Raw genomic sequence first — 224,644 nt, forward strand, 5'->3', positions numbered from 1 at the left:
CGGGGTGAACTCGGGACTGCCGCAGAGCGTGTACCAGCTCGACAAGAAGCACATGAAGGGCTTCGAGGACGCCGACGGCAAGCAGCTGCGGGCCAACCTCAAGCCGGGGCAGACCATGAAGCTGCCCGGCGGTGCCGGCACCGTCACGTTCGAGAAGGACGTCAAGGAATGGGCCGGCTTCCAGATCGTCCAGGAGCCGGGCGGCGCCTGGGCCCTGGGCGGCGCCGTCGTCGCGATCCTCGGCCTCGCCGCGTCCCTCTTCATCCAGCGCCGCCGGATCTGGGTGCGGGCCGTGCGCGGCGCCGACGGGGTCACGGTGGTCGAGATGGCCGGGCTCGGCCGCAGCGAGTCCGCCAAGGTCCCCGAGGAACTGGGCGACCTCGCCGGAACCCTCTACGACCGCGCGCCGGGCGCCCCCGACACCCACGAAGACGTATCCCACGCCGTACCTGCCGAAGGGGCTGAGCAGTGACTCTCGCCGCCGCAACCGACCTGGCCGCCGCGACCAACGAGCATCTGGCGAGCATCAGCAACACGCTCATCTACTCCTCGATGGCCGTGTACACGCTGGCCTTCTTCGCCTACATCGCCGAGTGGCTGTTCGGCAGCCGCAGCAAGGTCGGCCGCACGGCCGCCGCGCTCACCGCCGACGCCAAGCCGGCCCGGAGCGCTCCCGCCGTCACCGTGAAGCAGGCGGGCGGCACCACCGTGCTGGAGCGCCCGCAGGTCGTCGTGCGCTCCGCCGCCGGTACCCGTGACGTGCCGGACGGGCCCGGCGCCCACGGCGGCGACGCCCAGGGCGACATGTACGGCCGGATCGCGATCTCCCTGACCGTGCTCGCCTTCCTGGTGGAGCTGGCCGGTGTGGTCGCCCGCGCGGCCTCCGTGCAGCGCGCCCCGTGGGGCAACATGTACGAGTTCAACCTGACCATCTCCACGGTCGCGGTCGGCGTCTACCTGGGCCTGCTCGCGCTCAAGAAGAACGTGCGCTGGCTCGGCCTGTTCCTGGTCACCACCGTCCTGCTGGACCTCGGCCTCGCCGTCACCGTGCTCTACACCGCCAGTGACCAGCTCGTCCCGGCGCTGCACTCGTACTGGCTGTACATCCACGTCTCCACCGCCATCTTCTGCGGCGCGGTGTTCTACGTGGGCGCGGTCGCCACGATCCTGTACCTCTTCAAGGACTCCTACGAGAACAAGCTGGAGAGCGGCGGCACGCCGGGTACCTTCGCCCGCTCGGTGCTGGAGCGGCTGCCCGCCTCGGCGTCGCTGGACAAGTTCGCCTACCGGGTCAACGCGGCCGTCTTCCCCCTGTGGACGTTCACGATCATCGCGGGCGCGATCTGGGCGGGCGACGCCTGGGGCCGGTACTGGAACTGGGACCCCAAGGAGACCTGGTCCTTCATCACCTGGGTCGCCTACGCCTGCTACCTGCACGCCCGCGCCACGGCCGGCTGGAAGGGCCGCAAGGCCGCCTACCTGGCGATGATCGCCTTCGGCTGCTGGCTGTTCAACTACTACGGGGTCAACATCTTCGTCAGCGGCAAGCACTCGTACGCGGGCGTCTGAGCGCGGGGTCGTGGAGACTGGGGGCATGCACGGTTCCATCGAACAGGGCATGAGCCAGACGCACGGCAACACGCACATCAGGCACTTCCTGGTGCGGCTGCCGAGGTCCGTGGAGGAGGTCTGGCCCGCGGTTGCCGCCGCCGAGGGCCTGTCCGCCTGGTGCACCCCGGTCGACGTGCTCGAACCCCGCCTCGACGGCACGGTCGCGCTGCGCGACCTGGGCGCCGGGCGGATCACCGCCTGGGACGTGGACCGGGTCGCGGAGTACAGCGTCGAGCGCGGCGGCAGGCTGCGGTTCCACCTCGAACGCGACGGCGAGGACGGCAGCACCCTGCGCTTCACCCACGAGTACCAGGGCGAGGGCGCGTCGGAAGCGGAGTGGCGGAATCGCTTCGAACGGCTGATCGGCTACTGGGGGTCAGACGAGCGGAGCGGTGAGCAGGTCCCGTAGCCGCTCCACATACAGGCCCATGTTCTTGGCCGCCACGTCCGTGTCCGGGTGGCGGCTGGCCAGCCAGAGGCCGTCGTGCAGCCGGTTGACCCACACGCACACCTGATCGCCGTACGACACCCGCAGCAGGGCGTGCGCGTTCTGCTCCGCCCAGCGGGACGCGCCCGGAATGCCGCGGGTGTCGACGAAGGAGACGATCGAGTACAGGTCCGGCGAGGTCGGCCGGAAGTCCGCGCCCAGCAGGCTCAGCACCCGGGCCAGCGGCATCCGGGCCAGCGTGCGGTTGGCCTGGAGCTGCGCGCGCACCTCCCGCAGGGTGGCGGCCAGGTCGGGCGCGTGGCCGAGCGGCACCTCGATGGGGGCGCCCCCGACGAACCAGCCCACCGAGTCGTTCCACTGGGACTTCACCCGGGTGTGGAACGGCACCACCGTCCGGTACACCGACTGCTCGCCCAGCTCCTGCACGATCAGCGCGGTCGCCGCCAGCAGCCCGACCAGACTGCCCCCGTACGGCCGGCAGTACGCCTCGAACGCGGCCGCCGCCTCCGCGTCCACCAGCGGCTCGCAGATCATCCGCTGCGGCGGCAGCGGGCCGCCGGGCTCCACCCCCAGCTCGACCGGGAACGAGGGCAGCGTGCCGTCGCAGCGCCGGATGAACTCCCGCCAGCGGGTCACCGTCTCGTGCCCGCCGTCCAGCCGGTCGGCGTCCGCCCGCTCGATCTCGCAGAAGTCCACGTAACTGGCCGCCGGGGTGCGCACCACCGGCCCGCGCCCCTGACGACCCGCGGTGTACAGCTCCTCGATCTCGGCCGGGATGCCGTGCAGCGAGTAGGCGTCCACATTGCTGTGGTCGAAGGCGAGGAAGACGGTGGCCGAGTCGTCCCGGACCACGGCCGCGTAGATCAGGTTGGGCCAGCGCAGCGCGTCCGCGACCGTGTCGAAGCGGGACTGGAGATGCGCGGTCAGCGCGGCCGCGTCCCCGAAGTCGCCGACCGCCTCCCGGCGCAGGGTGACGTCGTCGGCGTCCAGGGTGAAGCGGCGCAGCTCGTCGCCGTCCTCGCCCGCCCAGCGGAAGCCGCTGCGCAGCGTCTCGTGCCGGACCGTCCAGGCCCGCAGCGACTCCTGGAGCACGTCGAGGTCGACCGGTCCGGCCAGGTCGAAGGAGGTGCCGAGCCAGGTCGGCACGAACAGGCCGTCCTCCCGGACGTGCCGGGCCGTGCGGATGTGCGACTCCTGGATGTAGGCGGGCGGGCGGGAGTCCTCCGGCAGGCCGTGCGCCGTGGCGACGGTCGCCGGACTCAGCGTCCACTCCACGAGCCGCCCCGGCCGGACCTCGCAGCGCTGGATGTCAGTGATTCGCACGCGTCTCCGATCGCAGAAGGGGACCCCGGTGTGGTGGGGCCCCCGTCAAGGGAATGCCGTCGCACGCGGTGGAGACATGCCCGCGCGGGGCTTTTCAGCGGAACGGATGGCGGGCCGAACGCGTGACCGTGCGCCGCCGGCGCTCTTTCAGACCCCGATGTCCTCGTTCCACAGCTCGGGGTTCCCGGCCACGAACTCCCGCATCAGCGCGCCGCATTCGGGATCGTCCAGCAGCACGACCTCCACGCCGTGCGCGGCCAGCCACTCGTGCCCGCCGCTGAAGGTCCCCGCCTCGCCGACCACGACCCGCGAGATCCCGAACTGCCGCACCAGCCCGGAGCAGTACCAGCACGGCGACAGCGTGGTCACCATGGTGGTCCCCCGGTACGACCGCCGCCGCCCCGCGTCCCGGAAGGCCGCCGTCTCCGCGTGCGTGGCCGGGTCCCCGTCCTGCACCCGCCGGTTGCGCCCCCGACCGAGCACCTCGCCGTCCGGGCCGTAGAGCGCGGCCCCGATCGGGATGCCGCCCTCCGCGTGCCCCGCCCGCGCCTCGTCGACGGCGGTACGCAGCCAGTGCCGTGCCTGCTCCAGCTCCATGGGGGCCCTCACTCCGTGTCCGGCTCGTCCTTCTTCAGGGAGCGCAGGAAGTCCGGGTTGTCGTCGGGGGCCACCCAGGTCGGGGCCGGACCGGCCGCCTGGCGGACCTTGCCGGTGATCAGCCAGGCCAGCGGGCCGACCAGGACCTCGCCGAAGAGCAGCACGATGAACACCCAGGCCACCTTCGGCAGGTGGCGGACCTCGTCCTCGGGGGTGTTCAGACAGTCCACGAACGCGTAGATCCACAGGGCCAGGACCAGCAGGAACGGCAGATACCTGAGCATGGTCGCGCGATCTCCCCACGGTGTGGACGGCCCCGGTGACCGGGCCAGCGTAGCCGGTGGCCGATACTGGGACACATGGCTTACGACGATCTTCGCTCCCTGCTGCGGGCGCTGGAGCGCGAGGGAGACCTCAAGCGCATCAAGGCCGAGGTCGACCCATACCTGGAGGTCGGTGAGATCGTCGACCGCGTGCAGAAGGCCGGCGGACCGGCGCTGCTCTTCGAGAACGTCAAGGGCTCCGCGATGCCCCTGGCGATGAACGTCTTCGGCACCGACCGCCGCCTGCTCAAGGCGCTCGGGCTCAAGTCGTACGCGGAGATCTCCGACAAGATCGGCGGGCTGCTGCGGCCCGAGCTGCCGCACGGCTTCGTCGGCGTCCGCGAGGCGTTCGGCAAGCTCGGCGCGATGGCGCACGTACCGCCGAAGAAGGTCAAGGGCGACCACGCGCCCGTCCAGGAGGTCGTCCTCACCGGTGACGACGTGGACCTGGACATGCTCCCGGCCCTGTTCACCTGGCCCCAGGACGGCGGGTCCTTCTTCAACCTCGGGCTCACCCACACCAAGGACCCCGACACCGGCGTCCGCAACCTCGGTCTCTACCGGCTCCAGCGGCACGACAAGCGCACCATCGGCATGCACTGGCAGATCCACAAGGACAGCCGGAACCACTACCAGGTCGCCGCGCGCCGGGGCGAGCGGCTGCCGGTCGCCATCGCCTTCGGCTGCCCGCCCGCCGTCACCTACGCCTCCACCGCGCCGCTGCCCGGCGACATCGACGAGTACCTGTTCGCCGGGTTCATCGCGGGCAAGCGGATCGAGATGGTCGACTGCAAGACCGTCCCGCTCCAGGTGCCGGCCAACGCCGAGGTCGTCATCGAGGGATGGCTGGAGCCGGGCGAGATGCTGCCCGAGGGGCCCTTCGGCGACCACACCGGGTTCTACACCCCGCAGGAACCGTTCCCCGCCCTGAAGATCGACTGCGTGACGATGCGGAAGCGGCCGCTGCTGCAGTCCATCGTGGTCGGCCGCCCGCCCACCGAGGACGGCCCGCTCGGCCGCGCCACCGAGCGGTTCTTCCTGCCGCTGCTGAAGATCATCATCCCGGACATCGTGGACTACCACCTCCCCGAGGCGGGCGGCTTCCACAACTGCGCGATCGTCTCGATCGACAAGAAGTACCCGAAGCACGCGCAGAAGGTGATGTCCGCGATCTGGGGCGCGCACATGATGTCGCTGACCAAGCTGATCGTGGTCGTCGACTCCGACTGCGACGTGCACGACCTGCACGAGGTCGCCTGGCGGGCGCTGGGCAACACCGACTACGCCCGTGACCTGGTGGTCGCCGAGGGCCCCGTCGACCATCTCGACCACGCCTCCTACCAGCAGTTCTGGGGCGGCAAGGCGGGCATCGACGCGACCAAGAAGCTGCCCGAGGAGGGCTACACGAGGGACGGGGGCTGGCCGGAGATGGTCCTGTCGGATCCCGCCACGGCGGCGCTGGTCGACCGGCGCTGGAAGGAGTACGGACTGTGAGCACCGCCGCCGCGATCCCGCAGCCGGGCCGCACCAGAGCCTTCCTGCGCCTGGTGATGATCGAGCACTCGGTCTTCGCGCTGCCCTTCGCCTACATCGCCTCGCTCACCGCCATGTACCAGTGGGACAGGAACATCCACTGGGCGCGGCTGCTGCTGGTCACCGTCTGCATGGTCGGCCTGCGCACCTTCGCCATGGCGGTCAACCGGATCATCGACCGCGAGATCGACGCCCGCAACCCGCGCACCGCCCAGCGTGAGCTGGTCACCGGCGCGATGTCGGTACGGCACGCGTGGACCGGCGCGCTGGTCGCGCTGGTGGTCTTCCTCGGCTCGGCCGCCCTGCTGAACCCGCTGTGCCTGGCGCTCGCGCCGGTCGCGGTGATCCCGATGGTGGTCTATCCGTACGGCAAGCGGTTCACCAACTTCCCGCAGGCGATCCTCGGCATCGCCCAGGCGATGGGCCCGGTCGGCGGCTGGCTGGCGATCTCCGGCACCTGGTCCTGGGACGCGGTGATCCTCGGCCTCGCGGTCGGCATCTGGATCGGCGGCTTCGACCTGATCTACGCCTGCCAGGACGTGGAGACCGACCGCGAGGTCGGTGTGAAGTCGGTCCCGGCCCGCTTCGGTATCCCGGCCGCCATCTGGGGCGCGCGGGTCTGCCACGCGATCACGATGGCCCTGTTCGTCTGGTACGCCGTCCTCACCCACGCGGGCCCGTTCTTCTGGCTCGGCCTGGTCATCGTCGGTTCGGCCTTCGTCTACGAACACCGCATCGTCCGCCCTCACGACCTGTCGCGCCTGAACCGGGCGTTCTTCCAAGTCAACGGTTTCATCGGCATCGCGCTGTTCGTCTGCGCGCTGCTCGATCTGCTGATGCGGGGACTGACGGTCTGACCAACGCCCACCCGGCCTGAGCACAGTGCGTCACGCCGGTACTCTCAAGGTGTGAACGCAGGACAAACGCAGCGCGTGCCTTGGATCGTGGGGGTTTCGGGAGCTTCCGGGACGCCGTACGCGGCGGCCGTGCTGCGGGCGCTGCTGGACGCCGGGGAGGATGTCGACCTGGTGGTCAGCCGCGCCTCGCGGCTGACGCTGCTGGACGAGACGGGGATCTCGTTCCGCGACGCCCACTGGCGCGAGGACCTCGGCGACTGGCTGGCGCGCGGCGCCGACGGCAAGCCGGACAGCTTCGAGGTGGACCTCGGCCGGGTGCGGTACTGGAACGCGGGCGACCTCGCGGCGGGACCGTCCTCCGGGTCGTACCCGGTCAAGGGCATGCTGATCGTGCCGGCGTCGACCGCGTGCGTCGCGGGGGTGGCCCTCGGCCTGTCCAAGGACCTGCTGCAGCGGGCGGCGAGCGTGACGCTGAAGGAGCGCAGGCCGCTGGTGGTGGCGGTGCGCGAGACCCCGCTGAACGGGCAGACCCTGCGCCAGCTCGTCGCGCTGGACGACGCCGGGGCGAGCGTGGTCCCCGCCTCTCCGGCCTTCTACGCGGGCGCCACGCACATCCAGGACCTGGTGGACTTCGTCGCCGGCCGGGTGCTGGACGCGGCGGGCGTGCGGCACGGCCTGTACCGGCGCTGGAAGGGCGAACTGGGCGGCGGGCAGGACAAGTAGGCGTGCAGGGCAAGTAGCGGTACCTCTTATCTCTACGGCGAATTTCACACCGGAAGGCTTCGATCGCATGGACGCGGTGGACAGGCAGCTCATCCAGGCCCTGAGGGAGAACGGCCGGGCCTCGTACGCGGAGCTGGGGCGCCTCGTCGGCCTGTCGGGACCCAGCGTCACCGACCGCATCAACCGGCTGGAGGCGGCCGGGGTCATCACCGGTTACCGCGCCACGGTGGACGCGGCCTCGCTGGGCCTGGGCGTCACCGCGCTGATCGGCATCTCGCTGTCCGACGCCGCCGACCACGAGGACGTGGCCCGCAGGCTGAAGGACCTCACCGAGATCGAGGACTGCTGGTTCATCGCCGGCGACGACTCCTTCATGCTCAAGGTCCGTTCCTCCGACGTGGACGGGCTGGAGAAGACGATCCGCCGGCTGAGCGGAACCAAGGGTGTCTCCCGCACCCGCACCACGATCGTGCTCTCCACCAAGTGGGAGAACCGGGTGGGGGAGCTGCCCGAAGAGGTGTAGCCGCGGGGGAGCGCGGATGCGGGGGAGTACGGTTGGTCAGGTTGTCGTGGAAAGGTGTTGGTATGGACGTCGGACTCAAGCGCGAGCTGGAGGACAAGGTCCGCTCCGGTGAGCGGCTGACCCGTGAGGACGGCATCGCGCTCTACGAGTCGGACGACCTGGCGTGGCTCGGCGGCCTCGCCCACGAGGTGCGCACGCGCAAGAACGGCGACGTGGTCCACTTCAACGTCAACCGTCACCTCAACATGACCAACGTGTGCACGGCGTCCTGCGCCTACTGCTCGTTCCAGCGCAAGCCGGGCGAGAAGGACGCGTACACGATGCGCATCGAGGAGGCCGTGAAGCTGGCCAAGGCGATGGAGTCGGAGAACCTCACCGAGCTGCACATCGTCAACGGCCTGCACCCGAACCTGCCGTGGCGCTACTACCCGCGCTCGCTGAGGGAACTGAAGGCCGCGCTGCCGCACGTCTCGCTGAAGGCGTTCACGGCCACCGAGATCCACCACTTCGAGACGATCTCCGGGCTGAGCGCGAGCGAGATCCTGGACGAACTCATCGACGCCGGTCTTGAGTCGCTGACCGGCGGCGGCGCCGAGATCTTCGACTGGGAGGTCCGGCAGCACATCGTGGACCACCGCACGCACTGGGAGGACTGGTCCCGTATCCACCGCCTGGCGCACGAGAAGGGTCTGAAGACCCCGTGCACCATGCTGTACGGGCACATCGAGGAGCCCCGGCACCGGGTGGACCACGTGCTGCGGCTGCGCGAACTCCAGGACGAGACCGGCGGTTTCCAGGTCTTCATCCCGCTGCGCTACCAGCACGACTTCGTGGACATGAAGGACGGCAAGGTCCGCAACCGCCTCCAGGCGCGCACCCAGATGGCGACCGGCGCGGAGGCGCTGAAGACGTTCGCCGTCTCCCGGCTGCTGTTCGACAACGTGCCGCACGTGAAGGTGTTCTGGGTGATGCACGGCGTGCAGACCGCCCAGCTCGCCCTCCAGCACGGGGCGGACGACATGGACGGCTCGGTCGTCGAGTACAAGATCACGCATGACGCGGACAACTACGGCACGCCGAACAAGCTGACCCGCGAGGACCTGCTCGACCTGATCCGCGACGCCGGCTTCCGCCCGGTGGAGCGCAACACCCGGTACGAGATCATCCGCGAGTACGAGGGCCCGGACCCGCTGCGCCGGGAGACCCCGCAGGCGATGCGCGTCTGACGTCGCGGACGCTGGTTGAGCCGGGGCCGAGGTAAGGATTACCTTGGCCCCGTGTCTCTTACCTTCACCCTGGACCCCGCCGTCACCCCCGACCTGCGCGACGGGCTGCTCGGCCTGTGGGCGGACGTCACCAACGCGGGCGGCGCCGTCGGCTTCGTGGCAGCCGCCACCGCCGAGGACATACGCCCCGAGCTGGTCCGCTCGCTGGCCCGGCTGGCCCAGGGACACAGCAGGCTGCTGGTCGGGCACGACGAGGAAGGGCGGGTCGCCGCGACCGCGTTCCTCACCTTCAACGCGCACCGGCTGATGGACCACTGGCTCTGGCTGTACACGGTGATGGTCCACCCCAAGCACCAGGGCCTCGGGTACGGCCGCGACCTGCTGGCCGCGGCCGCCGACGCGGCGCGCGGGATCGACGGCATCGAGGCGATACGGCTGGGCTGCCGGAGCGGCCTGGGCCTGGAGCGCTTCTACGCCTCCTGCGGCTACCGCGAGGTGGGCCGGGTACCGGACGCCATCCGGGTCGCGCCCGGCGAGTACCGCGACGACGTCACCATGCTGCTGACCCTGCGCTGAGCCCGCGCACCCCCTGCCAAGATCGGGTACGGGGCGTGCTTCACTGGACGGTGCACGCCTTTGGGGCCGAAACGACACGGAAGAGTGGATTGAGATGCTCCGCTACACGCTGATGCGCCTCGGCGTCTTCGCCGGTTGCCTCGTGGTCGCCTGGGGAGCCGTCTACTCCGGGATCTTCCCGCGCGGGTTCGGCGCCTCCAACCTCTTCTGGATCGTGCTGCTCGCCATGATCCTCTCGGCGCCCATCAGCTGGGTGGTGCTGCGCAAGGAGCGCGAGCGGGCCTCGGTCCAGGTGGCCGGCCGGGTGGAGCGGATGAAGGCCAACCTGGACGCCAACCGCAGCCAGGAGGACGCGGCCGAGACGGCCGGCCGGACTTCCTGACGCCGGCCGGGCTTCCTGACGCCGGCCGAGAAGCGGAACATCCCTCACGAAACCTCCGGGACTGCACACACCCGGTGCCGGACCACCGCCCGATGCGCACAGGGTCACCACAGGTGCCTCGTACGATCGCCAGCCTGACGGCGGCGCACCGGTGCGACGGACGGCCGCCCTGAACGCCCCGGTGCGCGGGGCGCGTATGTCATGCAGCAAGCAGTACGCCGCTGCACGTCCCAGGAGCCGCCCGTGACCGCCCCGTACCCCAACGCCCCCGTCTCGCCCGCCCCGCACGTCCAGGCCCTCGACTACGACGGCCGCCCGGTGCTGGTGGAACCGGAGATCCGGCGCCTGGACGGGGCCGTCCGGGAAGTGGCGGTGCCGCCCTTCGCGCCCCCGGTCACCCACGGCTCGCTGGCCGACCTGCCCTTCGACAACGCCGAGGCCGCGCCCGGCGCGGTCGTGCTCAGCCGGAAGAACGCCGCCGGCGAGTGGGAGGACGTGACGGCCGGACAGTTCGCCGCCGAGGTACTGGCGGTGGCGCGCGGCCTGGTCTCGGAGGGGCTGATGCCGGGCGAGCGGATCGCCGTCATGGCCCGCACCCGGTACGAGTGGACCCTGCTGGACTTCGCCGCCTGGGCGGCCGGTCTGGTCACCGTGCCCGTCTACCCGACCTCCTCGGTCTTCCAGACCCGCTGGATACTCCAGGACTCCGGCGCCGTCGCCCTGATCACCGAGACCACCGCGCAGGGCGCCGCCATCGCCCCCGAACTGGCCCAGCTCCCCGACCTGCGGCACGTCTGGGTCATCGACGAGGGCCACGTGGAGCTGCTGGCCGAGGCGGGCGCGGGCACACCGGACGGTGAGGTCGCCGTACGCCGGGGCATGCTCGGCCCCGACACACTCGCCACCCTGATCTACACCTCGGGCACCACCGGGCGCCCCAAGGGGTGCGCCCTCTCGCACGGCAACTTCTTCGCCGAGGTCGACAACGCCATCGAACTCCTGCACCCGGTGTTCAAGGTGACGACCGGTGAGGAGGCGTCGGTGCTGCTGTTCCTGCCGATGTCCCACGTCTTCGGCCGCATGGTCGCCATCGCCTGCGTCCGGGCCCGGGTGCGCCTCGGCCACGCGCCCAGCCTCAAGCCCGAGCATCTGCTGCCGGACCTGGCCGGGTTCCGGCCGACCTGTCTGCTGACCATCCCGTACATGCTGGAGAAGGTGTACAACACCGCCCGGGCGAAGGCCGAGTCGAGCGGCAAGGCCGCCGCCTTCGACCGCGCCGCCGCCACCGCCGTGCGCTACGGCGAGGCGCTGGAGGCCCGCCAGACCGGCACCGGCAACGGTCCGGGCGCGGCCCTGAAGGCCAGCCGTTCCTTCTACGACCCGCTCGCCTACCGCAAGCTGCGTGCCGCCATGGGCGGCAAGGTCCGCTACGCCATCTGCGGCGGCTCCCCCCTCGGCCGCCGGCTGGCCGCCTTCTTCGCGGGCGCCGGCATCGAGATCTTCGAGGGGTACGGCCTCACCGAGTCCACCGCCGCCACCACGGTCACCCCGCCGCTGCGGCCCCGCCTCGGCACCGTCGGCTGGCCGCTGCCCGGCACCCGGGTCCGGATCGCGGCCGACGGCGAGATCCTGATCTCCGGCGACCATGTGCTGCGCGGCTACTGGGACCAGCAGGCGGGCGGTGTCGTCCCCGCGACCCGCGACGGCTGGCTGGCCACCGGCGACCTGGGCGAGCTGGACGACGACGGCTACCTCACCATCACCGGCCGCAAGAAGGAACTGCTGATCACGGCGGGCGGCAAGTCGGTCGCCCCGGCCCCGCTGGAGAACTGGCTGCGCCAGCACCCCCTGATCTCCCACTGCCTGCTCGTCGGCGACGGCCGCCCCTACATCGGCGCCCTCATCACCCTGGACCCGGACGGCATCCACCACTGGCGCCAGATGAACGGCAAGCACCCGGTGCCGCCGGAACTCCTCGTCGGCGACCCCGACCTGAACGCCGTGCTGTGGGAGGCGATCGAGCAGGCTAACCAGCTCGTCTCCCGCCCCGAGTCCATCCGCCGCTTCACCGTCCTCCCCGGCGACTTCACCGAGCACACCGGCCACCTCACCCCGTCCATGAAGCTCCGCCGCGCCCGCATCCTGCGGGACTTCGCGGACGCGGTGGAGGGGCTGTACGACGGGGCGGGTCGGGTCACCGGGCCGTAGAGCCCAGTTGGGCCAGCAGGTACGCCTGCGGTACGGGCTCGGTGGGGCCCGGCGCGCGTACCGTACGGGAGGTCAGGGCGAACCCCGCCTCCTCCAGCAGCGCGGCCATGCGGTCCGGGTCGCGGCGCAGGAAGTCCAGGCTGACCGGGTGGCCCCAGGGCCGGTCGTGGCGCCGGGGTTCCTCGCCCGCCTGGAAGGCCAGCAGCAGATGCCCGCCCGGCGCCAGCACGCGGCGGAACTCGGCGAACAGCGCGGGCAGCCGCTCCACCGGGGTGTGGATGCTGGAGTACCAGGACACGACACCGGCCAGCGTCCCGTCCGGGAGGTCCAGCTCCAGCATCGAGCCCTCCTCGAAGCGCAGGCCCGGATTCTCGCGGCGGGCGACCGCCAGCATGGCGGGGGAGAGGTCGAGCCCGAACACGTCGAGTCCCTCGGCCGCCAGGAACCCGGTGACCCGGCCCGGTCCGCACCCCAGGTCGGCCACGGCCGCGCCCGCCCCCACCAGCTCCGCGAACACCTTCAGCAGGGCCCGGTCGAAGGGCTGGGCGAGATGCGCCTGGCGGAAATGATCCGAGTAGTCCTCGGCGATCGCGTCGTAGAACGTCCGGGTCGCGGCAAGGAAGTCGGGGGAGGCGGGGGAGTCGGTCATGGGGAGCGACCCTAGGGGTTCCGGCTACGCCCCCGCGGCCGTTCGGGTGAGAACTCCGGGGCCGGAATGCCTCCGCCGCCGGTGATCATTGCACGGCGGGCGGGACGCGGAATTCGCCCGGAATTCATCGGGTCGTCACGGTCGTCACGGCGAAAAGGCAGGAGCCCCTTCGCCGGAAGGCGTGGGGCTCCTTGGGTACTGCACTCAGGTTCTGCGATCAGGCAGTGATCAGACGGGGGTGACGTTCTCCGCCTGCGGACCCTTCGGGCCCTGGGTCACGTCGAAGTTCACCTGCTGGTTCTCCTCGAGGGAGCGGAAGCCGGTGGCGTTGATCGCGGAGTAGTGAACGAAGACGTCGGGGCCGCCGCCCTCCTGGGCGATGAAGCCAAAGCCCTTTTCGGCGTTGAACCACTTAACGGTTCCGGTAGCCATAAGCCCTCCTTGGGCCCAAAAGGGTTGCCCTGCTCCAGAACCTGCAAGTGCGAACGGTGCTGCACAACTGCATTCATCTGAAAACGACGAGAGCCCGCGGTCACATGCTCCGCAGGCTCTGTACTGCAAGGGAAACCAAACTGCAACTTGCGGCGAGCCTAGCACGCGGGCACCGGAAAGCAATAGAGGTCAAGATCACGTCACCCGAATGTTTGAACCCGCCCCCCGGGGCGCACACGCCGGGCCGGTCGGGGCCGTGTATCGCAAGGGGTCTAGTCTCGCGATGTGGACAATTCTCGCACCCGGCCGCGCGTCGGCCACATCCAGTTCCTCAACTGCCTGCCCCTCTACTGGGGGCTCGCGAGAACCGGCACGCTCCTCGACTTCGAGCTGACCAAGGACACCCCGGAGAAGCTCAGCGAGCAGCTGGTGCGCGGTGATCTCGACATCGGCCCCATCACCCTCGTGGAATTCCTGCGCAACGCCGGTGACCTGGTCGCGTTCCCCGACATCGCGGTGGGCTGCGACGGCCCGGTGATGTCCTGCGTGATCGTCTCGCAGCTGCCGCTGGACCGGCTCGACGGTGCGCGTGTCGCCCTCGGCTCGACCTCGCGGACCTCGGTCCGCCTCGCCCAGCTGCTGCTGGCCGAGCGGTACGGGGTGCGGCCGGAGTACTACACCTGCCCGCCCGACCTGAGCCTGATGATGCAGGAGGCCGACGCCGCCGTCCTGATCGGTGACGCGGCCCTGCGTGCCAACCTGGTCGACGCGCCGCGGTACGGCCTGCAGGTGCACGACCTCGGCGCGCTGTGGAAGGAGTGGACGGGGCTGCCGTTCGTCTTCGCGGTGTGGGCCGCGCGGCGCGATTACGCCGAACGCGAGCCGGAGATCACCCGCAAGGTGCATGAGGCGTTCCTCGCCTCCCGGAACGTCTCCCTGGAGGAGGTCGGCAAGGTCGCCGAGCAGGCCGCCCGCTGGGAGGCGTTCGACGAGGCGACCCTGGAGCAGTACTTCACCACCCTCGACTTCTCCTTCGGCCCGCCGCAGCTGAAGGCGGTCGCGGAGTTCGCCCGCCGCGTCGGCCCCACGACGGGCTTCCCGGCCGACGTGAAGGTGGAACTGCTCGGGGCGTAATCACTACGCTGCGAGGGCGCGGCTTTACGGGGGAGCCCGCGGGGGAGGGGTCGCCATGCAGCCGCTCGGAGCGGACGAACCGGCCGTCGTCGGCCCGTACCGGCTGCTGGGCCGGCTCGGCTCCGGCGGCATGGGCCGCGTGTACCTGGGCCGCAGCGCGGGCGGCCGGACCGTGGCCGTGAAGATCGTCCACCCGCAGTACGCGCTGGACGAGGAGTTCCGGGCGCGCTTCAGCCGCGAGGTGGCGGCCGCGCGGCGGGTGGGCGGTGCCTGGACCGCGCCGGTGCTCGACGCCGACCCGGACGCGCCGGTGCCCTGGGCCGCCACGGCGTACGCGGCGGGTCCCTCCCTCGCCCAGGCCGTCACCGCCCACGGCCCGCTGCCCGCCCGCACCGTGCGGGCGCTGGGCGCCGGCCTCGCCGAGGCGCTGGCCACCGTGCACGCGCTGGACCTCGTCCACCGGGACGTGAAGCCGTCCAACGTGCTGCTCACCCTGGACGGCCCGCTGCTGATCGACTTCGGCATCGCCCGCGCCATCACCGGCACCGCCTCGCTCACCGCGACCGGCGCCTCGGTCGGGTCACCCGGCTACATGGCGCCCGAACAGATCCTCGGCGGCCGGGTCGCCGGCGCGGCGGACGTCTTCTCCCTGGGCGCGGTCCTCGTCCACGCGGCGACCGGCACCCCGCCCTTCCCCGGTGACTCCTCGGCGGCCCTGCTCTACAAGGTGGTCCACGAGGAACCGGAACTCGGTTCGCTGGACGGTGAGTTGCGCGAGATGGCCGCCGCCTGCCTGGCCAAGGACCCGGCTCGCCGCCCCACCCCCGACGCCCTCGCCCGCCGCCTGGCCCCGCAGGGTGCCGTTGCCCTGATCACCGGCGGCTGGCTGCCCGGCCCGCTGGTCGAGCAGGTCAGCCGGAGCGCGGTGCGGGTCCTCAACCTGGAGGCGTCCGCCGACGCGCCCTCGGGCACGGTGGACTTCAGCAGCCCGGCGGTGCCGGGGGAGTTCGGCCCGGCTCCCCTGATGGCCCCGGCCCCGGTCATGACCCCGGCCCCGGAGACGACCGCGCCCGGCAGGGTGAGCGTCAGCCTGGCGGCCACCTCGGCACCGGGGGAGCGGGGGCGTGGACGCCGGATGAGCTGCACGGTGGCCCTCGCGGTGGCGGGCGCCCTGGCGGCGGTCTCCCTGGGCGTCACGACCTGGCTGCACCCCGGCGGCGAGGGCGGCAAGGACACGGCGGGCAGCGCCCCCGCCCACTCCGCCCCGGCCGACCGGGCCGGCGCGATCCCGGCCCGCTACCTGGGCACCTGGGAGGGCAGCGCCACCGCCCTGGACGGCGCGCTGCCCATGGGCACCTTCCGCGTCACGGTCCACCAGGCGACGCCGGGCAAGGAGCTGGGCAGCCTCCGGCAGACGGACCAACTGGGCGGAACCTGCGTGGACATCCTCACCCTGAAGCAGGTGAACCCCACCCGCCTGCTGGCCACCTCCACCGGCGCCAAGTCCAACCACAGGGGCTGCGACCCCGCCCCGCACGAGATCCGCCTGACCCCCACCGGAGACGACCTCACCTACACCTCCACCGCCGCCGCGGAGGGCGACCCCGAGGCCCGCCTGTCCAAGGTGGCCCCCGGTGAGTGACCTGCTCCCGGTGGCGCTGGCCGCCCTGTGGGGCGCCCTGACAGGCGCCCTGCTCCCGAGAGCCGCGTACCGCTTCACGACCCCGCAGGGCACCCCGTGGCGCACGGCCTGCGAGGCGGACCACCCGTTGCCCGGCTGGCTGGGCCCGACGCCGTGCCCGAGGTGCCCCCGCAGGGCAGCGGCCACCCTCCCCCTGCTCACCGCCGCGATCTGCGCCCTCCTGGCCCTGGCGACGGGCCCCCGCCCCGAGCTGGCGGCCTGGCTGGCCCTGACCCCGGTGGCGACCCTCCTGACCGCGGTGGACCTCCGCGTCCACCGCCTCCCGGACCCGCTGACCCTCCCCCTCACCCCGGCGGTCCTGCTCCTCCTGGCCGTGGCGGCACGACTCCCCGACCACACCGGCACCTACCGCACAGCCCTCTACGGAGCCCTGACCCTGGCGGCCGCCTACCTGGCCCTCCACCTCCTCAACCCCTCCGGCATGGGCTTCGGAGACGTGAAACTGGCCCCGGCCCTCGGCGCGTCCCTCGGCTGGTACGGCTGGCCGACCCTGATGCTCGGCACCTTCGCCACCTTCACCACCGGCGCCCTCTACGGCCTGACCCTCCTCCTCACCCACCGAGCCACCCGCAAGTCAGCTATCCCCTTCGGCCCGTTCCTCCTGACGGGCACGTTGCTGGGCGTACTGCTGGGCGCGTACACCTCCTGACGGCCCACACGGCCTGAAGTCGGGTGATCCAAGACGCTGGCGTAGGCTGGCGAGGTCCGCCCACCCGTCTCCCGCCCCCACCCTTGTTTCGAGCGCTACGCGCACTGCCCTTGATTAACCCTTGACGAAAGGGACGCCCGGTGACCGAGAAGGCCGAACTCGCTTCTTTGGATGTCGCAGCCGTGCTGGACCGAGCCGCAGCGGGCGGACGCATCACGCCCGAGGAAGCGCTCGTCCTCTACCGCGACGCCCCCCTGCACGCGCTCGGCGCGGCCGCCGACGCCGTGCGCCGCCGCAAGTACGCGGGCACCGAGCACATCGCCACGTACATCATCGAGCGCAACATCAACTACACGAACGTGTGCGTCACGGCGTGCAAGTTCTGCGCCTTCTACGCGGCCCCGAAGGACACCAAGAAGGGCTGGTCCCGGGACCTGGACGACATCCTGCGCCGCTGCGCGGAGACGGTCGAACTGGGCGGCACCCAGATCATGTTCCAGGGCGGTCACCACCCGGACTACGGGGTCGAGTACTACGAGTCGCACTTCAAGGCGATCAAGGACGCGTTCCCCCAGCTGGTCATCCACTCCCTCGGCGCGTCCGAGGTCGAGCACATGGCCAGGATCTCCAAGGTCTCGGTGGAGGAGGCCATCACCCGCATCCACCAGGCGGGCCTGGACTCCTTCGCGGGCGCCGGCGCGGAACTCCTCCCGGCCCGCCCCCGCAAGGCGATCGCCCCGCTGAAGGAGAGCGGCGAGCGCTGGCTGGAGATCATGGAGACGGCGCACAACCTGGGCGTGGAGTCGACGTCCACGATGCTGATGGGCACGGGCGAGACGAACGCCGAGCGCATCGAGCACCTGCGCATGATCCGGGACGTGCAGGACCGTACGGGCGGCTTCCGGGCCTTCATCCCGTACACCTACCAGCCCGAGAACAACCACCTGAAGGGCCGCACGCAGGCGACGCTCTTCGAGTACCTGCGCATGATCGCGATCGCTCGCCTCTTCATGGACAACGTCCAGCACATCCAGGGCTCGTGGCTGACCACGGGCAAGGAGGTGGGCCAGCTCTCGCTGCACTACGGCGCGGACGACCTGGGCTCGATCATGCTGGAGGAGAACGTGGTCTCCTCGGCCGGCGCCAAGCACCGCAGCAACCGCCTGGAGATCATCGACCTGATCCGCAAGGCGGGCCGCACGCCCGCGCAGCGGGCGACCACCTACGAGCACCTGGTGGTCCACGACGACCCGGCGAACGACCCGGTCGACGACAGGGTGGTCTCCCACATCTCCTCGACCGCGATCGAGGGCGGCACGGCCCACCCCGAACTGAAGCTGATCGCCTCCAGCTAGCCGCACAGTGCTGACACTTCACGTAGCCGAGAACTCCCCGGAGACAGCGGTCCTGGTCGACGGGGCGACGGTCGCAGCCGTAGCCCCGTACGAGACCCTGACCGCGGCCGCCCCCCAGGCACGCGTACGAAGGTGGCCCGGCATCCTCACACCGGGCCTCCTCAACCCGTACGCCCCGGAACTCCTGGAAGCGACGTACCACCCGGACCCCCGCGAGGCGGACGCCCTGGGCACGGAACCGATCACGGGCGAGCGAGCGGCGGAGATCTTCCGCAAGAACCCGGCGTCCCTGGGCGCGAGCGCCCGCAGAGGCGTCCAACGCATGCTGGCCCACGGCACGGTGGCGGTGGCAGGCGACCTGAGAACCCGCACGGTGGCGGACGTGGTACGCCGGGCGGCCTTGGCGGTAGGCCAACGCCCACCCCGCCTACCGGGCCCCCCGTCACTGTCTCCCCGCCCCCTGATCCTCCTGCCACCACTGGCCCGGGGCGGCGCGGCCCGCTTCGCGGTGTTCGACGTCGAGTCGCGCGAGGACTTGGTGACCCGAGGCGCGGGCACCTGCGTGGCGACGGTGATCGAGGGCCGCATCGTCCACAGAAGCCGCTGACCGAGACGGCGGGAGAGCCGGGTACGGCGGCGAGGGGACGTGCCGGGGGGTGTCCGCCCGCAGCGTCCGGCGAAAAGCCAAGTCGAACGCATCGTGGAAACAGAAGTCGCCGGACCGAGGACGGACACCCCCCGGCGCGGCCCCGCCCCACGACGCACCGCACCCCTACCGACCCGAACCACGACGGACGAGCCTGCAACAATGACAGCGTGACCCGCGCTTCCCTGAACAAGCAGCCCCACGAAGTCGCCGAGATGTTCGACGACGTGGCGGAACGGTACGACCTCACGAACGACGTGCTGTCACTGGGCCAGGACCGTCGCTGGCGCAAGGAGGTGGCGAAGGCGGTGGACGCCCGCCCCGCGCAGAAGGTCCTGGACCTGGCGGCGGGCACGGCGACGTCGTCGCTCCCGTTCGCGAGGGCGGGCGCCTATGTGGTCCCCTGCGACTTCTCCCTGGGCATGCTCCAGGTGGGCAAAAAGAAGCACCCGTGGCTGCCGATCACGGCCGGGGACGCGACGAGGCTCCCGTTCAGGGACGACACCTTCGACGCGGTGACGATCTCCTTCGGCCTGCGCAACGTCCAGGACACGGACGCCGCGCTGAGCGAGCTGTACCGGGTGACGAAGCCGGGCGGCAGGGTGGTGATCTGCGAGTTCTCGCACCCCACGTGGACCCCGTTCCGCACGGTGTACACGGAGTACCTGATGAGGGCGCTCCCCCCGGTGGCACGGTCGGTGTCCTCGAACCCGGACGCGTACGTGTACCTGGCGGAATCCATCCGCGCCTGGCCCGACCAGCCGGCGCTGGCGGAGAAGCTCCAGAAGGCCGGCTGGTCCAAGGTGGCCTGGCGCAACCTGACCGGCGGCGTGGTGGCCCTGCACCGGGGCTTCAAGCAGCTCTGACCGCTCAGCGCCCGATCATCTCGAACGCGTCGCCGGGCTCCCCGAGTTCCCGCTGCAGCCCTCCGGAGGGCGGCGCGGGCAACCGGGGCTCCCGCACACCCCCGCCCCCTTCGCCCTCCCCGAAGTCGAACCACACGTAGACGACGGAGTCGGGCGGAACCTCCGCACCGGGCGCGGGGAACTGCCGTACGACGTAGTCCACGACGACCCCCGCGAACTCGGGCCGGTCCGGCGCGTTGAGAAGGAGTCCGCGGGCCCGAGCGGCCGCGCGGGCGTCCACGGCCATGAGCCCGACAAACCGAGGCACCCGCACCTCGGGTGTTTTGGGTGGTATTCGCACTGATGTCACCCCCAGTGGTACTGGCAGGGTAACTCCGGGGATGAGCACCCGGAACGACATCTCTCTTTCTGTGACAATCAACTACGCGGAGTCACAACTCAAGGGCGTAGCAGAGCCCTTGCCGCTCGGAGGCGGGAGTGACGAACCGCTCGGAGAGCCGCATCCCCAGCCGCCGCGTCACAGCGATGGACCGCTCGTTCTCGGCGTCGACCATGGCGACGACCCGCCGGACCCCGGCGGAGCGAACCCGTGCGAGACAGTCCGCGGCGGCGACGGACGCGTACCCGAGCCCCCAGTGCGCCCGCCCCAGCCGCCACCCGATCTCGATCTCCCCGGCGGGCCCCCAGGCGTGCGGCCAGGGCTGGGCTCCGGTGAACCCCACGACATCGCCGGCGGAGTCGAGCACGGACCACAGGCAGAAGCCCAGCTCGGCGTCGTGCCGCCGCTGCCGGGCGGTGAGTTCCTCGTACACGGACAGCTCGGCCGCCCGCCCCCCGTGGAAGCGCATGACCTCGGGATCGGCGAAGGCCCGGTGCCAGGCGAAGGCGTCCTCGTCGGTGGGCACACGCAGCTGTACTGCGGGGGGAGTTCGGTTCACGGAGCAGCCCTTCAGCCGGTTGATCAATTCTGCTGAATAGACTGCCCGTGTCCAGTGCCCGTCGGCACGAAGATTCACAACCTTGGGGAGAACCCGCCGTGACTGAGCCCCTCTCCGACAACACCGCAGACGTGATCGTCGTGGGCGCGGGGCCGGCCGGCTCCACCACGGCCTATCACCTCGCCAAGGCCGGACTCGACGTCCTGCTGCTGGAGAAGACCGAGTTCCCGAGGGAGAAGGTCTGCGGTGACGGCCTGACCCCGCGCGCGGTCAAGCAGCTCGTGGCCATGGGCATCGACATCTCCGAGGAGGCCGGCTGGCTGCGCAACAAGGGCCTGCGCATCATCGGCGGCGGCTCCCGGCTCCAGCTGGACTGGCCCGATCTCGCCTCGTACCCGAACTTCGGGCTGGTGCGGAAGCGGGACGACTTCGACGAGCAGCTGGCCCGGCAGGCGCAGAAGGCGGGCGCCCGGTTGTTCGAGCTGTGCAACGTGAGCGGCCCGATCGTCGACGACCGTACGGGCCGGATCACGGGTGTGACGGCGAAGCTGGGCGACGACAAGCGCCCGGTGACCTTCCACGCGCCCCTCGTCGTCGCCGCCGACGGCAACTCCACCCGGCTCTCCCTCGCCATGGGCCTGCACCGCCGGGAGGACCGCCCGATGGGTGTCGCGGTGCGTACGTACTTCGAGTCGCCGCGTCACGAGGACGACTACCTGGAGTCCTGGCTGGAGCTGTGGGACCGCAGGGGCGCCCAGGACCGCCTGCTGCCCGGCTACGGCTGGATCTTCGGCATGGGCGACGGCACGTCCAACGTGGGCCTCGGCGTGCTGAACACCTCGGAGTCCTTCAAGGAGCTGGACTGGCGCGAGGTGCTCAAGGCGTGGTGTGCGTCGATGCCGGAGGAGTGGGGCTACACCCCGGAGCACATGACGGGCCCGATCCGGGGCGCGGCCCTGCCGATGGCCTTCAACCGCCAGCCGCACTACACCAAGGGCCTGCTGCTGGTCGGTGACGCCGGCGGCATGGTGAACCCCTTCAACGGCGAGGGCATCGCCTACGCCATGGAGTCCGGCCAGCTCGCCGCCGACGTCATCGTCCAGGCCCACGCCCGCCCGACCCCGGCCGCCCGCGAGATCGCGCTCCAGCGCTATCCCCGCGTCCTCAAGGACACCTACGGCGGGTACTACACCCTCGGCCGCGCCTTCGTGAAGCTCATCGGCAACCCCAAGGTCATGCAGATCGGCGCCCAGCGCGGCCTCACCCACCCCCTCCTGATGAAGTTCGTCCTCAAACTCCTCGCCAACCTGACGGACCCCACCGGCGGCGACACCATGGACCGCGTCATCAACGGCCTGACGAAGGTGGCGCCGAAGGCGTGAGCCCGCGCTGAGGGCGCCTCGCCCCGACCGCTCAGGCGCCCCGTCCGGCGAGACGCACGAAGGCCGCTGCCCCCCGAGGGCAGCGGCCTTGTCGTGCGGGTGGGGCGGAGGGGGTCAGAGGACCCGGACCGCGCCGGTGGGCTGGTCGTAGGAGAGGGGACGCTCCACGACGCCCGTGGAGGGGTTCTGGGCGCCGACGAACATGCCGTCGCCGACGTAGACGCCCACGTGGTACGCGCTGCCCGCGCTGCCCCAGTAGAGGATGTCGCCGGGCTGGAGGTTGCTCAGGGAGACCTGGGTGCCGGCCGTGGACTGGTCCTGGGAGACGCGCGGCAGGCTGATGCCGACCTGCTTGAACGCCGTCTGGACCAGGCCCGAGCAGTCGTAGGCGGAGGGGCCGGTGGCGCCGGAGACGTACGCCTTGCCGACCTGGGCCTTCACGAACGACACGATGGACGCGGCCGAACCGGTCGCGCTGGAGGAGCCGGTGACCGTGGCGCTGCCCGCGTCGGTGCTCGCGGACGCGGAGAGCACGGTGCGCTCGGCGTTGCGGGTGGCACGGGCGGCGGCCTCCTTGCGGGCCTCCTCCTGCGCCTTCTTCTTCGCCTCGGCCTTCTGCCGCGCCTCGGCGAGGTCCGCCTTGGCCTGCTTCGCGGCGCTGGCGGCGGCCGCGTCACGCTCGGCCTGCAGCTCGTAGTTCGCGGCCGCCTGCTGGGTGGCGTCCGCGGACTGCGCGACCTGGGTGGCCACGTCGGCGGTGAGGGTGGGGAGTTCGAGCGTCTGCGTCACGGGCTCGGCCTCGGCCGCGTTCGCGTAGCCGGCCGCTCCGGCGACCGCCAGGGTGCTGAGGACGCCGCCGGCGACACCGGACCGCACGACGATGGACGACGCGCTGCGGCGGGGCTTCCGGTGGCTGCGTATGTGAGCGGTGTGGGACATGGGAACAACCGGTACCAGGGGCTCCTTCATATCTTCAACAAACGTGTGCTGCGCCACAATTGTTCAATCGGATCTCCGAAACCCGGTCGCGTCACTCTTTATTGACGCCGTAACGGACATAGCGGACGGAGATCATTGGGCCGTTGATCACGGTCTTTGATCATTACGTCCGGATTGCCCCGCGCCTACCATCGGTTGGGGTCGATGGCCAAGCCCGGCTCCGGAAGGCCCGTCACCGGTGTGGCGGAGGTCACGGAACGGTCACCGGAGGAGTCGCGTCCGCGTCGGCGGCGGGACTTCGTGAACGCGCGCACGTGCCCGGCCGCGTCCACATCGCGCCCCGGGCCTCCCTCCGAGGTGTGAACGCCTCCTCTAGCAGTCGCAGGCGTCCCACACCAATTTGCATGCACCGGAACCCTCTTGATATTGAGCCACCCCTCCCGCACCCCCTCTGACGTGCGCCGACGAGCAGGATTGTCACTTCTGGTGATCAACTGAACGCTTCGCGTGTGAAGATCACCCATCCTCCGCCTTCATGATCCTTCGTTAGGTGGTGGAGATCACAAAGCTTGTGTAATACCCCGTGTCGCAGATCACAGAGCGGCGGGCATAAGATGCGGAGCAGTTGGGCTTGTGACCTGCTTCACATGTTCTCGATCTTCGCCGGGACGGGTGGGGTCGGTGAGACGGAAGAGGCGGCTGTGAGCCCGTGATCCGCCACCAGTCAATGCCGACTGAAGGGAGCGAGGAGCGGTGAACGCGTACGCGCCCATCCTCGTACTGGGAGCCCTCGGGGCAGGCTTTGCGATCTTCTCCGTGGTCATGGCCGCGCTGATCGGTCCGAAGCGCTACAACCGCGCGAAGCTCGAAGCCTACGAATGCGGCATCGAGCCGACCCCCACGCCGGCCGGCGGCGGGCGCTTCCCCATCAAGTACTACCTGACGGCGATGCTCTTCATCGTCTTCGACATCGAGATCGTCTTCCTCTACCCCTGGGCCGTCACCTTCGACGCGCTCGGGGTCTTCGGGCTCGTGGAGATGCTGCTCTTCGTGCTCACCGTCTTCGTCGCGTACGCGTACGTATGGCGGCGCGGCGGCCTGGAATGGGACTGAGGGGCCTTTAAGTCATGGGACTCGAAGAAAAGCTGCCGAGCGGCTTTCTGCTGACCACCGTCGAGCAGGCCGCGGGCTGGGTGCGCAAGGCGTCCGTCTTCCCGGCCACCTTCGGACTCGCCTGCTGCGCCATCGAGATGATGACCACCGGCGCCGGACGCTACGACCTCGCCCGCTTCGGCATGGAGGTCTTCCGCGGCTCACCGCGCCAGGCCGACCTCATGATCGTCGCGGGCCGGGTCAGCCAGAAGATGGCACCGGTGCTGCGGCAGGTCTACGACCAGATGCCCAACCCGAAGTGGGTCATCTCCATGGGCGTCTGCGCGTCCTCGGGCGGCATGTTCAACAACTACGCGATCGTCCAGGGCGTCGACCACATCGTGCCGGTCGACATCTATCTCCCCGGCTGCCCGCCCCGCCCCGAGATGCTGATGGACGCGATCCTCAAGCTCCACCAGAAGATCCAGGGCGGAAAGCTCGGCGTCAACGCCGAGGCGGCCGCCCGGGAGGCCGAGGAAGCCGCGCTCCAGGCACTGCCCACGATCGAGATGAAGGGGCTGCTGCGGTGAGCGAGGACAAGGGCACCAACGGTGTGAACCCCGAGAAGGACCTCTCCGCCTCCAACCTCCCCGGCCAGCGCGGCCAGGGCGGCGAGGAGATCCGCGTCCAGCGCGGCATGTTCGGCGCCGACAACGGCGGCGACACCTCCGGATACGACGGTCTGGTCCGCTCGATCCGGCTCCCCGGGGCGGCGAGCCGCCCCTACGGCGGCTGGTTCGACGAGGTCGCCGACGAGTTGGAGGGCGCGCTGGAGGAGCAGGGCCTGCTCCCGGAGAACGCCATCGAGCGCACCGTCGTCGACCGGGGCGAGCTGACCTTCCACATCGAGCGCGAGCACCTGCTCCGGGTGGCCCGCACCCTGCGCGACGACCCGGCGCTCCGCTTCGAGCTGTGCACCGGCGTCAGCGGGGTGCACTACCCGAGCGACAAGGGCCGCGAGCTGCACGCCGTCTACCACCTGCGCTCGATCACCCACAACCGGCTGATCCGGCTGGAGGTCAGCGCCCCCGACGCCGACCCGCGCATCCCGTCCCTGGTCGCGGTCTACCCGACCAACGACTGGCACGAGCGCGAGGCGTACGACTTCTTCGGCATCGTCTTCGACGGCCACCCGGCCCTCACCCGGATCATGATGCCGGACGACTGGCAGGGCCACCCGCAGCGCAAGGACTATCCCCTCGGCGGCATCGCCGTCGAGTACAAGGGCGCCCAGATCCCGGCTCCGGACCAGCGGAGGTCGTACTCGTGAGCACTTCCCACGCGTCAGCGCGCGAGACCACCGAGGGGACCGTCTACACGGTCACCGGTGGCGACTGGGACGAGGTCGTCCAGTCCGCGGCCAAGGCGGACGACGAGCGCATCGTCGTCAACATGGGTCCGCAGCACCCGTCCACCCACGGAGTGCTCCGGCTCATCCTGGAGATCGAGGGCGAGACGGTCACCGAGGCCCGCTGCGGCATCGGCTATCTGCACACCGGCATCGAGAAGAACCTCGAGTACCGCACGTGGACGCAGGGCACCACCTTCGTCACGCGGATGGATTACCTGACGTCCTTCTTCAACGAGACCGCCTACTGCCTCGCCGTGGAGAAGCTCCTCGGCATCGAGGACCAGATCACCGAGCGGACCGACATCATCCGGGTGCTCCTGATGGAGCTGAACCGGCTGTCGTCGCACCTGGTGTGCATCGCCACCGGCGGTATGGAGCTGGGCTCCACCACGATCATGATCTACGGCTTCCGCGACCGGGAGATGATCCTCGACATCTACGAGCTGATCACCGGCCTGCGGATGAACCACGCGTACATCCGCCCCGGCGGCCTCGCGCAGGACCTGCCCCCCGGCGCGGTCGACCAGATCCGCGAGTTCGTCAAGAAGATGCGGAAGAACCTCCCGGAGTACGACAAGCTCGCCACCGGGAACCCCATCTTCAAGGCCCGCATGCAGGACGTCGGCCACCTCGACCTGGCCGGCTGCATGGCGCTCGGCGCCACCGGCCCGATCCTGCGCTCCACGGGCCTGCCGCACGACCTGCGCAAGGCCCAGCCGTACTGCGGTTACGAGACCTACGACTTCGACGTCCCGACCGCCGAGACCTGCGACTCCTACGGCCGCTTCCTGATCCGGCTGGAGGAGATGCGCCAGTCGCTCAGGATCATCGAGCAGTGCCTGGACCGGCTCCAGCCCGGCCCGGTCATGGTCGCCGACAAGAAGATCGCCTGGCCCGCGCAGCTCGCGCTCGGCCCGGACGGGCTCGGCAACTCGCTGGACCACATCAAGAAGATCATGGGCACCTCCATGGAGGCCCTGATCCACCACTTCAAGCTGGTCACCGAGGGCTTCCGGGTCCCGCCGGGCCAGGCGTACGCGGCCGTGGAGTCGCCCAAGGGCGAACTCGGCGTGCACGCCGTCTCCGACGGCGGCACCCGCCCCTTCCGGGTCCACTTCCGCGACCCGTCCTTCACCAATCTCCAGGCCATGGCGGCGATGTGCGAGGGCGGCCAGGTCGCCGACGTCATCGTGGCCGTGGCGTCCATCGACCCCGTGATGGGAGGCGTCGACCGGTGACCACCTCTTCTTCCGAGCGGGGCGTCGGCCTGGGCATGCCGGAACTGCCCCCGCCCGCCTACCCGGACGACGTCCGGGCCCGGCTGGAGGCGGACGCGCGCGAGGTGATCGCGCGCTATCCCGACTCCCGCTCCGCCCTGCTGCCGCTGCTGCACCTCGTGCAGTCCGAGGACGGCTACGTCACCCGGACCGGCATGAAGTTCTGCGCCGACGTGCTGGAGCTGACCACCGCCGAGGTCACCGCGGTCGCCACCTTCTACTCCATGTACCGGCGCCGCCCCTCCGGCGAGTACCAGGTGGGCGTCTGCACCAACACCCTGTGCGCGGTCATGGGCGGCGACGCCATCTTCGAGACCCTCCAGGAGCACCTGGGCGTCGGCAACGGCGAGACCACGGGCGACGGCAAGGTCACCCTGGAGCACATCGAGTGCAACGCGGCCTGCGACTACGCGCCGGTGGTGATGGTCAACTGGGAGTTCTTCGACAACCAGACCCCGGCCAGCGCCACCCGCCTCGTCGACGACCTGCGCGCCGGGCAGAGCGTGGAGCCCACGCGCGGCGCCCGGCTGTGCACCTTCAAGGAGACCGCCCGCATCCTGGCCGGCTTCCCCGACGAGCGTCCCGGCGCCGTCGAGGAGGGCGGCAGCGCGGGCCACGCCTCCCTGGTCGGCCTGCGCCTGGCCAAGGGCGAGACCCAGCCCGCGCGCGTGGTCCACCCGCGCGACGCGGCCCCGCGCGAGGAGCCGGTGCACGAGCCCTCGCCCGCCGAGCGGCTCAGCTCCCACGACCCGGTCGACACCTCGGCCTCCGACCCGGCGCACCCGTCCGGACCGACCGCAGAGGAGGGGGAGTGATGACCGTGGTCACCGACGTCAAGGACGACACCAGCCCCGAGAAGCTGCTCGCCCCCGTCCTCTCCGCCTTCTGGGACGAGGACCGCTCCTGGTCCCTGGAGGTCTACCGGCGGCACGACGGCTACGAGGGCCTGCGCAAGGCGCTCGCCATGTCCCCGGACGACCTGATCGCCTACGTCAAGGAATCCGGTCTGCGCGGCCGCGGCGGCGCGGGCTTCCCGACCGGCATGAAGTGGCAGTTCATCCCGCAGGGCGACGGCAAGCCGCACTACCTCGTCGTCAATGCAGACGAGTCCGAGCCCGGCACCTGCAAGGACATCCCGCTCCTCTACGCCAACCCGCACAGCCTCATCGAGGGCATCGTGATCGCCTGCTACGCGATCCGCTCCTCGCACGCCTTCATCTATCTGCGCGGCGAGGTCGTCCCCGTCCTGCGCAGGCTGCACGAGGCGGTGCGCGAGGCGTACGAGGCCGGGTTCCTCGGCCGGGACGTCCTCGGCAGCGGTCTCGACCTCGAACTCACCGTGCACGCCGGCGCGGGCGCGTACATCTGCGGCGAGGAGACCGCGCTGCTCGACTCGCTCGAAGGGCGCCGGGGCCAGCCGCGGCTGCGGCCCCCCTTCCCCGCCGTCGAGGGCCTCTACGCCTGCCCCACCGTGGTGAACAACGTCGAGTCGATCGCCTCGGTCCCCGCGATCATGCACCAGGGCAAGGACTGGTTCCGCTCGATGGGCAGCGAGAAGTCGCCCGGCTTCACGCTGTACTCGCTCAGCGGGCACGTGGCGAGCCCCGGCCAGTACGAGGCTCCGCTCGGCATCACGCTGCGTCAGCTGCTCGACATGAGCGGCGGCATGCGCCCCGGTCACCGGCTGAAGTTCTGGACGCCGGGCGGCTCCTCCACCCCGATGTTCACCGACGAACACCTCGACGTCCCCCTCGACTACGAGGGGGTCGGCGCGGCCGGCTCCATGCTCGGCACCAAGGCGCTCCAGTGCTTCGACGAGACCACCTGCGTGGTGCGGGCGGTCACCCGATGGACCGAGTTCTACGCCCACGAGTCCTGCGGCAAGTGCACGCCCTGCCGCGAAGGGACGTACTGGCTGGTGCAGTTGCTGCGGGACATCGAGGCGGGCAAGGGGTCGATGAGCGACCTCGACAAGCTGGGCGACATCGCCGACAACATCAACGGCAAGTCCTTCTGCGCCCTGGGCGACGGCGCGGCCTCGCCGATCTTCTCCTCGCTGAAGTACTTCCGCGAGGAGTACGAGCAGCACATCACGGGCCGGGGCTGCCCCTTCGACCCGGCCAAGTCGACGGCCTGGGCGGACCGCCCGGAGGTGAACGCATGACCGTGACCACCAATGCCCCCTCAGGCGGGGGGCAGGCGGCGGTCCCGCCGGAGGACCTCGTCTCGCTGACGATCGACGGCATCGAGATCAGCGTGCCCAAGGGCACCCTGGTCATCCGGGCCGCCGAGCAGCTCGGCATCGAGATCCCGCGCTTCTGCGACCACCCCCTGCTGGACCCGGCAGGCGCCTGCCGCCAGTGCATCGTGGAGGTGGAGGGCCAGCGCAAGCCGATGGCGTCCTGCACCATCACCTGCACCGACGGCATGGTGGTGAAGACCCAGCTCACCTCACCGGTCGCCGAGAAGGCGCAGCACGGGGTGATGGAGCTGCTGCTCATCAACCACCCGCTGGACTGCCCGGTCTGCGACAAGGGCGGCGAGTGCCCGCTGCAGAACCAGGCGATGTCGCACGGCAACGCGGAGTCCCGCTTCGAGGGCCGCAAGCGCACCTACGCCAAGCCGGTGCCGATCTCCACCCAGGTGCTGCTCGACCGCGAGCGGTGCGTGCTGTGCGCCCGCTGCACCCGGTTCTCCAACCAGGTGGCGGGCGACCCGATGATCGAGCTGATCGAGCGGGGCGCGCTCCAGCAGGTCGGCACCGGAGAGGGCGACCCGTTCGAGTCGTACTTCTCCGGCAACACCATCCAGATCTGCCCGGTCGGCGCGCTGACCTCGGCCGCCTACCGGTTCCGCTCGCGCCCCTTCGACCTGATCTCCTCGCCGTCGGTGTGCGAGCACTGCGCGGGCGGCTGCGCCACCCGTACCGACCACCGGCGCGGCAAGGTCATGCGGCGGCTCGCCGCCAACGACCCGGAGGTCAACGAGGACTGGGTCTGCGACAAGGGCCGGTTCGCCTTCCGCTACGCCCAGCTGCGCGACCGGCTCGACACCCCGCTGGTCCGCAACGCCGAGGGCGTGCTGGAGCCCGCCTCCTGGCCCGAGGCGCTGGACGCGGCCGCGCGGGGCCTGGGTGCCGCCCGCTCCCGCGCCGGGGTGCTCACCGGAGGCCGGCTGACGGTCGAGGACGCGTACGCGTACAGCAAGTTCGCGCGGGTGGCGCTCGACACCAACGACATCGACTTCCGCGCCCGCGTGCACAGCGGCGAGGAGGCCGACTTCCTGGCCGCCCGGGTGGCCGGCCGGGGCCGCGACCTCGACGGCACCGGGGTCACCTACACCGCGCTGGAGCAGGCGCCCGCCGTGCTGCTGGTCGGGTTCGAGGCCGAGGAGGAGGCGCCCGGGGTCTTCCTGCGGCTGCGCAAGGCGTGGCGCAAGCGCGGCCAGAAGGTGTACGCCCTGGCCACGCACGCCACCCGGGGCCTGACCAAGGCGGGCGGCACGCTGCTGCCCGCCGCGCCCGGCACCGAGCCCGAGTGGCTGGACGCGCTGGCCGGCGGGGTCGGCCTGGAGGACGCCGGCTCGGAGGCGGCCGAAGCGCTGCGCGCCGAGGGCGCCGTGATCGTGGTCGGCGAGCGGCTCGCGGGTGTCGCGGGCGGCCTGACCGCCGCCACGCGGGCGGCGGCCGCGACCGGTGCCCGGCTGGTGTGGATTCCCCGGCGGGCGGGGGAGCGCGGCGCCGTCGAGGCGGGCGCGCTGCCCTCGCTGCTGCCGGGCGGCCGTCCGGCCACGGATCCGCGCGCGCGAGAGGAGGTCGCCGCCGCCTGGGGGCTGGCCGAACTCCCCGCCCGCTACGGCCGTGACACCCAGCAGATCGTGGAGGCCGCCGCCACCGGCGAGCTGTCCGCGCTCCTGGTCGCCGGGGTGGAGGTCGCCGACCTGCCCGATCCGGCACGCGCGCGTGAGGCGCTCGACAGCGTCGGCTTCCTGGTCTCGCTGGAGCTGCGGCCCAGCGAGGTCACCGAGCGCGCCGACGTGGTGCTGCCGGTCGCCGCGGTGGTCGAGAAGACCGGCACCTTCCTCAACTGGGAGGGACGGGTCCGCTTCTTCGAGGCCGCGCTCAAGCCCGACCAGATGACCCGCCGGCTCGCCCCGGCCGACGCCCGCGTCCTGCAGATGCTGGCCGACGCCATGGACGTCCACCTGGGCCTGCCGGACCTGCGCACCACCCGCGCGGAGATCGACCGGCTCGGCGGCTGGACCGGGGGCACCGCCACCGACCCGGCCCACGGCGGGGCCGTACTGCCCCGCCCGGCCGCCGGGGAGGCCGTGCTCGCCGGGCACCGGCTCCTGCTCGACCTCGGCGTCCTCCAGCAGGGCGACGAGGCGCTGGCCGGCACCCGGCACGCGGCCCGCGCGCGCCTGTCCGCGGCGACGGCCGCCGAGGCGGGCGTCAAGGAGGGCGACGCGCTCGCCGTCACCGGCCCCGCCGGGACCACCGAATTCCCGCTCCAGATCACCGAGATGCCCGACCGGGTGGTCTGGCTCCCGCTGGACTCGGCCGGCCGGGGCGTCGCCTCCGACACCGGGGCCCGGCCCGGCTCCCTCGTCCGTATCGGCCCGGCGGCGCACGTCGACGAGGCCCCCAAGGAGGTTCGAGGATGAGCCCGTTCCTCGCCGCTGAAGACCTCTCGCTGTTCGGCCGCGACCCGTGGTGGCTGGTCGTCGTCAAGGCGGTGTTCTGCTTCGCGTTCCTGATGCTGACGGTGCTGCTGTCCATCGTCTGGGAGCGCAAGGTCGTCGCCTGGATGCAGCTGCGCATCGGCCCCAACCGGCACGGCCCCTGGGGCATGCTCCAGTCGCTCGCCGACGGCGTGAAACTGATGCTCAAGGAGGACGTCGTCGTCAAGCGCGCGGACAAGGTGATCTATGTCCTCGCGCCGATCGTCGCGGCCATCCCGGCCTGCATGGCGATCGCGGTCATCCCGTTCGGCCCGGCCGGCAACGAGATCTCGATCTTCGGCCACCGCACCACGATGCAGCTCACCGACCTGCCGATCGCGATGCTGTACATCCTGGCCGTCGCCTCGATCGGCATCTACGGCATCGTGCTCGCCGGCTGGAGCAGCGGCTCGACCTACCCGCTCCTGGGCGGTCTGCGCTCCTGCGCGCAGATGATCTCGTACGAGATCGCCATGGGCGCCGCGTTCGCCTCGGTGTTCCTCTACTCGGGGTCGATGTCGACCTCCGCCATCGTGGAACAGCAGCACGACCGCTGGTACATCCTGCTGCTGCCGGTCTCCTTCATCCTCTACGTGATCACGATGGTGGGCGAGACCAACCGCGCCCCCTTCGACATGCCGGAGTCGGAGGGCGACCTGGTCGGCGGCTTCAACACCGAGTACTCCTCGATCAAGTTCGCGCTGTTCATGCTCGCCGAGTACATGAACATGGTGACGGTGTCGGCGGTGACGGCCACCCTCTTCCTCGGCGGCTGGCGGGCCCCCTGGCCCATCAGCACCTTCTGGGAGGGCGCCAACCACGGCTGGTGGCCGATGCTCTGGTTCGTCATCAAGGTCCAGCTCCTGCTGTTCTTCTTCATCTGGCTGCGCGGCACGCTCCCGCGCGTCCGCTACGACCAGCTCATGAAGCTCGGCTGGAAGGTCCTGATCCCGGTCTCGGTGGTCTGGCTGATGCTGGTGGCGACCGTGCGGGTGCTGCGCAACGAGAACTACGACTTCGCCGACATCGCGCTCTACGTCGGCGGCGGTGTGCTCGCCCTGCTGCTGATCTCCTTCGTCGCCGACATGTTCCGCGACAAGGCCAAGGCGGCCGAAGAGCCCGCCCCGCAGCCCGCGTTCGATCCGCTGGCGGGCGGCTTCCCCGTACCGCCGCTGCCCGGACAGCAGCTGCCCGCGGTGCCCAGGCGCCGTCCGCGCCAGGAGCGGGAGCTGATTGTCAGTGGCGGAGCGGACACTGTCAGTGACGGAACTTCGGATGGAAAGGAGGCGTCCGATGGCTGAGGAGCCCAAGGAGACCGCACCCGGTTTCCAGAACCCCGTGGCCGGCTTCGCCGTGACCTTCAAGGCCATGTTCAAGAAGCGGCTGACCGAGCAGTACCCGGAGCAGAAGAAGACCACCGCTCCCCGCTTCCACGGACGGCACCAGCTCAACCGCCATCCGGACGGCCTGGAGAAGTGCGTCGGCTGCGAGCTGTGCGCCTGGGCCTGCCCCGCCGACGCCATCTACGTCGAGGGCGCCGACAACACCGACGAGGAGCGCTACTCGCCGGGCGAGCGGTACGGCCGCGTCTACCAGATCAACTACGCCCGCTGCATCCTGTGCGGCCTGTGCATCGAGGCGTGCCCCACCCGCGCGCTCACGATGACCAACGAGTTCGAGCTGGCCGACTCCAGCCGGGCCAACCTCATCTACACCAAGGAGCAGTTGCTCGCCGGTCTGGACGAGGGCATGGTCGACTCCCCGCACTCGATCTTCCCCGGCACCGACGAACAGGACTACTACCGGGGCCTGGTGACCGAGGCCGCCCCCGGCACGGTCCGCCAAGTCGCCATCTCCAAGGGTGAGAAGCCCGAAGAGGGGGTGGAGGCATGAGCACACAGCTCGCCGCCTACACGACCTCCACCGGCGAAGCGGTCCAGTTCTGGATTCTCGGCAGTGTCGCCGTGATCGGCGCCCTGTGCACCGTCCTCATGCGGCGCGCGGTGCACAGCGCGCTCTGCCTCGCCGGGACCATGATCGTCCTGGCGGTGTTCTATCTCGCCAACGGCGCCTATTTCCTGGGGGTCGTGCAGATCGTCGTCTACACCGGCGCGATCATGATGCTCTTCCTCTTCGTGGTGATGCTCGTCGGCGTGACCGCCGCGGACTCGCTGAAGGAGACCATCAGGGGCCAGCGCTGGCTGGCCCTGCTCTGCGGGCTCGGCTTCGGCGTCCTGCTGCTGGGCGGCATCGCCAACGCCTCGCTCACCCAGTTCAACGGCACCGGCCAGGCCAACGCGGGCGGCAACGTGGAGGGCCTGGCGACCCTCATCTTCACCAAGTACGTCTTCGCCTTCGAACTGACCGGCGCCCTGCTGATCACCGCCGCGATCGGCGCCATGGTGCTCACCCACCGCGAGCGCACCGAACGGGCCAGGACCCAGCGCGAGCTGGCCGCCCAGCGCGTCCGCGAGAACAAGAACGTCCCCCCGCTGCCCGCCCCCGGCGTCTACGCCCGGCACAACGCGGTGGACATCGCGGGCCTGCTGCCCGACGGCACCCCCGCCGAGCTGAGCGTCAGCCGGACGCTGCGCGAACGCGGTCAGATCCGGGACGTCTCCGCCCAGGCCCTCGGCGACCTCAAGGCGCTTCAACAGCGCGCGGAGGAACGCCTGGAGCGCACGGAGAACACCCCGGCCACCTTCAAGCGGACGGAGGACGCGGCGCAGTGAACCCCGTCAACTACCTCTATCTCGCGGCCCTGTTGTTCACCATCGGCGCCACCGGCGTGCTGATCCGGCGGAACGCGATCGTGGTGTTCATGTGCGTGGAGCTGATGCTCAACGCCTGCAACCTCGCCTTCGTCACCTTCTCCCGGATGCACGGCAACCTCGACGGCCAGATCATCGCGTTCTTCACGATGGTCGTCGCCGCCGCGGAGGTCGTGGTGGGCCTGGCGATCATCGTGTCGCTGTTCCGCACCCGCCACTCGGCCTCGGTCGACGACGCCAGCCTGATGAAGCTGTAAGGGGTCGGAAGAATCGTGGAGAACCTGATCGCGCTGCTCATCGCGGCGCCCCTGCTCGGAGCCGTCGTGCTCCTGCTCGGTGGCCGGCGCCTCGACGCCGTCGGCCACTGGGTCGGCACCCTGCTGTCGACCGCCTCCTTCGCCATCGGCCTGGTCCTGTTCGCCGGGCTGCTCGGCAAGGACGCCGAACACCGCACCTGGACCCAGCACCTGTGGAGCTGGATCTCCGTCGGTGACTTCCAGGCCGACGTCACCCTCCGGCTCGACCAGCTGTCGATGACGTTCGTGCTGCTGATCACCGGGGTCGGCTCGCTGATCCACCTGTACTCCATCGGGTACATGGAGCACGACGAGCGGCGCCGCCGTTTCTTCGGCTACCTCAACCTGTTCCTCGCGGCGATGCTCCTGCTGGTCCTCGCCGACAACTACCTGCTGCTGTACGTCGGCTGGGAGGGCGTGGGCCTCGCCTCGTACCTGCTGATCGGCTTCTGGCAGCACAAGCCCAGCGCCGCGACCGCCGCGAAGAAGGCGTTCCTGGTCAACCGGGTCGGCGACGTGGGCCTGTCCATCGCCATCATGCTGATGTTCACCACCTTCGGCACCTTCGCCTTCGGCCCGGTGCTGGAGCACGCGGGCGACGCGTCCGAGGGCCGGCTCACCGCGATCGGCCTGATGCTGCTGCTCGCCGCGTGCGGCAAGTCCGCCCAGGTGCCGCTCCAGTCCTGGCTCGGGGACGCCATGGAGGGCCCGACCCCGGTCTCGGCCCTGATCCACGCGGCCACCATGGTCACGGCGGGCGTCTACCTGATCGTGCGCTCCGCCGCGATCTTCAACGGCGCGCCGGACGCGCAGCTCGTGGTCACCGTCGTCGGCGGGGTCACGCTGCTGTTCGGTGCGATCGTCGGTTGCGCCAAGGACGACATCAAGAAGGCGCTGGCCGGCTCGACCATGTCGCAGATCGGCTACATGGTCCTCGCGGCCGGCCTCGGCCCGATCGGGTACGTCTTCGCGATCATGCACCTGGTCACCCACGGCTTCTTCAAGGCCGGGCTGTTCCTCGGCGCCGGTTCGGTGATGCACGGCATGAACGACGAGGTCGACATGCGCAAGTACGGCGGCCTGCGGAAGTACATGCCGATCACCTTCGTCACCTTCGGCCTCGGCTACCTCGCGATCATCGGCTTCCCGGGTCTGTCCGGCTTCTTCTCCAAGGACAAGATCATCGAGGCGGCCTTCGCCAAGGGCGGCACCGAGGGCTGGATCCTCGGCGGGGTGGCCCTGCTGGGCGCGGCGATCACCGCGTTCTACATGACCCGCGTGATGCTGATGACGTTCTTCGGCGAGCCCCGCTGGAAGAACCAGCCGACCCGCCCGCCCCAGGCCCCGAGCGCCGAGCCCGCCGCCGAGCACCAGGGCGCGCACGGTGAGCCGCACCCGCACGAGTCCCCGCGGACCATGACGATCCCGATGATCGTGCTGGCCGGCGGCTCGGTGGCCGGCGGCGCCTTCTTCGACGTGGGCGACCGCTTCCTGCACTGGCTGGAGCCGGTCACCGGCCACAGCGAGGGCCACTCCCCGCTGAGCGCGCTCACCGTCACCGGCGCCACCATGGTCTGCCTGGTCGTCGGCGTGGGCCTGGCCTGGGCGCAGTACGGCCGCAAGCCCGTCCCCGCGGTCGCCCCGCGCGGCTCCGTGCTCACCCGGGCCGCCCGGCGCGACCTCTACCAGGACGACTTCAACCACGTCGTGCTGGTGCGCGGCGGCGAGCACCTGACGCGCTCGCTGGTCTATGTCGACCACACCCTGGTCGACGGTGTCGTCAACGGCTCGGCGGCCGGTTTCGGCGGCCTGTCCGGGCGGCTGCGCCGTGTCCAGAACGGCTTCGCCCGCTCCTACGCGGTCTCGATGTTCGGCGGCGCGGCCCTCCTGGTCGCCGCGACGCTGCTGATGAGGGCGGTCTGATACCGATGTCCTTTCCTCTGCTGACAGCGACAGCCGCGCTCCCGGCGCTCGGTGCGGTGGCCACGGCCGCCGTGCCGGCCCGGCAGCGCACCGCCGCCAAGTGGCTGGCCCTGCTGGTCTCCCTGGCCACGCTCGCGCTGGCGATCGTCGTCCTGGTCCGCTTCGACCCGGACGGCGCCCGCTACCAGCTCACCGAGTCCCACTCCTGGATCAGGGACTTCGGGGTGCGCTACGAACTGGGCGTGGACGGCATCGCGGTGGCCCTGATCGGGCTGACCGCGCTGCTGATGCCGTTCATCGTGCTGGCGGGCTGGCACGACGCCGACCCCCTGGAGACGGGCAGCAGGCGGTGGCGGCCCACGCAGGGCTTCTTCGCGCTGATCCTGGCCGTCGAGGCGATGGTGGTCATCTCCTTCGAGGCGACCGACGTCTTCGTCTTCTACATCTTCTTCGAAGCCATGCTGATCCCGATGTACTTCCTCATCGGCGGCTTCGGGGACCGGGCCCACAGCCAGGGCGAGGAGGCCGCGTCCACCCAGCGGTCGTACGCGGCGGTGAAGTTCCTCCTCTACAACCTGGCCGGCGGTCTGATCATGCTGGCGGCGGTGATCGGGCTGTACGTGGTCGCCGGGAGCTTCAGCCTCCAGGAGATCGTCCGGGCGCGGGCCGACGGCTCGCTGACCATGGCGACGAGCACCGAACGCTGGCTGTTCCTCGGCTTCTTCTTCGCCTTCGCGGTGAAGGCCCCGCTGTGGCCGCTGCACACCTGGCTGCCCAACGCCATGCAGGAGTCCACCGCGCCGGTCGCGGTGCTCATCACGGCGGTGGTCGACAAGGTCGGCACCTTCGCCATGCTCCGCTTCTGCCTCCAGCTCTTCCCGGAGGCGTCGAAGTGGGCGACGCCGGTGATCCTCGTCCTCGCCCTGATCAGCATCGTCTACGGGGCGCTGCTCGCGGTCGGGCAGCGGGACATCAAGCGGCTGGTGGCCTACGCGTCGATCTCGCACTTCGGCTTCATCGTGATGGGCATCTTCGCCATGACGACCCAGGGCCAGTCCGGCGCGACCCTCTACATGGTCAACCACGGCATCTCGACGGCCGCGCTCATGCTGGTGGCGGGCTTCCTGATCTCCCGCCGCGGCTCCCGGCTCATCGCGGACTACGGCGGAGTGCAGAAGGTCGCCCCGGTGCTCGCCGGCACCTTCCTGATCGGCGGCCTCGCGACCCTGTCGCTGCCCGGACTGGCGCCGTTCGTCAGCGAGTTCCTGGTACTGGTCGGCACGTTCAGCCGGTACCCGGTGATCGGGATCATCGCCACCGTCGGCATCGTGCTGGCCGCGCTGTACACGCTGGTGCTCTACCAGCGCACGATGACCGGCCCGGTGAAGCCGGAGGTCTCGGCGATGCCCGACCTGAGGGTGCGGGAGGTGCTGGTGGTCGCGCCGCTGATCGTGCTGCTGGTCTTCCTCGGTGTCTACCCGAAGCCGCTGACCAGCATCGTCGACCCGGCGGTCAAGCAGACCATGTCCGATGTCCAGCAGAAGGACCCCAAGCCCGCGGTGGAGGCGGCCAAGTGAGCGCAGCAGCCGTCCACAGCCTGTGGACAACGGCGGCCGATCCGATCTCCAAGATCGACGCGCCGAAGATCGAATACGGACAATTGTCGCCGACGCTGATCGTCTTCGGCGCCGCCCTCATCGGGGTGCTCGTCGAGGCGTTCGTGCCGCGCCGCTCCCGCTACTACGCCCAGGTGTTCGTCTCCGCCGTGGCGCTGTGCGCCGCCTTCGCCGCGGTCGTCGCGCTCGCGGCGGGCGGGTACGGCACCACCAAGGCGCACATCGCGGCCATGGGCGCGGTCGCGGTGGACGGCCCGGCGCTGTTCCTCGAGGGCACGATCCTGCTGGCCGCGCTGGTCGGCCTCTTCACCTTCGCCGAGCGGCGCCTGGACCCGGCGGCGCACGGCAACCGGGTCGACTCCTTCGCGGCGCAGGCCGCCTCCGTTCCGGGCGGTGAGGGGGAGCAGGCGGCGGTCAAGGCCGGGTTCACCACCACCGAGGTGTTCCCGCTGCTGCTCTTCGCGGTCGCGGGCATGCTGGTCTTCCCCGCGGCGAACGACCTGCTGACGCTGTTCGTCGCCCTGGAAGTGCTCTCCCTCCCGCTGTACCTGCTGTGCGCGCTGGCCCGCCGCAAGCGGCTGATGTCGCAGGAGGCCGCGGTCAAGTACTTCCTGCTGGGGGCGTTCGCCTCGGCGTTCACCCTGTTCGGCATCGCCCTGCTGTACGGCTACGCGGGCTCGGTGTCCTACGCGCGCATCGCGCAGGTCGTGGACGGCACGGTCAGCGGGGTCGACCCGGCGCTCGCGGACACCATGGGCAACGACGCGCTGCTGCTGATCGGCATGGCGCTGCTGGTGATGGGCCTGCTGTTCAAGGTGGGCGCGGTGCCGTTCCACATGTGGACCCCGGACGTGTACCAGGGCGCCCCGACCCCGGTGACCGGCTTCATGGCGGCCGCGACCAAGGTGGCCGCCTTCGGCGCGCTGCTGCGGCTGCTGTACGTGGTGCTGCCGGGACTGCGCTGGGACTGGCGGCCGGTGATGTGGGGCGTGGCGATCGTCACCATGCTGGCCGGCGCGATCGTGGCGATCACCCAGACCGACATCAAGCGGCTGCTGGCGTACTCGTCCATCGCGCACGCGGGCTTCATCCTGGCCGGTGTGATCGCCACGACGGAGGACGGTGTCTCGGCGGTCCTCTTCTACCTCGCCGGGTACTCCTTCGTGACGATCGGCGCCTTCGCGGTGGTCACCCTGGTCCGCGACGCGGGCGGGGAGGCGACGCACCTCTCCCAGTGGGCCGGGCTCGGCCGCCGCTCACCCCTGGTCGCCGCGGTCTTCGCCGTCTTCCTGCTCGCCTTCGCCGGCATCCCGCTGACCAGCGGCTTCGCGGGTAAGTTCGCGGTGTTCAAGGCGGCGGCGGAGGGCGGCGCGGCCCCGCTGGTCGTGGTCGGCGTGATCTCCTCGGCCATCGCCGCCTTCTTCTACATCCGCGTCATCGTCCTGATGTTCTTCAGCGACCCCAAGCCGGACGGGCCCACGGTCGCGGTCCCCTCGCCGCTGACGATGACCGCCATCGCGGTGGGCGTGGCGGTGACGGTGGTCCTGGGCGTGGCGCCCCAGTACTTCCTGGATCTGGCGGGGAGTGCGGGGGTGTTCGTCCGCTGACCCGACCCCGACTGCCCGGCGCTTCCTTCTCCCTGGGGGGCGCCGGGCAGTGGTGTGTGCGGGGACCGCTATTCGCCCCTCTCCCACCAGGCCTCGAACCGTCGTACGTGCTCGTCGACGCGATCGCCCGCGGTCAGGCTGGTCTCGTAGACGCGTGACGGATCGCCGTCCGCCGGGATGGTCTCGTAGCTGAGGGCCCGGTCGAAGACGACGAAGTTCTTCACCGCCTCCCGCTGCTCCCAGGTCTCCAGCGTGGACAGCACCAGCACTCGGATCTCGAAGCCCAGGCTCCGCTGCCAGGCCCGCAGCTCCTCCACGCCGGTGTCGAGGTCCGCCGGGGTGCCGAGGATGAGCAGCCGCCGGACGCGGACGCCCCGTGACACCGCCTGCTCCTGGGCGGTCACGTAGTGGCGGCCGAGGTCGGTCCCCCAGAAGTTCCGGTCGACCGAGGTGCTCGCCGCGTCGATGGACGTCCCCGCGCAGCGGGCCAGGTCCAGCAGCCAGTCACGGTCCTCGCCCGGGTAGCCCGCGTGGTTGCCCCGCAGCTCCTCCACCAGGTTGGCCACCCGCCGTACCTCGGCCCGGACGAACGTGTACAGCAGGTCGGGACGACCGGGTTCGAGCGCCGCGACGTTCCGCGCCAGGCGCGTGACCTCCGCGGAGCCCACCGGCGAGGTGTCCAGCCGGGAGATCAGCCGGGTCGTGTCGTTGAAGCCGGTGAGACCGTCGTCCAGCCGCCGTTCGAAGTCCGCGAGCTGCTGGACGATGAGGGTCGCCCCGGCGATGAACACGGACAGGGTGATCTTCCAGATCTCGGGCTGGTCCGTGAGGTTGGTGATCAGATAGGTCGCGCCGCCCAGCAGGGCGGTGACGGCCACTCTCACCACTACTTCGGATATCCGGCGCGTCCGCCGCATGGCTCCCCCGATGTCACTGTCGACGACGATGCTGATGGGGGCGCCGGAAGGTTCGTCGCGGCCCGCCGGGGGCGCCCGTGCCCGGCAGCGAGTACAGAACCAGCAGGTCACGGACCCGCTGGGCGAGCGACTGCCACTGGCGGGTGAACCCCGGCGTGCGCTCCAGCGCCTCCCACAGCGGGAGGAGCCGGGGGTCCGGCCGGGCCGCCGGCATCCACAGGTGCAGCAGATGACCGGCGGCCGGGCGCAGCGCCGTGCGCAGGAATTCCCCCGGCGCGCCACCGGGAGGGGCCTCGTCCAGCAGTCCGGTCAGGGCCGTCAGCAGCCAGTCGTGCAGCGCGAGGTCCGCGCAGAAGGCGGCGATGACGGTCGGCTCGATCGTGGCGGGCAGCCGCAGTTCCACCGTCCGGAGCCCGTCCCCGGCCACGGTGAAGCGGATGGCGGGCGCGGTGGTCCCGTCGGCGGGCCGCGCCGCCACCCACCGCAGCCGGGTGCGCGGTGTCCGCAGGGGCGGCCGGTGGTCGAGCAGGGGATGGCCGAGCACCTCGGTGAGCAGCCCCTCCGCGATCAGCCCGACGTCCAGTTCCTCCGGGCGGCAGGTGGTGAGGAACCCCTGGGCCGCGGCCGGTTCGGGGAGCTTGCCGAGCGGTTCGACCACCCCGGGCCGTGCGAGGTAGTGCCACCACGGCCGACGGCTGCCGGGCCCCAGGAGGGGCACACTGGTGAAGGCCGCGGCCTGGACGACCCGTCCCTCGGTGACCGAGGCACGGGAGACCACCGTGCCGACGGCGCGGATCTTGGTGCCGTCGGCGGTGGGCAGGGCGCAGTCCACGCCGGTGAGCAGGGGCGGCGACAGCGCGTGGCGGATGGGGCGCGCGGAGAGCTGGACGGGCTCCCCCAGGCGCAGGCTCAGCAGCCGGGCCGTGTCCTCGGCGGCCGGCGGCCGGGAGGTGGGCAGCAGGCAGGTCCGCACCTCGCCGCAGCGGAGCACCACCGGCACCGGGCTCGTGGCGGACGTCATGTCAGGGGCCGGGGTAGAAGACGTAGCCGGCGCGTTCGGCCACCGAGGCGGGCAGGTCGATGCCCTCGTCGGCGGCCCGGCGCAGGCTCTGCGCGAGGGCTTCGGGGTCCACGTCGGTCTGGTCGAGGACGACCATGACGGCGTGTTCGACGGGCAGGAACCGGTACGGCAGCAGGGAGCAGGTGCGGTATGCGGCGAAGGGTTCGGCGGCGGCGTTGACCTGGAGCAGCGCCGGGAGTTCGTCCCAGTCGCCGGGCAGCGTCCGCCCGTCCCAGAGGGCGGGCCGCAGGACCGGCGAGCCGTCGTGCCGCAGCAGTCCGAGGCGGAGCAACTGCCATACGGCGGCCAGGAAGGCGCAGGACCAGATCCGTACCGGCCCGTCGTCGTCCCAGAGTTCGGTGTCGAGGAACACCGAGTGCCGCCGGGCCAGGGTCTCCTCGGGAGGCTGCCAGGTCTCGTGCCCCACCAGGCCGGTGGGGCCGCGCCTGCCGTTGGCGAGCCAGCCGGTCCGGCGGGCCGGCGGCCGTCCGCCGTTGCTGCCCGGCGGGGGCGACTCGACCAGCCGGTCCGCCACGGACCGGGCCAGCTCGAAGCCGTCGGCCACCGCGCAGCCGGACTCCCTGACCAGGTAGTCGATGGTCAGGCCCGCGCGGGCGGCCTCGGCGAGCAGCGGCGGCACGACGTCGGCGGGGGAGGAGAACCGGGAGAAGTAGTCGTCGATCAGGAAGCAGGTGCTGATCCTAGGCCGTCGTCCGGCCGTACCCGCGACCGCGGACGCGGCCGCGGCGTCCGCCCAGGGGCGGGCGAGGGCGAAGTGCTCCCGTAGCCGGTCCGGTCCGCGTTCGAAGTCCTCCGAGTAGAGGTGCCCTATCTCCAGGGAGAGATGGGACAGCGGAACGGACTGGGTGCGCGCATCCGCCGTGGTCTCGCGGAACACGTCCTCGATCACGCATCCCCCAGGTGCTCGTCCGCTAGCGGGTGTCGTCCCGGCGTCGGCCGCAGGCCAGGATCATGCCCAGGTAGCCCTCCCGCAACGCATGGCCGTCGTGCAGGCGCGTGACCGTCAGGTCGTCCGCCGTGTGCGGGGCGAGGCTCGCGGCCACCGCCCGTTCGTCCACGCTGCACGACGGGAAGAAATGACCGCCCACGCGGTAGCCCCGCGAGCCGGCCATGAAGGCGGCGGCGAACGGCGCGCCGGGGACCAGCGACTCCACGAAGCGCCGGACGCCGTCCCGGAACACGTCGTGGGAGTCCGTCATGGACTCGGCGGTGAAGAACATGGTTCCGACGTCCCAGCGTCCCTCGGGCAGCAGGAACAGGTCCCCGTGCTCGACCCGGGCGCTCGCGCCCAGGACGCCACGCGGATCGGTGATCTCCCGGTACGGGCTGGCGGTGTTCAGCACGTCCCAGAACGCGTCCCAGCTCCCCGGGTAGCCCCCGGTGTGCCGCTCGAGCCACGTGACATTGGCCGGGGAGAGGTCGAGCAGGGTGATCTCGGCACACCAGGGGAGCAGCATCAGGGCGGGGTACAGGTTGGGCCCGGAACCGACGTCGATGCCCGCGCGGGCGGACAGCGCGTCGTGACGCTTGAAGTGCCGACGGAAGAAATCGCCGCATATCCGCATGATCGACGCGTCGTCCGCGTGCAGCCGGCTGTAGTTGTCCTGGACGTACGCCGCCGGGTCGAAAGCCTCCCAGAGAGGTGGTCCGACGACCTCGACGGCAGGGAACTCCGCCGCGCCGCGCGTGCTTCGCTGATCCATCGTCCGAGAGTAGGGCGACCGGGACGCCCCGGTCCGGCACGTCTCGACCACGGCCTCTTTTCGCCGTGGGCCTGTCCGTATTTCGTCCCACGGCGACTCCCCGAGGTCCTGGTGCGGCCTGTGGAAAACTCCGGGTCTGTCCGTGGCGGCGCCTATGGTGGAGGCGGTGGTCGAGGGACGGCGCACGGGGTACGGCGATGAGCGGGACAGGTGGATCAGCGAGATGACGACGGTGACCGAGGGGCCGGGCGCGGACCGGAGTGAGGCGCTCGGTGCGCTGCACCGGGTGTTCGGGTACGACGCGTTCCGGGGTGAGCAGGAAGCGATCATCGAGCATGTGGTGGCCGGCGGGGACGCGCTGGTGCTCATGCCGACCGGTGGCGGCAAGTCGCTGTGCTACCAGATCCCGGCGCTGGTCAGGCCGGGCACCGGTGTCGTGGTCTCGCCGCTGATCGCGCTCATGCAGGACCAGGTGGACGCGCTGCGCGCGCTCGGTGTGCGGGCGGGGTTCATCAACTCCACGCAGGACTTCGACGAGCGCCGGACGGTGGAGGCCGAGTTCCTCGCCGGTGAGCTGGACCTGCTCTACCTGGCCCCGGAGCGGCTGCGCGTGGAGGCCACGCTCGACCTGCTCGCCCGCGGCAGGATCTCCGTCTTCGCCATCGACGAGGCGCACTGCGTCTCCCAGTGGGGCCACGACTTCCGTCCGGACTACCTGAATCTCTCGCTGCTCGGCGAGCGCTGGCCGGACGTGCCCCGCATCGCCCTGACCGCCACGGCCACCCGTGCCACCCACCAGGAGATCACCCAGCGGCTGAACCTCCCCGAGGCCCGCCACTTCGTCGCCAGCTTCGACCGCCCCAACATCCAGTACCGCATCGTCCCCAAGGCCGACCCCAAGAAGCAGCTCCTCGCCTTCCTCCGCGAGGAGCACGCGGGCGAAGCCGGCATCGTCTACTGCCTCTCCCGCAACTCCGTCGACCGCACCGCCGAGTTCCTCACCGCCAACGGCATCGCGGCCGTCCCGTACCACGCGGGGCTGGACGCGGCCACGCGCGCCCGCCATCAGTCCCGGTTCCTGCGCGAGGACGGCCTGGTGGTCGTCGCCACCATCGCCTTCGGCATGGGCATCGACAAGCCCGACGTCCGCTTCGTCGCCCACCTCGACCTGCCGAAGTCCATCGAGGGCTACTACCAGGAGACCGGCCGCGCGGGCCGTGACGGACTGCCCTCCACGGCCTGGATGGCGTACGGCCTGAACGACGTCGTGCAGCAGCGCAAGCTGATCCAGTCCGGTGAGGGTGACGAGGCGTTCCGGCGCCGCGCCGCCTCCCACCTGGACGCGATGCTCGCCCTGTGCGAGACCGTCCGGTGCCGCCGGGGCCAGCTCCTCGCCTACTTCGGCCAGGACCCCACCGAGGAGGGCTGCGGCAACTGCGACACCTGCCTCACCCCGCCGGAGACCTGGGACGGCACGGTGGCCGCGCAGAAGGTGCTCTCCACCGTGGTCCGGCTCCAGCGCGAGCGCGGCCAGAAGTTCGGCACCGTGCAGATCGTGGACATCTTGCTCGGCAAGCGCACCGCCAAGGTGATCCAGTTCGACCACGACCAGCTCTCCGTCTTCGGTATCGGCGAAGACCTCGCCGAAGGCGAATGGCGGGGCGTGGTGCGGCAGTTGCTCGCGCAGGGACTGCTGGCCGTCGAGGGGGAGTACGGCACCCTGGTGCTCACCGAGGCCAGCGGGGAGGTGCTGCGCCGGGAGCGCGAGGTGCCGCTGCGCAAGGAGCCCAAGCGCCCGACCACCGCCCGGGCGGCCGGCCGGGGCGACCGCAAGGGCAGGACGCCGGCGGCCGACCTGCCCGCCGAGCTGGTCCCCGTCTTCGAGGCCCTGCGCACCTGGCGCGCGGAGCAGGCGAAGGAGCAGGGCGTCCCGGCGTACGTCATCTTCCACGACGCCACCCTCCGCGAGATCGCCACCAGCCACCCCCGCTCGGTGGCCGAGCTGGGCACGCTGAACGGGGTCGGCGAGAAGAAGCTCGCCACGTACGGGGAGGGGGTCCTCGCGGTGCTGGAGGCCCAGGCCGCCCCGGCCGGCGCCCCGGAAGCGGCGCCGAAGGCTCCGGCATCCGCCGCCGTCCCGGCCCCCGCCGCCGATTCCCCGGACCTCCACTGGCCCGACGGCGAGGAGGAGCCCGACTGGTCCTGACCGGCGGCCCTACGCCAGCGCCGTCAGCCCCGGCGCGAACGTGATCAGCAGGGGCAGCAACGGCACCAGCGCGGCCAGAGCCGTGGTCAGCGCCCGGTGCCCGCGCGGCAGCCGGGGCGGCGGTTCCAGCAGCCGGTCGACCCGCTCGCCGAGCAGCCGCCGGCTGGAGGCGCAGGACAGCACGCCCCGGTGCTGGTTCAGCTCGATCAGCGCCAGCGCGGTGGTGACGTGCCCGCAGCGCCGCGAGGCGGTGTCGTCGGCGGCCAGCTCCACCAGCCGGTGCGTCTGGTCGCAGAAGTGCGCGAAGAGCGGGACGCGCGGAAAGCCCGTGGCGAGCGCGCTGGACAGATGCAGCAGCCAGTCGTGGTGGGCGCGGGCGTGCCCCCGCTCATGGGTGAGCACCGCGTCGACCTGATGCCCGGTGAGCCGGTGCAACGCGCCCGTGGTCACCACCAGTTGGGCCGGATGGCCGGGCATCCACCAGGCGTCCGGGTACTCGTCCTCCAGCACCAGCAGCGGACCGCGTGCCGGGGGCAGCCCGCCGGGCAGGTCCGGCGCCCGCTCCCGCAGGCGCGCGCGGGCCACCCCGCGCCGCCGCCGCGCCTCGGTCAGCTCACGGCCCAGCATCGCCGTGGTCCAGGCCGCACCGGAGGCCAGCAGCAAGGTGAGGGCGGTGGCCCAGGCGGGCGCGGCCGACAGGTCGTAGGCGGCGGTGACGGCGGGCGGGGCCGGGGCGAAGACATGGTCGCGGACGGTGTGGAAGACGGCCGCCGCGCCCAGGACCAGCGCGGTCAGGCAGCACAGCAGCACCGTGGCGACCAGGCACTGCCACACCCACAGCGCCACCACCGGCTCCCGCTCCGGCCACTCGGCACGCGTCAGCGCCCGCGGCGCCGGTACGGCGGCCGTCAGGGCGAGGACGGTCAGCAGGAGCAGGCAGACGGTCATGCCGGGGCTCCGGTTCCTGGTCGGACGTGCCTGGTCGGAAGGGGGGTGCGGCTCGCCGGCGAGCAGGGTGCGGGCCGCCTGTTGCGTATGCCGCCAGTATGACGGCCCGCGCCCGCCGAAGACAGGCGTACGGCCCATCCGCACCCCGGTTCCGGCCGTCCGCCCCCGTGCCCCCACAGCCGGCCTCAGCCGCTGACGATCCGCCCCTCGACCTCGCCCAGCCCGATCCGTCCCCCGTCCTTCCCCGGCGCCCACGCCGTGAGGGTCACCACGTCCCCGTCCTCCAGGAACGCCCGCTTGCCTTCGGGGAGTTCGAGCGGGTCACGCCCGTTCCAGGTCAGCTCCAGCAGCGACCCCCGCTGCCCCTTAGCCGGCCCGCTGACCGTGCCGGAGGCGTAGAGGTCGCCGGTGCGCAGCGAGGCGCCGTTCACCGTGAGGTGGGCGAGCTGCTGGGCGGCGGTCCAGTACATGGTGGAGAAGGGCGGCTCCGCCACCACATGGCCGTTGACGGCGACGGAGATCCGCAGGTCGTAACCGCCGGGGCCGGCACCGGGCGCGGAGTCGTCGAGGTAGGGCAGCAGCGGGTGGGTGCGCTCGGGCGGGGCCACCCGCGCGTCCTCCAGGGCGGCCAGCGGGGTGATCCACGCCGAGACCGAGGTGGCGAAGGACTTGCCGAGGAAGGGCCCGAGGGGCACGTACTCCCAGGCCTGGATGTCCCGCGCCGACCAGTCGTTGAGCAGGCACAGCCCGAAGACGTGGTCCCGGAACCCGGTCAGCGGGACCGGAGTGCCCTGCGCGGACGGCACGCCCACCACGAAGCCGACCTCCGCCTCGATGTCCAGCCGGACGGAGGGCCCGAAGACCGGCGCCGGGTCGGCGGGGGCCTTGCGCTGGCCGGAGGGGCGGACCACGTCGGTGCCGGAGACCACGACCGTGCCCGCGCGGCCGTGGTAACCGATGGGCAGGTGCTTCCAGTTGGGGGTGAGCGGGTCGGGGGAGTCGGGGCGGAAGATCTGGCCGACGTTCCGGGCGTGGTGCTCGGAGGCGTAGAAGTCGACGTAGTCGGCGACCTCGAAGGGCAGGTGCAGCGCGACCTGCGCCAGCTCGTGGAAGTGGGGCTCGACGGCCGTCCGGTGCGCGGGGTGCGTGACCCACTCGGTGAGCGCCGCGCGCACCTCGGACCAGACGGCGGGCCCGGCGGCCAGCAGCGGGTTGAGGTTCGGCGCCAGGAGCAGGTCCCTGTGCGGGAAGTCCAGCGCGCGGGCGGCGGCGCCCGCGTCCAGCACGTGGTCGCCGAGCCGGACGCCGACCCGGCGGCCGGCGCCGTCGGTGCCGCCGGCGGGCGAGAACACGCCATAGGGAAGGTTGTGCGGACCGAAGGGGTCGCCCTCGGGAACGTCAAACGGTGGCACGGGGGGCATGGGGTGCTGCCTCACTCTCATCCGCGTCGGCCTGGGTTGATGATCCATAGCGTCGGGCCACACGTTACGGCCGGAACCGGTGTGTTGGGCAGGGTGCGGCGGCCGGTGGGCGCCGTGTCTAAAGAGTTCGCAATGCCCGAATAGCACTTGTCGGAGGGATGTGTTCCGGCTTAGCGTCCTTCGGGGGACACGGACGGGGTGGGTCCGGTCCAAAGGGGGGACACGTGGGGGGACCCGTGGCCGGAAGACGCTTTGGCGCGCCCATCGAGGCGGACCGCGAAGTGCCTGGCCTGATAGTCAAGTTCGGCGGATATCCGCTGCACCACGGCGGAGTCGGCGCGATCCGCAGCCTGGGCAGGCTGGGCGTGCCGATGTACGCCATCACCGAGGACCCGTACACCCCGGCCGCCGCGTCCCGGTATCTGGAGCGGGCGTTCGTGTGGCCGACGACCGGCGCGGAGGAGCCGGAGCACCTGGTCGAGGGACTGCGCCGGATCGGGCGCCGGATCGGCAGGCCCACGGTCCTGATCCCGACCGACGAGGAAGCGGCCGTCCTCATCGCCGAGCACCAGGAAGAGCTGTCCGGTGCCTTCCTGTTCCCGCCCGTCGACCCGGCCCTGCCGAGGCGGCTGGCCAGCAAGCAGGGGCTGCACGAGCTGTGCGAGGAGCACGGCGTCGCCAGCCCCACCTCCGTCTTCCCGACCTCCTACGACCAGGTCGTGGCCTTCGCCGACGAGGCGCTGTTCCCGGTGGTGGCCAAGAACCGGGAGGCGTTCGTCCGGCGCAGCCGCCCCGCCGTGGGCGGCACCACCCGGATCGGCAGCCGCGCCGGTCTGCTGGCCCTCGCCCGCGACTGGGGCGACGACCCCGGGGTGATCCTCCAGGAGTACCTGCCGAGGGAGGCGGCGGAGGACTGGATCGTGCACGCCTGCTTCGACGCGGACGCGAACCCGCTCGCCGTCTTCACCGGCGTCAAGGTCCGCTCCTGGCCCCCGCACGCGGGCATGACGGCCCACGCCTACGTCGTCGACAACCCCGAACTCGCGGACCTGGCGACCCGGTTCGTGAAGCAGCTCGGCTTCACCGGGGTCGTCGATCTCGACCTGCGTTTCGACCGCCGGGACGGCCAGTACAAGCTGCTGGACTTCAACCCCCGGATGGGCGCCCAGTTCCGGCTCTTCGAGAGCGAGTCGGGCGTGGACGTGGTCCGGGCCCTGCACCTGGACCTCACCGGCCGGGCCGTCCCCGAGGGGGAGCAGCGGGCCGGGCGGCGGTTCGTCGTGGAGAACATCGACCTGCCCGCCTGGCTCGCCTACCGGCGCAGCGGCTACACCACGCCGTCCGCCCCCGCACGGGCCGAGGGCACGGAGCTGGCGTGGCTCGCCGGCGACGACCCGATGCCGTTCCTCACGATGCTCGCCCGCTTCGGCCGCCCCGGCGCGAAGCACCTCTACCAGCTCTGGCGGACCAGCCGCCGGGGCGGCGGCACCTCGCACTCCACGGAGTAGGCAAGGCCACACACGTGGCGTACCGCGTCCTGGGGAGGGACTTCGTGATCCGACCGGTTGCAGTCATCGGGGCCGGGCCGTACGGCCTGTCCACCGCCGCCCATCTGCGGGCGCGCGGCATCCCCGTACGGGTCTTCGGCGACCCCATGGTGAGCTGGCGCGCGCACATGCCGGAGGGGATGCTGCTGAAATCCACCCCGGCCGCCTCGAGCCTCGACTGCCCGCAGCCCGGCCACACGCTCGCCGACTACTGCGCCGCGGCGGGTGTCCGGCGCCTGGTCACCGACGAGGACATCATCCCGGCACAGACCTTCATCGCCTACGGCGACTGGTTCCGGCAGCGCCTGGTGCCGGACCTGGAGCAGGTCCGGGTGGTGTCGGTGGAGCGGGGGCGGCCCGGCGGGTTCGAGCTGAAGCTGGACTCGGGGGAGCAGTTCGCCGCCCGTGCCGTGGTGGTCGCCACCGGACTCACCGGCTTCGCCCACCTGCCGCCCGAGCTGGCGGGAGCCGCGCTCGGCGGCCCCGCGCCGGTCACGCACAGCTCCCTCCACCACGACCTGGACCGGTTCGCGGGCAAGGAGCTGATCGTCGTCGGCGCCGGCCAGTCCGCGCTGGAGACCGCCGCCCTCGCCGCCGAGGCGGGCGCCCGCGTACGGGTCGTCTCGCGCGGCCGGGGCAAGGTCGCCTTCGGCGCGCCGCCCTGGGAGCAGCCGAGGTTCCGCCCCGAGTCGCCGTTCGGCCGCGCCTGGTCGCTGTGGGCGCTCAGCTACCACGCCCAGCCCTACCGCTTCCTGCCGGAGAGCGTCCGGCACCATCTGGTCCGCCGGGTGCTCGGACCGCTCGGCGCCTGGTGGCTGCGGGAGCGCTTCGAGGGCCGGGTGCAGGTGCGGGAGGTGGCGCGGGTGGTGTCCGCCGAGGCGGTGGACGGCGCGCCGGTGCTCACCGTACGCACCCACGGCGGGCGCACCGACCGGCTCACCGCCGACCACGTCATCGCGGCCACCGGCTACCGGGTCGACCTGGCCGCGCTGGACTTCCTCGGCCCCGGCCTGCGCACGGACCTGGCGGTCACGCGGGGGGCGCCGCGCCTCGGCCCCGGCTACGTCTCCTCGCTGCCCGGCCTCTACTTCACCGGCCTGCCCGCGGCCGCCTCGTACGGCCCGGTGATGCGCTTCGTGTGCGGCACGGAGTTCGCCTCCCCGAGGCTGGCGAAACACCTGGCCGCGGCACACGGCGCGCGGAGCTGAGCCACGCGTCAACTCCGGTGCGCCGGGGGTGAGTCGGGAAGAGCGGTGATCCGTATTCTCTGATCATGGCCGCACCCTCCGCTCCCTCCCGTCCCTCGCTCATCGCCACCGACCTGGACGGGACGCTGCTGCGCGGCGACGACACGGTCTCCGCCAGGTCGCTCGCCGCGCTCGCCGGGGCGGCACGCGCCGGGGCCCGGCACCTGGTGGTGACGGGCCGCCCGGCGCCCCGCGTGCGCCCCCTGCTGGCCGCGCTCGGCGGCACGGGGCTCGCGGTGTGCGCGCAGGGCGCCCAGGTGTACGACGCCGCCACCGGCACCCTGCTGTGGTCGGTCCGGCTGGACCGGGAGCTGGCCGAGACCGCGCTCGGCAAGATCGAGGCCGAGGTCGGCCAGGTGCACGCGGCCGCCGACCAGGACGGCGTGGACGGGCTCACCCTGATCGAGTCCGGCTACCGGATGCCGCACCCGACCCTGCCCGCCGTACGGGTGGAGCGGCGCGAGCAGCTCTGGCGGGCGCCGATCAGCAAGGTGCTGCTGCGCCACGACCGGCTGTCCGACGACGAGCTGGCGGCCACCGCCCGTGCGGTCGTCGGCTCGCTGGCCACGGTCACCATGTCGGGACCCGGCACGGTCGAGCTGCAGCCGTGCGGGATCACCAAGGCGACCGGTCTCGCGCTGGCCGCCGAGCACCTGGGCCTCGGCCGCGCGGACGCCGTCGCCTTCGGCGACATGCCGAACGACATCCCCATGTTCCAGTGGGCGGCCCACGGCGTCGCCATGGCCGGCGCCCACCCGGAACTGAAGGCGGTGGCCGACGAGGTGACCCTCTCCAACGAGGACGACGGGGTGGCCGTCGTCCTGGAGCGCCTGTTCACCCCCTGAAGCCGACGGCCCCCGCCGCATGCGCGAGGCGTGCGACGGGGGCGCGGTGCACGGTGATCGTGCGGCGGGCCTAGTACGGGCCGTTGACGTTGTCGATGGAGCCGTAGCGGTGGTACGCGTAGTTGCAGGCGGCGGTGATGTTGGCGACCGGGTTGTACGGGTCGAAGGACGTGCCGGCGACGTGGTACGTGCGGAAGGTCGGGTCGATCACCTGGAGCAGGCCCTTGGACGGGGTGCCGTTGATGGCGTTGATGTCCCAGTTGTTGATGGCCAGCGGGTTGCCCGAGGACTCGCGCATCACGTTGCGGTGGATGCCGTTGTAGGTGCCCGGGATGCCCTTCTCGGCCATGATCGCCAGGGACTGGCGGATCCAGCCGTCGAGGTTGTTCGGGTACACGGCGGAGGCGGCGGCGGGCTTGGCGGCCGGGGCGGCGGAGGCGCTGGTGGCGCCGACGAGGGGGAGCGCGAACATCGCGGCACCGGTACCGGCGACGGCGAGCGTGCGGACGATGCGCTTGGTGCGGGCACGGCGCGGCTGAGCGGCAGCAGACATGTCGGTGTTTCCTCTCCGTCGCCTGCGAGGTGAGCTGTCGGGTTCGGGCGGGGAGGTGCCCGGCCGCGTCGTCCCCGGTGCCCGTCGGACACCGGGGACGATCACGGCTTCACCCCGAGCCGTCCCGGCGCGACATGGGTCGCGCCGGTCCGGCGGCTTACCTGGGTCCCCCGCTCCTGCCGTACGAATGAGTTCGTGAGTGGGTGTGCCAGGCGCGGCAGGATTCGGCGTTCGCCTGACAGGGCGGGAACGTATGCGACCGCACATGTCCGGAACAAGTACCGGATTCACCCAAAGAGCTAGTTGACCTTGATCTGTCCCAAATGGCCCACTTGATCCTTTGCGCCCGCCAATCCCCAACTTCCGTACCGCGCACGGTAAGAAGGGGGTGAGAGGGGGGCTTTCGGGGGTATGCGCGCCGAGGTGGTCCGCGTGAGCCAACTCACGGAATCGCAAAATACGCAAAATCAGACATGGGGGATTATGTGGATTTGAGCCGTCTGTGGGTATTAGGGAGTGTCGGTCCCCCACAGGCGGAACCTCTTGCACTCTCCCGTTCGTTGGCCCGGTGTGACCCCCGGAGTGTCGGATCGTCCGGCCGACTCCCCCTATACCGACCGTTGTCGGCCATTCGGCACATGCCGGACGAAATCCGATACCTCACGAGCTGGACCGGTGGGTGCGATCGGTGATCGAAAGAGGACCGGATACGCTGACTTGACTGATGGCAGCGACCTATCGACAAGCCGTGAAGTCGCCAGCAGACACCAGCAGACAGGAGAACCTCGTGACCGTCGTCGGGCCGTTCGGGCTGAGCGTGCGGGACCAGGCACTGGAAGCCGATGTCCAGGCCGGACTGGCGGCTGTCGAGGCGGGCCTGCTAGAGGCCACCAAGAGCGAGGTCCCCTTCATCACCGGGTCCGCCCAGCACCTGGTGCGGGCCGGGGGCAAGCGGTTCCGTCCGCTGCTCGTGCTGCTGTCCGCCCAGTTCGGCGACCGGCACGCCCCGCGCATCATCCCCTCGGCCGTCGTCGTCGAGCTGACCCACCTGGCCACGCTCTACCACGACGACGTCATGGACGAGGCGGCCGTGCGGCGCGGCGTGGACAGCGCCAACACCCGCTGGGGCAACTCGGTCGCGGTGCTCACCGGTGACTTCCTCTTCGCCCGCGCGACGCAGATACTCGCCGATCTCGGCCCCGAGGCCGTCCGCGTGCAGGCCCTCGCCTTCGAGCGCCTCGTCACCGGCCAGATAATGGAGACCGCGGGTCCCCAGGACGGCCGCGACCCGGTCGAGCACTACCTCGACGTGCTCTCCGGCAAGACGGGCTCGCTGGTCGCCGTGTCCTGCCGGTTCGGCGCCATGATGTCCGGCGCCGACGAGAGCGTGGTCGACGTGCTCACCCAGTACGGCGAGCGGCTCGGCGTCGCCTTCCAGCTCGCCGACGACGTGCTGGACATCGCCTCCGACTCCGACGAGTCCGGCAAGACGCCCGGCACCGACCTGCGGGAAGGCGTGCCCACGCTGCCCGTGCTCCGGCTGCGCGAGCGCGCCGCCCGGCTCGGCGAGCCCGGCGACCTCGCGCTGTGCGAGCTGCTGGACTCCGACCTCAGCGACGACGCCCGGCTCGCCGAGGCGCTCACCGCCCTGCGCGCCCACCCCGCGCTGGACCAGGCCCGCCGCGACGCGGTCCGGTACGCGGAGGAGGCCCGCGCGGCCCTCGCCCCGCTGAAGGACTGCACCGCCAAGTCGGCCCTGATCGAGCTGTGCGACGCCGTGGTGCACCGGGCGGGCTAGGGCCTGCCCGACAGGCGCCGGCGCGTACGGGCGCTCGTACGACCCCTACGGGTCGGTGCGGGCGCCCGGTCGTCACGTCATACCGCAGGTGTACGCCGAGTTGGCTCCGTGGGCTGACGTACGAGGACTGCCGAATTGGTGTGATGGGCACCAGGGAAACCACCACTCCTCACCGATCCGGGTGAGAATGGCGGCTCAGGTGGAACCCATAGAGCGCAGCCGCCGCCGACGACGGAGGTAAGGCAGACATGGCACCGTACGAATCCGACCACGCGACCGGCACCGGCCCCGAGGACCCGCGTACCGGACGCCGCAAGGCCGCCCGGTACGTCGTGCCCGTCGCGGTGGTGGGTGTCGCGGCCGCCACCATCGGGCTGGTCCCGGCGCTCGCCGCCTCCGGCGACCCGGACCTGCCGAAGATCACCGCGCAGCAGCTCGTCGAGAAGATCGCCAAGTCCGACGTCCAGCGGATGTCCGGCACCGTGAAGATCAGCACCGACCTCGGCCTGCCCGACCTCGGCAGCCTCCAGCAGGGCATGGGCTCAGGCCAGGGCGACTCCTCCGCCGACCCGCGGACCAAGCTCACCGAGCTGGCGTCCGGTACCCACACCCTGCGCGTGGCCGCCGACGGCCCCGAGAAGCAGAAGGTCTCGCTGCTGGAGCGCGACGCCGAGTACAGCCTCATCCACCAGGGCAAGGACGTGTGGGGCTACGACAGCGCGAGCAACGAGGTCTTCCACACGACCGACCGGCACACCGGGGACAAGCGCGAGCACCGGCCGAGCGCCACGCCCGACGACTTCGCCGAGGAGGCGCTGAAGTCGGTCGACTCCACCACCTCGGTCACCGTCGACGGCACCGCCCGCATCGCCGGCCGCGACGCCTACCAGCTCGTGATCAAGCCCAAGCAGTCCGGCTCCACCGTCCGTGACGTCACCATCGGTGTCGACGCCAGGACTGGCCTGCCGCTGAAGTTCACCCTCACCCCGAAGAGCGGCGGCGCCCCCGTCCTCGACGCCGGCTTCACCAAGGTCTCCTTCGCCGCCCCGCCCGCCTCCACCTTCGACTTCCGCCCGCCCAGGGGCGCGAAGGTGACCGAGGAGAAGCCGGGCAGGGACGAGCACACCCCCGGCTTCGGCGGGCAGTTCGCGCCGGGCGGGCTGAGCGGCGCCGACACCATCGGCGAGGGCTGGACCACCATCGCCACGTTCGACACCGGCGCCAAGGGGGACAAGACCTCCCAGCAGGGTGGCGGCGCGATGGGCGGCTTCCTCGGCTCGCTGGGCGACCAGGTCTCCGGCGACTTCGGCAAGGGCACCGTCTTCTCCACCCGCCTGGTCAACGCCCTGATCACCGACGACGGCAAGGTCTACGCGGGCGCGGTCACCAAGGGGGCCCTGATCAAGGCGGCTGACGCGGACAAGTAACCGCCCGACACGCGAGGGGACCCGATGGAGCCAGCGTCCGTCACGGAGGAGGAGGCCGCGCCCGCCATCGCCACGCGCGGCCTCACCAAGCGGTACCGGGGCGGACAGCTCGCCGTGGACGGTCTGGACCTGACCGTCCCGGCGGGCAGCGTCTTCGGCTTCCTCGGCCCCAACGGCTCCGGCAAGACCACCACCATCCGCATGCTGATGGGCCTGATCGATCCGACCTCGGGCACCGCGCACGTCCTGGGCCGCCCCATGCCGGGCGCCACCCGTGCGGTCCTGCCCGAGGTCGGCGCCCTCATCGAGGGCCCCGCGCTCTACGGCTTCCTCTCCGGCCGGGACAACCTGCTGCGCTACGACGCCGCCGACCCGGCCGCCGACCCCCGTACCCGGCGCGCCCGCACCGCCGCCGCGCTGGAGCGGGTGGGGCTCGCCACGGCCGGGGGCAAGAAGGCGAGGGCGTACTCGCTCGGCATGAAGCAGCGCCTCGGACTGGCCGCCGCCCTGCTCCGGCCGCGCCGCCTGCTCGTGCTGGACGAGCCGACCAACGGGCTCGACCCGCAGGGCATGCGCGAGATCCGCGGCCTGATCCGGGAACTGGCCGCCGACGGCACCACCGTCTTCCTCTCCTCCCACCTCCTCGACGAGATCGAGCAGGTCTGCACGCACGCGGCGGTGATGACCCGCGGCCGGCTCGTGGTCCAGGGCGCGGTGGCCGACCTGTCCGCCGGGGCGCGCGGCCGGCTCGCCGTGACCACCCCGGACGCGGCGGACGCGGCCCGCGTGCTCAAGGAGCAGGGCGTCACCGACCTCACCGTGGCCGGCGGGACGGTCACCGGGGAACCGCCCGACCGCGACCTCGCCGAGGTGAACGCCGCCCTGGTCGCGGCGGGCGTGCGGGTACGGGGGTTCACGCTCGAACGGGCCTCGCTGGAGGACGCGTTCGTGGCACTGACCGGAGAGGGCTTCGATGTCGCGGGCTGAGACCACGTTTCCCCCTGCCCCCCGGCCGCTGTGGACCTTCGGGTTGCTGCGCAGCGAGCTGGTCACCACTCTGCGCCGCTGGCGCACCCTGGTGCTGCTCGCGGTGCTGGCGGCCGTACCGGTACTGATCGGGATCGCGGTGCGGGTCGAGACCGGGGGCGGCGGTGACCCGGAGCGGGGCGGCGGTGGCCCCGCCTTCATCGCGCAGGTCACCAACAACGGGCTGTTCCTGGTCTTCACCGCGCTCGCGGCGACCCTGCCGTTCTTCCTGCCGATGGCGGTCGGGGTGATCGCGGGGGACGCGGTGGCGGGGGAGGCGGGCGCGGGCACGCTGCGCTATCTGCTGGTCGCCCCGGCGGGGCGCACCCGGCTGCTGCTGACCAAGTACGCGACCGTCCTGGCCTTCTGCCTGCTGGCCACCCTGGTGGTCGCGGGCTCCGCGCTGGTCGTGGGCGCGCTGCTGTTCCCGCTGGGGGAGGTCACCACGATCTCCGGTACGCGGATCGGGTTCGGCGACGGGCTGCTCCGGGCGCTGCTGATCGCCCTCGCCGTGGCGGCCTCGCTGGCCGGGGTGGCGGCGCTCGGACTGTTCGTGTCGACGCTGACCAACAGCGGGATCGCGGCGATGGCGACCACGGTGGGGCTGCTGATCACCGTGCAGATCCTCGACCAGATCCCGCAGCTCCACGCGATCCAGCCATACCTGTTCTCGCACTACTGGCTGTCCTTCGCGGACCTCCTGCGCGACCCGGTCCTCTGGGACGACCTCCGCCGCAACCTGGTCCTCCAGGGGGTCTACGCGGCGGTGTTCGGCACGGCGGCGTGGGCGCGGTTCACGGCGAAGGACATCACGGCCTAGCTGTTCGGTTCAGGCGCCGGGGAAGCGGGCGAACGGGGGCTCGCCGGCGAAGAAGGTCTTCGCGCGGGCCAGGGCATCGGTGTCGTGGCGTACGTCGCCCGGCCCGCTGCCGTTGCCGAGCAGCACCCCGCCGAAGCGCATCCCCAGGTACGCGGCGGAGTTGTTCAGGCTCCCGATCAGGGGCTGTGCCACCGAGGAGTCCTGGGCCGCGAGCGCGGTCACGCCCCACAGGGTCCGGCCGGCCATCGCCTCCTTGAAGCCGGCCTCGGGGATGCGGAGCCAGCCCGACCAGTGGTCCAGGTAACGCTTGGTGAGGCTGGAGAGGGAGTACCAGTACAGCGGCGAGGCGATCACCACGTCCGTCGCGGCGAGGGTGGCGTCCAGCAGCGTCCCGGCGGGGGTGCCGGGGGCGGGGCGTACGTGGTCGCTGTCGTGCCGGAGGTCCTCCGCCTCGGGCAGCGGCAGCCCGGCCAGCCTGATCCACTCCTGCTCCACCCCCTCCGGCAACTGCTCGGCGGCGGCACGGGCCAGGAACTCGGTGTTGCCCTGAGTGCGGGCACTGCCCAGGACGAAGAGGAATCTACGGCGCATGAGGACCCCCGGGACGAGAGAAGTTAAATCCGCATGCATCTTATGCACATGCAAGTACTGCGCGGAAGGGCGGCTGGTGCGAGGCTGTGACGTCGCGGTGACGCGCGGAGGCACCGTGGGCGGCGAGACTGGACACTGGAGGCGTACGACCGGGCGTGGCGCCGGGGGGAATGAGGGAAAAGGGATGTCTCGACTCAGCTTCGAGAAGCGGCGCGCGGACCGTCCGGTCCAGGTGCGCGTCTCGGCCACCGGCACGGCGTCGGTCGCCGGTACCCCGGTCCTCCGGGCCCCGGACGAGGACATCCACGACGCGGTCCTCAACCACCTCCGCGATGTGGCCACGTCCCACGGCGCCCCGATACGGGCCACCATCCACGACGACGCGGCGGGATGCCTGGTCCCCCTGGAGGTCTCGCCGGACGGGACGACGCGGATGACGGGCGAGCCGACCAGGCTGCCTGCCGCACCGGGGACGGTGCAGCCGCCCCGGGGGGTGTTCGGGCCGCCGCCGGTGATGGGGGGTGCGGGGGAGAAGCCCCTGCCGGAGCGGAAGCCTCGGACGGCCTCCGGCACCGTCAACTTCCGTAAGGTCAAGCCCGGTTCGGGAGCCAAGGCCGCCCCTGTCCCGGGTCCGGAATGGGGCCTCGGTGCCAAGCCGGCTCCCGGCCCGGGTCCCGAGATGGGCCTCGGTGCCAAGCCGGCTCCCGGCCCCGGCCCCAAGCTGGGCCTCGGTGCCGAGCCCGCCTCCGGTCCGGGGCCCGAACTCGTCCTCGGTCCCAAGCCGGCCCCCGAAGCCGAGCCCGAGCCCGTCCCGCCGAGCCGGTTCGACGCCATCGCGGAGGAGATGCTCGCGGAGGTGCCGGTGGGGGAGACGGCGGACGGGGCCGAGGTGTGGACGTCCGCGCTGGCGCGCGTCGGGGACGCCGTTCGGGACGGAGAGGTCGAGCGGGCGGCCGAGCTGGCGAGCCGGGCGGTGGCGAAGGCGTCCGGCGCGCTGGGACCCCGGCACCCCGAGGTGCTGCACCTGCGCGAACTCTGCGCTTACATCGCGTACTTGACCGGCGATCCAACCCGCGCCTTCGACCTCTCGCTGGACCTGGCCCGTAAGCGCGCCGAGTCGGGCGACCCGGCGGCGGCCTACGGCAACGTACGCAGCGCGGCGACCGCGTGGCGCGTGGTGGGCGACGCGGAGCAGGCCCTCCGTATGGGGCGCGAACTCATCGACGTATGGACCGCGTTGGCCGCGAAGCCGGGCCCCGCCGCGTCCGACCCCCGCCCCCTGGAGTCGGCCCACACCCGCATGGGCCGCCTGACGGCCCGCGCGGCGGCAGCCGAGGCGTGAGGCCGGCTCAGCCGCAGCTCTCCCCGACCCGTACCACCCCGAGCACGACCGGGTAGTCGGTGATCTGCTGGTTCGGTCCCGGCCGGGTCTCGCAGATCTTCCACTCGGCCGGATCGTCCACCGAACGCCCCTTGCCGCTCACGTCCTTGAAGGTCACCTCGGTGTCGGGGCCCATCTGCTCGGCCGCGCGGCCGGCGTTGCCACCGATGATGTCCATCATGGTGGCGGTGACGGGCTCAGGACGCGCACTCGCGGACGTGGCAGGGGCGGCCGTAGGGGCGGGGGCAGGCCGCGCCGCCCCCGCGCACGCGCTGACCGAGGCCAGCAGAGCGACCACGACGAGGGGCCCGGGGAACTGTCTTTTCGTCATGCCCCTGTCTACTACTGCACGCAGAACTCGTTCCCCTCGGGGTCTTCCAGTACGGTCCACGTCCCCGCGGGCTCATTCACCTCGCGCAGCACGGCGGCCCCCAGCGCGGTGAGCCGCGCCACCTCCCCGGCCCTCCGCTCCGGCCCGGCGTGCAGATCGAGATGCAGCCGGTTCTTGCCGCTCTTGGCCTCCGGCACCCGCTGGAAAAGCACCCGCCGCCCCAGCCCGGTCCCCGTCTCGGAGTCGTACGGGTCATCGGGATGCCGCACCGCCACCAGATCCCGGAACGCCGGCCGCCCGTGATACTCCACGATGGCCTCCCCGGCCAACGCCCCGACCGCCAACAGCCGCTCGATCAGCGCACTGTTGTCCTCCGGCTCGTAGTGCAACGCGGCCCCCCAGAAGTCCGCCTGCGCATGCGGGTCGACCGCGTCGACCACAACCTTCCAGTGCAGCGGCTCGGGCTGCGAAGAAGAGGTCACCATGGAGCCCTTTATATGGCTGAAGCCCGCCACACATGGCGAGTTACGGCACCTCCGCGCGGACCGGAGCAGAATCGCCGCGACATGGCTCCACTTCTCCGGCGAACGGTGACCGAATCATGCCGATCACTCCCGAACACATCCGCGCGACGGTGAGCGAGTATCTCGCCGCGCATCCCGCCGAGAAGGCCGCGCTGTCCGGCGTGCTGAAAGGGCTGGACCGAGGTGACGACCTCACCGGCCGCGGTACCGGTCCCCTGCATGTTACGGCGGGGGCGGTGCTGGTCGACGGCTGCGGCGACGTGCTGTTCGTCCGGCACAACATCTTCCGTAAGTACCTCCTGCCCGGCGGGCACCTGGAGGCCGAGGACGAATCCCTGATGGATGCCGCCTCGCGCGAGCTCCGGGAGGAGACGGGCATCGCGGCGGGCGTCGCGCCCCTGTCGCCCCGGCCCGTGCACATCGACGTGCACGACATCCCCGCGAACGACGCCGAGGGCGAACCCGCACACCAGCACGCGGACGTGCGCTACCTGTTCAGGACGGCGGGCCCCGTCGAGGTGACGTTGCAGGAGGAGGAGGTGAGCGGGTGGGAGTGGCGCAGCCCGGACACCCTCGCCGACGCGACGTTGCGGCGGCGGGTGCTCACCGCGATCCGTACCTCAAGCTGACCGGTACACCCCATCAGGGCTCTCCCCCGCCCAGGCCGCGTACTCCTCGAAGCCCAGGTTGCCCAGGCTCAGGTTGGCGTGGATGTCGGGGACGCCGGCCGGGGTGGTGCGGAAGGTGGGGCCGGACTCGGTCAGGCGGGCGTGGTCCTCGGCGTCCTCGCAGTCCTCGCGGGTCAGGGTGGTGACCGCGAGGAGGGCGGGCGGACGGGAGTGCGTCGTGGTGGTGTCCGCGAGGAAGACGACGCTCAGGTCCTCGGCGTCGCGGGTCGCCGTCAGGACGCGGTCGACGGTCGCCCCGGACCAGGAGGGGTCGTCGACGACGTGGACGTGCGGGGGCAGCGTCGCCGCCAGGGCCCGCCACGCCCGCTCGTCGGTGTAGTCGGTCCGGATGACCACCGCGTCGAACTCCCCCCGCGTGGCCAACCCCTCAGACATCGACCGCCTCCACCGCGGCCGCGGCCGGATCGGTCCGGCGGGACATCGCCACCACCCGCGCCCGCCGTGCGGAGCGCATCGCGTCCCAGGTGAGCAGGACCAGCGCCAGCCAGACCAGGGCGAAGCCGGCCCAGCGCTCGGGGGGCATGGCCTCGTGGAAGTAGAGGATGCCGAGGAGGAACTGGAAGACGGGGGCCAGGTACTGGAGGAGGCCGAGGGTGGAGAGGGGGACCCGGATGGCGGCGGCGCCGAAGCAGACCAGGGGGAGGGCCGTGACGATGCCGGTGGAGGCGAGGAGGGTCGCGTGGGCGGGGCCCTCCGTGGCGAAGGTGAGGTCGCCATGGGTGCTGAGCCAGACCAGGTAGGCGAGGGCGGGGAGGAACTGGATGGCCGTTTCGGCGGCCAGGGACTCCACGCCGCCCAGGTTGACCTTCTTCTTTACCAGGCCGTACGTCGCGAAGCTCACCGCCAGGCAGAGGGAGATCCACGGGGGCCGGCCGTAGCCCACGGCCAAGACGACGACGGCCGCGAGGCCGACGCCCACCGCCGCCCACTGCGTCGGCCGCAGCCGTTCCTTCAGCAGCAGCACGCCCAGCGCGATCGTCATCAGCGGGTTGATGAAGTACCCGAGCGACGCCTCCACCACGTGACCCGAGTTCACAGCCCAGATGTAGACGCCCCAGTTCACCGTGATGACAGCGGCGGCCACCGCGATCAGCGCGAGCCGCCGCGGCTGGCGCAACAGCTCGCCCGCCCACGCCCACCGCCGGGTGAACACCAGCGCCACGGCGACGAAGACCAGGGACCACACCATCCGGTGGGCCAGGATCTCCATGGCCCCGGCCGGCTTCAGCAGCGGCCAGAAGAGGGGAACCATCCCCCACATCCCGTACGCCGCGATGCCGTTCAGCAGCCCTATCCGGTGTTCACCCTTGGACGTCCCGACCACGGGGTCCTCCTTCTCGCAATCCGCCACGCGAGGACGAAGGTAACGCCGCCCCACCCCGCCTGTCATGCCCGTATCGCCATACGGTCATGACCGGACGGAGGGTGGGTTGGGGGCGCCCGCCCGGCGAACCCGCTCAGCCGGCCTGCGCCGCCTTCAGCCCCTCCTCCACCGCCACGGCCAGCGGCGTCGTCGGCCGCCCGATCAGCCGGGACAGCTCCCCGCCCGGCACCACCAGCTCGTCCCGCGCGATCGACGCGTCCACCCCGACCAGCATCTCCGCGAACGCGTCCGGCAGCCCCGCGCCGGTCAGGATGCCCTTGAGGGTCTCCCCGGACACGGACCGGTAGCTGATCGTCCGCCCCGTCCGCGCGCTCAGCTCGGCCGCGTACTCCGCGAAGCCCCACGCCACGTCGCCGCCCAGCTCGTACGTGGTGTTCTCGTGGCCCTCGCCGGTCAGCACGGCGACCGCCGCGGCGGCGTAGTCGGCACGCGCGGCGGAGGAGACACGGCCCTCGCCCGCGGCCGTCACCACCGCGTCGTGGGCCAGCACGGGTGCCAGGTTCTCCGTGTAGTTCTCGTGGTACCAGCCGTTGCGCAGCAGCGAGTACGGCAGCCCGGAGGCGAGCACCGCCTCCTCGGTCGCCCGGTGGTCGTCGGCCAGCGTCGCGGTCAGGGTGCCCGGCGCGCTGGTGTACGCGAGCAGCGCCACCCCCGCCGCCTTCGCCGCGTCGATGACGACCTGGTGCTGGGCCACCCGGCCCTTGTCGAACTCGTTGCCCGAGATCAGCAGCACCTTGTCGCCGGCCGAGAAGAGGCCGTCGAAGGTCTCGGGGACGTTGTAGTCGGCGACAGCCAGCCGCACACCGCGCTCGGCGAACCCGGCGCCCTTGGCCTTGTCCCGCACGACCGCGGTGATCTCCTCGGCCGGGACCCGCTCCAGCAACTGGGCGATCACATGGCGGCCGAGGTGTCCGGTGGCTCCGGTGACGACGATGCTCATGGGGTTACTCCTAGGGGGAAGACCGGGGTTATGTCGCTAACCCTAGGGAGGGCGCTAACCAAAAGACAGTACCCACTTTCAAGTAAGGTACTGCCATGAAGGTAAGCAACAAGGCCGGCGAGGCCCTGTGCCCGCAGCGGCTGGTGCTGGAGCATGTGACGAGCCGCTGGGGCACCCTCGTCCTCATCGAGCTGCTGGACCGCTCCTACCGGTTCGGGGAGCTGCGGCGGGCGGTCGGCCGCTGGGGCGGGCGCGAGGTCAGCGAGAAGATGCTCACCCAGACGCTCCAGACCCTGGAGCGCGACGGCCTCGTCCACCGGGACGCCAAGCCGGTCATCCCGCCCCGCGTCGACTACTCGCTCACCGACCTGGGCCGCGAGGCCGCCGAGCAGGTCAGGGCGCTGGCCGGGTGGACCGAGGACCGCCTGGAGCAGGTGGAGAAGGCCCGCCGCGCATACGACGAGGTCCGGGAGACGCGCTCCCGGACCTCGTAGGACGCCGCCACGCGCAAACGTCAGCCGACGACCGTCCAGGTGTCCCCGCCCGCCAGCAGCGTGCCCAGATCGCCCTTGCCCTGCTGCTCGATCGCGGTGTCCAGCTGCTCGGACATCAGGCTGTCGTAGACCGGCCGGTCCACCGCCCGGAACACCCCGATCGGGGTGTGGTGCAGGGTGTCCGGGTCGGCCAGCCGGGACAGCGCGAACGCCGTGGTGGGGGAGGCGGCGTGCGCGTCGTGGACCAGCAGGTCCGCCTCGTTGTCCGGGGTCACGGTGACCACCGCCAGCTCACCGGTCCGGTCCCGTACGACACCCCGCGAGCCGTCCGCGCCGAACCGCACCGGCTGACCGTGCTCCAGCCGGATCAGCGCCTCCTCGGCCCGCTGCTTGTCCTTGAGGGCGTCGAAGGCACCGTCGTTGAAGATGTTGCAGTTCTGGTAGATCTCGATCAGCGCGGTGCCGGGGTGGTCGGCGGCCGCCCGCAGCACCTCGGTCAGGTGCTTGCGGTCGGAGTCGATGGTCCGGGCGACGAACGACGCCTCCGCGCCGAGCGCCAGCGACACCGGGTTGAACGGCGCGTCCAGCGACCCCATCGGCGTGGACTTGGTGATCTTGCCGAGTTCGGAGGTCGGCGAGTACTGGCCCTTGGTGAGGCCGTAGATCCGGTTGTTGAACAGCAGGATCTTCAGGTTCACATTGCGGCGCAGCGCGTGGATCAGATGGTTGCCGCCGATGGACAGGGCGTCGCCGTCACCGGTGACCACCCACACCGACAGGTCCCGCCGCGAGGACGCGAGCCCGGTGGCGATGGCCGGGGCGCGACCGTGGATGGAGTGCATCCCGTAGGTGTTCAGGTAGTAGGGGAAGCGGGACGAGCAGCCGATGCCCGAGACGAAGACGATGTTCTCCCGGGCCAGCCCCAGCTCCGGCATGAACCCCTGCACGGCCGCGAGGATCGCGTAGTCACCGCAGCCGGGGCACCAGCGGACCTCCTGGTCGGACTTGAAGTCCTTCATCGACTGCTTGCCCTCGGCCTTGGGGACAAGCTGGAGCAGCTCGCGTGCGGAGTCAGTCATCGATGGCCTCCTTGAGCGCGGTGGCGAGCTGTTCCGCCTTGAACGGCATGCCGTTGACCTGGTTGAACGAGCGGGCGTCGACCAGGTACTTCGCCCGGATCAGCAGGGCGAGCTGCCCGAGGTTCATCTCCGGGACCACCACCTTGTCGTACCCCTTCAGGACCTCGCCGAGGTTCGCCGGGAAGGGGTTGAGGTGGCGAAGGTGCGCCTGGGCGATGGACTCGCCGGCCGTGCGCAGCCGCCGTACCGCCGCCGTGACCGGGCCGTACGTCGAACCCCAGCCGAGCACCAGCGTCCGGGCGCCTTCGGGATCGTCGACCTCGATGTCGGGGACGTCGATGCCGTCGATCTTCGCCTGGCGGGTGCGGACCATCAGGTCGTGGTTGGCCGGGTCGTAGGAGATGTTGCCCGTGCCGTCCTGCTTCTCGATGCCGCCGATACGGTGCTCGAGCCCCGGTGTGCCCGGCACCGCCCAGGGGCGGGCCAGCGTGCGCGGGTCCCGTTTGTACGGCCAGAAGACCTCGGTGCCGTCCTCCAGCGTGTGGTTCGGGCCCTGCGCGAACCGCACCTGGAGATCGGGGAGTTCGTCGAGGTCGGGGATGCGCCACGGCTCGGAGCCGTTGGCCAGGTAGCCGTCGGAGAGCAGGAACACCGGGGTCCGGTAGGTCACCGCGATCCGGGCCGCCTCCAGCGCCGCCTCGAAGCAGTCGGCCGGGGTGCGCGGGGCCACCACCGGGACCGGCGCCTCACCGTTGCGCCCGTACATCGCCTGCAGCAGGTCGGCCTGCTCGGTCTTGGTCGGCAGACCCGTCGACGGGCCGCCGCGCTGGATGTCGATCACCAGCAGCGGCAGCTCCAGCGAGACCGCGAGCCCGATCGTCTCGCTCTTGAGCGCCACCCCCGGCCCCGACGTCGTCGTCACCGCGAGCGAACCGCCGAACGCCGCGCCCAGCGCCGCGCCGATGCCCGCGATCTCGTCCTCCGCCTGGAAGGTCCGCACACCGAAGTTCTTGTGCTTCGACAGCTCGTGCAGGATGTCGGAGGCCGGGGTGATCGGGTACGAGCCCAGGAACAGCGGGAGATCGGCCTGCCGGGAGGCGGCGATCAGCCCGTACGCCAGGGCCAGGTTGCCGGAGATGTTGCGGTAGACACCGGGCGGGAAGGCCCGCGCGGCCGGCGCCACCTCGTAGGAGACGGCGAAGTCCTCGGTCGTCTCGCCGAAGTTCCAGCCCGCGCGGAAGGCCGCCACGTTGGCCGCCGCGATGTCCGGCTTCTTGGCGAACTTGGTGGTCAGGAACTTCTCGGTGGCCTCGGTCGGCCGGTGGTACATCCAGCTCAGCAGCCCCAGCGCGAACATGTTCTTGCTGCGCTCGGCCTCCTTGCGGGAGAGGTCGAACTCCTTCAGCGCCTCCACCGTCAGCGTGGTCAGCGGTACCGGGTGCAGGTGATAACCATCGAGCGAGCCGTCGTCCAGCGGGGAGTCGGCGTACCCCACCTTCGCCAGCGCCCGCTTGGTGAACTCGTCCGTGTTGACGATGATCTCGGCGCCGCGCGGCAGGTCGCCGATGTTGGCCTTCAGGGCGGCGGGGTTCATGGCGACCAGTACGTTCGGCGCGTCGCCCGGGGTGAGGATGTCGTGGTCGGCGAAGTGGAGCTGGAAAGAGGAGACGCCGGGCAGGGTGCCGGCGGGCGCGCGGATCTCGGCGGGGAAGTTGGGAAGGGTGGAGAGGTCGTTGCCGAAGGACGCGGTCTCCGAGGTGAACCGGTCCCCGGTGAGCTGCATACCGTCACCGGAGTCCCCCGCGAACCGGATGATCACCCGGTTCAGGCGCCGTACGTCCTTCGCTCCGCCCGGTCTGCGCTGCTTGCCGGCGGCGTTCTCGTCGGCCTGCTCCGCCGGGCTGCTGACCTGACTGGTCACTGAACTGGACCTCCTTCGAGGCGGCCGTCCGGGGGCGGTCTTCCCCCGGACCAATCCCAGGGTCAACCCTACGTCGCTCAGGGTCGGCTTCCGAGGATCGCTTGGGTATCTCCCGTTATGTGGACTCGCCACACCGCCCAGTCTGGGTGCCGTCAGGAGTTCAGGTAGGTCAGCACCGCCAGAACACGCCGGTGGTCTCCGTCGCTCGGGGTGAGGCCCAGCTTCATGAAGATGTTGCCGACGTGCTTCTCCACCGCGCCGTCGCTCACCACGAGCTGCCGGGCCACCCCCGAGTTGGTCCGGCCCTCCGCCATCAGCCCCAGCACCTCCCGCTCGCGCGGGGTCAGCGCGGCCAGCACGTCCTGCTTGCGGCTGCGGCCCAGCAGCTGCGCCACCACCTCCGGGTCCAGTGCCGTACCGCCCTCGGCGACCCGCTCCACGGCGGCGACGAACTCGCGCACGTCCGCGACCCGGTCCTTGAGCAGATAGCCGACGCCCCGGCTGGAGCCGGCCAGCAGTTCGGTGGCGTAGCGCTCCTCCACGTACTGCGACAGCACCAGCACCCCGAGGTCCGGGTGCCGGCCGCGCAGCTCCACGGCGGCCCGCACCCCTTCGTCGGTGTGCGTCGGCGGCATCCGTACGTCCGCCACCACCACGTCCGGCAGCTCCTGCCGGCCGGCCAGCTCCGCGATGGTGGCGAGCAGCGCCTCCGCGTCGGCGACCCCGGCCACCACCTCGTGGCCGAGGTCGGTCAGCAGCCGGGTCAGCCCCTCTCTGAGCAGCACCGAGTCCTCGGCGATGACCACACGCACCTTGTTCTCCACGATTCCCCGAGCCCCCACACGCCTGCCGACAAGGAGGCCCAGCATTCCAGCTCCGTCAGGCGCGCCAGGGCAGTTCGGCGGTGATGAGGGTGGGTCCGCCGGGTGGGGAGTCGATGGTGAGGGTGCCGTCGACGGCGTCGAGGCGTTCGGCGAGTCCTGCGAGGCCGGTGCCGTGGGTGGGGTCGGCTCCGCCGGTTCCGTCGTCGTGGATCTGGAGGGTGAGGTGGTGGGGGGTGTGCCGGAGGTCGAGGGTGGCGGTGCGGGCGTGGCTGTGTTTGCTGATGTTCTGGAGGAGTTCGCTGGCGGTGTAGTAGGTGATGCCTTCGATGGCGGGTGCGGGTCGGGTGGGGAGGTCGACGGTGAGGGTGACGGGGACGGTGCAGCGGGTGGCGATGTGGGAGAGGGCTGCGTCGAGTCCTCGGTCGGTGAGGATGGCGGGGTGGATGCCTCGGGCGAGGTCGCGGAGTTCTTTGAGGGCGGTTTTGGCTTCGCCGTGGGCTTCTTCGACCATGCGGGCGGCTGTTTCGGGGTCGTGGTGGAGTTTTTCCTTGGCGAGTCCGAGTCCCATGGCGAGGTTGACCAGGCGTGCTTGTGCTCCGTCGTGGAGGTCGCGTTCGATACGGCGCAGGTCGGCGGCGGCGGTGTCGACGACGACACCCCGGTCCGACTCCAGCTCCTCCACGCGGGCCGTCAGCCGGGAGGGACCGAGCAGGCCGCGCACCAGCAGCCCGTCCACCGTGGTCAGGGCCCGCAGCAGCCACGGCGTGAGCAGCGTGAACACCAGCCCGACCAGCGCGGTCACGGTGATCTCGAAGGGGTTGTCCAGGTAGACGCTGTGGTGGTCGTCCCCGTAGAGCTGGATGCCGCCCTGCCCGGCCCACATCGGGAACACCCAGAACCACAGCGGGTACGTCAGCAGCGCCCAGCCGTACGTCCAGAAGCTGAGGGCCAGCGAGAAGGAGAGCACCGCCCACGGGAAGTGGACCAGCGCGTACACCAGATGCCGCCAGGACGAGCCGCTCTTGAGCACCGCGCCGAGCCAGGGCAGCAGCCCCGGCCCGCTGGGGTCCAGCGGCTCCGGCGCGGCCACCCGCACCTTCAGCAGCGCCCCGGCCCGCGCCCGCTCCAGCGCCCCGAAGCCCCGGCAGCCGACCAGGGCCAGCGCGAGGACCGGCACCCCGAGGAAGGTCACCAGCAGGCCGGCGCCGAGCGAGACCATCGTGACCGTCCAGACGAACAGGGCGACGGCCACCGGCAGTCCGGTCAGCGCGTAGCCCAGCTCCCGCCAGGTCCGCGCCGCCAGCGGCGCCCGCAGCGCGGCGGGGAGGCGGTGGCGGGCCGGCTCATCCCGGTAGGGCGTGTGGTGCGTGGCCATCGGTGGGGGTCCCCGTTCTCCTCGTCTGGGCTTGCCTGCTGAAGCCTGCTCGTCCGCACCTGGTGCGGACCATGGCGTGCGTCCCCGTCTCGACCAGGGGGTTTTCCCTACCGGCCGGCGCGGCGCTCGTCCTCCCGGTCCCGCCAGGGCAGTTCGGCGGTGATGAGGGTGGGTCCGCCGGGTGGGGAGTCGATGGTGAGGGTGCCGTCGACGGCGTCGAGGCGTTCGGCGAGTCCTGCGAGGCCGGTGCCGTGGGTGGGGTCGGCTCCGCCGGTTCCGTCGTCGTGGATCTGGAGGGTGAGGTGGTGGGGGGTGTGCCGGAGGTCGAGGGTGGCGGTGCGGGCGTGGCTGTGTTTGCTGATGTTCTGGAGGAGTTCGCTGGCGGTGTAGTAGGTGATGCCTTCGATGGCGGGTGCGGGTCGGGTGGGGAGGTCGACGGTGAGGGTGACGGGGACGGTGCAGCGGGTGGCGATGTGGGAGAGGGCTGCGTCGAGTCCTCGGTCGGTGAGGATGGCGGGGTGGATGCCTCGGGCGAGGTCGCGGAGTTCTTTGAGGGCGGTTTTGGCTTCGCCGTGGGCTTCTTCGACCATGCGGGCGGCTGTTTCGGGGTCGTGGTGGAGTTTTTCCTTGGCGAGTCCGAGTCCCATGGCGAGGTTGACCAGGCGTGCTTGTGCTCCGTCGTGGAGGTCGCGTTCGATACGGCGCAGGTCGGCGGCGGCGGTGTCGACGACGACACCCCGGTCCGACTCCAGCTCCGCTATCCGGCGCTCCAGCTCGTCCGACGGCGCCAGCAGGGCGCGGGCCAGCGCCCGGTCCACGTTCGCCAGTCCCCGCGCCAGATAGCCCAGCAGCGGCCACAGCACGAAGAGCGAGACCAGCACGGTGGTGAAGGTCAGCACGCCCCAGGGCAGCCGGATCAGGCAGTAGAGCAGGGACCGCCAGCCCACCGGGTCCCGCAGCGCCTGCCACAGCCGCCGCACCACCCCGCCGCCCCGCGCCGACGGCAGCGGCGACGGCTCCGGCACCCGCACCCCGAGCAGCCCGCGCACCCGCGCCCGCTCCAGCCGGCCCAGCAGCCGGGCGCCCAGCAGGGAGCCCGCCAGCAGCGGCAGCCCGAGTACCGTGACGGTGAGACCCCCGCTCACGGACAGCACGGTGACCGCGTACACGAAGCCCACCACCGCCAGCGGCAGGTTCAGCAGGAGATGCGCGATCTCCTTCCAGGTGTGCGCGTCGAAGGCGAGCCGGGCGGACGGCGGACGGCCGGGGTCGCCGGCCGGTCCGGCGGCGGGAGCGGGAGCGGTCATGGCGGCCAGCCTGCCGTGCCCGAAGGCCCGTACGCCATGCGGTGGACCGCCTTCCGGGCCCTGGGGAAAACCCCACCCCGGGCCTCGCAGCCCGTCACGGGCTGCTTACCGGCGCTTTATCAGGGCCTAGACTCCCGTGCGTACGCAAACCTCCGGCCGCGTCCGTCACAGGGCGCCCGGAGGTCACGGAGACACCCGGTCAGGGAGCGAGGGACGGACGGTGCGGGAGACGTTGGGGGTGACGACGGTCGCCGCGGGCGGCACCGCGTCGGACTACTTCGGGTCCTACTCGGTCGTGGGCCTGCTCGCTGTCGTCGGCGTGCTCTTCGTGGCGGCCGCCTTCGGCGCCGGCCGCCTGCTGCGGCCCGTGGTGCCCACCCCCGAGAAGCTCATGACCTACGAGTGCGGCGTCGACCCCGTCGGGGAGGGCTGGGCCCACACCCAGGTCCGGTACTACGTCTACGCCTTCCTGTACGTCATCTTCGCCGTCGACTCGATCTTCCTGTTCCCCTGGGCGACGGTCTTCGCCGCCCCCGGCTACGGCGCGGCCACCCTGGTGGAGATGTTCATCTTCCTGGGCTTCCTCGCCGTCGGCCTGCTGTACGCCTACAAGAAGGGCGTCCTGACATGGACGTGAACCCGGCCGCCCCCGAGCCGGTACTGCTGCCCGAGCCGAAGCGGCTGGGCGCGCTGGCCCGGCTCGCCCCCGAGCCGATGAAGGTCGTCCTCAACTGGGGCCGCCGCTACTCGCTCTGGGTCTTCAACTTCGGCCTCGCCTGCTGCGCGATCGAGTTCATCGCCGCGTCGATGGCCCGCCACGACTTCATCCGGCTCGGCGTCATCCCCTTCGCGCCGGGCCCCCGCCAGGCCGACCTGATGGTCGTCTCCGGCACGGTCACCGACAAGATGGCGCCCGCGGTGAAGCGGCTGTACGAGCAGATGCCCGAGCCGAAGTACGTCATCTCCTTCGGCGCCTGCTCCAACTGCGGCGGGCCCTACTGGGACTCCTACTCCGTCACCAAGGGCGTCGACCAGATCATCCCGGTCGACGTGTACGTGCCGGGCTGCCCGCCGCGCCCCGAGGCGCTGCTCCAGGGCATCCTCAAGCTCCAGGAGAAGATCGCCCGCGAGTCCCTGGCGGAGCGGTACGGCAAGGGGGGCGCGGCCCGGCCGTCCGCCGCCGCGCTCCAGAGCGGTCTGGTGCGTCCGCCGGCGGCTCCCGCCGCGGAGGGGACCGAGCGATGAGCTGGCTGCCCGCCCCCGTGGAGGAGCTCTTCGGCCCCGACGCCACCGCCGAGGAGTCGTACGACGTCCTCACCGTCGACGTGCCCCCCGCCGCGTGGCTCACCGCGCTCGAGACGGCTCGTACGACGCTGACCTGCACCTTTTTCGACTGGCTGAGCGCGGTCGACGAACCGGGAACCGGGTTCCGGGTCTCCGCCCACGTCGTCGCCCTGCACCCGGTCCGCCGCCTGCTGGTGCGCACGACCGTCCCGCACGAGGCGCCGGTGCTGCCGAGCGCCGTCGGCGTGTACGCGGGCGCCGCCTGGCACGAGCGGGAGACCCACGAGATGTTCGGGGTCGACTTCACGGGCCACCCCGCGCTGGACCACCTTCTCCTGCCGGAGAACTTCGAGGGCCACCCCCTCCGCAAGGACTTCGTCCTCGCCGCCCGCGTCGCCAAGGCGTGGCCGGGGGCGAAGGAGCCGGGCGAGTCGGAGCACGGCGGTCCCAAGCGGCGCCAGATGCTGCCGCCGGGTGTGCCCGACCCCAACGAGTGGGGCCCGCTGAAGGGCCAGCTGCCGCCGGCGCCGTCGCGTCCCGCACGGGGCGCGGCGGCTGGAGAGCGTCCGGCTCGGCGTACCCGGACCGCGGGGGAGCCGGGGAGTGACGCGGCGCAGGAGGCCGTGCGACCTCGGCGGGCCCGGAGCGCGAGTGAGGGGTCGGCGAGTCAGGGGGCTCCGGAGCCGGAGGGTGCCGCTGGGCCGCGCCGGATGCGGAGTGCCGGCGAGGACTCGGCCGGCCAGGGCACGGGCGAGCCGGGTGCCGGGGCTTCGCCTCGCCGGATGCGGAGTGCGAGTCAGGGGTCGGCGAGTCAGGGGGCTCCGGAGGGTGCCGAGGCCCCTGCCGAGACGCCGACCGAGGCGCCCAGGGGGCCGCGCAGATCGCGCAGCGCCTCGCAGGGATCGGCCTCGCAGCGCACCGGGGCACCCGAGCCCGCTGAGCCCTCGGTACCGGCAGAGCCGACCGCGCCTTCGAGCCCGACCGAGTCTTCGAGCCCGAGCGGGCCGAGCGGGTCGACCGGGCCTGCCGAGCCCGCAACGCCTGCCGAGCCCGCAACACCGGCCGAGCCGGCGCGGCGTCGCAGCGCCGACGCGCCCTGGCATCACGCCCGCCCGGCCTTCGAGGAGGCCGACGAGCCGCCGAAGACGCCCCCCGCTCCCGAGCCCGAACCCACCGACACCCCCGACGACCCCGCAGGAGGCGCGCAGTGAACGACGTGCTGGACGTCGCCCTGCGACTCGTCGTGGTGTTCGTGGTGTTCCTGACGTTCCCGCTGGTCATCGGGCAGACCGAGCACAAGGTGATGGCGCACATGCAGGGCCGCCTCGGTCCGATGTACGCGGGCGGCTTCCACGGCTGGGCCCAACTCGTGGCGGACGGGGTGAAGTTCGCGCAGAAGGAGGATGTGGTCCCGGCGGGAGCCGACCGCCGCGTCTTCCAACTGGCTCCTGCCGTAGCGCTGTTGCCGTACCTCCTCGTACTGCTCGCCATCCCGATCGGCCCGGGCGCCGGTGCCGTGGGCCAAGTGCTGGACGCCGGCATCTTCTTCGTGCTCGCGGTGATGGGCGTGGGCGTCCTCGGCTCGCTGATGGCGGGCTGGGCCAGCGCGAACAAGTTCTCCCTGCTCGGCGGCCTGCGCACCGCCGCCCAGTTGCTCGCCTACGAACTCCCGATGCTGCTCGCCGCCGCCTCCGTGGCGATGGCGGCCGGCACGGTCTCGCTGCCCGGCATCGTGACCGCCTTCCACTGGTGGTGGCTGCCCTGGCAGCTCACCGGCGCGGTGGTGTTCTTCGTGGCCGGACTGGCCGAACTGCAGCGGCCGCCGTTCGACATGCCGGTGGCCGACTCGGAGATCATCTTCGGCGCGTACACCGAGTACACCGGTCTGCGCTTCGCCCTGTTCCTGCTCGCGGAGTACGCGGGGATCGTCGTCCTGTGCGGTCTGACCACCGTGCTGTTCCTGGGCGGCTGGCACGGCCCCTGGGGCGCCGACGGGCTCGGCTGGGTGTGGACCCTGGTGAAGACCGCGATCCTGGCCTTCCTGGTGATCTGGCTCCGCGTCACCTACCCCCGGCTGCGCGAGGACCAGCTCCAGAAGCTCTCCTGGACCGTCCTCGTCCCGCTCGCCCTCGCCCAGATCGCCCTCACCGGCGTCGTCAAGGTGGTGACCGCCTGATGTCCCCCGTACTCGGCTCCGGCCTGGCCAAGGGCCTCGCCGTCACCCTCCGCACGATGACGAGGAAGACCGTCACCGAGCGCTACCCGGACGTCCAGCCCGACCTTCCGCCCCGCACGCGCGGGGTGATCGGCCTGTTCGAGGAGAACTGCACGGTCTGCATGCTCTGCGCCCGTGAGTGCCCCGACTGGTGCATCTACATCGACTCCCACAAGGAGACCGTCCCGGCCGCCACCCCCGGCGGCCGCGAGCGCAGCCGGAACGTCCTCGACCGGTTCGCCATCGACTTCTCCCTCTGCATGTACTGCGGCATCTGCATCGAGGTCTGCCCCTTCGACGCGCTGTTCTGGTCCCCGGAGTTCGAGTACGCCGAGACCGACATCCGCGAACTGACCCACGAGCGCGACAAGCTCCGCGAGTGGATGTGGACCGTCCCGGCCCCGCCCGCGCTGGACCCGCACGCGGAGGAGCCGAAGGAGATCGCGGCCGCCCGCAAGAGCGCCGACAAACTGGCCGCCGCCCAGGCGGCCGAGCAGGCCCAGGCGGCCGAGCAGGCCGGCCAGGACCCGGACCAGGAGGGAGAGCAGTGAGTCTCGCCGCCACCGCCCCGCACGGCTTCCTGTCCCCGACCGGCGTCGAGATCGCCTTCCTCCTCGTCGGCCTGGTCACCCTCGGCGCCGCGCTGGTCACCGTCACCACCCGCCAGCTGGTGCACGCCGCCCTGTGGCTGGTCGTCACCCTCGGCGGCCTGGCCGTCGAATACCTCCTGCTCACCGCCGAGTTCATCGCCTGGGTGCAGGTCCTCATCTACGTCGGCTCCGTCGTCGTCCTCCTCCTCTTCGGGCTGATGCTCACCCGGGCCCCCATCGGCCGCTCCCCGGACGCCGATTCGGGCAACCGGCTGCCCGCGCTGGTCGTCGCCGCGGGCTCGGCGGGCGCCCTGGTCTGGGTGGTGGCGGACGCGTTCCGCGCCACCTGGATCGACCTGGACGGCCCGGCCGCGGGCACCACCCGGGTCACCGGCGAGAGTCTCTTCCGGCACTGGGTCCTGCCTTTCGAGGCGCTGTCCGTCCTGCTCCTCGCGGCGCTGGTCGGCGCGATCGTGCTGTCCCGCAAGACCAAGGCCGAGCAGGCCGCCGGCACCCCGAGCCCGGCCAGGACCCCCGGCGACAAGGAAGGCGTCCGCTGATGCACCTCGCCTACCCCGCCGTACTCGCCGCCCTCCTCTTCTGCACCGGCCTCTACGGGGTCCTCGCCCGCCGCAACGCCATCCTGGTCCTGATGTCGGTCGAGCTGATGCTCAACGCCGTCAACCTCAACCTCGTCGCCTTCGACGTCTGGCTCAGCCGGGCCGCGCAGGACACCCTGCACTCCGGCCAGGCGCTGACCCTGTTCACCATCGCCATCGCGGCAGCCGAGATCGGCATCGGCCTGGCGATCGTCCTCGCCGTCCACCGAGACCGGGGCACCGCCGACATCGACAGGCTCCGCGACACCGCCGAGACCCCCGGCGACGACCCCGACCACCCCGACGCCTCCGGGACCGAGAAGGCTGAGGCCACCGCGTGACCACCACCACCCTCGCCGCGCTCGTCCCCCTCCTGCCCTTCCTCGGCGCCGCCGCCGGACTCCTGCTGGGCCGCACCGCGCCCGGCTTCGTCCGCCCGCTCGCCGTGCTGCCGCCGCTGGCCTCGCTCGTGCTGGCCGCGCTGGTGGCGGCCCGCCAGGGCGGCGGCCGGGCCGTCGACGCGTACACCCTGCTGACACCCACCGGGTCGGTCCCCGTCGACCTGGCGCTGCACATCGACGGCTTCGCCGCGCTCGTCGCGATCCTGGTGGCCTTCGTGGCGACCTGCGTGCAGATCTACTCCACCGGCTACCTGCGCGACGACCCCCGCTACCCCTCCTACGCGGCCCTCGTCTCCCTCTTCACCTCCGCGATGCTCCTCGTCGTCTACTCCGGCGACCTGATCGTGCTGCTGGTCGGCTGGGAAGTCATGGGCATCTGCTCCTACTTCCTGGTCGGCCACTACTGGGGCACCCCCGAGGCCCGCGCCGCCTCCCTCAAGGCGTTCCTGGTCACCAAGCTCGGTGACGTCCCGTTCCTGATCGGCCTGTTCGCGCTCGGCACCGACGCCGGGTCCTTCCGCATCACCCGCGTCCTCGACGCCGTGGCCGCCGGCGGACTCGGCCACCCCACCCTGATCGCCCTGCTGCTCCTCGCGGGCGTGGCGGGCAAGTCGGCGCAGTTCCCGCTGCACACCTGGCTCCCCGACGCGATGGCGGGTCCCACGCCGGTCTCCGCGCTGATCCACGCGGCCACGATGGTCGCCGCCGGTGTCTACTTCACCGCCCGCCTCCTCCCCGTGTTCGAGGCGTCCGCCGCCGCGATGACCGTCCTCGCGGTGATGGCCGCCGTCACCATGCTGGGCTCCGGCCTCGCCGCGCTCGCCCAGGACGACATCAAGCGCGTCCTCGCCTATTCGACGATCGGCCAGCTCGGCTACATGACCGGCGCCCTCGCCGTCGGCGACCGCGGTGCCGCCGTCTTCCACCTCCTCGCCCACGGCGCCTTCAAGGCGCTGCTGTTCCTCGCCGCCGGAGCCGTGATCCACGCCGCCGGCACCAACTCGCTGGCGGCCATGTCCCGGATGAGCCACCTGCGCGACCGGGTCCCGGACGCCTTCTGGACGATGACCGTGGCCCTGCTCGCCCTGGCCGCGATCCCGCCGTTCAGTGGGTTCTTCTCCAAGGAGTCCGTCCTCGGCGCCGCCGAGCGCCTCGCCACCGGCCACCCCGGCCCGGCACCGGGCGCCGCCGGCTGGATCGTGCTCGTCGCCGCGCTCGCCACGGCCCTGCTCGCCGCCGCCTATGCCACCCGGCTGTGGCTGCTGGCCTTCCGGGGCCGGGGCGCGGAGGCCCCGGACCACGGGCGCCAGCCGCTGACCATGACCGTGGTGCTCTGGGTGCTGGCCGTGCCCTCGCTGGCCTTCGGCGCGCTCGCCTACCGCACGCTGCCCGGCTGGTTCGACGGCCGGAGCCTCGCGCCCACCCTGCTCACCTCCCTCCTCGGCACCGGCCTCGCCGTGGTCGGCGGCCTGCTGGCCTACGGCGCCTGGCAGCGCGCCGCGGCCCGGGCGCCCCGGGTCCCGCTGGGTGCCGTCGCCGCCCACCCGGAGGGCGACGCGGGCCTGGCCGAGGCCGAGGCCATCGCCGCCCACGAACCGGCGTACGGCGACATCGCCGAGGCCCCCGACCCGGCCGACCCCGGCCGCCTGCTGCTCGGCCCGCTGTACGGGCCCGCCGCCGCGGGGTTCCACCTGGACGCCGTGTACTCGGCGCTCTTCGTCCGCCCGGTCCTGGGCGCGGCGAGCCTGGTGCGCTTCCTGGACCGCGAGGTCGTCGACACCTACGTACGCGGCGCCGCCGCCCTGCCCCGGCTGCTCGGCGCGGCCGTGCGGCGGGCGCAGACCGGCAATGTGCAGACCTATGTGAGCGCGCTGCTCGCCGGCACCGTCGTCCTGACGGTCGCCGTCCTCCTCGTCGCCTCGGGAGCGTGAGCGGGCGTGATCGGTATCAGCGAATCAGTGATGCAGTTCCTTCTGGCGTTCGTCGTCGCCGTGCCGATCCTCGGCGCGGCCGCCGCCCTGCTGCCGGCCCCGCCCGGACTGAAGGGCAGGTCCCCCGACCAGGCCGTGCTCCGGCACGGCGCGACCGTGACCGGCGTGGTCCTCATCGCCGCGATCGTCCTGGCGCTCGGCTTCGACCACGACCACCCCTCGAAGATGCAGGCCACGACCGACATCAGCTGGATTCCCGCACTCCACGTGCGCATCCACCTCGGCATCGACGGCATCTCCCTCCCCCTTCTCCTCCTGACCGCGCTGCTGACCTTCCTCTGCGCGCTCTACTCCTACTCCAAGCCGCCCGCGGGGCCCTCCCCGAAGGCGTTCACCGCCCTGGTCCTGCTGCTGGAAGGGGGCACCCTCGCCTCCTTCGCCGTGCTCGACCTCGTCCTCTTCTTCCTGGCCTTCGAGACCGTGCTGATCCCGATGTACTTCCTCATCGCCCGCTGGGGCGGCGAGGGCCGGACCCGGGCCGCGTGGAAGTTCATCCTGTACACGCTGCTCGGCTCCGTGATCATGCTGCTCGGCCTGCTGCTGATCGGGACCAAAGCGGGCACTTTCGACATGGTGGCACTCGCCACTGACAACGGCCGGTCGCTGACCACGTCCGTGCAGGTCATCGCCGTTCTGGCGATCGGGATCGGGCTCGCGGTGAAGGCGCCGATGTGGCCCCTGCACAGCTGGCTGCCGGACGCCCACACCGCCGCCCCGACCGTCGGCTCGGTGCTGCTCGCCGGCGTCCTGCTGAAGATGGGCACGTACGGGTTCGTCCGCATCCTGCTCCCGGTCGCACCCGACGGTTTCCGGGTCTTCGCCCCGTACCTCGCCGCGTTCGCCGTCGTCGGGATCATCTACGGGTCCCTGGCCTGCCTCTCCCTCGCCGGACGGGGCGCCAAGGGAGACCTCAAGCGGCTGATCGCGTACTCCTCGGTCGGCCACATGGGCTTCGTGCTGCTCGGCATCTCCACCATGACCCCGACCGGCGTCAACGGCGCGCTGTTCGCCAACATCGCCCACGGCCTCATCACCGGCCTGCTGTTCTTCCTGGTCGGCGCCCTGAAGGACCGCACCGGCAGCACCGACCTCGACACGCTGGCCGCGCACGGCGGGGCCGCCCTGTACGGCCGGGCCCCGCGGCTCGGCGGGCTGCTCGCCTTCGGCGCCGTCGCCTCGCTCGGGCTGCCCGGACTGGCCGGGTTCTGGGGCGAGATGCTCGCCCTGTTCGGCGCGTTCCAGCCCGCCGCCGGGCTCAGCCGGACCGCCTACCTGGTCTTCCTGGCGGTCGGAGCCTTCGGCACGCTGCTGACCGCCGCGTACCTGCTGGTCGTGGTCCGCCGCGTCTGCATGGGCGACCCGAAGCAGGACCTGCCCGAACTCGCCGACGTACGCGGCTACGAGTTCGCCGCCTGGACCCCGCTCGTCGTCCTCACCGTCCTCGCCGGACTCTGGCCGAGGGCCCTGCTCGGCCTCAGCGACCCGGCCGTGCAGCAGCTCCTCGCAGGAGGCACCCGATGAGCGCCCTGGCCCAGCCCACAGCGGGACACCTGGCCGCGCCGGCGGTCGACGCCCTGATCCAGTCCGTCGACTGGCTCGCCATCGCCCCGCCTGTCATCGTCGCCGTCACGGCCCTCGCTGTACTCGTCACCGACCTGTTCCTGCCCGAGAACCGGAAGCCGCTCCTGGGCTGGTTCTCCGTCGCCGGCCTGGCCGCCGCCGCGCTCATGCTGCTGCCGCTCCTGGACGGCGACCGCGCCACCTTCTGCCTGACCGGCTCCACGCGCGCGTGCAGCTACACCGCCGACCACTTCACGGTCGTCATCCAGTTCCTCGTCCTCGGCGGCGCCCTCCTCGCGGCCCTGCTGTCCGTGACCGGTGTCCAGGACGACCGGCGGCGCGTCCCGGCCGGGGAGTTCTGGTTCCTGCTGGTGTCCTCGGCGGCCGGTGCCGCCCTGCTCCCCGCCTCCCGCGACCTCGCCACCCTGATCGTCGCCCTGGAGGTCGCCTCCCTGCCCGCCTTCGCCCTGGTCGGCATCCGGCACGGTGAGGCACGGTCCGCCGAAGCGGCCCTGAAGTTCTTCCTCTCCTCGGTCACCGCCACCGCCGTCAGCCTGATGGGCGTCAGCTTCGTCTACGCCGCCACCGGCACCCTGCACCTCACCGAGATCGCCCGCCGCCTGCCCCAGACCGACGGCCAGCTCCACACCCTCGTCCAGACCGGGGTCGTCCTCACCCTGGTCGGCTTCGCCTTCAAGACCGCCGCCGTGCCCTTCCACTTCTGGGTCCCCGAGACCTACGTGGGCGCGCCACTCCCGGTCGCCGCCTACCTCTCGGTCGTCGGCAAGGCGGTCGGCTTCTCCGGCCTGATCCTCGTCACCGTGATCGCCTTCCCGTCGTACGCCGACGTCTGGGGCCCCGCCCTCGCCGTCCTGGCCGCACTCACCATGACCGCGGGCAACGCCGGTGCCCTCCGGCAGCGGGCCACGCGCGCGTACAGCGCCGTACGCCTCCTCGCCTGGTCCTCCATCGGCCAGGCCGGCTACCTCCTGGTCCCGATCGCCGCCGCCGGGTACACGCGGGACGGCCAGAAGGCGATCGGCTCCACCGTCGCCTACGCCCTGATGTACGCCGCCGTGAACCTCGGCGCCTTCGCGGTCGCCGCCCTGGTGGGCCGTACGCGGCCGGCCAACCGGATCGCCGACTACCGGGGCCTGTACGCCACCAACCCGGTCACCGCCGTCCTCCTGGCCTTCTTCCTGCTCTGCCTGGCCGGGCTCCCGCCGGGCGTGATCGGGCTGTTCGCCAAGGTCACGGTGTTCTCGGCGGCCGTGGACGCCGGGCTCGGCTGGCTCGCCGTGGTCATGGCGGTCAACGTGGTGATCGCGCTCTTCTACTACCTCCGGTGGACGGCCCTGCTGTTCCGCGCCCCCGAGGGCGAGCCCGTACGGCACCGCCTCCCCGCCCCGCTCACCGCCGCGCTCGCCCTCACGGCGTCCGTCGGCGTGGCCCTCTCGGGCGCGCCCCAGCTGGTGCTGCGCTTCGCCGCGACGACCCTCTTCTGACGGGCGCGGCGGACCCCGCTCACTCGTACGGGTGTCCGCGCCACCACGCCCACCTGGGAACTCGCGGCCGTCGCCTGGCGTTGTTCCGATCGGGAGGGTCCACTGGACCGAAGGGTTCCCGCGTCGCACGATCGGGAGGGTCAGGGTGCACCGCCGGCACAACGGGCTCAGGACCGCGGTACTCCTCGGGGCACTGTCGGCGATCATCATCGTCATCGGCAGCTTCTTCGGCCGCACGGGGCTGATCGTCGCCGTCCTGGTCGCGCTCGGCACGAACGCGTACGCGTACTGGAACAGCGACAAGCTGGCCCTGCGCGCGATGCGGGCGCGCCCGGTGAGCGAGTTCGAGGCGCCCGAGCTGTACCGGATCGTGCGCGAGCTGTCCACGCAGGCCCGCCAGCCCATGCCCCGGCTGTACATCTCGCCCACGGAGGCGCCCAACGCCTTCGCCACCGGCCGCAACCCGCGCCACGCGGCCGTCTGCTGCACCGAGGGCATCCTCCGCCTGCTCGACCCGCGCGAACTGCGCGGTGTCCTCGGCCATGAACTGAGCCATGTCTACAACCGGGACATCCTCATCTCGTCCGTGGCCGCCGCCCTCGCCTCGGTGATCATGTTCCTGGTCAACTTCGCGTGGCTGATCCCGGTCGGCCGCTCGGACGACGACGAGGGCCCGGGGCTGATCGGCATGCTGCTGACCATGCTGCTCGGCCCCGTTGCGGCCACTCTGATCCAGCTGGCCGTCAGCCGCTCCCGCGAGTACGAGGCGGACGCGTCCGGCGCCCAGCTCACCGGCGACCCGCTGGCCCTCGCTTCGGCGCTGCGCAAGCTGGAGAGCGGCACCCGGCAGCTCCCGCTGCCCCCGGAGCCGCGTATCGAGACCGCGAGCCACATGATGATCGCCAACCCGTTCCGGCCCGGTCAGGGACTGTCGCGGATGTTCTCCACGCACCCGCCCATGGCCGAGCGGATCGCCCGACTGGAGAAGATGGCAGGTCGCAACCGGTGAAGACCCTTCTGAACATCATCTGGCTCGTCCTGAGCGGCTTCTGGCTGTTCCTCGGCTACCTGCTCGCCGGCGTGCTGCTCTGCGTCACGATCATCGGCATCCCCTTCGGGATCGCCGCCTTCCGCATCGCCGTCTACGCCCTGTGGCCCTTCGGGTACACCACCGTCGAGCGCCGGGACGCGGGCGCGCCGTCGTGCGTCGGCAACGTGCTCTGGCTGGTGCTGGCGGGGTGGTGGCTGGCGCTGGCCCACATCACCACGGGCATCGCGCTGTGCCTGACGATCATCGGCATCCCGTTCGGCATCGCCAACTTCAAGCTGATCCCGGTCTCGCTGCTCCCGCTGGGCCGCGAGATCGTCCGCACGGACGAGCCGTTCGGCACGCGCGTCGCCTGAGGCAACCGGAACCAGCCCGCGCGGCGTCCTGGCAGGAGACAGGGCACACCGGCTTCTTACGGAGCGAGGGTGTGCGGACGCGGCGCGGAAGGGCAGGTTTCTGGCATGAGCATTCTCGGTTGGATCATCCTGGGCCTGCTGGCAGGAGCCATCGCCAAGCTGCTGCTGCCGGGCCGCGACCCGGGCGGCTTCCTCGGCACGACCCTGATCGGCATCGCGGGCGCGTTCCTCGGCGGCTGGATCTCGTCACGCTGGCTGGACCACCCGGTCTCGAAGCACTTCTACGACGGCGCCACGTGGGCGGCCGCGATCGGCGGCTCGCTGGTGCTGCTGATCCTTTACCGGGTGATCTTCGGCAACTCGCGCGACTGAGCCGGCGCTAGTCCTCGGAGCGGCGCTCACTGCGGTGGGTACCGCGGGCCAGCTCCTGGAGGATCTCGTGCTCGGACCGCCGTGTCGTACGGGCCAGCGTGTGCAGCAGCGCCGCGCACAGGGCCGCCGTACCGTCCAGCAACGTGTCCGTCGCCCCGGGGTCCTCCTGCCGCCGCTCCTCCAGATACTCCGTCAGGAGCTCGTCCCCGGAGACATAGGCAGTCATGAACTCGATGCCGGTGCGCACGCGGTCGTAGTCACTGCTCATGCCGGAACGATCGCACATACCGAGCCCCGCCGCCGGGGAAGCCGGGGCGGGGCGGGGTTGCGCGGCCGGTCCTACCGGTAGTTCACGAACTGGAGCGCGAAGTCGAAGTCCTTGCCCTTGAGCAGGGCGATGACGGTCTGGAGGTCGTCGCGGCTCTTGGAGCTGACGCGCAGCTCCTCACCCTGGACCTGCGCCTTGACGCCCTTGGGGCCCTCATCGCGGATGATCTTCGCCACCTTCTTGGCGTTGTCCTGGGAGATGCCCTCCTCGATGGACGCGAAGATCTTGTACTCCTTGCCGGACAGCTGGGGCTCGCCCGCGTCCAGCGCCTTCAGCGAGATGCCACGCTTGATCAGCTTGGACTCGAAGACGTCGAGCACCGCCTTCACCCGGTCCTCGGAGTTGGCCTCCATGAGGATCTTCTCGCCGGACCACGAGATCGAGGCGCCCACGCCCTTGAAGTCGTAGCGCTGCGAGATCTCCTTGGCGGTCTGGTTGAGGGCGTTGTCGACCTCCTGCCGCTCGACCTTCGAGACGATGTCGAAACTGGAGTCGGCCATGTCCTGTGGCTCCTTGCATCGGGGGCGGAACGGGAGCGGACCGTGCGCCGGAGCGCCGGCCGCCGAGCCCGGCATTCAGCCGGACCGCATCCGCCCCAGCCTAGCCACCCCCGGCCCCCGAGGACGGCGATCAACCGGGTGGCGGAGCACCCCCGCGCATCAGGTATTGTTTACGTCGTTGCCAGGGAGCACCGCCAAGGCGGGACCCCCTACAACAACCCCCGGCGGTGTGCCCGAGCGGCCAAAGGGAGCAGACTGTAAATCTGCCGGCTCAGCCTTCCCAGGTTCGAATCCTGGCGCCGCCACACGGGAAACTCAGGGCCCGTGACCTGCTATCACAGCAGGTCACGGGCCCTGAGTCGTTGATCGCCCTTCACAGGGTGATGTCTCGCGCTGTCTCGCGTTCGACCGCCCCGTCTCGATTCTCACGGACAGAGCGCGGACAGGATTTCCGGCCCATCAGGTGTGCCGGTCCAGGCGCGCGGAGATCTTGGCGTTGGCCGCGTCGTCTCCGTCCTTAAGGAACTTGGCGTAGACCCGGAAGAGAACGGCCACGCTGTGACCGGCCCGCGCGGCGACGAGCTGCGGTTCCACACCGGAGCTGAGCCAGGTGGACACAGCCGCGTGGCGGAGGTCATACGGGCGCTTGGCGAGTCGGGACTCGAACTCCGCCGGCGTCAGAGCCCGCGAGCGAGCTTCGGCCCACACCTCTCCGTATCCGGTGTCCTGCACGAGTCCACCCCGCAGCGTCTGGAAGACGCGGCCGTCAGGGGCCGTGCCGTACGCCGTGAGGTGCCACCGCAGCAGCGCGACCAGCTCGGGCGGGATGGGCACGGGGCGGACCTCTTTGCGAGGGCGGTGCTTGAGGCCGCGTTTTTCGTGCGCCTCGCCGCTGTCCGTCCATGCGGTGCCTGACCGTGGGCGCGTGTCGTGGAGACGGATCACGCCCCACCCCCGCCGGGGAAGGTCGCAGTCCGAGGCGCGCAGACCGATGACCTCGGCCGGCCGTGCGGCGGCGTAGTACATGCAGCCGAAGAACGCGGCGAGGCGCCGCCCCCGCTTGCTCTGCTCTCGGACGGCGGCCAGCAGCTTCGCTGCCTGCGTCGGATTCGGGACACAGGCTGGGTCGACTTCCTCCGTGACCTGCTCCGGCGCCTTCCACTTGATGCGGTCCAAGGGGTTGTCCGACAACAACTCCGCGTCGACCGCGAACTCAAGTGAGTTGTAGAAGATGGCGCGCTTCCGGCTGATGGTTCCCGGTGCGGCCGTAGCCCCGTCCAGCCGCTTCGACAGCGCCCGTAGGGCGTTCTTCACGAGCAATCGATCCGAGAGAGCCGACGTGGGGAGCGACTTGCGCTCGAACCAGTTCAGCACCTGCGCCACTTCGGTCGGCGGCTCTACGTCCCAGCGGTTCTTGTTGAACGCCCACCCGTACAGGGCGCGACGTACGACACGAGCTTCCGGCATCCCCTTGGTGTCCTTGACGAACGCGGGGGTCACGGTGGCCATGGCTTCGGCGAGGGTCTGACGAGTGTTGCCGGGGGAGTCGTCCCACTTCATTTCGATGTAGGCCCGTGCGTGCTCGTACCAACTGATGTCACGCGTCTTGGCGACCATCGATTTTGGGAGACCACTGTCGATCTCGAACGGCTCGCCTTTCCGGGCGGCTGTCATGAGTTCCGATCGGTGGCTGTCCGCAAGCCCTTGCGTCAAGAACGACTTCGCGTGCTCGCGCGTCCCCACCATCCAGCGCAACTGAAAGGGCTGGCGGGCATTGCGCTTACGGATGGCCCAGAACCTGACCTCGTAGCTCCACTCGCTCACGCAGCCTCCAATTCATCCTTGAAGGCGTCCAGCACGCTTCGGCGGACGCAGATGCGGCCAGACGGGGTGCGACGGGCTTCCGGGCCGAAGCCACGGTTGCGCCAGCGGTACCAGGTCGGGCGGCTGATGCCGAGTTCGTCCAGGACGTCGGGCAGGGGGATCAACTCGTCTTTCGGGATGCGGCGGCGCCGGGTTGGCGTACTCATCGGGGATCTCCAGGTAAGGGGCGGGGGTGGGCGGAGGCTTTGCGGAAGGGGTGGGGAGGGGAACGCATCTGTCCGAGGTGGGGATTTCTGCGTCACCTGCGTCACCTGCGTCATTCGCGGCTTTGACCTGCACTTTTGTGGTGACGCAGCGCGGTGTGGTGTGTCATCGGTGACGTAGACCTGCGTCACTGGGTGACGCGGGTGACGAAGGGTGACGCAGGAATTGGCTGTCTGCGTCACCTGACTTTGGGCTGGTCACTGGCCGTTTTTGGGGTGTGGGTGACGCAGGTGACGCAGCGTCTCTCTACTTCGGACAGAGAGGGGGTGGTGTCTGTTGTGGTGCGCGGCTCAGAGCGTGAAGAAGGGGCCGCTTCGCGGCGCGACCATCGCAGGGCGGCGCTGCCGCCGAACAGCAAGAGGAGCACGCGTGCACGGGTGCTCCTCTTGCTTGTGCAGCGGGTGCCTTGCGGTCAGAAGGCCGCTGCCTGCTCGTGCGGGGGCGGCGCGGCGCCCGCCCGCGCGATTTCGATGTAGCGGGACGCGTTGGTGCGTCCCCAGTCGATGAGGACGCCCCGAGCCGCGAGAGTGGGTTGTAGGCGCTTAAGGCGGTCTGAGAGCACCTTGCCGGTGGTCGGCCACCCTTTAGGCAGGGGACGGAAGTCCTCGCCCGCGTAGAGGCCCGTGAGGCAGTGCAGCCATTCCGCGGAGGTCATCCGCTGCTCTGTCCCCTGGTCGATGCCGGCGGCGTGCTTGAGTACCGTCTGCGCCAGCAAGTCGCCCTCGATGACGTCGTCGTTGAGGTCGTCCAGGCTGGCCCGGTAGGCGGCGAGAGCTCCCAGACCGGTGGCCGCGTCGAGCTGCGCGCACAGGTGCGCGAAGTCGGCCATGCGCAGGTCGGTCGGGATATCCGCCTCAGCCGCCCGAACCTGCACGGTGAGATCCAGGAGCGAGCCGAGGATGACGGGCAGCACTTCTGCGAAGTCCGACCACAGTTCGGCTTCGGTGCGCCGGACGCGGGGACGTTCCAGCCGCAGGGGCAGCAGCCGTTCGGCAAGGTCGGGCCGGATCACGCCCACGTCGATGCCGGTCAGCAGCAGCGGGCGGCGGTAGCCGACGCGGAACACGTCCCCATCGGTGAACAGGGCCCGCTTCACGTTCTCAGCCCCGGTCACGATGCAGCACATCGCGTCCGACAGCTCCGGCGTCATGTGGGACAGGTTGTCCAAGGCAGTGACCCACCCGGCCGCCACCGCCGTGATTAGGTTCTCCTCATCCTTCGGAGCCCGGCGCAGGTCGCCCGTCATACCCTCGATGATCCGCACGAGCATCCGACCCCCGGTGGACTTCCCCGCGCCCTGTGGGCCAGTGAGAAACGGCGCCGGGACGGGCACAGTCGGACCGAGACAGCCGATGAGCCACGCAATGGCCAGGCACTCGGTCTCGGCGGTGGCGAAGTTGCACAGCCGCATCAGGAGATCGATTCCCTTGCCATCGGTGTCCTTCACCGGCACGGGCAGCTCCCCCGTGAGCTGGGTGCGCCGCCAGCAGACTTCCTGCGGGTCCGGGACGCGGATGTCCCACCCGGTGGGGTGGATACGCACGGACTGCCCATCGGCACGGCCAAGGTCCAGCCACGTCGCCCCGTCGAATCCGGGAGCCACCCGGATGTGCACGGGCTGCACGCCCTCGGTCAGCGCCAACGCCTCGATCAAGTCGAGCGCCTCTTTCATGGCCGTGCCGTTGAACACGCCGCGGCCGTCGCGGAACAGGCCGACCATGAGTTCCTGCCGGTGGCTTCCCGTGGTGCCCTGCGAGCGAATCGGACGCGCCACGGGATGGCCGTTCTTCTGCGCGTACACCGTGCCGTCGGCGGTGCGGAAGTACCGGAAGTGCGCCTGCGCGTAGTCGGTGATGACCTCGCGGGCCGGGTTCTTCTCGTCCTCAGACATGGTCACAGTCCCAAGGTGGTCAGGGCGTTGGTCCACGCCTCGGTGCAGTGCCGGGGCGATTCGCCTTTGGCCTGCGCTGCGGTGAACAGGCGCGCGGTGTGCGTCTCGGTGAGGCAGCCGCACCGGCCGTGCTTGGAGAGCACCGCGAGAAACGTGCGATACACGGTGGCGTGCACCGCGCTGCGTGCCTCGGTGATGCGCCGCTCCGCCATGGCGATGCCACGATCCAGATAGGTGGGGGTACGGTGCGGGCACTCGCCTCCCCCGCCCAGCGTGGGCACGTTCACGCCGCTGTGCGGCGCCGGCCGGGTCGCGGTGGACGACTTCACGGCCAGCGCTCGCACGGCTTCCGGCAGGGCGGCCAGGGTGCCGGTGCCGGGGCCGAGGTAGCGGGCGTAGGACATGGTCGACTTGATGTCGACGCCGGGCCGGACCGCGTTGGATGAGGCCATGGCGCCGCGGTAGATCCAGTGTTCACCGCGTGTCGTCTGCACGGTCCGGGTAATGGGCAACACCTCGCGGGCCCATGCAACGGCCACCGGGTCGTCAAGGTCGACCACGGTCAGCCCGGCGGCGCCGGGATGGTAGGCGACGCAGACCGCTCGGCGCCATGCTGCCGTCCACGGCGGGGAGGTGAGGACGCGCGGGTCTGTGGTGGCGGCAGCCCACGCGTGGCAGACGCCGGCACAGTGGCACGGTCCGGGGGTCTTCATGTTCGGCCGGCCGCCGCACGCGTTGTCCACGCAGGTGCGGCAGTTCCCGAACGGTGCCTTGCCCGCGCGCAGGGGCAGTACGGGGAGTCCCGCGGCGGCCAGGGTGAGGGCCACTCGCCGGAGCGGGGTCTGTTGCGTCATGCTGGTGGTCTCCAGTTCGTCTTCCGCGTGCTGGATGAGGGCGGCCCCGGTTCTTGGTCGGATTGGGGGTCGCCCTTTCGCCTGCCACCTGCGAGAAAGCGGGCAGCAGGTTGTCAGTGGGGGCGGTTATGGTCGCCGGCATGACGACGACCTTTGATCTTTCGCCGGGTGTGCTCACGAGCCGTGAGGAGATCGCCGCGGTCTACGGCTGTGGCAAGTACCAGGGGATCGAGCCGGCCGATGCGGCGGGCAAGGTGTTCGTGTACTCCGACCCGAACGCGGGCGAGGAGTACGGCTACACCTTCGATGGCCGCGCGGACGACGACGAGTTCGGACCGCTGTACCTGTACACCGGCGCCGGCGCGAACGGGGATCAGAAGCCGTCCGACCGCAACGGATCGTTGCTGACCGCGGCGAAGAAGAACCGGGAGATTCATCTGTTCGTCGCCCACGGCACCGTGCCGGGCAGTGGCGCCGTGCAGCAGCGGTACATCGGGCCGATGGTGGTGGACCTGATCAAGCCGTACGACGTGCGCCGCGGGCCGGGGAAGAACGGCGTGATGCGGAATGTACTGGTGTTCCGGTTCCGTCCCGCGCCGGGAACGACGCCGGCGTGGACGGACGCGGATCGTCAGCAGGCCGCTACGAAGACCGGTTACGAGATCACCGAACCGGTGGTGGATATCCCGGAGCCGGTCACGCTGCCGGCGCAGGACGCGACCAAGGTCAAGAAGACCGAGCAGCACAAGACTGCCGAGACGGTCATGGATGTTCCCGCGGGGCAGCGGAAGGTCCTGCGTCGGGAAGGCCAGTTGGTCAAGGCGTTCGTGGCCCACCTGAGCGCAGCCGGGCACCACACCCACAGCTTCCAGTTCACCATCGAGGGCGAGCCGGGCACGCTGACCCCGGACCTGTACGACGCGACCGCTCACGTGCTGTTCGAGGCGAAGGGAGTCACGACCCGGGCCAACGTCCGCATGGCTATTGGTCAGTTGGCCGACTACCGCCGCCGCGTCCCCGGACACGAGACGCTGCGCGTCGCCGTTCTGCTGCCTAGCGCGCCCACGCCTGATGTTCAGCAGCTTCTCGCGGAACAGAAGATCGGTCTGGTCTACCAGACCGCCGATGGCTTCGCCGGGTGGCCTCTCGGCCCCGCCGCGTAGGCGGAGTCAGCGGGTGCGTTGGCGGTAGGCGCGTTGCCGGCAGGCCGGCGAGCAGTAGCGGGCGGGCCGCCCGGTGGCCGCTGCCGTGATCGGCTTACGGCACAGCGGGCAGCGCTTACGCCTTCCCCGGCCGCGGGTTTCGTCACGGCTTTCGTCATACGGTGCGGGCAGCGGCGGCGCGTTGTGGGTGGTGATCTCCCACCGTGTGCGGGCCACGTGTTCGGTGCCGAGTGTGCGGCGGGGACGGCTGGGGGCGTGCCAGCCAGGTCGGGCCGGCAGCTCAGCAGTCTTGCGCCAGCCGGCGGCGCGCAGACTGGCGCCGCTTTCGCCGTCTTGGGTGTAGGTGATTGCCCGTCGGTAGCCTGCGCTGCGGGCGGTGCGCCATGCAGCTGCGTATAGGGCAGAGCAGGCGTTCGGCGTTCCGTCCGTGGCCAGCCGTGTCACTTCCACAGTGAGCCCGTCGTCCAGGACCTTGCTGACGGGACGACCGACGATGGCCACCCCGACCAGCAGGCCGGCATCGGTCCGCACGCCCAGCGAGAATTGATGCCCCTGCGGAGCGTCGTGGTGACGGTGGATGCGGTCGACGTAGGCACACGCGGCCCTGAACTTCATCGGGTAGATGTGCAGTCTCACTGCACCGGGCGGGGCACTCATGCCGCTACCGGTGGAAGTGGTTGCGCTTGATCACGGCCTTACGGATGTTGACCGTGGTCCCGCCGCCGCGGCTGCCGGCGCCGAGCACCTGCACGGCGATGAACCCACCGAACAGCACCGCGGCGAGGGTGATGAGCTGGGTGACCAGCGCGGTGAGGGCGGCGATGAACGTGGTGAGCAGCAGCAGTCCACCGCACACGGCGAGGAACCCGACGCCCCCGAGGGCAACGTTCACCGCCGCGCGGGAGACGACCGGTTTGGCCGCAACCGGTTCCGGCTGGACAGGGTCGATGGCGTAGCCGGTGGCCATTCGGCCGTCTGGGAGGACGACGCTCACCACGCTCGGCGCGCTGAGCGGCTGGACGGGGATGGGTGCAGCCGGCCGCATCACGAGGGGAATGGGCTGGTGGACTTCCGGCGCCGCCATGGGTGTCGTGTGACGGCGGGTGGGCTCGTTCACGTCGGGTCTCCCTACTTGCCGAGGGCGGACAGGGCGTCGGCGAACGCCTGCACGAGGTCGTGAATCGGGCCGTAGGCGCCGGTTCCGGCGGCGAAGAAGCCGAACAGGAACAGGACCAGGGCGGCGCCCACGTTGGCGGAACGCGTGCGGACGGCGAAGGCGGAGGCGGCGCCGAACAACAGCACGGCGGAGATGTCGAGGACCATCGCTCAGAAGCCTTCCGTTCGGGGGGTGTCGGTACCGGCGCGGTAGATGCGGGCCCACCGGTTGTAGAGCCAGCGGCCGGCGCGGATGCGCTTGCCGGTCGCGCGGCAGCGGCGGCAGTCCTTGCCGCGCTTCAACCGGCCCTTGCGGTCGTGCTTGAGGGCGTGGCCCATGCCGTGGCAGCGGCGGCAGTCGCCGAACGGCGAGGCCACACACAGTCCGACGTAACCGAACGTGACGGCTATCAGGCAGGTGATAGCAAGGACGATGGGGGTCATGAGGGTCCCTCCGGGCGGGTTTTCAGGGGGTTTCCGCTGGTGGGGTGCTATCCGCTAGATCACAGGTGAGACCCCGGATGGGGTGCTAGCGGGGGTGCTACCGGTAGCAGGTGTGGCTGCTACCGGTAGCACCGGTTCGGGCCTATGCGGCGCCCGGCTTTTCGTTACGCTCCGCAATCGCCTTGAGGAGGTCGGCGCGGGCGATGCCGCGCCGGGTGGTGCGGGTTCCGTCGTCCGTCATGCCGGCGACGTCCCGCGTCTTGATGCCGTGCGGCTTGAGCGCGCTGGTGACGTTCTCGCCCTTCCACCCGGCGTAGACGTCGGGGCGGAGTTCGGCGAGGCGGGCGGCGATCCGCTCGTTCCACACCCGCTCCTCCTTCCCCGCAACGACCGCCGCGACGTCGGCGAGCAGGTCGTACGCCGGGCCGGTGACCGTCTCGGGTGCCTCGCCGAGGGCGTAGCCGGACAGCAGTCCGGCCTTCTCGCGGATGGTGCGGGCGCGAGCGGCGATGGCTTCGGCGCCGGGCGCGTCCACAAACGTGCTGGACACGATCCGGGCATCGGAGCCTTCACCCACGAAGTAGTGCAGGCCCTTGTCACCCCACGCGAACATGGTTGCGCGCACCCCGCGCTTGTAGCTGCTAGTGCCGAGGACCATGTCGTTCTCGGTCTGGCCCATGACCTTCAGGCACCACCGGGCGCCAGCGTTGGCGCTGATGCCGGTGGGCAGTGACTTGGCGTCGGGTCGCTGGGTGGCCAGCAGGAGCACGATTCCGGTGGCCGGGCCGCGCTTGACCAGGTCGGTGGCGATCTCCTCGAACTCCTTGCCGTACTCGGGGTGCTCGAACAGCACTTGGCACTCATCCACCCCGATCACGATGGGGTGCAATCCCAGGGACCGCTTGGAGGCGAGTTCGCTGGTCACCTTCGACTCCGGGCAGATGTCCCGCGGCAAAGAGCGGATCACCTTCGTGCGGCGGCGCAATTCCTCGCGCAGGGCACGGAAGTCGGCCAGCGCGTACTGGAGGGTTTCGTCTTCCTCGCCGACGCCGTGCCGGTGGGAGACCTTCTCTCCGACCGGGTCCAGGTCGCCGGTGCCCTTCATGTCGTAGGAGTGCAACTCCGCACGCGGGTCGAGTGCGGCGATGAGCAGCAGCAGCCTGAGCAGGAAGGTCTTGCCCATGCGGGGGATCGCGCCGATGACGCCGGCGATGAACATCAGGGTGACTTCGACCCAGCGTCCGCGCTGGTCGGTGCCGTACGGGACGGGCTTGAACAGGTCCACCGTCCCGGACTTCAGCAGCGGCCACACGGGCTTGCGCGCGGACTTGAGGTCCTGGTCACCGACCCACAGCACCAGCCGGCCGGTGTGCTCATCCGGGACCGCTTCGGGCCACACGCAGCCCAGCGGCCGGCGCAGACCGGAGGCGAGCCGGTCCCGGCGCTCGATCACGTCCGTGACCGTGACGCCGTACGGCAGGTCGCCTTCGGCGCGCCAGCCGGGACCGTCGCGGGTGATCGGCGCGGTGAACGCGAACCCGTCCCGCCCCTTGCCCTGCGCCTGATTGATCGCCGGAATGCCCAGTGCCCCCAGCGCGCGGAGCACGATGTCACTGGTCAGCTTCGGTGCGTCGGGGAGTTCCACAGCCTTGTGGACGACCGGCGCGTCCGCCTTCCGGCCGGCCGACCCCAGCGCCAGCACCAGGGCGCCGGTCGAGAGGGCTTGCAGCCAGTCGGGGGCGAGGACGTAGATGGCCAGCGCCGCCCCGACTCCCACGAACAGAGCGAGCACGGCGACCAGGGTGCGCAGCCGGACCCGGCCGTCGCGCTGTCGGGACAGCTTCAGGTACTCGGCGGCGTCCTCGCGGCGCACGGCGGCGAGTCGGACGGGTTCGCCCTCGCGGTCGGCGACCCACCGCATCGTGCCGCCCACGAACCGCGCCGCTCCGGCCGGCGCCTGAAGGGCGAGCCGCGCGGCATACACGGGGGTGCGTAGAGCGTGGTAGCCGGCGGTGTGGGCGTAGTGGCGGGCCACCCACCCGGAGGCGGTCTTGAGCTCGGAGAGCGAGCGCAGCCAGAGCGGGATGACCGCGCGGCGCTTGGCTCCGGCGAGCCGACCGAGGTAGCCGGGACCGGCCGCCTTCAGCGTCGGCGAGTCGACCAACACCCTGCCGCTCGGGTCGCCCGACTCAAGGCCCGACCCGCCGGGGCCGGTGTCGGCCGACCGGTCGGCGGCGGTGTCGGTCGACTCTGCACGGGCCGATCGGGCGGCGTTCAGGTCGACTACGTCGCCGCCGGAGTCGGCGGCGAGTTCGGCTTCCAGTCGGTTGAAGAGTTCGTTGTCGTCGTCGGGGTGCTTCACTGGCTTCGTCCTTCTCTCAGGAGGATGAGGGGCCCGGTCGCTGCTTTGGTCGGTCGTGACCGGACCCCACGCGGAAGGGTTCAGGCGGCGCACTGTTCGTCGTCGGGGTAGGCGCAGGCCACGCACATCCCGAGCGAGGTCGGGATGCAGTAGCCGTAGGTGATCCGGCAGTTGGGGCAGGTGCGGCGGGCCAGCATCGCCAGCGCGAGCGCACCCCACTTCCGGGACGTCATCGGCCGCACCGGCTTCGCGCGGTCGACGCGGTAGAGGAACGCCACCTGCACCCCCGCCTTCCGGCCGCGGTGCGTGCGCATGATCTGCGCGGCCACCTCCTGCCCGCCCGGACGCAGCCCGGAGGCGCGCAACTGTCGGCGGGTGGCGTAGCCGTCCGGGGCGAAGTGCCACGGGTAGGTGGGTATCCCGAACCGGGCCCCGGAGGGGTCAAAGCACTTGGCGTAGGCGGACATCAGACCGCCACCCCCACCACGGGCCCATCCGACCGGGCTCCGGCACGGCCGGAGCGGCGCCCGGCGACACTGGCGAACAACCGGCCCAAGCCGGCGCGGCGGGTGCCGGAGCGGGCTTGCTTGGCCGCGTACATCGCCTCATCCGCCCGGCGCAGCAACCCTGACAGGTCATCGGCAGGGAAATCCGCGGCGCGCACCCAGCCGAGAGAGACCGTGGTGTGTACGGCGGGGTCGTGGCCGTCGATGGGGCGGGCCAGTACGCCGTGTAGCAGGGTCAGCATGTCGGCGGCGGTGCCGTGCGGGTCGATGAGCACGGCGGCGAACTCATCGCCCCCCAACCGGCCGGCGACCCCGGTCCGGCCCACGTGATGGGCGAGGCGGTCCGCGGTCGCCTTCAGCAGCGCATCGCCCGCGGCGTGCCCGTGGACGTCGTTGATCTGCTTGAACTTGTCGACGTCGGCGAGGACGACGACTGCCTGCGGGTCCTTGAGCAGGGTGGTCGCGCGGCGGGTGAACCCGTCGCGGGTGACCAGCCCCGTGAGCGGGTCCCGGCGGGCGGTGTTCAGGCAGCGTTGCAGCCACCACACATGACCCGCCCAACCCGCCAGTAGGGGCAGGGCAGCTAACAGGGCATTGGTCGGGGTGCTCATGCCGCCACCCCTTCAGCCTCAACCGGAGTGGCGTCCACGGCGTGCACGGAGCGGGCTTCCGCGCGTTCGGCGAGCAGGGCGTCACGCACCTGCCGCGCCGGCGCCGACCCGCACCGCAGGGCCTTCCGCAGCGCTTCCGCGTTGACCGCGTCATCCGACCAGCCAGCCGCCAGTTTGCGGGCTTCGGCCAGTAGTTCGGCCGCGGTGCGCTGACCGGCAGCAGGCTTCGGCTTGGCCGGCCGCTTGCGCGCCGGGCGGGGCGCCGGCGACTCCGGTGCTTGCATGGGCTCCGGGTCCGGGTCGGCCTCAACCGCCGCGGGCGCGGTTGTGGTGGCGGGGGTGAGTTCGCCCATGCGGAGCATCACGCGCTCACGCCGGGGCGTCTTCCGGCGCCAGCCGCGGCCGAACCGCTCGTGCAAGTCCGCACGGGCCAACAGCCGTTCCCGCTCCATGCCCAGGGCTGCGCTGTAGGAGGTCACCTCCCACAGGGTCATGCGCCGCCACAGGGCGAACGTCGACAGCGGCGCCAGCAACCACCGCGAGAACCGGATCTTCTCCATACGCCGGCCGGTCACCGCCCCGATCCGCACCGCGTAGATGTGGGCGCCGATCTCGGAGAACACCACCCATAGCAGCGGCATCGTCCCGTGCGCGACCTTCGCCCACACCCCGCTCCCAGCCGCGACGTTCAGCCCGCACGTGACCAGCGTGAGCACCCAGGGCACAAACCGCACCCACGCCAACGCCATGTCCATACGGATCAACAGCAGGTTGGCCACCGTGAACACCGGAATCGCCGTGTCGATACCGACCGGCAGCATCCACGGCTCACCGAACCCCCACTGCGCCGCGGCCAACGACACCGCGTCGAACGAGGAGATCAGACCGAGCGCGCCGACACCGGCCGCGGCCAGCGCCCCCACACCGGCAAGCCCCATTTCCGGGCGGGTCAGCGGCGGCACCGCCGCCCGTTCTACAGCCTGCGACGTCATGCCGCACCACCGGGAAGGCTCGCACCGGCCGCCCGGTTGAGCCAGGCGACGCGGGCGGCCAGCGCCTGGCGGCGGGCCCGGCGGACGCGGCGGGTGTCCAGCTCGGTCGGGGCGCGGTCGATGGTGGCGATGTGCGCGTCCAGCAGCTCAACGTCCGCCAGGATGACGGGCATCTCCCGCTCGATCGCGTCCAGCTCCGCGCTTGTCGGCTCCATGAAGTCGGCGAACGCGGTGATGGCGTCCTGAAGTGTGACAACGTGGTTCATGGGTCGTGGTTCCTTCCACGGAGGAACGGCCCGAACAGAGCCCCCGGAGCTGCAACTCCGGGGGCTCACGCCGTTGAAGTCGGGGGGTTCCGGCTCCCCACCACCCCGCCCGTACAGCCGACGCGCACGGCGTGGCCGGACGGGCGAGGGAGGCAACCGGCGCGGCGATAGCCACCGCGAGACGGAAGTAGGCGACCGATCGTCCGCCGCCCTCGAACGAGGCGAGGGACCAGGGATGAAGCGGCGCGGTCATGCCGGTCGATCACGGCCGCGCCTAACGCTTTCGCTTGATCACAGGTATTCCTTCCGAGGCGACGAACACGGGCTTCGCACTGCAAGGGGGACCGCTGTCCCCACTCTCCGGCCGTTGCTCGCGGTCGCCGGGCCACCTCGCCAGTACGGGCCGAAACCCTGTTTCACCTGGCCTTTAGCGGGATTGCAGCGTCCCCGCCCTCTGCGTCGGAGCAGCCCAAAGAAGGGCCCCTCCGAAGCACCGCGAACCGGATGCGATCCCGATTTCTGGTGCGCACCAGAAGACTGCATCTGGTGCGCACCAGATGTCAACTGGTTCGCTGGCTTCGGGGGTGATCCCCTGTCGCGGTGCTTCTTCAGGAGACCGCTCGGGGAGGGGCGCTCGGTAGCCAACAGCCCTTAACCATCGGCCTGTTAACCCCTTTTGACCTGCGCGAATCTGCGGCACCCTGGAGATGCAGAGATCGGAACCGACACCAGGCGGGACCCGTGGACTCAGGACTTCGAAAAGCGCGAACGGCGCGCGGCTGGTCGCAGGAACGGCTCATTCGGGAGATTGAGCGATACGCCCGGCAGCACCTCACCGACATCGCCTCCACGGCGAGCCTGCGGGTGTACGTCTCCGAGTGGGAGAACGGCAAACGGACGATCTCGGATCGGTACGCCAGCCTGCTCCGACAGCTTCTCGGCGCAACCGACGAGGAGTTGAGGGGTGCGCCCACTGCCCCGGTCATGCCCACCGCTGACGGTTACGACGACCTGTTGAGCAGGATTGATGCCGCCAGCAGCGTAAGCACCTCGATGGTGGACACGTTCAACGCGCAGACGGAGATTCTGCGGTCTATGGATCGCCAGATGGGTGCGGCCGGACTCATCGACCAGATGACGGGGCACCTTGCGGCACTCGAAGACGCGCTCAACTTCGCGGTCTTGCCGAGCGCACGCCGGCCAGTCGCGCTGGCGCTCGCGGGAGCATCGACACTTGCGGCGTGGCAGGCCGTCGACTCCGGAGCGGTTGAACGGGCCTGGCGCCACTACGAGACAGCGAAAAGCGCCGCACGCGATGCTGAGGCGCCCATGTATTTGGCGCACGCGATGGGGGAGCAGGCGTTCGTACTGTGCGCAGCCGGCCGCCCTGCGCTTGGCGTTGAGCTGGTCCGGGACGCTCAACGGTCCCTAGGGCAGTCTGGGTCACCTCGTCTAAGGGCCTGGCTGCACGCCACCGAAGCTGAACTGTGCGCCCATGCAGGCATGGTGGACGATTGCCGGCGCGCGCTGGACAAGGCTTCGGCATGCATTCCGGACGGCACCGAAGACCGTGACCCGGACATGCTGAGCATCTTCCTCAATGGCTCACACCTGACGCGCTGGCGTGGCAACGTGCTCGGTTTGCTCGGAGACGCTGAAGCGGTGAGCAGCCTCTACGACGCGCTACAGGGCATGGACCCCACCTTTGTTCGAGCGCGCGCCGGCCTGCACACGGACCTGGCGCACGCCCATCTGGCGCGAGCCGAGTATGACGACGCACACACCCATCTCAGGCAGGCGCGGCTACTGGCAAGCCGCACCGGGTCGGTGCGGCAGCGCAGGCGTGTAGATCTGCTCAGCCAGCATCTGTAGGGGCAGGCCGGTTCCGGGTCGCAAGGATGTGCAGCAGCGCAACGAGAGTCCCTGAGCCGAGTAGCTCACCCCGCGCCATGAGTCCCGGAACGTCGGATAGGGGGACCCACTCGATGTGCCCGGCCTCTTCCAGGTCGGTGGGCTCGCCCACCTTCTCTGCGCCGTGAGCTACGAAAATCTCGTGCGGGGAGTCCACCATGCCGACCATCGGCTGGTAGGTGACGATGTGTTCCAGGGCGGACGGGCGCCAGCCCGTCTCTTCAACGACTTCCCGAAGTGCCGCGTCCGCCGGCGTCTCGCCCTTGTCCACGATGCCGCCCGGCAACTCCCAGCCGAATCGGCCGGGGACGAACCGGTAGCGCCACATCATTAGGACGCGGTCCTGGTTGTCCACGACCGCCGTGATTGCGACGTGCTGAAGCTTGACGACGTGATGTTCGAAACGCTTTACGCCGGGAGGCTCTACGTCCCAGAGTTGCAGCTTGACCCACTGGTTGTCGTAGAGGTCGCGCTCGCCGTGGATCTGCCAGGGTTCCATTCCTTCAGGGGTACTCACGCTCACTGCGCCGGGCACCCGGTACGAGCTACGCCCTCGCACCTCTAGCGCTCCTTCGGACACGAGGCGAGCCAGCACTTGCCGAAGGGCTGTGCGTCCGATGCCCAGTTCCTCCGTCAAGGAACGCTCGGACGGGAACTTGTCGCCCGGTACGTACTGCCCCGATGCGAGCCGTTCCCGGAGCGTCTCGTAGACCTTGGTCGTTTTGGGTCCCATGCGCGGAGCACTCCCCGTTCTGCCGTGGTGCGTACCAGCGTAACCACCCGAGGGTAGGCGTAGTTCGGTCGTGCGCGTGGCGATCTTTATGGGGGAGAACCTGTCCCATTGGGCCCACATGGGGTCTGAGGTGCAGGTGCGCGCTGATCGCGGTGACGCCGCCTGGTTGTTCCGCCCCTGAGACCGGAGATGCCACTATTGGCGGCACTTGGGCCGATGTGGCGCTCTGACCGTGCCAAGCACGGTCTGACGTAGGCGTCAGGCCAGCAGCCGTTGGGCGGATCTCTCTGCCCAATCTCCCCTTCCGTGGCCTATCTTGGTCCCATGACTGACGGCGAAGTCGACGCTCACCTCAAAGAAGAAGAATCTCTCACCCCGGAGGAACAGGAAGATCTTGCGGCTGCTGAGGCCGAAGCTGAACCAGTTACATATACAGGAACTGACTTCGACGCTGAAGGGCTGGTCCGCCGACTTACCCGTGGCGACATTGTAATTCCCACATTCGGGCACGGGGACGATTCTCTAGAGGTTGCTGGGTTCCAGCGCGGTTTCGTATGGCGTAGACCTCAGATGGATAGGTTCATTGAATCCCTTCTAATGGGGTACCCAATTCCAGGTATCATGCTAGTTCAGCAAGTCGACCGCAGGTACTTGGTCCTTGATGGTCAGCAAAGACTACGCACACTCCGCGCCTTCTATGAGGGTGTCCATGCCGGCCGAGAGTTCGCCCTCGAAAACGTCGCTGATGATTTTAAGGGCCTGACATATCGCACCCTTCTCCCGGAACAGCGACGTACGCTTGACAATACCTTTATTCAGGCGACGATTGTCAAAACCGACGGCAGTGGCAAGTCGCTCGAAGCGATCTATCAAGTGTTTGAACGGCTGAATTCTGGCGGAACGCAGCTCACGCCTCATGAAATCCGGATCGCCCTTTATCCCGGCACTTTTGTTGACTTCCTGGAGAGGCTAAACAAGAACAAAGACTGGAGGCAGCTTTACGGCAGCAAGTCTCTCCGTCTGCGGGATCAAGAGTTGATCCTGCGGATTCTGGCTCTCTATCAAAATTCGGCTGGCTATTTTAGGCCGCAGAAAAAGTTCTTGAACGATTTCCTGGGCAAGCATCGCAACCTTGAAGGTCTCGACAATCACAAGCTGGAAAAGCTGTTCAGTGATGCGTCGAAGTTGTTGCTCGCGGGCCCTGGTCGGGCTGCCCTGAGGTTTCAGAGTTCGCAGGTCAACGCAGCACTCGCTGAGGCGTTGTACGTCGGGCTCATGCGCAGGCTTGACGGGGGTACAGTGCCAGCACCGGACTCGGTCGCAGATGCTGTGCGCGTATTCACCACTAACCGTGAAACGGCACCCACCATCTCCGGGTCCACCGCGACTGAAGAGTACGTTCGAAAGCGTCTCGATATGGCCACGAAGACGTTTGCGGCTATCTAGGGAGCGGTATGTCGCCGTCGTGGCCACCTCGTGATGTAATCCATTTGCGTCAGGATGTCGAATCCTTGGCAGAGTGGGTGAAGAATCCCCCCGTCGACCGCACGGACGACGAGAAGATCTGGCTTGTTAGATTCTTCATAGTGAGAGTCTGCGGATACCTGGAGCAAGTTACCTTTGAATGCGCCAGGGCCTACATTGATGGGAAGTCCGGGGGGCCGGTTCGGGTATTTTCTCAATCTTGGATAGTCAGAACCAAGAATCCATCTCCAGATAACATTCTTTCGCTGGCGGGGCGGTTCGGAGGTGATTTCGAGGCGAGCCTTAAGGATCTCCTTGACGCTGACGATGCGAGACTTTCACGTGACCTCTCCTTTCTTGTTAATCGGCGGCATCGAATCGCTCACGGGCAAAGCGAAGGGCTTAATAGGGACAGGGCGATATCTCTCTATGAGGGCGCGCTGGAGATTGCGAATTGGTTCTTGGAGAATCTGAACCCGAATAGCCGGTAGGGATTGAGGCGCAGTCCACAGCTTGCCCAGGATGTGATCCGAGCGTCGTTGATCCTTGGGTCGCGGGGAGGCGTGGGTTCATCCGGGTCGCATATCAAGATCCGGACGGGGAGCGGACCGGAAGGGGCGGCGAACTGTGTGGCTGCGTCAAACTTGCAGGTCAGAGAGGGTGTGGTGCAGTGATCGCAGCGAGACTGTAAATCTGCCGGCTCAGCCTTCCCAGGTTCGAATCCTGGCGCCGCCACACTGGGGAAAACCCCCTCCGACCAGCCATTACGGCAGGTCGGAGGGGGTTTCTTCGTTTCCGGTGCCCGTTCGAATCATCGTGGCCGCCCACGCCTCCCCGTAGCCGGTCTCATGAAAGGGACCCGCCGGCCGTCGGAGCAAGATCGACTTGGGGCGACGCCCGCGCGAATCCCTTACGGACGCTGTTGCCGGATGCCAGGATCATGGAGTGGCCAGCTTTATGGATCTTTCTCATATGAACAATGTCGCCAGTGTGCTCGGCGGGGCTGCGGGCCTGGCGGCAGCGGGCGTGGCACTTCGGCAGGCGAGCGTTTCCTACCGGCGTGACGTCAACGAGAACCGTGATCGTCTCCGGCGAGAGCTGCAGCTGACTGTGGGCCCCGATCGGGGGATCGAACTCAAGCTGCCTGAGCATCCAACGGCGACCGAGGAGGAGAGCGACCAGGACACCGAGCAGGCCCGGTCCGGCTCGACCACACACAACACCACGACGTACAACATCCACTTCGAGCCAGGTGCCGTCGAAGAGCGGCGTGCCGAGTTGGAAGAGCAGCGATTCGCCGTGCTCCTCGCCGACTACTACGCCCACGGACTGACTCAGGCTCAGCGCAGCTCGCTCGTGAGTCTGGTGTTCTCGGGCTTCGGCTGTCTCATGCTCTTCGTAGGGGTGGGGCTCGCGATCTGGCGCTCCGAGACAACAGGGGATCTCTACGCCACGATGGTGACCAATGTGACCGGCGTAGTGACGGGCGTCGTCGGCGTTCTGTTTCACCGTCAAGCGCGGCGCGCACTTGAACACTTGGAAGGCCAGACCAGGCTTCTGCGGCAAGACATGCGCTCAGAGCGGGGTGTGCGGCAAGCCATCCAACTCGTGGGCGAAGTAAAGGATGTCGACCTGAAGGCACGGCTACAGGCAGCCCTGGTACTTCAGTTCACGGAGGCGTCCCTCCCTGATGTCCAGGTCTCGGTGCCCCGTCCCAGAGCCGAGACCCCGCATCGCCCGGACGGACAGCACGCGGGTACGTCGACCGCGGGCCCCGGCCTGTAGTCCCGCACGACGGGCCCGTCGGTTCCACGGCGGACCACGGCGACAACCGGCGCGGACCCCCAGAAGGGTGCCGCGCCGGTCATGGTGAGTCCGGACCCGCCCGTCAGGGCGACGGATCAGCGGCGGTGGCCGTGGCCCCGGCCGTCGTGGCCGCGGTTGTCGTCCCAGCGCTGGCCGCGCTCGCCCCACGAGACGCTGTCCACCACGCGGCGGGTGTCGTTGCGGAGGGTGGCGGTGTCGCGGCGGTTGTCCCAGACGTAGTCGTGGCGGTCCTGGAAGAGGTCGCGGGCGGTGTCGCGGCCGACACCCGTGTGGACGCGGACGGTCTGGTGGCCGCCGAGGCTGAAGTGGCGGAAGGTGTACGAGGCTCCGCGCCGGTCCTCCGTCAGCCGCCAGCCGTCGAGGTTCACGCGGTGGCGGGAGTTGTTGGTGACCTCAACCCACTCGTTGTTGAGGGAGCGGTTGGAGCCGTTGTCCCAGCCGGGGGAGTCGTACTGCACGCGGCTGATCTCGACGTGCTCGCGGTGCGAGCGGTCCGCGGCGGTGGCCGGCAGGGCCGCCGCTCCGACCAGCGCCCCGGCAGCGAGAGCGGCGGCGGCCAGGCGACGGGCGGTCACGGAAGACGAAGTCACAGGGTCTCCTGCAAGGTGCGGGCACCCGCCCACGGGACGAGCCGGGGCGGAAAGCGTGCGGTGTGCGGATGGCGACCTGCTGGCCGCGCAGACACCACTTTGGCGGGATGCGGAGGACATGTGGTGGAAACGTGAACCGTGTTACCGAGCGCCCATGTTTCCGTGACTCTCGGCTGTAACGTCCATTCATAGGAAGAATGCACCAAGTTGACGCGGTGAAAGAGGCAGAGCCCTTGTGATCACTGGACCTGGTCCCCGTTTCGCCAGGCCACGCCACCCCGGCCACCCCGCACGCGTCACCCGAAAGTGAGTAACAGCCCTGTCGGACCCCCAGGGCACACTGGTCCCATGTCCTCGCGCCGCAGAACCTGTCCCGTGTGCCACCGCGAGATCGCCGTCGTCGCCGGCCGCTTCGCGCGCCACGACCCGCCCGGCGCGCGGGAGAGCCAGGAGATGGTCTCCTGCGCGGGCTCCCGGCAGCACGCCCAGATCGGCGCGGCCCAGCCCACGCTGGACGGCTACGTCGTCCCCGACTTCCCCGGCCAGCTCCCGCTGTTCTGACCGCGGCCGCAGCCCTGCCGGGACCGTCTCCCCGGCGTGGGCGCACCGCTGTTCGGACCGGTGCCACAGCCCCGCCGAGACCGTCTCCCCGGCGTGGGCGCCCTGCTGCCCGGACCGGTGCCACAGCGCCGCTGAAGCCGCCTCGCCGGCGCCGGTGCCCCGCTGCTCCGGCCGGCGCCGCAGCCCCGCCGGGGCCGCCTCAGTTCCCCGCGACCGCCTTCACGGCCACCGCCACCGGCACCGACCCCTCGATCAGCTCCAGCGTCAGCCCCGCCGTCGACGAGGACTCCACCAGCTCCGCCAGCACGGCCGCCACGTCGTCCCGCGGGACCTTGCCGCGTCCGGTGTGCGCCGCCAGCTTGACCAGCCCCGTGCCCGGCTCGTCCGTCAGCGAACCGGGGCGCAGGATCGTCCAGTCGAGGGCGTCCTGCGCGGCGATGTACGCGTCCGCCTCGCCCTTGGCCCGCAGATACACGTCGAAGACCTCGGTGCCGGTGTGCCGGGGGTCCGCGCCCATCGAGGACACCACCACGAACCGGCGCGCCCCGGCCCGCACCGCCGCGTCGGCGAACAGGATCGCCGCGCCCTTGTCCACCGTCTCCTTGCGTTCCTTGCTGCTGCCCGGACCCGCGCCGGCCGCGAACACGGCGGCGTCGGCACCCCTGAGCGCCTCCGCGACCTCCTCCACCGACGCGGACTCCAGGTCCAGCACGACCGGCTCGGCGCCGGCCGCCCGCAGATCCGCCGCCTGCTCCGGCTTGCGGATGATGCCCGCGACCTCGTCCCCGCGCGCCGAGAGCAACCGCTCCAGCCGCAGCGCGATATGACCATGACCTCCGGCGATGACAGTGCGCATGATTACGACCGTACGCCCGCCGCGACCCATCCGCCCCACGGGGCGGGCCTCACCCGGAGAACGTCCCCCGGCAGGGACGCGGCGCACGGCGGCAACCGGGGGCGCACAGGGCGGCCGTCCCTGCCACGGGTGGCCCAACTCGCCGTAGATAAAAGGCTGTTACGACAGCCTCTTGCGGCCCTGCCGAGGCAGCCCCAGCTCCGCCTCGGCCGCCGAGTTGCAGTACTCCCGCACCGCGCTGGTCCGGGCCACGACCCGCCCCCGGTGCACGACGATCCTGCTGTACGCCAGCGACAGCGCCCCCGCCAGCTCCTCCCCGCGCACCGCCAGCAGCTCGGCGGGGAATCCCGCCTCCACCCGCACCTCCGGCAGCCCCAGCACCGCCCGCGCCGACGCGCTCACCACGTCGTAGGCGTCGGCCGGGCGCATCCCGTGGGCGGAGGCGAGGAGGTACGCCGCCTCCAGGGGGTCGCCCCGGCCCACCGGGTTGGCCAGGTCCCGCAGAGCGCCGCTGCCCGCCGCGACGCGCACCCCGGCCGCGCGCAGCAGCCGTACCGGCGCGGTGCCCCGGCGTTCGGTGCCGGCGCAGCCGCCCTGGGGGAGGCAGACCACCGTGATCCCGGCGGCCGCGAGCCGGTCCGCGACGCGGTGCGCGGTCTCGGCCGGCAGCCGGGCGAGAGCCGCGCACGGGCCGAGGGTCACGCCGGGACGCAGGCCCCCCGCCATCGCCGCGAGCCGGGACAGCCGGGCCGAGTCCGCCGCGTCGGTGTGCAGATCGACCGGGCAGCCCTGTTCGGCGGCGACCTCCAGCACCGCCTCCACGTAGCCGATGGGATCGGGGTCCAGGTCGGGGCAGCCGCCCACCACGTCGGCGCCCATCTTCACGGCGTCCCGCAGCATCGCCAGCCCGTCCGCACCGGCGACTCCGGTCAGCAGCCTGGGCATCGCCACCGCGGTCAGTTCCGCGAGCCCGCGCAGCGAACGGCGGGCCTGGAGCACCGCCTCCAGCGCGCCGAGCCCCTGCACGTCGCCGACGCGCACATGGGCCCGTACCGCCGTGGCGCCGTGGCCGAGCTGGAGCAGGGTCGCCTCGGTCACTCTGCGTTGCATTTCCTCGGGGGTGGCCGAGGGCGGGCCGGGGGGTTCGGCGGTGAGGCAGGTGTCGCCGTGAGCGTGCGGCTCGGCGGGGGCGGGGAGCAGCAGGTAGCCGCGCAGGTCCACCCGGGGGGCACCGGCGCGGGCCGGCCCGCGGGCCAGGGTGCCCGCCGTGCCGACCGCCTCGATACGGCTGCCGCCCAGCCGTACGTCGACCGTCCGCCCGTCGGTGAGCCGCGCCCCGCACAGCACGAGGGAGCCCTGGTCGGGGGCGGGCGGGGGATGCTGCCGGCTGTCGGGCATAGGGCGCTCGGACTCCTGAGGCGGGGGAACACGGAGCAAGATCACGCAGAGTGTCCGAGCGTAGGGTCGGCGGCCGTGTGGACCGCGCAGGAGGGCAATAGTCGTACCGGCGTGGCACCGGGCTCTCAGGGGTGCCGGAGCGGCTTCGGAGGCAGGGGAGACGGCCCGCGATGGGCGCCCCGATACGGATTTGGGCGATCGGCGGCGGACCGTGTAATGTCTTCCTCGCTCGCCCCAATAGCTCAGTCGGCAGAGCGTCTCCATGGTAAGGAGAAGGTCAACGGTTCGATTCCGTTTTGGGGCTCTGGTGTGAGAGGTACCCGTCGCAAGGCGGGTTCCGATCTCATCAAAGCGGTGTAGCTCAGTCGGTAGAGCAAGCGGCTCATAATCGCTGTGTCACCGGTTCAAGTCCGGTCACCGCTACTGACAGTAGCCGATTGCGGGGTCGGTCCTTCGATCGGCTACTCTTACATGCGTTGAACTAGCCCATCCGTTCGTCCTAGGAGCACTCACGTGGCTGCCACCGACGTCCGCCCGAAGATCACGCTGGCCTGCGTGGAGTGCAAGGAGCGGAACTACATCACCAAGAAGAACCGGCGTAACAACCCGGATCGCATGGAGATGAAGAAGCACTGCCCGCGTTGCAATGCGCACACCGCGCACCGCGAAACGCGATAATTTCAGGCTCGTACTTGAGGTCGCCCCCGGCACTATGGGGGGCGGCCTCAAGTCGTTTTTCCCCTTGTACTCACTCCGCTAGACCAGGAGGTACCGGGCCCATGGCGCTCGACCAGTCCTTCGTGGGGCGTACCTACCCGCCCACCGAGCCCTACGAGGTGGGCCGGGAGAAGATCCGCGAGTTCGCCGAGGCCGTCGGCGACACCAACCCGGCGTACCGCGACCCGGAGGCCGCCCAGGCGTACGGGCACGCCGATGTGATCGCCCCGCCGACCTTCGTGTTCTCCATCACCTTCCGCGCCGCCGGACAGGTCGTCGAGGACCCCCAGCTCGGCCTGGACTACAGCCGCGTGGTGCACGGCGACCAGAAGTTCGCCTACACCCGCCCGGTGCGCGCCGGTGACCGGCTCACCGTCACCTCCACCATCGAGGCCGTCAAGTCCATGGCGGGCAACGACATCCTGGACATCCGGGGCGAGGTGCACGACGCGTCCGGCGAGCACGTGGTGACCGCCTGGACCAAGCTGGTGGCCCGCGCGGCCGAGGAGGTCTGAGCAGCGATGACCGCGAAGATCGCGTACGACGACGTCGAGGTCGGCACCGAACTCCCGGCGCAGACCTTCCCCGTGACCCGCGCCACCCTCGTGCGCTACGCGGGCGCCTCCGGGGACTTCAACCCCATCCACTACAACGAGCGGTTCGCCAGGGAGGTGGGCCTGCCGGACGTCATCGCGCACGGCATGTTCACCATGGCCGAGGCCGTCCGCGTCGTCACTGACTGGACCGGTGACCCGGCCGCCGTCGTGGAGTACGGCGTCCGCTTCACCAAGCCGGTCGTCGTGCCCGACGACGACAAGGGCGCGCTGATCGAGGTCTCGGCCAAGGTCGCGGCCAAGCTCGACGACAACACCGTCCGCGTCGACCTCACCGCGACCTGCGCCGGCCTGAAGGTGCTCGGCATGTCCCGGGCGGTCGTCCGGCTGGCCTGACCGGCGGCCGCGGCACAGCGGCAGAAGTAAGGGGCGTCCGGCAATGGCGGGCGCCCCTTACCGTTCGCCCCGCCCCGTAGTCTTGCCTCCGTGCACGTACTCCACGACGCCCCCCTGGCCCCGCTGACCACCTTCCGGCTGGGCGGTCCCGCGACCCGGCTGGTCACCGCCACCACCGACGCCGAGGTGATCGACGCCGTCCGCGAGGCCGACGGCAGCGGCACCCCGCTGCTGATCATCGGTGGCGGCTCCAACCTGGTCATCGGCGACAAGGGCTTCGACGGCACCGCCCTGCGCATCGCCACCCGTGGCGTCGAACTGCGCGGCACCACCCTGGAACTGGCCGCCGGCGAGGTCTGGACGGACGCCGTCGCCCGCACCGTCGAGGCCGGGCTCGCCGGGATCGAGTGCCTGGCCGGCATCCCCGGCTCGGCGGGCGCCACCCCGATCCAGAACGTCGGCGCGTACGGCCAGGAGGTCTCCTCCACCATCACCGAGGTGACCGCCTACGACCGCCGCGCGGGGGAGACCGTCACGCTCACCGGCGAGGAGTGCGCCTTCTCCTACCGCCACAGCCGCTTCAAGGCCGACCCCGAGCGCTACGTCGTGCTCCGCGTCCGCTTCGAGCTCCAGGACGCGGGCGGCCTGTCGGCGCCGGTCCGGTACGCGGAGACCGCGAGCGTGCTCGGCGTCGAGCCCGGCGACCGGGTGCCGCTGGCCGACGCCCGCGAGACCGTGCTGAGGCTGCGCGCGGGCAAGGGCATGGTCCTCGACCCCGAGGACCACGACACCTGGTCCGCCGGGTCCTTCTTCACCAACCCGATCCTGGACGAGGAGCGGTTCGCCGCCTTCCGGGACCGGGTGCGCGAGCACCTCGGCGCGGACGCCGTCCCGCCCGCCTATCCGGCGGGGGAGGGGCTCACGAAGACCTCCGCGGCCTGGCTGATCGACAAGGCCGGCTTCACCAAGGGGTACGGCACCGGGCCCGCCCGCATCTCCACCAAGCACACCCTGGCCCTCACCAACCGGGGCGAGGCCACCACCGAGGACCTGCTCGCGCTGGCCCGCGAGGTCGTCGCCGGGGTCAGGGACGTCTTCGGCGTGACCCTGGTCAACGAGCCGGTGACGGTGGGCGTCAGCGTCTGACGGCGCCGGCGGCTAGTACGCCACCCCGACCCCCTGCCGGACCGTGGCCGGGTCGCCGAGCGCCGCCAGCATCGCGTGCGCCACGTCCGCGCGGCCGATGGTCCGGCCGGCGCGCGGGAAGCCGCCGGCCACCGTGCGGTAGCGGCCGGTCAGGGGCCGGTCGAGCAGGCGCGGCGGGCGTACCGAGGTCCACTCGGCGCTGCTGCGGGCCAGCTCGGCCTCCGTCTCGCGCAGATCGGCGTAGACGTCCTTGAGCACCGCCGACACCACGGACCGCAGCGCGCGGTCCAGCGGGCCGTCGTCCTCGGGGGCCGGGCCCACCGGGGCGGCGCTGACGATCACCAGCCGGCGCACCCCCTCCGCCGCCATGGCGGCCAGCACCGCGCGGGTCAGCCCGGCCGTCACCCCCGCGGCCTTGCGGGACCGCGCCCCCAGCCCCGACAGGACCGCGTCCCGGCCCGCCACGGCACCGCGCACCGCCTCCGGTTCGGACAAGTCGGCCCGGACCACGTGCAGCCGCTCCCCGGTGACGGTGAGCCGGGCGGGGTCCCGCACGACGGCCGTCACCTCGTGCCCCGCGTCCAGGGCCTGCCGGACGATCTCGCCGCCCACCCCGCCGGTGGCGCCGAACACGGTCAGCCTCATGCGCTCACCGGCTCGGCCAGCCACGCGTCCACGCCCGCCAGCAGACGCTCCTTCGTCTCGGTGGGCGCCGCCGAGCCGCGCACCGACTGCCGGGCCAGTTCGGCGAGTTCGGCGTCGGTGAAGGCGTGGTGGTGGCGGGCGATCTCGTACTGGGCGGCCAGCCGGGAGCCGAAGAGGAGGGGGTCGTCGGCGCCGAGGGCCAGCGGGACGCCGCCCTCGAACAGAGTGCGCAGGGGGACGTCCTCGGGCTTCTCGTAGACGCCGAGCGCCACGTTGGAGGCCGGGCAGACCTCGCAGGTGATGCCCCGGTCCGCGAGCCGCTTCAGCAGGCGCGGGTCCTCCGCGGCGCGCACTCCGTGCCCGATCCGGGTGGCGTGCAGGTCGTCCAGGCAGTCGCGCACCGACGCCGGGCCGGTCAGCTCACCGCCGTGCGGCGCCGACAGCAGGCCGCCCTCGCGGGCGATGTGGAAGGCACGGTCGAAGTCGCGGGCCATGCCGCGCCGCTCGTCGTTGGAGAGGCCGAAGCCGACGACGCCCCGGTCCGCGTACCGCACCGCGAGCCGGGCCAGGGTGCGGGCGTCCAGCGGGTGCTTCATCCGGTTCGCGGCCACCAGCACCCGCATCCCGAGCCCGGTGTCGCGGGAGGCGGTGTCCACCGCGTCCAGGATGATCTCCAGCGCCGGGATCAGCCCGCCCAGCCGTGAGGCGTACGAGGTCGGGTCCACCTGGATCTCCAGCCAGCCCGAGCCGTCCCGGACGTCCTCCTCGGCGGCCTCCCGGACCAGCCGCTGGATGTCCTCGGGCTCGCGCACGCACGAGCGCGCCGCGTCGTACAGCCGCTGGAAGCGGAACCAGCCGCGCTCGTCGGTGGCCCGCAGTCTGGGCGGCTCGCCGCTGGTCAGGGCATCGATCAGGGCCTCGGGCAGCCGGACGCCGTACTTGTCGGCCAGCTCCAGGACGGTGCCGGGGCGCATCGAGCCGGTGAAGTGCAGATGCAGATGGGCCTTGGGAAGCTCCGAGAGATCACGTACACGCTCCATCCAGAGATCCTGCCGCACCGGGAGGCCACACCGGTAGCCGGTTCCCCTTTCGTGGTCTTGCTCGCACACAGAAGCGGGGCGCACCCTCCTCGCCGTGAGGAGGGTGCGCCCCGCTTCAGAAGGACCTCAGTCCCGCGCCTCGGCCAGCAGCTTCTGCATCCGGCTGACGCCCTCGACCAGGTCCTCGTCACCCAGCGCGTACGACAGCCGCAGGTAGCCCGGCGTGCCGAACGCCTCACCGGGGACGACCGCGACCTCGGCCTCCTCCAGGATCAGCGCGGCCAGCTCGACCGTGGTCGCGGGGCGCTTGCCCCGGATCTCCTTGCCCAGGAGGTCCTTCACCGACGGGTAGACGTAGAAGGCGCCCTCGGGCTCCGGGCACAGCACGCCGTCGATCTCGTTCAGCATCCGCGTGATCGTCCGGCGGCGCCGGTCGAACGCCTCGCGCATCTCCGCCACGGCCTTCAGGTCGCCGGAGACGGCGGCCAGCGCGGCGGCCTGCGCCACGTTGGAGACGTTGGAGGTGGCGTGCGACTGGAGGTTGGTCGCGGCCTTGACCACGTCCTTCGGACCGATGACCCAGCCCACCCGCCAGCCGGTCATCGCGTACGTCTTGGCGACACCGTTGACCACGATGCACTTGTCCCGCAGCTCGGGCAGGATCGCGGGCAGCGAGGTGAAGGTGGCGTCGCCGTAGACCAGGTGCTCGTAGATCTCGTCGGTCAGCACCCACAGGCCGTGCTCGACGGCCCAGCGGCCGATGGCCTCCGCCTCGGACTCGCTGTAGACCGCGCCGGTCGGGTTGGACGGCGAGACGAAGAGGACGACCTTCGTCTTCTCCGTGCGGGCCGCCTCCAGCTGCTCGACGGTGACGCGGTAGCCGGTCGTCTCGTCGGCCACGACCTCCACCGGGACACCGCCCGCGAGCCGGATCGACTCCGGGTAGGTGGTCCAGTACGGGGCCGGGACGATGACCTCGTCGCCCGGGTCGAGGATCGCGGCGAACGCCTCGTAGATGGCCTGCTTGCCGCCGTTGGTCACCAGGATCTGCGAGGCGTCGACCTCGTAGCCCGAGTCCCGCAGGGTCTTCGCGGCGATGGCGGCCTTCAGCTCGGGCAGGCCGCCGGCCGGGGTGTAGCGGTGGAACTTCGGGTTCCGGCAGGCCTCTACGGCCGCCTCGACGATGTAGTCCGGGGTCGGGAAGTCGGGTTCACCGGCGCCGAAGCCGATCACCGGACGCCCGGCGGCCTTGAGGGCCTTGGCCTTGGCGTCCACGGCGAGGGTGGCGGACTCGGAGATCGCGCCGACTCGGGCGGAGACCCGGCGCTCGGTGGGAGGGGTTGCAGCGCTCATGGCCCCATCGTTCCAGACCGGAAACACGGCGGGCACACGGGTTTCACAGACTGAACAGCACCGGGCGGCCGGCGGAACAAGGGTCCGAATCCGGGCCGCGGCCTGGACGATCTTCCACTCCGGGCGCCCGGCCGGGCACTTTCTGTTCGACGCCGGGCCGTGGAGCACGTACACTCATTCCTCGTTGGCCTCCAGCAGCCACCGCGTGACCGCATCACACCGGGCGGTCGGGCGGATGCGGTAGGTTGGGGGACATCAAAGGGTCGTAGCTCAATTGGTAGAGCACCGGTCTCCAAAACCGGCGGTTGGGGGTTCAAGTCCCTCCGGCCCTGCTACACACACCGCCAGGATGTGTGCGCATGTACGTACAGCAATGCACCGCCGTGCGGCTCTGAATTCACCGGGCGCGGCACGGCCACGATTCCGGGATCAGGTGAGGACGCATGACGGACGCCGTGGGCTCCATCGACACGCCTGATGCCCAGGACGAGCTGTCGGATGCCAAGAAGCCCCGCAAGGGCGGCAAGCGTGCCAAGAAGGGCCCGCTGAAGCGTCTTGCCACTTTTTACCGCCAGATCATCGCGGAACTCCGCAAGGTCGTCTGGCCGACCCGCAATCAGCTGACGTCGTACACGACCGTCGTGATCGTCTTCGTCGTCATCATGATTGGCTTGGTCACCGTGATTGACTATGGCCTCAACCACGCGGCCAAGTACGTCTTCGGCTGAGCCAAGAGCGAAGGGCGCCGTGGTACCGGCGCCTTTTTTCGCATGTTCCACCCCTATGTATCCAGGAAGAAGCAGCCATCGTGTCTGACCCGAACCTGAACGACGCCACCGAGCCTCGCCGAGAAACCGCCGAGGCGGTGGACGCCGAGCTCGACATCGTCGAGGGCGCGGACGAGCAGGACGAGTTCCAGGCTGCCGAGGCCGCTGCGGGCGAGCCCGCCGAAGCGGTCACCGAGGTCGAAGAGGACGTCGTCGAGACCGGCGAGGCGGACGAGGCCGGCGACGACATCGCCGAGGCCGAGGAAGCCGTCGAGGTCGTCGAGGAGGAGCCGGCCGAGCCGGTCGACCCCATCGCCGCGCTCCGCGAGGAGCTGCGCACGCTGCCCGGCGAGTGGTACGTCATCCACACCTACGCGGGTTACGAGAACCGCGTGAAGACGAACCTGGAGCAGCGCGCCGTCTCGCTGAACGTCGAGGACTACATCTTCCAGGCCGAGGTGCCGCAGGAAGAGGTCGTCCAGATCAAGAACGGCGACCGCAAGACGATCAAGCAGAACAAGCTCCCGGGTTACGTCCTGGTCCGCATGGACCTGACGAACGAGTCCTGGGGTGTCGTCCGCAACACCCCCGGCGTCACCGGCTTCGTGGGCAACGCCTACGACCCGTACCCGCTGACCCTGGACGAGATCGTCAAGATGCTCGCCCCGGAGGCCGAGGAGAAGGCCGCCCGCGAGGCCGCCGAGGCCGAGGGCAAGCCCGCCCCGCAGCGCAAGGTCGAGGTCCAGGTGCTGGACTTCGAGGTCGGCGACTCGGTCACCGTCACCGACGGCCCCTTCGCCACCCTCCAGGCCACGATCAACGAGATCAACGCCGACTCGAAGAAGGTCAAGGGCCTCGTCGAGATCTTCGGCCGCGAGACCCCGGTCGAGCTGAGCTTCGACCAGATCCAGAAGAACTAGTTCTTCAGGTCACACGCTTCCGTGCAGGTCAGACCGGCTCTCGTAGCCGGTCTGACCTGCACGGTTTTTAGCCGCACATCTATACCCGCTATCGTTGTGCGGTATGCCTGCGTCCGGGTTGGTCCCCTTACGCGGGCAGGACCCGAATCGAAAGGACCCGGAGAGCTATGCCTCCCAAGAAGAAGAAGGTCACGGGGCTCATCAAGCTCCAGATCAACGCCGGTGCGGCGAACCCGGCCCCGCCGGTCGGCCCCGCGCTCGGTCAGCACGGCGTCAACATCATGGAGTTCTGCAAGGCCTACAACGCCGCGACCGAGTCGCAGCGTGGCTGGGTCATCCCGGTGGAGATCACGGTCTACGAGGACCGTTCCTTCACCTTCGTGACCAAGACTCCGCCGGCCGCGAAGATGATCCTCAAGGCCGCTGGTGTCGAGAAGGGCTCCGGCGAGCCGCACAAGACCAAGGTCGCGAAGATCACCGACGCGCAGGTCCGCGAGATCGCCACCACGAAGATGCCCGACCTCAACGCCAATGACCTGGACGCCGCGGCGAAGATCATCGCCGGTACCGCGCGCTCCATGGGCATCACGGTCGAGGGCTGAGCCCCACCTTCGTAGTTCCCCGCGGCTGCCGAACGGGCGGTCGCGCGTGGTAGGGCCTGCTCGGCCCGTACACCACGACTCCTTTTTCAGAACACACAGGAGCAAGTTGTGAGCAAGCGCAGCAAGGCTCTCCGCGCTGCGGACGCCAAGGTCGACCGGGAGAAGCTGTACGCCCCGCTCGAGGCCGTCCGTCTCGCCAAGGAGACCTCCACGACCAAGTTCGACGGCACCGTCGAGGTCGCCTTCCGCCTGGGTGTCGACCCGCGCAAGGCCGACCAGATGGTCCGTGGCACCGTGAACCTCCCGCACGGCACTGGTAAGACCGCTCGGGTCCTGGTCTTCGCGACCGGTGACCGTGCCGAGGCCGCGCGTGCCGCCGGCGCCGACATCGTCGGTGCCGACGAGCTGATCGACGAGGTGGCGAAGGGCCGTCTGGACTTCGACGCCGTCGTCGCCACCCCGGACCTCATGGGCAAGGTCGGCCGCCTCGGCCGCGTCCTCGGCCCGCGTGGTCTGATGCCGAACCCGAAGACCGGCACCGTGACCCCGGACGTGGCCAAGGCCGTGACCGAGATCAAGGGCGGCAAGATCGAGTTCCGCGTCGACAAGCACTCGAACCTGCACTTCATCATCGGCAAGACGTCGTTCGACGACGACAAGCTGGTGGAGAACTACGGCGCCGCGCTGGAGGAGATCCTCCGTCTGAAGCCGTCCGCCGCCAAGGGTCGCTACATCAAGAAGGCCGCCATCAGCACCACGATGGGCCCCGGCATCCTGGTGGACCAGAACCGCACCCGCAACCTCCTCGTCGAGGAGGACCCGGCCGCCGTCTGAGCCTTCGCTCACCGGTAGCCGCGTCTGCGACGCGTGACGCAGGTCGAGGACCCCGCACCCCCTCCGGGTGCGGGGTCCTCCCCTTTCGCGCCTCCCCTCCCGGCCGGGAGCACCGCTGGGTTACGGTGCGGACAGACGCGTACAGGGGTGGGGGACCGGATGAGGAGCACGAACGTCCGCCGGGCGGGGTTCGCGGCGATGGCGCTGGCCCTGTCCGCTCCGGCCGCGTGCGGCGACGCCCACGACGACGGCCGGGCCCGCTCGCTGGCCGCCCTGCGCTCCGCCGAGCACTCCACCGACCGCGCCGAGTCGGTCCGGGTGCGTTCCACGCTCAGCTACGGCACGGCCCTCTCCCTCTCCTCGGACGGCGCCCTGCGCTGGCACGACGGAGTCACCGGCCACCTCACCATCCGCTACACCGGCGGAGCCCTGGCGACCGCGATGCGCAAGGCCGGCACCCCGTCCCTCACGGCCCGCTACCTCCCGGACGCCTACTACGCGCGGATGAGCGACACCTTCGCCAAGCGGGCCGGCGGCAGGCACTGGATCAAGTACGGGTACGCCGACCTGGTGCGCGGCGGCGAGGGCTTCGGGATGTATCTGAAGGACCAGATGCGCAACACCACCCCCAACCAGTCGGTGAAGATGCTGCTGGCCTCCGGGGACGTACGCCGGGTGGGCACCGAGCGGGTCCGGGGCGCCCGGGCCACGCACTACCGGGGCCGGATCCGGGTGGCCGACCTGGCGGGCCGGGAGAGCGGGCTGAGCGCGCGCGAGCTGGCCGGGCTGAAGCGGCAGCTCGACCAGGCCGGGGTGCGCACGGAGACGGTCGACCTGTGGATCGACCACCGGAACCTGCTGGTCAAGAAGGTGGAGCGGGCCGACACCGCTCAGGGCAGCCTGGTCAGCACCGCCTACTACCGCGACTACGGGCTCCGTGTCGTCGCCGAGGCGCCCCCGGCCTCCGACACCCGTGACTTCACGGAGCTGGCCCGCTCCAAGGGTGCCGCCGGAAGCCGCTGAGCACCGGATTTGCCCGTCGGTGCCCGAGTCACGTACTCTCCTCGAGAAGCCAAAGACCGCTGGTCGTTGCCGCACGCTCACCTGAGGGTGTGGTGGCCGAAGGACCTACTGCAAAGTGGGCGACCCGCGCAGGTGTCAGTGGAAGTACTCCCGGAGCAGACGCGCTCACGCGTAGGCGCCCGGTCGAGTCCGCCCCGAGCGCCTGCGCCGGGGCGTTTCGTTTTTTCCAGTCTCCTCCTTCGGGTCCGCGCGGTCAGAATCACCCGGAAGGAGGCCGAGGCTCTATGGCGAGGCCCGACAAGGCTGCCGCAGTGTCCGAGTTGACGGAAGCGTTCCGCAACTCCACCGCTGCCGTGCTTACCGAGTACCGCGGTCTCACCGTGGCGCAGGTCAAGACCCTGCGCCGGTCGCTCGGTGAGAACGCCAAGTACGCCGTGGTGAAGAACACGCTGACCAAGATTGCGGCCAACGAGGCCGGGATCACCACGCTGGACGACCTGTTCAACGGTCCGACGGCTGTCGCCTTCGTCACCGGTGACCCGGTGGAGTCGGCGAAGGGTCTCCGTGACTTCGCCAAGGACAACCCGAATCTCGTCATCAAGGGCGGTGTCCTTGACGGTAAGGCGCTGTCCGCCGACGAGATCAAGAAGCTTGCGGACCTCGAGTCCCGCGAGGTTCTGCTCAGCAAGCTGGCCGGTGCCTTCAAGGGCAAGCAGTCTCAGGCTGCTCAGCTCTTCCAGGCGCTGCCCTCGAAGCTCGTCCGCACCGTGGACGCGCTCCGTGCCAAGCAGGCCGAGCAGGGCGGTGCCGAGTAATTCGGCTCGCTTTCTGACCCTTGCCGCATGAGGCGGCCAGGGTCGCAGCGGGCCGACGTACGCCCGCCACATCCAGTACATCCGGCACCCGCCGATCGAGTGGAAGGACCGCCATCATGGCGAAGCTCACCCAGGACGAGCTGCTTGCCCAGTTCGAGGAGATGACCCTCATCGAGCTCTCCGAGTTCGTGAAGGCCTTCGAGGAGAAGTTCGACGTCACCGCCGCCGCCGCGGTCGCCGTGGCCGGCCCGGCCGCCCCCGGCGCCCCGGTCGAGGCTGCCGAGGAGCAGGACGAGTTCGACGTCGTCCTCACCGGCGCCGGCGACAAGAAGATCCAGGTCATCAAGGTCGTGCGCGAGCTGACCTCCCTGGGTCTGAAGGAGGCCAAGGACCTCGTCGACGGCGCCCCGAAGCCCGTCCTCGAGAAGGTCACCAAGGAGGCCGCGGAGAAGGCTGCCGAGTCCCTCAAGGGTGCCGGCGCCTCCGTCGAGGTCAAGTAACACCTCACGGGGTTCCGCGAACCTCACCCGCGTGACCGCGGCCTGAAGAGGCTGTAACGCGAACGCACCGAAGAGCGATCATCCATCCGGGTGGTCGCTCTTCGGCGTATCCGCAGGGGGATCACGGTTGCCTTGCACTCGTCCTGGCGAGGGGTATGGTGATCTTCGTTGTGCCTCCGGAAGGCCCCGTTCCGGCTGGGGGGCCTTGACGAACCGCACGCAGCGCGCAATTCTCAGGACGCGTCGTCACAACGATCCGAATCCGAGGCATGGATCGACGGCGAAGAGGGCAGGATCATCCTGCGTCGAGGGCAACGGGCCGAGGGCGTCGAAGACGAGGGCGTTGAGAAAAACGAGGGTCTCCGAAGCCGGGACTGGACATCAGTGTGCCAAGTGGCTACACTGACCCTTTGCGCTGCCTGTTAGCTGTCCCCTGCCCGTCACCAGGGGTCTGCCCTCACTCGAGCACCGACGCCGAACTTCCCTGAGCTGGGGTTTCCCGTCGTGAGCCTGAGAGAGGGACCGGTACGCGCGTAGTGAGTCCGAGCCCTCGGAAGGACCCCCTCTTGGCCGCCTCGCGCACTGCCTCGACCGCGAATACGAACAACGGCGCCAGCACCGCCCCGCTGCGCATCTCCTTTGCAAAGATCAAGGAGCCCCTCGAGGTTCCGAACCTTCTTGCGCTCCAGACCGAGAGCTTCGACTGGCTGCTCGGCAACGACGCCTGGAAGGCTCGCGTCGAGAAGGCTCTCGAGAACGGTCAGGACGTTCCCACCAAGTCCGGTCTGGAGGAGATCTTCGAGGAGATCTCCCCGATCGAGGACTTCTCCGGGTCGATGTCGCTGACGTTCCGCGACCACCGCTTCGAGCCGCCGAAGAACTCCATCGACGAGTGCAAGGACCGCGACTTCACGTACGCCGCGCCGCTCTTCGTCACCGCCGAGTTCACCAACAACGAGACCGGCGAGATCAAGTCCCAGACCGTCTTCATGGGCGACTTCCCGCTCATGACGAACAAGGGCACCTTCGTCATCAACGGCACCGAGCGTGTCGTGGTGTCGCAGCTCGTCCGCTCGCCGGGTGTCTACTTCGACTCCTCCATCGACAAGACGTCCGACAAGGACATCTTCTCCGCCAAGATCATCCCGTCCCGGGGTGCCTGGCTGGAGATGGAGATCGACAAGCGCGACATGGTCGGTGTCCGCATCGACCGCAAGCGCAAGCAGTCGGTCACCGTTCTGCTCAAGGCGCTCGGCTGGACGACCGAGCAGATCCTCGAGGAGTTCGGCGAGTACGAGTCCATGCGCGCCACCCTGGAGAAGGACCACACCCAGGGCCAGGACGACGCGCTGCTCGACATCTACCGCAAGCTGCGTCCGGGCGAGCCGCCCACGCGTGAGGCCGCGCAGACGCTGCTCGAGAACCTCTACTTCAACCCCAAGCGCTACGACCTCGCCAAGGTCGGCCGCTACAAGGTGAACAAGAAGCTCGGTGCCGACGCCCCGCTCAACGCGGGCGTGCTCACCACCGAGGACGTCATCTCGACGATCAAGTACCTGGTCAAGCTGCACGCCGGCGAGACCGAGACCGTCGGCGACAGCGGCCAGTCGATCGTCGTCGAGACCGACGACATCGACCACTTCGGCAACCGCCGCCTGCGCAGCGTGGGTGAGCTGATCCAGAACCAGGTCCGTACGGGTCTCGCCCGTATGGAGCGCGTCGTGCGCGAGCGCATGACCACCCAGGACGTCGAGGCGATCACGCCGCAGACCCTGATCAACATCCGGCCGGTCGTCGCCTCCATCAAGGAGTTCTTCGGCACCAGCCAGCTGTCGCAGTTCATGGACCAGAACAACCCGCTGTCGGGTCTCACCCACAAGCGCCGCCTGTCGGCGCTCGGTCCGGGTGGTCTCTCCCGTGAGCGGGCCGGCTTCGAGGTCCGTGACGTGCACCCCTCGCACTACGGCCGCATGTGCCCGATCGAGACGCCCGAAGGCCCGAACATCGGTCTGATCGGCTCGCTCGCCTCCTACGGCCGGGTCAACGCGTTCGGTTTCGTGGAGACCCCGTACCGCAAGGTCGTCGAGGGCCAGGTCACCGACGAGGTGGACTACCTGACCGCCGACGAGGAGGACCGCTTCGTCATCGCGCAGGCCAACGCCACGCTCAACGACGACATGCGGTTCGAGGAGGGCCGCGTCCTGGTCCGCCGTCGTGGCGGAGAGGTCGACTACGTCCCCGGTGACGACGTCGACTACATGGACGTGTCGCCGCGCCAGATGGTGTCCGTCGCCACCGCGATGATCCCGTTCCTCGAGCATGACGACGCCAACCGTGCCCTCATGGGCGCGAACATGATGCGCCAGGCCGTGCCGCTCATCAAGAGCGAGGCCCCGCTCGTCGGCACCGGCATGGAGTACCGCTCCGCCGTCGACGCCGGCGACGTGGTCAAGGCCGAGAAGGCGGGTGTGGTCCAGGAGGTCTCCGCGGACTACGTCACCACCGCCAACGACGACGGCACGTACATCACGTACCGCCTGCACAAGTTCTCGCGCTCCAACCAGGGCACGTCGGTCAACCAGAAGGTCATCGTCAACGAGGGCGACCGGATCGTCGAAGGCCAGGTCCTGGCCGACGGTCCGGCCACCGAGAACGGCGAGATGGCCCTCGGCAAGAACCTGCTCGTGGCGTTCATGCCGTGGGAGGGTCACAACTACGAGGACGCGATCATCCTGTCGCAGCGCCTCGTGCAGGACGACGTCCTCTCCTCGATCCACATCGAGGAGCACGAGGTCGACGCCCGTGACACCAAGCTCGGCCCCGAGGAGATCACCCGGGACATCCCGAACGTCTCCGAGGAGGTCCTGGCCGACCTCGACGAGCGCGGCATCATCCGCATCGGCGCCGAGGTCACCGCGGGCGACATCCTCGTCGGCAAGGTCACGCCCAAGGGTGAGACCGAGCTGACGCCGGAGGAGCGTCTGCTCCGCGCGATCTTCGGTGAGAAGGCCCGCGAGGTCCGCGACACCTCCCTGAAGGTGCCGCACGGCGAGACCGGCAAGATCATCGGTGTCCGCGTCTTCGACCGCGAAGAGGGCGACGAGCTGCCGCCGGGCGTGAACCAGCTGGTCCGCGTCTACGTCGCGCAGAAGCGCAAGATCACCGACGGTGACAAGCTCGCCGGCCGCCACGGCAACAAGGGTGTCATCTCCAAGATCCTGCCGATCGAGGACATGCCGTTCCTGGAGGACGGCACCCCGGTCGACATCATCCTGAACCCGCTGGGTGTCCCGTCCCGAATGAACCCGGGACAGGTCCTGGAGATCCACCTCGGCTGGCTCGCCAGCCGCGGCTGGGACGTCTCCGGGCTCGGCGAGGACTGGGCGCAGCGCCTGCAGGTCATCGGCGCCGACCAGGTCGACCCCGGCACCAACGTCGCCACCCCGGTGTTCGACGGCGCGCGCGAGGACGAGCTGGCGGGTCTGCTGCAGCACACCATCCCGAACCGCGACGGTGAGCGGATGGTGCAGCCGACCGGCAAGGCGAGGCTGTTCGACGGCCGCTCCGGTGAGCCGTTCCCGGACCCGATCTCCATCGGGTACATGTACATCCTCAAGCTCCACCACCTGGTCGACGACAAGCTGCACGCCCGCTCGACCGGTCCGTACTCGATGATCACCCAGCAGCCGCTGGGTGGTAAGGCCCAGTTCGGTGGCCAGCGCTTCGGTGAGATGGAGGTGTGGGCGCTGGAGGCTTACGGCGCCGCCTACGCCCTCCAGGAGCTGCTGACGATCAAGTCCGACGACGTGACCGGCCGCGTGAAGGTCTACGAGGCCATCGTCAAGGGCGAGAACATCCCGGAGCCCGGCATTCCTGAGTCCTTCAAGGTCCTCATCAAGGAAATGCAGTCCCTGTGCCTCAACGTGGAGGTGCTGTCCTCGGACGGCATGTCCATCGAGATGCGCGACACCGACGAGGACGTCTTCCGCGCTGCGGAGGAGCTCGGCATCGACCTGTCCCGGCGCGAGCCGAGCAGCGTCGAAGAGGTCTGACGGGAGTCCGGCGGGGTCCTCTCCCCGAGGACCCCGCCGACCCCCAGGCCCCCGTTTCAGACCACAGACTTACGACACTGAGAGGGATTGACGCATAGTGCTCGACGTCAACTTCTTCGACGAGCTCCGGATCGGCCTGGCCACCGCGGATGACATCCGCCAGTGGAGCCACGGCGAGGTCAAGAAGCCCGAGACGATCAACTACCGCACCCTCAAGCCCGAGAAGGACGGACTCTTCTGCGAGAAGATCTTCGGTCCGACCCGGGACTGGGAGTGCTACTGCGGCAAGTACAAGCGTGTCCGCTTCAAGGGCATCATCTGTGAGCGCTGTGGCGTCGAGGTCACGCGCGCCAAGGTGCGCCGTGAGCGGATGGGCCACATCGAGCTCGCCGCTCCCGTCACCCACATCTGGTACTTCAAGGGCGTTCCGTCGCGGCTGGGCTACCTGCTCGACCTCGCCCCGAAGGACCTCGAGAAGGTCATCTACTTCGCCGCGTACATGATCACGTACGTGGACGAGGAGCGCCGTCAGCGCGACCTGCCGTCGCTGGAGGCCCACGTCTCCGTCGAGCGTCAGCAGATCGAGAACCGCCGCGACTCCGACCTGGAGGCCCGCGCCAAGAAGCTCGAGACCGACCTGGCCGAGCTGGAGGCCGAGGGCGCCAAGGCGGACGTGCGCCGCAAGGTGCGCGAGGGCGCCGAGCGCGAGATGAAGCAGCTCCGTGACCGCGCGCAGCGCGAGATCGACCGCCTCGACGAGGTGTGGAACCGCTTCAAGAACCTCAAGGTCCAGGACCTCGAGGGCGACGAGCTGCTCTACCGCGAGCTGCGTGACCGCTTCGGCACGTACTTCGACGGTTCGATGGGTGCCGCGGCGCTGCAGAAGCGCCTGGAGTCCTTCGACCTGGAGGAGGAGGCCGAGCGCCTCCGCGAGATCATCCGTACCGGCAAGGGCCAGAAGAAGACCCGTGCGCTCAAGCGCCTCAAGGTCGTCTCCGCGTTCCTGCAGACCTCCAACAGCCCCAAGGGCATGGTCCTGGACTGCGTCCCGGTCATCCCGCCGGACCTGCGTCCGATGGTGCAGCTGGACGGTGGCCGCTTCGCGACCTCCGACCTGAACGACCTGTACCGCCGTGTCATCAACCGCAACAACCGCCTGAAGCGGCTTCTCGACCTCGGCGCGCCCGAGATCATCGTGAACAACGAGAAGCGCATGCTCCAGGAGGCCGTGGACGCCCTCTTCGACAACGGTCGTCGTGGTCGCCCGGTCACCGGTCCCGGCAACCGCCCGCTGAAGTCCCTGAGCGACATGCTCAAGGGCAAGCAGGGTCGTTTCCGTCAGAACCTGCTCGGCAAGCGAGTCGACTACTCGGCGCGTTCCGTCATCGTCGTCGGCCCGCAGCTCAAGCTGCACCAGTGCGGTCTGCCCAAGGCGATGGCGCTGGAGCTCTTCAAGCCGTTCGTGATGAAGCGCCTGGTCGACCTGAACCACGCGCAGAACATCAAGAGCGCCAAGCGCATGGTGGAGCGCGGCCGCACGGTCGTGTACGACGTCCTCGAAGAGGTCATCGCCGAGCACCCGGTTCTGCTGAACCGTGCTCCCACCCTGCACCGCCTCGGCATCCAGGCCTTCGAGCCGCAGCTGGTCGAGGGCAAGGCCATCCAGATCCACCCGCTCGTCTGCACCGCGTTCAACGCGGACTTCGACGGTGACCAGATGGCCGTGCACCTGCCGCTCTCCGCGGAGGCGCAGGCCGAGGCCCGCATCCTGATGCTGTCCTCGAACAACATCCTCAAGCCCGCCGACGGCCGTCCGGTGACGATGCCGACCCAGGACATGGTCCTCGGTCTGTTCTTCCTCACCACCGACGGCGAACTCCGTGACACCAAGGGCGAGGGCCGCGCGTTCGGCTCCACGGCCGAGGCGACCATGGCGTTCGACGCCGGCGAGCTGGCCCTGCAGTCGCCGATCGACATCCGCTTCCCGGTGGGCACCATCCCGCCGCGTGGCTGGACGCCGCCGGCGCGCGAGGAGGGCGAGCCCGAGTGGCAGCAGGGGGACTCGTTCCGCCTGCGCACCACGCTGGGCCGCGCGCTCTTCAACGAGCTGCTGCCCGAGGACTACCCGTTCGTCGACTACTCGGTGGGCAAGAAGCAGCTCTCCGAGATCGTCAACGACCTGGCCGAGCGCTACCCCAAGGTCATCGTGGCGGCGACGCTCGACAACCTGAAGGCGGCGGGCTTCTACTGGGCGACCCGTTCCGGTGTCACCGTGGCCATCTCCGACGTCGTCGTTCCCGAGGCGAAGAAGGAGATCGTCAAGGGCTACGAGGCGCAGGACGAGAAGGTCCAGAAGCAGTACGAGCGCGGTCTGATCACCAAGGAAGAGCGCACTCAGGAGCTCATCGCGATCTGGACCAAGGCGACCAACGAGGTTGCCGAGGCGATGAACGCGAACTTCCCCAAGACGAACCCCATCTTCATGATGGTTGACTCGGGTGCCCGAGGAAACATGATGCAGATGCGGCAGATCGCCGGTATGCGTGGTCTGGTGTCGAACGCCAAGAACGAGACCATCCCGCGTCCGATCAAGGCGTCCTTCCGTGAGGGCCTGTCCGTGCTGGAGTACTTCATCTCCACGCACGGTGCCCGTAAGGGTCTGGCGGACACCGCCCTGCGTACCGCCGACTCGGGTTACCTCACCCGTCGTCTGGTGGACGTCTCGCAGGACGTCATCATCCGCGAGGAGGACTGCGGCACCGAGCGCGGCCTCAAGCTGTCGATCGCCGAGCGCGGCGCCGACGGTGTGCTGCGCAAGGCGGACAACGTCGAGACGTCCGTGTACGCGCGCTGCCTCGCCGAGGACATCGTCGTCGACGGCAAGGTGCTGGCCCCGGCCGGCACCGACCTGGGCGACGTGCTCATCGACGAGCTGGTCAAGCACGGCGTCGAGGAGGTCAAGACCCGCTCGGTCCTGACCTGCGAGTCCGCCGTCGGCACCTGCGCGATGTGCTACGGCCGTTCGCTGGCCACCGGCAAGCTGGTCGACATCGGTGAGGCGGTCGGCATCATCGCCGCCCAGTCCATCGGTGAGCCCGGTACCCAGCTGACGATGCGTACCTTCCACACCGGTGGTGTGGCCGGTGACGACATCACCCAGGGTCTGCCCCGTGTGGTCGAGCTCTTCGAGGCCCGTACCCCGAAGGGTGTCGCCCCGATCTCCGAGGCCTCCGGCCGCGTGCGGATCGAGGAGACCGAGAAGACCAAGAAGATCGTCGTCACCCCGGACGACGGCAGCGACGAGACGGCGTTCCCGATCTCCAAGCGTGCCAAGGTCCTGGTCCGCGACGGCGAGCACGTCGAGGTGGGCCAGCAGCTCACCGTGGGTGCCACCAACCCGCACGACGTGCTGCGCATCCTGGGTCAGCGTGCCGTCCAGGTCCACCTGGTCGGCGAGGTCCAGAAGGTCTACAACTCGCAGGGTGTGTCGATCCACGACAAGCACATCGAGATCATCATCCGGCAGATGCTCCGCCGTGTGACGATCATCGAGTCCGGCGACGCCGAGCTGCTGCCCGGCGAGCTGGTCGAGCGCTCGAAGTTCGAGACCGAGAACCGTCGTGTGGTCCAGGAGAACGGACACCCGGCCTCCGGCCGTCCGCAGCTCATGGGTATCACCAAGGCGTCGCTGGCGACCGAGTCGTGGCTGTCCGCGGCCTCCTTCCAGGAGACGACCAGGGTTCTGACGGACGCGGCGATCAACGCCAAGTCCGACTCCCTGATCGGCCTCAAGGAGAACGTCATCATCGGTAAGCTCATCCCGGCCGGTACGGGTCTGTCCCGCTACCGCAACATCCGGGTCGAGCCGACCGAGGAGGCCAAGGCCGCGATGTACTCGGCCGTCGGCTACGACGACATCGACTACTCGCCGTTCGGCGCGGGCTCCGGCCAGGCCGTTCCGCTGGAGGACTACGACTACGGTCCGTACAACCAGTAGGCGAGCAGCCGAAAGGCGCTTGAACTGAAGGGCGGCATCCCCCCGGGGATGCCGCCCTTCGGCGTTTTCCCCCCGTGCGGCGGACAAGTGGGCGCATGATGGGAGAACCCCGGCCGGGGGTTCGGGAGGTGCTCCGTGTCGCATCCGTCGTCGCAACCGTCGTGGCAGCCGCCGCGCCCGCAGAACTGGCCCGCGGCGCCCCACCCCGGCGCCTTTCCCGGTCACTTCCCGCCGCAGCCGCCCGTGTACTGGCCGGCGCCGCCCCACGGGCCGGCCGGGGGAGCGGCGTTCATGCTGGCCTCGCACGCGGACCGGGAGCGGGCGGTGGACGTGCTGCGCGCCGGGTTCGCCGAAGGGCGGCTGGAGAAGGACGAGTTCGACCGGCGCGTCAGCCGGGTCCACGCGGCCCGTACGGTGGGGGAGCTGGCCTTGGTGGTGGCCGACCTGCCGCAGGGCCCGGCGCCGTATCCGGGGCCCGTGGCGGCCGTGCCGCAGGTGTTCCTGGCCACACCGAGGCCGGCGCAGAACGGACGGGCGGTCGGGTCCGCGGTGTGCGGGCTGCTGTGCCTGCTGACCGCGGGGCTCACCGGAATCCCGGCCGTGGTGCTCGGACACACCGCCCGCGCGGAGATCCGGCGCACCGGTGAGGACGGTGACGGACTGGCCCTGACCGGCCTCGTTCTGGGCTGGCTGGCCGTCGGCGGCTGGGCGCTGTTCTGGCTGCTGCTGATCGCGGTGGACGTGCTGGACTGACGGCGGGGGCGATGACAGGGGTGTGGCGCGGTGTGTGCGCTACGTGAAATCGAAGATCGTTGACGGCGTTGGGACTTGACATGCCCTGTCCGTCACGGGGGGCCGCCTCGCATTTGTTTTGACCGAAGTCCGTGCGATAGGTACGCTCAGACCTTGTGCCTGGGGTGTGCCCTGGCTCCCGTGTGTGCCACTCACCGCGCGGCGAGCCGTCAGTGGCCACCGAAATCCGCGCTCTTCCCTTTGCGGCGGGAGTCCGCGGGTTCGACACACCCGACCGCGTGGGTCGGAGTCGTTCCAGGTTAGCTTCACCATTCGGCACACAGAAACCGGAGAAGTAGTGCCTACGATCCAGCAGCTGGTCCGGAAGGGCCGGCAGGACAAGGTCGAGAAGAACAAGACGCCCGCACTCGAGGGTTCGCCCCAGCGTCGCGGCGTCTGCACGCGTGTGTTCACGACCACCCCGAAGAAGCCGAACTCGGCCCTGCGTAAGGTCGCGCGTGTGCGTCTGACCAGCGGCATCGAGGTCACGGCCTACATTCCGGGTGAGGGACACAACCTGCAGGAGCACTCCATCGTGCTCGTGCGCGGCGGCCGTGTGAAGGACCTGCCGGGTGTTCGTTACAAGATCATCCGCGGCTCGCTCGACACCCAGGGTGTCAAGAACCGCAAGCAGGCCCGCAGCCGCTACGGCGCCAAGAAGGAGAAGTAAGAATGCCTCGTAAGGGCCCCGCCCCGAAGCGCCCGGTCATCATCGACCCGGTCTACGGTTCTCCTCTGGTGACCTCCCTCATCAACAAGGTGCTGCTGAACGGCAAGCGCTCCACCGCCGAGCGCATCGTCTACGGCGCCATGGAGGGTCTGCGTGAGAAGACGGGCAACGACCCGATCATCACGCTGAAGCGCGCGCTGGAGAACATCAAGCCGACCCTCGAGGTCAAGTCCCGCCGCGTCGGCGGTGCGACGTACCAGGTGCCGATCGAGGTCAAGCCCGGTCGCGCCAACACGCTCGCGCTGCGCTGGCTCGTCGGTTACTCCCGCGCCCGTCGCGAGAAGACGATGACCGAGCGTCTGCTCAACGAGCTTCTCGACGCTTCGAACGGCCTCGGTGCGGCCGTCAAGAAGCGCGAGGACACGCACAAGATGGCCGAGTCCAACAAGGCCTTCGCGCACTACCGCTGGTAGTCGCTACCCACATCGAGACCGAGAGAAGACTGAAGCCTTATGGCTACCACTTCACTTGACCTGGCCAAGGTCCGCAACATCGGGATCATGGCCCACATCGACGCGGGCAAGACGACCACCACCGAGCGGATCCTGTTCTACACCGGTGTGTCGTACAAGATCGGTGAGGTCCACGACGGCGCCGCCACGATGGACTGGATGGAGCAGGAGCAGGAGCGTGGCATCACGATCACGTCCGCTGCGACCACCTGCCACTGGCCCCTCGAGGGCAGTGACTACACCATCAACATCATCGACACCCCGGGTCACGTCGACTTCACCGTCGAGGTGGAGCGTTCGCTCCGCGTACTCGACGGCGCCGTGACGGTGTTCGACGGTGTCGCCGGTGTGGAGCCGCAGTCCGAGACGGTGTGGCGTCAGGCCGACCGTTACGGCGTGCCGCGCATCTGCTTCGTCAACAAGCTGGACCGTACCGGCGCCGAGTTCCACCGCTGCGTGGACATGATCAAGGACCGCCTCGGCGCGGTCCCGATCGTCATGCAGCTCCCGATCGGTGCCGAGATGGACTTCCAGGGCGTTGTGGACCTCGTCCGCATGAAGGCGCTCGTGTGGTCCGCCGAGGCGGCCAAGGGCGAGATGTACGACGTCGTCGACATCCCGGCCACGCACGTCGAGGCTGCCGAGGAGTACCGCGGCAAGCTGGTCGAGACCGTCGCCGAGCACGACGACGAGATCATGGAGCTCTTCCTGGAGGGCCAGGAGCCCACCGAGGAGCAGCTCTACGCCGCGATCCGCCGGATCACCATCGCCTCCGGCAAGTCCGAGGGCGTCACGGTCACCCCGGTGTTCTGTGGCACCGCGTTCAAGAACAAGGGCGTCCAGCCCCTGCTCGACGCGGTCGTGCGCTACCTGCCGACCCCGCTCGACGTCGAGGCCATCGAGGGCCACGACGTCAAGGACCCCGAGGTCGTCGTCAAGCGCAAGCCGTCCGAGGACGAGCCGCTGTCCGCGCTCGCCTTCAAGATCATGAGCGACCCGCACCTGGGCAAGCTCACCTTCGTCCGGGTCTACTCGGGCCGCCTGGAGTCCGGCACCTCGGTGCTGAACTCCGTCAAGGGCAAGAAGGAGCGCATCGGCAAGATCTACCGCATGCACGCGAACAAGCGTGAGGAGATCGAGTCGGTGGGCGCCGGCGACATCGTCGCCGTCATGGGCCTGAAGCAGACCACCACCGGTGAGACGCTGTCCGACGACAAGAACCCGGTGATCCTGGAGTCCATGGACTTCCCGGCGCCGGTCATTCAGGTCGCCATCGAGCCCAAGTCCAAGGGTGACCAGGAGAAGCTGGGTGTCGCCATCCAGCGTCTCGCGGAGGAGGACCCCTCCTTCCAGGTCCACTCGGACGAGGAGACCGGCCAGACCATCATCGGCGGTATGGGCGAGCTGCACCTCGAGGTGCTGGTCGACCGCATGCGCCGTGAGTTCAAGGTCGAGGCGAACGTCGGCAAGCCGCAGGTGGCCTACCGCGAGACGATCCGCAAGGCCGTCGAGCGGCTCGACTACACCCACAAGAAGCAGACCGGTGGTACCGGTCAGTTCGCCAAGGTGCAGATCGCGATCGAGCCCATCGAGGGTGGCGACACCTCGTACGAGTTCGTGAACAAGGTCACCGGTGGCCGCATCCCGAAGGAGTACATCCCTTCGGTGGACGCCGGTGCGCAGGAGGCCATGCAGTTCGGCATCCTGGCCGGCTACGAGATGACGGGCGTCCGCGTCATTCTTCTCGACGGTGGTTACCACGAGGTCGACTCCTCCGAGCTCGCCTTCAAGATCGCCGGTTCGCAGGCCTTCAAGGAGGCCGCGCGCAAGGCTTCGCCCGTGCTCCTCGAGCCGATGATGGCCGTCGAGGTCACCACGCCCGAGGACTACATGGGTGAGGTCATCGGCGACATCAACTCCCGCCGTGGCCAGATCCAGGCCATGGAGGAGCGGGCCGGTGCCCGCGTCGTGAAGGGCCTCGTGCCCCTCTCGGAGATGTTCGGCTACGTCGGAGACCTCCGCAGCAAGACCTCGGGTCGCGCAAGCTACTCGATGCAGTTCGACTCCTACGCCGAGGTTCCCCGGAACGTCGCCGAGGAGATCATCGCGAAGGCCAAGGGCGAGTAACGCACCCCGTTTACACGCTTTAGGCTTGACACCGAACGCCGGGATCGGACCACTCGGAAAGATCCCGGCGGGCGGCATCCCAGCAAAGATCACCTGGCGCCGATGAGTAAGGCGTACCAGAACCACTCCACAGGAGGACCCAGTGGCGAAGGCGAAGTTCGAGCGGACTAAGCCGCACGTCAACATCGGCACCATCGGTCACATCGACCACGGTAAGACGACCCTCACGGCCGCCATTACCAAGGTGCTGCACGACGCGTACCCGGACCTGAACGAGGCCTCGGCCTTCGACCAGATCGACAAGGCTCCCGAGGAGCGCCAGCGCGGTATCACGATCTCGATCGCGCACGTCGAGTACCAGACCGAGACGCGTCACTACGCCCACGTCGACTGCCCCGGTCACGCGGACTACATCAAGAACATGATCACCGGTGCCGCGCAGATGGACGGCGCGATCCTCGTGGTCGCCGCCACCGACGGCCCGATGCCGCAGACCAAGGAGCACGTGCTCCTGGCTCGCCAGGTCGGCGTTCCGTACATCGTCGTCGCCCTGAACAAGGCCGACATGGTGGACGACGAGGAGATCCTGGAGCTCGTCGAGCTCGAGGTCCGTGAGCTCCTCTCCGAGTACGAGTTCCCGGGCGACGACCTGCCGGTCGTCAAGGTCTCGGCGCTCAAGGCGCTCGAGGGCGACAAGGAGTGGGGCAACACCGTCCTCGAGCTCATGAAGGCCGTGGACGAGAACATCCCGCAGCCCGAGCGCGACGTCGACAAGCCGTTCCTGATGCCGATCGAGGACGTCTTCACGATCACCGGTCGTGGCACCGTCGTCACCGGTCGTATCGAGCGTGGTGTCCTCAAGGTCAACGAGACCGTCGACATCGTGGGCATCAAGCCGGAGAAGACCACCACCACGGTCACCGGCATCGAGATGTTCCGCAAGCTGCTCGACGAGGGCCAGGCCGGTGAGAACGTCGGTCTGCTGCTCCGCGGCATCAAGCGCGAGGACGTCGAGCGCGGCCAGGTCATCATCAAGCCCGGTTCGGTCACCCCGCACACCGAGTTCGAGGCCCAGGCCTACATCCTGTCCAAGGACGAGGGTGGCCGCCACACGCCGTTCTTCAACAACTACCGCCCGCAGTTCTACTTCCGCACCACGGACGTGACCGGCGTCGTGACCCTCCCCGAGGGCACCGAGATGGTCATGCCGGGCGACAACACTGAGATGACCGTTTCGCTCATCCAGCCCGTCGCCATGGAAGAGGGCCTGAAGTTCGCCATCCGCGAGGGTGGCCGCACGGTGGGCGCCGGCCAGGTCACCAAGATCGTCAAGTAAGTACTCCTTGCTTGAGGGTCGTTGACTGACCCAGAGAGGCCCGCACGACTTCGGTCGCGCGGGCCTCTCTGCTGTCCCCTGAGCGGGGCGTACGGCGACGCCCAGGCGCACGCGGGGCGTTGGAGCCGGGGGAGCGGGGCGGGAGGCCCAGGAGAAGGGCGCCGGCTGCCCGTGAAGGGGCGACCAGGGGCAGCGCCGGTGTCCCCGGCGGCCGTTTCCGTTGCTTCGCCCTGTTTTGCGGCTGGTTCGCCTGCATCCGGCGGGAGTTGAGGGGAAGACCCGGGGGCGCGGGGAGTTTGACCTGCGTCACTATCGGGGTAATCTACTCGGCTCGATTGGCCAGGGGGGTAGGCCATATGGCAGACTGTCGGAGTTGCTCGGCCGAGTGTTGATGCTGCGCGCCTCCCGCCGGGAGGACCGGAAGCGAGTCCCACAGTACTCGTCAACCCCCTGGGGTTGGACGTACGGGAATCTTCCGGGAAGCGTGGGCGCAACACCGACCAGGCGCCCGGTGGGCCTTCCGCCCCCGGCCCGCGGTTCCGGCAGGGCCGTGTGCATTCCCTGAAGGGGTGTTCCAGCGATGGGCATTCTCGTTAGCGGCAGTGCGACACGCCCGACCGCGTGGGTCGGAGAGAAGGCAGTGTGAAACCGCCGGGTTCCAGAGCGTGAGAGAAGACAGGACTACTGAGTAGCCATGGCGGGACAGAAGATCCGCATCCGGCTCAAGGCCTACGACCACGAGGTCATCGACTCCTCGGCGAAGAAGATCGTCGAGACGGTGACGCGCACTGGTGCGTCGGTCGCGGGCCCGGTGCCGCTGCCCACTGAGAAGAACGTGTACTGCGTCATCAAGTCGCCGCACAAGTACAAGGACTCGCGCGAGCACTTCGAGATGCGCACGCACAAGCGCCTGATCGACATCCTCGACCCGACGCCCAAGACCGTTGACTCCCTGATGCGACTCGACCTCCCGGCCGGTGTCGACATCGAGATCAAGCTCTAAGGGTCGGTGATCTGAGAATGGCTAAGCAGATCAAGGGCATCCTGGGCGAGAAGCTCGGCATGACGCAGGTGTGGGACGAGAACAACCGTGTTGTTCCGGTCACCGTCGTCAAGGCCGGCCCCAACGTCGTCACCCAGGTCCGTACGAACGACGTCGACGGCTACGAGTCGGTCCAGATCGCCTTCGGCGAGATCGACCCGCGCAAGGTGAACAAGCCCCTCAAGGGCCACTTCGCCAAGGCCGACGTCACCCCGCGCCGCCACCTGGTGGAGCTCCGCACCTCCGACGCCAGCGACTACACGCTGGGCCAGGAGATCACTGCCGAGGTCTTCGAGTCGGGCGTCAAGGTCGACGTCACCGCGAAGAGCAAGGGCAAGGGCTTCGCCGGTGTCATGAAGCGCCACAACTTCAAGGGTGGCAAGGCGTCCCACGGTGCCCACCGTGTGCACCGCATGCCCGGTTCCATCGGTGGCTGTGCCACCCCCGGTCGTGTCTTCAAGGGCATGCGCATGGCGGGTCGCATGGGCAACGAGCGGGTCACCACCCAGAACCTGACCGTTCACGCCGTTGACGCGGAGAAGGGCCTGCTCCTCATCAAGGGCGCGGTTCCTGGTCCGAACGGCGGCCTCGTCCTGGTCCGCACCGCGGCCAAGGGGGCCTGAGGACTATGAGCACCATTGACATTCTGTCGCCCTCCGGCGACAACGCCGGGACCGTAGAGCTCCCGGCCGAGATCTTCGACGTCGAGAAGATCAGCGTTCCGCTGCTTCACCAGGTCGTCGTCGCGCAGCTTGCCGCCGCCCGTCAGGGCACGCACAAGGTCAAGCGTCGTGGCGAGGTCCGCGGTGGCGGTAGGAAGCCCTACCGTCAGAAGGGCACCGGCCGCGCGCGCCAGGGTTCGACCCGTGCGCCGCAGTTCGCCGGCGGTGGCGTCGTCCACGGCCCCACGCCGCGTGACTACTCGCAGCGGACCCCGAAGAAGATGAAGGCCGCGGCCCTGCGCCACGCCCTCACCGACCGGGCCCGCAACGCTCGTATCCACGTCATCACCGGCGTGGTCGAGGGCGACACCCCCTCCACCAAGGCCGCGAAGAGCTTCCTCGGCAAGGTCAGCGAGCGCAAGAACGTGCTCCTGGTCATCGAGCGCTCCGACGAGGCCGCGCTGCTTTCCGCGCGCAACCTGCCCCAGGTCCACATCCTGGAGCCGGGCCAGCTGAACACGTACGACGTTCTCGTCTCGGACGACGTGGTCTTCACCCAGGCCGCTTTCGAGTCCTTCGTGTCCGGCCCGAAGGCCAATGACACCGAAGGGAGCGAAGCCTGATGGCTACGCGCCACCCGAGCATCGCCTCGAAGGCCGCCAAGGCCGCCAAGGCCGCGCGCGTCGCCAAGGCGAAGCGTCACGCCACCGAGGGCAAGAACACGGTCGAGACCCCGCTGAGCAAGTCCTTCACGGACCCCCGTGACGTGCTGCTCAAGCCGGTCGTCTCGGAGAAGAGCTACGCGCTCCTCGACGAGGGCAAGTACACGTTCATCGTCGCCCCGAACGCCAACAAGACCCAGATCAAGCAGGCCGTCCAGGCGGTCTTCGACGTCAAGGTCACCGGGGTCAACACGATCAACCGCCAGGGCAAGCGCAAGCGCACGAAGACCGGTTTCGGTCAGCGTGCCGGCAGCAAGCGTGCGATCGTGACCCTCGCCGAGGGCGACCGTATCGACATCTTCGGCGGTCCGACCGCCTGACGGCGGTCTGGATCGTCCGATATCGGACGAGGACTGAGAAATGGGAATCCGCAAGTACAAGCCGACTACGCCGGGCCGTCGTGGCGCCAGCGTCGCCGACTTCGTCGAGGTCACGCGGTCCACGCCGGAGAAGTCGCTGGTCCGCCCGCTGCACAGCAAGGGCGGCCGTAACAACGCCGGTCGTGTGACCGTTCGCCACCAGGGTGGCGGACACAAGCGCGCCTACCGAGTGATCGACTTCCGTCGTCACGACAAGGACGGCGTGCCGGCGAAGGTCGCGCACATCGAGTACGACCCCAACCGCACCGCGCGCATCGCGCTGCTGCACTACGCGGACGGCGAGAAGCGCTACATCCTCGCCCCGCGCAACCTGCAGCAGGGCGACCGCGTCGAGAACGGTCCGGGCGCCGACATCAAGCCGGGCAACAACCTGGCGCTCCGCAACATCCCGGTCGGTACCACGATCCACGCGATCGAGCTCCGTCCCGGTGGCGGTGCCAAGTTCGCCCGCTCCGCCGGTGCGTCCGTGCAGCTCCTTGCGAAGGAGGGCTCCATGGCCCACCTGCGCATGCCGTCCGGCGAGATCCGTCTCGTCGACGTGCGCTGCCGCGCCACCGTCGGTGAGGTCGGCAACGCCGAGCAGAGCAACATCAACTGGGGTAAGGCCGGCCGTAAGCGGTGGCTGGGCGTTCGCCCGACCGTCCGTGGTGTGGTCATGAACCCGGTCGACCACCCGCACGGTGGTGGTGAGGGCCGGACCTCCGGTGGTCGCCACCCTGTGTCCCCGTGGGGCAAGAAGGAAGGCCGTACTCGTTCGCCCAAGAAGGCGTCGAACAAGTACATCGTCCGCCGCCGCAAGACGAACAAGAAGCGCTAAGGACGGGTTGAGATGCCTCGTAGCTTGAAGAAGGGACCCTTCGTCGACGACCACCTGCTCAAGAAGGTGGACGTCCAGAACGAAGCCGGTTCCAAGAACGTCATCAAGACCTGGTCCCGTCGCTCGATGATCGTCCCGGCCATGCTCGGCCACACGATCGCGGTGCACAACGGCAAGACCCACATCCCGGTGTTCGTCACCGAGTCGATGGTCGGCCACAAGCTCGGCGAGTTCTCGCCGACCCGCACCTTCCGCGGCCACGTCAAGGACGACCGGAAGTCGAAGCGCCGCTAGTAGCGGATCGCATTCAGACACGTAAGTAACTGAGAGGGACAACCATGGAAGCCAGGGCCCAGGCGCGGTACATCCGCGTTACGCCCATGAAGGCCCGCCGCGTGGTGGACCTTATCCGTGGCATGGATGCCACGGAGGCTCAGGCTGTTCTGCGATTCGCTCCGCAGGCAGCCTCCGTGCCGGTCGGCAAGGTGCTCGACAGCGCCATCGCCAACGCCGCGCACAACTACGACCACACCGACGCCGACAGCCTCTTCATTTCCGAGGCCTACGTCGACGAGGGCCCGACCCTGAAGCGGTTCCGGCCGCGCGCCCAGGGCCGTGCCTACCGGATCCGCAAGCGGACCAGCCACATCACCGTGGTCGTCAGCAGCAAGGAAGGAACCCGGTAATGGGCCAGAAGGTAAACCCGCACGGGTTCCGGCTCGGTGTCACGACCGACTTCAAGTCGCGTTGGTACGCCGACAAGCTGTACAAGGACTACGTCAAGGAAGACGTGGCCATCCGTCGCATGCTGACGCAGGGCATGGAGCGCGCGGGCATCTCCAAGGTGGAGATCGAGCGCACCCGTGACCGTGTCCGCGTGGACATCCACACCGCGCGTCCGGGCATCGTCATCGGCCGCCGCGGTGCGGAGGCCGACAAGATCCGCGGTCAGCTGGAGAAGCTGACGGGCAAGCAGGTCCAGCTGAACATCCTCGAGGTCAAGAACCCCGAGACGGATGCGCAGCTCGTGGCCCAGGCCGTCGCCGAGCAGCTTTCCTCGCGTGTCTCCTTCCGCCGTGCCATGCGTAAGAGCATGCAGTCGGCGATGAAGGCCGGCGCCAAGGGCATCAAGATCCAGTGCGGTGGCCGCCTCGGTGGCGCCGAGATGTCCCGCTCGGAGTTCTACCGCGAGGGCCGTGTGCCCCTGCACACGCTCCGCGCGAACGTGGACTACGGCTTCTTCGAGGCCAAGACGACCTTCGGCCGCATCGGCGTGAAGGTCTGGATCTACAAGGGCGACGTCAAGAACATCGCCGAGGTCCGCGCCGAGAACGCTGCGGCCCGTGCGGGTAACCGCCCGGCCCGTGGCGGCGCCGACCGCCCGGCCCGTGGTGGCCGTGGTGGCGAGCGTGGTGGGCGCGGTCGCAAGCCGCAGCAGGCTGCTGGCGCCGAGGCCCCCAAGGCCGAGGCTCCCGCTGCCGCCGCTCCGGCTGAGAGCACCGGAACGGAGGCCTGACCGTCATGCTGATCCCCCGTAGGGTCAAGCACCGCAAGCAGCACCACCCGAAGCGCAGTGGTATGGCCAAGGGTGGCACGCAGGTCGCGTTCGGCGAGTACGGCATCCAGGCGCTGACCCCGGCGTATGTGACGAACCGTCAGATCGAAGCGGCTCGTATCGCCATGACCCGCCACATCAAGCGTGGCGGCAAGGTCTGGATCAACATCTACCCGGACCGTCCCCTCACCAAGAAGCCTGCCGAGACCCGCATGGGTTCCGGTAAGGGTTCCCCGGAGTGGTGGATCGCCAACGTCAAGCCCGGACGCGTCATGTTCGAGCTGTCGTACCCCAACGAGAAGATTGCGCGTGAGGCCCTCACTCGTGCGGCCCACAAGCTGCCGATGAAGTGCCGGATCGTCAAGCGCGAGGCAGGTGAAGCGTGATGTCGGCCGGTACCAAGGCGTCCGAGCTGCGCGAGCTGGGCAACGAGGAGCTTCTTGCGAAGCTCCGCGAGGCCAAGGAAGAGCTGTTCAATCTCCGCTTCCAGGCGGCGACTGGTCAGCTCGAGAACCACGGCCGTCTGAAGGCGGTCCGCAAGGACATCGCGCGGATCTACACCCTGATGCGCGAGCGTGAGCTGGGCATCGAGACGGTGGAGAACGCATGAGCGAGAAGAACGTGACTGAGAACGCAGAGGCCCGCGGCTTCCGCAAGACCCGTGAGGGTCTCGTCGTCAGCGACAAGATGGACAAGACCGTCGTCGTCGCTGTCGAGGACCGCGTGAAGCACGCGCTGTACGGCAAGGTCATCCGCCGTACGAACAAGCTCAAGGCCCACGACGAGCAGAACGCCGCCGGCGTCGGCGACCGTGTCCTCCTCGCGGAGACCCGGCCGCTGTCCTCGACGAAGCGCTGGCGCATCGTCGAGATCCTCGAGAAGGCCAAGTAATTCCCGTAAGGGAATTCCTTTCGCAAGGTATTCCTGCGGGATAATCCGCAGGACAGTTCCGCCAGGCTCGGCCGGGGTTCTTAACGGAACCCCGGCCGGGAACCGGCAGACAAACAGGAGATAGACGTGATCCAGCAGGAGTCGCGGCTGCGTGTCGCCGACAACACTGGTGCGAAGGAGATCCTTTGCATCCGTGTGCTCGGTGGCTCCGGTCGCCGCTACGCGGGCATCGGTGACGTCATCGTCGCCACCGTCAAGGACGCGATCCCCGGCGGCAACGTGAAGAAGGGTGACGTCATCAAGGCGGTCATCGTTCGCACCGTCAAGGAGCGCCGCCGTCCGGACGGCTCGTACATCCGCTTCGACGAGAACGCCGCTGTCATTCTCAAGAACGACGGCGACCCTCGCGGCACCCGTATCTTCGGCCCCGTCGGCCGTGAGCTGCGCGAGAAGAAGTTCATGAAGATCATCTCGCTCGCGCCGGAGGTGCTGTAAGCATGAAGATCAAGAAGGGCGACCTGGTCCAGGTCATCACCGGTAAGGACAAGGGCAAGCAGGGCAAGGTCATTGCCGCTTACCCGCGCGACGAGCGTGTCCTGGTCGAGGGTGTCAACCGGGTCAAGAAGCACACCAAGGCCGGCCCGACCGCCAGCGGTTCGCAGGCGGGCGGCATCGTCACGACCGAGGCGCCCATCCACGTCTCCAACGTCCAGCTGGTCGTTGAGCAGGATGGCAACAAGGTCGTCACGCGTGTCGGCTACCGCTTCGACGACGAAGGCAACAAGATCCGCGTTGCCAAGCGGACGGGTGAGGACATCTGATGGCTACCACCACCACTCCGCGTCTGAAGACGAAGTACCGCGAGGAAATCGCGGGCAAGCTGCGTGACGAGTTCAAGTACGAGAACGTCATGCAGATCCCCGGCCTCGTCAAGATCGTGGTCAACATGGGTGTGGGCGACGCCGCCCGCGACTCCAAGCTGATCGAGGGCGCCATCCGCGACCTCACCACGATCACCGGTCAGAAGCCGGCCGTCACCAAGGCCCGCAAGTCCATCGCGCAGTTCAAGCTGCGCGAGGGTCAGCCGATCGGTGCCCACGTCACGCTCCGTGGCGACCGCATGTGGGAGTTCCTGGACCGCACCCTGTCGCTGGCGCTTCCGCGCATCCGCGACTTCCGCGGCCTGTCCCCCAAGCAGTTCGACGGCCGTGGCAACTACACCTTCGGTCTCACGGAGCAGGTCATGTTCCACGAGATCGACCAGGACAAGATCGACCGCGTCCGGGGTATGGACATCACCGTGGTCACCACGGCGACCAACGACGCTGAGGGCCGCGCGCTCCTTCGTCACCTCGGCTTCCCGTTCAAGGAGGCGTGAGCGAGATGGCGAAGAAGGCTCTTATCGCTAAGGCTGCTCGCAAGCCCAAGTTCGGTGTGCGTGGCTACACGCGCTGCCAGCGCTGCGGCCGTCCGCACTCCGTGTACCGCAAGTTCGGCCTCTGCCGCGTGTGCCTTCGTGAGATGGCTCACCGTGGCGAGCTGCCGGGCGTGACCAAGAGCTCCTGGTAATCCCCTTAACAGGGATTCCGGAAGCTCTCGGTAAGCAACTGGGTCGACAGGGGCCCGCCCCCACATGCCGTAGGCTTGCGGGGTCGGGCGTCTGTCGCGCCCGTACGACTTACTACGCCGTAGGTCCACCGCGCCGCACCCGTCCCGTCCCGGATCGGGGAGAGGGATGGCGCACCAGGAAACCCCGGCGAGAGAGGCCGAAGGCCAATTCATGACCATGACTGATCCGATCGCAGACATGCTTACGCGTCTGCGGAACGCGAACTCGGCATACCACGACTCCGTGACGATGCCGTCCTCGAAGATCAAGTCTCACATCGCAGAGATCCTCCAGCAGGAGGGCTTCATCACGGGCTGGAAGGTCGAGGACGCCGAGGTCGGCAAGAACCTCGTCCTGGAGCTGAAGTTCGGCCCCAACCGTGAGCGCTCCATCGCGGGGATCAAGCGCATCTCCAAGCCCGGTCTCCGGGTTTACGCGAAGTCCACCAACCTGCCGAAGGTGCTGGGCGGCCTGGGCGTGGCGATCATCTCCACGTCGCACGGTCTCCTCACCGACAAGCAGGCCGGCAAGAAGGGCGTGGGTGGGGAAGTCCTCGCCTACGTCTGGTAACGGAAGGGAACGGAGGAAACAGCTATGTCGCGTATTGGCAAGCTCCCCATCACGGTTCCCGCCGGCGTGGACGTCACCATCGACGGCCGTACGGTCGCGGTCAAGGGCCCCAAGGGCTCGCTGACCCACACCGTCGTCGCGCCGATCGACATCGTCAGGGATGAGGACGGCACCCTCGCGGTGACCCGTCCCAACGACGAGCGTCAGAACAAGGCCCTGCACGGCCTGTCCCGCACGCTGGTGGCGAACATGATCACCGGCGTGACCCAGGGTTACGTGAAGAAGCTCGAGATCAGCGGTGTCGGTTACCGCGTCGTGGCCAAGGGCTCGAACCTCGAGTTCGCGCTCGGCTACAGCCACCCGATCGTCGTCGAGGCGCCCGAGGGCATCACCTTCAAGGTGGAGAGCCCGACCCGCTTCCAGGTCGAGGGCATCGACAAGCAGAAGGTCGGCGAGGTTGCGGCCAACATCCGCAAGCTGCGCAAGCCTGACCCGTACAAGGCCAAGGGTGTCAAGTACGAGGGCGAAGTCATCCGCCGCAAGGTCGGAAAGGCGGGTAAGTAAGCCATGGCATACGGACAGAAGATCCTCAAGGGCGACGCCTACAAGCGCGCCGCGATCAAGCGCCGCCACATCCGGATTCGCAAGAACATCTCCGGTACGGCGGAGCGTCCGCGTCTGGTCGTGACCCGCTCCAACCGTCACATCGTGGCGCAGGTGATCGACGACCTCAAGGGCCACACCCTGGCCTCCGCGTCCACGCTGGACGCGTCGGTCCGGAGCGGCGAGGGCGACAAGTCGGCGCAGGCCAAGCAGGTCGGCGCCCTGGTCGCCGAGCGTGCCAAGGCCGCCGGCGTCGAGGCTGTCGTGTTCGACCGTGGTGGCAATCAGTACGCCGGGCGCATCGCCGCCCTGGCGGACGCCGCCCGCGAAGCCGGCCTGAAGTTCTGAGCCGGTTCCGTAGCTAGCGGAAACAGAGAGAGGTAATTCCAATGGCTGGACCCCAGCGCCGCGGTGGCGGTGCCGGTGGCGGCGAGCGGCGGGACCGGAAGGGCCGTGACGGCGGCGCAGCCGCCGCCGAGAAGACCGCTTACGTTGAGCGCGTTGTCGCGATCAACCGTGTCGCCAAGGTTGTGAAGGGTGGTCGTCGCTTCAGCTTCACCGCGCTGGTCGTGGTGGGCGATGGTGACGGCACCGTAGGTGTCGGTTACGGCAAGGCCAAGGAGGTGCCGGCCGCCATCGCCAAGGGTGTTGAGGAGGCCAAGAAGCACTTCTTCAAGGTCCCCCGTATCCAGGGCACCATCCCCCACCCCATCCAGGGTGAGAAGGCTGCCGGCGTCGTGCTGCTCAAGCCCGCGTCCCCGGGTACCGGTGTTATCGCCGGTGGTCCGGTGCGTGCCGTGCTCGAGTGCGCCGGTATCCACGACATCCTGTCGAAGTCCCTGGGCTCCGACAACGCGATCAACATCGTGCACGCCACCGTGGCGGCCCTCAAGGGCCTGCAGCGTCCCGAGGAGGTCGCGGCCCGCCGCGGTCTGCCGCTCGAGGACGTCGCCCCCGCGGCTCTGCTGCGTGCGCGTGCCGGGGCTGGTGCGTAATGGCGCAGCTCAAGATCACGCAGGTCAAGTCCTACATCGGTAGCAAGCAGAACCACCGTGACACCCTGCGTTCCCTTGGTCTCAAGGGGATCAACACGCAGGTCGTCAAGGAGGACCGCCCCGAGTTCCGCGGCATGGTGCACACCGTCCGCCACCTCGTGACGGTCGAGGAGGTCGACTGATCATGGCGGAGCAGAACCCGCTCAAGATCCACAACCTCCGTCCGGCCCCCGGCGCCAAGACCGCCAAGACCCGTGTTGGTCGTGGTGAGGCGTCGAAGGGTAAGACGGCCGGTCGTGGTACCAAGGGCACGAAGGCCCGTTACCAGGTTCCGGAGCGCTTCGAGGGTGGCCAGATGCCCCTCCACATGCGTCTCCCGAAGCTGAAGGGCTTCAAGAACCCGTTCAAGACCGAGTTCCAGGTCGTGAACCTCGACAAGCTGGCGGCGCTCTACCCCGAGGGTGGCGAGGTCACCGTCGAGGGTCTGGTGGCCAAGGGTGCCGTTCGCAAGAACAGCCTCGTCAAGGTCCTGGGCCAGGGCGAGATCTCCGTGGCGCTGCAGGTGACGGTCGACGCCGTCTCCGGCTCCGCCAAGGAGAAGATCACCGCTGCCGGCGGTACGGTCACCGAGCTGGTCTGAGGCCCGCAAGGGTCCCTCAGGGTCACTCGATGACATAGACGATCCCGACCGGGGATACCCCACAATGGGGTATCCCCGGTTGGTCGTTCCTAGGGGGGCGGTGTCGCCGGTAAGGTGGCCAGCGCTGTTCCCTTCCACTTATTCGTCGAACCTCTAGACCGTCACCCTTGACGCAGTTGCGCGGGGGTCGCAGGAGGCACCGTGCTCACCGCGTTCGCCCGGGCGTTCAGGACGCCCGACCTGCGCAAGAAGCTGCTCTTCACGCTGGGCATCATCGTGGTCTACCGGGTCGGTACCCACATCCCGATCCCCGGCGTCAATTACAAGGCCGTCCAGACCTGCGTGACCGAGGCCTCCGGCAACCAGGGCCTGTTCGGTCTGGTCAATATGTTCAGTGGTGGAGCGCTGCTCCAGATCACGATCTTCGCCCTCGGCATCATGCCGTACATCACGGCGAGCATCATCCTTCAGCTTCTCACCGTGGTGATCCCGCGTCTGGAGGCCCTCAAGAAGGAGGGTCAGTCCGGCACCGCGAAGATCACGCAGTACACCCGCTACCTGACCGTGGCGCTCGCCATCCTGCAGGGCACCGGCCTGGTGGCCACCGCCCGCAGCGGCGCGCTGTTCAGCGGGTGCACGGTCGCCGGGAACATCGTCCCGGACCAGGCGATCTTCACCACGATCACCATGGTGATCTGCATGACCGCCGGTACGGCGCTGGTGATGTGGCTCGGTGAGCTGATCACCGACCGCGGCATCGGCAACGGCATGTCGATCCTGATGTTCATCTCGATCGCCGCGACCTTCCCGTCCGCGCTGTGGGCCATCAAGAAGCAGGGCACGCTGGCCGGCGGCTGGATCGAGTTCGGCACGGTCATCCTGGTCGGCCTGGTCATGGTCGCGCTCGTGGTCTTCGTGGAGCAGGCCCAGCGCCGCATCCCGGTGCAGTACGCGAAGCGCATGATCGGCCGCCGGTCCTACGGCGGTACGTCGACCTACATCCCGCTGAAGGTCAACCAGGCCGGTGTGATCCCGGTCATCTTCGCCTCGTCGCTGCTCTACATCCCGGCGCTGATCGCGCAGTTCGCGGGGGGCAACTCGGGCTGGAAGCAGTGGGTCGAGACCAACCTGTCCAAGGGCAACCACCCGGTCTACATCACGATGTACTTCCTTCTCATCGTGTTCTTCGCGTTCTTCTACGTGGCGATCTCCTTCAACCCCGAGGAAGTCGCCGACAACATGAAGAAGTATGGTGGCTTCATTCCGGGTATCCGGGCAGGCCGGCCGACCGCTGAGTACCTGAGTTACGTGCTCAACCGGATCACCTGGCCGGGCTCGCTGTATCTGGGTCTGATCGCTCTCGTGCCGACGGTGGCGTTGGTGGGCTTCGGAGCAAGTCAGAACTTCCCCTTCGGCGGGACCAGCATCCTGATCATCGTGGGTGTGGGACTCGAGACGGTGAAGCAGATCGAGAGCCAGCTCCAGCAGCGCAATTACGAAGGGTTCCTCCGCTGATGCGTATCGTCCTCGTCGGGCCGCCGGGTGCCGGTAAGGGAACGCAAGCCGTCCGTCTCGCCGAGAAGCTGGGCGTCCCGCACATCTCCACGGGCGACCTGTTCCGCGCCAACATCTCTCGGCAGACGGAGCTGGGCAAGCTGGCCAAGTCCTACATGGACGCGGGCAACCTCGTCCCGGACGAGGTCACCATCGCCATGGCCAAGGACCGCATGGAGCAGCCGGACGCCGAGAACGGCTTCCTGCTCGACGGCTTCCCGCGCAACGTCTCCCAGGCCCAGGCGCTGGACGAGCTGCTGCAGAGCGAGGGCATCAAGCTGGACGCCGTCCTGGACCTGGAGGTCCCGGAGGAAGAGGTCGTCAAGCGGATCGCCGGCCGGCGCATCTGCCGCAACGACTCCTCGCACGTCTTCCACGTGACGTACAGCCCGCCGAAGAAGGAGGGCGTCTGCGACGTCTGCGGCGGCGAGCTCTACCAGCGCGACGACGACTCCGAGGACACCGTCCGCAAGCGGCTCGAGGTCTACCACACGCAGACCGAGCCGATCATCGACTACTACAAGGCGCAGGGGCTCGTCGTGACGATCTCCGCCCTGGGTCCGGTGGACGAGATCACCAAGCGAGCGCTCGAGGCGCTCAAGCGCGAGAAGGCCGGCAGCGAGTAAGACTCCCGGTCCCTCCGGCCGCGGTGCCCGCCCTGGGCGCCGCGGCCGTAGTGTTGTGCAGGTAACCCAGTCGGTGACGAGTGACGGAGAGCGCAGGCCCCCCATGGTGCAGATCAAGACCCCCGAGCAGATCGCGAAGATGCGGGCGGCGGGCCTGGTCGTCGCCGCGATCCACGCGGCCACCCGCGAGGCGGCGGTGCCCGGCGCGACCACCAAGGACCTGGACGACGTGGCGCGCAAGGTGCTGGACGAGCACGGCGCGAAGTCGAACTTCCTCGGGTACGGCGGATTCCCCGCGACCATCTGCACCTCGGTCAACGACGTGGTGGTGCACGGCATCCCCTCCGAGGACGTCGTCCTGAACGACGGCGACATCATCTCCATCGACTGCGGCGCGATCGTGGACGGCTGGCACGGTGACGCGGCCTACACCGCCTTCGTCGGCTCGGGGCACGCCCCGGAGCTGATCGAGCTGTCGCGGGTCACCGAGGAATCGATGTGGGCCGGGATCGCCGCGATGAAGCTGGGCAACCGGCTGGTCGACATCTCCCGCGCGATCGAGACCTACATCCGCCGGCAGCCGAAGCCGGGCGGCGGCAAGTACGGCATCGTCGAGGACTACGGCGGCCACGGCATCGGCACCGAGATGCACATGGACCCGCACCTGCTGAACTACGTCGAGCGGCGCCGCGGCAAGGGCCCCAAGCTGGTCCCCGGCTTCTGCCTCGCCATCGAGCCCATGGTCTCCCTCGGCACCCCCCGCACCAAGGTCCTCGAGGACGACTGGACGGTCATCTCCACCGACGGCACCTGGTCCTCCCACTGGGAGCACTCGGTGGCCCTCACCGAGCAGGGCCCCCTGGTCCTGACGGCCCCGGACGGCGGCAGGGCGAAGCTCGCGGAGTACGGCGTCACGGCGGCACCGGACCCGCTCGCCTGAGAGGAGGCCCCGCGCCGCGACCGCCGGTCGGAGGCCGGCGCAGCCGCTCGAAGCTTGTGAGGCGCCTTGGCGCCGAAACCCGCGAGAGGGGCGTCGAGAACGGGTCGACTGGACCGTCATCTCCACCGACGGCACCTGGTCCTCCCACTGGGAGCACTCGGTGGCCCTCACCGAGCAGGGCCCCCTGGTCCTGACGGCCCCGGACGGCGGCAGGGCGAAGCTGGCGGAGTACGGCGTCACGGCCGCTCCTGATCCGCTCGCATAACGATCAGTGGTATGGGGCAGAATCCTTCGATTCGTTTTTCCGGGTGGCCTGACGTAGACTGACTCGTCGGCTCTCGTGCACCCGCATGTCCGCATGCGCCCGCAAGGGAAAAGTGTGGGAGCCGATCAAGGTAGTCGATTCGAAGGGCGAAGCGTGGCCAAGAAGCAAGGTGCCATCGAGATCGAGGGCACTGTCGTCGAGTCTCTGCCGAACGCCATGTTCAAGGTCGAGCTCCAGAACGGCCACCAGGTTCTGGCACACATCAGCGGCAAGATGCGCATGCACTACATCCGCATCCTCCCTGACGACCGGGTCGTGGTGGAGCTGTCTCCGTACGACCTGACGCGTGGCCGGATCGTCTACCGGTACAAGTAGATCTTGCCCGCATCCCGGCTCGCGCCGGGGTGATGGCACTGACCCGGAGAACCTCACCCCATGAAGGTCAAGCCGAGCGTCAAGAAGATCTGCGACAAGTGCAGGGTGATCCGCCGTCACGGCCGGGTCATGGTCATCTGCGACAACCCGCGCCACAAGCAGCGCCAGGGCTGACGCACGGCCGAACCCTCTGCACTCATCGCAGAGTTTCGCGCGACGCAAGCTGAATTGTTCATACGCAGAGCCCGAGCCAACCAGCTCGACACCCTCGGTCGGAGGCCGAGGACCCGGTTCGTACCTCGTACGGCGGCCGGGACCCGGTTCTGTGGAAGACCTCCGAAGAATCACCAGGAGCCATTGAATGGCACGCGTTTCCGGTGTTGACATCCCGCGCGAAAAGCGCGTGGAGGTTGCCCTCACCTACGTGTTCGGCATCGGCCGGACCCTCTCCCAGGAGACGCTGGCTGCGACCGGCGTCGACCCGAACACCCGCGTCCGCGACCTGAGCGAAGAGCAGCTCGTCGCCATCCGCGAGTACGTGGACAGCAACATCAAGACCGAGGGTGACCTCCGTCGCGAGATCCAGGCAGACATCCGCCGCAAGGTCGAGATCGGCTGCTACCAGGGTCTCCGTCACCGTCGCGGCCTGCCCGTCCGCGGTCAGCGCACCAGCACCAACGCCCGCACCCGCAAGGGCCCGCGTCGCGCCATCGCCGGCAAGAAGAAGCCGGGCAAGAAGTAGTCCTCAGCGGACAACGCTTCATCAGCGGTCTTCGCTGTAGGACCGACCACCTCCCCGTAGGAGTTTGTAGATGCCCCCCAAGGGACGTCAGGGCGCTGCCAAGAAGGTGCGCCGCAAGGAAAAGAAGAACGTCGCTCACGGCCACGCGCACATCAAGAGCACGTTCAACAACACGATCGTCTCGATCACGGACCCGTCCGGCAACGTGATCTCCTGGGCCTCCGCCGGCCACGTCGGCTTCAAGGGTTCCCGGAAGTCGACGCCGTTCGCCGCGCAGATGGCCGCCGAGTCGGCTGCCCGCCGCGCCCAGGAGCACGGCATGCGCAAGGTCGACGTGTTCGTCAAGGGTCCGGGTTCCGGTCGTGAGACCGCCATCCGCTCCCTGCAGGCCACGGGCCTCGAGGTCGGCTCCATCCAGGACGTCACCCCGACCCCGCACAACGGCTGCCGCCCGCCGAAGCGCCGCCGCGTCTGACGCACAGCGCTCCGCTGGTTTCGCGGGTCCGGGCGGTACGGCTCTTTCGGGCCGTGCCGCCCGTACCCTTGCAGTACTGAGTCGGGCGTCAAATAGCGGGCGCCCCTGACTGAAGGATTCGCACATGCTGATCGCTCAGCGTCCCTCGTTGACCGAAGAGGTCGTCGACGAGTTCCGCTCCCGGTTCGTGATCGAGCCGCTGGAGCCGGGCTTCGGCTACACCCTCGGCAACTCCCTCCGCCGTACCCTCCTCTCCTCGATCCCCGGTGCCGCTGTCACCAGCATCCGGGTCGACGGTGTCCTGCACGAGTTCACCACCGTGCCGGGCGTCAAGGAGGACGTCACCGACCTGATCCTCAACATCAAGCAGCTGGTCGTCTCCTCGGAGCACGACGAGCCGGTCGTGATGTACCTGCGCAAGCAGGGTCCGGGTCTGGTCACCGCCGCCGACATCGCGCCCCCGGCCGGTGTCGAGGTGCACAACCCCGACCTCGTCCTCGCCACGCTCAACGGCAAGGGCAAGCTGGAGATGGAGCTGACCGTCGAGCGCGGTCGCGGCTACGTCTCCGCCGTGCAGAACAAGCAGGTGGGCCAGGAGATCGGCCGTATCCCGGTCGACTCCATCTACTCGCCGGTTCTCAAGGTCACGTACAAGGTCGAGGCCACGCGTGTCGAGCAGCGCACCGACTTCGACAAGCTGATCGTCGACGTCGAGACCAAGCAGGCGATGCGTCCCCGTGACGCCATGGCCTCCGCCGGTAAGACCCTGGTCGAGCTGTTCGGTCTCGCGCGCGAGCTGAACATCGACGCCGAGGGCATCGACATGGGTCCGTCCCCGACGGACGCCGCGCTCGCGGCCGACCTCGCGCTGCCGATCGAGGAGCTCGAGCTCACCGTCCGGTCGTACAACTGCCTCAAGCGTGAGGGCATCCACTCCGTGGGTGAGCTCGTCGCCCGCTCCGAGGCCGACCTGCTCGACATCCGCAACTTCGGTGCGAAGTCGATCGACGAGGTCAAGGCCAAGCTCGCGGGCATGGGTCTTGCGCTCAAGGACTCGCCTCCCGGGTTCGACCCGACCGCCGCCGCCGACGCTTTCGGTGCCGATGACGACGCTGACGCCGGTTTCGTGGAGACCGAGCAGTACTGATTCGGCTGCCGGTCCGTCGTGGCTGGTCGCGCCCACACGGCGGAGCCGCAAATGGGTAGAGCCCCGCGCCCCTTTGGGGCGCGGACCACTCCGGGCAGCTGAGAAGCTGCCCGGATCTCCGAAGAGCAACCGCTCGCTCGGATACTGACTCCGGTACCTGACACGGCCGGGGCAGACACTTAGGAGAAACATCATGCCGAAGCCTTCCAAGGGTGCCCGTCTGGGCGGCAGCGCCGCGCACGAGAAGCTGCTGCTCGCGAACCTCGCGAAGAGCCTCTTCGAGCACGGCCGCATCACCACCACCGAGGCGAAGGCGCGCCGTCTGCGCCCGTACGCCGAGCGTCTGGTCACCAAGGCGAAGAAGGGCGACCTTCACAACCGCCGTCAGGTGCTCCAGGTGATCACGGACAAGAGCGTCGTCCACACGCTCTTCGCCGAGATCGGCCCGCGCTACGAGAACCGCCCCGGTGGTTACACCCGCATCACCAAGATCGGTAACCGTCGTGGCGACAACGCGCCCATGGCTGTCATCGAGCTGGTCGAGGCGCTGACCGTCGCGCAGCAGGCGACCGGTGAGGCCGAGGCCGCCACCAAGCGTGCGGTCAAGGAGTCCGAGGAGGCGAAGGTCGAGCAGACCGAGGCCACCGAGGCTCCCGCCGAGGAGTCCAAGGACGCCTGAGGCTGACGCCTGAGAAAGCGGGTCCGTCCCTGTGGGGGCGGGCCCGCTTTCACGTTTTCCAGCAGCACGGCGCCCTTGAGAGGATTCCCGCGTGAGTGATGAAGCACAGCCCGGCCATGTCCGTATCCGCCTCGACCTGTCCTACGACGGCACCGACTTCCACGGGTGGGCCAAGCAGGCCGGCGGCCGGCGGACCGTACAGGGGGAGATCGAGGACGCCCTGCGCACGGTGACCCGGTCCAAGGAGACGTACGAGCTGACGGTGGCCGGGCGGACGGACGCCGGGGTGCACGCGCGGGGCCAGGTCGCGCATGTCGACCTGCCGGAGGCGGTGTGGGCCGAGCACCGGGAGAAGCTGCTGAAGCGGCTCGCCGGCCGGCTTTCCAAGGACGTACGGGTCTGGTCCCTGACCGAGGCCCCGCCCGGCTTCAACGCCCGTTTCTCCGCCGTCTGGCGGCGCTACGCCTACCGCGTCACCGACGACCCCGGCGGTGTCGACCCGCTGCTGCGCAACCATGTCCTCTGGCACGACTGGCCGTTGGACGTGGACGCGATGAACGAGGCGGCCCGCGCCCTGCTGGGCGAGCACGACTTCGCGGCGTACTGCAAGAAGCGCGAGGGCGCGACCACCATCCGCACCCTGCAGGAGCTGAGCCTGGTGCGCGGCGCGGACGGTGTGATCACGGCCACCGTGCGCGCGGACGCCTTCTGCCACAACATGGTGCGCTCGCTGATCGGCGCCCTGCTGTTCACCGGCGACGGGCACCGGGGGCCCGAGTGGCCGGGGAAGGTCCTGGCGGCCGGGGTGCGGGACTCGGCGGTGCACGTGGTGCGGCCGCACGGGCTGACGCTGGAGGAGGTCGGCTACCCCGCCGACGAGCTGCTGGCTGCCCGGAACAAGGAGGCGCGCAACCGGCGCTCGCTGCCGTCGGCGGGCTGCTGCTGAGGCGAGGGGGCGCGGGCGGGGGAGTGCGGGCGGCCGCTACTGGTTCGCGGCCGCCGACGCCTGGGCCTCGCCTCGCCGCCGGATCTGGCGGAAGGAGAACTGGGCCAGGTCGTTGCCGGCCGCGAACACCTTGGTGTCCTTGGTCGTCACGTCCTTGCCGTTGGTGAACCCGGCGATGGTGAAGTAGGCGTACCGGCCGAGGGTGTTGGTGGTGGAGCGGCAGATCGCGGAGTCGCAGAACGCCTTGACGCCCTTGCCGGGCAGCGCGGCGACGATGCTCTTCTTGTCGGCGCGGTCCTTGAAGCGCTGGGCGTCGGTGTCGTTGTCGAAGACGGCGACGCCCACGGTGACGGCCACGCCGTCCTTCACGTAGCTGACCCGCATCAGCCGGGTGCACTTCCCCGCGGCGAGCGCCTTGGCCAGGGTGCCGCCGGCGCCGGACGCGCAGTCCTTGCTGTCGCTGGTGGCGCCCTTCTTGTACACCGTCTCGCCCATGGTGAGCTGGGTGCCGGGGAACAGGGTCTCCGGGCTCAGCGGGGCGGTGTCCTTGTTGGCGCTGGCTATGAAGTCCTTCGGGTCCAGCGGCGGGGGCGCGCTGGTCGGGGCGAAGGAGGGGGCCGTGGTCGCCGTGCCGCCCGGCAGGGACGCGGTCGCGGGCAGGCTGGAGGGACCGCCCGCCCGGTTGTCCCCGCCCGCGTTCGACACGGCCATGGCGACGGCGGTGCCTATCGCGCCCGTGGCGAGCACGCCGCCCGCGACGAGCAGCACCTTGCGACGCTTCTTACGGTTCTCCGAGGCGTCCGCGAGCGCGGCCCAGTCCGGGGTTCCGTCGTCGTCGCCGCTCTTCCACGGCTGCTGGGATTGAGGTGTCCAAGGGTCCCACTGAGACTGGGGACCCCCCTGCCCGTAACTCATGGGGCGCATCTTAGAGGGGGCCGCGAGGTCCCGGCGCGCCCGAGGGGAGCGGGTACGGAGGCGATACGGGGACCTTCGGCGCACGGGGGAACATTGCGGCCGGGAGGATTTCCGGCAAGCTCGTTTTGACCCGTCCGGGGGCGGCCCGGTAACCTGGCTCCTCGTTGTGTATTGGCTTGCTCATTCTCACGGGACGGGCCCTTACACCGGTCCACCGGGCCGATGACCAGCGATCAGCACGCGGTTGCGTCACCGCAGTGCGATCGAGGCTGTCGTGATCGTTTCGGTGACCTGTTCAGGACCATTCACTCGAAGCGAAGGCTACGAACCGTGCGTACGTACAGCCCCAAGCCCGGCGATGTGACGCGCCAGTGGTACGTCATCGACGCTCAGGACATCGTCCTGGGTCGTCTCGCCACCACCGCCGCGACCCTTCTCCGGGGCAAGCACAAGCCGATCTACGCGCCGCATGTCGACACCGGTGACTTCGTCATCGTCGTCAACGCCGACAAGGTGCACCTGTCCGGCAACAAGCGGACCCAGAAGATGGCTTACCGTCACTCCGGCTACCCGGGTGGTCTGCGCTCCGTCCGCTACGACGAGCTGCTGGACAAGAACCCCGAGAAGGCCGTCGAGAAGGCCGTCAAGGGCATGCTCCCCAAGAACTCCCTTGGCCGTCAGATGCTCTCGAAGCTGAAGGTCTACAAGGGTGACCAGCACCCGCACGCTGCCCAGCAGCCGGTGCCGTTCGAGATCACCCAGGTCGCGCAGTAATTCCGGCCACCCTTTAAGACTGAAGAGAATCTGAGGAGAATCGTGGCCGAGACCACCCCCGAGCAGCCGCTCGAAGAGACTGAGCTCGTCGACATCGAGAGCTACACCACCGAGACCGAGCTCCCCGTCGAGGGCGAGTACACGTCGGAGTCCCTCGCGTCCCGCTTCGGTGAGCCCCAGCCGGCCGCCGGCCTGGGCCGCCGCAAGAACGCCATCGCCCGCGTCCGGATCGTTCCGGGCACCGGCAAGTGGAAGATCAACGGTCGCACCCTCGAGGACTACTTCCCGAACAAGGTGCACCAGCAGGAAGTCAACGAGCCCTTCAAGGTGCTCGAGCTCGAAGGCCGCTACGACGTTGTCGCCCGCATCGCGGGTGGCGGTGTCTCCGGTCAGGCCGGTGCGCTCCGTCTCGGTGTCGCCCGTGCGCTGAACGAGGCGGACGTCGACAACAACCGCGGCGCCCTCAAGAAGGCCGGCTTCCTCAAGCGCGACGACCGTGCGGTCGAGCGCAAGAAGGCCGGTCTCAAGAAGGCCCGCAAGGCTCCGCAGTACAGCAAGCGCTAAACAGCGGCGCTTCGCGCGTACTCCGAACGCCCCGGCGGCACGCCCTGTGTGCCGCCGGGGCGTTCGCTTATCTCCGCCAAGGGCGTATAACGACACAAGACGCTCAAAGTCTTGTGTGATCGGATGCTCGGGCGCATGTCATGATTCCTGGCAGCAGTGACGCTTCCTCGGGAGGACTAGTGGGACGACTCTTCGGCACCGACGGCGTGCGTGGCGTCGCCAACGCGGACCTGACGGCCGAGATGGCGCTCGGCCTGTCCGTCGCGGCGGCGCACGTGCTGGCCGAGGCGGGCACGTTCGAGGGTCATCGGCCGACCGCCGTGGTGGGCCGTGACCCGCGCGCGTCCGGGGAGTTCCTAGAGGCCGCCGTCGTCGCGGGCCTCGCCAGCGCGGGCGTGGACGTGCTCCGCGTCGGTGTGCTGCCCACGCCCGCCGTCGCCCACCTGACCGGCGCGCTCGGCGCGGACCTCGGTGTGATGCTGTCCGCCAGCCACAACGCGATGCCGGACAACGGCATCAAGTTCTTCGCCCGGGGCGGCCACAAGCTCGCGGACGAGCTGGAGGGCCGTATCGAGGCCGTCTACGAGTCGCACCGCCACGGTGAGCCCTGGGAGCGCCCCACCGGCGCCGGGGTCGGCCGGGTCCGCGACTACGAGGCGGGCTCCGAGACCTATGTCACCCACCTGCTGTCGGCGCTGCCCAACCGGCTCGACGGGCTGAAGATCGTCCTGGACGAGGCGCACGGCGCGGCCGCCGGTGTCTCCCCGGAGGCGTTCGCCCGCGCCGGTGCCACCCTCGTCACCATCGGTGCCGAGCCGGACGGCCTCAACATCAACGACGGCTGCGGCTCGACCCACCTGGAGCTGCTGAAGGCCGCAGTGCTGGAGCACGGCGCCGACCTCGGCATCGCGCACGACGGTGACGCCGACCGCTGCCTGGCCGTGGACCACACCGGCGAGGAGGTCGACGGCGACCAGATCCTCGCCGTGCTGGCCCTGGCGATGCGGGAGCGCTCCACGCTGTCCGCCGACACCGTCGTGGCCACCGTCATGTCCAACCTGGGCTTCAAGCTCGCCATGGAGCGGGCCGGCATCCGCCTGGTGCAGACGGCCGTGGGCGACCGGTACGTCCTGGAGGAGATGAAGGAGCACGGCTACGCCCTCGGCGGCGAGCAGTCCGGGCACGTCATCATCCTGGACCACGCCACCACCGGTGACGGCACGCTGACCGGCCTGCTGCTGGCGGCCCGGGTCGCCGAGACCGGCCGGGCGCTGCGCGAGCTGGCGTCGGTGATGGACCGGCTGCCGCAGGTGCTGGTCAACGTCCCGGACGTGGACCGCTCCCGGGTGGGGACCTCGGCCGACCTCGCGGCCGCCGTGGGTGAGGCCGAGCGTGAACTCGGCCAGACCGGACGGGTGTTGCTGCGCCCCTCGGGCACGGAGCCGCTGGTGCGGGTGATGGTGGAGGCCGCCGACATCGACCAGGCCCGCACGGTCGCCGGGCGGCTGGCCGACGCGGTCAAGTCGGCGCTGGGCTAAGCGACTTCGGCCTTCGCGCCGGTGGCGTCCGGCCCGCTCTTCCCGCTCTTCCCGCTCTTCCGGCCCTTCCTGGCCCAGAACGCCTTCTGGGCCAGGAGGGTCAGCACTCCCGCCACCACGATGCCGAACAGGTTCAGCAGCAGTTGCTCGCTGGAGCCGACGGTCTGCGTGGTGTCCCCGTAGGCGAGGGCCACGGCGGCGTTCGCGGCGGCCGGGACCGTGGTGACCGAGATGGCCACGCCGACCAGGGCGCCGGACTTGGCCGAGGTCAGCGAGAGCGTGCCCGCCACCCCCGCGAGCAGAGCCACCACGAACGAGAACGCATCCGGCGCGTACACGAACCCGGTGTTGGGCCGCTCGCCCTCCAGCTTGCCCTCGCTGAACAGTCCGGCGGCGTCCATCAGCACGCTGAAGCCGACGGTGAGCGCCATGGCCACGGCGAAGCCGACGACCAGCGCCAGCAGCGAGCGGGACGCCAGGCGGGGCTTCCTGCGCACCAGCGCCGTACTGATCCCCGCCAGCGGCCCGAACTCGGGGCCCACCGCCATCGCGCCCACGATCAGCACGGCGTTGTCCAGCACCACACCGCAGGCCGCGATCATCGTGGCGATGGCGAGGAATGCGACGTAGGTCACCGAGAGGGTGGACTCCTCGTGGGTCTCCTCGACCAGGTGCTGCCACAGCACGGCGTCCGCGGCCTCGCCGGGCGCCTCCTCCTCGGCGCGGTCGGCGCGTGTCGACAGCGACAGGTCGATGTCGTCCGCGGCGATCGAGCCGGTGCGGTCGATGCCGAGTTCCTGGAGCCGGGAGAGCAGGCCGTCGGCCGCCTCCCGTGCCACGTCGCACATCACCACGTCCCCGGCCGGGTCGCGGGCGGCGCCGGGCAGGAGGACGAGGTGGGTGGCGCCGACCGTGGACTCGATCAGGCGCACCACCTCGTCCGTGCGGTCGGACGGGACGATCAGACGCAGATGCAGCATGCGCCCATCCAACCCGGTCCCCGCTACAGCTTGCGCAGGCGCAGCCGCTGCACGGTGTGGTCGGGACCCTTGCGGAGCTGGAGGGTGGCCCGGCCGCGGGTGGGGGCGATGTTCTCGGTCAGGTTGGGCTTGTTGATGGTCCGCCACAGCATGCGCGCGTAGTCCGCCGCCTCCTCCTCCGAGACCTGGGTGTACTTGCGGAAGTACGAGGACGGGTTGTGGAACGCCGTCTGCCGCAGCTTCTTGAACCGCTCCAGGTACCAGCGCTCGATGTCCTCGCCGCTGGCGTCGACGTACACGCTGAAGTCGAAGTAGTCGGCGAGACCGACGCGGGTGCGGCCGTCGCTGCCGGGCAGGGCGGGCTGGAGGACGTTGAGACCTTCGACGATGAGGATGTCCGGGCGGCGCACGGTGAGGCGTTCGCCGGGGACGATGTCGTAGATGAGGTGGGAGTAGACCGGTGCGGTGACCTCGTCCTTGCCGGCCTTGATGTCGGCGACGAAGCGGGTCAGGGCGCGGCGGTCGTAGGACTCGGGGAAGCCCTTCCTGGACATCAGCCCGCGGGCCTGCAGCTCCTTGGTCGGCAGCAGGAAACCGTCCGTCGTGACCAGCTCCACGCGGGGGTGCTCGGGCCAGCGCGAGAGCAGGGCCTGGAGCAGGCGCGCCACGGTGGACTTGCCGACGGCCACCGAGCCCGCCACGCCTATGACGAAGGGGGTGCCGGACTGGGAGCCCTTCTCGCCCAGGAAGGTGTTCAGGGCGCCTCTGAGGCCGTCGGTCGCGCCGACGTAGAGGTTGAGCAGCCGGGAGAGCGGGAGGTAGATGTCCCGCACCTCGTCGAGGTCGATGACGTCGCCGAGGCCGCGCAGCTTCTCCACCTCCTCGGCGGTGAGCGGCTGCGGCGTCTTGTCGCGCAGCGCGCTCCACTCCGCGCGGGTGAGATCGACGTAGGGAGTCGCCTCCGGCTTGTGCCGGTGGGCGCTCCTGGGGAACTCGGAGACCGGTGAGATCACATTCCATTGTTAACGGAGTTTGAACGGGGATGGGGCGTGGGGTAGGTCACGCCCGGCTCCGTCTCAGGGAGACCGCGGACCGAGCAGGGCGGCCGTCAAGGCTTCACCTGTCATCTCGACCGACACCGAGTCCTCCCTCATGGCCACCGGGAGCTGGGCGTACGTCTCCTCGTCGCACAGGAAGACACCGTTGTTCGGGTCGATGACGACTGCTCGCAGCCGCGCGGCGAGTTCGGCGATGATGCCGAACACGCCGGTACCGGACTGGGGACGTTCCACCAGGACGCTGCTGCCGTCCGCGAAGATCTCGGCCTCGCTCCCGTCGGACGCCCGGACCCAGAACTGCAGCCAGCCGTCCTCCATCACCGTGAGAGCCGGGTCACCCGTCTCGTACGGGCCGAGCACGGACCGGACGACGTCCATGTCCAGAGGGACAGGCACGTCACTGCCTTCGACGAACGTGCGCAGGGACAGGCTGTAGCTCACAACGGGTTCTCCTTCTGTGCTGGGTGGTGGCCCCGGGCGCCACCCCCGGGCAGGGGTGGCGCCCGGGTGGCTTACGCCGGGCCCGGCCTGTGGACGACCGTGATGGTCTTGATGTCGTTGTCGGCCATCATGTACTTCTTCGCGAACTCGGCCCTCGTCCGTCCCTCATGTGCCCCCGCGCGCCCCCACCCTTCGTACCTCCGTGGGAATTTCCGATATCGGGCACGCGGCGGCTCTTTTGGGTCGCTCCGCGCCCGTAGGCTGCCGCTCATGTGCGGAATCGTGGGATACGTGGGGGCGCGGTCGGCGCTCGATGTCGTGATGGCCGGGCTGAAGCGGCTGGAGTACCGGGGCTACGACTCGGCCGGTGTCGCGGTGCTCGCGGACGGCGGGCTGGCCACGGCGAAGCGGGCCGGGAAGCTGGTCAACCTGGAGAAGGAGCTGGCCGAACACCCGCTCCCGGCCGGCGCCACCGGCATCGGGCACACCCGCTGGGCCACCCACGGCGGCCCCACGGACGCCAACGCCCATCCGCACCTGGACAACGCGGGCCGGGTCGCGGTCGTGCACAACGGCATCATCGAGAACTTCGCCGTACTGCGCGCCGAACTCGCCGAGCGCGGCCACGACCTGGTCTCCGAGACGGACACCGAGGTGGTCGCGCACCTGCTGGCGGAGGAGTTCTCCGCGAGCGCCGACCTCGCGGAGGCGATGCGGCTGGTGTGCCGCCGCCTGGAGGGCGCGTTCACCCTGGTCGCGGTGCACGCCGACGAGCCGGACGTGGTCGTGGGCGCCCGCCGCAACTCCCCGCTGGTGGTGGGCGTCGGCGAGGGCGAGACGTTCCTCGCCTCCGATGTGGCCGCGTTCATCGCGCACACCCGCGAGGCCGTCGAGCTGGGCCAGGACCAGGTGGTCGAGCTGCGCCGCGACGGCGTCACGGTGACCGGCTTCGACGGCAGCCCGGCCGAGGTCCGCGCCTACCACGTCGACTGGGACGCCTCGGCCGCCGAGAAGGGCGGCTACGACTACTTCATGCTCAAGGAGATCGCCGAGCAGCCCAAGGCCGTGGCCGACACCCTCCTCGGCCGTATCGACCCCTCCGGCTCGCTCACCCTGGACGAGGTCCGGATCGGCGCGGCCGAGCTGCGCGAGGTCGACAAGGTCGTCATCGTCGCCTGCGGCACCGCCTTCCACGCGGGGCTGATCGCCAAGTACGCCATCGAGCACTGGACCCGCATCCCCTGCGAGGTCGAGCTGGCCAGCGAGTTCCGCTACCGGGACCCGATCCTGGACGGACGTTCGCTGGTCATCGCCATCTCCCAGTCCGGCGAGACCATGGACACCCTGATGGCGCTCAGGCACGCCCGCGAACAGGGCTCCAAGGTGCTGGCCATCTGCAACACCAACGGCTCGACCATCCCGCGCGAGTCCGACGCCGTGCTCTACACGCACGCCGGCCCCGAGGTCGCCGTCGCCTCCACCAAGGCGTTCCTGACCCAGCTGGTCGCCTGCTACCTCGTCGCCCTCTACCTGGGCCAGGTGCGCGGCACCAAGTGGGGCGACGAGATCCGGGACGTCGTCCGCGACCTCTCCCGGATCTCCGGCGCCGTCGACCGGGTCCTGGAGACCATGGAGCCGGTACGGGAACTCGCCCGCTCGCTGGCGGAGAAGAACACGGTGCTCTTCCTCGGCCGCCATGTGGGCTACCCCGTCGCCCTGGAGGGCGCGCTCAAGCTGAAGGAGCTCGCCTACATGCACGCCGAGGGCTTCGCGGCGGGCGAGCTGAAGCACGGCCCGATCGCGCTGATCGAGCAGGACGTGCCGGTCGTCGTCATCGTGCCCTCCCCGCGCGGCCGTTCCGTGCTGCACGACAAGATCGTCTCCAACATCCAGGAGATCCGCGCCCGCGGCGCCCGCACCATCGTCATCGCCGAGGAGGGCGACGAGGCGGTCGTCCCCTACGCCGACCACCTCATCCGCGTCCCGGCCACGCCCACCCTGCTCCAGCCGATGGTCTCCGCGGTGCCGCTTCAGGTGTTCGCCTGCGAGCTGGCCACCGCGCGCGGCAACGAGGTGGACCAGCCGAGGAACCTGGCGAAGTCGGTGACGGTGGAGTAGGGGAGCGGCCGTAGGCTCCCGGCATGAGCATCATCGGGGTCGGGATCGACGTGGCCGAGATCGACCGGTTCCGGGCGGCGCTGGAGCGCACGCCCAACCTGGCCGCCCGGCTGTTCGTCGCCGGGGAGCTGACGCTGCCGGGCGGGGAGCGGCGCGGGATCGCCTCGCTCGCCGCCCGCTTCGCGGCCAAGGAGGCGCTCGCCAAGGCGCTGGGCGCCCCCGCCGGGCTGCTGTGGACCGACGCCGAGGTGTACGTCGAGGACAGCGGGCAGCCCCGGCTGCGGGTCAAGGGCACCGTCGCGGCCCGCGCGGCCGAGCTGGGGGTGTGCTCCTGGCACGTCTCGCTCTCCCACGACGCGGGCGTGGCCTCCGCCGTGGTGATCGCCGAGGGGTGAACCATCCGGGTGCGAGGGCCCGCGATCCGGGGGCAGACTCGGACCCATGCGTACTGCGTACAGCGTGGAGACGGTACGGGCCGCCGAGCGCGCCCTGATGGCCCGGCTGCCCGAGGGCACCCTGATGCAGCGGGCGGCCGCCGGACTGGCCGCCGCCTCGGCCGAGTTCCTCGGGCGGGTGTACGGCAGCCGGGTGGTGCTGCTCGTCGGCAGCGGCGACAACGGCGGTGACGCGCTGTACGCCGGAGCCCGGCTGCGGCGGCGCGGCGCCGGGGTCACCGCCGTCCTCCTCACGCCCGACCGCGCCCACGAGGGCGGCCTCGCCGCGCTGCGCCGGGCGGGCGGCGACGTCATCGGCCCCGAGCGGGCGCTCGGCGCGATCGAGCGGGCCGACCTCGTGGTGGACGGTGTCGTCGGGATCGGCGGCAAGGGGGGCCTCAGGCCCGAGGCCGCCCGCCTCGCCTCGGCCGCCGAGCGGGCGCGGGCCGCCATCGTCGCCGTGGACCTGCCCAGCGGGGTCGACGCGGACACCGGCGAGGTGTCCGGCTCCGCCGTACGCGCCGACCTCACCGTCACCTTCGGCGCCTACAAGCCCGGCCTGCTGATCGACCCCGGCCGGGAGTACGCCGGGACGGTACGGCTCGTCCAGATCGGCCTCGAACTCCCCCCGGAGCCGGTGCTCCAGGCCCTCCAGCACGAGGACGTGGCCCGGCTGCTGCCCCGGCCCGGCGCCGAGAGCGACAAGTACCGGCGCGGGGTGCTCGGCATCGCCGCCGGCTCCGCGCGCTACCCCGGCGCGGCCGTGCTCGCCGTCTCCGGCGCGCTGCGCGGCGGCGCGGGCGCCGTACGGTACGTCGGCCCCGCCGGGGACGCGGTCATCGCCCGCTTCCCCGAGACCCTCGTCTCCGACCAGGGCCCCGCCCACGCGGGCCGGGTGCAGGCGTGGGTGGTGGGACCGGGTGCCGGGGACGACGCGGCGACCGTCGCCGAGGTGCTCCGCGCCGACGTACCCGTGCTGCTGGACGCCGACGGGCTGCGGCTGGCCGACCGCGACCTCGTCCGCAGGCGAACCGCGCCGACCCTGATGACCCCTCACGCCGGGGAGGCCGCCGCCCTGCTGGGGGTGCGGCGCGAGGAGGTCGAGGCGGCCCGGCTGACCTCGGTGCGCGAACTCGCCGCCGCCTACCGGGCGACGGTGCTGCTGAAGGGCTCCACCACGCTGGTCGCCGACCCCGGCGGCGGACCGGTACGGGTCAACCCCACCGGCACCGGCCGGCTGGCCACCGCGGGCAGCGGTGACGTGCTGTCAGGGCTCGCCGGATCGCTGCTCGCCTCCCACCTGTCCGCTGTGGACGCCGGCAGCGTCGCCGCCTACCTCCACGGTCTCGCCGGGCGCCTGGCCTCGCGCGGCGCCCCCATCACCGCCCTGGACATCGCCGAGCACCTCCCCGACGCCTGGCGGGACGTCGTACGCGACTGAGCGGATCACCGAGGAGTGCGGCCGGGGGCCGCCGACGCCCTCTGAGAGACTGGGGGCGCCATGAACGAGACTTCCGCTGTGCCGACCGCGCCCCTGCGCGCCCGCGCCGAGATCGATCTGGGTGCCCTGCGCGCCAACGTCCGGGCGCTGCGCGCCCGTGCCCAGGGTGCGCACCTGATGGCCGTCGTCAAGTCGGACGCCTACGGCCACGGTGCCGTGCCGTGCGCCCGCGCGGCCCTGGAGGCCGGGGCGACCTGGCTGGGCACGGCCACCCCGGAGGAGGCCCTCGCGCTGCGCGCGGCCGGGCTGCCGGGCCGGATCATGTGCTGGCTGTGGGTGCCCGGCGGGCCCTGGCGGCAGGCGATCGAGGCCGACGTCGACGTCGCGGTCAGCGGCATGTGGGCGCTGCGCGAGGTGAGCGAGGCCGCCCGGGCGGCGGGCCGTACCGCGCGCGTGCAGCTCAAGGCCGACACCGGGCTCGGCCGCAACGGCTGCCAGCCCGAGGACTGGCCCGAACTGGTGGGCGCCGCCCTGGAGGCCGAGGCCACCGGGCTGATCAAGGTCACCGGGGTGTGGTCCCACTTCGCCTGCGCCGACGAGCCCGGCCACCCCTCCATCGCCGCCCAGCTCACCCGGTTCCGGGAGATGGTGGCGTACGCCGAGGAGCGGGGCGTGGAGCCCGAGGTGCGGCACATCGCCAACTCCCCGGCCACGCTGACCCTTCCGGAGACCCACTTCGACCTCGTCCGCACCGGCATCGCGATGTACGGCATCTCGCCCAGCCCCGAGCTGGGCACCCCGGCCGACTTCGGGCTGCGCCCGGTGATGACGCTGAGCGCGTCGCTGGCGCTGGTCAAGCGGGTGCCGGGCGGGCACGGCGTCAGCTACGGCCACCACTACGTCACCCCCGGCGAGACCACCCTCGGTCTGGTGCCGCTGGGCTACGCCGACGGCATTCCCCGGCACGCCTCGGACGGCGGCCCGGTGCTGATCGACGGCAAGCTGCGGACCGTCGCGGGGCGGGTGGCGATGGACCAGTTCGTGGTCGACCTCGGCGGCGACGAGCCCCGGCCGGGCACCCGGGCGGTGCTGTTCGGGCCCGGCGACGGGGGTGAGCCCACCGCGGAGGACTGGGCGCAGGTGTGCGGCACGATCGCGTACGAGATCGTCACCCGGATCGGCACCCGCGTGCCCCGCGTCCATCTGAACGGATGACCCCTGCCGGTGCCGGGCACGCTACTGTCCGGTAGCCCCGGCGCGCACCGGCCCGGCGGACGGCAGTACGGCAGTACGGCGAGGAGGAACGGCACGTGAGCGAGAGCAGTGCGGAGGCCGTGGTGGACGCGGTGGCCGCGACCGCCGCGTCCGGCGGCTGGCGCAAGGCGACCGGTCTCGCCGGCGCCGCGATAGGCGTCCTCGCCGCGGGCGCGGCGGCCGGGGTCGCCATAGAGCGGATGACGGTCGGCCGCGGCATGCGCCGCAAGGCCGCCCTGGCGCTGGACTCCACCGGCCCCTACGGCACCCTGCGCGGGACCCCCGGCAAGGCGGTCGCCGACGACGGCACCGAGTTGTACTACGAGGTCGACGACGTCGAGCCCGACCCCGGTCCGAACGTCTCCCCGCGCCGCCGCAGGCTCTTCGGCCGCAAGGCGCCCGCCCCGGTGACCGTCGTCTTCTGCCACGGCTACTGCCTCGGCCAGGACTCCTGGCACTTCCAGCGGGCCGCCCTGCGCGGCGTCGTCCGCACCGTCCACTGGGACCAGCGCAGCCACGGGGAGTCCGGGCGGGGCGTGGCCCAGATACGCGACGGGCTGCCCGTCACCATCGACCAGCTCGGCCGGGATCTCAGGGCGGTGCTGGACGCCGCCGCGCCCGAGGGGCCCGTGGTGCTGGTGGGGCACTCCATGGGCGGGATGACGGTCATGGCGCTGGCCGCGCAGTTCCCGGAGTACATCCGGGACCGGGTCGTCGCCACCGCGTTCGTCGGCACCTCCTCCGGGCGGCTCGGCGAGGTCAACTTCGGGCTGCCGGTGGCCGGGGTCAACGCGGTGCGCCGGGTGCTGCCGGGCGTGCTGAAGGCGCTGGGGCAGCAGGCGGAGTGGGTGGAGAAGGGGCGCCGGGCCACCGCGGAGCTGTTCGCCGGGGTGATCAAGCGGTACTCGTTCGCGGGGCGGGACGTCGACCCGGCCATCGCGCGGTTCGCGGAGCGGATGATCGAGTCCACGCCGATCGACGTGGTCGCGGAGTTCTACCCGGCCTTCACCGACCACGACAAGACCGAGGCGCTGGCCTGCTTCCGGGACATGCCGGTGCTGGTGCTGGCCGGGGTGCGGGACCTGGTCACGCCGAGCGAGCACAGCGAGGCCATCGCGGACCTGCTGCCGGAGGCCGAGCTGGTGCTCGTGCCGGACGCCGGGCACCTGGTGATGCTGGAGCACCCCGAGGTCGTCACCGACCGCCTCGCGGACCTGCTGACCCGCGCGGGAGCCGTCCCGGCAGGGGCTACCGTAAGCGGTTATGGAAGAGGCAGCAGCACCGTACAACCCGGCTGAGACCCGGCTCACCGTCACCTCCCCCGAGCAGATGAGGAAGCTGGGCCTGCGACTGGCCGGGCTGCTGCGCGCGGGCGACCTGGTGATGCTCACCGGCGAGCTGGGCGCGGGCAAGACGACGCTGACCCGGGGGCTCGGCGAGGGGCTCGGGGTGCGCGGCGCGGTCACCTCGCCGACCTTCGTCATCGCACGGGTGCACCCCTCCCTGGTCGACGGGCCGCCCCTGGTCCACGTCGACGCCTACCGCCTCGCCGGCGGTCTCGACGACATGGAGGACCTGGACCTCGACGTGTCCCTGCCCGAGTCGGTCATCGTCGTGGAGTGGGGCGAGGGCAAGGTCGAGGAACTGACCGACGACCGGCTGGAGATCCTCATCCACCGCGCGGTCGGCGACACCACCGACGAGGTCCGCCACGTGACGCTCACCGGACTCGGGGACCGCTGGGCGAAGGCCGGCCTGGACTCGCTCGCGGGCTGAGGGCGCCGATATCCCGACAGGCTGTCGGAAACGTATTGCGCGGGACGTACCGGGCGTGGTCACATGGTACCCAGCCCGTGGTTAGGCATACCTAACCACGCCTGCCCCCGCAGCTCAGGAGGCGCCCCATGTCCGCTCCGCGTCCCCCGGCCCGCCCCGAGCCCGCCCCGCGGTTCCCCATGCGCGACCTGCTGGCGTCCTGCGCGGCGGCCAGGGCGATCTCCACGCCGCCCCCGGCTCCGGACCCCGCCGAAGCCGAACGCACGGTGGATCACTGCGAGGCGGCCTGAGCGGCGCGCGCTCCCGTCAGCGGATCACCACCACCGGCACCCCGATCGTGGCGAACTGCCACATCGCCTCGCCGTCGGGACGGGTCTCCCGGATGGCGCCGGTGCGGGGGGAGCCGGGTTCGGCGGCCCGGTTGCGGGTGGCGGCGCTGAAGCCGACCGTGACGCCGTCGACCTGGGTGAAGCGGACGACGTGTTCGACCGGGAGGCCGTCGCTGCCGGTGATGGCGTTGGAGCGGGAGGTCACCCAGTAGGAGCCGGGAGCGGGGTCGACGCCGCCGGGGCGGACGCCGAAGGTGCGGGTGACGCGGCCGCGGTCGTTCACCAGCCAGACCCGGTCGTCGTCGACCGAGTACACGACCCGCTCGCCCTTCCCGGAGCCGGGCGGCAGGGCCGCGGGGTGGCGGCGGTCGCGCGGGGCCTTGGTGACGGCCACCGAGGGCGAGGCGCTCGCCGAGGGCGCGCGCAGGCTCGCCGGGACGGTCGCGTCGGCCTGGTAGGCGAGGAGGCCGACGGTGCCCACGGACACCGCGACGAGTCCGGCCACGATCCCCGAGCTGGTCCCTGCCACGTGCGCCACCTCTGCCTCGTACCGACCCGTCACGGTTCGCGGGATATGTCGTACTTCATACAGACCGTAGCAGTCAGTGACGGTCCGACCGGGACGGGCGTGCGCGAGCCGTCGGCGCCGTAGGCTGTTCGCGTGCTTCTGCTCGCTCTGGATACCGCCACCCCCGCCGTCACCGTCGCCCTGCACGACGGGACGGACGTCGTCGCCTCGTCGAGCCAGGTGGACGCCCGCCGCCACGGCGAGCTGCTGCTGCCCGCCGTGGACCGTGTGCTCGCCGCCGCCGGGCTCGGGCTGGACGCCGTCACCGGCATCGTCGTCGGCACCGGGCCCGGCCCCTACACCGGGCTGCGGGTCGGCCTGATGACCGCCGACACCTTCGGGCTGGCCCTCGGCATCCCCGTGTACGGCGTGTGCACCCTGGACGGCCTGGCGTACGCGGCCGACATCACCGAGGGCCCCTTCGTCGTGGCGACCGACGCCCGGCGCAAGGAGGTCTACTGGGCGACGTACGCCGACTCCCGCACCCGGCTCACCGGCCCGGCCGTGGACCGCCCGGCCGACATCGCCGAGCGCGTCGCGGGGTTGCCCGCCGTGGGCGCGGGCGCGCTGCTCTACCCGGACACCTTCCCCGACGTCCACGAGCCCGAGCACGTCTCCGCCGCCGCGCTCGCCTCGCTGGCCGCCGCGAGGCTGGCCGCCGGGGAGGAGCTGGACGAGCCCCGCCCGCAGTACCTGCGCAGGCCCGACGCCCAGGTGCCGAAGAACTACAAGGTGGTCACCCCCAAGTGACCGCGAAGCTGCGCGAGATGCGCTGGTGGGACATCGACCGGGTCCTGGAGCTGGAGAAGGACCTGTTCCCCGAGGACGCCTGGTCGCGGGGCATGTTCTGGTCCGAGCTGGCCCACGCGCGCGGGGACGGCGCCACCCGCCGCTACCTCGTCGCGGAGGACGACGGCCGGCTCGTCGGATACGCCGGGCTCGCCTCCTCGGGCGACCTCGGCGACGTGCAGACCATCGCCGTCGCCCGCGACCAGCAGGGCACCGGCCTCGGCGCCCGGCTGCTGACCGAGCTGCTGCGGGCCGCGACCGCCTTCGAGTGCGCCGAGGTGATGCTGGAGTGCCGGGTGGACAACACCCGCGCCCAGAAGCTCTACGAGCGCTTCGGCTTCGCCCCCATCGGCTTCCGGCGCGGCTACTACCAGCCGGGCAACGTGGACGCCCTGGTGATGCGCCTGACCGACCCCTCTTCCTCCCTGGAAGACGTACAAGGAACCGAGATCAATGGCTGACGAACCTCTCGTCCTCGGCATCGAGACCTCCTGCGACGAGACCGGCGTCGGCATCGTCCGCGGCACCACCCTGCTCGCCGACGCGGTCGCCTCCAGCGTCGACGAGCACGCCCGCTTCGGCGGTGTCGTGCCCGAGGTCGCGTCCCGCGCGCACCTGGAGGCGATGGTCCCGACCATCGAACGCGCCCTGAAGGAGGCGGGCGTCACCGCCCGCGACCTCGACGGCATCGCGGTGACCGCGGGCCCCGGCCTCGCGGGTGCCCTCCTGGTCGGCGTCTCGGCCGCCAAGGCGTACGCCTACGCGCTGGGCAAGCCGCTCTACGGCGTGAACCACCTGGCCTCGCACATCTGCGTGGACCAGCTGGAGCACGGCCCGCTGCCCGAGCCGACCATGGCGCTGCTGGTCTCCGGCGGGCACTCCTCGCTGCTGCTCTCCTCGGACATCACCTCCGACGTCCGGCCGATGGGCGCCACCATCGACGACGCGGCCGGCGAGGCGTTCGACAAGATCGCCCGCGTGCTCGACCTGGGCTTCCCCGGCGGCCCGGTCATCGACCGCTACGCCCGCGAGGGCGACCCGACGGCCATCGCCTTCCCGCGCGGCCTGAGCGGCCCGCGCGACCCGGCGTACGACTTCTCCTTCTCCGGCCTGAAGACCGCCGTGGCCCGCTGGATCGAGGCCCGGCGCGCGGCCGGCGAGGAGGTGCCGGTGCGGGACGTGGCCGCGTCCTTCCAGGAGGCCGTGGTGGACGTGCTGACCCGCAAGGCGGTGCGCGCCTGCAAGGACGAGGGCGTGGACCACCTGATGATCGGCGGCGGTGTCGCGGCCAACTCCCGGCTGCGGGCCCTGGCCCAGGAGCGCTGCGAGGCGGCCGGCATCCGGCTGCGCGTGCCGCGCCCGAAGCTGTGCACGGACAACGGCGCGATGGTGGCCGCCCTCGGCGCCGAGATGGTCGCCCGCAACCGTTCCGCCTCCGACTGGGACCTGTCCGCCGACTCCTCCCTGCCGGTGACCGACCCGCACGTGCCGGGCAGCGGGCACAGCCACGACCACGACCACGTGCACGAGGTCAGCAAGGAGAACCTGTACTCGTGAGCGTCGCCCTGATGTGGGAGGCGAAGGCCGCCGAGGGCCGGGGCGGGGAACTCCTCGCCTGGGCCCGCGCGCAGCGCCTCGGCGAGACTCCGCTGCGCCGCGAGACCTTCCGCGCGCCGGGCGACCGGGTGCTGGTCATCACCTTGTGGGACGCGGCCTACGACGCGGACGTGCCGGAACTCCCGGCGCCGGACGCGGAGCTGGTGTCCCGGCCCGTGCACCGGTGGCGGTTCGAGCGAGTCGGGGACTGAGGGGCCCGGCCCGGCTCGGGTGGCGCATCTCCGCGATCACGCGCTATGATCATCACACAGCGAACGGCCGGAACAACTCCGGTACGAACGCCGCGCGTTGGTGGTCCAAGTCAAGACGCCCCGCTTCCTGCGGGGAAATGCAGGTGCAATCCCTGCCCAGCGCTCCAGCACGAAGGCCGCCCCGGTTCCGACCGGGGCGGCCTTCGCCGTTCCCGGCCTACTCCACCGGTGCCACCGAGGTCCGGCAGCGCAGCACCCGGTCCGGTCCGGGCCGGCGCACCGGCCCGGTCAGCCGCAGCCGGGTGGTGTGCCGGACCTCGGCGCCGGAGGGGCCGAGCCGCAGCTCCAGCAGCCCCGGCTCGACCACCCGCGCCCCCGCGAGCCCGGTGAAGGCCGCCAGGTCGGCGTGGAAGGCGAAGGTGACCCGGCGGGCCTCGCCGGGCGCCAGCTCGACCCGCCGATAGCCGACCAGCCGTACGTCCGGCCGGGTCACCGAGGCCACCGGGTCGTGCAGATAGAGCTGGACCACCTCCGCGCCCGTCCGCGCCCCGGTGTTGCGCACGGTCACCGTCACCTCGTACGAGCCGTCCGTGCCGGTCTCCGCCTCCGGCGGGCCGAAGTCCGTCCAGGCGAAGGAGGTGTACGACAGGCCGTGGCCGAAGGGGTGCAGCGGGGTCGGGTCGAGGCTGCTGACCTCGCTCGCCAGGCCCAGCGGCGGCTGGAGGTAGGTCCAGGGCTGGCCGCCCGGTGTACGCGGCACGCTCACCGGCAGGCGCCCGGAGGGGTTCACCCGGCCGGCCAGGACCCCGGCCAGGGCCGGGCCGCCCTCCTCGCCGGGGAAGAACGCCTGCACCACCGCGCCGAGCCGCCCCGCCCAGCGGCCCAGCGCGTAGGGGCGTCCGGTGAGCAGCACCAGCACCACCGGCGTACCGGTCGCCACCAGCGCGTCCAGCAAGTCGCCCTGGACGCCCGGCAGGCGCAGGTCGGCCGCGTCGCAGCCCTCGCCGGAGGTGCCGCGCCCGAACAGCCCGGCCCGGTCGCCGAGCACCGCCACGCACACGTCCGCCTCCGCCGCGCGGGCGACCGCCCCCGCGAACCCGGAGGTGTCCGCGTCCGACACCCCGCATCCTTGGGTGAACGTGACCGTCGTGTCCGGGAGTTCGTCCCGCAGCGCCTCCAGCACGGTCGGGATCGCGATACCCGGCGCGACACCGGGGTGGTGGGGGAGCACGTGGGCCGGGAAGGAGTAGCAGCCGAGCATGGCCAGCGGGTCGGCGGCGCGCGGGCCGACCACCGCGATCCGGGCGCCGGGGGCCAGCGGGAGCAGGTCCGCCGGGTTCTCCAGCAGGATCACCGACTCCTCCGCCAGCCGCCGGGCCAGCACCCGCCCCTCGGGGGAGTCCAGGACGACGGGACCGGCCGGCTCCGGGTCCCAGCCGGGGTCCAGCAGGCCCAGCTCGCACTTCTGGAGCAGCACCCGGCGGGCCGCCCGGTCCACCAGGGCCTCCGGGACGCGGCCCGCCTCGACGGCGTCGGCGAGCGAGGTGCCGTAGCAGTCCACGGTGGGCAGTTCCACGTCCACGCCCGCCTCCAGCGCCAGGTGGGCGGCCCCGGCGCGGTCCTCGGCGAGCCGGTGCTGGGTGCGCAGGAAGCCGACGCCGAAGTAGTCCGCGACCACCGTGCCGGTGAACCCCCACTCCTCGCGCAGCACCCCGGTCAGCAGCCGGGCGTCGGCCGAGGCGGGCACCCCGTCGGTCTCGGTGTACGCGGCCATCACCGACCGGGCCCCGCCCTCGCGCAGCGCCAGCTCGAAGGGCGGCAGCGTCACGTCGGCCAGCTCCCGCGCGCCCGCCCGTACCGGCGCGAGGTTGCGGGCGCCCGCCGAGGCCGCGTACCCGGCGAAGTGCTTCAGCGTGGCGACGATTCCGGCCGACTCCAGACCCCGCACGTAGGCGGCGCCGACCGTGCCGACCAGGTACGGGTCCTCGCCGATCGTCTCCTCCACCCGGCCCCAGCGCGCGTCGCGGACCACGTCCAGCACCGGGGCGAGGCCCTGGTGGACGCCGGCCGCGCGCAGGTCACCGCCGATGCGGGCGCCCACCTCGGCCACCAGCTCCGGGTCGAAGGAGGCGCCCCAGGCGAGCGGCACCGGATAGGCGGTGGCGCCCCAGGCGGTGAACCCGGCCAGACACTCCTCGTGGGCTAGGGCGGGGATGCCGAAGCGGCCCGCGGCGGCGATCCGGCGCTGGGCGGCGGCGAGGGCGCGGGCGCCCCGCTCGGCGTCGACCGGGGCGGTGCCGAAGGAACGGGTGAGCTGGCCCAGGCCGTGCGCGATCAGCTCGTCCCAGTCCGGCACCGCGCTCATCTCGCTCTGCAGCGGGGCGACTTCGCCGCCGTCCGGGCCGGCGCCCACCCAGACGCCGTACAGCTGGGCGGTCTTCTCGCGCAGCGTCATCCGGGACAGCAGGTCCTCGACGCGTTCGGCGGCGGGCAGGGCGGGGTCGCGCCAGGCGGCGGAGGTCATGGAACTCCTGTCGGGAGACATGGGGGAGCCGGTCACTTTCCGCCCGCGCCCATCAGGCCGCCGACCAGGGTGCGCCGGGCCACCAGGTAGACGGCGAACACGGGGACGCCGGAGAGGACGACCGAGGCGAGCAGGGCGGGGATGTTCACGCCGAACTGGCTGACGTAGGTGAACAGACCGAGGGTCAGCATCCGGCTGTCCTCGGACTGGGTGAAGATCAGCGGGAAGAGGAAGCCGTTCCACGCCTGGAGGGACGCGTAGACCACGACGGTGCCGATGCCGCCCCGGGCCAGCGGCACGACCAGCCGGAACAGCATCCGGGCGGGGGACGCGCCGTCCAGCGCCATCGCCTCGTACAGCTCCTCGGGGATGTCCCGCAGGGTGCCGGTGAGCACCAGCACGGACACCGGCATGGCGAAGGCGGCGGTCGGCAGGGCGACGGCGAGCAGGCTGTCGTAGAGGTTCAGCTTGGTGATCATCAGGTAGAGCGGGACCACCACCGCCTGGGCGGGGACGGCCACGCCGAGCAGGAACAGCCGGAACGCGCCGCCCGACCAGACGCCGCGGGTGCGCACGGCGACGTACGCGAGCGGGACGCACAGCACCAGGACGATCCCCACCACCACGGCCGCGACCAGCACGGTGTTGGCCAGGAAGTGGCCGAAGCCGTTGTCGAGGACGGTGCCGTAGTTGGCGAGGGTGGGGTGGCGCGGCGGGCGCAGGGCGTTGCCGCCGAGCGCCTCGTCCTGGCGGGTCAGGGACACCGAGACCATGACGTAGACCGGGACGAGGACGACGGCGAGCCAGATCACCGCGCCCAGGCCCGCCAGCGGGTTGGCCGGGCGGCTCACGGCGTCACATCCCTTCCCGGGTGCTGCGCATGGCGCCGAAGCCGGTCACCCGGACCAGCAGGAGCGACAGCGCGGTGGCGGCCACGACCAGGAAGGACGCGATGGCGCTCGCGTAGCCGAAGTCGTACGACTTGAAGCCCGCCTCGTACATCAGGTACGGCAGGATCGCGGTGTCGGTGCCGGGGCCGCCCTGGGTGAGGATCAGCACGGTCTCGAAGTAGGTCAGCGAGCCGACCACCATCAGCACCAGTGAGGTCGCCGCCGTGTTGCGGAGCTGGGGCAGCGTGATGGAGCGGAACCGGCGCAGGCGTCCGGCGCCGTCGATCGCGGCCGCCTGGTAGAGCACCTCGGGGATCTGCCGGGCGCCGCCCTGGTAGATCAGGGTGTGGAACGGGATGAACTGCCAGCCGCCGACGAAGACCAGGGCGAGGAACGCCCCGGAGGTCGTGCCGAGGGTGTCGCCGGGCACGATGCCGAAGTTGGGGTCGAGCAGGGCGTAGAACAGCAGCGAGACGGCGGTCGAGGAGAGCAGGAACGGCACGAAGAAGACCGCCGACAGCACCGCCCGGTTGCGCTGCGGGCCCGCCGCCCAGACGCCGAGGAGCAGGGCGGCGGTCGTCTGGAAGGCGCAGCTCACCACGGTCAGCGCGACGGTGACGCCCAGCGAGCGGGTGAGCCGGCCGTCGGTCAGCAGGGCGTGCCAGTTGGCCAGTCCGGCCGGGCGCGGCTCGCCCAGGCCGTTCCACGAGGTGAAGGACAGGCCGAACGCCAGGGCCATCGGGACCAGGGCGAAGAAGCCGAAGAACAGCACGGCGGGCAGCGCCCAGGAGGGGTGCGGGCGGCCGGCGCCTCGCGCGGCGCTCACTTCAGGGCCTTCAGCGCCGCCACGAACCGCTCCGGCGACGACTTGCCGACGAAGAGCTTGTTGACCTCGGTGAGCATCGGGGTGGCCGCGTCCGGGTCGACCGCCTGGTCCCAGCTCAGCGTGAAGGCGGGGGCCTCGCGGACCATCCGGTACTGGAAGCGGGCGAACTCGGGGCTGGGGGAGGCGTCCAGCAGCTTGTCGGCACCGGCCGTGGCGGGCACGTCGCCGTTGGCGATCAGCTCGCGGGCGTAGGTGTCCGAGGCGCAGGTGCGCAGGAAGGCGAGCGCGGTGTCCTTGTTGCGGGTACGAGTGTTCACGGACCAGTAGTTGGTGGGGTTGCCGACCACGTTGCGGATGTCGCCGGCGCCGCCGTCGAACTCCGGGAAGGGGCACCAGCCCAGGTGCCCGCGGGCGAAGTCCGGGAACTTGCCGAGCTGGGTGGAGTACTCCCAGGACCCCATCAGGTGCATCGCGGCCTTGCCCTTGGCGAGCGCGGCCGGGGCCCCGCCGTTGGTGTACGCGACCGAGCTGAAGCCCTTGCCGAAGGCGCCGTCGTCGACGAGTTCGCGTACCGTCCGGGCGGCCTTCAGCACGGCGGGGTCGCCCCAGCCGGCCGTGTCGCCGTTCTTGACCCGGTCGAAGACCTTCGGGCCGCCGATCCGGTCCACCAGGTACTCCAGCCACATCAGTTCGGGCCAGATGTCGGCGCCGCCCAGGGCGAAGGGGGTGATCCCGGCCTTCTTGAGCTTGGTGTTGTTGTCCAGGAGCTGGTCCCAGGTGGCGGGCGGCTTCAGGCCGTGCTCGGCGAACAGGGTCTTGTTGTAGAAGAGGATCACCGGCTGCATGCCGCGCATCGGGACGCCGTACTCCCGGCCGCCGAGCGCCCCGGCGGCGAGGACGGAGGGCAGGAAGCCGTTCTTCAGCACCGGGTCGCCGGCGATGGTGCCGGTGAGGTCGAGGATCTGGCCGGCCTCCCGGTACGCCTTGATGGAGCCGCCGCCCCAGTTGAAGAACACGTCCGGGGCGTTGGGGGAGCCCATCGCGGTGCGCAGCTTGGCCGGGTACTCCGCGCCGGGCACCTTCTCCAGCCGCAGGCTGCCCTTGGTCTCGCGGGCCGCCGCCGAGGCGTTGAACCGGGAGACCGCCTTCGCCTGCACCTTGGCCGCGTCGTCGCCGTACACGAACGCGGTGAGGGTGCCGTCCGAACCGCCGGAGCCGCCCGAGCCGCAGGCGGTGAGACCGGCGGCCGAGACGAGGGCGGTGGTGCCCGCGCCGAGGAACCAGCGTCTGCTGTAGGTCTCCATGTGCCGGGCACCCCTCACGTCGTTGCCGAAAGTTTCGATCAGAAACTCGAATGTTCCGGGAACGTAAGGCTCTCCTGAGGGTTCGTCAAGGGGTCGCGCAGGGCTACGATCACGGCCATGGAACCGTCGAAGACCGCCGCGAAGCGGAGCGCCACGCTCGCCGAGATCGCCCGAGAGGCCGGGGTGTCGGCTCCGACTGTTTCGAAGGTGCTGAACGGCCGGACCGACGTGGCGGCGGCCACCCGAACCCGCGTCGAGGAGTTGCTGCGCGCCCACGGCTACCGGCGCAGGCGGGCCGAGGTCACCCGCTCGCCGCTGATCGACCTGGTCTTCCACGAGCTGGAGAGCGCCTGGGCGATGGAGGTCATCCGGGGCGTGGAGAACGTGGCCCGCGACGCCGGGCTGAGCGTGGTCCTCTCCGAGAGCGCCGGACGCCTCACACCGGGCCGCACCTGGGCCGACCAGGTGGCCGGACGCCGGCCGCACGGGGTGATCCTGGTGCTGTCCGGGCTCGACGCGGCCCAGCAGGCCCTGCTGACCAGCCGTTCCGTGCCCTTCGTGGTGATGGACCCGGCGGGCGATCCGGGGGCCGACGTCCCCTCGGTCGGCGCCACCAACTGGCAGGGCGGGCTCGCCGCCACCCGGCATCTGATCGACCTCGGCCACACCCGGATCGGCGCGATCGGCGGGCCCTCGCGCATGATGTGCGCCCGCGCCCGCCTCGACGGCTACCGGGCCGCGCTGGACACCGCCGGGCTGCCCGCCGACCCGGCGCTGATCCTGGAGGGCGACTTCCACCACGAGTCCGGCCACCGCCTCGGCCTCGACCTGCTCGGCCGCGCCGACCGGCCCACGGCCGTCTTCGCGGGCAACGACCTCCAGGCGCTCGGCCTGTACGAGGCAGCCCGCGAACTGGGGCTGCGCGTACCGGAGGACGTGAGCGTCGTCGGCTTCGACGACCTGCCCGTCGCCCGCTGGGTGGGCCCGCCGCTGACCACCGTGCGCCAGCCGCTGACCGAGATGGCCGAGGCGGCGGCGCGGCTGGTGCTGGAGCTGGGGCGCGGGGAGCGGGAGCGGACGGCCACCCGGCTGGAGCTGGCGACCAGCCTGGTGGTGCGGTCGAGCACGGCGGCTCCGGCCGCGTAAGGGGGGCTTCGAAAGTTTCGAAGAGGCTGGGCCGGGCGCCCGAAGTCCCGCCCGGCTCCCTCAGGCCGGGTGCCCGATCAGCATGGTGGGGGCGCCCGCCACGCGGGTCATGAAGACGGTCGCGGCGTTGGGGCCCTGCGGCTTGACCTTCCGGCGCAGCTCCTCCGGCTCCACCGCCGAGCCGCGCTTCTTGACGGTCAGGTTGCCGACACCGCGCTCGCGCAGCAGCGCCTTCAGCTTCTTGACGTTGAACGGCATCCGGTCGGTGATCTCGTAGGCGGTGGCGTACGGGGTCGGGCGGAGTCCGTCGGCGGTGACGTAGGCGATCGTCTCGTCCAGCAGGCCGCCGTCCAGCTCCTCGGCGACCTCCGCGACCAGATGGGCCCGGATCACCGCGCCGTCCGGTTCGTACAGGTACCGGCCGGGCGTGCGCACCGCCGGGTCGGCGAGGCCCCGGCCCTCAAGGGTGCGCGGGCCGGGGAGCAGAGTGGCGCGGACACCGCCCGGCGCTCCGGTGCCGAACCAGAGCACGGCCTCCTTCACGTCACCGCCGTCCGAGATCCACTCCGCCTCGGCCTCGGCGGGCACCGCCTCGTGCGGGATGCCGGGCGCGATCTTCAGGGCGGCCCGGGGCGCGGCGAGCGCGGTGGCCACGGCCCAGGACAGCGGCGGTGAGTACGCCTCCGGGTCGAAGATCCGGCCGCGTCCGCCACGCCGGGCGGGGTCCACGAACACCGCGTCGTATCCCGCGGTGTCCACCTCGGTGACGTCGGCCTCGCGCACCTCGATCAGGCCGGCGAGCCCCAGCGCCTCGGCGTTGGCCCGCGCGACGGCCGCGGTCAGCGGGTCCCGGTCCACCGCGAGCACCCGGATGCCCGCGCGGGCCAGCGCGAGCGCGTCGCCGCCGATCCCGCAGCACAGGTCGGCCACCGAGGTGACCCCGAGCGCCCGCATCCGCTCCGCGCGGTACGCGGCCACGCTCGCCCGCGTCGACTGCTCGACCCCGTTGGGCGTGAAGAACATCGCCCGCGCGTCCGCCGCGCCGAACTTGGCCTCCGCCCGCTGCCGCAGCCTGGCCTGGCCGAGCGCGGCCGAGACCAGCCCGGCCGGGTGGGTGCGGCGCAGCCGGGTGGCCACGGCGAGTTCGTCGGCCGGCGCGGTGCCGCGCACCTCGTCGAGGAGGGCCCGGCCCTCGTCGGTGCGCAGCGCGTGGAATCCCTGGAGGGCGGAGAGCTGGTCGTTCACCGGCTCATTGTGGGCCAGTCGGTGGACCGTGCGCCTCCGGCGGCGGTGTCGGGCCGGGATCGGGACGGGGTCCTGCCAAGATCCGGCACCATGCGACATGTAGGACAAAATGACAATTTCCGGGCCGGGTTCCGGTCCCTGGCCGTACGGTGCTCGGTCGCCGCGCTGGCCACCGCCGCCGTACTCACCGGATGCTCGGGCACCGGCTCCCCGGGCTCCGCGCCCGCCGGTCAGGGTGGCCCCGCCAAGGCCCCTGACGCCGCCTCGGCCCGCCTCGCGGAGCAGCGGCGCATGGTGGCAGCGGCCCGCAAGTGGCGGCTCGACCAGGTGCCGCTCACGGCCCCGGCCCCGCCGAAGGTCAAGCCGAGGATCACCGCGCGCGCGGGCTTCGAGGTGGACCACCAGGAGGACGAGAACCTCCCCCCGGTCTTCACCACCGTCCCCACCGACAAGAAGATCGTCTTCCTCACCATCGACGACGGCGCGGAGAAGGACCCCCGCTTCCTCGCGATGATGCGCGAGCTGAAGGTCCCGTACACCGCCTTCCTCAGCGACTACCTGGTGAAGGACGACTACGGCTACTTCCGCAAGAGCCAGGAGTACGGCAACACGCTCGACAACCACACCCTGACGCACCCCTATCTGCCCGGCCTCTCCTACGAACAGCAGCGGCAGGAGATCTGCGGCATGCAGGACATCATGGAGAAGCAGTACGGCAAGCGCCCCGAGGTCCTGCGCCCGCCCTACGGCGACTACAACCAGGACACTCTGCGCGCGGCCAAGTCCTGCGGCATCAAGTACGCGCCGATCTGGAACGAGGAGGTCTTCGTCGACCACTGGGAGTACCGCGAGGACGACAGGCGACTGCGCAGGGGTGACATCGTCCTCACCCACTTCCGGGGCACCGACGACTGGGACGGCACGATGGTCGACGACATGCGCCGTTTCCTGAACAAGGTCACCCGCGAGGGATACGCCGTGGCGCGCCTGGAGGACTACCTGTGAGGCGCGGGGCGCGGCCGGCCCGCCGTGCGGCACGGGCCGTCGCGCTCGCCTCGGCCGCACTGCTGCTCACCGGCTGCGCCCAGTCGGTCGACCCCATCGAACGCCTCGGCAAGAAGGCCGCGCAGGGCGTCCGCCGCCCGGCTCCGGTCCGCCCCCTCTCGGTCCGTACGGGGACGCGTGCGGTGGACCACGTGGCCACGACCGACCGGGTCGTCTTCCTGACCTACGACGCGGGGGCCGTACGCGACCGAAGGCTGGCCGCCCTGATCGGCGAACTCCGCCTGCCGGTCACCGTCTTCACCCGTGCCGAGGCCCCCGTCCACTGGCGCGCGAGGACCACCCGCCACGGCCTCGCCTACAAGGGCACCCCCGGACACCTGACCCCCGGCGACATCATCCGCATCACCCCGGGCCGGGAGGGCACCTTGGCCGAGCGCACGGAACAGGTGCTGAGGGAGGCCGGGCGAAGGGGCCTGACGCCGGGAAAGCTGAAGGACTACCTGTAGGTGTCTCAGCCCGTCCGGCGCTTGAGGGCGAGGCCCGTCCAGGGCCGAAGCGGGGGGCCGGGGGCGGCGGCCCCCTGGACGGCACGCGCGCCAACAGCACGGTGAAGCCACGCCGAACAGGTCCCGGATGCCGACGCGCCGCGCGGCAATTGGCACTCCGCTTGACCGAGTGCTAATCGCGGTCATAGTCTCGGCACTGGCACTCGGCACGCGAGAGTGCCAACAAAGCGACGGGCAGGTCCGGCACCCGCGACGACGGATCCACCTGGTCGCCACCTCAGACAGTCAACCCCGTGAATTCTCAGAAGGGGGAGGTCGGATCGTGACGACCGCCAGCTCCAAGGTTGCCATCAAGCCGCTCGAGGACCGCATCGTGGTCCAGCCGCTGGACGCCGAGCAGACCACGGCCTCTGGCCTGGTCATCCCGGACACCGCGAAGGAGAAGCCCCAGGAGGGCGCCGTCCTCGCCGTCGGTCCGGGCCGCTTCGAGAACGGCGAGCGCCTGCCGCTCGACGTCAAGGTCGGCGACATCGTGCTGTACAGCAAGTACGGCGGCACCGAGGTGAAGTACAACGGCGACGAGTACCTCGTCCTCTCGGCCCGCGACGTTCTCGCGATCATCGAGAAGTAGTTCACCCCGAAGCATCTGCTTCACCACTGCGCCCCTGGTTCCCGCGACCGTTAAGAAGCCGGGCGGCCGGGGGCGCAGGCACATCCACCCAGATTTTCCGAGAGGGCTCCCGCTGTCATGGCGAAGACACTGAAGTTCGACGAGGACGCCCGTCGCGCCCTTGAGCGCGGCGTCAACAAGCTGGCCGACACGGTGAAGGTGACGATCGGTCCCCGTGGCCGCAACGTCGTCATCGACAAGAAGTTCGGCGCGCCGACCATCACCAACGACGGTGTCACGATCGCCCGTGAGGTCGAGATCGAGGACCCGTTCGAGAACCTCGGCGCCCAGCTCGTGAAGGAGGTGGCGACCAAGACCAACGACATCGCGGGTGACGGCACCACCACCGCCACCGTGCTCGCCCAGGCCCTGGTCCGCGAGGGCCTGAAGAACGTCGCCGCCGGCGCGTCCCCCGCCGCCCTGAAGAAGGGCATCGACGCCGCCGTCAAGGCCATCTCCGAGGACCTGCTCGCCTCCGCGCGCCCGATCGACGAGAAGTCCGACATCGCCGCCGTCGCCGCGCTGTCCGCCCAGGACCAGCAGGTCGGTGAGCTGATCGCCGAGGCCATGGACAAGGTCGGCAAGGACGGCGTCATCACCGTCGAGGAGTCCAACACCTTCGGTCTGGAGCTGGACTTCACCGAGGGCATGGCCTTCGACAAGGGCTACCTGTCCCCGTACTTCGTCACCGACCAGGAGCGTATGGAGGCCGTCCTCGACGACCCGTACATCCTGATCAACCAGGGCAAGATCTCCTCGATCACCGAGCTGCTCCCGCTGCTCGAGAAGATCATCCAGACCAACGCCTCGAAGCCGCTGCTGATCATCGCCGAGGACGTCGAGGGCGAGGCCCTGTCGACCCTGGTGGTCAACAAGATCCGCGGCACCTTCAACGCCGTCGCGGTGAAGGCCCCCGGCTTCGGCGACCGCCGCAAGGCGATGCTGCAGGACATGGCCGTCCTCACCGGCGCCACCGTCATCTCCGAGGAGGTCGGCCTCAAGCTCGACCAGGCCGGTCTCGACGTGCTGGGCACCGCCCGCCGCGTGACCGTCACCAAGGACGACACCACGATCGTCGAGGGCGGCGGCAACGCGGCCGACCTGACGGGCCGCGTCAACCAGATCAAGGCCGAGATCGAGAACACCGACTCCGACTGGGACCGCGAGAAGCTCCAGGAGCGCCTCGCCAAGCTGGCCGGCGGCGTGTGCGTGATCAAGGTCGGCGCCGCCACCGAGGTGGAGCTGAAGGAGAAGAAGCACCGTCTGGAGGACGCCATCTCCGCGACCCGCGCCGCGGTCGAGGAGGGCATCGTCTCCGGTGGTGGCTCCGCGCTGGTCCACTCCGCCAAGGTCCTGCAGGACGGTCTCGGCAAGACCGGCGACGAGGCCACCGGCGTGAGCGTCGTCCGCAACGCGGTCGTCGAGCCGCTGCGCTGGATCGGCGAGAACGCCGGCCAGGAGGGCTACGTCATCGTCTCCAAGGTCAAGGACATGGAGAAGGGCCAGGGCTACAACGCGGCCACCGGCGAGTACGGCGACCTGGTCAAGGCCGGTGTCATCGACCCGGTCAAGGTCACCCGCTCCGCCCTGGAGAACGCCGCCTCCATCGCCTCCCTCCTCCTCACGACCGAGACCCTGGTCGTCGAGAAGAAGGAAGAGGAAGAGGCCGCCGCCGGTCACAGCCACGGCCACGGCCACTCCCACTAAGGCGACTCGCCTTCAAGGCACACGACTTCGCCCCGCCGGGATCTCCTGGCGGGGCGAAGTGCTGTGTCAGCGGCCTCTGGACTCAGGGCATCCCCCGTCAGCTGGGACCGTACTTGCGCCCCGTACGCGCGCTGATTCCGCCCAGGAGGCCGCGCGGGGCCACCTTCGCCAGGCCCATGAGGGCCTTGTAGCGGGGGTCGGGGATGGAGACGGTCTTGTTGCGGGCGAGGTCGGCCAGGGCGGCCGCGACCAGCTTGTCGGCGTCGAGCCACATCCAGCCGGGGATGTTGTCCGTGCCCATGCCGGCCCGCTCGTGGAACTCGGTGCGGACGAAGCCGGGGCACAGGGCCATCAGCCGGACCCCACTGCCCGCGAGGTCCTTCGCCGCGCCCTGGGTGAACTGCACGACCCACGCCTTCGAGGCGCCGTACGTACCGCGCGGGACGAAGGCCGCCACCGAGGCGACGTTCACCACCCCGCCGCGCCCGCGCTCCCGCATGGCCTCCGCGGCGGCCGAGGTCAGCCGGAGCACCGCCTCGCAGTGGACCTTGAGCATGCGCAGCTCGTCGGCCATGGAGACGTCGAGATAGCGGCCCTTGTTGCCGAACCCGGCGTTGTTGACCAGCAGGTCGATCGGGTGCCGCCGGTCACCGAGCCGCTCGGCCACCGTCTCGATGCCCTTGTCCTCGGCGAGGTCGGCGGTCAGCACCTCCGCCTCGATGCCGTGCCGGTCGTGCAACTCGGTCGCCTGCTCGCGCAGCCGCGCCGTGTCGCGCGCCACCAGCACCAGGTCGTGCCCGTCCGCGGCCAGCCGCCGTGCGAACGCGGCGCCGATGCCCGCGGTCGATCCCGTAATCAGAGCCGTTGTCATGGCCCAAGACTAGTGACCCGCGCCGTCGGTCCCCGGCCCGTGGTGACGGCCGCTCAGCGCGCCTGGTCCGCCAGGTACTTGTGGACCTGGGCGAGGGCCTCGCGGTGCAGGGCGTCGCCCGCCGCGAGCAGCGAGGGCAGCAGCTCCCGCTCGGTGGTCACCGCGCGGAACTGCGTCGCCGCCGTCACCCCGTGGTCCGGCCGGTGCACGATCTCCACCGCGTCCCCCGCCCGTATCTCACCCGGCGCGATCACCCGCAGGTAGGCCCCCGTGACGGCCTTCCGGGTGAACCTCCTCACCCAGCCCGGCTCGGCCACATGGCCCTGGAACGTACGGCACGGAATCCGCCCCGAGGTCACCTCCAGCACCACCCCGGACCCGATCCGCCAGCGCTCCCCGATCAGCGCCCCGGAGACGTCGAGCCCCTGGGTCGTCAGGTTCTCCCCGAAGAACCCGTTGGACAGGGAGCGGCCCAGTTCGCGCTCCCAGTCGTCCAGGTCCTCGCGCGCGAAGGCGTACACCGCCTGGTCGTCCCCGCCGTGATGGCGCAGCTCGCACACCGCGTCCCCGGCCAGCCCGCTGCCCCCGACCCCCTTCGGCCCCGGCGCCGCCACCCGCACCGGACCCTCGACGGGCCGCTTGTCGATGCCCGTCACCCCCTCGGCCTGATCGGTGTACGGCACGGCACGGGGTCGCCCCAGATTGACGGAGAGAAGCTTCATGCGCGCACGGTACGTGACCGTCACCCAAAGCGTCGACGCGATATCGGGGGCCGCTCCCAAGCACCGCTTATGCTCGAAGGGTGATCGAGGCCCGTCATCTCCGTGTCCTGCGCGCCGTCGCCGCCAGTGGTTCCTTCTCGGCGGCGGGGCGCGAACTGGGCTGCACCCAGCCCGCCGTCAGCCAGCAGATGAAGGCGCTGGAAGCCTCCGTCGGCACCCCGCTGCTGGTCCGGGGCGGGCGGGAGATGCGGCTGACCCAGGCCGGAGAAGCCCTGGTCAGGCACGCCTCCGGCATCCTCGCCGGACTCACCGCCGCCGAGGAGGAGGTCGCCGCCATCGCGGGCCTGCGCGCGGGCCGGGTCCGGCTGGTCTCCTTCCCCAGCGGCACCTCCACCCTGGTCCCCACCGCCCTCGCCGCCCTGCGCGCCGCCCACCCCGGCACCCGTGTCTCCCTGGAGGAGGCCGAGCCGCCGAGGTCCGTCGAGCTGCTGCGCGAGGGGGACTGCGACGTGGCCCTCGCCTTCCGCTACCAGGGCGCTCCCGCCACCGAGGAGTGGGACGACCTGGTGATACGACGGCTGCTGACGGACCGTCTGGTCGCCCTGGTCCCGGAGCGGCACCGGCTCGCAGGTGCCGAGGCCGTCGCCATCGGGGAGCTGGCCGAGGAGCCCTGGATCGCGGGCTGCCCGCGCTGTAGGGGTCAGCTCGTGCAGGTCTGCGAGGGCGCCGGGTTCACCCCCCGCATCGACTTCGCCACCGACGACTACCCGGCCGTGGTCGGCCTGGTCGGCGCCGGTCTGGGCGTGGCCGTTCTGCCCCAGCTCGCGGTGGAGTCGGTACGGCCCAGGGGAGTGCGCGTGGTCCGGCTGGAGCCCGCGGTACGGCGGGAGATCGTCGCCCTCACCCTGCCCGACCTGGCCCAGGTCCCCGCCGTGGCCGCGACCCTGGAACAGCTCGGCAGGGCGGCTTCGCGAGGCTGAGCAGCGCCGCGCCTCGCCTCGCGGGCCTCGCCTCGCGGGCCTCGAACGGAGCGCCCATGCTTGAGACAAGAGGGCGCCGTCGTTCCGGGACTCGTCCTTCCTCAAGGCCGAACGAGGGCGCCTGAGAGGAGGAGGAAGTCATGCGTGTCCCAAGATTCCTGGCCCTCGTCCTGGCCACGGCAGCCCTTGCCGGCGTGAGCGCCGTAGGCGCTTCCGGCGCCGGGGCCGCCTCGTCCCCGAACATCTCCAGGGACGACTGCGTGGCCGCCGGCGGACAGATCGTTTCACGCCCGTACGCGGGTGACGCCTGCGCGCTGCCCGGCGGGACCACACCGGCGATCACCTGAACCACGCGGACCCGGGCACCTCGCCGCGCACGGCAGCGCCCCGCGGCGCTCGACCGCGGGGCGCGAGCGGCTGCGATGGCGGTCACGGCAGCCGGGGGGCCGGGTCCGGCCAGGCACGGCTCAGGGGCACGCGGGTGCGTGCCCTGATGGATGAAGAAACGTTCCTTCAGGCGTGAGAGCCGGGGCTCCCGCTGGTGGTGGACACCAGGCGGTTGCGCGCCCGGCCCATCAGCTCTTCGCGCTCGTCCTCGGTCAGCCCGCCCCACACGCCGTACGGCTCACGCACCGCCAGCGCGTGGGCCGCGCACTGCGCTCGGACCGGGCACCGCATGCAGACCTCCTTGGCCGAGTTCTCACGTGCGCTCCGCGCCGCACCGCGCTCGCCCTCCGGGTGGAAGAAGAGCGAGCTGTCCACCCCTCGGCAGGCTGCCAGCAGCTGCCAGTCCCACAGGTCCGCGTTCGGTCCGGGAAGGCGGGAGAAATCTGCCATTACGTGACCCCTTGTAGCCGTTCTGGGCGGATACCGTGCCTTCGACCGTACATCTCCGGTCTAAGGAGATGAAAATATGACTCATTGCGAATCTAGCCTCAGACACTGAGAAACGGCACCAAAAGCGACTAAATGGGGCACAAGTTGTGCGGAAAACCCGTGGGTCCGCCGCGCGTGACGGCACCGTGTCGGAGCCCTCACGTAGAGTGCCGAAGTCAGTACGCCGACCCGTAACTCTTTCGGGTGACCGTCGTTGAGAGTGCGGAGGCGGTTGAAAACACAAGTGCTCGGGCAGGCGTCCGAGACGGTCGACCGCACAGGTGACGATTCCGTACCAGCCTGGAGGCTCAAGGTGACGCGCATCAGCTCCGGAGGGCGGTCATGACTTCCGTCCTCGTCTGCGACGACTCCCCGCTTGCCCGAGAGGCGCTTCGCCGCGCGGTTGCGACCGTGCCCGGCGTCGAGCGCGTGACGACGGCTGCCAACGGCGAGGAAGTCCTTCGCCGCTGGGGCGCCGACCGCTCCGACCTCATTCTCATGGACGTACGCATGCCCGGCCTGGGCGGCGTCGAGACCGTGCGCCGTCTGCTGTCCGCCGATCCGGGCGCGCGCATCATCATGCTGACCGTCGCCGAGGACCTCGACGGCGTCGCCCTCGCGGTCGCCGCGGGCGCGCGGGGGTACCTGCACAAGGACGCCTCCCGCGCCGAGCTGCGCGCGACGGTGACGCAGGCCCTCGCCGACCCGACCTGGCGGCTGGCCCCGCGCCGGCTGCGCTCGGCCGAGATGGGGGCGGCGCCCACGCTCACCGCGCGGGAGATCCAGGTACTGGAGGGCATGAGCCACGGCCGTTCCAACGCGGAGATCGGCCGCGAGCTGTTCCTCTCCGAGGACACCGTCAAGACCCACGCCCGGCGCCTGTTCAAGAAGCTCGGCGCCTCGGACCGCGCCCACGCGGTGGCACTCGGCTTCCGCTGGGGACTGGTCCGGTAACGCGTGCGCGGCCGCTGCGCCCGGCCTTGGCCGTGGGGTTCTCGGTGGGCGTCGCAGGGTGTGTGCGGGCGCCCGGTAGTGCCCTCGGCCGGTGCCGGTGGGGCTCGTCGGTCCGGCTCGCCAGGGGCATCGGCCGTGGACGCGGCCTCCGCCGACGCCGAGGGTGTGCTCGTGCCCGGTGGCCGGACGGCCGCCGCGTACGGGGTGAGTCCGGCCGTCGCGGGGGCGCCTCGCGGGTGCGGCCGGCTCGGCTCGGGTGCCCCGCGTGCGCGTCGTCGGGCGGTGCCGGTCGCGGCCGGTGCCGGATGCGGGCCGGGCGCCGGAGACGCCTCTCGTCCGCGCGGTCCGGCGGGTCCACCGTCGGCCGTCGGCGGCGACCGGCCCTCGGGGCTGAGCCGCCTCGTCGGAGACACCGCTGCTCACGGGCACCCCCGTACCCGCCTCGCCGGAGGCGTCCGTGGCGGAATCGCCCCCGTTCGCGCCCCGCGAGGGACCGCGTGCTGCTTGTTTCGGTGGGGATGCCGCATCCTTGAGGTGTGGAGTCTCTCGGGGACGAGTCGAGCGAGCGGAAAACGAGCGGAAGGGGAGGGCGCAGGAGATGAGTGCCGGCGCACCTGCTCATAACGCTTCGGTGCACAACCACGAACGCGATGCCACGGACCGGACGGCCGCAAGGCACCATGGACCGATGCGCGACGACGAGGCGGGCACGGCCCCCGGGCCGATCGGCCCCCTGGTGCACCGTGCCGTCGATGGAGACGAACAGGCCACGCACGACCTGCTCGCACACGTCCACCCCCTCGCGCTGCGCTACTGCCGCACCCGTCTGTCCCGACTGCCCGGCGACGCCCGCCACTTCGTGGAGGACCTCGCGCAGGAGGTCTGCGTGGCGGTGCTGCTCGCCCTGCCCCGCTACCGCGACACCGGCCGCCCCTTCGAGGCGTTCGTCTTCGCCATCGCCTCCCACAAGGTGGCCGACCTCCAGCGCGCCGCGATGCGCCACCCCGGCTCCACCGCCGTCCCCTCGGACGAGATGCCGGAGCGCCCCGACGACTCCCTGGGCCCCGAGGAGCGCGCCCTGCTCAGCTCCGACGCCGCCTGGGCGAAGAAGCTGCTGGCCAACCTCCCCGAGAACCAGCGCGAACTACTGCTGCTGCGGATCGCCGTGGGCTTGACCGCGGAGGAGACAGGGCAGATGTTGGGAATGTCACCAGGTGCGGTCCGCGTGGCCCAGCACCGCGCGCTGAGCCGCCTGCGGGCCCTCGCCGAGCAGTAGCCCACGAGGCCTCCGTGCTGAAATTCGTACGAAAACACGAAGCCTGAAGCGCCCCCCTAGCGTGGAATTTGCTCACGACGCTTCCCGTTAGCATGGACATCCGCACCGATCAAGGCCATTTGGGGAAGGTGTCATGACTGCCAACGTCGACGGAGTGCCCGGTAAATTCCAGACACTCGGGCTGACCTACGACGACGTGCTGCTGCTGCCGGGCTCGTCGGACATGGCGCCCGACGACATCGACACCGCCTCGTACGTCTCCCGGAACGTGCGGGTGAACATCCCGCTGCTGTCCGCGGCCATGGACAAGGTGACCGAGTCCCGCATGGCGATCGCCATGGCCCGTCAGGGCGGCGTGGGCGTGCTGCACCGCAATCTGTCCATCGAGGACCAGGCCAACCAGGTCGACCTGGTGAAGCGGTCCGAGTCGGGCATGGTCACCGACCCGATCACCATCCACCCGGAGGCCACGCTCGGCGAGGCCGACGCGCTGTGCGCCCGGTTCCGGATCAGCGGTGTGCCGGTGACGGACAACGACAAGAAGCTGCTCGGCATCGTCACCAACCGTGACATGGCCTTCGAGACCGACCGCACCCGGCGCGTCCACGAGGTCATGACGCCGATGCCGCTGGTCACCGGCAAGGTCGGCATCTCCGGCCCGGAGGCCATGGAGCTGCTGCGCAAGCACAAGATCGAGAAGCTGCCGCTGGTCGACGACCGCGGTGTGCTCAAGGGTCTGATCACGGTCAAGGACTTCGTCAAGGCCGAGCAGTACCCGAACGCGGCCAAGGACTCCGAGGGCCGCCTGCTGGTCGGCGCGGCGGTCGGCGTGGCCGGTGACTCCTTCGAGCGCGCCCAGGCGCTGATCGAGGCGGGCGCCGACTTCATCGTCGTCGACACCGCGCACGGTCACTCCCGGCTGGTCGGCGACATGATCGCCAAGATCAAGTCCAACTCCTCCGGCGTCGACGTCATCGGCGGCAACATCGCCACCCGTGACGGCGCCCAGGCGCTGGTGGACGCGGGCGCGGACGGCATCAAGGTCGGCGTCGGTCCCGGCTCCATCTGCACCACGCGTGTGGTCGCGGGTGTCGGTGTCCCGCAGGTCACCGCGATCTACGAGGCCGCGCTCGCCGCCAGGGAGGCCGGGGTCCCGGTCATCGGCGACGGCGGCCTGCAGTACTCCGGCGACATCGCCAAGGCCCTGGTCGCGGGTGCCGACACCGTGATGCTGGGCTCGCTGCTCGCGGGCTGCGAGGAGTCGCCGGGCGAGCTGCTGTTCATCAACGGCAAGCAGTTCAAGTCGTACCGGGGCATGGGCTCGCTGGGCGCCATGCAGACGCGCGGCGACCGCAAGTCGTTCTCCAAGGACCGGTACTTCCAGGAGGGCGTCGCCTCCGACGAGGCGCTGATCCCCGAGGGCATCGAGGGCCAGGTGCCCTACCGCGGCCCGCTGTCCTCCGTGGTGCACCAGCTCGTCGGCGGTCTGCGCCAGTCGATGTTCTACGTCGGCGGCCGTACCGTCCCGGAGTTGCAGGACAACGGCCGGTTCGTCCGGATCACCTCGGCGGGTCTCAAGGAGAGCCACCCGCACGACATCCAGATGACGGTCGAGGCGCCGAACTACAGCAGCAAGAAGTGACGCACGCGCACGCGTGCCGGTCGTGACGAGGGCGGTCCCGGAGCATCCGGGACCGCCCTCCGCTTCGCCGGGGACGGCCATCGGCGGCCCCGTCGGGGATACTGGAAGACGCTGTAAGCATCAGGGAAAGGCATGACGTGACTGAGATCGAGATCGGGCGCGGCAAGCGCGGCCGCCGGGCGTACGCCTTCGACGACATCGCCGTCGTCCCCAGCCGCCGTACGCGGGACCCGAAGGAGGTCTCGATCGCCTGGCAGATCGACGCCTACCGCTTCGAGCTGCCGTTCCTGGCCGCTCCCATGGACTCGGTCGTCTCCCCGGCCACCGCGATCCGCATCGGTGAGATGGGCGGCCTCGGCGTCCTCAACCTCGAGGGTCTGTGGACCCGGCACGAGGACCCGCAGCCGCTGCTGGACGAGATCGCGGAGCTGCCGGCCGAGGCGGCCACCCGCCGCCTCCAGGAGATCTACGCGGCTCCGGTCAAGGAGGAGCTGATCGGGCAGCGCATCAAGGAGGTGCGGGACGCCGGTGTGGTCACGGCCGCCGCGCTCTCCCCGCAGCGCACCGCCGAGTTCTCCAAGGCGGTCGTCGACGCGGGCGTGGACATCTTCGTCATCCGCGGCACCACGGTGTCGGCGGAGCACGTGTCCTCCTCGCACGAGCCGCTGAACCTGAAGCAGTTCATCTACGAGCTGGACGTGCCGGTGATCGTCGGCGGCTGCGCCACGTACACCGCCGCCCTGCACCTGATGCGCACCGGTGCGGCGGGTGTGCTGGTCGGCTTCGGCGGCGGTGCCGCGCACACCACGCGCAACGTGCTGGGCATCCAGGTCCCGATGGCGACCGCGGTCGCCGACGTGGCCGCCGCCCGCCGCGACTACATGGACGAGTCCGGCGGCCGGTACGTGCACGTGATCGCGGACGGCGGGGTCGGCTGGTCCGGCGACCTACCCAAGGCGATCGCCTGCGGCGCCGACGCGGTGATGATGGGCTCCCCGCTGGCCCGTGCCACGGACGCGCCCGGCAGGGGTCACCACTGGGGCATGGAGGCGGTCAACGAGGAGCTGCCGCGCGGTCAGAAGGTCGACCTCGGCACCGTCGGCACCCTGGAGGAGGTCCTCACCGGCCCCTCCCGCACCCCCGACGGCTCCATGAACTTCTTCGGCGCCCTCCGCCGCGCCATGGCCACCACGGGCTACAGCGAGCTGAAGGAATTCCAGCGCGTCGAGGTCACGGTCGCGGACAGCCAGCACCGCCGCTGATCGTTTTCCGCACGAAGAGGGCCCGGTCACTTCGACCGGGCCCTTTCGTGTGCGCGGGGGCGCGTCCGAACGCACAGGGAGCGCACAGGTGCGTTCTGGACGGATACGCGGTTGGCCGCTCTTATGGGCCGATAGTGTCCCTTTCGGCGCCCCAGTTGTCTGGGACGCCCCCTTCCAAGGACACGTTCCGGACCCCGGCCCTCGGGGCCCGGCCCGAATCCAGCGGACCGCCTACCGGGCTGATGGGCGGCGGCGTGGAAGGGGGTCGTCCATGGGACGTCACCGCAGGCCCACTCGTCGGGATCGGAGCCGTCTGTGGATGGTGAAGTTCCGAAGGAGGTGGATCTTGCGGATTTTCGGATGGTGAGCGGCCGCCCCTAAAGACAGTAGGGGCGGACGCTCTGTGAACCATCCAGGAGCCTGCCGCAGTACCCGCTGCGGTGGGCTCCACCTGTATCTCAAGATACAGAAGGGTGGGGTTGCTTGCCGTCGGTCTCCCGGAGGCTGCTCCCGCGCGCCCCCTCTCACAACCGGTGCGCCGCGCCCGTCGGGGTCGCCCCTCGGGTGTCCAGGAGGAGCTGGGCCTTCACGGAGAGGCCCTGGAGGTCGTAGGTGCGGTGGGGCTGGAGGAGGAGGGTGAGGTCGGCGGCTGCCGCTGCTTCGTAGAGGGAGTCGGCGCGGGGGACCGGGCGGTCCAGGACGTGCCAGGCGGGGAGGTGGGGGTCGTGGTAGCTGACGGAGGCGCCGAGTTCCATCAGGCGGACGGCGATCTCGTGGGCGGGGGCGCCCTGCTGGTCGGCGAGGTCGGCCTTGTAGGTGACGCCGAGGAGGAGGACGCGGGCGCCTCGGGCGGACTTGCCGTGCTCGTTCAGGAGGGCGGCGGCCCGCTGGACGACATAGTGCGGCATGCGTTCGTTGACCTGCTGGGCCAGCTCCACCATGCGCAGACCCCGGCTGGCGTGGCCGGTGAGGTCCTGCGGCACGCCGTGACCGCCGACGCCGGGCCCCGGCCGGAACGCCTGGAAGCCGGACGGCTTGGTCTCCGCGCAGCGGATCACGTCCCACAGGTCGACGCCCAGCTCGTGGCAGACGACCGCCATCTCGTTGACGAGCGCGATGTTGACGTGCCGGAAGTTGGTCTCCAGCAGCCGTACCGTCTCCGCCTCGCGCAGTCCCCGCGCCCGGACCACCTTGTCGGTGAGCCGGCCGTAGAACGTGGCGGCCGACTCGGTGCAGGCCGGGGTGAGGCCGCCGATGACCCTGGGGGCCGGGGTGTGGTCGCGGCCGCCCGGGTCGGTCCGGCTGGGGGAGTAGGCGAGGTGGAAGTCGCGCCCGGCGCGCAGTCCGGAGCCGCGCTCCAGGATCGGCCGCAGCAGCTCCTCGGTGGTGCCGGGCAGGACGGGCGACTCCAGGATGACCGTGGTGTGCGGGCGCAGCCGCCCGGCCAGCGTGCGGGCGGCCGCCTCGACCTGGCCGAGGTCGAGTTCGCCGTCGGCGCCGCGCGGGGTGGGGGCGCAGATGACGGCGGTGCGGACCCGGCCGAGCTGGGCGGGGTCGGTACTGAGCCGGAAGCCGGTGGAGCGCATCCGGCGGAGTTCGGCGGGGCTGAGCGACCCCGCCTCGGGGCCGGTGGCGTACCCGACGGTGGGGATGCCTGCGGCGACGGCGGCCTGGGCCAGCGGCAGGCCGTAGGGACCGAGTCCGATGACGGCGAGATCTGCGGGCATGGCGTGGGCCGTCCTTCCCGATAGCCGAAGTGGGAATGGTGCGCAAGCCCGGTGGACCGCCTGAGCGAGCGCACAGTCAGACTAGGTACAAATATGACCGTTATGTGTGATTGTGTTCGTGTGTCTCCAGGGTGTCTTCGGGGCGATACACGCGGGTTGTCCACAGGCTGGGGGCCCGTGGTGGCCGAACCCGGCCGGGGCCGCCACACTTTTGAGCATGAGGTTCTGGGCATGAGGAGGGGACGAAGGGGCGGCGCCGCACCGGGCGCGGCCCACCAGGGGGCTTGCGAGAGCGGGAGGCAGCGGTGAGGACAGCGACCCTAGACCCGGCGCAGCGCGCCGAGGCACTGGCGGAGATGACCGAGCGCGAACTGGACGTGCTGGTGGTCGGCGGCGGCATCGTGGGCGCGGGCACCGCGCTGGACGCGGCCACCCGCGGCCTGTCCACCGGCCTGGTCGAGGCGCGGGACTGGGCGTCCGGCACCTCCAGCCGGTCCAGCAAGCTGATACACGGCGGCCTGCGCTATCTGGAGATGCTCGACTTCCCGCTCGTGCGCGAGGCGCTGAAGGAGCGCGGCCTGCTGCTGGAGCGTCTCGCTCCGCACCTGGTCAAACCGGTCCCGTTCCTCTACCCCCTCCAGCACCGCGGCTGGGAGCGCCTGTACGCGGGCGCGGGCGTCGCGCTGTACGACGCGATGTCCATGGCCCGGGGCCACGGCCGGGGCCTGCCCACCCACCGTCACCTCACCCGCAGCCGCGCCCTGCGCGTCGCCCCCTGCCTGCGCAAGGACGCCCTGGTCGGCGCCCTCCAGTACTACGACGCCGAGGTGGACGACGCCCGCTTCGTCGCCACCCTGGTCCGCACCGCCGCGTCCTACGGCGCCAAGGTCGCCAACCGCGCCCGGGTCACCGGGTTCCTGCGCGAGGGCGAGCGGGTCGTCGGGGTCCGGGTGGAGGACGTGGAGGCCGGCGGGGAGTACGAGATCCGCGCCCGCCAGGTGGTCAACGCCACCGGCGTGTGGACCGACGACACCCAGGGCCTGGTGGGGGAGCGCGGCCAGTTCCACGTCAAGGCGTCCAAGGGCATCCACCTGGTCGTGCCCAAGGACCGCATCCACTCCAGCACCGGCCTGATCCTGCGCACCGAGAAGTCCGTCCTCTTCGTCATCCCCTGGGGCCGGCACTGGATCGTCGGCACCACCGACACCGCGTGGGACCTCGACAAGGCCCATCCGGCCGCGTCCAGCGCCGACATCGACTACCTGCTGGAGCACGTCAACTCGGTCCTGGCCGTACCGCTCACCCGTGACGACGTCGAGGGTGTGTACGCGGGCCTGCGGCCCCTGCTGGCCGGCGAGTCCGAGGCCACCAGCAAGCTGTCCCGCGAGCACACCGTGGCCCACCCGGTGCCGGGCCTGGTGGTCGTCGCGGGCGGCAAGTACACGACGTACCGGGTGATGGCGAAGGACGCCGTCGACGCGGCGGTGCACGGCCTGGACCGCAGGGTGGCCGACTCCGTCACCGAGGAGATCCCGCTGCTCGGCGCCGAGGGATACCCGGCGATGTGGAACGCCCGCGAGCGCATAGCCGAGCGCAGCGGTCTGCACGTGGCCCGCGTCGAGCACCTGCTGAACCGGTACGGCTCGATGGCCGACCAGCTCCTCGACCTGATAGCCGCCGATCCCACCCTCGGCGAACCCCTGCGCCACGCGGACGACTACCTGCGCGCCGAGATCGTCTACGCGGCCTCGCACGAGGGCGCCCGGCACCTGGACGACGTCCTCACCCGCCGCACCCGCATCTCCATCGAGACCTTCGACCGGGGCACCCGCAGCGCCCGCGAGGCCGCCGAGCTGATGGCACCGGTGCTCGGGTGGGACGAGGACCAGATCGCCCGCGAGGTCGAGCACTACGAGAAGCGGGTCGAGGCCGAGCGCGAGTCCCAGCGCCAGCCCGACGACCTCACGGCGGACGCGGCCCGGCTGGGCGCGCCGGACATCGTGCCGCTGTAGGACCGGCCGGAGCTTCACTCGAACGAGTGGCCGGGTGCGGGATCTCCGTTCCCGGCCCGCCCGTTCATGGTGGCAAAGGGCTCAACTCGGCTGTGGCCGGTGCTGGTTCGGACCGGGCGTCGCGTCGTCGCGTCGGCGTGGTCGGCGCAGTCGGTGATGCCGCTGGTGCGGGTGGGCAGGGTGCGCGGGGTGGGGCCCGATTCCTCGCCGGAGTGCCGTGTCCCGGCGCGGAGTCGGGGCAGGAGTCCGGGGAGGTTCTGTTCGACGGTGTCGTACAGCCGGTGTTCCGCGGCGAGCCGCAGCACGACGATCGCCACGAAGGTCCTGCGCCGGCAGGGCCGCGGCGGGGGCTTCACCCCCGCTGACCAGCAACGCAAGCGCAGTGTCCGAGAACCCGGCGCCGGAGGTCGCGCCAGGAGTCGTGGGGGTGAGCAGCACAGCCGCGAGAACCGGTATGGATAGGACTGTCCGAAGGGTCGGCATCCCTGACTCCTTCCGCGCCGGGGACATGATCCCGGCAACTGGAACATCTGGTTCGACAGGCCCGCCGGCACGGCGGACGAGGGGCGCTTCGGAGGGGGCCCCTGGGCGTCGGCCGGTTGCCGGGTGAGGGACAATGAAGGCTCTGTCAGGGCGGGTTGCATGAGGGGACGCATGTCGGAGGCGGAGCGGGCGGGGTCATCCCGTCAGGAGACTCGTCAGGGCAAGAACGAGCGTCGTCTTCTCGCCGGGCGGTACCGGCTGGGGGACGTGCTGGGCCGGGGCGGCATGGGCACGGTCTGGCGTGCCGAGGACGAGACCCTGGGCCGGACGGTGGCGGTCAAGGAGCTGCGGTTCCCGTCGAACATCGACGAGGAGGAGAAGCGGCGTCTGATCACGCGCACGCTGCGCGAGGCCAAGGCGATCGCCCGTATCCGCAACAACAGCGCGGTGACGGTCTTCGACGTGGTCGACGAGGACGACCGGCCGTGGATCGTCATGGAGCTGGTCGAGGGCAAGTCCCTGGCCGAGGTCATCCGTGAGGACGGCGTGCTGACGCCCCGTCGGGCCGCCGAGGTCGGGCTCGCCGTGCTGGACGTGCTGCGGTCCGCGCACCGCGAGGGCATCCTGCACCGCGACGTGAAGCCGTCCAACGTGCTGATCGCCGAGGACGGCCGGGTCGTGCTCACCGACTTCGGCATCGCCCAGGTCGAGGGCGACCCGTCGATCACCTCCACCGGCATGCTCGTCGGTGCCCCCTCCTACATCTCCCCGGAGCGGGCCCGCGGCCACAAGCCCGGCCCCGCCGCCGACCTGTGGTCGCTGGGCGGCCTGCTGTACGCGTCGGTCGAGGGCGTGCCGCCCTACGACAAGGGGTCGGCCATCGCCACCCTGACCGCCGTGATGACCGAGAGTCCGGAGGAGCCCAAGAACGCGGGCCCGCTGGGCGACGTCATCAAGGGCCTGCTCACCAAGGAGCCCGAGCGGCGGCTCGACGACGCCGGCGCGCGGGCCATGCTCGACAAGGTCATCCACGCCGGTGACCCCGAGCCGCTCGACGCCACGCGGGTCGTGCCGATCCCGGCGCAGCCCGACTCCCCCGAGACGAAGCGCGAGGAGTCCGGCGACAAGGTGCGCGGCGCGCTGCGTTCGGTGCGCAAGGCCGCCGGAGCCGCGTCTGCCGCGGCTGTCGCCCGGTCGAAGAGCGAGTCCGGCGCGACGACCGGAGCCGGTGGACGCGGGGCGTCCGACACGCCGAACTCCAGCGCGAACAAGCCAAGTTCCAGCTGGCCCGTGATGCCCCGGCCCGACATCGATCTCCCGCCGAGGCCGGCGCCCAAGGCGTCGCTCACCGACGTGGTGCCCCGGCGCACGCTGATCGTCGTCGCGGCGGTGATCGCGCTGGCCCTGGTGGTGCTCGGCACCGTCCTCGCCCTCACCCTCGGCGGTGACGACGACAAGGGCACCGGCGCCCAGGGCTCGCCCAGCGCGAGCGCCTCCGGCAAGCGGGACCCGGACAAGGGCGGTTCCGGCGCGACCGGTCCCGACGGTTCCGGGTCCGCGCCCGCCCCCGACGGCTCCGGCGATCCCAGTGGCGCCGGCACCGCCGACGACTCCGACGGCAAGGGCAAGGGCAAGGGCAAGGACGGCAGCGGCGGTCCGGACGACGACTCCGCCGGCTCCTCCGGCAAGAAGGGCTCGGGCAGCGCGCCCGTCGTGACGACCCGCAAGAGCTCCCAGGGCTACTCGATCGGCCTGCCCAAGGGCTGGAAGTACGGGTCGACGAGCGCCGCGGGCGACCGCTACACCGGCCCCGACGGGCAGAAGCTGCTCGTCGCCTGGACCAGCACGCCCAAGAGCGACCCGGTGAGGGACTGGCAGAACCAGGAGCGCTACATGGTGCGCTCCCAGTACGACCGCATCCGGATAGCCAAGGTGGACTACCGGGGCTGGACCACGGCCGACTGGGAGTTCACCTATGTGGACGGCGGCACCAAGTACCGCTCCATCGACCGGGGTTTCAAGGTCAACGACCACCTCGGACACGCGCTGATGTACACCGCGAGGAGCGCCGACTGGGACAGCGCGCTGCGCGAGGACACGTGGAAGACGCTCACCGCGTCCTTCGAGCCCAAGTCGTGACCTGAACGAGTTCGGGTTGGGAGCCTGTAATCGGTCATCCCCTCGGTGCGGGTTGCCTCCGGCACGTATCGTGAATGGTTGAGAACCGTACGCAGCCGGGTGCGACGCGTGACGGGCGGTGAACGATCGCGGGCGACCGGAACGGCAGGGGGTGGCGGACGTGGACGACTACGCGGGGCGGGTGCTCGCCGACCGCTACCGACTGCCGCTGCCGCCCTCCGACGAGTACGAACTCACCGAGACGTACGCCTTCGACACCTACAGCGGGCAGGAGGTGCTGGTCCGTCAGGTGCCGTTGCCGGAGGTCGTCGAGGCCGAGGTGATCGACGCCGAGGGACTGCCCGAGGGGTTCACGGCGCGTGAGCGCGGCCGCCGTGCCCCGGCGGCCCGCAGCGCCACCCGCACGCCCAGGGACCCCGCCGTGCGGCGCGCCGTGGAGGCCGCGCAGGCGGCGGCGCGGATACCGGACCATCCACGGCTGGACCAGGTCTTCGACGTGTTCGCCGAGGGCGGTTCGCTGTGGATCGTCAGCGAGGCGGTGTCGGCGCGCCCGCTGTCCGCGCTCCTCGCCGAGCAGCCGCTGTCGCCCTACCGGGCGGCCGAGGTCGCGGCCGACGTGGTGATGGCGCTGCGCGTGCTGCACGCCCACGGCTGGACCCACCGCAACATCACCTCCCGCACGGTCCTGGTCTGCGACGACGGCCGGGTCATGCTGACCGGCCTCGCGGTCGGCGCGGCGGAGGAAGCGCTCTGCGGATACGACCCGGTCCCGGCCCAGGACGGCCCGGAGGACCACCCGCTGCCCGACCAGCGGCAGCCCGGCGCGGGTGTCGTCCCGCGTACGGCCGCGACGGCGGCCGTCGCCGACACGGACCCCGAGGCCGCACGGCGTGCCGCGATCCAGGCCCGCGTGGCCGGCGGACTGCCCGCCCCCGCGGGCGGCGACTCCGGCGCCCCCGCACCGGCCCCGCCGCGCCCGGTGGAGAGCGGGGACGACATCCGGGCCGCCCGCGCCGGTGCCATCGCCGCGTACCGCGCGGGGGCCCGCGCCGCCGCCCGCGTACAGGAGTCGCAGCGGGGCGGCCGTGCCGCCCTGCCCGGCGCGCGGACGCCCGCCGAGGGGGAGATCGCGGAGGAGGGCGGCAACCCGCCCGGTCACGTGGCCGACCCGTACGGGGTCGCCGGGCGGCCCTGGCACGGCGCCGCGCCCCGCCGAGCCCAGCCGGAGACGGCTCCGCCCTACCCGTTGAACCCCGCCCGGCCGGGTGTGCCCGGTCCGCCCCGGCCCGCGCTGCCCGCGCAGAACGGCGACGGGTCCGGCGTGTCCGGGTGGGACGAGCCGGAGGCGGCCGGGGCGCGGCGCGGGCCCGGTACCGCCATCGCGGCCGAGCGGTCGCGGCACATGCGGATGACCGTGGTCGGCCCGGTGACCGAGCGGTGGGCGCCGGAGCAGGCCGGCCCGGTGCACGAGAACTGGCAGCTGGCCGCACCCGTGGGTCCCGCGACCGACCTGTGGGCGCTCGGCGCGCTGCTCTTCCGCGCCGTCCAGGGGCACGCGCCCTACCCGGAGGAGTCCACCGCCGAGCTGGTGCAACTGGTGTGCGCGGAGCCGCCCGCCTACGCGGAGGAGTGCGGCCCGCTGCGCCCGGTGGTGGAGTCGCTGCTGCGTCAGGACCCCACCGAGCGGCTGGACTTCGAGGAGCTGAGCGGCTGGCTGCGCTCGCTGGTGCGGTCCGCGCCCGAACCGGACGCCGGCGCCCATGTGGTGCCGGTGCCGCCCGCCGACCCGGCCCGGCTGCCGATAGTGCGCCGGCGCGGTGAGCTGGCCCGGTGGCGGCGCCGCAACAAGGCGCCGGTGCCGCATCCGCACGCCCGGCACAAGCGGGCCCGGCAGGAGGCGCAGGGCTCCCCGCGCAGCCTCGGCCGCACCCTGCTGCTGCTCGTCCTCCTGCTGCTGGCCGGAGCCGTGGCGTACGCGGTGATGTTCATGCCCAAGCAGGGCGAGGACGGCGACCGTGCCGGAGTGGCCGGGCAGGCGAGCCCCGCGCCCTCTCACCGGCGGGAGCCGTCCGAGGAGGCGAGCACACCGGAGGACGGGCCGACCGCGTCCTCGCCCGCCACCGAGACCCAGACCGGCGGCGGAGCGGCGGCGGACGGGTTCACCCTGCGCACCGACCCGGCCGGCTTCAAGGTCGCCGTCGCCAAGGGCTGGTCGCACGCGCCGCGCAACGGCAGCGGCCAAGTGGTCTACTCGCGCGGCAACTTCGAGCTGGTCGTGGTACCGGGCCGGGACAGCACCGCCACCTACGGCAGCGATCCGATGGTGTACCAGCGGGACAAGGAGAAGGAGTTGCAGCCGTACCGCGACTCCAGCTGGGCCACCGCGTCCGGGCTGCGCACCATCGAGGTGGGCGGACGGACCATGGCCGAGGGGCAGTTCACCTGGACCGACGCCCAGGGGCGCGACCTGTTCGTGCGCAACATGGCGATGCTGCTGAACGGGCGGTACCACATCGTGCAGGTGCGCGGTCCGGAGGCGGAGCGGGACGAGGTCACCCGGCTGTACGACCAGGCGACGGCCACCTACCGCTACACCGGCTGAGGCGACGCCCCGACAGGCCCCGTTGCGGAAGCGGGCGTTCGGTTGCGCGGACTGTGCGGAAGCGACAACGGTCACAGTGCCGATTCCGTGGTACCCCGCCGGTTCCCTGGGCGGGGAGCGGTCCATAGTCTGACCCTGACAAGAGCATTGCGGGGCAACGTGAATCAGATGCAGGGCCAGCTCGTGGCGGGCCGCTACCGGCTCACCGATTCCATCGGCAGCGGCGGCATGGGACGGGTGTGGCGCGCCCACGACGAGGTGCTGCACCGGAAGGTCGCCGTCAAGGAGCTGACCGCGGCGCTGTACGTCTCCGAGAGCGACCAGCACGTGCTGCTGGCCCGTACCCGCGCCGAGGCCCGCGCGGCCGCGCGCATCAACCACTCCGCCGTCGTCACCGTGCACGACGTGCTGGAGCACGACGGCCGCCCGTGGATCGTGATGGAGCTGGTCGAGGGGGAGTCGCTGGCCGACGCGGTCAAGGAGCGCGGGCGGATCGAGCCCCGCGAGGCCGCGCGGATCGGGCTGTGGGTGCTGCGGGCCCTGCGCGCGGCACACACGGCGGGGGTGCTGCACCGCGATGTGAAGCCCGGCAACGTCCTGCTGGGCCGGGACAACCGGGTGCTGCTCACCGACTTCGGCATCGCGCAGATAGAGGGCGACAGCACCATCACCCGTACGGGTGAGGTCGTCGGCTCGGTCGACTACCTCGCGCCGGAGCGCATACGCGGGCACGACCCCGGTCCGGCCTCCGACCTGTGGGCGCTCGGCGCGACGCTGTACACCGCCGTCGAGGGGCGCTCGCCGTTCCGCCGCACCTCGGCCCTGGGCACCATGCAGGCCGTCGTGGAGGAGGACGCCGAGGAGCCCCGCAACGCCGGTCCCCTCGCCCCGGTCATCGCCGCCCTGCTGCACAAGGACCCGGCCCGCCGCCCGGACCTGGCCACGGCCGAGCGCATGCTGGACGACGCGGCGGCGGGCCGCCGGACGCGGACCGCGCCGGTGTACACCGCGCCCCCGCGGAGTACCGCGCCCGCGCCCCGCGACACGGCCGTCACCGCCGTGAGCCCGGCCCGCCGCGGCCACCGCACCCGCGTGCTCGCCCTGGCCGCCGCGGCCGTCCTGGTCTTCGGCGCGAGCCTGACCGTGGGCTACCTGCAGTGGGGTGGCGGCCACCGCGCGACGGGCACGGACGATCCGGCCGAGAGCCCGTCCGCGTCGGCCACGAACAGTTCGAGCGCCGTCCCCGACGACTGGGAGCGGTACGACGACCCGGTCGGCTTCAGCATCTCCCTGCCCAAGGGCTGGAAGCGGTCCGTCTCCATCGACAAGGACGGCATCCGGCAGGTCGACTACTCACCCGACAAGGGCAAGCACCTCGTCCGGGTGGCCGTCGACACCGACCCGGACTTCCGTACCTCCTACGAGCACCTCACCGACCTGGATCAGCGGGTCTCGGCCCGGCTGCTGGAGTACCGGCGGCTGGTCCTGAAGGAGGAGGTCTTCCGCGACGAGCCGGGCGCCCGCTGGGAGTACACCTGGAACGCCCTGGCCAAGGACGGCCCCCACTACTTCCCGGGCCCGTACCACGCCATCGACGTCGGCTACATGAACGCCGACGACACCGAGTACGCCCTCTACTCGTCCTCCCCGGCCGACGACTGGCCCACCACCAAGAAGCAGTTCACCTGGATTCTCCGGAGCTTCCAGGAGGGCTGAATCGGCCGCCACCTCCCTACCTTGGCCGGTCAGCGCCCCGGAAGGGGTGGGTCCGGTGCGGCATGATGGGCGGTATGGGGACCGAGGGGCACGACCTCCGTGTGGTCGCGGGCCGGTACCGCCTCGAGGCGCGCATCGGACGCGGCGGGATGGGTGTCGTCTGGCGGGCCGACGACCTGGTGCTGGGCCGTCAGGTGGCCGTCAAGGAACTCACCCTGGACGACTCGCTGTCCGAGGAGGACGCGCGCCGGCGGCGGGAGCACTCCTTCCGGGAGGCGCGGGCGGTGGCGCAGTTGCGGCACCCGCACATCATCGTGGTGCACCACGTGGTCGAGCAGGACGAACGCCCCTACCTCGTCATGGAGCTGATCGACGGCTGCTCGCTCGCCGAGCGCATCGCCGCCGACGGCCCGCTGGACGCCGCCGAGGCCGCCCGGATCGGCGCCGACCTGCTCAGCGCGCTGGCCACCGCGCATGCCGCCGGGGTGCTGCACCGGGACATCAAGCCCGCCAACGTGCTGCTGGAGTCGGGTACCGACCGGGTGGTGCTCACCGACTTCGGCATCGCGCGGGTCGCGGGCGCGACGACGCTCACCGAGACCGGCTCCTTCGTCGGCTCGCCCGAATACACCGCCCCGGAACGGATGTCGGGGCTGCGCGGGGGGCCGGCGTCCGACCTGTGGTCGCTGGGCGCGCTGCTGTGCGCCGCGCTCAGCGGCGAGTCGCCCTTCCGGCGCGACTCGCTCGGCGGCATCCTGCACGCCGTCGTCACCGACGAGATCCGGCCGCCGTCCGAGGCCGGCCCGCTGCTTCCCGTCGTGCGGGGCCTGCTGGAGCGCGATCCCGAACTGCGGCTCGGCGCCGCCGACGCCGAGCGGATGCTGCGTACCTACCTGGAGACCGGCCGCATGCCCCCGGCGTCCGGGGTTCCCGCGGCCGCGCGCACGCTCCGGCTGCTGGGCGCGGTACGCGGCACCAGGTCCGACGCGCCGCCGACCGCGCCCGAACCAGCGCAAGGCCCCGCCCGGCCGTCCCCGAGGCGGGTGAGGCTGATCGCCGCCCTGCTGGTGGCCGCGGTGGCCGGAGCCGCCGTGTCGGCGGCGGTGCTGATGCTGCACCAGAACCGGGGCGGCGGCGACGACGCGCCCGGCGCCCCCTCCGCCTCCCGCACACCGGGCCCCACCGGCACCCGGGCGCCCTCCGGCTACCGCACCGTCCGCGACCCCGCGGGCTTCGCCCTGGCCGTGCCGGACGGCTTCAGCCGCGAACGGCAGGGCGAGCGCGTCTTCTACCTCTCCGCCGGCGGCACCTTCCGCCTCGGCATCAAGATCTCCCCGCCGGAACCGGGCGGCCCCGCCGCCGTCCTGGAACGCCTCGCGGCCGGGGGCGCGGACAGCAACCCCGGCTACCGCGACGGCCGTGTCACCGAGACCAGCCACGAGAAACACCCCGCCGCCCTCTGGGAGTTCACCTGGAACGGCTACACCCCCGCCGAGGGTGCCCGGCACACCTACGACCTGTGCTGGGAGGAGGGCGGCCGGATGTACGACGTGTGGGTCTCGGGCCCGCTGGGCAAGATGCGCGAGGCCCGCGAGCACTTCGACGTGGCCGTGGACACCTTCACCGTCACGGCCCCCTGAACGGACCGACGGCCGCCATGGAACGTCATGGAGCCGGTCCACGGCCGACCGGGCGCCTCATCCTTCGACACCGGCGAGGGCGGCACGGACCGCGGCAAGGATGGTCTGGGGGCTGGCCGGTACCGGAGTCCCCTGGACCGCCACGGTCGGCGTTCCGCCCACGCCCCGCTGGACGGCCACCGCCGTCACGTAGGAGCTCCAGTCCAGGTAGACGCCCTGCCGGACGCACTCGGCGAACGAGCTGTCCTCCAGTCCCACCGCGCGGCCGAGCTCGACCAGTTCGTCGTCGGACAGGCCCGGCCCGCCCTCGGGGGGCTGGTGGGCGAACAACGTGTACAGGTAATCCATGAAGTGGCCACCGTCGGAGGCACAGCCCGAGGCAGCCGAGGCGCGGGAGGAGTACCGGGTGGTGGACAAGCCGTCGAGAAACCCCATCGGGTGGTAGACGAGACTGATCGCCCGGTCGGCCACCAGCTCGTCGAGGAGCGGCCCGCTCCTCCCTTCGAACTGCTTGCAGAACGGGCACAGAAAATCGATGTAGGCATCCACCTGTACCGGGCCGGTTCCGACGACGATGCCGTCCCCGCTCGGCGAGGCATGGGCCGGAACACGGGAGGGCGGGCTGGTGTGGGGCGTCCGAGTACTCATGCCGAGTCCCCTGCCGTGAGGTCGATGGAAATCGCGTCGTACCGCGCGCCACGCACGGCGGACCGACCACCCGCGCCCGGGCGTGCGCACAGCCGCGTTCCGGACGCCGGGATGTCCGACGCTAGAGGTCCTGGAATTCGTTCGGCAGTTGCGCCATCACATCCTCGAACTCGGTGCCCGGGACGGCCTCTCTCAGAGTCCTGAAAACCGCCGCGACGCCGTCGCGCGCCACGGCCTCGTCGACGCCCGCCCGCTCACTCACCCGCCGGACGAACTCGGCGACGCCGAATTTCTCGGCGACATCCTCCGGTGGGACCAGGGGCGGGGCGATCTCGGCGGGCAGGACGCCGGCCAGATGCCTGGCCTCGCCGCCGGTGATCCGCTCGCCCAGCGTCAGCATCGTGGCCCGGGTCAGCTCCCCGGCCTCCTCCTCGGGCACACGGGCCCGCTCGCTGACGAGACGGATGAACTCGTCGCTGTCCATGGCGCCTCCAATCCGGCAACCCATCACGGGTACCGCGTCTGCATGGCCCCAAACGGTGATCGAAATGCCGGTGCGAACCCGGCGCCCGGTGCTTGAAGGCCGGTCACCGCCCGTCCTCTTCGCCCTCCTCGGTGAAGGGGCGCACCGCGTCCAGCAGGGCTCTCAACGCACCGGTGAGCATCCCGACCTCTGCGACGCGCTGGGCGGACGGGTCCTCCGGGTAGAGCCGCTCGGCCTCTCCGGCCGGTTCGGCGACGTTCGCCAGGGCCTGCCGGGCGGCCTGAGCCGCGGCGCGCAGGGCGGCACGTTCGATATCGCCGGGCATGTGATCTCCCCTGGATCCGGCCGCCGGACACCGGATTCCCGGAATGCTCCGACGTCGCCACATCAGGTTCTGCCGGGAACGCCACGGCTGGCGCGAATCAGTACGAAGGCGTGTCTTCCCCCAGCGTACGGGCGTGCCGGACGCGCTGCAGGACGTCGGCTTCCCGGCGAGCCGAGGAGATCGCGCGGGGCGCGAAGGCGTCGTGCGGCACCCGGCCCGCCGCACCGGGCGCTTGGGGTTCAGGGTGTGCTGCCCGCTGACGGGCGGGCCGAGAACGTGGCGCGGGGAGAAAGCCGGGCGGCGCTTCGACAAGCCCTGGAACCAGCCGAGTTGAAGGCGTGCGCCCGCGTCGACAAGTGCCGGGTGGGCGCGGTACTGATGGGGCATGAGTGACGACGGCGCACCCCCGCCCGACGGACCGCTGCTCGGCGGGCGCTACCGGCTCCTGGAACGGGTCGGGGCCGGGCCGACCGGCACCGTCTGGCGCGCCCGCGACGAGCGGGACGGGGACGTGGTCGCCGTCAAGGAGCCCCGGCTGCCCGGCGCGGCGGGCGGGAGGGCCGGGCGGACCGCGCACCGGCTGCGGCGCGAGGCGGGAGCCGCCGCCCGCGTCCGCCATCCGTCCGCCGTACGGGTCCGGGACGTGGCCGGCGAGGAAGAACCGCCGTGGATCGTCATGGAGTGGGTCGAGGGCGAGTCGCTGCGCGAGACCGTGGAGCGCGGTCCGCTGCCGCCTGCCGAGGCGGCCAGGATCGGGCTCGCCGTGCTGGGCGCGCTGCGCGCCGCGCACGCCGTCGGCATCGTGCACCGGGACGTCAAACCGGCCAACGTGCTGATCGAGTCCGGCACCGGACGCGTGGTCGTCACCGACTTCGGGATCGGTGACGGGCACACCGGGGACGCCCCCGAGGGGTTCGTCGCGCCGGAGCGGGCATCCGGGCGGGGCGGGCCCGCCTCCGACCTGTGGTCGCTCGGCGCCCTGCTCGCCGCCATGACGGACGGCGCCCCCGGCCCGCTCGCCCCGCTGCTGGACCGCCTGCGCGCCCCGGACCCCGACGCCCGGCCGGACGCGACGGAGGTGGCGGCGGAACTGGAGAGACACGCCGGGGTGCGGGTGGAGGAGCCGGAACCCGGACCCGAACCCGTCGCGGAGCCCGCGCGGACCGTCGTGGCGCCCGCCCCGGTCGTGCGCCGCACCCCGCTCGCGGCCCTGGGGCTGCTGCTGTCGAAAAAACCCGGAGCCGAGTGACCGGGCCGACAACGCGCTGATCAGCACGTTCGCCGCCAGTGATCACTGGCGGAATGTGTGCGGCCGGTGAAACCCCGTTACCGACGGGTACCGAAAAGGGCGGCCACCGGCATACCCTGCCGCTCATGACGGACTCGCAGGCCCCGGAAGTCACCGGCACCAATCCGATCGCCCCGGCCCCCGAGGGCGTGCGCACCGCCGCCGACGTGGTCACCCCCGAGCTGCTGGCCCAGCTCACCAAGGGCGTCACCGGCTCGGGCCGGACCAGCAACCACACCCCGCTCACCGGGGTCAAGCTCGCCGACCTGCCCGAGTCCACCCCGGACGACGTCGCCGCCGCCTTCGAGGCCGCCCGTGCCGCCCAGCGGGTGTGGGAGCGGACCCCGGTGCGCGAACGGGCCGCGGTGCTGCTGCGCTTCCACGACCTGGTGCTGGAGCGGCAGTCGGAGGTGCTCGACCTCATCCAGCTGGAGACCGGCAAGGCGCGGCTGCACGCTCACGAGGAGGTGCAGGCCGTCGTCGTCGCCGCCCGGCACTACGGCCGCCGCGCCCCCGCCTACCTGCGGCCCAAGCGGCACACCGGCGCCATGCCGACCCTGACCAAGGTGACCGAACTGCGGCACCCGCGCGGGGTCGTGGGCCAGATCGCCCCCTGGAACTACCCCCTCGAACTCTCCGTCGGCGACGCCCTGCCCGCCTTCGTCACCGGCAACGCGGTCGTGATGAAGCCGGACACCGAGACCTGCCTGACCGCCCTGTGGGCGCGTGACCTGCTGATCGAGGCCGGACTGCCCGCCGAGGTCTTCCAGGTGGTCCTCGGCGAGGGCCCGGTGGTCGGCCCGGAGATCGTCCGGCACGCCGACTACGTCTCCTTCACCGGCTCCACCCGCACCGGCCGCGAGGTCGCCCAGGGTGCCGCCGCCCGCCTGATCGGCGTCTCCCTCGAACTCGGCGGCAAGAACGCCATGCTGGTCCTGGAGGACGCCGACATCGAGAAGGCCGCCGCCGGCGCCGTCCGCGCCTGCTTCTCCTCGGCCGGCCAGCTCTGCATCTCCATCGAGCGGCTGTACGTCCACGAGTCGGTCGCCGACGCCTTCCTGGAGCGCTTCGCCGCCCGCACGAAGGCCATGCGGCTCGGCACCGCCCTCGCCTACGGCGCCGACATGGGCTCGCTCGCCGGGGAGCGCCAGCTCAAGGCCGTCGAGGCGCATGTGACCGAGGCCGTCGCCAAGGGGGCCAAGGTGCTCGCGGGCGGGGTGGCCCGGCCCGACATCGGCCCGTACTTCTTCGAGCCGACCATCCTCGACGGCGTCGACGACAGCATGTCCGTCTGCGCCGAGGAGACCTTCGGCCCGGTCGTCTCCGTCTACCGCTTCGGCTCCGACGACGAGGCCGTGGAGCGCGCCAACGCCACGCCGTACGGCCTCAACGCCTCGGTGTGGACGACCAGTGCGAAGCGCGGCACGGAGATCGCCGCCCGGCTGCGCACCGGCACGGTCAACGTCAACGAGGGGTACGCCCCCGCGTACGGCAGCGCCCAGTCCCCGATGGGCGGCATGAAGGACTCCGGCCTCGGCCGCCGCCACGGCTCCGAGGGCATCCTCAAGTACACCGAGGCCCAGACCGTCGCCCGCCAGCGGCTGCTGCCCATGGCGCCCTCGCTCGGCATGGACGACGCCGCGTACGCGGCCTTCATGAGCCGCAGCCTGAAGGTGATGAAGGCGTTCCGCTTCCGCTGACACCTTCGCGCCGACCCGATCCGCCCGTTCCACCACCGTTCTCGACGAGGAGAGCACGTGCCGCAGGAGAAGACTGTCCAGACCCGGAACGACGAAGGGCGCGACGACGGTTACGACTACGACGTGCTCGTGGTCGGCTCCGGCTTCGGCGGCTCGGTGACCGCCCTGCGCCTGACCGAGAAGGGCTACCGCGTCGGCGTCCTGGAGGCGGGCCGCCGCTTCACCCCGGCCACCCTGCCCCGCAACTCCTGGGACCTGCGCAACTACCTCTGGGCCCCGAGGCTCGGCCTGTACGGCATCCAGCGCATCCATCTGCTGGGCAACGTCATGGTGCTGGCCGGCGCGGGCGTCGGCGGCGGCTCCCTCAACTACGCCAACACCCTGTACGTGCCGCCGAAGCCGTTCTTCGAGGACGCCCAGTGGCGGCACATCACGGACTGGCAGGACGAGCTGTCGCCGTACTACGACCAGGCCAAGCGGATGCTCGGGGTCCGGCTCAACCCGACGACCACCCCCTCCGACACGCACCTGAAGGCGGCGGCGCAGCGGATGGGCGTCGGCGACACCTTCCACATGGCGCCGGTCGGCGTGTTCTTCGGGGACGGAAAGGACGCCGACGGCGCGGCCAGGGCACGCCCCGGCGAGCAGGTCGCCGACCCGTACTTCGGCGGCGCCGGGCCCGCGCGGCGGGCGTGCACCGAGTGCGGCGAGTGCATGACCGGGTGCCGGCACGGCGCGAAGAACACCCTCAACGAGAACTACCTGTACCTCGCGGAGAAGGCGGGCGCGGTGGTGCATCCGCTGACCACCGTCGTCTCCGTCACGGACGACTCGCGCGGCGGCTACGCGGTCGCCACCCTGCCCACCGACCGCAAACGCACCGGCCAGGGACGGCTGTTCACCGCCCGCCGGGTCGTCCTCGCGGCCGGCACCTACGGTACCCAGACCCTGCTGCACCGCATGAAGGCCAACCACCTCCTGCCCCACCTCAGCACCCGGCTCGGTGACCTCACCCGCACCAACTCCGAGGCCCTGGTGGGCGCCCAGACCGACGACCGGCGCTACCGCAAGGCGCACGGCGCGGACAAGGTCGACTTCACACGCGGGGTGGCCATCACGTCCTCCGTCCACCCGGACGCCGACACCCACATCGAGCCGGTCCGCTACGGCAGGGGCTCCAACTCGATGGGCGGCCTCACCATCCTCCAGGTGCCCTACGCCGAGGGCTCCTCCCGCGTCCTCGGCTGGCTCGCGCACGCGGTCCGGCACCCGGTGCAGCTCGCCCGCTCGGTGTCCAACCGGCGCTGGTCGGAGCGGACCATCATCGGCCTGGTGATGCAGTCCCTGGACAACTCCCTGACGACGTATCTGAAGCCCGGAGGCGTCGGCAAGGGCCTGCTGACCGCCCGGCAGGGTCACGGGGCGCCCAACCCGACCCAGATCAAGGCCGCCACCGAGGCCGCCTCCGCGCTCGCCGCCGAGATCAACGGCTTCGCGGGCAGCAATGTCGGCGAGCTGATGGGCACTCCGCTGACCGCGCACTTCCTCGGCGGCTGTCCGATCGGCGACTCCGCGGAGACCGGCGTGATCGACCCCTACCACCGGCTGTACGGGCACCCCGGCATCTCGGTGGTGGACGGGGCGGCGGTCTCGGCGAACCTGGGCGTGAACCCGTCGCTGACGATCACCGCGCAGGCCGAGCGGGCCATGGCGTACTGGCCGAACAAGGGCGAGGAGGACCCGCGGCCGGCGCCGGGGGCGGCGTACCAGCGGCTGGAGGCGGTGGCGCCGCGCACTCCCGCGGTCCCGGCGGACGCCTTCGGCGCGCTGCGGCTGCCGCTGCTGGCGGTGCCCGAGGTGCCGCGCAGGAAGGGCTGAGCGGGCGGCCCGGAAAGCCGGACGGGCGGTCGGGAAAGAGACAGGGACCTGCGTCCCCCTCCGAACGCAGGTCCCTCGATTCTCACCGTTTTCTTGATCCCGGTGCCTGGTTCGATGCGCGAGGACGGCCCGGGGTTGTACCGGTGGCCCGGATTCCGCTGTGGCGTCGATCACACAGGGGTGCGGGGGTGCGGGTGCGGACATGACGAAGGGCCCCGCGGGACTCGGCCGCGGGGCCCTTGTCGTCGGCGCCGGCGTCGGGGAGGTGCCGGTGCCGGGGAAGCGGCGCCGGGGGGTCGCGCCGCCCGCCTCGATGGTCCGCACCGGGGGCGGTGGTGGTGCGGGGGAGGGTGCCGGGGATGCGCGGGGGACAGGGGGCAGGTGCGCTGCGTGCCGCACGCCCTGAGGCGTCCGCGGCCGCCCGGTCCGGCACGGGTTCATGTGTGCAGTTGTCCGCCGGACGGCCCCGGGCGTCCCCGGAGCCGGCCGTTCTCTTGGGTGACCGGGCTGCTGTCCCCTGCCGTCCGGTCACTGTTCCGGGACGAGGTCCCACGGCGTACGGCACGACCCGTACCCCTCATCGCCCCGGCGAGCCACGCGTGGTTCTGTCGGGCCCGCCCCTGGCTGGCACGGACATGGGGCTCAACGAAGCGGTGCGCGAGCCGGTCACGCGCCGTACGGGTGAGAGCGGCCCCGAACTCAGATGCGACCCCGGCACAGCTCCAGCAGGGTCATGGCGAGCGCGGTGCCGGGCTTGCCGAGGGCGTCCCGGTAGCGGCCGAGGATCTCCATCTCGCGGGAGAGGCTGACCCGGCGGCCGCCGGAGGCGATCCGGGTCCCCTGGACGACGGCGGAGACGGCCATCCGCTCCTGGACGAGCCCGATGATCCGGTCGTCGAGGGCGTCGATCCGCTCCCGGGCGTCGTCGATGGTCCGCTCGGGGTCGGTGTGCGGGGCGGCGGTGGTCATGGGGGCTCCTGGTGGCTGGTGGCCGCCCCGGACCGGCAGGACCCGGAAAGACGACAGGCGCTCCGGGCCTTGTCGGCCCGGAGCGCCTGTCGGAAGTCGCTTGTTATGTGCTCAAGCAGAACGACCATGGCAGCCGGCGGGCCCGGTGCCATAGGTAAAGCGGAACGTCGTCTGGGTGAACACGGGGTCAGTATGCCACGACCGCCGGTCACCCCGGACCGCCTCGGGACCTCTGTCTCCGGCGCCCGGGAGGGGGGCGGCGCCCACCCCGTTAGAATCGGTCATACAGACCCCCGCCCAACCGCCGGAAGGCACCCCGTGTCATCAGCGACCCAGTCTGCCGACGCCCCCGACACCGTTCTGGTCGTCGACTTCGGCGCGCAGTACGCCCAGCTCATCGCCCGTCGCGTCCGCGAGGCGCGGGTCTACAGCGAGATCGTGCCCAGCAGCATGCCGGTCGCTGAGATGCTCGCCAAGAACCCCGCGGCGATCATCCTCTCCGGAGGCCCCTCCTCGGTCTACGAGGAGAACGCCCCGCAGCTCGACGGCGACCTCTTCGAGGCCGGCGTCCCCGTCTTCGGCATGTGCTACGGCTTCCAGCTCATGGCGCAGACCCTCGGCGGCACCGTCGACAACAGCGGCGCCCGCGAGTACGGCCGCACCGGCCTGCACGTCTCGATGTCCGGCTCCACCCTGTTCGAGGGCACCCCGGACGAGCAGCCCGTGTGGATGTCCCACGGCGACGCCTGCTCCGCCGCCCCCGAGGGCTTCACCGTCACCGCCTCCACCGACGTGGTGCCGGTCGCCGCCTTCGAGAACGACGAGAAGAAGCTCTACGGCGTCCAGTACCACCCCGAGGTCATGCACTCCACGCACGGCCAGCAGGTGCTGGAGCACTTCCTGTACCGGGGCGCGGGCCTGACCCCGTCCTGGACCACGGGCAACGTCATCGAGGAGCAGGTCGCCGCGATCCGCGAGCAGGTCGGCGACAAGCGCGCCATCTGCGGCCTGTCCGGCGGCGTGGACTCCGCCGTCGCCGCGGCCCTGGTGCAGAAGGCCATCGGCTCCCAGCTCACCTGCGTCTACGTCGACCACGGCCTGATGCGCAAGGGCGAGACCGAGCAGGTCGAGAAGGACTTCGTCGCCGCCACCGGCGTCCAGCTCAAGGTGGTCGACGCCGAGGAGCGCTTCCTCAAGGCGCTCGCCGGGGTCTCCGACCCCGAGGAGAAGCGGAAGATCATCGGGCGCGAGTTCATCCGCGTCTTCGAGCAGGCCCAGGCCGAGATCATCGCGGACGAGGGCCCGGCCGTGGAGTTCCTGGTGCAGGGCACCCTGTACCCGGACGTGGTCGAGTCCGGCGGCGGCACCGGCACCGCCAACATCAAGTCGCACCACAACGTCGGCGGCCTCCCCGAGGACCTCGAGTTCCAGCTCATCGAGCCGCTGCGCAAGCTGTTCAAGGACGAGGTCCGCATGGTGGGCCAGGAGCTCGGCCTGCCCGAGGAGATCGTCCAGCGCCAGCCCTTCCCCGGCCCCGGCCTCGGCATCCGCATCGTCGGCGACGTCACCAAGGAGCGCCTGGACCTGCTGCGCGACGCCGACGCCATCGCCCGCGAGGAGCTGACCGCCGCCGGTCTGGACCGCGAGATCTGGCAGTGCCCGGTCGTGCTGCTCGCCGACGTCCGCTCGGTCGGCGTCCAGGGCGACGGCCGCACCTACGGCCACCCGATCGTGCTGCGCCCGGTCTCCTCCGAGGACGCCATGACCGCCGACTGGTCCCGGCTGCCCTACGACGTGCTGGCGAAGATCTCCACCCGGATCACCAACGAGGTCCGCGACGTCAACCGCGTCGTCGTCGACGTGACCTCCAAGCCGCCGGGCACCATCGAGTGGGAGTGACCCGGGTGCCGGCCCACTGACCGGCACCGCCCGAGGTGGAACGGCTCCGGCCGTTCCACCTCTTTTTTCGTCACTCGGCCTCTTTTGGTACCCGCCACCCGACGGTAACTTCCGGTCCGTAAAGCACCCCCAGCGCTGGAGGACTCATGCACCGGCCCACCCCTCCCTCGCCGCTGCCCACCGACAAGCTGCGGTTCGCCATGCCGCCCATGCACGAGTCGGTCGACGAGGAACGCCGCCACCGCAAGGAACGCCTCGCGGGCGCCCTGCGCCTCTTCGGGCGCGCCGGGTTCGAGGACGGCGTGTCGGGCCACATCACCGCCCGCGACCCCGAGTTCAGCGACTGCTTCTGGGTCAACCCCTTCGGGATGCCCTTCAAGCACGTCACCGTGAGCGACCTGGTCCTGGCCAACCAGGACGGCCAGGTCGTCGAGGGCGGCTACCACGTCAACCAGGCCGCCTTCACCGTCCACGCGGCGGTCCACGCGGCCCGCCCGGACGTCGTCGCCGTCGCCCACTGCCACTCCGTGCACGGCCGGGCGCTCGCCTCCCTCGGCGAGGTCCCCGACCCCATCACCCAGGAGAGCTGCGCCTTCTACGAGGACACCGCGCTCTACGACGACTACACCGGAGTCACCGTCGACGCCGAGGAGGGCCGCCGCATCGCCTCGGTGCTCGGCTCCAGCAAGGCCCTGGTGCTGCGCAACCACGGCCTGCTCACCGTCGGCGACTCGGTCGACGCGGCCGCCTGGTGGTTCATGTCCATGGAACGCTCCTGCCAGGTCCAGCTCACCGCCGAGGCCGCCGGGCGCCCCGTGCTCATCGAGCACCGGCAGGCCGTCGCCACCCGCGAGCAGCTCGGCGGCGACCTCGTGGCCTGGATCAACTACCAGCCCCTCTGGCAGGACATCAGCCGCAGCGAACCCGACCTGCTGAGCTGAGCGTCCCGTACGGGCGTGCGGGTGGGTCAGCAGGATGGGCGGTCCTTTCCGCCCAGCGCGGACCGGCGACCGCCGGGTGCCTGGCGTAGGGCACAATTCGCCTTGTTCACAGGGGAGTTGCCCGGCCACCGCACGTACTGTGCGTGACGGCCGTATTTCCGGGATCTCGGGTAGCGGGGAAGGCGGGCGTCGGTCGTGGCGGTGCAGGAGGCGAGGCAGGGCGCGGCGGACGGCGCGGGGGCCCACGGAGGCGGCTGTGCGTGCGGGGACTGCCCGCACGGGGCGCGCGAGGGGCACCGGCGGGCGCTGGCCGCCTTCCGGCAGGGCCGCGACGAGTTCGCCGCCGGACGCGGGCTGCCCCCGGCCGTGGCCCACTCCGCCTCGGCGTCCCGCCAGTGGATCTCCGCCGAACTGGCCCAGCGCGCCGAGGCGGTCGCCGAACGCGGCCGCGCCGAGGGCGACGCCTGGCTCGCCGGCCTCTGGTCCCGCACCGCCTTCCTGGCCTGGGGCGCCGTGGTGATCCTGCTGCTCGCCCAGGCCCTCACCGCGATCGGCGCGGGCTGGAGCAGCGCCCGCACCGCCGGACTGCTCGCCGCGGTGGCCGTCGCGGGCGCGCTGACCCTCGCCGGCTTCTTCCACCGGGGGCGCGGCGGGGCGCTGGCCCCGATGATCGGCGAGGACAACCGGATGTCGACCTCCCGCACGGTCGCCGCCTGCTGGGTGCTCTTCGTCGCCTACGCGGTCCTGCTGCTGGCGGGCCGCCTCGCCGCCGCCTCCGACCCCGCCGAACGCGACTCCCTCCTCGCCGGTCTCGACCTCGCGCGCGGCGCCGGCGTGGTGACCGTCCTCGCCGTGGTGTGCGGCATCGCCGTCCTGGTACGCCGGGTGGTCGGCCTGCGCGTCCTCGGCCAGCGGCTCCAGAAGATCCCGGCGCACCGGCCGCGCGCCGCCGACCTGCTCACCGACGACGCGGGCCGCGGTGCCTTCGCCGACATCCAGTACGTCGTCATCAGCGCCGTCGCCCTGGTCTTCGCCGCCGTCCGCCTCGGCCGCCGGCCCGACCAGCTCCCCGACCTGCCCTGGGGGCTGGCCGTGCTGGTGCTGATCTCCGCGGCCACCTACCTGGCGGGGAAGTACGCCGAGGGCGGCCGACCTGTGGTGCTCTCCGTGGTCCGGGCCCGCGAGCCCGGCGACCTGGACGGACCGATCCGCACCGGGGACGACATCGAGATCCGCGGCACCGGCTTCGTCCCGCCCGGGGCCCAGGGCGCCGACCGGCTCGCCCGCATGGTCGTCCGCATCGGCGCGGTCGACGTCCACGTGCCCCTGATCCCGGTCGCCGGCGGCTTCCGCAACCCCACCGACAGCGTCCTCACCGTCCCGGTCCCGGTCGAGGTGGAGCCCGGCGCGGTGGAGGTGCAGGTGGTGACCGCGGCGGGGCTGGCCACCAACCGGTACCCCATCGAGGTGACGGACTGACCCCCCGTACGCTGCACCGATATCCGGAAAAACCTCCGGGGAGGATTGAACCGGCTCCCTTCTTCATACGTATCGTCGGGTGAGGGGTCCGGGACGGCGGGTGAGAGGCGGCTGGCAGTGATGACGCACGGTATGCGGACGGACACGCACACCTCCCATCTCGACGGGGACCGTGACTGGCGGGCGACCGCCACCCGTTACGCCCTCCTCCCACTGCGGATCTTCCTCGGCGTCACCTTCGTCTACGCCGGTCTGGACAAGATCACCGACAGCGCCTTCATGAAGGCCGGCGGCGCCGGTTCGCTCGGCGACACGTTGCGCGGGGTCCGGGACTCCTCCGCCATCCCGGCCCTCGTCGACCTGGCCCTCAAGAGCCCCGTCGGCTTCGGCTACGCCATCGCCTTCGGTGAGCTGGCCGTCGGCATCGGCATCCTGATCGGACTCCTCGGCCGGCTGGCCGCCCTCGGCGGGGCGCTGATCTCGCTGAGCCTCTGGCTGACGATGAGCTGGGCCTCCAGCCCTTACTACTACGGCAACGACCTCGCCTACCTGATGGCGTGGCTGCCTCTCGTCCTCGCCGGCACCCCCTATCTCTCCGTCGACGCCTCTCTGCGGAACCGGCGCCGACGCCGGTCGGGCGTATACCGCTAGAAGGGGCCCCCACCCGCGTCCCGGGCGGGGGCTCAGACCTTCTCGTCCTCCGTGCCGTTCCGCCTGCGCAGGGCTCGGGTGAGGGCGGTCGTCACGCCCGCGAGGAACAGGCCGCCGACGGCCAGGGGAATCGCGGTGAACCAGGGAATGTCCCACAGCCCGCGCACGTCCCCCAGGTAGAGGGCGCCCGCGACGGTCAGGCAGACCCCGCCCACCAGCCGGCCGGGCTGGAACTCATGACGCAGCACGGCTGACCTCCACCTGTCCGATGCCCACATGCAGGTCGATCCGCAGCACACCGGCCTCCTTGGTCCTCTTGTCCGGCGCCAGATTCGCCGTCTCGTGCCGGCCCGGCCGCACGTCCACGTCCTTCGTGTCGTCGCCGGGCAACCGGATGTCGCCCACTCCCACGTCGATGTTCAGCACCGCCGCCGCGTCCGCCGGGACGATCACGCGCAGCCGGCCCGCTCCCAGCGCGGCTCCGGTGGACACCGTCTGGTCCTTGGCCGGGCGCACCCGGGCCAGGTCGAGTGTGGCGGAGCCGGACCCCAGCTCGTAGACGGGTCGGACATCCGCCGTGGCCGCCGGCCGCCAGGCCGTCTGCCGCCAGTGCGAGGTGACATCGCTCGGCAGCAGGGCGCTCCCGGCCAGCAGCAGCGCCGTCACCAGGGCCAGGAAGGCGGACCCGCCCCCCGTGCGCCCCAGGAAGGCGCTGACGGCTATGCCCAGTCCGAAGACCACCAGCGCGCAGGCCAGCCCGGTCTGGAGGCTCGTGGCCAGAGGGCGGGTCTCCCAGTCGCGGCTGCCGCCCAGGCCGCCCGCCAGCAGGGCCAGCAGGAACACCCAGCCGCTGATCCAGCGCGGCCCCCGGGGCCTGGGACGCTTGTCACCCGCCATGCGCCCGGCGAGCGAGTGGGGCCACGGGAGCTGCATGACGAAGTCGATCGGCGGGGAGGGCGAGACGTGCTGCTCGTCGTAGGCGTCGCTGGGGCCCCAGAAGTACCCGGTGCCGCCGACGTGGGTGCCGTCCTTGACGATCGGGTCCCGCCACCAGGAGGGCCCGCTGTAGTAGATCGGCGGCGCCTGGGTCTCCGGTGGGGCGTCGGCCGCCGCCTGCGCGGCTATGGGGTGGCCCCGGGGTGACTTCGGTTCGTCGCTCGGCGAGGGGGCCGGGTCGGAGGTGGCGCGGTGCCGCGACCAGTACCCGGCGCCGGCCAGCAGCAGGGAGAGCACCACGGCGAAGGTGAGCACTCCGCCGTTGCGCAGGGTGGTCAGGATGACTCCGCAGCCGATCAGGGCGAACAGGACGGCGGCCAGCGCCTGCCCGTCGACCCGGCCGGTCAGCAGCTTGCGTACCTCGTTCTCCTCCTCGTCGTCGTACGGGACGAGGAGCCACGCGAAGCCGTAGAAGATCAGGCCGATACCGCCGGTCGCGGACAGCACGGCCAGGGTGATGCGGAAGATCACCGGGTCCATGTCCGTGTGCCGGCCGAGGCCCGCGCACACGCCCGCGATCATCTTGTGCCGCCGGTCGCGGCGGAGGCGACGGAGGGTCTCGGCGGCGCGGTGCCCTGCCGGGGCGTCCGCTTCTGCCGGGTTTCCCGGGTCGCCGGCCGCCGAGCCCGGCGCTGCCGAGCCGCGGGCTCCGGATCGCTCCGCTCCCGGCCCGTTCGCCCCGGAGTCCTTGTCTCCCGTGTCCCTCACTGCTCCACCCCCTCTCTCCGTACCCCGCTCTCCCGCGGGCGTCTCCTGTGTCCGTGTGGTGTCCGCCCGGTCCGGTCCCGTCCGCTCCGCCGCGGCGGGTTCGGCATCCGTCGGCCCGGTGCCCGAGGCCGGGCGTGGGCCGGTGCCGGGTCCCGGACCCGTCGCGGCGTGCTCGTGATCCGTCATGTGTCCATGGTGACGGGCCGGGAGCCGTGTGGGCAGTCGGGTCGACCCTGGTCGAACCCTGAAATCGCCCCTGAGACGAGCGGGGGAGACGTTCGGCTCCGAGCCAGGGCTCCAGCCCGGGGCCCCCGCGCCGGGACCCGGGGAAACCCCGGTGAAGATCAGGGGAGTCTCGGGGGAGGACCCTGATGCCCCGGTCCCCGCCGCCGTGTGACCATCGTTGGCATGCCGGAAGCCGCAGCACTCCCACTCGAAGACCCGCGGCCGCCGCGCAAGCTCTACCGCAGCGGTGACGGCCGCTGGCTGGGCGGAGTGGCGCGGGGGCTCGCCGGGCATCTCGGGCTGCCCGTGGTGTGGGTGCGGCTGGCCTTCGTCGGCCTGCTCATGGCGAACGGACTCGGCGCGCTGCTGTACGCCACGTTCTGGTTCTTCGTCCCGCTCGGCGTCGGCGGGGTGGGCGACCACAAGCCCGCCTCGCTGGTCGGCACCGAGACGTCGCCGGAGGGGCGCCGCAGACTCGTCGCCCGCAAACCGGACAAGGGGCAGATGGTCGCGCTGCTCCTCATGGTCATCGTGTCCATCGTCTTCCTGGGCAGCGTCAACCTGACCAACACCGCCAAGGCGTACCTGGTGCCGGTGGTGCTGGTCGCCGCCGGCGTCGCCCTCGTGTGGCGGCAGGCGGACAACGCCCGCCGGGCCCGCTGGGTCGAGGTCGGCGGCCGTCGGCGCACGCTCACCCTGCTCCGGGCGGCCGTGGGTGTGCTGCTGGTCACCGCCGGGGTCTCCGCGATCTTCCTGATGCAGGTGTCCGCAGCCCACCTGGGCGCGGTGCTGGAGGCGGCACTCGCCGTGCTGGTCGGCATCACCCTGCTCGCCGGCCCCTACCTCGTCCGCGTGACGCAGGACCTGTCCGAGGAACGGCTGATGCGCATCCGTGCCCAGGAGCGGGCCGAGGTCGCCGCGCACGTCCACGACTCGGTGCTGCACACCCTCACCCTGATCCAGCGCAACGCGGACAACGCCGGGGAGGTGCGCCGCCTGGCCCGTGCACAGGAGCGGGACCTGCGCACCTGGCTGTACAAGCCGGAGGGCACCGGCAAGGACGAGGCCGACGAGCCGGACACGGTCGCGGAGGCGGTGCGGCGCAACGCGGCCGAGGTCGAGGACAAGCACGGTGTGCCCATAGAAGTCGTGGTGGTGGGCGACTGCCCGCTGGACGACCGGACGACCGCGCAGATGCAGGCCGCGCGCGAAGCGATGGTGAACGCCGCCAAGTACGGTGGCGAAGGCGGGGCCGTGCAGGTCTACGCGGAGGTCGAGGGCCGTACGGTCTTCGTGTCCGTCCGCGACCGGGGTCCGGGCTTCGACCTCGACTCCATACCCGCCGACCGCATGGGGGTCAGGGAGTCGATCATCGGGCGCATGGAGCGCAACGGCGGTACGGCACGGCTGCGGCCGGTGCCGGACGGCGGCACGGAAGTCGAGTTGGAGATGGAGAGGGCGGAGAAGACGGCATGAGTGACGCGACCGAGGCGAACGGCACGACGGGGGAGGCGGAGGTGGCCGAACCCGGACGCGACACCGCGACGACTGCGGAGGGCACCGAGGGCACGGCCGGGCGCCATGTGCGCGTGGTGCTCGTGGACGACCACCGCATGTTCCGTACCGGCGTGCGGGCCGAGATCGGGCAGACCGCGCGGACCGGGGTCGAGGTGGTCGGTGAGGCGCCGGACGTCGACCAGGCGGTCGCGGTCATCACCAGGACCCGGCCCGAGGTGGTCCTGCTCGACGTGCATCTGCCCGGCGGCGGCGGGGTCGAGGTGCTCCGGCGCAGCGCGGCCCTGATGGCCGACCCCGAGCAGCCGGTGCGCTTCCTCGCGCTCTCCGTGTCGGACGCGGCGGAGGACGTGATCGGGGTGATCCGGGGAGGGGCGCGCGGCTATGTCACCAAGACCATCACCGGGTCCGACCTGATCGACTCGATCTTCCGGGTGCAGGAGGGCGACGCGGTCTTCTCGCCCCGGCTGGCCGGGTTCGTGCTGGACGCCTTCGCCTCCACCGACGCCCCGCCGGTCGACGAGGACCTCGACCGTCTCACCCAGCGCGAGCGTGAGGTGCTCCGGCTGATCGCGCGCGGCTACGCCTACAAGGAGATCGGCAAGCAGCTCTTCATCTCGGTGAAGACGGTCGAGTCCCATGTCTCCGCGGTGCTGCGCAAGCTCCAGCTCTCCAACCGGCACGAGCTGACCCGTTGGGCCACGGCCCGCCGACTGGTCTGACTCGAAGCCGAAGCCGAAGCCGAAGCCGCACCCTGACCCCGCCACCCCGGAAGCCGGGCTCGCCCCCTGCGCACCCCCGACGGAACCCCTAGGCCACCCGGGTGGCCCCCGCGAACGGCATCTGGTCGATCGGCGCCACCCGGACCGGCGCCGAGGGGTTGGGCGCGTGGATCATGCGGCCGTTGCCCACGTAGATGCCCACGTGGCTGATGCCGGAGTAGAAGAACACCAGGTCACCCGGCTGGAGCTGGGAGCGGGAAACGCGTCGGCCGGCGTTGATCTGGGCGTAGGTGGTGCGGGGGAGGGAGATGCCGGCGGAGCGGTAGGCGGCCTGGATCAGCCCCGAGCAGTCGAAGGCGTTGGGGCCGGTCGCGCCCCACACGTAGGGGCTGCCGAGCTTCCGGTAGGCATAGGCGACGGCAGCCGAGGCCCGTGAGGTCGGCGCCGGCACCCGGGCGGTGGGCGCGGAAGGGCGGCCGGGGGACGCCTTGCCGGACCTGACCGGGGTCGGGGCGGAGCGGCCCCCGCTGCCCGCACGGACCCGAACCGCCGGGGCACCGCCGGTGGCCTTCGCCCGCTCGGGCGGGGTGAGCCGGGCGAGCAACTGCCGGGCCTCGTTCAGTTTGGCGGTGACGGCGTCCTTCCGCCGCTTCAGCTCCGCCTGCCGGGACCGTACCGACTTCGCCTCGACGCGGGCCGCGCCGCGCAACCGCTCGATCTCCCGGAGCTGGGCGCGCACCCGGCTCACCTGCTGGGCCTGGCGGTGGCCGGCGCGTTCCGCGAAGGCGGCGTCGTCCAGGTAGCGGTCGGGGCTGCTGGAGAGGGCCAGCTGCCAGCTGGGGGCGATCGCGCCGTGGCGGTACTGCGCGGCGGCGAAGGCGCCCAGGGCGCCGCGGGCGGTGTCGAGTCTGTCCAGCCGGCGGGCGGTCTCGTCGCGCAGGGCGTTGAGCCGGTGCTGCGCGGCGCCCGCCTTCTCATGGGCGCCGTTGTACTTCTCGGTGGCGGTCTCCGCCTCCCGGTACAGCCGGTCCACCCGGGACTTGACCTGGGCGGTGGTGAGTTGCGGCTCGGCGTGTCCCGTTCCGTCGAAGGCCGTCGCGGTGGCCGCTCCCGCCAGGGCGAGAGTGGCGGCCGTGCGGGCCGTGTTGCCGCCGAGTGAGCGCGCTCGGAGCTTTCGGTGCGCTGCCACCTGGACCGTCACGTCCTTCCATGGGACTCGTGCGGCCGAGAACCCCGGACCCCTGGGGGCGCCGGTGTCCGTCGGCCGTCCGCACAGGGGAGACGGCGGCCGACGGACGGTCCTCGGCGGTGATGTCCGGCTGCCGCCCCTGGTCCGGGCGGCTGTGGGGAGCCGGTCACCTGGGGGAGGACGCTAGGCCGCTTGGTGACGGCTTGGTAACGCGTGTGCGGAACTGTCCTCGACGGGCCTGGAAGTGACTGTTTCGGACCGGGCTGCCGGGGTGGCGGGGGCGCCCGTACGAAGCCTGGTGATCAAAGAGGGGAAGAAGAGGCCCGGGGGAGGCAGGGGGTGCTATGACCGGCGGAGCCGCGAGCGGGTGAGATCGGCCGGAGCCATGCCCGGACGCGGGCCCCGGTACGGTGCCGACGGGTTGTCGGGAACTAGGCTCGGCTCCCATGACCGTACTCATCCATGTCTTCGTCGCCCTGCACATCATCGGCATCGCCGCCCTGCTCGGCGGCTTCCTCACCCAGATGAAGGCGATGGGCCGGGGTACGGCCCGCTTCGTGCCCGCCATGCTGCACGGTGCGATCACCATGCTGGTCACCGGCGTGGTGCTGGTCGGCCTCAACGAGGCGGACGGTCACCACGTCAACAACATCAAGATCGGCATCAAGCTGGCGCTGCTGATCGTGATCCTCGGCCTGGTCTACGTGAAGCGCGACGAGGAGACGGTCGACAAGGGGATGTTCGGGCTGGTCGGCGCCCTGACCACGGCGAACATCTTCATCGCCGTGCTGTGGACGTGACGTCCGGCGCCCCCGCCTCCCGGGAGCCGCGGTGTCCGGCGCGCACCGCGAGCGCCGCGCCCGCCGCGGCCGCCAGCCACACCGCGACCGCCACCCAGACCAGCACCTTCCCCGGCCCGCTCAACCAGGACACGTCCAGGGCGGCCGAGACCGCGAGGGCCGCCGCCGCCGTCATCCCCATCGAGAACACGGTGGCCCAGCGCAGCAGGCCGTAGCGCGGCCGGGGGCGCGCCAGCTCGGCCAGCACCAGCACGGCGTAGCAGGCGAGGTCCAGTACCAGGAGGACCGCGGTGGCCTCGTGCAGGACCTCGCTGTCGTCCTTGTTCCACAGGTACAGCCGCGCGCTGTCGGCGGAGATCAGCCGGGCCCCGGCCAGCGCCGAGATGGACAGCGCGCCGCCCGCGATCCAGTGGTCGCCCGGCCCGTGCAGGACCTGGCGGGAGTCGAAGCGGGGCAGGGTGAGGGCATAGAGCAGCAGGCCGAGCCAGAACAGCACCAGCGCGGTGTGCGCGAGCCAGGCCGTCGCCTCGGCTCCGGCGAGGGTGGCCGCCAGGACGGCGAGCGCCTGTGTGGCCACGCAGCACATGAACACCGCGCCCGGCATGCGCTGCCCCCAGTGCCGGAGCACCGAAACCAGCAGCACCGGCCAGAGCAGCGCGGCCAGCGCCAGGAGCGCCCCGGCCAGGGGCTGGACGCCGAGCAGCGAGATCCGGGTGCCGAGTACCGCCGTGGCCGCCACCGCCGTGAGCGCGGCCGGGTCGCGGGCCTCCTCCGTCCAGCGCTCCCGGTGCCCCGCCAGCCGGCAGGCGAAGGTGGCGGCGAGGGCCAGCCAGGCGAGACAGGCCAGTACCAGGAAGATCCGGGACACCACCTCGACGCCCGCCAGACGCAGGCCGATGGAGACGACGGCGGTCGCCATGACGGCGGCGCCCGCCGCCGGAGGACGCTCCGCCACCCACGTACGCAAGTCCGAGATGCCCGACATGTCCCTGATGCTAGGGAGCGGCGCGCCCCCGGAAGGCGGGGCACGCGCGCGTGGGGCTCGAAAAGAGGACCGGGCCGCACGGAGACGTCCCGTTCTGATCGGGAGCCCGCTCTGCCGGAACGGGAGCCCGGCCCCCAGGGGCCAGGAGTCCACCCCCGGAGACGAGGACCTGCCCACGCCGGTACGAGGACCCACCCGGCCCGGGGCGAAGACCCGCCCCCGCCAGGGACGGGAAGCCCGCCCCACCGGGAACGGGAAGCCCGCCCCACCGGGAACGGGAAGCCCGCCCCACCGGGAACGGGAGATCGTTCCGCCGGGAATCCGGCCAGGTTCCGCGGACCGGGACCGGTTGTCGGTGCGGCGCCCTAGACTCGTAGAGCGATGAGCAGCCTCTTTGACGACAACTTCCTGGCCAGCCTCCAGCCCCCGCGGGGACCCGAGGAGGACTCCGCGCCGCCCGAGGACGAGCACGCTCCGGAGCAGGTCCCGGACGACCTGTTCGGGGGGAAGTTCGACGTGCCCCCGGACCGGGACACCCACTACCGCGGCGGCGCCCCGCGCCCGCCGGTCGACGCGGCGGCCCTGCTGGAGGGGCTGAACGACAACCAGCGCGCGGCCGTCGTCCACGCGGGCTCCCCGCTGCTCATCGTCGCGGGCGCCGGTTCCGGCAAGACGCGGGTGCTCACGCACCGCATCGCCCACCTCCTGTCCGAGCGCCATGTGCACCCGGGCCAGATCCTCGCGATCACCTTCACCAACAAGGCCGCGGGCGAGATGAAGGAGCGCGTCGAGCAGCTCGTCGGCCCGCGCGCGGGCGCGATGTGGGTCATGACCTTCCACAGCGCCTGCGTCCGCATCCTGCGCCGCGAGTCGAAGAGGCTGGGCTTCACCTCGTCGTTCTCGATCTACGACGCGGCCGACAGCAAGCGCCTGATGGCCCTGGTCTGCCGCGACCTGGACCTCGACCCCAAGCGCTACCCGCCCAAGTCCTTCAGCGCCAAGATCAGCAACCTCAAGAACGAGCTGATCGACGAGGAGGACTTCGCCGCCCAGGCCACCGACGGCTTCGAGAAGACCCTCGCCCAGGCGTACGCGCTCTACCAGTCGCGGCTGCGTGAGGCCAACGCGCTCGACTTCGACGACCTGATCATGACCACGGTCAACCTGCTGCGCGCCTTCCCGGACGTGGCCGAGCACTACCACCGCCGCTTCCGGCACGTCATGGTCGACGAGTACCAGGACACCAACCATGCGCAGTACGCGCTGGTCAGGGAGCTGGTCGGCACCGGGGCCCACGATGAGGACGTCCCGCTCAACGAGTACGACGTCCCGCCCGCCGAGCTGTGCGTCGTGGGTGACGCGGACCAGTCGATCTACGCCTTCCGGGGCGCGACCATCCGCAACATCCTCCAGTTCGAGGAGGACTACCCGGACGCGACGACGATCCTGCTGGAGCAGAACTACCGCTCCACGCAGACCATCCTGTCCGCAGCCAACGCGGTCATCGAGCGCAACGAGTCCCGCCGTCCCAAGAACCTGTGGACCAACGCCGGCCAGGGCGCGGGCATCACCGGCTACGTCGCGGACACCGAGCACGACGAGGCCCAGTTCGTCGCCGACGAGATAGACCGCCTCACCGACGCGGGCGACGCCAAGGCCGGGGACGTGGCGGTGTTCTACCGCACCAACGCCCAGTCCCGTGTGTTCGAGGAGATCTTCATCCGCGTCGGCCTGCCGTACAAGGTCGTCGGCGGGGTGCGCTTCTACGAGCGCAAGGAGGTCCGGGACGTCCTGGCCTACCTGCGAGTCCTCGCCAACCCCGAGGACTCGGTGCCGATGCGCCGCATCCTGAACGTGCCCAAGCGCGGCATCGGGGAGCGTGCCGAGGCGATGATCGACGCCCTCGCCCAGCGCGAGAAGATCAGCTTCCCGCAGGCCCTGAAGCGGGTGGACGAGGCGTACGGCATGGCCGCGCGCTCCACCAACGCGGTGCGGCGGTTCAACGCGCTCATGGACGACCTGCGCACCATCGTCGAGTCCGGCGCCGGACCGGCGACCGTGCTGGAGGCGGTCCTGGAGCGCACCGGCTACCTCGCCGAGCTCCAGGCGTCCACCGACCCGCAGGACGAGACCCGGATCGAGAACCTCCAGGAACTCGCGGCCGTGGCGCTGGAGTTCGAGCAGGAGCGGGAGGACGCCGAGCAGGGCACGCTGGCCGAGTTCCTGGAGCGGGTCGCGCTCGTCGCGGACTCGGACCAGATCCCGGACGAGGAGGACGGCGACGGCGTCATCACGCTGATGACCCTGCACACCGCCAAGGGCCTGGAGTTCCCGGTCGTCTTCCTCACCGGCATGGAGGACGGCGTCTTCCCGCACATGCGCGCCCTCAACCAGACCAAGGAGCTGGAGGAGGAGCGGCGCCTGGCCTACGTCGGCATCACGCGCGCGCGCGAACGGCTCTACCTCACCCGTGCCGCGCTGCGCAGCGCCTGGGGGCAGCCGTCGTACAACCCGCCCTCCCGGTTCCTGGAGGAGATCCCGGCCACGCACCTGGAGTGGAAGCGGACCGGTGCCTCGGCCGCGCCGTCCTTCGGCAAGGCCGCCTCCTCGGTCGCCTCCACCCTCTCCTCGTCCCGGTCCCGCTCCTCGGCGGCCGGTGCCTCCGGGTTCGCCACCCGCCGGGCCGGCGAGAAGCCGGTGGTGTCGCTGGCGATCGGCGACCGCGTCACCCACGACCAGTTCGGCCTCGGCACGGTGGTCGCCGTGGCCGGCGAGGGCGACAAGGCCCAGGCGACGATCGACTTCGGCGGCGGCAACGCCAAGCGGCTGCTGCTGCGGTACGCGCCGGTGGAGAAGCTCTAGTGGCAGGCGCTAGCTGACCCAGTTGCGCTGGGCCGCGCGGACACCGGCCTCGAAGCGGCTGCGGGCCTCCAGACGCTCCATCAGCCCGCAGGTGATCCGCCGGACCGTACGGGCGGAGACGCCGAGGCGCTTGGCTATGGACTCGTCCGTGTGCCCGTCGGCGAGGAGCCGCAGGGCGGCGGTCTCCGTGTCGGTGAGGCCCTCGGGGTCGTGACGCGGGCCGTCCCCCAGCGGGTTGGCGCCCTGCCAGAGACCGTCGAAGAGGGCGCACAGGGCGGTGAGCGTGCCAGGGCTCGTCAGTACCAGGGCCGCGGCGGCGGAGTTGTCGCTGTTGACCGGGATGACGGCCTGCTCCCGGTCGACGATGATCAGTCGCGTCGGCAGAGTGGGCAGCGTGCGCACCTGACCGCCCCGCGCCGCCAGCCAGTTGACGTAGGCCAGGGTGTGGGTGCTGTTGCGCGCGCTGTCGAGATAGATGGTGCGCATCCGGACACCGCGCCCGAGCACCTCGCCGTTGAGGTTCTTGGCCGCCTCGATGCTGTCGGGGTGATGGGCGCCGTCCGGAGCCAGGGTCATCACCTCGCCGCGCACGGACTGGGTGAGCTGACCGAGCCGGTCCCGGATGCGGTCCAGCCCCTCCAGCCGCTCCACGCCCGATCCCGTACGCGGCGTCAGCGAGGCGTGCTCGGCGATGAGCTGCGCGGCGGCGGCGCGGGACGCCTCGACGCGCAACTGCTGTGCCGCCAGGTCGGCCTGCTGCCGGGCCAGCAGCAGTTCGAGCCCGATCTCCGGTGTCACCGGGTGCAGGTGGCCGATGCCGTCGCTCGCCGGACGGACCAGGGAGAGTCCGCTCAGCCGGTCCAGGGCGCCCCGCACGTCGTCCTCGGTCGCTCCCAGGTGGGCGGCGAGATCCGCGACGCCGTCGGCGGGGCGTGAGAGCAGCGCGCGGTACACCGATTCGGTCATCACGTCGAGACCAAGTGAATCAAGCACTTTCCCCCCCGGAAAAGTATGCAGTCCGTTCACGTTTTGATCATTGTATAGAGGTGCGGTGGCGATCCCCTTGACCGCTTCCGGCCAGTGTCAATTGCGGACACCGGACTGCTCTGGCGGGCGATGAGTCCCGACCGGCAAGGTGATGCGCATGTATCTCGTACATGCGCACTTTCGTGCCCATGTCCCTATGGCTGTCCCATCCGCACAGTTCGCCGAGCTGGTCCTGGCACAGGTCAGGGCGAGCGGCGGGGTCGAGCACGCAAGTGCCCATTTCCCCTTGCCGCGTGCGCCCGTTATCGGGTTCTGGCTGTCCGCGGGCACCCTGCGCGAAGCGGAGACCCGTGCCCGGAACCTGTGTGAGCGGGCTCTCGAAACCATCGACGAATTGTCCGGCTGGACGCTGCTGCGCGCCGAGGCGCCCCTTCTGGCGCCCACCGCCCTCGGCCGTCTCGGCCTGCCGGAATCCGCCGAACCGGAGCATGACGACGAATCCCCGGAATGACCGAATGAATACGCAACCCTCCGTTCCTCCAACGATCTGGAGCTCGTCATGACCCGTTTTCAGCGTCCGGCCCGGCGCACCTTCCTGCTCGCGGCCCTCGGTGTGGGTGCCGGTGTGGGGGCCGGTGTCGGGCTGCCGGCCCGCAAGGCCGTCGCCGCCACCCTGCCCCCGGTCCTCGTTTGCGACCAGAAGCGCCGGAAAGTGCTTCTGCTGGACTCGTCCCGGACCGTGTGGGACCCCGACACGGACCCCTCGGCGGTGCAGTGGTCCTTCACCCCCGAGGGCAACCCGGACTTCGCCGACCTCTCGCCGCAGACGAGCTGGACCTATGTCAGTGAGGCCAAGGCCAGAACACTGAACGGCAGGGCGTACGTACTGGTCACCGCCTCCTACGGGTTCGCCGCCGTGGTCGACCGGAACAGCGGCGCGCGGTACTGGGGCGGCATGGTGGCGGGAACGCCGGGCGACGACGACCTCAACCCGCACAGCATCGAACTGCTCGGCAACGGGAACGTGGCGGTCGTCGCGAGCACGGGCGGAGAAGTGCGCCTGTACGCCGCCTCCCAGGGGGCGTACAGCAACGCCTACGTGACAGCGCCGCTGGACGCGGCGCACGGCGTGTACTGGGACGCCCCGCGAAGTCTGCTGTGGGCGATCGGGGGCCGGCAGCTCGTCGCGTACTCCGTGGGTACGGCCGCCGCGCCGGCGCTGAAGCAGACCTACGCCGTCGATCTGCCCCAACTGCCCAGCGGGGCGAAGCCGGGCGGCCACGACCTGTACCCCGTGCAGGGCACGACCGACCAGGTCTGGATCGCCACCACCGAGGGCGTGCTCAGGTTCTCCCTGTCGGCCCGCGCCTTCAGCCCGTACGTGACCGACTCGGCCTGCTCGGGCCTGCTGGGCGGCGTCAAGTCGATCAGCAACGTGGGCGACGACGTGCTCTTCGTCAGCCCCGACGGCGACCTGAGTCCCAGTTGGTGGAGCGAGTACATCCACGACGGCGCGGGTGCGAAGGCGCCCCGGCGCCTGGTCGGCGGGGGCATCTACAAGGCCCGCTGGTGGCAGCCGTGATGGCCGCCCCCGGGCTCCCTGGACCGATCCGGACATGGCCGTCTGTGGCCAGCGGGAAAGCCTTCCCACCCCGCTGACCTGCGGCGAAAGTGTTCACAGCCGCCCCGGAGAGCAACTGGTCCGGAAGGCAGGAGGGACCGCCCCACCACCCGGTGGGCGTCCTGAACCTCCACCGGTCACGTCCTTCGAAAGGCACTCCCATGAACCTCCGCCGCTTCCCGCAGCTCTCCGCCCTCGCCCTCCTCGTCGCTCTTCTCGCCGGTGGCGCCTTCACCGCGGCCCACCCGTCGAGCGCCTCCGTCACGGCGTCCCAGGCGGCCGCCGGCGGAGCCACCACCCTGGGTGACTTCATCTGGCAGTAACCGGCGCCGGACCACCGCCCCTCCGCCGCCAGGCCTCAGCGCCCGCAGGTTCTCAGCACACCCCCGCAGGGACGCCCTGCTCCGCTCCGTACACCCCTCTTGGAGATATGTCATGCGCACTTCAACTCTGCGGGGCACGACCGTCGCCCTGGCCCTCGTTCTCTCCGGCGCCTCCATCGCGGCCGGCGCGGTCCCGGCCTTCGCCGGTACGGACCCCAACCCGGTCGTGCAGGACACCACCGGCTGGGGCCAGGGCCCGGTCACCCCGGTGCAGAGCGGCGCCTCCGGCCTCACCGCGAGTGCCATGGCACCCACCATCTCCCGGTCGACCGTGATCGAGCGGGCGGACACCTGGGTCGGTGAGGGTATCCAGTACAGCTGGACCGACAGCCACGACGGCTACCGCACCGACTGCTCCGGTTACGTGTCGATGGCCTGGAACCTCGGTGACTCGCTCACCACGGACACCTTCGCGGGCCAGGGAGTCACCGAGACCATCGGCAAGGACGACCTGAAGGCGGGCGACGCCCTCCTCAACGACAGCAGCGGCGCCAACGGCCACATCGTGCTCTTCCACAAGTGGGTGGACACCGCCAAGACCCAGTACTGGGGTTACGAGTTCACCCCGAGCGGTGTCCACCACCGCATCGTCGACTACCCGTACTACCCCGGCCACGGCACCTTCGTCCCGGTCCGCAACAAGTCCGTCGTCGACGACGTGACCAAGCCGGCGTCCGGGAAGGTCTTCGACCGGACCCGCTCGACCGCGGGCGCCTGGTCCACGGCCACGAAGATCGACGACAACGCGGCGGTCACCGCGATCTCGGCGTCCGGTCTCAAGGACGGCTCGATGCACGTGCAGAGCCTGGTGAATGGAAAGGTCTACGACCGCACCCGTTCCACCGCGGACTCCTGGTCGTCGGCCACGCCGATCGACGAGAACGGCTCCATCAAGGACATCGCGTCCGCGGCCCTGCCGGACGGCTCCCTGCACGTGCTGACCCTGGTCAACGGTGACATCTGGGACCGCACCCGCTCGGCCGCCGGTGCCTGGTCGTCGGCGGTCAAGATCGACGACAACGGCAGCCTCGTCGACCTCTCCGCCGCGGTCCTGCCCGACGGCACGCTGCACGTCCAGTCGCTGGTGAACGGCGACATCTGGGACCGCACCCGCTCCACCACCGGTGCCTGGTCCAGCGCCGTCAAGATCGACGACAACGGTTCCATCAAGGGCCTCGCCGCCTCCGGCCTCAAGGACGGCACGCTGCACGTCCAGTCGCTGGTGAACGGCGACATCTGGGACCGCACCCGCTCCGCCGCCGGTGCCTGGGACGGCGCCGTCAAGATCGACGACAACGGCGGCATCAAGTCCCTCTCCTCCGGCTCCGTCGCGGACGGCACCATGCACGTCCAGGCCGTCGTCAACGGCGATGTCTGGGACCGGAAGATGTCCACCGCGGGCACCTTCTCGAGCGCCACGAAGATCGACGACAACGGCAGCATCATCGCCAGCTACGCCACGGGGCTGCCCGACGGCACCTTCCACGTCGGCACCATCGCCTGACCCTCCCCCCCCCCCGAGCGGCGGCGTACCTCCGTCCTGCGGAGGTACGCCGCCGTCCCCCTTTCGCGCAGCCCTGGAGAGAACATGTCCCGATCCCGCACCGCCCGCACGGCCCTGGCCGGCGCCTCCCTGCTCGCCGTCGGCGTCACGCTCCTGTCGGGGACCGGCACCGCCCACGCCGCCTCGGTCGCCACCTGGGACAAGGTCGCCGCCTGCGAGAGCGGTGGCGACTGGAGCATCAACACCGGCAACGGCTACTACGGCGGGCTGCAGTTCTCGCTGAGCACCTGGAAGGCGTACGGCGGTGAGGCCTACGCGGCCTACCCGCACCAGGCCACCAAGAAGGAGCAGATCCTCATCGGGGAGAAGGTGCTCGCCGGACAGGGGGCGGGGGCGTGGCCGGTGTGCGGTGCCCAGGCCGGACTCGCCGGGGACACCGCCGACCCGTATCCGCCCGAACCGGCCCCGACCCCGGTCACCGGGAAGGTCTTCGACCGGACGCGATCGGGGTCGGGCTCCTGGGCGAGCTCGGTGAAGATCGACGACAACCCCGCCGTCGCCGCGATCTCGGCATCGGGACTCACGGACGGCTCACTGCATGTGCAGAGCCTGGTGAGCGGCAAGGTGTACGACCGCACCCGCTCGGCCTCGGACTCCTGGTCGTCGGCGACGCTGATCGACGAGAACGGCTCCATCGAGGGCATCGCGTCCGCGGCCCTGCCGGACGGCTCCCTGCATGTGCTGACCCTGGTCAACGGTGATGTCTGGGACCGCACGCGTTCCGCGTCCGGAACCTGGTCGAG

At 70.8% G+C, this 224,644-nt stretch carries 229 protein-coding genes, 4 tRNA genes, 1 pseudogene and 1 riboswitch (2 of these 235 only partly in view); of the genes and pseudogenes, 162 read left to right on the top strand and 72 right to left on the bottom strand.

Annotation, left to right across the window (positions count from 1 at the left end; translation table 11 throughout):
- The 3 genes in view from EV284_RS06230 to EV284_RS06240 are tightly spaced (at most 25 nt apart) and all read left to right on the top strand, a layout consistent with a single transcriptional unit that may run on beyond the window.
- Positions 1-472 carry the 3' end of a cytochrome c biogenesis protein ResB gene (locus EV284_RS06230; RefSeq protein WP_130331235.1) on the top strand. 1,220 nt of this gene lie to the left of the window's left edge, so the window shows 472 of its 1,692 coding nt (coding positions 1,221-1,692); its start codon lies beyond the left edge, outside the window; it ends in the stop codon at positions 470-472.
- Positions 469-1,569: a c-type cytochrome biogenesis protein CcsB gene (gene ccsB / locus EV284_RS06235; protein WP_130331237.1), complete on the top strand. Its 1,101-nt coding sequence runs from the start codon at positions 469-471 to the stop codon at positions 1,567-1,569. Before EV284_RS06230 ends, ccsB begins: the two co-directional genes overlap by 4 nt.
- Positions 1,570-1,594: 25 nt before the next feature.
- On the top strand, positions 1,595-2,020 hold the full coding sequence (locus EV284_RS06240; RefSeq protein ID WP_130331239.1) for an SRPBCC family protein: 426 nt from the start codon (positions 1,595-1,597) through the stop codon (positions 2,018-2,020).
- Here EV284_RS06240 and EV284_RS06245 read toward each other — a convergent pair.
- From EV284_RS06245 to EV284_RS06255, 3 genes are all read right to left on the bottom strand, one after another.
- Positions 1,988-3,382: a condensation domain-containing protein gene (locus EV284_RS06245; protein ID WP_130331241.1), complete on the bottom strand. Its 1,395-nt coding sequence runs from the start codon at positions 3,380-3,382 to the stop codon at positions 1,988-1,990. The genes EV284_RS06240 and EV284_RS06245 overlap by 33 nt on opposite strands.
- A gap of 147 nt (positions 3,383-3,529) precedes the next feature.
- Positions 3,530-3,979 carry a nucleoside deaminase gene (locus tag EV284_RS06250; protein WP_130331243.1) on the bottom strand — a complete coding sequence of 150 codons (450 nt, stop codon included), beginning with the start codon at positions 3,977-3,979 and terminating at the stop codon, positions 3,530-3,532.
- A gap of 8 nt (positions 3,980-3,987) precedes the next feature.
- Positions 3,988-4,263: a PLD nuclease N-terminal domain-containing protein gene (locus EV284_RS06255; RefSeq protein ID WP_130331245.1), complete on the bottom strand. Its 276-nt coding sequence runs from the start codon at positions 4,261-4,263 to the stop codon at positions 3,988-3,990.
- A 75-nt stretch (positions 4,264-4,338) separates the two neighbouring features.
- Between EV284_RS06255 and EV284_RS06260 the strand changes: the two genes are divergently transcribed.
- The 8 genes from EV284_RS06260 (at position 4,339) to EV284_RS06295 (ending at position 12,330) form a co-directional block, all read left to right on the top strand.
- Positions 4,339-5,796: a menaquinone biosynthesis decarboxylase gene (locus tag EV284_RS06260; protein ID WP_130331247.1), complete on the top strand. Its 1,458-nt coding sequence runs from the start codon at positions 4,339-4,341 to the stop codon at positions 5,794-5,796.
- The gene (gene mqnP, locus EV284_RS06265) at positions 5,793-6,692 is read left to right on the top strand and encodes a menaquinone biosynthesis prenyltransferase MqnP (RefSeq protein ID WP_130331249.1); all 900 of its coding nucleotides are present in this window, start codon (positions 5,793-5,795) and stop codon (positions 6,690-6,692) included. The genes EV284_RS06260 and mqnP overlap by 4 nt, the downstream gene beginning before the upstream one ends.
- Positions 6,693-6,767: 75 nt before the next feature.
- On the top strand, positions 6,768-7,415 hold the full coding sequence (locus EV284_RS06270) for a UbiX family flavin prenyltransferase (RefSeq protein ID WP_130331251.1): 648 nt from the start codon (positions 6,768-6,770) through the stop codon (positions 7,413-7,415).
- Positions 7,416-7,482: 67 nt separating this feature from the next.
- Positions 7,483-7,938, top strand: a complete 456-nt coding sequence (locus EV284_RS06275) for an Lrp/AsnC family transcriptional regulator (protein ID WP_018543802.1) — start codon at positions 7,483-7,485, stop codon at positions 7,936-7,938.
- A 62-nt stretch (positions 7,939-8,000) separates the two neighbouring features.
- On the top strand, positions 8,001-9,164 hold the full coding sequence (gene mqnE, locus EV284_RS06280) for an aminofutalosine synthase MqnE (RefSeq protein WP_130331253.1): 1,164 nt from the start codon (positions 8,001-8,003) through the stop codon (positions 9,162-9,164).
- A gap of 51 nt (positions 9,165-9,215) precedes the next feature.
- On the top strand, positions 9,216-9,740 hold the full coding sequence (locus EV284_RS06285) for a GNAT family N-acetyltransferase (protein WP_130331255.1): 525 nt from the start codon (positions 9,216-9,218) through the stop codon (positions 9,738-9,740).
- Positions 9,741-9,834: 94 nt separating this feature from the next.
- Positions 9,835-10,122: a DUF4229 domain-containing protein gene (locus tag EV284_RS06290; protein WP_130331257.1), complete on the top strand. Its 288-nt coding sequence runs from the start codon at positions 9,835-9,837 to the stop codon at positions 10,120-10,122.
- Between the two features lie 243 nt (positions 10,123-10,365).
- Entirely contained in the window at positions 10,366-12,330 is a 1,965-nt protein-coding gene (locus tag EV284_RS06295; protein WP_242625611.1) for an AMP-dependent synthetase/ligase, read from the top strand.
- Here the strand turns inward: EV284_RS06295 and EV284_RS06300 are convergent.
- Entirely contained in the window at positions 12,317-12,979 is a 663-nt protein-coding gene (locus EV284_RS06300; RefSeq protein WP_130331261.1) for a class I SAM-dependent methyltransferase, read from the bottom strand. The genes EV284_RS06295 and EV284_RS06300 overlap by 14 nt on opposite strands.
- Positions 12,980-13,207: 228 nt before the next feature.
- The gene (locus tag EV284_RS06305; RefSeq protein ID WP_030813734.1) at positions 13,208-13,411 is read right to left on the bottom strand and encodes a cold-shock protein; all 204 of its coding nucleotides are present in this window, start codon (positions 13,409-13,411) and stop codon (positions 13,208-13,210) included.
- Positions 13,412-13,696: 285 nt separating this feature from the next.
- Here EV284_RS06305 and EV284_RS06310 point away from each other — a divergent pair, with 285 nt between their 5' ends.
- The 6 genes from EV284_RS06310 (at position 13,697) to EV284_RS06335 (ending at position 19,763) form a co-directional block, all read left to right on the top strand.
- On the top strand, positions 13,697-14,545 hold the full coding sequence (locus EV284_RS06310; protein ID WP_086692803.1) for a menaquinone biosynthesis protein: 849 nt from the start codon (positions 13,697-13,699) through the stop codon (positions 14,543-14,545).
- A gap of 55 nt (positions 14,546-14,600) precedes the next feature.
- Positions 14,601-16,187, top strand: a complete 1,587-nt coding sequence (locus tag EV284_RS06315) for a serine/threonine-protein kinase (protein WP_130331263.1) — start codon at positions 14,601-14,603, stop codon at positions 16,185-16,187.
- Entirely contained in the window at positions 16,180-16,896 is a 717-nt protein-coding gene (locus EV284_RS06320; RefSeq protein WP_130331265.1) for an A24 family peptidase, read from the top strand. Before EV284_RS06315 ends, EV284_RS06320 begins: the two co-directional genes overlap by 8 nt.
- A 140-nt stretch (positions 16,897-17,036) precedes the next feature.
- Entirely contained in the window at positions 17,037-18,251 is a 1,215-nt protein-coding gene (mqnC, locus tag EV284_RS06325; RefSeq protein ID WP_130331267.1) for a cyclic dehypoxanthinyl futalosine synthase, read from the top strand.
- Positions 18,252-18,258: 7 nt separating this feature from the next.
- Positions 18,259-18,858 carry a hypothetical protein gene (locus tag EV284_RS06330; RefSeq protein WP_130331269.1) on the top strand — a complete coding sequence of 200 codons (600 nt, stop codon included), beginning with the start codon at positions 18,259-18,261 and terminating at the stop codon, positions 18,856-18,858.
- A 209-nt stretch (positions 18,859-19,067) separates the two neighbouring features.
- Positions 19,068-19,763, top strand: a complete 696-nt coding sequence (locus tag EV284_RS06335) for a demethylmenaquinone methyltransferase (protein WP_130331271.1) — start codon at positions 19,068-19,070, stop codon at positions 19,761-19,763.
- Positions 19,764-19,767: 4 nt separating this feature from the next.
- On the opposite strand, the gene EV284_RS06340 is transcribed toward EV284_RS06335, so the two are convergent.
- Both EV284_RS06340 and EV284_RS06345 read right to left on the bottom strand, forming a co-directional pair.
- Positions 19,768-20,076: a PASTA domain-containing protein gene (locus tag EV284_RS06340; RefSeq protein ID WP_278045818.1), complete on the bottom strand. Its 309-nt coding sequence runs from the start codon at positions 20,074-20,076 to the stop codon at positions 19,768-19,770.
- A gap of 118 nt (positions 20,077-20,194) precedes the next feature.
- Entirely contained in the window at positions 20,195-20,701 is a 507-nt protein-coding gene (locus EV284_RS06345) for a GNAT family N-acetyltransferase (protein WP_130331275.1), read from the bottom strand.
- A 98-nt stretch (positions 20,702-20,799) separates the two neighbouring features.
- On the opposite strand from EV284_RS06345, the gene EV284_RS06350 reads away from it, so the two are divergent.
- The gene (locus EV284_RS06350; protein WP_130331277.1) at positions 20,800-22,083 is read left to right on the top strand and encodes a geranylgeranyl reductase family protein; all 1,284 of its coding nucleotides are present in this window, start codon (positions 20,800-20,802) and stop codon (positions 22,081-22,083) included.
- Positions 22,084-22,197: 114 nt separating this feature from the next.
- Here the strand turns inward: EV284_RS06350 and EV284_RS06355 are convergent, their stop codons facing one another.
- A complete protein-coding gene (locus tag EV284_RS06355) occupies positions 22,198-23,022 on the bottom strand; it encodes a C40 family peptidase (RefSeq protein WP_130331279.1) in 825 nt (274 codons plus the stop codon).
- 753 nt (positions 23,023-23,775) lie between these two features.
- On the opposite strand from EV284_RS06355, the gene EV284_RS06360 reads away from it, so the two are divergent.
- The 14 genes from EV284_RS06360 to nuoN are packed head-to-tail and all read left to right on the top strand — an operon-like array spanning position 23,776 to position 39,737.
- Positions 23,776-24,135, top strand: a complete 360-nt coding sequence (locus EV284_RS06360) for an NADH-quinone oxidoreductase subunit A (protein WP_030813697.1) — start codon at positions 23,776-23,778, stop codon at positions 24,133-24,135.
- A 14-nt stretch (positions 24,136-24,149) separates the two neighbouring features.
- On the top strand, positions 24,150-24,704 hold the full coding sequence (locus EV284_RS06365) for an NADH-quinone oxidoreductase subunit B (protein WP_130331281.1): 555 nt from the start codon (positions 24,150-24,152) through the stop codon (positions 24,702-24,704).
- Positions 24,701-25,444, top strand: a complete 744-nt coding sequence (locus tag EV284_RS06370) for an NADH-quinone oxidoreductase subunit C (RefSeq protein WP_130331283.1) — start codon at positions 24,701-24,703, stop codon at positions 25,442-25,444. The genes EV284_RS06365 and EV284_RS06370 overlap by 4 nt, the downstream gene beginning before the upstream one ends.
- Positions 25,441-26,763: an NADH-quinone oxidoreductase subunit D gene (locus EV284_RS06375; RefSeq protein ID WP_130331285.1), complete on the top strand. Its 1,323-nt coding sequence runs from the start codon at positions 25,441-25,443 to the stop codon at positions 26,761-26,763. Before EV284_RS06370 ends, EV284_RS06375 begins: the two co-directional genes overlap by 4 nt.
- Positions 26,760-27,617, top strand: a complete 858-nt coding sequence (gene nuoE, locus EV284_RS06380) for an NADH-quinone oxidoreductase subunit NuoE (RefSeq protein ID WP_130331287.1) — start codon at positions 26,760-26,762, stop codon at positions 27,615-27,617. The genes EV284_RS06375 and nuoE overlap by 4 nt, the downstream gene beginning before the upstream one ends.
- The gene (nuoF, locus tag EV284_RS06385) at positions 27,614-28,966 is read left to right on the top strand and encodes an NADH-quinone oxidoreductase subunit NuoF (protein ID WP_207228957.1); all 1,353 of its coding nucleotides are present in this window, start codon (positions 27,614-27,616) and stop codon (positions 28,964-28,966) included. Before nuoE ends, nuoF begins: the two co-directional genes overlap by 4 nt.
- The gene (locus tag EV284_RS06390) at positions 28,963-31,467 is read left to right on the top strand and encodes an NADH-quinone oxidoreductase subunit G (protein ID WP_130331291.1); all 2,505 of its coding nucleotides are present in this window, start codon (positions 28,963-28,965) and stop codon (positions 31,465-31,467) included. The genes nuoF and EV284_RS06390 overlap by 4 nt, the downstream gene beginning before the upstream one ends.
- Positions 31,464-32,825 carry an NADH-quinone oxidoreductase subunit NuoH gene (gene nuoH / locus EV284_RS06395; RefSeq protein ID WP_130331293.1) on the top strand — a complete coding sequence of 454 codons (1,362 nt, stop codon included), beginning with the start codon at positions 31,464-31,466 and terminating at the stop codon, positions 32,823-32,825. The genes EV284_RS06390 and nuoH overlap by 4 nt, the downstream gene beginning before the upstream one ends.
- Positions 32,818-33,417, top strand: coding sequence for an NADH-quinone oxidoreductase subunit NuoI (gene nuoI / locus EV284_RS06400; protein WP_130331295.1), 600 nt, complete (start codon positions 32,818-32,820; stop codon positions 33,415-33,417). Before nuoH ends, nuoI begins: the two co-directional genes overlap by 8 nt.
- On the top strand, positions 33,414-34,256 hold the full coding sequence (locus tag EV284_RS06405) for an NADH-quinone oxidoreductase subunit J (protein WP_130331297.1): 843 nt from the start codon (positions 33,414-33,416) through the stop codon (positions 34,254-34,256). The genes nuoI and EV284_RS06405 overlap by 4 nt, the downstream gene beginning before the upstream one ends.
- Complete coding sequence (gene nuoK / locus EV284_RS06410) at positions 34,253-34,552, top strand: NADH-quinone oxidoreductase subunit NuoK (protein WP_030742982.1); 300 nt, start codon at positions 34,253-34,255, stop codon at positions 34,550-34,552. Before EV284_RS06405 ends, nuoK (EV284_RS06410) begins: the two co-directional genes overlap by 4 nt.
- A gap of 15 nt (positions 34,553-34,567) precedes the next feature.
- Positions 34,568-36,514, top strand: a complete 1,947-nt coding sequence (nuoL, locus tag EV284_RS06415; protein WP_130331299.1) for an NADH-quinone oxidoreductase subunit L — start codon at positions 34,568-34,570, stop codon at positions 36,512-36,514.
- Between the two features lie 5 nt (positions 36,515-36,519).
- A complete protein-coding gene (locus EV284_RS06420) occupies positions 36,520-38,091 on the top strand; it encodes an NADH-quinone oxidoreductase subunit M (protein WP_130331301.1) in 1,572 nt (523 codons plus the stop codon).
- Positions 38,088-39,737, top strand: coding sequence for an NADH-quinone oxidoreductase subunit NuoN (gene nuoN, locus EV284_RS06425; RefSeq protein ID WP_130331303.1), 1,650 nt, complete (start codon positions 38,088-38,090; stop codon positions 39,735-39,737). Before EV284_RS06420 ends, nuoN begins: the two co-directional genes overlap by 4 nt.
- A 68-nt stretch (positions 39,738-39,805) precedes the next feature.
- On the opposite strand, the gene EV284_RS06430 is transcribed toward nuoN, so the two are convergent.
- From EV284_RS06430 to EV284_RS06445, 4 genes are read right to left on the bottom strand one after another with little or no spacing between them, the layout of a single operon-like run.
- The gene (locus EV284_RS06430) at positions 39,806-40,615 is read right to left on the bottom strand and encodes a hypothetical protein (RefSeq protein WP_130331305.1); all 810 of its coding nucleotides are present in this window, start codon (positions 40,613-40,615) and stop codon (positions 39,806-39,808) included.
- Positions 40,616-40,667: 52 nt separating this feature from the next.
- Positions 40,668-41,675, bottom strand: coding sequence for an SCO2521 family protein (locus EV284_RS06435; RefSeq protein ID WP_242625612.1), 1,008 nt, complete (start codon positions 41,673-41,675; stop codon positions 40,668-40,670).
- A gap of 1 nt (position 41,676) precedes the next feature.
- Positions 41,677-42,624 carry an SCO2522 family protein gene (locus tag EV284_RS06440; protein WP_130331307.1) on the bottom strand — a complete coding sequence of 316 codons (948 nt, stop codon included), beginning with the start codon at positions 42,622-42,624 and terminating at the stop codon, positions 41,677-41,679.
- Positions 42,625-42,646: 22 nt separating this feature from the next.
- Positions 42,647-43,438 (bottom strand): SCO2525 family SAM-dependent methyltransferase, encoded by a 792-nt coding sequence (locus tag EV284_RS06445; RefSeq protein ID WP_130331309.1) that lies wholly within the window; start codon positions 43,436-43,438, stop codon positions 42,647-42,649.
- A 223-nt stretch (positions 43,439-43,661) separates the two neighbouring features.
- Here EV284_RS06445 and recQ point away from each other — a divergent pair, with 223 nt between their 5' ends.
- Complete coding sequence (gene recQ, locus EV284_RS06450; RefSeq protein ID WP_130332906.1) at positions 43,662-45,644, top strand: DNA helicase RecQ; 1,983 nt, start codon at positions 43,662-43,664, stop codon at positions 45,642-45,644.
- A gap of 9 nt (positions 45,645-45,653) precedes the next feature.
- Here the strand turns inward: recQ and EV284_RS06455 are convergent, their stop codons facing one another.
- Entirely contained in the window at positions 45,654-46,592 is a 939-nt protein-coding gene (locus EV284_RS06455; protein ID WP_130331311.1) for a M56 family metallopeptidase, read from the bottom strand.
- Positions 46,593-46,777: 185 nt separating this feature from the next.
- Positions 46,778-48,004, bottom strand: coding sequence for a fumarylacetoacetase (gene fahA, locus EV284_RS06460; RefSeq protein ID WP_130331313.1), 1,227 nt, complete (start codon positions 48,002-48,004; stop codon positions 46,778-46,780).
- 245 nt (positions 48,005-48,249) lie between these two features.
- On the opposite strand from fahA, the gene EV284_RS06465 reads away from it, so the two are divergent.
- The 3 genes from EV284_RS06465 (at position 48,250) to EV284_RS06475 (ending at position 51,652) form a co-directional block, all read left to right on the top strand.
- A complete protein-coding gene (locus EV284_RS06465) occupies positions 48,250-49,521 on the top strand; it encodes an ATP-grasp domain-containing protein (RefSeq protein WP_130331315.1) in 1,272 nt (423 codons plus the stop codon).
- Positions 49,522-49,565: 44 nt separating this feature from the next.
- Positions 49,566-50,768 carry an FAD-dependent oxidoreductase gene (locus tag EV284_RS06470; RefSeq protein WP_130331317.1) on the top strand — a complete coding sequence of 401 codons (1,203 nt, stop codon included), beginning with the start codon at positions 49,566-49,568 and terminating at the stop codon, positions 50,766-50,768.
- A 65-nt stretch (positions 50,769-50,833) separates the two neighbouring features.
- Entirely contained in the window at positions 50,834-51,652 is an 819-nt protein-coding gene (locus tag EV284_RS06475) for a Cof-type HAD-IIB family hydrolase (RefSeq protein WP_130331319.1), read from the top strand.
- Between the two features lie 70 nt (positions 51,653-51,722).
- Here the strand turns inward: EV284_RS06475 and EV284_RS06480 are convergent, their stop codons facing one another.
- A complete protein-coding gene (locus EV284_RS06480) occupies positions 51,723-52,205 on the bottom strand; it encodes a transglycosylase SLT domain-containing protein (RefSeq protein ID WP_130331321.1) in 483 nt (160 codons plus the stop codon).
- A gap of 4 nt (positions 52,206-52,209) precedes the next feature.
- Positions 52,210-52,445: riboswitch (cyclic di-AMP (ydaO/yuaA leader) on the bottom strand.
- A gap of 547 nt (positions 52,446-52,992) precedes the next feature.
- Between EV284_RS06480 and EV284_RS06485 the strand changes: the two genes are divergently transcribed.
- The 4 genes from EV284_RS06485 (at position 52,993) to EV284_RS06500 (ending at position 57,276) form a co-directional block, all read left to right on the top strand.
- A complete protein-coding gene (locus tag EV284_RS06485; RefSeq protein WP_130332908.1) occupies positions 52,993-54,003 on the top strand; it encodes a polyprenyl synthetase family protein in 1,011 nt (336 codons plus the stop codon).
- A gap of 248 nt (positions 54,004-54,251) precedes the next feature.
- Positions 54,252-55,430 (top strand): sigma-E factor regulatory protein RseB domain-containing protein, encoded by a 1,179-nt coding sequence (locus EV284_RS06490; protein WP_130331323.1) that lies wholly within the window; start codon positions 54,252-54,254, stop codon positions 55,428-55,430.
- A 24-nt stretch (positions 55,431-55,454) separates the two neighbouring features.
- Positions 55,455-56,417 carry an ABC transporter ATP-binding protein gene (locus EV284_RS06495; RefSeq protein ID WP_130331325.1) on the top strand — a complete coding sequence of 321 codons (963 nt, stop codon included), beginning with the start codon at positions 55,455-55,457 and terminating at the stop codon, positions 56,415-56,417.
- Positions 56,404-57,276, top strand: coding sequence for an ABC transporter permease (locus EV284_RS06500; RefSeq protein ID WP_130331327.1), 873 nt, complete (start codon positions 56,404-56,406; stop codon positions 57,274-57,276). The genes EV284_RS06495 and EV284_RS06500 overlap by 14 nt, the downstream gene beginning before the upstream one ends.
- Positions 57,277-57,285: 9 nt before the next feature.
- Here the strand turns inward: EV284_RS06500 and EV284_RS06505 are convergent, their stop codons facing one another.
- Positions 57,286-57,867: an NAD(P)H-dependent oxidoreductase gene (locus tag EV284_RS06505; protein WP_130331329.1), complete on the bottom strand. Its 582-nt coding sequence runs from the start codon at positions 57,865-57,867 to the stop codon at positions 57,286-57,288.
- 184 nt (positions 57,868-58,051) lie between these two features.
- Between EV284_RS06505 and EV284_RS06510 the strand changes: the two genes are divergently transcribed.
- Positions 58,052-59,209: a tetratricopeptide repeat protein gene (locus EV284_RS06510; RefSeq protein ID WP_130331331.1), complete on the top strand. Its 1,158-nt coding sequence runs from the start codon at positions 58,052-58,054 to the stop codon at positions 59,207-59,209.
- A 7-nt stretch (positions 59,210-59,216) separates the two neighbouring features.
- Here EV284_RS06510 and EV284_RS06515 read toward each other — a convergent pair whose 3' ends face one another.
- Both EV284_RS06515 and EV284_RS06520 read right to left on the bottom strand, forming a co-directional pair.
- Positions 59,217-59,579, bottom strand: a complete 363-nt coding sequence (locus EV284_RS06515; RefSeq protein ID WP_130331333.1) for a hypothetical protein — start codon at positions 59,577-59,579, stop codon at positions 59,217-59,219.
- An 11-nt stretch (positions 59,580-59,590) separates the two neighbouring features.
- On the bottom strand, positions 59,591-60,064 hold the full coding sequence (locus tag EV284_RS06520) for a VOC family protein (RefSeq protein WP_130331335.1): 474 nt from the start codon (positions 60,062-60,064) through the stop codon (positions 59,591-59,593).
- Between the two features lie 116 nt (positions 60,065-60,180).
- On the opposite strand from EV284_RS06520, the gene EV284_RS06525 reads away from it, so the two are divergent.
- Positions 60,181-60,732 (top strand): NUDIX domain-containing protein, encoded by a 552-nt coding sequence (locus tag EV284_RS06525; RefSeq protein WP_130331337.1) that lies wholly within the window; start codon positions 60,181-60,183, stop codon positions 60,730-60,732.
- Here EV284_RS06525 and EV284_RS06530 read toward each other — a convergent pair.
- The 3 genes from EV284_RS06530 to EV284_RS06540 all read right to left on the bottom strand — a co-directional run bounded on the left by EV284_RS06530 (position 60,724) and on the right by EV284_RS06540 (position 63,116).
- The gene (locus EV284_RS06530; protein WP_130331339.1) at positions 60,724-61,167 is read right to left on the bottom strand and encodes a hypothetical protein; all 444 of its coding nucleotides are present in this window, start codon (positions 61,165-61,167) and stop codon (positions 60,724-60,726) included. The two genes, EV284_RS06525 and EV284_RS06530, sit on opposite strands and share 9 nt — an antisense overlap.
- Entirely contained in the window at positions 61,160-62,116 is a 957-nt protein-coding gene (gene rarD / locus EV284_RS06535) for an EamA family transporter RarD (protein ID WP_130331341.1), read from the bottom strand. Before rarD ends, EV284_RS06530 begins: the two co-directional genes overlap by 8 nt.
- A gap of 133 nt (positions 62,117-62,249) precedes the next feature.
- On the bottom strand, positions 62,250-63,116 hold the full coding sequence (locus EV284_RS06540; RefSeq protein WP_130331343.1) for an SDR family oxidoreductase: 867 nt from the start codon (positions 63,114-63,116) through the stop codon (positions 62,250-62,252).
- Between the two features lie 95 nt (positions 63,117-63,211).
- On the opposite strand from EV284_RS06540, the gene EV284_RS06545 reads away from it, so the two are divergent.
- Positions 63,212-63,610 (top strand): helix-turn-helix domain-containing protein, encoded by a 399-nt coding sequence (locus EV284_RS06545; RefSeq protein WP_130331345.1) that lies wholly within the window; start codon positions 63,212-63,214, stop codon positions 63,608-63,610.
- A gap of 20 nt (positions 63,611-63,630) precedes the next feature.
- On the opposite strand, the gene EV284_RS06550 is transcribed toward EV284_RS06545, so the two are convergent.
- The 5 genes from EV284_RS06550 to EV284_RS06570 form a co-directional block, all read right to left on the bottom strand.
- Positions 63,631-64,689, bottom strand: a complete 1,059-nt coding sequence (locus tag EV284_RS06550) for a 2-oxoacid:ferredoxin oxidoreductase subunit beta (protein ID WP_130331347.1) — start codon at positions 64,687-64,689, stop codon at positions 63,631-63,633.
- The gene (locus EV284_RS06555; RefSeq protein WP_130331349.1) at positions 64,682-66,610 is read right to left on the bottom strand and encodes a 2-oxoacid:acceptor oxidoreductase subunit alpha; all 1,929 of its coding nucleotides are present in this window, start codon (positions 66,608-66,610) and stop codon (positions 64,682-64,684) included. The genes EV284_RS06550 and EV284_RS06555 overlap by 8 nt, the downstream gene beginning before the upstream one ends.
- A 152-nt stretch (positions 66,611-66,762) precedes the next feature.
- Positions 66,763-67,422, bottom strand: a complete 660-nt coding sequence (locus EV284_RS06560) for a response regulator transcription factor (RefSeq protein ID WP_278045819.1) — start codon at positions 67,420-67,422, stop codon at positions 66,763-66,765.
- Between the two features lie 67 nt (positions 67,423-67,489).
- Positions 67,490-68,809, bottom strand: coding sequence for a sensor histidine kinase (locus tag EV284_RS06565; protein ID WP_130331351.1), 1,320 nt, complete (start codon positions 68,807-68,809; stop codon positions 67,490-67,492).
- A gap of 107 nt (positions 68,810-68,916) precedes the next feature.
- Entirely contained in the window at positions 68,917-70,116 is a 1,200-nt protein-coding gene (locus EV284_RS06570) for a sensor histidine kinase (RefSeq protein ID WP_130331353.1), read from the bottom strand.
- 220 nt (positions 70,117-70,336) lie between these two features.
- Here EV284_RS06570 and EV284_RS06575 point away from each other — a divergent pair, with 220 nt between their 5' ends.
- From EV284_RS06575 to EV284_RS06635, 13 genes are all read left to right on the top strand, one after another.
- Positions 70,337-70,753 carry an NADH-quinone oxidoreductase subunit A gene (locus EV284_RS06575; protein WP_051720453.1) on the top strand — a complete coding sequence of 139 codons (417 nt, stop codon included), beginning with the start codon at positions 70,337-70,339 and terminating at the stop codon, positions 70,751-70,753.
- Positions 70,744-71,361, top strand: coding sequence for an NADH-quinone oxidoreductase subunit B (locus EV284_RS06580; protein ID WP_130331355.1), 618 nt, complete (start codon positions 70,744-70,746; stop codon positions 71,359-71,361). The genes EV284_RS06575 and EV284_RS06580 overlap by 10 nt, the downstream gene beginning before the upstream one ends.
- Positions 71,358-72,611 (top strand): NADH-quinone oxidoreductase subunit C, encoded by a 1,254-nt coding sequence (locus tag EV284_RS06585; protein ID WP_130331357.1) that lies wholly within the window; start codon positions 71,358-71,360, stop codon positions 72,609-72,611. Before EV284_RS06580 ends, EV284_RS06585 begins: the two co-directional genes overlap by 4 nt.
- Entirely contained in the window at positions 72,608-73,576 is a 969-nt protein-coding gene (locus tag EV284_RS06590; protein ID WP_130331359.1) for a complex I subunit 1 family protein, read from the top strand. Before EV284_RS06585 ends, EV284_RS06590 begins: the two co-directional genes overlap by 4 nt.
- Complete coding sequence (locus tag EV284_RS06595) at positions 73,576-74,166, top strand: NADH-quinone oxidoreductase subunit I (protein ID WP_130331361.1); 591 nt, start codon at positions 73,576-73,578, stop codon at positions 74,164-74,166. The genes EV284_RS06590 and EV284_RS06595 overlap by 1 nt, the downstream gene beginning before the upstream one ends.
- Positions 74,163-74,765 carry an NADH-quinone oxidoreductase subunit J gene (locus EV284_RS06600; protein WP_130331363.1) on the top strand — a complete coding sequence of 201 codons (603 nt, stop codon included), beginning with the start codon at positions 74,163-74,165 and terminating at the stop codon, positions 74,763-74,765. Before EV284_RS06595 ends, EV284_RS06600 begins: the two co-directional genes overlap by 4 nt.
- Positions 74,765-75,145 (top strand): NADH-quinone oxidoreductase subunit NuoK, encoded by a 381-nt coding sequence (nuoK, locus tag EV284_RS06605; protein ID WP_130331365.1) that lies wholly within the window; start codon positions 74,765-74,767, stop codon positions 75,143-75,145. Before EV284_RS06600 ends, nuoK (EV284_RS06605) begins: the two co-directional genes overlap by 1 nt.
- Positions 75,142-77,136, top strand: coding sequence for an NADH-quinone oxidoreductase subunit L (locus tag EV284_RS06610; protein WP_130331367.1), 1,995 nt, complete (start codon positions 75,142-75,144; stop codon positions 77,134-77,136). The genes nuoK (EV284_RS06605) and EV284_RS06610 overlap by 4 nt, the downstream gene beginning before the upstream one ends.
- 6 nt (positions 77,137-77,142) lie before the next feature.
- The gene (locus tag EV284_RS06615) at positions 77,143-78,717 is read left to right on the top strand and encodes an NADH-quinone oxidoreductase subunit M (protein WP_130331369.1); all 1,575 of its coding nucleotides are present in this window, start codon (positions 77,143-77,145) and stop codon (positions 78,715-78,717) included.
- Positions 78,714-80,261 carry an NADH-quinone oxidoreductase subunit N gene (locus EV284_RS06620; protein ID WP_130331371.1) on the top strand — a complete coding sequence of 516 codons (1,548 nt, stop codon included), beginning with the start codon at positions 78,714-78,716 and terminating at the stop codon, positions 80,259-80,261. The genes EV284_RS06615 and EV284_RS06620 overlap by 4 nt, the downstream gene beginning before the upstream one ends.
- Before the next feature lie 145 nt (positions 80,262-80,406).
- Positions 80,407-81,270: a zinc metalloprotease HtpX gene (gene htpX, locus EV284_RS06625; protein ID WP_130331373.1), complete on the top strand. Its 864-nt coding sequence runs from the start codon at positions 80,407-80,409 to the stop codon at positions 81,268-81,270.
- Positions 81,267-81,665, top strand: a complete 399-nt coding sequence (locus tag EV284_RS06630; RefSeq protein WP_031180891.1) for a YccF domain-containing protein — start codon at positions 81,267-81,269, stop codon at positions 81,663-81,665. Before htpX ends, EV284_RS06630 begins: the two co-directional genes overlap by 4 nt.
- A 105-nt stretch (positions 81,666-81,770) precedes the next feature.
- The gene (locus EV284_RS06635) at positions 81,771-82,037 is read left to right on the top strand and encodes a GlsB/YeaQ/YmgE family stress response membrane protein (RefSeq protein WP_031180890.1); all 267 of its coding nucleotides are present in this window, start codon (positions 81,771-81,773) and stop codon (positions 82,035-82,037) included.
- A 7-nt stretch (positions 82,038-82,044) separates the two neighbouring features.
- Here the strand turns inward: EV284_RS06635 and EV284_RS06640 are convergent, their stop codons facing one another.
- Together EV284_RS06640 and EV284_RS06645 are read right to left on the bottom strand one after the other, a co-directional pair.
- Positions 82,045-82,305, bottom strand: coding sequence for a hypothetical protein (locus EV284_RS06640; protein ID WP_030811588.1), 261 nt, complete (start codon positions 82,303-82,305; stop codon positions 82,045-82,047).
- A gap of 71 nt (positions 82,306-82,376) precedes the next feature.
- Positions 82,377-82,865: a YajQ family cyclic di-GMP-binding protein gene (locus EV284_RS06645; protein WP_086693011.1), complete on the bottom strand. Its 489-nt coding sequence runs from the start codon at positions 82,863-82,865 to the stop codon at positions 82,377-82,379.
- A 223-nt stretch (positions 82,866-83,088) separates the two neighbouring features.
- On the opposite strand from EV284_RS06645, the gene EV284_RS06650 reads away from it, so the two are divergent.
- A tRNA-Tyr gene (locus tag EV284_RS06650) sits at positions 83,089-83,170 on the top strand.
- Positions 83,171-83,324: 154 nt separating this feature from the next.
- Here EV284_RS06650 and EV284_RS06655 read toward each other — a convergent pair.
- From EV284_RS06655 to EV284_RS06670, 4 genes are all read right to left on the bottom strand, one after another.
- Positions 83,325-84,689, bottom strand: a complete 1,365-nt coding sequence (locus EV284_RS06655) for a tyrosine-type recombinase/integrase (RefSeq protein WP_242625613.1) — start codon at positions 84,687-84,689, stop codon at positions 83,325-83,327.
- Entirely contained in the window at positions 84,686-84,895 is a 210-nt protein-coding gene (locus EV284_RS06660; protein ID WP_130331375.1) for a helix-turn-helix domain-containing protein, read from the bottom strand. The genes EV284_RS06655 and EV284_RS06660 overlap by 4 nt, the downstream gene beginning before the upstream one ends.
- A gap of 470 nt (positions 84,896-85,365) precedes the next feature.
- On the bottom strand, positions 85,366-86,844 hold the full coding sequence (locus tag EV284_RS06665) for an ATP-binding protein (protein WP_130331377.1): 1,479 nt from the start codon (positions 86,842-86,844) through the stop codon (positions 85,366-85,368).
- Positions 86,845-86,846: 2 nt separating this feature from the next.
- Entirely contained in the window at positions 86,847-87,698 is an 852-nt protein-coding gene (locus tag EV284_RS06670) for a bifunctional DNA primase/polymerase (RefSeq protein ID WP_130331379.1), read from the bottom strand.
- Positions 87,699-87,838: 140 nt separating this feature from the next.
- Here EV284_RS06670 and EV284_RS06675 point away from each other — a divergent pair, with 140 nt between their 5' ends.
- Positions 87,839-88,861, top strand: a complete 1,023-nt coding sequence (locus EV284_RS06675; protein WP_130331380.1) for a hypothetical protein — start codon at positions 87,839-87,841, stop codon at positions 88,859-88,861.
- Between the two features lie 6 nt (positions 88,862-88,867).
- On the opposite strand, the gene EV284_RS06680 is transcribed toward EV284_RS06675, so the two are convergent.
- The 9 genes from EV284_RS06680 to EV284_RS06720 form a co-directional block, all read right to left on the bottom strand.
- Entirely contained in the window at positions 88,868-89,476 is a 609-nt protein-coding gene (locus EV284_RS06680) for an XF1762 family protein (RefSeq protein WP_207228959.1), read from the bottom strand.
- A gap of 46 nt (positions 89,477-89,522) precedes the next feature.
- A complete protein-coding gene (locus tag EV284_RS06685) occupies positions 89,523-89,945 on the bottom strand; it encodes a hypothetical protein (RefSeq protein WP_130332914.1) in 423 nt (140 codons plus the stop codon).
- A gap of 44 nt (positions 89,946-89,989) precedes the next feature.
- Positions 89,990-90,184, bottom strand: a complete 195-nt coding sequence (locus EV284_RS06690) for a hypothetical protein (RefSeq protein ID WP_130331381.1) — start codon at positions 90,182-90,184, stop codon at positions 89,990-89,992.
- 3 nt (positions 90,185-90,187) lie between these two features.
- Complete coding sequence (locus tag EV284_RS06695; RefSeq protein WP_130331382.1) at positions 90,188-90,460, bottom strand: hypothetical protein; 273 nt, start codon at positions 90,458-90,460, stop codon at positions 90,188-90,190.
- 142 nt (positions 90,461-90,602) lie between these two features.
- Complete coding sequence (locus tag EV284_RS06700) at positions 90,603-92,822, bottom strand: cell division protein FtsK (protein WP_130331383.1); 2,220 nt, start codon at positions 92,820-92,822, stop codon at positions 90,603-90,605.
- Between the two features lie 80 nt (positions 92,823-92,902).
- On the bottom strand, positions 92,903-93,289 hold the full coding sequence (locus EV284_RS06705) for an RRQRL motif-containing zinc-binding protein (protein ID WP_130331384.1): 387 nt from the start codon (positions 93,287-93,289) through the stop codon (positions 92,903-92,905).
- Positions 93,289-93,939 (bottom strand): GGDEF domain-containing protein, encoded by a 651-nt coding sequence (locus tag EV284_RS06710; protein ID WP_130331385.1) that lies wholly within the window; start codon positions 93,937-93,939, stop codon positions 93,289-93,291. The genes EV284_RS06705 and EV284_RS06710 overlap by 1 nt, the downstream gene beginning before the upstream one ends.
- On the bottom strand, positions 93,936-94,931 hold the full coding sequence (locus EV284_RS06715) for a DUF2637 domain-containing protein (RefSeq protein WP_130331386.1): 996 nt from the start codon (positions 94,929-94,931) through the stop codon (positions 93,936-93,938). Before EV284_RS06715 ends, EV284_RS06710 begins: the two co-directional genes overlap by 4 nt.
- Positions 94,928-95,197 (bottom strand): DUF6284 family protein, encoded by a 270-nt coding sequence (locus EV284_RS06720; RefSeq protein WP_130331387.1) that lies wholly within the window; start codon positions 95,195-95,197, stop codon positions 94,928-94,930. The genes EV284_RS06715 and EV284_RS06720 overlap by 4 nt, the downstream gene beginning before the upstream one ends.
- Positions 95,198-96,061: 864 nt before the next feature.
- Here EV284_RS06720 and EV284_RS06725 point away from each other — a divergent pair.
- Positions 96,062-97,069 (top strand): XRE family transcriptional regulator, encoded by a 1,008-nt coding sequence (locus tag EV284_RS06725; protein WP_130332916.1) that lies wholly within the window; start codon positions 96,062-96,064, stop codon positions 97,067-97,069.
- Here the strand turns inward: EV284_RS06725 and EV284_RS06730 are convergent.
- Complete coding sequence (locus tag EV284_RS06730; protein ID WP_130331389.1) at positions 97,053-97,841, bottom strand: NUDIX domain-containing protein; 789 nt, start codon at positions 97,839-97,841, stop codon at positions 97,053-97,055. The genes EV284_RS06725 and EV284_RS06730 overlap by 17 nt on opposite strands.
- 324 nt (positions 97,842-98,165) lie before the next feature.
- On the opposite strand from EV284_RS06730, the gene EV284_RS06735 reads away from it, so the two are divergent.
- From EV284_RS06735 to EV284_RS06750, 3 genes are all read left to right on the top strand, one after another.
- Entirely contained in the window at positions 98,166-99,287 is a 1,122-nt protein-coding gene (locus EV284_RS06735; protein ID WP_130331391.1) for a DUF262 domain-containing protein, read from the top strand.
- Between the two features lie 65 nt (positions 99,288-99,352).
- On the top strand, positions 99,353-99,796 hold the full coding sequence (locus tag EV284_RS06740) for a HEPN domain-containing protein (protein ID WP_130331393.1): 444 nt from the start codon (positions 99,353-99,355) through the stop codon (positions 99,794-99,796).
- Positions 99,797-100,250: 454 nt separating this feature from the next.
- A complete protein-coding gene (locus tag EV284_RS06750) occupies positions 100,251-101,090 on the top strand; it encodes a hypothetical protein (RefSeq protein WP_130331395.1) in 840 nt (279 codons plus the stop codon).
- A gap of 116 nt (positions 101,091-101,206) precedes the next feature.
- Here EV284_RS06750 and EV284_RS06755 read toward each other — a convergent pair whose 3' ends face one another.
- On the bottom strand, positions 101,207-101,722 hold the full coding sequence (locus EV284_RS06755; RefSeq protein ID WP_242625614.1) for a lamin tail domain-containing protein: 516 nt from the start codon (positions 101,720-101,722) through the stop codon (positions 101,207-101,209).
- A 348-nt stretch (positions 101,723-102,070) separates the two neighbouring features.
- Between EV284_RS06755 and EV284_RS06760 the strand changes: the two genes are divergently transcribed.
- Complete coding sequence (locus EV284_RS06760) at positions 102,071-102,283, top strand: hypothetical protein (RefSeq protein WP_130331399.1); 213 nt, start codon at positions 102,071-102,073, stop codon at positions 102,281-102,283.
- A 199-nt stretch (positions 102,284-102,482) separates the two neighbouring features.
- Here EV284_RS06760 and EV284_RS06765 read toward each other — a convergent pair whose 3' ends face one another.
- Positions 102,483-103,139, bottom strand: coding sequence for an SDR family oxidoreductase (locus EV284_RS06765; protein WP_130331401.1), 657 nt, complete (start codon positions 103,137-103,139; stop codon positions 102,483-102,485).
- 159 nt (positions 103,140-103,298) lie between these two features.
- A complete protein-coding gene (locus EV284_RS06770; protein WP_130331403.1) occupies positions 103,299-104,537 on the bottom strand; it encodes an amidohydrolase family protein in 1,239 nt (412 codons plus the stop codon).
- A gap of 231 nt (positions 104,538-104,768) precedes the next feature.
- Between EV284_RS06770 and EV284_RS06775 the strand changes: the two genes are divergently transcribed.
- From EV284_RS06775 to EV284_RS06800, 6 genes are all read left to right on the top strand, one after another.
- Positions 104,769-104,841 (top strand) — tRNA-Thr (locus EV284_RS06775).
- A gap of 46 nt (positions 104,842-104,887) precedes the next feature.
- Positions 104,888-104,960 (top strand) — tRNA-Met (locus EV284_RS06780).
- Positions 104,961-105,050: 90 nt separating this feature from the next.
- Positions 105,051-105,215 (top strand): 50S ribosomal protein L33, encoded by a 165-nt coding sequence (rpmG, locus tag EV284_RS06785; RefSeq protein WP_018834916.1) that lies wholly within the window; start codon positions 105,051-105,053, stop codon positions 105,213-105,215.
- 101 nt (positions 105,216-105,316) lie between these two features.
- Entirely contained in the window at positions 105,317-105,769 is a 453-nt protein-coding gene (locus EV284_RS06790) for a MaoC family dehydratase N-terminal domain-containing protein (RefSeq protein WP_130331405.1), read from the top strand.
- Between the two features lie 6 nt (positions 105,770-105,775).
- Entirely contained in the window at positions 105,776-106,204 is a 429-nt protein-coding gene (locus EV284_RS06795; protein WP_130331407.1) for a MaoC family dehydratase, read from the top strand.
- Positions 106,205-106,294: 90 nt separating this feature from the next.
- Positions 106,295-107,350: a UDP-N-acetylmuramate dehydrogenase gene (locus tag EV284_RS06800; RefSeq protein WP_130331409.1), complete on the top strand. Its 1,056-nt coding sequence runs from the start codon at positions 106,295-106,297 to the stop codon at positions 107,348-107,350.
- A 12-nt stretch (positions 107,351-107,362) separates the two neighbouring features.
- Here the strand turns inward: EV284_RS06800 and EV284_RS06805 are convergent, their stop codons facing one another.
- From EV284_RS06805 to EV284_RS06815, 3 genes are all read right to left on the bottom strand, one after another.
- Entirely contained in the window at positions 107,363-107,995 is a 633-nt protein-coding gene (locus EV284_RS06805; RefSeq protein ID WP_130331411.1) for an NAD(P)H-binding protein, read from the bottom strand.
- Positions 107,992-109,035: an adenosine deaminase gene (locus EV284_RS06810; protein ID WP_130331413.1), complete on the bottom strand. Its 1,044-nt coding sequence runs from the start codon at positions 109,033-109,035 to the stop codon at positions 107,992-107,994. The genes EV284_RS06805 and EV284_RS06810 overlap by 4 nt, the downstream gene beginning before the upstream one ends.
- 126 nt (positions 109,036-109,161) lie before the next feature.
- A complete protein-coding gene (locus EV284_RS06815) occupies positions 109,162-110,388 on the bottom strand; it encodes a pyridoxal phosphate-dependent aminotransferase (protein ID WP_130331415.1) in 1,227 nt (408 codons plus the stop codon).
- Between the two features lie 259 nt (positions 110,389-110,647).
- On the opposite strand from EV284_RS06815, the gene EV284_RS06820 reads away from it, so the two are divergent.
- The 47 genes and pseudogenes from EV284_RS06820 to truA all read left to right on the top strand — a co-directional run bounded on the left by EV284_RS06820 (position 110,648) and on the right by truA (position 147,570).
- Positions 110,648-110,720 (top strand) — tRNA-Trp (locus EV284_RS06820).
- Positions 110,721-110,831: 111 nt separating this feature from the next.
- A complete protein-coding gene (gene secE, locus EV284_RS06825; RefSeq protein WP_030811625.1) occupies positions 110,832-111,116 on the top strand; it encodes a preprotein translocase subunit SecE in 285 nt (94 codons plus the stop codon).
- An 80-nt stretch (positions 111,117-111,196) separates the two neighbouring features.
- Complete coding sequence (gene nusG, locus EV284_RS06830) at positions 111,197-112,075, top strand: transcription termination/antitermination protein NusG (RefSeq protein ID WP_130331417.1); 879 nt, start codon at positions 111,197-111,199, stop codon at positions 112,073-112,075.
- 167 nt (positions 112,076-112,242) lie between these two features.
- Positions 112,243-112,677, top strand: coding sequence for a 50S ribosomal protein L11 (gene rplK / locus EV284_RS06835; RefSeq protein WP_030811629.1), 435 nt, complete (start codon positions 112,243-112,245; stop codon positions 112,675-112,677).
- Positions 112,678-112,785: 108 nt separating this feature from the next.
- Positions 112,786-113,511 (top strand): 50S ribosomal protein L1, encoded by a 726-nt coding sequence (rplA, locus tag EV284_RS06840; RefSeq protein WP_030811632.1) that lies wholly within the window; start codon positions 112,786-112,788, stop codon positions 113,509-113,511.
- A gap of 159 nt (positions 113,512-113,670) precedes the next feature.
- Positions 113,671-114,534: a hypothetical protein gene (locus EV284_RS06845; RefSeq protein ID WP_130331419.1), complete on the top strand. Its 864-nt coding sequence runs from the start codon at positions 113,671-113,673 to the stop codon at positions 114,532-114,534.
- A 284-nt stretch (positions 114,535-114,818) separates the two neighbouring features.
- Positions 114,819-115,349 (top strand): 50S ribosomal protein L10, encoded by a 531-nt coding sequence (gene rplJ, locus EV284_RS06850; protein WP_086689993.1) that lies wholly within the window; start codon positions 114,819-114,821, stop codon positions 115,347-115,349.
- Between the two features lie 116 nt (positions 115,350-115,465).
- Positions 115,466-115,849, top strand: a complete 384-nt coding sequence (gene rplL / locus EV284_RS06855) for a 50S ribosomal protein L7/L12 (RefSeq protein ID WP_130331421.1) — start codon at positions 115,466-115,468, stop codon at positions 115,847-115,849.
- Between the two features lie 566 nt (positions 115,850-116,415).
- Positions 116,416-119,901, top strand: a complete 3,486-nt coding sequence (gene rpoB / locus EV284_RS06865; RefSeq protein WP_130331423.1) for a DNA-directed RNA polymerase subunit beta — start codon at positions 116,416-116,418, stop codon at positions 119,899-119,901.
- A 97-nt stretch (positions 119,902-119,998) separates the two neighbouring features.
- Positions 119,999-123,898 (top strand): DNA-directed RNA polymerase subunit beta', encoded by a 3,900-nt coding sequence (locus EV284_RS06870; RefSeq protein WP_130331425.1) that lies wholly within the window; start codon positions 119,999-120,001, stop codon positions 123,896-123,898.
- 291 nt (positions 123,899-124,189) lie between these two features.
- Positions 124,190-124,651: a DUF1707 and DUF4190 domain-containing protein gene (locus EV284_RS06875; RefSeq protein ID WP_130331427.1), complete on the top strand. Its 462-nt coding sequence runs from the start codon at positions 124,190-124,192 to the stop codon at positions 124,649-124,651.
- Between the two features lie 337 nt (positions 124,652-124,988).
- On the top strand, positions 124,989-125,360 hold the full coding sequence (gene rpsL / locus EV284_RS06880; protein ID WP_003948652.1) for a 30S ribosomal protein S12: 372 nt from the start codon (positions 124,989-124,991) through the stop codon (positions 125,358-125,360).
- A 2-nt stretch (positions 125,361-125,362) separates the two neighbouring features.
- The gene (gene rpsG / locus EV284_RS06885) at positions 125,363-125,833 is read left to right on the top strand and encodes a 30S ribosomal protein S7 (RefSeq protein ID WP_003992340.1); all 471 of its coding nucleotides are present in this window, start codon (positions 125,363-125,365) and stop codon (positions 125,831-125,833) included.
- A gap of 39 nt (positions 125,834-125,872) precedes the next feature.
- Positions 125,873-127,999 carry an elongation factor G gene (gene fusA, locus EV284_RS06890; RefSeq protein ID WP_130331429.1) on the top strand — a complete coding sequence of 709 codons (2,127 nt, stop codon included), beginning with the start codon at positions 125,873-125,875 and terminating at the stop codon, positions 127,997-127,999.
- A 142-nt stretch (positions 128,000-128,141) separates the two neighbouring features.
- Entirely contained in the window at positions 128,142-129,335 is a 1,194-nt protein-coding gene (gene tuf / locus EV284_RS06895) for an elongation factor Tu (protein WP_030811655.1), read from the top strand.
- Between the two features lie 694 nt (positions 129,336-130,029).
- A complete protein-coding gene (gene rpsJ, locus EV284_RS06900; protein WP_003948644.1) occupies positions 130,030-130,338 on the top strand; it encodes a 30S ribosomal protein S10 in 309 nt (102 codons plus the stop codon).
- A gap of 17 nt (positions 130,339-130,355) precedes the next feature.
- Positions 130,356-131,000, top strand: a complete 645-nt coding sequence (rplC, locus tag EV284_RS06905) for a 50S ribosomal protein L3 (RefSeq protein ID WP_030811658.1) — start codon at positions 130,356-130,358, stop codon at positions 130,998-131,000.
- Positions 131,001-131,005: 5 nt separating this feature from the next.
- Positions 131,006-131,662, top strand: a complete 657-nt coding sequence (rplD, locus tag EV284_RS06910) for a 50S ribosomal protein L4 (RefSeq protein ID WP_030811662.1) — start codon at positions 131,006-131,008, stop codon at positions 131,660-131,662.
- On the top strand, positions 131,662-132,081 hold the full coding sequence (rplW, locus tag EV284_RS06915; RefSeq protein WP_030811665.1) for a 50S ribosomal protein L23: 420 nt from the start codon (positions 131,662-131,664) through the stop codon (positions 132,079-132,081). The genes rplD and rplW overlap by 1 nt, the downstream gene beginning before the upstream one ends.
- 40 nt (positions 132,082-132,121) lie before the next feature.
- Complete coding sequence (rplB, locus tag EV284_RS06920) at positions 132,122-132,958, top strand: 50S ribosomal protein L2 (RefSeq protein WP_030811669.1); 837 nt, start codon at positions 132,122-132,124, stop codon at positions 132,956-132,958.
- 12 nt (positions 132,959-132,970) lie between these two features.
- On the top strand, positions 132,971-133,252 hold the full coding sequence (rpsS, locus tag EV284_RS06925) for a 30S ribosomal protein S19 (protein ID WP_030811672.1): 282 nt from the start codon (positions 132,971-132,973) through the stop codon (positions 133,250-133,252).
- 44 nt (positions 133,253-133,296) lie between these two features.
- The gene (gene rplV, locus EV284_RS06930; RefSeq protein WP_003974262.1) at positions 133,297-133,644 is read left to right on the top strand and encodes a 50S ribosomal protein L22; all 348 of its coding nucleotides are present in this window, start codon (positions 133,297-133,299) and stop codon (positions 133,642-133,644) included.
- Complete coding sequence (gene rpsC / locus EV284_RS06935) at positions 133,644-134,474, top strand: 30S ribosomal protein S3 (RefSeq protein WP_030811675.1); 831 nt, start codon at positions 133,644-133,646, stop codon at positions 134,472-134,474. The genes rplV and rpsC overlap by 1 nt, the downstream gene beginning before the upstream one ends.
- A 5-nt stretch (positions 134,475-134,479) precedes the next feature.
- Positions 134,480-134,899 (top strand): 50S ribosomal protein L16, encoded by a 420-nt coding sequence (gene rplP, locus EV284_RS06940; protein ID WP_030811678.1) that lies wholly within the window; start codon positions 134,480-134,482, stop codon positions 134,897-134,899.
- Complete coding sequence (gene rpmC, locus EV284_RS06945) at positions 134,899-135,123, top strand: 50S ribosomal protein L29 (protein WP_007494763.1); 225 nt, start codon at positions 134,899-134,901, stop codon at positions 135,121-135,123. The genes rplP and rpmC overlap by 1 nt, the downstream gene beginning before the upstream one ends.
- On the top strand, positions 135,120-135,404 hold the full coding sequence (gene rpsQ, locus EV284_RS06950; RefSeq protein ID WP_030811683.1) for a 30S ribosomal protein S17: 285 nt from the start codon (positions 135,120-135,122) through the stop codon (positions 135,402-135,404). The genes rpmC and rpsQ overlap by 4 nt, the downstream gene beginning before the upstream one ends.
- A gap of 126 nt (positions 135,405-135,530) precedes the next feature.
- Positions 135,531-135,899 carry a 50S ribosomal protein L14 gene (gene rplN, locus EV284_RS06955; protein WP_003992364.1) on the top strand — a complete coding sequence of 123 codons (369 nt, stop codon included), beginning with the start codon at positions 135,531-135,533 and terminating at the stop codon, positions 135,897-135,899.
- 2 nt (positions 135,900-135,901) lie between these two features.
- Positions 135,902-136,225 carry a 50S ribosomal protein L24 gene (gene rplX, locus EV284_RS06960; protein ID WP_130331431.1) on the top strand — a complete coding sequence of 108 codons (324 nt, stop codon included), beginning with the start codon at positions 135,902-135,904 and terminating at the stop codon, positions 136,223-136,225.
- Positions 136,225-136,782, top strand: a complete 558-nt coding sequence (gene rplE, locus EV284_RS06965) for a 50S ribosomal protein L5 (RefSeq protein WP_007494758.1) — start codon at positions 136,225-136,227, stop codon at positions 136,780-136,782. Before rplX ends, rplE begins: the two co-directional genes overlap by 1 nt.
- Positions 136,783-136,787: 5 nt before the next feature.
- Positions 136,788-136,973 carry a type Z 30S ribosomal protein S14 gene (locus EV284_RS06970; protein WP_003948630.1) on the top strand — a complete coding sequence of 62 codons (186 nt, stop codon included), beginning with the start codon at positions 136,788-136,790 and terminating at the stop codon, positions 136,971-136,973.
- Between the two features lie 211 nt (positions 136,974-137,184).
- The gene (gene rpsH / locus EV284_RS06980) at positions 137,185-137,583 is read left to right on the top strand and encodes a 30S ribosomal protein S8 (RefSeq protein WP_030811690.1); all 399 of its coding nucleotides are present in this window, start codon (positions 137,185-137,187) and stop codon (positions 137,581-137,583) included.
- A gap of 24 nt (positions 137,584-137,607) precedes the next feature.
- Entirely contained in the window at positions 137,608-138,147 is a 540-nt protein-coding gene (rplF, locus tag EV284_RS06985; RefSeq protein WP_031180866.1) for a 50S ribosomal protein L6, read from the top strand.
- Between the two features lie 3 nt (positions 138,148-138,150).
- A complete protein-coding gene (gene rplR, locus EV284_RS06990) occupies positions 138,151-138,534 on the top strand; it encodes a 50S ribosomal protein L18 (protein WP_030811697.1) in 384 nt (127 codons plus the stop codon).
- 41 nt (positions 138,535-138,575) lie between these two features.
- Positions 138,576-139,181, top strand: coding sequence for a 30S ribosomal protein S5 (rpsE, locus tag EV284_RS06995; protein ID WP_007494753.1), 606 nt, complete (start codon positions 138,576-138,578; stop codon positions 139,179-139,181).
- Positions 139,181-139,363, top strand: a complete 183-nt coding sequence (gene rpmD, locus EV284_RS07000) for a 50S ribosomal protein L30 (RefSeq protein ID WP_003974250.1) — start codon at positions 139,181-139,183, stop codon at positions 139,361-139,363. Before rpsE ends, rpmD begins: the two co-directional genes overlap by 1 nt.
- A gap of 2 nt (positions 139,364-139,365) precedes the next feature.
- Positions 139,366-139,821, top strand: a complete 456-nt coding sequence (rplO, locus tag EV284_RS07005; protein WP_023547373.1) for a 50S ribosomal protein L15 — start codon at positions 139,366-139,368, stop codon at positions 139,819-139,821.
- Between the two features lie 201 nt (positions 139,822-140,022).
- Positions 140,023-141,336: a preprotein translocase subunit SecY gene (secY, locus tag EV284_RS07010; RefSeq protein ID WP_130331433.1), complete on the top strand. Its 1,314-nt coding sequence runs from the start codon at positions 140,023-140,025 to the stop codon at positions 141,334-141,336.
- Positions 141,336-142,001, top strand: coding sequence for an adenylate kinase (locus tag EV284_RS07015; RefSeq protein ID WP_130331435.1), 666 nt, complete (start codon positions 141,336-141,338; stop codon positions 141,999-142,001). The genes secY and EV284_RS07015 overlap by 1 nt, the downstream gene beginning before the upstream one ends.
- A gap of 103 nt (positions 142,002-142,104) precedes the next feature.
- Positions 142,105-142,941, top strand: coding sequence for a type I methionyl aminopeptidase (map, locus tag EV284_RS07020; protein ID WP_130331437.1), 837 nt, complete (start codon positions 142,105-142,107; stop codon positions 142,939-142,941).
- Between the two features lie 106 nt (positions 142,942-143,047).
- Positions 143,048-143,206 (top strand): annotated as a pseudogene (locus EV284_RS07025) (type I methionyl aminopeptidase); the annotation flags it as partial.
- Between the two features lie 153 nt (positions 143,207-143,359).
- The gene (gene infA / locus EV284_RS07030; RefSeq protein WP_003948620.1) at positions 143,360-143,581 is read left to right on the top strand and encodes a translation initiation factor IF-1; all 222 of its coding nucleotides are present in this window, start codon (positions 143,360-143,362) and stop codon (positions 143,579-143,581) included.
- A 60-nt stretch (positions 143,582-143,641) separates the two neighbouring features.
- Entirely contained in the window at positions 143,642-143,755 is a 114-nt protein-coding gene (rpmJ, locus tag EV284_RS07035) for a 50S ribosomal protein L36 (protein WP_003974245.1), read from the top strand.
- A 187-nt stretch (positions 143,756-143,942) separates the two neighbouring features.
- Entirely contained in the window at positions 143,943-144,323 is a 381-nt protein-coding gene (gene rpsM, locus EV284_RS07040) for a 30S ribosomal protein S13 (protein ID WP_018543922.1), read from the top strand.
- 70 nt (positions 144,324-144,393) lie between these two features.
- On the top strand, positions 144,394-144,798 hold the full coding sequence (rpsK, locus tag EV284_RS07045; RefSeq protein ID WP_003956432.1) for a 30S ribosomal protein S11: 405 nt from the start codon (positions 144,394-144,396) through the stop codon (positions 144,796-144,798).
- 124 nt (positions 144,799-144,922) lie between these two features.
- Positions 144,923-145,945, top strand: coding sequence for a DNA-directed RNA polymerase subunit alpha (locus EV284_RS07050; protein WP_053661878.1), 1,023 nt, complete (start codon positions 144,923-144,925; stop codon positions 145,943-145,945).
- Positions 145,946-146,138: 193 nt separating this feature from the next.
- Positions 146,139-146,624 carry a 50S ribosomal protein L17 gene (gene rplQ / locus EV284_RS07055; protein WP_030811710.1) on the top strand — a complete coding sequence of 162 codons (486 nt, stop codon included), beginning with the start codon at positions 146,139-146,141 and terminating at the stop codon, positions 146,622-146,624.
- Positions 146,625-146,715: 91 nt separating this feature from the next.
- On the top strand, positions 146,716-147,570 hold the full coding sequence (gene truA / locus EV284_RS07060) for a tRNA pseudouridine(38-40) synthase TruA (protein WP_130331439.1): 855 nt from the start codon (positions 146,716-146,718) through the stop codon (positions 147,568-147,570).
- Between the two features lie 36 nt (positions 147,571-147,606).
- Here the strand turns inward: truA and EV284_RS07065 are convergent, their stop codons facing one another.
- Positions 147,607-148,485 carry a hypothetical protein gene (locus tag EV284_RS07065; RefSeq protein ID WP_130331441.1) on the bottom strand — a complete coding sequence of 293 codons (879 nt, stop codon included), beginning with the start codon at positions 148,483-148,485 and terminating at the stop codon, positions 147,607-147,609.
- 330 nt (positions 148,486-148,815) lie between these two features.
- Here EV284_RS07065 and rplM point away from each other — a divergent pair, with 330 nt between their 5' ends.
- The 3 genes from rplM to glmM all read left to right on the top strand — a co-directional run bounded on the left by rplM (position 148,816) and on the right by glmM (position 151,361).
- Positions 148,816-149,259, top strand: coding sequence for a 50S ribosomal protein L13 (rplM, locus tag EV284_RS07070; protein WP_030811719.1), 444 nt, complete (start codon positions 148,816-148,818; stop codon positions 149,257-149,259).
- 42 nt (positions 149,260-149,301) lie between these two features.
- Entirely contained in the window at positions 149,302-149,823 is a 522-nt protein-coding gene (gene rpsI / locus EV284_RS07075) for a 30S ribosomal protein S9 (RefSeq protein WP_086692746.1), read from the top strand.
- 179 nt (positions 149,824-150,002) lie between these two features.
- The gene (gene glmM / locus EV284_RS07080) at positions 150,003-151,361 is read left to right on the top strand and encodes a phosphoglucosamine mutase (RefSeq protein WP_130331443.1); all 1,359 of its coding nucleotides are present in this window, start codon (positions 150,003-150,005) and stop codon (positions 151,359-151,361) included.
- On the opposite strand, the gene EV284_RS07085 is transcribed toward glmM, so the two are convergent.
- From EV284_RS07085 to EV284_RS07095, 3 genes are all read right to left on the bottom strand, one after another.
- Positions 151,358-152,341 carry a DUF389 domain-containing protein gene (locus EV284_RS07085; protein WP_130331445.1) on the bottom strand — a complete coding sequence of 328 codons (984 nt, stop codon included), beginning with the start codon at positions 152,339-152,341 and terminating at the stop codon, positions 151,358-151,360. The two genes, glmM and EV284_RS07085, sit on opposite strands and share 4 nt — an antisense overlap.
- Before the next feature lie 23 nt (positions 152,342-152,364).
- Positions 152,365-153,354, bottom strand: coding sequence for a type I pantothenate kinase (coaA, locus tag EV284_RS07090; RefSeq protein ID WP_130331447.1), 990 nt, complete (start codon positions 153,352-153,354; stop codon positions 152,365-152,367).
- A gap of 63 nt (positions 153,355-153,417) precedes the next feature.
- Complete coding sequence (locus tag EV284_RS07095) at positions 153,418-153,840, bottom strand: hypothetical protein (protein ID WP_130331449.1); 423 nt, start codon at positions 153,838-153,840, stop codon at positions 153,418-153,420.
- A 270-nt stretch (positions 153,841-154,110) separates the two neighbouring features.
- Here EV284_RS07095 and glmS point away from each other — a divergent pair, with 270 nt between their 5' ends.
- The 7 genes from glmS (at position 154,111) to EV284_RS32620 (ending at position 161,153) form a co-directional block, all read left to right on the top strand.
- Positions 154,111-155,958 carry a glutamine--fructose-6-phosphate transaminase (isomerizing) gene (gene glmS, locus EV284_RS07100; RefSeq protein WP_130331451.1) on the top strand — a complete coding sequence of 616 codons (1,848 nt, stop codon included), beginning with the start codon at positions 154,111-154,113 and terminating at the stop codon, positions 155,956-155,958.
- A 23-nt stretch (positions 155,959-155,981) separates the two neighbouring features.
- The gene (locus EV284_RS07105) at positions 155,982-156,353 is read left to right on the top strand and encodes a holo-ACP synthase (protein ID WP_130331453.1); all 372 of its coding nucleotides are present in this window, start codon (positions 155,982-155,984) and stop codon (positions 156,351-156,353) included.
- A 46-nt stretch (positions 156,354-156,399) separates the two neighbouring features.
- The gene (locus EV284_RS07110; protein WP_207228960.1) at positions 156,400-157,833 is read left to right on the top strand and encodes an NAD(P)H-hydrate dehydratase; all 1,434 of its coding nucleotides are present in this window, start codon (positions 156,400-156,402) and stop codon (positions 157,831-157,833) included.
- A 60-nt stretch (positions 157,834-157,893) separates the two neighbouring features.
- Positions 157,894-159,048: an alanine racemase gene (gene alr, locus EV284_RS07115; protein ID WP_130331455.1), complete on the top strand. Its 1,155-nt coding sequence runs from the start codon at positions 157,894-157,896 to the stop codon at positions 159,046-159,048.
- Positions 159,049-159,143: 95 nt separating this feature from the next.
- A complete protein-coding gene (locus EV284_RS07120) occupies positions 159,144-160,385 on the top strand; it encodes an alpha/beta hydrolase (RefSeq protein ID WP_130331457.1) in 1,242 nt (413 codons plus the stop codon).
- Complete coding sequence (gene tsaE / locus EV284_RS07125) at positions 160,351-160,863, top strand: tRNA (adenosine(37)-N6)-threonylcarbamoyltransferase complex ATPase subunit type 1 TsaE (RefSeq protein ID WP_130331459.1); 513 nt, start codon at positions 160,351-160,353, stop codon at positions 160,861-160,863. The genes EV284_RS07120 and tsaE overlap by 35 nt, the downstream gene beginning before the upstream one ends.
- A gap of 128 nt (positions 160,864-160,991) precedes the next feature.
- Positions 160,992-161,153: a hypothetical protein gene (locus tag EV284_RS32620; RefSeq protein WP_165425474.1), complete on the top strand. Its 162-nt coding sequence runs from the start codon at positions 160,992-160,994 to the stop codon at positions 161,151-161,153.
- 16 nt (positions 161,154-161,169) lie between these two features.
- On the opposite strand, the gene EV284_RS07130 is transcribed toward EV284_RS32620, so the two are convergent.
- The gene (locus tag EV284_RS07130) at positions 161,170-161,721 is read right to left on the bottom strand and encodes a hypothetical protein (RefSeq protein ID WP_130331461.1); all 552 of its coding nucleotides are present in this window, start codon (positions 161,719-161,721) and stop codon (positions 161,170-161,172) included.
- A gap of 132 nt (positions 161,722-161,853) precedes the next feature.
- Between EV284_RS07130 and tsaB the strand changes: the two genes are divergently transcribed.
- From tsaB to EV284_RS07150, 4 genes are read left to right on the top strand one after another with little or no spacing between them, the layout of a single operon-like run.
- Entirely contained in the window at positions 161,854-162,510 is a 657-nt protein-coding gene (gene tsaB, locus EV284_RS07135) for a tRNA (adenosine(37)-N6)-threonylcarbamoyltransferase complex dimerization subunit type 1 TsaB (RefSeq protein ID WP_130331463.1), read from the top strand.
- 17 nt (positions 162,511-162,527) lie between these two features.
- The gene (gene rimI, locus EV284_RS07140) at positions 162,528-163,010 is read left to right on the top strand and encodes a ribosomal protein S18-alanine N-acetyltransferase (RefSeq protein ID WP_130332920.1); all 483 of its coding nucleotides are present in this window, start codon (positions 162,528-162,530) and stop codon (positions 163,008-163,010) included.
- A complete protein-coding gene (gene tsaD / locus EV284_RS07145) occupies positions 163,003-164,106 on the top strand; it encodes a tRNA (adenosine(37)-N6)-threonylcarbamoyltransferase complex transferase subunit TsaD (RefSeq protein ID WP_130331465.1) in 1,104 nt (367 codons plus the stop codon). The genes rimI and tsaD overlap by 8 nt, the downstream gene beginning before the upstream one ends.
- Entirely contained in the window at positions 164,103-164,357 is a 255-nt protein-coding gene (locus tag EV284_RS07150) for a hypothetical protein (RefSeq protein WP_130331467.1), read from the top strand. Before tsaD ends, EV284_RS07150 begins: the two co-directional genes overlap by 4 nt.
- Before the next feature lie 217 nt (positions 164,358-164,574).
- Here the strand turns inward: EV284_RS07150 and EV284_RS07155 are convergent, their stop codons facing one another.
- Genes EV284_RS07155 through EV284_RS07170 form a run of 4 tightly spaced genes read right to left on the bottom strand, consistent with a single transcriptional unit; the run spans position 164,575 to position 169,901 of the window.
- Entirely contained in the window at positions 164,575-166,881 is a 2,307-nt protein-coding gene (locus EV284_RS07155) for a glycoside hydrolase family 3 N-terminal domain-containing protein (RefSeq protein WP_130331469.1), read from the bottom strand.
- Positions 166,882-166,913: 32 nt separating this feature from the next.
- Positions 166,914-167,732 carry a carbohydrate ABC transporter permease gene (locus tag EV284_RS07160; RefSeq protein WP_130331471.1) on the bottom strand — a complete coding sequence of 273 codons (819 nt, stop codon included), beginning with the start codon at positions 167,730-167,732 and terminating at the stop codon, positions 166,914-166,916.
- A 4-nt stretch (positions 167,733-167,736) separates the two neighbouring features.
- Positions 167,737-168,597 (bottom strand): sugar ABC transporter permease, encoded by an 861-nt coding sequence (locus EV284_RS07165; protein ID WP_242625615.1) that lies wholly within the window; start codon positions 168,595-168,597, stop codon positions 167,737-167,739.
- Positions 168,594-169,901, bottom strand: coding sequence for an extracellular solute-binding protein (locus tag EV284_RS07170; RefSeq protein ID WP_130331473.1), 1,308 nt, complete (start codon positions 169,899-169,901; stop codon positions 168,594-168,596). The genes EV284_RS07165 and EV284_RS07170 overlap by 4 nt, the downstream gene beginning before the upstream one ends.
- Positions 169,902-170,018: 117 nt before the next feature.
- Here EV284_RS07170 and EV284_RS07175 point away from each other — a divergent pair, with 117 nt between their 5' ends.
- A complete protein-coding gene (locus tag EV284_RS07175) occupies positions 170,019-171,047 on the top strand; it encodes a LacI family DNA-binding transcriptional regulator (RefSeq protein WP_165425475.1) in 1,029 nt (342 codons plus the stop codon).
- A gap of 60 nt (positions 171,048-171,107) precedes the next feature.
- On the opposite strand, the gene EV284_RS07180 is transcribed toward EV284_RS07175, so the two are convergent.
- On the bottom strand, positions 171,108-172,400 hold the full coding sequence (locus EV284_RS07180) for a methyltransferase domain-containing protein (protein ID WP_130331477.1): 1,293 nt from the start codon (positions 172,398-172,400) through the stop codon (positions 171,108-171,110).
- On the opposite strand from EV284_RS07180, the gene EV284_RS07185 reads away from it, so the two are divergent.
- The 4 genes from EV284_RS07185 (at position 172,383) to groL (ending at position 176,180) form a co-directional block, all read left to right on the top strand.
- Positions 172,383-173,297 carry a polysaccharide deacetylase family protein gene (locus EV284_RS07185; RefSeq protein ID WP_207228961.1) on the top strand — a complete coding sequence of 305 codons (915 nt, stop codon included), beginning with the start codon at positions 172,383-172,385 and terminating at the stop codon, positions 173,295-173,297. The genes EV284_RS07180 and EV284_RS07185 overlap by 18 nt on opposite strands.
- Positions 173,294-173,803: a hypothetical protein gene (locus EV284_RS07190; RefSeq protein WP_130331479.1), complete on the top strand. Its 510-nt coding sequence runs from the start codon at positions 173,294-173,296 to the stop codon at positions 173,801-173,803. The genes EV284_RS07185 and EV284_RS07190 overlap by 4 nt, the downstream gene beginning before the upstream one ends.
- Before the next feature lie 322 nt (positions 173,804-174,125).
- Positions 174,126-174,434 carry a co-chaperone GroES gene (groES, locus tag EV284_RS07195; RefSeq protein WP_018543953.1) on the top strand — a complete coding sequence of 103 codons (309 nt, stop codon included), beginning with the start codon at positions 174,126-174,128 and terminating at the stop codon, positions 174,432-174,434.
- Between the two features lie 117 nt (positions 174,435-174,551).
- Positions 174,552-176,180, top strand: coding sequence for a chaperonin GroEL (groL, locus tag EV284_RS07200; protein ID WP_130331481.1), 1,629 nt, complete (start codon positions 174,552-174,554; stop codon positions 176,178-176,180).
- A gap of 97 nt (positions 176,181-176,277) precedes the next feature.
- Here groL and EV284_RS07205 read toward each other — a convergent pair whose 3' ends face one another.
- Complete coding sequence (locus EV284_RS07205; protein ID WP_130331483.1) at positions 176,278-177,051, bottom strand: SDR family oxidoreductase; 774 nt, start codon at positions 177,049-177,051, stop codon at positions 176,278-176,280.
- A 53-nt stretch (positions 177,052-177,104) separates the two neighbouring features.
- Positions 177,105-177,773: an MOSC domain-containing protein gene (locus EV284_RS07210; RefSeq protein WP_130331486.1), complete on the bottom strand. Its 669-nt coding sequence runs from the start codon at positions 177,771-177,773 to the stop codon at positions 177,105-177,107.
- An 80-nt stretch (positions 177,774-177,853) separates the two neighbouring features.
- Here EV284_RS07210 and EV284_RS07215 point away from each other — a divergent pair, with 80 nt between their 5' ends.
- Positions 177,854-178,753, top strand: coding sequence for a LysR family transcriptional regulator (locus tag EV284_RS07215; RefSeq protein WP_130331488.1), 900 nt, complete (start codon positions 177,854-177,856; stop codon positions 178,751-178,753).
- A 140-nt stretch (positions 178,754-178,893) separates the two neighbouring features.
- The gene (locus EV284_RS07220; protein WP_130331490.1) at positions 178,894-179,100 is read left to right on the top strand and encodes a hypothetical protein; all 207 of its coding nucleotides are present in this window, start codon (positions 178,894-178,896) and stop codon (positions 179,098-179,100) included.
- Between the two features lie 166 nt (positions 179,101-179,266).
- Here EV284_RS07220 and EV284_RS07225 read toward each other — a convergent pair whose 3' ends face one another.
- Complete coding sequence (locus EV284_RS07225) at positions 179,267-179,590, bottom strand: WhiB family transcriptional regulator (RefSeq protein ID WP_031180829.1); 324 nt, start codon at positions 179,588-179,590, stop codon at positions 179,267-179,269.
- A gap of 381 nt (positions 179,591-179,971) precedes the next feature.
- Between EV284_RS07225 and EV284_RS07230 the strand changes: the two genes are divergently transcribed.
- From EV284_RS07230 to EV284_RS07245, 4 genes are all read left to right on the top strand, one after another.
- Positions 179,972-180,583, top strand: a complete 612-nt coding sequence (locus EV284_RS07230) for a response regulator transcription factor (protein ID WP_003948568.1) — start codon at positions 179,972-179,974, stop codon at positions 180,581-180,583.
- Between the two features lie 688 nt (positions 180,584-181,271).
- Positions 181,272-181,859, top strand: a complete 588-nt coding sequence (locus EV284_RS07235; RefSeq protein ID WP_030811807.1) for a sigma-70 family RNA polymerase sigma factor — start codon at positions 181,272-181,274, stop codon at positions 181,857-181,859.
- A 133-nt stretch (positions 181,860-181,992) separates the two neighbouring features.
- A complete protein-coding gene (gene guaB, locus EV284_RS07240) occupies positions 181,993-183,501 on the top strand; it encodes an IMP dehydrogenase (RefSeq protein ID WP_130331492.1) in 1,509 nt (502 codons plus the stop codon).
- Between the two features lie 137 nt (positions 183,502-183,638).
- Entirely contained in the window at positions 183,639-184,763 is a 1,125-nt protein-coding gene (locus EV284_RS07245) for a GuaB3 family IMP dehydrogenase-related protein (RefSeq protein ID WP_130331494.1), read from the top strand.
- A 524-nt stretch (positions 184,764-185,287) separates the two neighbouring features.
- Here the strand turns inward: EV284_RS07245 and EV284_RS07250 are convergent.
- On the bottom strand, positions 185,288-186,490 hold the full coding sequence (locus tag EV284_RS07250) for a nucleotide sugar dehydrogenase (RefSeq protein ID WP_130331496.1): 1,203 nt from the start codon (positions 186,488-186,490) through the stop codon (positions 185,288-185,290).
- A gap of 305 nt (positions 186,491-186,795) precedes the next feature.
- Between EV284_RS07250 and EV284_RS07255 the strand changes: the two genes are divergently transcribed.
- Positions 186,796-188,502: a glycerol-3-phosphate dehydrogenase/oxidase gene (locus EV284_RS07255; RefSeq protein WP_130331498.1), complete on the top strand. Its 1,707-nt coding sequence runs from the start codon at positions 186,796-186,798 to the stop codon at positions 188,500-188,502.
- 14 nt (positions 188,503-188,516) lie between these two features.
- Here the strand turns inward: EV284_RS07255 and EV284_RS07260 are convergent, their stop codons facing one another.
- Complete coding sequence (locus EV284_RS07260) at positions 188,517-188,819, bottom strand: hypothetical protein (protein ID WP_130331500.1); 303 nt, start codon at positions 188,817-188,819, stop codon at positions 188,517-188,519.
- A gap of 337 nt (positions 188,820-189,156) precedes the next feature.
- Between EV284_RS07260 and EV284_RS07265 the strand changes: the two genes are divergently transcribed.
- The 4 genes from EV284_RS07265 (at position 189,157) to EV284_RS07280 (ending at position 197,082) form a co-directional block, all read left to right on the top strand.
- Complete coding sequence (locus EV284_RS07265) at positions 189,157-191,124, top strand: serine/threonine-protein kinase (RefSeq protein WP_207228962.1); 1,968 nt, start codon at positions 189,157-189,159, stop codon at positions 191,122-191,124.
- 160 nt (positions 191,125-191,284) lie between these two features.
- Positions 191,285-193,726 carry a protein kinase gene (locus EV284_RS07270; RefSeq protein WP_130331502.1) on the top strand — a complete coding sequence of 814 codons (2,442 nt, stop codon included), beginning with the start codon at positions 191,285-191,287 and terminating at the stop codon, positions 193,724-193,726.
- 168 nt (positions 193,727-193,894) lie between these two features.
- Entirely contained in the window at positions 193,895-195,442 is a 1,548-nt protein-coding gene (locus EV284_RS07275; protein WP_130331504.1) for a serine/threonine-protein kinase, read from the top strand.
- 74 nt (positions 195,443-195,516) lie between these two features.
- Positions 195,517-197,082, top strand: coding sequence for a serine/threonine-protein kinase (locus EV284_RS07280; RefSeq protein WP_130331506.1), 1,566 nt, complete (start codon positions 195,517-195,519; stop codon positions 197,080-197,082).
- A 57-nt stretch (positions 197,083-197,139) separates the two neighbouring features.
- Here EV284_RS07280 and EV284_RS07285 read toward each other — a convergent pair whose 3' ends face one another.
- The 3 genes from EV284_RS07285 to EV284_RS07295 form a co-directional block, all read right to left on the bottom strand.
- Positions 197,140-197,730 carry a DsbA family protein gene (locus EV284_RS07285; protein ID WP_130331508.1) on the bottom strand — a complete coding sequence of 197 codons (591 nt, stop codon included), beginning with the start codon at positions 197,728-197,730 and terminating at the stop codon, positions 197,140-197,142.
- A gap of 121 nt (positions 197,731-197,851) precedes the next feature.
- Positions 197,852-198,214, bottom strand: a complete 363-nt coding sequence (locus tag EV284_RS07290; RefSeq protein ID WP_130331510.1) for a DUF2267 domain-containing protein — start codon at positions 198,212-198,214, stop codon at positions 197,852-197,854.
- A gap of 103 nt (positions 198,215-198,317) precedes the next feature.
- Entirely contained in the window at positions 198,318-198,539 is a 222-nt protein-coding gene (locus tag EV284_RS07295; protein ID WP_130331512.1) for a hypothetical protein, read from the bottom strand.
- Positions 198,540-198,924: 385 nt separating this feature from the next.
- Between EV284_RS07295 and EV284_RS07300 the strand changes: the two genes are divergently transcribed.
- From EV284_RS07300 to EV284_RS07310, 3 genes are all read left to right on the top strand, one after another.
- Positions 198,925-199,788: a serine/threonine-protein kinase gene (locus EV284_RS07300; RefSeq protein WP_130331515.1), complete on the top strand. Its 864-nt coding sequence runs from the start codon at positions 198,925-198,927 to the stop codon at positions 199,786-199,788.
- Positions 199,789-199,913: 125 nt separating this feature from the next.
- The gene (locus tag EV284_RS07305; protein ID WP_130331517.1) at positions 199,914-201,527 is read left to right on the top strand and encodes a succinic semialdehyde dehydrogenase; all 1,614 of its coding nucleotides are present in this window, start codon (positions 199,914-199,916) and stop codon (positions 201,525-201,527) included.
- Positions 201,528-201,584: 57 nt separating this feature from the next.
- On the top strand, positions 201,585-203,405 hold the full coding sequence (locus tag EV284_RS07310; protein WP_130331519.1) for a GMC family oxidoreductase: 1,821 nt from the start codon (positions 201,585-201,587) through the stop codon (positions 203,403-203,405).
- 699 nt (positions 203,406-204,104) lie between these two features.
- Here the strand turns inward: EV284_RS07310 and EV284_RS07315 are convergent.
- On the bottom strand, positions 204,105-204,374 hold the full coding sequence (locus tag EV284_RS07315) for a chorismate mutase (RefSeq protein WP_130331521.1): 270 nt from the start codon (positions 204,372-204,374) through the stop codon (positions 204,105-204,107).
- Between the two features lie 318 nt (positions 204,375-204,692).
- Here EV284_RS07315 and guaA point away from each other — a divergent pair, with 318 nt between their 5' ends.
- The 4 genes from guaA (at position 204,693) to EV284_RS07335 (ending at position 209,344) form a co-directional block, all read left to right on the top strand.
- A complete protein-coding gene (gene guaA, locus EV284_RS07320) occupies positions 204,693-206,273 on the top strand; it encodes a glutamine-hydrolyzing GMP synthase (protein ID WP_130331523.1) in 1,581 nt (526 codons plus the stop codon).
- A gap of 146 nt (positions 206,274-206,419) precedes the next feature.
- The gene (locus EV284_RS07325; protein WP_130331525.1) at positions 206,420-207,214 is read left to right on the top strand and encodes a class II aldolase/adducin family protein; all 795 of its coding nucleotides are present in this window, start codon (positions 206,420-206,422) and stop codon (positions 207,212-207,214) included.
- A 195-nt stretch (positions 207,215-207,409) separates the two neighbouring features.
- Positions 207,410-208,693 carry a hypothetical protein gene (locus tag EV284_RS07330; RefSeq protein WP_130331527.1) on the top strand — a complete coding sequence of 428 codons (1,284 nt, stop codon included), beginning with the start codon at positions 207,410-207,412 and terminating at the stop codon, positions 208,691-208,693.
- 120 nt (positions 208,694-208,813) lie between these two features.
- Positions 208,814-209,344 (top strand): DoxX family protein, encoded by a 531-nt coding sequence (locus EV284_RS07335; protein ID WP_242625616.1) that lies wholly within the window; start codon positions 208,814-208,816, stop codon positions 209,342-209,344.
- Positions 209,345-209,376: 32 nt separating this feature from the next.
- Here EV284_RS07335 and EV284_RS07340 read toward each other — a convergent pair whose 3' ends face one another.
- Together EV284_RS07340 and EV284_RS07345 are read right to left on the bottom strand one after the other, a co-directional pair.
- Positions 209,377-209,592, bottom strand: a complete 216-nt coding sequence (locus tag EV284_RS07340) for a hypothetical protein (RefSeq protein WP_130331529.1) — start codon at positions 209,590-209,592, stop codon at positions 209,377-209,379.
- Complete coding sequence (locus tag EV284_RS07345) at positions 209,579-211,234, bottom strand: PspC domain-containing protein (RefSeq protein ID WP_130331531.1); 1,656 nt, start codon at positions 211,232-211,234, stop codon at positions 209,579-209,581. The genes EV284_RS07340 and EV284_RS07345 overlap by 14 nt, the downstream gene beginning before the upstream one ends.
- 222 nt (positions 211,235-211,456) lie before the next feature.
- Here EV284_RS07345 and EV284_RS07350 point away from each other — a divergent pair, with 222 nt between their 5' ends.
- Positions 211,457-212,749: a PspC domain-containing protein gene (locus EV284_RS07350; RefSeq protein ID WP_130331533.1), complete on the top strand. Its 1,293-nt coding sequence runs from the start codon at positions 211,457-211,459 to the stop codon at positions 212,747-212,749.
- The gene (locus EV284_RS07355) at positions 212,746-213,510 is read left to right on the top strand and encodes a response regulator transcription factor (RefSeq protein ID WP_130331535.1); all 765 of its coding nucleotides are present in this window, start codon (positions 212,746-212,748) and stop codon (positions 213,508-213,510) included. Before EV284_RS07350 ends, EV284_RS07355 begins: the two co-directional genes overlap by 4 nt.
- Positions 213,511-213,598: 88 nt before the next feature.
- Here the strand turns inward: EV284_RS07355 and EV284_RS07360 are convergent, their stop codons facing one another.
- Positions 213,599-214,699, bottom strand: a complete 1,101-nt coding sequence (locus tag EV284_RS07360) for a C40 family peptidase (RefSeq protein WP_130331537.1) — start codon at positions 214,697-214,699, stop codon at positions 213,599-213,601.
- Between the two features lie 446 nt (positions 214,700-215,145).
- Between EV284_RS07360 and EV284_RS07365 the strand changes: the two genes are divergently transcribed.
- Positions 215,146-215,499, top strand: a complete 354-nt coding sequence (locus tag EV284_RS07365) for a hypothetical protein (RefSeq protein ID WP_030811871.1) — start codon at positions 215,146-215,148, stop codon at positions 215,497-215,499.
- On the opposite strand, the gene EV284_RS07370 is transcribed toward EV284_RS07365, so the two are convergent.
- Positions 215,477-216,484 (bottom strand): hypothetical protein, encoded by a 1,008-nt coding sequence (locus tag EV284_RS07370; protein ID WP_130331539.1) that lies wholly within the window; start codon positions 216,482-216,484, stop codon positions 215,477-215,479. The genes EV284_RS07365 and EV284_RS07370 overlap by 23 nt on opposite strands.
- Positions 216,485-216,865: 381 nt before the next feature.
- Between EV284_RS07370 and pcrA the strand changes: the two genes are divergently transcribed.
- Positions 216,866-219,346: a DNA helicase PcrA gene (gene pcrA, locus EV284_RS07375; RefSeq protein ID WP_130331541.1), complete on the top strand. Its 2,481-nt coding sequence runs from the start codon at positions 216,866-216,868 to the stop codon at positions 219,344-219,346.
- Between the two features lie 9 nt (positions 219,347-219,355).
- Here pcrA and EV284_RS07380 read toward each other — a convergent pair whose 3' ends face one another.
- Positions 219,356-220,312, bottom strand: a complete 957-nt coding sequence (locus EV284_RS07380; protein WP_130331543.1) for a LuxR C-terminal-related transcriptional regulator — start codon at positions 220,310-220,312, stop codon at positions 219,356-219,358.
- 178 nt (positions 220,313-220,490) lie between these two features.
- Here EV284_RS07380 and EV284_RS07385 point away from each other — a divergent pair, with 178 nt between their 5' ends.
- The 5 genes from EV284_RS07385 to EV284_RS33515 form a co-directional block, all read left to right on the top strand.
- Positions 220,491-220,844, top strand: coding sequence for a hypothetical protein (locus tag EV284_RS07385; protein WP_130331545.1), 354 nt, complete (start codon positions 220,491-220,493; stop codon positions 220,842-220,844).
- A gap of 48 nt (positions 220,845-220,892) precedes the next feature.
- On the top strand, positions 220,893-221,915 hold the full coding sequence (locus tag EV284_RS07390) for a DUF6528 family protein (RefSeq protein WP_130331547.1): 1,023 nt from the start codon (positions 220,893-220,895) through the stop codon (positions 221,913-221,915).
- Between the two features lie 200 nt (positions 221,916-222,115).
- Positions 222,116-222,277 (top strand): hypothetical protein, encoded by a 162-nt coding sequence (locus EV284_RS32625; protein ID WP_165425476.1) that lies wholly within the window; start codon positions 222,116-222,118, stop codon positions 222,275-222,277.
- A gap of 112 nt (positions 222,278-222,389) precedes the next feature.
- Complete coding sequence (locus EV284_RS07395) at positions 222,390-223,841, top strand: hypothetical protein (RefSeq protein ID WP_130331549.1); 1,452 nt, start codon at positions 222,390-222,392, stop codon at positions 223,839-223,841.
- Between the two features lie 84 nt (positions 223,842-223,925).
- Positions 223,926-224,644, top strand: the 5' portion of a protein-coding gene (locus EV284_RS33515; protein WP_130331551.1) for a transglycosylase family protein. The gene runs 505 nt beyond the window's last position; 719 of the gene's 1,224 nt are visible here — the first part of the coding sequence; its start codon is at positions 223,926-223,928; its stop codon lies off the right edge, out of view.

Origin of the sequence: Streptomyces sp. BK022, from assembly GCF_004217355.1 — a bacterium.
Taxonomy (GTDB): Bacteria; Actinomycetota; Actinomycetes; order Streptomycetales; family Streptomycetaceae; genus Streptomyces; species Streptomyces griseoluteus.

Bases quoted from the DNA above. Each gene is read 5' to 3' on its own strand.
- rplQ (WP_030811710.1), top strand. From the start codon at position 146,139: ATGCCGAAGCCTTCCAAGGGTGCCCGTCTGGGCGGCAGCGCCGCGCAC.
- rplV (WP_003974262.1), top strand. From the start codon at position 133,297: ATGGAAGCCAGGGCCCAGGCGCGGTACATCCGCGTTACGCCCATGAAG.
- EV284_RS07085 (WP_130331445.1), bottom strand. From the start codon at position 152,341: ATGCTGCATCTGCGTCTGATCGTCCCGTCCGACCGCACGGACGAGGTG.
- EV284_RS06660 (WP_130331375.1), bottom strand. From the start codon at position 84,895: ATGAGTACGCCAACCCGGCGCCGCCGCATCCCGAAAGACGAGTTGATC.
- EV284_RS06515 (WP_130331333.1), bottom strand. From the start codon at position 59,579: ATGACGAAAAGACAGTTCCCCGGGCCCCTCGTCGTGGTCGCTCTGCTG.
- EV284_RS06720 (WP_130331387.1), bottom strand. From the start codon at position 95,197: ATGAACCACGTTGTCACACTTCAGGACGCCATCACCGCGTTCGCCGAC.
- EV284_RS07345 (WP_130331531.1), bottom strand. From the start codon at position 211,234: ATGACGGATCACGAGCACGCCGCGACGGGTCCGGGACCCGGCACCGGC.
- EV284_RS06445 (WP_130331309.1), bottom strand. From the start codon at position 43,438: ATGGATCAGCGAAGCACGCGCGGCGCGGCGGAGTTCCCTGCCGTCGAG.
- EV284_RS07290 (WP_130331510.1), bottom strand. From the start codon at position 198,214: ATGGACAGCGACGAGTTCATCCGTCTCGTCAGCGAGCGGGCCCGTGTG.
- EV284_RS06635 (WP_031180890.1), top strand. From the start codon at position 81,771: ATGAGCATTCTCGGTTGGATCATCCTGGGCCTGCTGGCAGGAGCCATC.
- EV284_RS06540 (WP_130331343.1), bottom strand. From the start codon at position 63,116: ATGAGCATCGTCGTCACCGGAGCCACCGGACACCTCGGCCGCCATGTG.
- EV284_RS07295 (WP_130331512.1), bottom strand. From the start codon at position 198,539: ATGCCCGGCGATATCGAACGTGCCGCCCTGCGCGCCGCGGCTCAGGCC.
- EV284_RS07265 (WP_207228962.1), top strand. From the start codon at position 189,157: ATGTCGGAGGCGGAGCGGGCGGGGTCATCCCGTCAGGAGACTCGTCAG.
- EV284_RS06715 (WP_130331386.1), bottom strand. From the start codon at position 94,931: ATGACGTCGCAGGCTGTAGAACGGGCGGCGGTGCCGCCGCTGACCCGC.
- EV284_RS06315 (WP_130331263.1), top strand. From the start codon at position 14,601: ATGCAGCCGCTCGGAGCGGACGAACCGGCCGTCGTCGGCCCGTACCGG.
- EV284_RS06255 (WP_130331245.1), bottom strand. From the start codon at position 4,263: ATGCTCAGGTATCTGCCGTTCCTGCTGGTCCTGGCCCTGTGGATCTAC.
- EV284_RS06275 (WP_018543802.1), top strand. From the start codon at position 7,483: ATGGACGCGGTGGACAGGCAGCTCATCCAGGCCCTGAGGGAGAACGGC.
- rplL (WP_130331421.1), top strand. From the start codon at position 115,466: ATGGCGAAGCTCACCCAGGACGAGCTGCTTGCCCAGTTCGAGGAGATG.
- EV284_RS06580 (WP_130331355.1), top strand. From the start codon at position 70,744: ATGGACGTGAACCCGGCCGCCCCCGAGCCGGTACTGCTGCCCGAGCCG.
- EV284_RS06510 (WP_130331331.1), top strand. From the start codon at position 58,052: ATGTCTCGACTCAGCTTCGAGAAGCGGCGCGCGGACCGTCCGGTCCAG.
- rplK (WP_030811629.1), top strand. From the start codon at position 112,243: ATGCCTCCCAAGAAGAAGAAGGTCACGGGGCTCATCAAGCTCCAGATC.
- EV284_RS32620 (WP_165425474.1), top strand. From the start codon at position 160,992: ATGTCCGCTCCGCGTCCCCCGGCCCGCCCCGAGCCCGCCCCGCGGTTC.
- EV284_RS06355 (WP_130331279.1), bottom strand. From the start codon at position 23,022: ATGTCCCACACCGCTCACATACGCAGCCACCGGAAGCCCCGCCGCAGC.
- EV284_RS06565 (WP_130331351.1), bottom strand. From the start codon at position 68,809: ATGGCCACGCACCACACGCCCTACCGGGATGAGCCGGCCCGCCACCGC.
- rplJ (WP_086689993.1), top strand. From the start codon at position 114,819: ATGGCGAGGCCCGACAAGGCTGCCGCAGTGTCCGAGTTGACGGAAGCG.
- EV284_RS07230 (WP_003948568.1), top strand. From the start codon at position 179,972: ATGACTTCCGTCCTCGTCTGCGACGACTCCCCGCTTGCCCGAGAGGCG.
- rplR (WP_030811697.1), top strand. From the start codon at position 138,151: ATGGCATACGGACAGAAGATCCTCAAGGGCGACGCCTACAAGCGCGCC.
- EV284_RS06305 (WP_030813734.1), bottom strand. From the start codon at position 13,411: ATGGCTACCGGAACCGTTAAGTGGTTCAACGCCGAAAAGGGCTTTGGC.
- rpsH (WP_030811690.1), top strand. From the start codon at position 137,185: ATGACCATGACTGATCCGATCGCAGACATGCTTACGCGTCTGCGGAAC.
- EV284_RS07370 (WP_130331539.1), bottom strand. From the start codon at position 216,484: ATGTCGGGCATCTCGGACTTGCGTACGTGGGTGGCGGAGCGTCCTCCG.
- EV284_RS06525 (WP_130331337.1), top strand. From the start codon at position 60,181: ATGCCGATCACTCCCGAACACATCCGCGCGACGGTGAGCGAGTATCTC.
- tsaE (WP_130331459.1), top strand. From the start codon at position 160,351: ATGGAAGAGGCAGCAGCACCGTACAACCCGGCTGAGACCCGGCTCACC.
- EV284_RS06475 (WP_130331319.1), top strand. From the start codon at position 50,834: ATGGCCGCACCCTCCGCTCCCTCCCGTCCCTCGCTCATCGCCACCGAC.
- EV284_RS07350 (WP_130331533.1), top strand. From the start codon at position 211,457: ATGCCGGAAGCCGCAGCACTCCCACTCGAAGACCCGCGGCCGCCGCGC.
- EV284_RS07015 (WP_130331435.1), top strand. From the start codon at position 141,336: ATGCGTATCGTCCTCGTCGGGCCGCCGGGTGCCGGTAAGGGAACGCAA.
- EV284_RS07235 (WP_030811807.1), top strand. From the start codon at position 181,272: ATGCGCGACGACGAGGCGGGCACGGCCCCCGGGCCGATCGGCCCCCTG.
- EV284_RS07175 (WP_165425475.1), top strand. From the start codon at position 170,019: ATGGAACCGTCGAAGACCGCCGCGAAGCGGAGCGCCACGCTCGCCGAG.
- EV284_RS07220 (WP_130331490.1), top strand. From the start codon at position 178,894: ATGCGTGTCCCAAGATTCCTGGCCCTCGTCCTGGCCACGGCAGCCCTT.
- EV284_RS06970 (WP_003948630.1), top strand. From the start codon at position 136,788: ATGGCGAAGAAGGCTCTTATCGCTAAGGCTGCTCGCAAGCCCAAGTTC.
- guaB (WP_130331492.1), top strand. From the start codon at position 181,993: ATGACTGCCAACGTCGACGGAGTGCCCGGTAAATTCCAGACACTCGGG.
- EV284_RS07210 (WP_130331486.1), bottom strand. From the start codon at position 177,773: ATGAAGCTTCTCTCCGTCAATCTGGGGCGACCCCGTGCCGTGCCGTAC.
- EV284_RS06500 (WP_130331327.1), top strand. From the start codon at position 56,404: ATGTCGCGGGCTGAGACCACGTTTCCCCCTGCCCCCCGGCCGCTGTGG.
- EV284_RS06730 (WP_130331389.1), bottom strand. From the start codon at position 97,841: ATGGGACCCAAAACGACCAAGGTCTACGAGACGCTCCGGGAACGGCTC.
- EV284_RS06685 (WP_130332914.1), bottom strand. From the start codon at position 89,945: ATGGCGGCGCCGGAAGTCCACCAGCCCATTCCCCTCGTGATGCGGCCG.
- EV284_RS06875 (WP_130331427.1), top strand. From the start codon at position 124,190: ATGCTGGCCTCGCACGCGGACCGGGAGCGGGCGGTGGACGTGCTGCGC.
- rpsK (WP_003956432.1), top strand. From the start codon at position 144,394: ATGCCCCCCAAGGGACGTCAGGGCGCTGCCAAGAAGGTGCGCCGCAAG.
- EV284_RS06550 (WP_130331347.1), bottom strand. From the start codon at position 64,689: ATGACTGACTCCGCACGCGAGCTGCTCCAGCTTGTCCCCAAGGCCGAG.
- EV284_RS07325 (WP_130331525.1), top strand. From the start codon at position 206,420: ATGCACCGGCCCACCCCTCCCTCGCCGCTGCCCACCGACAAGCTGCGG.
- EV284_RS06695 (WP_130331382.1), bottom strand. From the start codon at position 90,460: ATGACCCCCATCGTCCTTGCTATCACCTGCCTGATAGCCGTCACGTTC.
- fusA (WP_130331429.1), top strand. From the start codon at position 125,873: ATGGCTACCACTTCACTTGACCTGGCCAAGGTCCGCAACATCGGGATC.
- EV284_RS06795 (WP_130331407.1), top strand. From the start codon at position 105,776: ATGACCGCGAAGATCGCGTACGACGACGTCGAGGTCGGCACCGAACTC.
- EV284_RS07305 (WP_130331517.1), top strand. From the start codon at position 199,914: ATGACGGACTCGCAGGCCCCGGAAGTCACCGGCACCAATCCGATCGCC.
- EV284_RS07250 (WP_130331496.1), bottom strand. From the start codon at position 186,490: ATGCCCGCAGATCTCGCCGTCATCGGACTCGGTCCCTACGGCCTGCCG.
- EV284_RS06520 (WP_130331335.1), bottom strand. From the start codon at position 60,064: ATGGTGACCTCTTCTTCGCAGCCCGAGCCGCTGCACTGGAAGGTTGTG.
- EV284_RS07065 (WP_130331441.1), bottom strand. From the start codon at position 148,485: ATGAGTTACGGGCAGGGGGGTCCCCAGTCTCAGTGGGACCCTTGGACA.
- rpsE (WP_007494753.1), top strand. From the start codon at position 138,576: ATGGCTGGACCCCAGCGCCGCGGTGGCGGTGCCGGTGGCGGCGAGCGG.
- EV284_RS06420 (WP_130331301.1), top strand. From the start codon at position 36,520: ATGTCCTTTCCTCTGCTGACAGCGACAGCCGCGCTCCCGGCGCTCGGT.
- EV284_RS06365 (WP_130331281.1), top strand. From the start codon at position 24,150: ATGGGACTCGAAGAAAAGCTGCCGAGCGGCTTTCTGCTGACCACCGTC.
- rplC (WP_030811658.1), top strand. From the start codon at position 130,356: ATGGCTAAGCAGATCAAGGGCATCCTGGGCGAGAAGCTCGGCATGACG.
- EV284_RS06640 (WP_030811588.1), bottom strand. From the start codon at position 82,305: ATGAGCAGTGACTACGACCGCGTGCGCACCGGCATCGAGTTCATGACT.
- EV284_RS32625 (WP_165425476.1), top strand. From the start codon at position 222,116: ATGAACCTCCGCCGCTTCCCGCAGCTCTCCGCCCTCGCCCTCCTCGTC.
- rplD (WP_030811662.1), top strand. From the start codon at position 131,006: ATGAGCACCATTGACATTCTGTCGCCCTCCGGCGACAACGCCGGGACC.
- EV284_RS06505 (WP_130331329.1), bottom strand. From the start codon at position 57,867: ATGCGCCGTAGATTCCTCTTCGTCCTGGGCAGTGCCCGCACTCAGGGC.
- rpsS (WP_030811672.1), top strand. From the start codon at position 132,971: ATGCCTCGTAGCTTGAAGAAGGGACCCTTCGTCGACGACCACCTGCTC.
- EV284_RS07105 (WP_130331453.1), top strand. From the start codon at position 155,982: ATGAGCATCATCGGGGTCGGGATCGACGTGGCCGAGATCGACCGGTTC.
- rpsM (WP_018543922.1), top strand. From the start codon at position 143,943: ATGGCACGCGTTTCCGGTGTTGACATCCCGCGCGAAAAGCGCGTGGAG.
- map (WP_130331437.1), top strand. From the start codon at position 142,105: ATGGTGCAGATCAAGACCCCCGAGCAGATCGCGAAGATGCGGGCGGCG.
- EV284_RS07275 (WP_130331504.1), top strand. From the start codon at position 193,895: ATGCAGGGCCAGCTCGTGGCGGGCCGCTACCGGCTCACCGATTCCATC.
- EV284_RS07280 (WP_130331506.1), top strand. From the start codon at position 195,517: ATGGGGACCGAGGGGCACGACCTCCGTGTGGTCGCGGGCCGGTACCGC.
- EV284_RS06680 (WP_207228959.1), bottom strand. From the start codon at position 89,476: ATGAAGTTCAGGGCCGCGTGTGCCTACGTCGACCGCATCCACCGTCAC.
- EV284_RS07385 (WP_130331545.1), top strand. From the start codon at position 220,491: ATGTATCTCGTACATGCGCACTTTCGTGCCCATGTCCCTATGGCTGTC.
- EV284_RS07050 (WP_053661878.1), top strand. From the start codon at position 144,923: ATGCTGATCGCTCAGCGTCCCTCGTTGACCGAAGAGGTCGTCGACGAG.
- EV284_RS06585 (WP_130331357.1), top strand. From the start codon at position 71,358: ATGAGCTGGCTGCCCGCCCCCGTGGAGGAGCTCTTCGGCCCCGACGCC.
- EV284_RS07170 (WP_130331473.1), bottom strand. From the start codon at position 169,901: ATGGAGACCTACAGCAGACGCTGGTTCCTCGGCGCGGGCACCACCGCC.
- rpsQ (WP_030811683.1), top strand. From the start codon at position 135,120: ATGAGCGAGAAGAACGTGACTGAGAACGCAGAGGCCCGCGGCTTCCGC.
- rplX (WP_130331431.1), top strand. From the start codon at position 135,902: ATGAAGATCAAGAAGGGCGACCTGGTCCAGGTCATCACCGGTAAGGAC.
- nuoK (WP_130331365.1), top strand. From the start codon at position 74,765: ATGCACCTCGCCTACCCCGCCGTACTCGCCGCCCTCCTCTTCTGCACC.
- EV284_RS07110 (WP_207228960.1), top strand. From the start codon at position 156,400: ATGCGTACTGCGTACAGCGTGGAGACGGTACGGGCCGCCGAGCGCGCC.
- EV284_RS06595 (WP_130331361.1), top strand. From the start codon at position 73,576: ATGTCCCCCGTACTCGGCTCCGGCCTGGCCAAGGGCCTCGCCGTCACC.
- EV284_RS06735 (WP_130331391.1), top strand. From the start codon at position 98,166: ATGACTGACGGCGAAGTCGACGCTCACCTCAAAGAAGAAGAATCTCTC.
- EV284_RS06290 (WP_130331257.1), top strand. From the start codon at position 9,835: ATGCTCCGCTACACGCTGATGCGCCTCGGCGTCTTCGCCGGTTGCCTC.
- EV284_RS06670 (WP_130331379.1), bottom strand. From the start codon at position 87,698: ATGACGCAACAGACCCCGCTCCGGCGAGTGGCCCTCACCCTGGCCGCC.
- recQ (WP_130332906.1), top strand. From the start codon at position 43,662: ATGACGACGGTGACCGAGGGGCCGGGCGCGGACCGGAGTGAGGCGCTC.
- EV284_RS06790 (WP_130331405.1), top strand. From the start codon at position 105,317: ATGGCGCTCGACCAGTCCTTCGTGGGGCGTACCTACCCGCCCACCGAG.
- EV284_RS06645 (WP_086693011.1), bottom strand. From the start codon at position 82,865: ATGGCCGACTCCAGTTTCGACATCGTCTCGAAGGTCGAGCGGCAGGAG.
- EV284_RS06675 (WP_130331380.1), top strand. From the start codon at position 87,839: ATGACGACGACCTTTGATCTTTCGCCGGGTGTGCTCACGAGCCGTGAG.
- rplF (WP_031180866.1), top strand. From the start codon at position 137,608: ATGTCGCGTATTGGCAAGCTCCCCATCACGGTTCCCGCCGGCGTGGAC.
- rplB (WP_030811669.1), top strand. From the start codon at position 132,122: ATGGGAATCCGCAAGTACAAGCCGACTACGCCGGGCCGTCGTGGCGCC.
- EV284_RS07285 (WP_130331508.1), bottom strand. From the start codon at position 197,730: ATGAGTACTCGGACGCCCCACACCAGCCCGCCCTCCCGTGTTCCGGCC.
- tsaD (WP_130331465.1), top strand. From the start codon at position 163,003: ATGGCTGACGAACCTCTCGTCCTCGGCATCGAGACCTCCTGCGACGAG.
- EV284_RS06455 (WP_130331311.1), bottom strand. From the start codon at position 46,592: ATGACCGTCTGCCTGCTCCTGCTGACCGTCCTCGCCCTGACGGCCGCC.
- EV284_RS06665 (WP_130331377.1), bottom strand. From the start codon at position 86,844: ATGTCTGAGGACGAGAAGAACCCGGCCCGCGAGGTCATCACCGACTAC.
- rpsC (WP_030811675.1), top strand. From the start codon at position 133,644: ATGGGCCAGAAGGTAAACCCGCACGGGTTCCGGCTCGGTGTCACGACC.
- rplP (WP_030811678.1), top strand. From the start codon at position 134,480: ATGCTGATCCCCCGTAGGGTCAAGCACCGCAAGCAGCACCACCCGAAG.
- EV284_RS07225 (WP_031180829.1), bottom strand. From the start codon at position 179,590: ATGGCAGATTTCTCCCGCCTTCCCGGACCGAACGCGGACCTGTGGGAC.
- rplO (WP_023547373.1), top strand. From the start codon at position 139,366: ATGGCGGAGCAGAACCCGCTCAAGATCCACAACCTCCGTCCGGCCCCC.
- EV284_RS07335 (WP_242625616.1), top strand. From the start codon at position 208,814: ATGACGCACGGTATGCGGACGGACACGCACACCTCCCATCTCGACGGG.
- EV284_RS07355 (WP_130331535.1), top strand. From the start codon at position 212,746: ATGAGTGACGCGACCGAGGCGAACGGCACGACGGGGGAGGCGGAGGTG.
- rpmD (WP_003974250.1), top strand. From the start codon at position 139,181: ATGGCGCAGCTCAAGATCACGCAGGTCAAGTCCTACATCGGTAGCAAG.
- EV284_RS06765 (WP_130331401.1), bottom strand. From the start codon at position 103,139: ATGCGCACTGTCATCGCCGGAGGTCATGGTCATATCGCGCTGCGGCTG.
- nuoI (WP_130331295.1), top strand. From the start codon at position 32,818: ATGGCTGAGGAGCCCAAGGAGACCGCACCCGGTTTCCAGAACCCCGTG.
- EV284_RS06495 (WP_130331325.1), top strand. From the start codon at position 55,455: ATGGAGCCAGCGTCCGTCACGGAGGAGGAGGCCGCGCCCGCCATCGCC.
- secE (WP_030811625.1), top strand. From the start codon at position 110,832: ATGACGGACGCCGTGGGCTCCATCGACACGCCTGATGCCCAGGACGAG.
- EV284_RS06260 (WP_130331247.1), top strand. From the start codon at position 4,339: ATGGCTTACGACGATCTTCGCTCCCTGCTGCGGGCGCTGGAGCGCGAG.
- EV284_RS06570 (WP_130331353.1), bottom strand. From the start codon at position 70,116: ATGACCGCTCCCGCTCCCGCCGCCGGACCGGCCGGCGACCCCGGCCGT.
- EV284_RS07395 (WP_130331549.1), top strand. From the start codon at position 222,390: ATGCGCACTTCAACTCTGCGGGGCACGACCGTCGCCCTGGCCCTCGTT.
- rpsG (WP_003992340.1), top strand. From the start codon at position 125,363: ATGCCTCGTAAGGGCCCCGCCCCGAAGCGCCCGGTCATCATCGACCCG.
- EV284_RS06690 (WP_130331381.1), bottom strand. From the start codon at position 90,184: ATGGTCCTCGACATCTCCGCCGTGCTGTTGTTCGGCGCCGCCTCCGCC.
- EV284_RS06405 (WP_130331297.1), top strand. From the start codon at position 33,414: ATGAGCACACAGCTCGCCGCCTACACGACCTCCACCGGCGAAGCGGTC.
- EV284_RS07300 (WP_130331515.1), top strand. From the start codon at position 198,925: ATGAGTGACGACGGCGCACCCCCGCCCGACGGACCGCTGCTCGGCGGG.
- EV284_RS06530 (WP_130331339.1), bottom strand. From the start codon at position 61,167: ATGTCTGAGGGGTTGGCCACGCGGGGGGAGTTCGACGCGGTGGTCATC.
- EV284_RS06620 (WP_130331371.1), top strand. From the start codon at position 78,714: ATGAGCGCCCTGGCCCAGCCCACAGCGGGACACCTGGCCGCGCCGGCG.
- rplW (WP_030811665.1), top strand. From the start codon at position 131,662: ATGGCTACGCGCCACCCGAGCATCGCCTCGAAGGCCGCCAAGGCCGCC.
- groL (WP_130331481.1), top strand. From the start codon at position 174,552: ATGGCGAAGACACTGAAGTTCGACGAGGACGCCCGTCGCGCCCTTGAG.
- EV284_RS07185 (WP_207228961.1), top strand. From the start codon at position 172,383: ATGCGACATGTAGGACAAAATGACAATTTCCGGGCCGGGTTCCGGTCC.
- EV284_RS06300 (WP_130331261.1), bottom strand. From the start codon at position 12,979: ATGACCGACTCCCCCGCCTCCCCCGACTTCCTTGCCGCGACCCGGACG.
- EV284_RS06810 (WP_130331413.1), bottom strand. From the start codon at position 109,035: ATGGAGCGTGTACGTGATCTCTCGGAGCTTCCCAAGGCCCATCTGCAT.
- alr (WP_130331455.1), top strand. From the start codon at position 157,894: ATGAACGAGACTTCCGCTGTGCCGACCGCGCCCCTGCGCGCCCGCGCC.
- EV284_RS07365 (WP_030811871.1), top strand. From the start codon at position 215,146: ATGACCGTACTCATCCATGTCTTCGTCGCCCTGCACATCATCGGCATC.
- rpmC (WP_007494763.1), top strand. From the start codon at position 134,899: ATGTCGGCCGGTACCAAGGCGTCCGAGCTGCGCGAGCTGGGCAACGAG.
- EV284_RS06545 (WP_130331345.1), top strand. From the start codon at position 63,212: ATGAAGGTAAGCAACAAGGCCGGCGAGGCCCTGTGCCCGCAGCGGCTG.
- rplE (WP_007494758.1), top strand. From the start codon at position 136,225: ATGGCTACCACCACCACTCCGCGTCTGAAGACGAAGTACCGCGAGGAA.
- EV284_RS06490 (WP_130331323.1), top strand. From the start codon at position 54,252: ATGGCACCGTACGAATCCGACCACGCGACCGGCACCGGCCCCGAGGAC.
- rpmJ (WP_003974245.1), top strand. From the start codon at position 143,642: ATGAAGGTCAAGCCGAGCGTCAAGAAGATCTGCGACAAGTGCAGGGTG.
- EV284_RS06480 (WP_130331321.1), bottom strand. From the start codon at position 52,205: ATGTCTGCTGCCGCTCAGCCGCGCCGTGCCCGCACCAAGCGCATCGTC.
- EV284_RS06805 (WP_130331411.1), bottom strand. From the start codon at position 107,995: ATGAGGCTGACCGTGTTCGGCGCCACCGGCGGGGTGGGCGGCGAGATC.
- rimI (WP_130332920.1), top strand. From the start codon at position 162,528: ATGCGCTGGTGGGACATCGACCGGGTCCTGGAGCTGGAGAAGGACCTG.
- EV284_RS06760 (WP_130331399.1), top strand. From the start codon at position 102,071: ATGTCCTCGCGCCGCAGAACCTGTCCCGTGTGCCACCGCGAGATCGCC.
- EV284_RS07390 (WP_130331547.1), top strand. From the start codon at position 220,893: ATGACCCGTTTTCAGCGTCCGGCCCGGCGCACCTTCCTGCTCGCGGCC.
- EV284_RS06390 (WP_130331291.1), top strand. From the start codon at position 28,963: ATGACCGTGACCACCAATGCCCCCTCAGGCGGGGGGCAGGCGGCGGTC.
- nuoH (WP_130331293.1), top strand. From the start codon at position 31,464: ATGAGCCCGTTCCTCGCCGCTGAAGACCTCTCGCTGTTCGGCCGCGAC.
- EV284_RS06250 (WP_130331243.1), bottom strand. From the start codon at position 3,979: ATGGAGCTGGAGCAGGCACGGCACTGGCTGCGTACCGCCGTCGACGAG.
- EV284_RS06240 (WP_130331239.1), top strand. From the start codon at position 1,595: ATGCACGGTTCCATCGAACAGGGCATGAGCCAGACGCACGGCAACACG.
- EV284_RS07205 (WP_130331483.1), bottom strand. From the start codon at position 177,051: ATGACAACGGCTCTGATTACGGGATCGACCGCGGGCATCGGCGCCGCG.
- EV284_RS06815 (WP_130331415.1), bottom strand. From the start codon at position 110,388: ATGAGCGCTGCAACCCCTCCCACCGAGCGCCGGGTCTCCGCCCGAGTC.
- EV284_RS07380 (WP_130331543.1), bottom strand. From the start codon at position 220,312: ATGACCGAATCGGTGTACCGCGCGCTGCTCTCACGCCCCGCCGACGGC.
- EV284_RS06710 (WP_130331385.1), bottom strand. From the start codon at position 93,939: ATGAGCACCCCGACCAATGCCCTGTTAGCTGCCCTGCCCCTACTGGCG.
- rpsJ (WP_003948644.1), top strand. From the start codon at position 130,030: ATGGCGGGACAGAAGATCCGCATCCGGCTCAAGGCCTACGACCACGAG.
- EV284_RS06770 (WP_130331403.1), bottom strand. From the start codon at position 104,537: ATGCCCGACAGCCGGCAGCATCCCCCGCCCGCCCCCGACCAGGGCTCC.
- mqnE (WP_130331253.1), top strand. From the start codon at position 8,001: ATGGACGTCGGACTCAAGCGCGAGCTGGAGGACAAGGTCCGCTCCGGT.
- EV284_RS07155 (WP_130331469.1), bottom strand. From the start codon at position 166,881: ATGACCTCCGCCGCCTGGCGCGACCCCGCCCTGCCCGCCGCCGAACGC.
- glmS (WP_130331451.1), top strand. From the start codon at position 154,111: ATGTGCGGAATCGTGGGATACGTGGGGGCGCGGTCGGCGCTCGATGTC.
- EV284_RS07315 (WP_130331521.1), bottom strand. From the start codon at position 204,374: ATGACCACCGCCGCCCCGCACACCGACCCCGAGCGGACCATCGACGAC.
- EV284_RS06845 (WP_130331419.1), top strand. From the start codon at position 113,671: ATGAGGAGCACGAACGTCCGCCGGGCGGGGTTCGCGGCGATGGCGCTG.
- EV284_RS06435 (WP_242625612.1), bottom strand. From the start codon at position 41,675: ATGACGTCCGCCACGAGCCCGGTGCCGGTGGTGCTCCGCTGCGGCGAG.
- pcrA (WP_130331541.1), top strand. From the start codon at position 216,866: ATGAGCAGCCTCTTTGACGACAACTTCCTGGCCAGCCTCCAGCCCCCG.
- EV284_RS06705 (WP_130331384.1), bottom strand. From the start codon at position 93,289: ATGTCCGCCTACGCCAAGTGCTTTGACCCCTCCGGGGCCCGGTTCGGG.